Genomic DNA, 221,684 nt, shown 5'->3' with positions numbered 1-221,684 from the left:
GATCGGCGACGTCATCTGCTTCGAGGTCGCCTACGACGGGATCGTCCGCGACGCCGCGCAGGGCGACATGATCGTCGTCCAGACCAACAACGCCACCTACGGCCACACCAGCCTCCCCTGGCAGCAGCTCGCCATGTCGCGGCTGCGGGCCGTCGAGCACGACCGGAGCGTCCTGGTCGCGGCCACGAGCGGGATCAGCGCGATCATCACCCCGGACGGCCGGCTGGTGAAGCAGTCCCGCGAGTTCACCGCCGAGATCCAGGTCTCCGCGGTTCCCGTCCGCACGGGCACTACCATCAGTGACCATCTGGGCGGTGCTCCCGAATGGCTCCTGGCATTTGTGGGCATGACCGGACTATTGATCGCATTGCGCGCCCGACGGACCCCCACGGAGGACGACGCCGCTTAGGGAGGACCGCATGGACGAGCTCGGCAAGATCCTGGTGATCATTCCCACCTACAACGAGCGCACCAACCTTCCTCTGATCACCGACCGGGTCCGCAGGTGCACCCCCGACGTCGACATCCTGGTCGTCGACGACAACAGCCCCGACGGCACGGGGGAGCTGGCCGACCGGATGGCGGCGACCGACCCTCAGCTGAAGGTCCTGCACAGAACCGCCAAGGACGGCCTGGGCGCGGCCTACATCGCGGGTTTCCGCTGGGCCATCGCCCAGGGTTACGACGTCATGGTCGAGATGGACGCCGACGGCTCCCACCAGCCCGAGCAGCTCGATTCGCTGCTGGGGGCCCTGGGCTCGGCCGATCTGGTGCTGGGCGCGCGCTGGGTCCCCGGCGGCCGGGCGGTGAACTGGCCGAAGTACCGCGAGGCGATCTCCCGCACGGGCAACTTCTACGCCCGTCACATGCTGAGCATCCCGCTCCACGACGCCACCGGCGGCTACCGCGCGTTCCGCCGCGAGACCCTCGAGAAGCTGGACCTCGACACCGTCGACTCCCGCGGATACTGCTTCCAGATCGACCTGGCGCTGCGGGCCTACCGGGGCGGGCTGCGCGTCGTCGAGGTGCCCATCACCTTCACCGACCGCGTGCACGGCACCAGCAAGATGTCCCAGGCCATCGTCCTCGAGGCCATGTGGCGGGTCACCCAGTGGGGCGTCCGCGGCCGCCTGCGCCGCCGCTGAGCCGCCGCCTTTACGTTGTAGATTCGCTGATCAGCGGGGCCACCGGTTCCAGCGCGGGCCCGCCTGGTTCCTGCCGGGGTAGACCACGTCGTCGGAGAGGTCGGTCAGCCGCGCTCCGGCCAGTTCCGCCGCCTTCGACACCTCGAGAGCGGCCTCCGCCTCGACGGCCTCGATCTCCGCCGCCGCCTCCTCCAGGGTCAGGGTCCCCGTGCGGACCCGCTCCTCGGCGTCCCGGTGCACGCGCAGCACCCTGGCGGCGACCGCCGCCTTCACCCGCTCAAGCCCCGCAAGCGCGTCGGCCTGCTCTCGCTCGAACCGCTCGACATCAGCGGCATCCCCCACGGCCGGACCTTCCCTTCCTCTCGCTCCTCGTCCCATGATCCAGCAGCCGGCGGGCGACCGGAAGCCCGTGGAGCGATCCCCGCCCTCACAGTTCGGTCACCCGTACCTGATCGCCTGGATCTCGGTGAGCGGGCAGGTGATCCGGGTCGCGACGTCGTCCTCCTCGTCGGCGTCGGCCCTGATGTGCTCGACGAGGGAGAACGTCACGCACGTCGTCGTCCCCCACAGCGAGCACTCGTCGTCGGTCCCGAAGCTGCCCGCCTCGATGGCGAGCCACTCCCCGCCCACCATGACGTGCTTGATCGTCTCGTATTCCATCTCGCGTCTCCCCTCCCCGGCCCCTGCACCGAGAACGCTCCCGGCCGGACCGTTTATTCGGCCGCGCCCCCGCTCACCGCCGCTCCCGCCGATCACGGACATGGTGGTAGAACACCGCCACGACCCCGATCGCCGCACAGATCGCGAAACAGACGGCGATCCCCGTCAGATGCCGGTTCACAGCGGCTCCTCGTACCGGAACACGGGAGCATGATCGCTCATTGAGATCTCCCTGTAGCTCAATGTAATCATCCCTCAGTCCGGGCCGCCCCGCGAGCGGATCGGCGGGTCGGATACCGTGAGCCATGGGGGAGAACAGCCTTCACGGGCCGGACGGGCTGCATGTCCGGACGGTCGCGCCCGACACCGCGAGCGGCGTGTGGGCCCGGTGGGCGGGCGCCACGGGGGACGCCGCCTTCCTGGTGACGCGCGGCGGACGTTTCGCCGCCGCCTATCCCGACATCGAGTCCCTGGCCGAGCACATTCCCCTGGAGAGCCTCGGCGAGGTCTAGGGTCGCCATCCCTCGCGGTATCCGGGCCGGTGACGGTATCCGGAGACGAGCAGGAGAACGGTCCGGCAGGGATGGGGCGCGTCCCGGCATTCCCTGCACGACGGCGGCACGGCCCCGTTTGATCCGTGCGCCTCGAGAACGGCCAGTTCGGCGGCGCAGCGCGAGAGGACGTCCTCGGGGTCGTGCCGGACCAGGTGCTCCGTGACGGCCCTCAGCGATTCTCCGGCGGCCGCCAGCTCCCGGCCGTCTCCCCCGCCGTAGATCACGCCGGGCGCGCCCCGATGACTGTGCACCCATGCCCCCGGCGCGACGATCCCGGCGACGTGCGCGGCCTCACGGTCGGCCAGGATCCACTGGCGCGCCCACTCCGCCGGATCACCGATCTCGTCGGGGCTGATCTCTCTCACGATCGACGATCCTCTCAGCCTCCGCACCGGAATCGAGTCGCACGACGCCTCGACCGACGATGCCCGGGAGGATTCGGGTGCACCGGGTGACGGGCCGGTTGCGGATCGGATTCGCGTTGGTCACGCAGGTGCCATGATTCTCATGGTGGCGCGTCCCTTTTTGAGAACGCCGACTCGAGGAGCCACCGTGTACCAGTCCTCCCACCAGCCGCCCCGACCATCGGGAGGACACCGGCCGCTCCTCATCGGCTGCGCCGTCCTGCTCGGCCTGTTCGCCATGGTCGTCGCCTGCGGCGCGGTCGTGAACGGCACCACCCCGCAGAAGCCCATCCAGTACTCCCCCGCCGCGGGTCCGGAAGCCGCCACCACCGCCCCCGAACCGTCCCCCACCAGCACGGCCACCTCGAGCCTGCCGCCCGCTCCGGCCGTGGACGCCGCGGCCCGCCGAGCCTGCGCCGCCCATGTGCAGGCCGTCGCGCTGAAAGCCGCCGGCTGGCCCGGAAAGGCCGCCGCCAAGGCCCGGGCCGCGAAGGCCGCGGCCCGGGCCTCCCGCGTCGGCCGCCTGGCCGGCTCGCCCGGCACGACGGCCGTCCTCTCCTCCTGGTGCCGGCTCCACCTGCCGGGGGTGAAGGCGCAGCCCGTCCCGGAGAAGCCGAAGCCCCGGCCGAGCAGCGCCTCCCCCACCCCCCGCCCGGCCACCGACCCCCGCTTCCGCACCTGCCGCGAGGCCAACGCCGCGGGCTACGGCGACTACGTCCGCGGCGAAGACCCCGAATACGGCTGGTACCAGGACCGCGACGGCGACGGCACCGTCTGCGAGACCCGCTGAACGATCCCGGAGCCCGGCCCGCCGGACTACGAGGCCCGTCGCTCGGACGGCGCCGGGAGCACCGGGATGACCGAGGCCGGCCAGCCGTCCGGCGTCGCGTCGAAGTGCGGCGCCGGGGTGCTCTCCCACCAGGAGCGCATCGCGGTCGTCGTCACCTCCTGCCCGGTCCGCCGGTCTGTGTAGGTGACCTCGCGTTCACCGCTCCGCCGGACGGCCACCCGGCCGCGCCTGCAGCCGTCCGGGTAGTCGTTCCAGTCGATGCCGTGCTCGTGAAGCATGTCCTGCATCTGACGGCTGTTCACGCCGTGGAGCCGCCGGTGGGAGAACACGGCCTGCGCCGCCATCGTGATGGAGTTGCGGACGCAGTCCCGCTGCCGCCAGACGAAGTAGTTCGCGACCTCGACCTGATCCGGGATCGTGAAGACCCGCCCGTCGAACGTCGCGAAGGCGTCATCCCGGCCCCCGTACCCACGGTTGAACGCCACCGTCGCGACCGAGGCCGCCACCGACGCCATCTTCTGCACCGTCCCGCCGAACCAGGGCTGCGTACCGGGCGCCCCGAAGTCGGTGATGAGCACGGAGCACTCGTCGGACTGGCTGAACGCGAAGACGGCCCCCGAGATCTCGGAGCAGAGCGCCCGCCCGACGGCGTCCATCGACGCCATGACCCTCTCGTCGTAGGGCCTGTCAGCCCGCCGCAGGAAGGAGTGGAACGCCCGCCCGTCGACCCTGATGACCGTGTAGGTACGCCGCGGAAGCGTCACCCTGGTGACCGCCTCGTACCCCTTCATCCTGTCGCCGAGTGCCGTCTTGTCGCCGGACATGAGATTCCTCTGCTCACTGTTTCGGGGGGAACCCGTCACGGTGCTGGACGACGATCCTCCGGGGCCGGGTTCACTCGATGATCCCGGCATCCGCGATCTTCCGCCACCCGATATCGCCGGGCGGGGGCTTCAGCCGTGATCTAGAGTGTTTTCGTTCGCCTCTTCCCATTTCTGATTTCCAGAGAGATGCTCATCAGCACTGGGGAGGCACGATGCGGAACTTCTGGCGGCAGATGACCCTGGCCGATGTGAACGAGCGAGCGGCCGCCGAAGCCGAACGGGCGCGCGCCGCACGGGCCGAGCGCGCCTCCCGCCTTCCGGAGTACCGGGACGAGCTGCTGCGAGAACGCGCCGCCCGCGCGGCCGCGCACGATGCCCTCGTCCGCCACCAGGGATACGCCTGGCCGCCGCTGGCCGAGCCCCACCCCGAAGGCTGGTGCCCCTACGACGAGCAGCAGTGGTTCCTCGACGTCGTCCGCGGCCGCCGGCTCCTCGACGAACGAGCGGTCACCTACCGCCGATCGAGATTGCACCTGGTCCAGGACGGAGAAGCCGAGTCGCCGCCCTTCGACGAAGACGCCTTCCTCGTCCGAAACCTGGAAGAGGCCGCCACCGGCCTCAAGGGCCGCCGGGGATCCCCCACCCCCCGGCGGCCCGGCCCCGCCGGCTGAGCGTTCACCGAGGCACCGGACGGACCGGCACGGCCGCGGCGTCTTCCGAGGAAACGCCGAAGCCCCGCGTAGGCCCTTGGACAGGTCCTATGCGGGGCTCGGGGGTTACTTGACGGCGCCGGCGGTGAGGCCGGACTGGATCTGCCGCTGGAAGATGATGTAGACGATGATCACGGGGATGATGGCGATGCTCAGGGCGGCCATGAGGCCGGGCCAGTCGGCTTCGTAGCCGGCGCTGGTCGAGATGTTGGCGATGCCCTGGGTGAGGACCCACTTGTCCTGGTCGGCCGGCATGAGGACGATCGGGAGCAGGTACTGGTTCCACTGGCCGATGATGTTGAAGATCGTGATGGAGACCAGGCCGGGCTTGGCCATCGGCATCATGACCCGGAAGAAGGTGCGGACGTGGCCCGCGCCGTCGATGAAGGCGGCTTCGGCGACCGAGCTGGGCAGGGTCTTGAAGAACGCCGACAGGAAGAAGATCGTGAACGGCAGCGAGTAGGCGACGTACACCAGGATGATGCCGTGGTAGGTGTTCAGCATCCCGAAGTTCTTGACGACCTGGAACAGCGGGACCAGGGCGAGGAAGACCGGGAAGGTCATGCCGGACACGAACACCATGTAGATGATGCGGTTGCCGCGGAAGGTGTAGCGGGCCAGCACGTAGGCGGCCATCGAGCCGAGGAGCATCGTCAGGAACGTGCTGCAGCCGACGATGAAGACGGTGTTCAGCAGGTAGCGGCCGATGTTCGCCTTGCTCCAGGCGCGGGACCAGGCGTCGAAGTGCCAGGACTGCGGGAGCGTCCAGGCGTCGCCGAAGATCTCGTCGTTGGTCTTGAAGGCCGCGACGAAGGTCCAGACGATCGGGACCAGCACCAGCAGCGCCCAGAAGATCAGGGCTACGTGCGAGAGCGTGGTCAGGACGCCGCTGGACTCCTTCTTGGACTGCGGCCGGTTGGTCGCGCGAGCCGGTCGGTCCTGGGCCGGCGAGGCCTTGTGCACTGTGTTCGTCATTGTCGTCGCCGTCCTAGTACTCGATGCGCTCGCGACGGGTGACCCGGAGGGTGAGCGCCGCGAAGGTGATGGTCATGAAGAACAGCACCACGCCCATGGCCGAGGCGTAGCCGTACTTCGCGTAGGTGAAGGCGTTCCGGTAGGTCTCCAGCGCCACGACGGTGGTGGAGTTGTCCGGTCCGCCGCGGTCCACCGACAGCACCTGGACGATGGCGAACATGTCGAACGCCGCGATGCCCAGGTAGACCCAGCCGACCTGAAGGGTGTCCCACAGCAGCGGGACCGTGATGCGGAAGAAGAGGGTGAAGCGGTTGGCGCCGTCGAGCGCCGCGGCCTCGAAGATGTCCTTCGGGATGGAGGACATGCCGGCCGAGAAGAGCACGACGTAGAAGCCGACGCTCTGCCAGACCACGACGCCGATGATCGAGTAGAGCGCGATCTTCGGGTCGTTCAGCCACTGCACCTCACCGATGCCGACCTTGGCCAGGAGGCCGTTCAGCATGCCGCTCTCGTTCGGCCGGTAGACCGACTGGAACAGCACACCGACGATGGCGACGGCCAGGACCTGCGGGAGGAAGAAGATGACCTTGTAGATCGAGGAGCCCTTGACTCCCGCGGTCTTGCCGCTCTCCCCCTTCCCGCCCACGTTGAGCAGGAAGGAGAAGAACAGGGCGAGCCCGAGGGTGGCCAGCGGCAGGGCGATGAGGATCCACAGGTGGTGCCAGAGCGCCGCCTTGAACGCGTCGTCGTCCGCGAGGGCCTTGAAGTTGTCGAAGCCGACCCACTTGGGCTTCGACAGCCCGTTCCATTTCGTCATCGCGATCTGGAAGGCCTGGATGTACGGGTTGATCACGAAGACCGCGTACAAGATCACCGGGGCTGCCAGGAACCCGATGATGAAGGGATACTTGCCCTGCCGCATGGTCATTTACCTCGAACTAGTAACGGGTGGAACAGATCAGGAAGTGCGCTTCTGGATCTTGTCGCCCGCGGCCTTCTTGGCCTTGTCAGCGGCCTTCTGCATCGCCTCGGTGAACTTCGTGGCGTCGATGCGGCCGAACATCAGGTTGTTGGTCTGCTTGCGCAGCTCGGTCTCGAGCTCCTTGTACCAGTTCTCGAACTGGCTGTTGGTGACGATGTTGTCACCGGCGGCCTTCTGCGCGTCCGCGACGGACTGCAGACCCGGGGAGAGGGTCAGGCCCTCGGTGGAGTCCTTGACGATGGTCAGCGAGCCGGACTTGCCGGTGAAGCCCTTCGCGCCTTCCTTCGACAGCATGATGCGGAAGTACTCCAGGCCGCCGGCCGGGTTGGCGCCCTTGGCGGAGACGAAGTAGTTCTCACCGGCGGCGACGCGCAGCGCCTCGAAGGGGAGCTTGTCAGCGGCGGTCACCGACGGGGTCGCGGCGAGGGCGTACTTGAAGGTCTTCGGGGTCGACTTGGCCTGCTCGTTCTCCAGCCAGGAGCCGGAGGGGTAGAAGGCGATCTTGCCCTTGTTCTGCATGGTCTGGACCTCGGTGTGGATGAGGCCCTCGAAGGACTTCTCCGAGTACTTGGTGTTGATCTCGGCCCATGCGGCGGCGGCCTGCTTGACGGCGTCGTTGGTCCAGGCGCCGTCTTCGAGGTTGTCGATGTTGATCAGGACCTCGTTGCCACCGATCTTGGCGGCGGAGATCAGGATCATCCAGTAGGCGTAGTACGAGGCGTTCTTGCCCGCGTACGCGAACGGGGTGATGCCCTTGGCCTTGATCTTGTCGGCGAGGGCCTTGAACTCCTCGAAGTTCTTCGGCGCGGTCCAGCCGTTGGCCGTGAACAGCTCCTGGTCGTACCAGAGGCCGTAGGTCGAGGAGACGTAGGGCAGGAGGTAGGGCTTGCCGTCGATCTCACCGGTGGTGGGAGCGGTGGCGAGAACCGTCTCGCGGACCTTCTTCGCCGGGTCGTCGATCGACGGGGCGTCCCAGAGGGTGGTGAGGTCCTGCAGCGCGCCGGCCTCGACCAGGGCGTTGTTGTCCATGAGGTCGGTGCCGGAGTTGGCGACGACGTCGGGGATCTCCGAGCCGCCGGAGAAACGCGGCTGAAGGGTCTTGTTGATCTCGACGATCGGCTCGTGCTTGATCTTCGCCTGCGGGAAGGCCTTCACGTAGGCCGGCTCGTGGACCTGGGTGGCGTAGTCGTCGCCGAGGCCGCCCTTGAAGATGACGACGTCGAGCGGCTTGGTGCCGTCCACGTTGAACGGGTTCTTCGCGTCGGTACCGGAGGTGACCTTGTTCTCCGGCTTGTCGTCGTCGCCGCCGGAGGTGGCGCAGGCGGACAGGATCGACATGCCGGGGCCGACGACGACCGCGGTCAGACCGATGCGCTTGAGGACGTCGCGCCGGCCGAGGCCGGTGGTCTCCTGAGACATGTGGAACTCTCCTTGGGGGATGAGAACTGTACTTCTATCGGGATACTGCGAGGGGTGGTCTTTGGGGACCGCGGAGACAGTGCTCTATGGGGGCACTGTCGAGTCGAAGAGCTCTTCGCGCGTCACGATGAGCCCGTGCTCGACGGCACCGGTGAGGACGGGATTGCCCTCGATGGCCGACAACCGCAGGGGTGGCCGCGGAATCGTCATGCGGTGCAGCTCGTGTTCCACGAGCGACCGCAACGCCTCGCCCCCGGCGAGCAGCACGTCACCGGTGAGCACGACGAGTTCTGGGTCGAGGAGCGCGGTGACGGAGGCGAGACCGGTGGCGATCCGGATCGCGACGTCGCGCAGGGCGTCCTCGGCGGCGGTTTCGTGGGCGCGGGAGGCGGCGGAGCGGATCGACGCCGCGGCGTCCACTCCCCGGAAGCCGTGGGCCCGCATGACGGTCCGTACGGCGGGTCCTCCCGCGAGGGCCTGGAGCCCGTGGTTGGCGTAACGGCCGGTCTCGCGGGCGGTGGGAGCGCCGGGCACCGGCATGTAGCCGACCTCGCCCGCTCCTCCGCTGGCTCCCCGGTGGAGCCTGCCGCCGAGCACCAGGGCCATGCCGATGCCGGATCCGACCCACAGGACCACGAAGTCCTCGTGGCCGTGGGCGGCTCCGTGCGCGGCTTCGGCGAGGGCGACCAGGTTGACGTCGTTCTCGACCTCGACCTGGGTCGCGAGCGCCTTCTTGAGCGCGCCGACGAGATCGGGGATCTGCCAGCCGGGAAGGTGGCGGGAGTAGCCGAGGCGGCCGGTGGCCGGGTCGACCGCTCCCTGGACGCCGACGACGACGCGGGACAGGTCGGCGGAGGTGATCCCGGCCGCGGCGCAGGCACCGTCGACAGCGGACTTGACCTCCTCGACGGCCTTGCCGCCGGACCTCGACGGGGTCGGCAGGCGGAACTCTCCCGCGATCCCTCCCGTCAGGTCGGAGACCACGGCCTCGATGCGGTTGGGGGTGATGTCCAGGCCGCAGACGAGCGCGGCGCGCGGGTTGATGCCGTATTCCTCGGCCGTCCTGCCGAGGTTGCCGCCGCGGCGGCCCTCCAGGACCACGAGGCCGGCATCGCTCAGGCGCTGCAGCAGCTGGGACGCGGTGGGCTTGGACAGGCCGGTCAGGTCGCCCAGCTCCGGACGGGTCAGCGGGCCGTGCTCGAGCAGCGCCTTGAGGGCCGCCCGGTCGTTGATGGCCCGGAGGAGCGCGGGGGTTCCGGGAACGCGCTGGTTCATGTTCGCTCCTCCTCCCTCGCCGTGAAGATTAACTATTAGGAAACTGTCCTAATGAATGAGGTGAAGGTATGAGGTGTGCCAGCTCACGTCAAGCCAGGGTCATCAAGATGGCCGGATCCGCAATCAATCCGTGATCCAGGCCCTCAGGGAAGGCCTGCCCCTTAAGGGATCCTTAAGGCCTCTGACCTGCAAAGATCTACCTTTAACACGCCCGTCACACGAGCGCCCGAACGCGACACGGGCACCGCGCCGGAGCGCGCCGACGGGCCCGCGCACGGCGCGCACGGGCCCGTCGGCGGGTCACGAGGAGTCTCAGTATACGGACACCATTCGGTAAACAGTCTTTACTCGAGACGGCCCGAACGCGCCCGTAAGGTCCCGGTAAGGCCCGATCTCCGGCGCTTCACGGGCGCTCCGCGTCACACACCGTAGACGCGAGAAGGAGACGCATGGACGACATCGCGAAGGCCCCCGGACCGACCGGCACGGCGCCCGCCACGGAGGACGACGGCCCCGCCGGAGCCGTCACCGGGATCGGATTCCTGCTCCTGCTGCCCGCGGCCATCGTGCTGCACCTGTTCAGCGCGACGGGCTGGGCCGCCTGGACGAGCCTGGCCGCCGGCACCCTCGGCATCGCCATGATCGTGGTCGCCGCGGTCCTGTCGATCCGGGACAGGAACGATCACACTTTCTCCCCCGGCGTAGTGATCGGCATCGCCCTCATCGCCTCCAAGTTCGTTCACGGAGCGTGGACCTTCCTTTCCTGACAACCTCCTTGACACACCCAGGGCCCGTGCACCGGTGCACGGGCCCTTGACCTGCTGTCAGACCCCGGACTCCGAGGGCCACCGTCGCCGTCAGTTGGGGGGCGGTTCGCGGCGGGAGCCGTAGAGGGTGAGGGAGCGGAGGTCGGCGCGGAAGGTGCCGGGGTCCGAGGCCGGCAGGCGGGTGAACCAGATCAGGATGTAGCGGCGCGGCGACGAGGCCGCCGGGCGGAGGTCGGCCAGCGTCCCGGAGGGACGGACGGCCGTCAGGGTGCGCAGGTCGTCGAGATCCGGCCGGTCGCCCAGGCGCAGCTCGATTCTGGCGCCCCGCCATCCGCCGAGGCGGAGCCGGACGGTGGAGAGCGTGACGGGGGCGCCCATGTCGAGCAGGACGCCGGTCCCGGGCTTGAGGTTGCCGAACTCGGCGGTGGTGTAGCGCTGGGTGTGGAAGGTGATCCGGGAGCCGCCGCCCAGACCCGCCGATCCCCCGCCGTCACCGAAGGGATCGAAGGTCCGGGCCGTCTTCGGATGCAGCCGGGACGGCTTCCGCTGGGCGGGCGCGCTCCTCGCCGGAGGCCTGGGCGCCACGGCCTCGTTCTTGAACAGATCCTCGGGAGGCTCGTCGCGGGGGAGGACGAAGAGCAGCGAGGTGACGCTCGCGACCAGCGTTCCCGAGGTGAGGGCGATCCGCCCGGCCCTCCGGGGCCACCCGATGCTCCGCGCGACGCCCGTCACGATCTTCGGTGGCCGGACGGGCCGGGGGCGGAGCACGTCCAGGAGGTCGGCGAACCGTCCCAGGTCACGGATCTCCGGCTCCGCGTAAACGGCCTGCCGGACGAGGAACTCGAGCTCCCTGCCGAGGGGACCCTCGATCGGGAGGACGACCGGTTCCCCCGGCCATCGGACCTCCCCGCCGACCAGCGCCGACCACAGCAGGAGCCCGAGGCCGCGCAGGTCGCTCCGCTCCGGGTCACCTGACCCGTGGCCGGCGAGGGCCGCCTGCGTTCCGAGGCCGAGGAGCTTCACCCCGCCGGTAGGCGTCCAGTACAGGGACCGGGGGGACAGCAGCCGGTGCGCGAGGCCCTTGGAGTGCGCGGCGGCCAGCGCGCGGGCGGTTTCGCCGATCAGCCAGATCGCCTGGTCCGGCGAGAGCCGCCCGGCCGCCAGGAGGGAGGCGAGGCTCTCGCCCCTCGGCCACTCGGTCACCACATAGACGCCTCCGGCCGAGCGGCCGATGTCGAAGACGTGCTCGAACCTCGCGTCGCGCAGCCTGCCCGCGGCGCAGGCGGCGGCCAGCACGGCCTCCTGGCGGTCGGGGCCGACGGCGAAGACCCTCAGGGCGACGGTCCTGGCGAGCACCTCGTCGGTCGCCCGCCACAGAGTCGTCTCCCCCGTCGAGTCGAGTTCCTGATCCAGCCGGTATCGATGACCGACCCGGTTGCCCGGCTCCAACAATTGACCCGACGCCTTTCTCGTGACGCCACGGGCTCCGTCTCAGTCGGAGCCGTCGGACCTGCTGAACTCTTCGACGATCTTCTGGAACGCCTTCTCGTCGAAGGGGACCCCGAAGTCGTGCGCCTCGGTGAAGTGCACGCGGCGCTTGGTGTGGAAGTCCTCCTGCTCACGGGCCCGCCGGTGCAGCGAGAGCAGGCTCAGGGCGAGCAGGAGGGTGCTGAAGAACATCAGGGCGAGACCCAGGGCCAGCCGCAGCCATTCCATGGTTCGTTCCTTTCCGCGCCGCCCGTCCAGGACGGCGACGCGGTGGCCCTCACCAGGCCGGACCACCGCTCGCTCGATCGACGGTCAGTAGCGGTCCGGGTCGGCGGCCTCGCGGTCGTAGCGGCACAGCGCCCAGATCACGAGGACGTCCAGCGCGATGATCAGCATCGACCACAGCGGGTAGTAGGGGATGTAGAGGAAGTTCACCAGCGCGCTGAGAACCGCCACGATGACGCCGACGATCCGGGCCCACAGGTAACCGGCGACGATCGCGAATCCCGCCGCGGCGACGACCACGCCGACCAGCAGATGGACCCACCCCCAGGCGGTCGTGTCGTAACCGAACAGGTAGTGCGGGGTGACCACGTAGAAGTCGTCCCGGACGATCGCGACGAACCCCTCGAGGGCCCCGAAGGCCCCGGACATCATCAGGACGATCGCGGCGAAGATCGCGAGTCCCGTCGCCCAGGGACCCACCGGCTCCCGGGAGCCGGTGGCGCTGGAAGACAGCTTCTGATCGGTCATGTGCGTTCCTCTCATCGGGTTGGGGAAATCGTCGTTTCCGGCGCCCGGACGGGCATCACCCGTCACGGAGGAGACGCCACCGGCCACGAAAAAGGCCCGGCGTCCCCTCCCCCTGCTGCGGGAGAAGGACGCCGGGCCACCATGACGATGTCCGGAGGACGGTCAGTCCGGCGCGGGCGGAAGGGCCAGGGACAGCGGGAGCGTGGCGAGGAACTCCGGCGACGGCGCCGGGTTCTCCTGGACGGTCAGGAGATGGGAGCCCCAGGGCGGCAGCGAGACGTACAGGCCCGCCTCCTCGAGCTCGCTCCCGTCCCGGACGAACGAGGCACCCGTCAGGAGATCGGACAGCAGCCACTCCTCGTCGGCCAGATCCGCCCACGGCAGCCGGACCCTGCCCTGCGAGGGCGTGTCCGAATAGTTGACGATCGTCAGGGCGCGATGCGGAGCACCGGAGCGGGCGGTGGCGATCAGGTTCAGGCAGCTGGCGTTGTCCGCCCAGCCCGTGCACCGCAGGAGCTCCCAGGAGCCCTCGCGCAGCCCCGCGACGCTGACGGCGGCGAGCAGCCGGATGTAGAAGCGGCGCAGGTCGCCGTCGTCGGGTTCGGGCGGGCGGCGGCCGAGGAAGACCGGTACGTGCCGCCTCCTGCCGTCGAACTGGCCCTCGTGCCACAGCACGGCCCCCGGCAGCACCGAGATCAGGACGGCCGCCGCCCGGGCCCGTTCCCGGCCGAACGCCTGGACCGCGCGCGGCTCGTCATGGTTCTCGATGAAGCGCAGCAGCCTGCCCTGGTAGCCGGGTGAGGCGCTGAGATGCAGCCTGATCCGTTCGGGGTCGCCCTCGATCAGGCGGTCGTAGAGGCGCTTGTCGTAGCAGAAGTCGAAGCCCTGCGCCTGGAGGGCCGCCTCCCGGTCCCAGTACGCCTCGGCGACAAGCATGGCCGAGGGGTTCCCGGCCCGGAGAGCGGCGATCACCTCGGGCCAGAACTCGGTCTCGGGAACGGGCCCAGCCCGGTCCCCCCAGGTACGGGCGAAGACGTCGTTCATGAGGAGCATCGCCATGTCGCACCGGATCGCGTCGCACTGGTCCGCGATGTCCGCCAGCCGGCGCGCGGTCGCCTCCCGCAGGCCGGGGGAGAACGCGTTGAGCTGGACGACGTCCGGCCACGGCGGGAAGTAGGGATCACGTCCCCTGGCCAGGGCCAGCCCTCCGATCTCCAGGAAGTCCCCGGGCGCCCGGGCGAGCTCGTCCGCGGTTCCGGTGACGAAGTACTCGGGATGCTCGACGGTCCACGGATGGTCGGGCGCCACGTGGTTGGGCACGTAGTCGAGCATCAGGCCCGCCTTCCGGGCCGCCAGCTCGGCACGGGCGGCGGCGAGCCCGGCCGCGCCGCCGAACCTCGGGTGGACCACGTAGTCGCGGACGCAGTAGGCCGAACCGGCCACGTCCGCTGCGGTCAGATCGGGGAGGGCGCGCGAGAACGACGCGGTGAGCGCGGGATCGGCGACGGCGATCCGTGTCCCGGCGGGGCTGCGGTCCCACACGCCCATCAGCCAGACCAGGTCCACTCCGGGCGGGGTGACCTCCGCCCACGCCTGGCGCGGCACGTTCGCGAGGGTCATGCTCCGGCCGTGGCGGCGTTCGAGATCGGTCAGCCACACCCAGGTGTTGACCTCGTAGACGACCGGGGCGTTCACCGCTCGTCGAGCTTTCCGAAGAGGATCATGAAGGTGGAGACCAGGGCGGTCCAGCCCGTCTGGTGGCCGGCGCCGATACCCGCCCCGTTGTCACCGTGGAAGTACTCGTAGAACATGATCAGGTCCCTCCAGTGGGGGTCGTCCTGGAACTTCCGCTGGCCTCCGTAGACCGGCCGGACGCCGTCGGCGTCCCGCAGGAAGATCCGGGAGAGGCGGTCGGACAGCTCGTGCCCGACCTCGTCAAGGGTCAGCTTCCGGCCGGAGCCGGAAGGGCATTCGACGGTGAAGCCGTCCCCGTAGAACTCGTGCAGGTTGAGCAGCGCCCTGATGATGAGCGCGTTCATGGGGAACCACACCGGGCCGCGCCAGTTGGAGTTCCCGCCGAACATCCCGTTGTCGGACTCGGCCGGGAGGTAGCCGATCTCGTAGTCCCGTCCGCCCGCGGTGAACACATAGGGCTGCCCGGCGTGCGCCCGCGACACCGAACGGATCCCGAACGGGCTGAGGAACTCCTCCTCGTCGAGGAGCCGTGCCAGGACCCGCCGCAGGTTCTCCTCGTTCAGCGGAGACAGCAGGTGCGTGCCGTTCTCCCCCTCCTCGGCCGCCAGCGACAGCCCGGCGAGCAGCTGGGGATGCCGTGCAGCCAGCGCCTCGATCCGCTCCTGGAACCGTAGGCCGCGGCCCTTCCCCCGGGGCCGGTAGACGGTCGAGGCGCAGAGCGGCAGCAGGCCGACCAGTGAGCGGACCTTGACGGGGCTGGCGTTCCCGTCCGGAGTGCGCAGCACGTCATAGAAGAAACCGTCCTTCTCGTCCCACATGGACGGGGACGGCCCGTCGGCCCTTCCCATCGCGGCGGAGATCCACAGGAAATGCTCGGCGAACTTGACCGCCAGCTCCTCGTAGGCGGGGTCGCGGTCGGTGAGATCGAGCGCCATCTGCAGCATGCACTGGCTGTAGAAGGCCATCCAGGCCGTGCCGTCGGCCTGCTCCAACCGGCCGCCCGCGGGAAGCGGGGCGCTGCGGTCGAACACGCCGATGTTGTCCAGGCCCAGGAAGCCCCCGTCGAAGACATTGCTCCCCTCGGGGTCCTTGCGGTTGACCCACCAGGTGAAGTTCAGCAGGAGCTTGTGGAACACCCGTTCCAGGAACTCGTGGTCGGCTGCCCCGGTGAGCCGATACTCGATCATGAAGACGAAACGGGCGGCCCAGGCGTGCATGGGCGGGTTGACGTCGCTGAAGTTCCATTCGTAGGCGGGGATCTGCCCGTTGGGGTTCAGGTAGCGGTTGTCCAGCAGGAGCTCGATCTGCCGCTTGGCGAAGTCGGGATCGACGGCGGCGAACGCGACCGCCTGGAAGGCCAGGTCCCACGCGGCGAACCAGGGGTACTCCCACTTGTCGGGCATCGAGATGATGTCCCCCGCGTCCAGGTGGAACCACTCCTGGTCGCGCGTCGCCGGGGACGTCCACGGGTCGACGCCGTTCTCGGCCAGCCAGGCGTCCACGTCGAAGGCGTAGAACTGCTTGCTCCACAGCAGTCCCGACAGCGACTGCCGCAGGATCCTCGCCTGGTCCTCCCCCGCACCGGCCGGGGTGATCGCCGAGTAGAACTCGTCGGCCTCCTTCCTCCGCGCGTCCAGGATCCGGGTGAAGGCGCCCGTGAGCAGGTCGTTCTCGCTTCGAACCTCCCCCCGTGCGAGCCGGAGCCGCACGACCCCGGTACCGCCGCCCGGCAGGACGAGCCGGCTGCGGGCGGCGGCCTTCGTGCCGGTCCGCCCGGGGTTGACGGTGTCGGCACCCTCGATGAGATGGCGGCCGATCCCGTCCTTGACGAACGCGGAACCGTTCTCCTCGCCGAAGACGCGCCGCCGGTCGGTCGCGTTCTCGGTGAAGAGCAGCTCAGCCCCGCCCTCGCAGTACAGGTGGTAGGTGCCGAGGTCGGGATGCTCGGCCCGCACCGTGCCGGGCGCCGGGGAGGTGAGCCTCGGCCGGGGTCCCTCGCCCCGCGACCAGGTGTCGCGGAACCACAGCGTCGGCAGCAGCTCCAGAACCGCCTCGCCGGGCCCGCGGTTGACCACCGTGAACTGGACCAGCAGATCCTCCGGGCCGGCCTTGGCGTACTCGACCTCCACGTCGAAGTAGCGGTCCTCGTCGAAGATCCCGGTGTCGAGCAGCTCGTACTCGAACTCCCGGCGCCCCCGCCGGCCGTTGGTCTCGACCAGGTCCAGGTAGGGAAACGCCTGATGGGGATACTTGTAGAGGAACCTCATGTAGGAGTGGGTGGGCGTGGAGTCGAGGTAGAAGTAGTAGTCCTTGACGTCCTCCCCGTGGTTGCCCTCGCCGTTGGTGAGCCCGAAGGGCCGCTCCTTGACGATCGGGTCGGCCCCGTTCCACAGCGCGGGCGAGAAGCAGAGGAGCTGGCGGTCGTCGCTGATGCCGCCGAGCCCGTCCTCGCCCCACCGGTAGGCGCGCGACCGCGCGTGGTCGTGCGGAAAGTGGTTCCAGGCGTCGCCGGTGCCGCTGTAGTCCTCGCGGACCGTCCCCCACTGGCGTTCGCTGAGGTAGGGACCCCAGCGCCGCCAGGGCACGGCCTCGGCGACGGCGTCGGCGAGACGGTCGTGCTCGGCGCTCACCGCGGGCGTCCGGAGCCGCTGAAGCGCCGGCGGGGACGGCGGGCGACGCCCGAGGCCGAGGTCGGCGACAGCGGCCGGCCGAAGGGGTCGATGAACAGGACGCAGGGCCCGGCCACCGGCGGCAGCTCCCCGTCCAGGACCTCGACGGTGTACTGCAGCGTGCCCGCGTCGAGGATCGGCTCGGACAGGACGACGACGACGTCGCCCAGCGCCGCCATCCCCGGCTCGGAGAAGGATAGGACCGCGTTCGGCGGATCCTCGGCGAAGCTGTTCTCCCCCTCGTCCCACAGGTCGACGAAGGTCTCGGTGTGAACGTGGCCGACCACCCGCTCGGGACGGTCCGCGAAGTACAGCGTCGACGGGGACGGTTCGTGCAGGGCCACGACCCCCTCCTTGACGGTCAGCCCGTGCGCGTTCTGCACGAACATCGCGTCGATGTCCTCCAGCAGGGTCTCCAGGTCCTTCGTCATCTCCGCCGCCTCCCGTCCGGCCGGCTCGTCCCGTTCCCGCCGGTGCCGGCCCGTCGCCGGCGGCAGTCCGGTCTGCGTCATGGCTTCCTCCCTTCCTCCGTGACCCCTTCAGATCACCCCGAGCCCCTGCGCGGCCTTGCGGTCGTACTGGCACAGCGCCCAGATGACCAGCACGTCCAGCGCGATGATCAGAACCGCCCACACCGGGTAGTACGGCAGGTAGAGGAAGTTGACGACACCGCTGAGCACGGCCGTGATGATGCCGATCACCCGGCCCCACAGCACGCCCGCGAACACCGCGAAACCCGAGACCCCGACGAGGATCCCCGCCGCCAGATGGATCCAGCCCCAGGTCGTGACGTCGAACTCGAAGAGGTAGTCGGTGGTGAGCACGTAGAACTCGTTCTCGATGATCGCGACCAGCCCGACGGTCGCCTCGAAGAACCCGATGACGATCATCATGACGCCGGCGAACAGCGCGACCCCCGACGCCCAGCCGCTCGTCTGCCTTCCGACCGCTCGTCCCATGGTCTTTCCTTCCTTCTCACCGTTCTGGATCGATCTCACCGTTCTGGATCGATGCCGCTCATGCTCGTCCCGTCCCGGGGTCCCGGGCATCACCCGCTACGGAGGAGACCGGCGGGCCCTGTCCTCGAACCGGGCGGCCTGCTCGGCCAGGCGCGCGGAGGTCTCGTCGAGGTGCTCGCGCGCGATGAGGTAGCCGAAGACGAAGCCCAGGGCGAACACCCCGAGGGCCGGGACGAGCATCACCAGCAGGTGCCCGGCCATCTCAGCCGGCTCCCCGTCCGGGTCGCCGGCTGAGCTCGCTCGCGTACGCGAAGCTGAGCGAGCGGTAGTGGTCGGCCTCGTTCCGCCAGCGTTCGACTTCCCTGCGGTGCCGGGACAGGGCCCGGTCGAGACTGCGGGTCGCGATGATCATCTCCAGCCAGACGCCCAGCAGCAGTCCGGTGAGAGTGGCGGCGAAGACGACGAGATTCATGGGGGAACTGTCCCGCCGGACGGCCGGGAGCCGGTTCATCCGCGGCGGGTGATATCACTCGCCCCGGGTGGTCTTCGGCCGGTCCTGGACGGCACAGGCTGGGGCATGGCAGACGAGACGAAGCTCCAGGCACCGGCGCCCGCGACCCCGGCCGACCGCAGCGAGGCGATCTACGGTTCGGTGCTCGCCGCCTCGGTGATCGCCGCGCAGAGCCCCGCGAAGAACCCGCCGTCCGCGCCGACGATCATCGCGACCCTGCTGGCCACGGCGACGGTGTTCTGGCTGGTCCACGTCTACTGCCGGGTGATCGGCGGCCAGCGCGGCGGAGGCTCCCCGCCGATCCGGCCCATCATGGTCGAACAGGCCCCGGTCCTCTACGCGGCGCTGCCTCCCGTGCTCGGTGCCGTCCTCGGCTGGATCCTGGGCCTGCGGGACGCCGCCACGGCCTGGCTGTGCCTGTCCATCGCCGTGATCGCGATGGTCTGCTGGTCGATCGAGGGAGCGGTCGCCATGGGCGTTCCGCACCGCGTCATCGTGCGGTCCGGGCTGGTGAGCACCCTGCTCGGGCTCGTCATGATCGGCCTGAAGGCGGCGCTCGGCCACTGACCGGAGGCTCCCGCCTCACCCGCCGCGGATGATGCGGCGGACGGCCCGTCCTCGCTGTCCTTGGCTCTCGAAGCCGACCGGGCTCCGGACCCTTGGGAGAAGACCATGAGCGCTGCCACCGACCCCTATCTCTCCACCGTCCCGCGGGATCCCGCCGCGGCGCGCGCCGCGGGATGGCGGCTGAGCGCGACCGAAGGCCTGGTCACGGCGTTCATCGGCATCGCGATCGCCTTTCTGCCCGAGGCGACGATCGCCGTGGTGGCTGGGCTGTTCGCGCTCCAGCTCCTCGCCCGCGGCGGCCTGCGCGTCGCCCAGGGCGCCGTCAGCGCGGTACCCGCACGGGTACGGCTGGTCCATGGGGCGCTGGGAGCGGCGTCCCTGATCCTGGGCGTCCTGGTGCTGGCCCATCCGCCCGAGTCCGTCGTGGTGCTCTCCGTGCTCATCGGGCTCTACTGGCTGATCGGCGGAGTGGCCCAGCTCCTGACGGGCGAGGATCTGGTGCCGGTCATGTTCTCACTGCTCGGGGCCGTTCTGCTGCTGACCGTTCCGGTGGTGAGCCTGGCCTTCCTGGCCTCGGCATGCGGGATATGCCTTTCCGTCTGGGGACTGGCGACGGCCACCGCCGCGTTCCTGCGAGGCGCTTCCACGCGTTTTCCGCGCCGCGGATGACGATCGCCGCGGCCGAACCCGCGACCTGAACGATCCAATTCGCAGAGGGCCCGTCCGCATTCAGGCGGCCGGGCCTCGTTCATCTCTATTAAGTTCCGGAATTCCTCCTTAAAGAAGTGAGAATCATCCTATTTACAAACCACCCTGACAAGGTCTAAAAAGAGATCGCTCTACGCCCCCTCCATCATCAGGGGGACGGGACCCACCCAAACGAACGCAACGACGGTCGACGGCATGGGACGGCGATGAAACCACTTGGAATACGGCTTGTTTCCCGATTCAGGCGCCAACCTGAGGACCCCCGCCTGGTCAGCGTCAAATTCCAGCCGCCTGAGGCACGAATAACCGACGTGGAACGATCCGGACTCCTGCATATGCTGACAGGCTGGGACCGGGCCCGCATCGTGCTGTTCTGCGCACCCTCCGGTTTTGGAAAGTCCACAATCGTGGCGCAATGGCTTCGTCATTCCAAGGAAACCAGACCATTCGGATGGGTCAACCTCGATCCCGGCGACAGTAAGCCGCGAAACCTCTGGACGTCAATCGCACTCGGCCTCGGTGACGCCGTCGAACGGCTGGACACATCGCGGCTCCTGCATGTCGCCCAAGCGAAGAATCCTGACATCGTCGGTGACTTTCTCCCGATCGTCGCAGCGGGCCTGGGCGATGACGCCGAGCCCGTCGTCCTGATCCTAGATGGGCTCGACAACGTCAATGATCCCGACGCACTGTGGCAACTCTCATCCTTTCTCGGTGGCCTCCCCGAACGGCTTCACCTGATTCTGATCAGCCGTTCCGCACCCGCACTCCCCCTGTCGCGCCTCCGGCTGTCCGGCTCGCTCAGCGAGATCAGGGCCCCCCGGCTGGCCTTCGACAGCGCGGAGGCCCACCAGCTGATCCGGCAGCTCAGCGGGATCAGGCTGCGGCCGTCCGAACTCGCGACGCTGGTCCACCACACCGAGGGCTGGCCTGCCATGGTGCATCTCGCCGGCCTGTCCCTGCGCGAGTCCACCGACCCGTCCGGCTTCATCGGCGCCTTCAGCGGGACCAACCGGCAGGTCGTCGACTACCTCGGCGAGGAGGTCGTCGCCGGGCTGTCCGGCGAGGTCGTCGAGTTCATCACCAGGATCTCGATCCTCGACCGCTTCTCCTCGTCGCTGTGCGACGAGGTCGCCGGAACCGACCGGTCCACCCAGCTCATCGCCGAGCTGGAGCAGTCCAACCTCTTCGTCGTGCGGCTCGACGACAACCGCTGCTGGTACCGCTTCCACAACCTCTTCCGGGACTTCCTCTCCGACCTGCTCGACCGGACGGAACCGGGCGCACGCGCCGTCCTCCACAAGAGGGCCTCCCGGTGGCACGCCGAGAACGGGTTCGTGGAGCAGGCGATCGAGCACGCCCTGTCCGGTCAGGACCTCGACACCGCGGTCGACCTGATCGCGCGGCACTGGCACACCCTGAGCGTCGTGGACCGGGCGGCCGACCTGCGCGGCTGGCTGAAGCGCATCGGCGACGAGCGCATGGACGACAGCGCCATCGCCGCGATCTGCGCGGCCCGGGTGGCGGCCCTGAGCGGCGACCGCAACAGCATGCACCACTGGCTCGGCATCGCAGCGGAGACCGGCCACGACGGACCGCTTCCCGACGGGACCCGTTCGGTCCGCTCCGCCTCCCACCTGCTGCGCTCGGAGTTCGGCTTCGACGGCCTGCGCGACCTGCTGGAGTCGGCGAAGACGGCCGTCGGCCTCGAGACCACCTCGTCCTCTCCCTGGTTCGCCCAGGCCAGGCTGGCCCTCGGCTACGGCCGTCTGCTGTCCGGCTCACCGGACTACGCGATTCCGCCGCTGGAGGAGGCCGCCCAGAGCAACGCCGTCACGCCCTGCGTCCGGATCGCCGCGCTGGCCGCGCTCTCCCTGGCCAAGGACGCCCTCGACCGCACCCAGCAGTCCCTGTCGCTCGCCCGCGCGGCCCGCGCCGAGGTCGAGAGCTACGGCCTCCGCGACGCCCCCGAGGTCTCCCTCGCCTACACCGCCATGGGCGTCGCCGCGGCCCGGATCGGGCGCGCGGAGGAGGCCAGGCAGGAGCTCGAGCACGCGCTGCGCATCCGCTGGCGGGTCCTCGGCCTCTCCCCCTGGCCCACCCTGACGGCGCTGCTGGCCATGGCCAGGTTCGAGCTCGCGTCGAATGACCCCGACGCCGCCAGGAAGGCCATCGAGCAGGCGCGGGAACTGCTGCGGACCCTGCCGGGGCATCAGGACCATCTGTGGTCGGAGCTGGCCGAGGTCGAGGACCGGCTGAACGTCGGCACCAGCGGCCAGCACCAGGTCGCCGATCCCCTCACCGACCGCGAGGTGGCCGTCCTGCGCCTGCTCGCGGGCGACCTGTCGCTCCGGGAGATCGGCGGCCGGCTCTACGTCTCGGTCAACACGGTGAAGTCCCACTCCCGGGCGATCTACCGCAAGCTCGGGGTCACCTCGCGGATCGAGGCCGTCGAGCGCGCCGGTGAGCTCGGCCTGATCCAGAGCAGGGTCCTCCCCCCGCACGGGTGAAGCGCGCCGCGCCGCCCGGAGGTTCGCTACCGGAAACCCCACCGGAGAGGAACCACATGGGCTGTCTGTTCGCACTGCTCGCCGGCGTTTTCCCGCGCTTCGGCCTGTTCATCGTCTGGCTGGCCAGGCCCGCCCTGGTCAGCGCCTCCTTCAGCAGCTGGATCATGCCGCTGCTCGGCATCGTCTTCTTCCCGCTGGCCACCTTGCTCTACGTGATCTTCTACGCCTCGGGTGCCGGTCTGAGCGGCGGCGAGTGGTTCTGGGTGGTCGTGGCCGGGCTGTGCGACCTCGCCCACTGGGCGGCCACCTACAGCAGGCGCAACCAGATCGCCATCTACTGACACCAGGGAGAGGATCCTTCATGGCAACCTATCCGGCCATCGCCGACCACGGGCTGATCGGCGACCTCCAGACCTCGGCGCTCATCGCCGACGACGGCGCCGTCAACTGGTTCTGCAGTCCGCGCTTCGATTCACCGAGCCTGTTCGCCCCGCTCCTCGACCAGGGCCGCGGTGGTGCGTTCCGCATCTCCCCCGCCTCCGGGCCGTACACCACCAAGCAGCTCTACCTTCCGGGCACCGCGATCCTCATCACCCGTTTCATGACGCCCGAGGGCGTCGCCGAGATCACCGACTTCATGCCCGTCGCCGGGACGGCCGCCACCGACCGGCACCTGCTGGTCCGGTTGGTCCAGGTCATCCGGGGCCGCATGCGCTTCCTCGTCGAGTGCAGGCCGGCCTTCGACTACGGGCGGGCGGAGCACGAGACCAGGATCGAGGACGACGGCGTCGTCTTCCGCGGCCCGTCCTTCGACGTCAACCTGTCGGTGATCCGGCCGGACGGCTGGACCCCGCAGGACGCCGTCAAGGTGATCCCCGACGGCAGGGGAGGGATCCGCGCGGAGGTCACCGCCTCGGCGGGCCGGATCGGCGGGCTGGTCCTGGAGACCGCGCCGCCCGATCCGCCCGTCGCCTGGCGGGAACGTTCCGTGCTCGAGCTGCTGGAGACGGCCCGCGACTTCTGGCGGGACTGGATCGCGCGGTCGACCTACCGGGGCCGCTGGCGCGAGATGGTCGAACGCGCCGCGATCACCCTCAAGCTCATGACCTACGCCCCGACCGGGGCACTGGTCGCCGCCCCCACCGCGGGGCTTCCCGAGCAGATCGGCGGCGAGCGCAACTGGGACTACCGCTACACCTGGATCCGTGACTCCGCCTTCTCGGTCGACGCGCTGCTGTCCCTCGGCTTCCGCGACGAGGCGGAGGCGTTCATCCGCTGGCTGGGGGCGCGCGTCAAGGAGGCGGGAGAGCGTTCCGGGCCGCTGCAGATCATGTACCGGGTCGACGGCTCGGCCGAGCTGGAGGAGGAGACGCTCGGCCATCTCGAGGGCTACCGGGGCTCCTCTCCGGTCCGGATCGGCAACGGCGCCGCCGACCAGATCCAGCTCGACATCTACGGGGAGGCCCTGGACGCCATCCATCGGGCCGACCGTCACGGCATCGAGGTCGGCCACGGCGGCTGGAACCACGTGCGCTCGATCGTCGACTGGCTGTGCGGCCACTGGGACCGTCGCGAGGCCGGGCTGTGGGAGTCGCGGAGCGGCCCGCAGGAGTTCGTCTACGGCAGGGTCATGTCGTGGGTGGCGTTCGACCGCGCCGTCCGGCTGGCGCGCGAGCGGGGCCTGCCGGCCGACCTCGACCGCTGGACCCGGGCGCGCGACGCGGTCTACGAGCAGATCATGACCAGGGGATGGGACATCCGCCGCGGCGCGTTCGTCCAGTCCTACGGCAGCCGGGTCCTCGACGCCTCGCTGCTGTCGATGCCGCTCGTCGGTTTCATCACCCCCGGCGACCCGCTCTGGCAGTCGACCCTGCGGGCGATGGACGACGAGCTCGTCTCCGACAGCCTCGTCTTCCGCTACGACCCCGAGGCCTCCCCCGACGGGCTGATCGGCTCGGAGGGCACGTTCTCGATGTGCACCTTCTGGTACGTCGACGCGCTGGCCCGGTCGGGCCGGCTGGAGGAGGCGCGGCTGACGTTCGAGAAGATGCTCACCTACGGCAACCATCTCGGCCTCTACGCGGAGGAGATCGGGGCCACGGGCGAGCAGCTCGGCAACTTCCCCCAGGCCTTCAGCCATCTGGCACTGATCACGGCGGCGACCGAGCTCGATCGCCGCCTCGATCAGCCGCACCCCTGACGGTTCACCGCCGCGACGGCCTGGGCAGGCACAACGCGGCCGCCAGGCCGAGCAGGGCGATCGCCTGAAGGACGACGAGGGACAGCGCGTACGGCCTCCCATCCGGCTGGGAGGCCGCCACCATGATGGATCCGACCAGCGCCACCCCCAGCGAGGATCCCAGGTTCGAGGCGCTGCGCGACAGGCCGGAGATCTCACCCTGGTCCTGCTCGCCGAAGGCCGACTGGACGACGTTGACCGACGCGGTCAGCATGACGCCCACGCCCGATCCCAGGATGAGCAGGCCCGGCACGAACGTCCAGGGCGAGGGGTCCTCCCGCACGAACACGAGCAGCAGGGCCGTGCCGAGGAAGCTCACCGCGAACCCCCCGGCGACCAGGGTCCGCTGCGACCGGCGGGCCGCCATCCGCGCGGCGGCGGCCGAGGCGGCCAGGATGCCGACGGTGGCCGGGGTGAGCATCAGGCCCGTCCCGATCGCGTCGTAGCCCCAGACCCTCTGCAGGAACACCGAGATCACGAAGAATCCGCCCTGGAGGGTCAGCCACTGGATGAGCTGGGTGGCCAGCCCGAGGTTGGACACCTTGCTGCGGAACAGCCGCGTGGCCAGCAGCGGCTCACGCCCCGCGTGCTCCCGCGCGTGCAGATGGCGGACGAACCCGTAGAGGATGAGGGCGCCGAGGGCGAGGGACGTCCAGACGGGGAACAGGCTGTCCCAGCCGTGCGAACCGGTCATCTGCACGCCGAGGACGATGGCGAACAGGCCGGCGGCCGACAGGACCGCCCCCGTCACGTCGAAGGGCTGCCGGTCGGCGGCCTCGGGCGGATCGGCGGCCCGGCGGGTGCGGTGGATCGCGTAGCCCACCGCGAGGGCCTGGGCGAGGAACGACGCGCGCCAGCCGATCCAGCTGGTGATGAATCCGCCGATGAGCGGGCCCGCCGCAGCGCCCAGGCCGGCCGAGGCGCTGACCACGCCGAAGTACCGGGCCCGTTTGGAGGTCTCGCTGAAGATCACTGTGATGAGGATGTAGATCGGCGGGATCATCAGGGCGGATCCGACGCCCTCCAGCAGGGAGTAGCCGACGATCAGAAGCGGCAGCCCTGGGGCGAAGGCGGCGGCGACCGCCCCGCTCCCGTAGATGCAGAGCCCGATCAGGAAGCAGCGCTTGCGGCCCCACAGGTCGGTCAGCTTGCTCCCCGGGATCATCAGGGAGGCCATGGTCAGGGTGAACAGGGTGATCGCGAGCTGGACTCCGCCGATGGTGGTGCCCAGGTCGTCCGCGATCGAGGAGATCGCCACGCTCATGTTGGACGCCGCGTAGCTGGCGATGAACTGCGCGAGCGCGAGCGGGACGACGAACGCCCTCGCCGCGCTCTCGGTCATCGAGCGGTCCGCGGCCGGCCTCTGTTTCTCGTCTGTCATTGCGGCATCGCACCATTCAGGAACCGGCTCCGGTTCGCCCGCGAGGGGTGACCCGGGCTCACCCCTCGCGGGCGTTCCGCCGGTCCAGGCCCTGCCGGACGGCGCCGAGCAGGACCTGCACCACCAGACCGACGATCACGAGGTCGCCGAGCATCTGCGCCATCGTCAGGGTCCTGGCCGGTTCGGTCCGCGGGGCCACGTCGCCGAAGCCGACCGAGGAGAACACCGTGATCGTGAAGTACAGGGCGTCCAGGCGGGACAGCGGCTCGGAGTAGGCGCTGACGTCGCTGTTCTCCATCACGCAGTGGGCGGAGGCGAACAGCAGCAGATAAAGGGGGATGACCGTCGCCAGGGCCTGGACGGCCCGCAGCCGCGGGTAGGACGATCCGACGATCACCCACGCCTGCTGGAGCACCACCAGCAGGACCACCGTCAGGCATCCGGCCAGCGTCAGGACCGTTCCCGTGGTGAACACCGCGTCCAGCGGCACCCAGAAGTAGATTCCCAGACCGATCGCGCTCGTCGCACAGGACCGCACCGTCACCCTCAGCGCGGCCCTGCGGCGGATCGCACCGTTCGTCCTGTGCGTTCCCACCATTCCGTGTATCCACCGCCTTCTCACCGTGTCACGTCACCGGAACCCGCGGCTTCACCGGGAACCCCCGGCATGCCTCGGCCCGGCGGAGCGTTCGCTCCGCCGGGCCGACCCCCCATGTCAGGCCTCGCGAGCCTTCCGCGGCCCCCTGGTCAGGCCGCTTCGGCTCCGTGCAAGGCCTCCTGTAGCTCTCGCTCGGTGTCCTCGGACAGCGACGACTTGAGGACGGTCCCCCCGAAGTGGCTCAGCGCCTTGACCGCCTTGTCCGTGGTGATCTTCTCCACGACGAGGAAGAGCGCGGAGGTGCCGGGCTCCAGCATGTTCCTGACCTGCTGCTGGAACGCCTTGTCGACACCGGACTTCTCGATCTTCCCCATCAGCGCGCCCAGGCCGGCGCCCAGCGCCATCCCGAAGAGCGGGATGAAGAACAGGAGGCCGAACAGCAGCCCCCAGAACATCCCCCACGAGGCGCCGCCCGCCACCGCGTGGTGGTTGGTCGTCACGTGGAACTTGCCCTTCTTGTCGCGGACGATGACCGCCACGGCGTCCGGCTGGATGATCAGGTCAGCGGCCAGCCGCTGCACCTCGTCCTCGGCCAGCGCGGCGGTCGATTCATCCGGGTACCCGATCGCGACGAGCTCCGACATCATGACTCCTTCGTTTCTCCGGTATCGCGGAACACCCTCATCAAAACGGGGGACCGGCACCCCCGGCATCACCCGGAACGGAGGAGACCGGGCACCTCCGCCCGGGCCGGTCCGGCCGGTTCATCCGCAAGGGGTGAGGCGGCACGCCGGTTGCGCGCCCAGGCTCGGCACATCCTCGAAATCCTCGAAAGGAGCGGAGAGATGTTCGGAGCACGCAGGGTCGCCCGGCGCACGTCGCGTCGCACCGCACGGCGGGTCTCACGCCGCCGCTGATCCCCGGGAGCGCCGTCCTGACCGGGGCGGCGCTCCCCGGCCGGGACGATCGCTCACAGGAGCCGCAGGCTCCTGGCGCGGCGCACGGCCTCACCCCTGCGGGTGACGGCCAGCTTGCGGTAGATGCTCTTCAGATGGGTCTTGACCGTGTTGACCGAGACGTACATCTCGGACGCGATCTCCTCGGTCGTCAGCATTCCCGCCAGATGGCGGAGCACGTCGAGCTCGCGTGCGCTCAACCGGCCCACCGCGGGCGGCGGCGCCGGTTCCATGGGACCCTGGTCGGCCAGCAGCGGCTCCAGGAGGCGGCGGTGCGGCGCGAGGAGCTCCGGGTCCCGGCGCAGCACCGGGATCAGCCAGGAACGGGCGGTGGCGAACGGCAGCAGGAGGCTGTCGCGCTCGGCCAGCCTGAGGGCACGGTCCAGGGAACGCCTCCCCCGTGAGGCGTCGGAGGCCTGGTAGGCCAGCCTGGAGTCGAGCAGCCAGGCGTTCACCCTGATGTTGCTCGGGGTGGCCGCCGACTCGACCAGCGCGGGCCGCAGAAGCCTGGCCGCGGCCGTCCGGTCGCCCTTGGACAGGCAGGCTCGGGCCAGCGCCACCGACGCGTCGGGGGCCCCGCTGCCACCGGCGCTGAGCGCCGCTTCGACCGCCGCGTCCGCCGTGCCCGCGGCCGCGTGCGCGTCGGAGACGGTGAGCCGGATCAGCCGGTCCAGCCAGGGCATGCCATCGGCGGTCGTGGAGGCCAGCGTGCGCAGTGCCTGGTCGGCGCTGCCCGAGACCAGTTCGAGCCGTGCCGCCACCAGCCCGCTCAGCGAGGCGATCAGGTCGTTGGGCGACTCTCTGAGCGCGAGCCAGGTCTTCTCCAGCTCCCGCCCGGCCTCCTCGGTCCGGTAGTGCTCCAGCGCCACCCAGGCGCAGGCCAGATGCACCGAGGCGATCCTCCTGCCCTGCGGGCTGCTCGACACCTCGGGCAGCTGGGCCGCCTTGGTGACCGCCTCGGCCGCCCGCCGGAACCTGCCCAGCAGAGCCTTGGCGACCGCCAGCCCGCCGAGGCAGCGCCGTCGATGGAGGTCTCCGCCGAGCGGCGCGGCCGACAGGGCGTTCTGCAGTGACTTCACCGCGTCGTCGGGACGGCCGCTCCACAGCTCCGCGATGCCGTTTCCGTAGGCGATCAGCGCGCCGACCTCCGGCACCCGTTCCACGGCCGAGTCCGGCAACCGGCCGAAGGCGCCCTCCAGGTCGGAGATCCGGGTGCGGAGGGTGCCGAGGTCGTCGGGAAGCCGGCGGCACATGTGGATGGTGCCGATCGCCAGCCGTGCCCGCTGGCTCTGGCCGGGGGTGGAGCTCTGGAGAAGGGCTTCCGCCGCGGCCAGCCGTGCCGTGCAGCCCGCGTCGTCGCCACGGCTCAGGGCCAGTGCCGCCGCGACGATCGCCGTTTCCGGCTCGCCGTCCTCGGCCCGTCCGGGGAATTCCGCCAGAAGGCCGCCGAGGGTGTCGTCCGCGCGCAGGCCGACGAGCTGCCCGACCGCCAGGCCGTCGATGACGAGCCAGCCGGCCAGCCGCCAGTCCTCCGCGAGAGCCGCGTGCCGGACCGCGTCCGCCAGCCGTCCTCGGGCGCCGTACCAGGTGGCGACCCTGCGGTGCAGGCGCCTCGGCTCTCCCGGCTCGGCCCGCACCAGCAGATGCTCGGCGGCCTGGCGGAACATGCGGTGGAAGCGGTGGCCGCCGTCACCGGCCGGGAGCACGAACGGGTTCGCCCGGAGGAACTCGGGGAAGAGCTCGGCCGCCCGGGATCCGAAGAGCTGCGCGGCGAGCCTGTGGTCGAAGGTGTCGGCGACGCTCAGCACGAGCATCATCCGGCGCATCTCGGCGGGCAGCGGCTCCCAGACCTCCTCCCCCAGATATCCCAGGACGGCCTCGTCGGCGCCGGTGAAGCGTTCGGCGGCCCTGACCGGCTCCGCGTGCCCCTGCATCTCCAGGGCCGCGAGCCGCAGGCCCGCCGCCCAGCCCTCGGTCCTGCGGTGCAGCTCCCGCACGGACGCGGGATCCAGGGGGACGCCGTGGCGGTCCAGCAGCTCGGCGGTCTCCCTCGGGGTGAAGGCGAGCATGTCCCAGCGCAGCCCGGTGAGCTCGCCGCGCAGCCGGTAGCCGTGCAGGGGGAAGACCGACTCGCTGCGCGACAGCAGCACCAGCCGGAGGTTCGGGCCCGCCTCGCTCAGCAGCTCGGCGAGCTGGGCGGCGAGGGGGCATCCGGGAGGCGGCTCGAATCCGTCGACGACCAGGACGATGGGATCGGGCCTGCCGCCGAGCGCCATGCCGAGTTCCATGAGCGCCGAGCCGGTGAGCCGATCCGGGACGCCGGCGGCTCCGGCGCCGTCGAGGGCGGCCAGCACGAGCGTCCAGAAGCATTCGGGGCTGTGGTCGGCGCGATCGGGCGACACCCAGGCGACGGGGCCTGGTGGGTCTCCGCCCCGCGCCCACTGGGCGACGGCGACGGTCTTGCCCGCACCTGGTGGTCCGGTGACCACCGTGAGCGGGCCGCGGACGCCGCCGTCGAGGCGTTCGGTCAGCCGTGGCCGCCGGATCACATGATCCGGAAGCCCGGGAACGCTGATCTTGGTCTTGGAACCGGGTCGGCGGGCCTCGCCCGCGATGTGGACTTGCACAGCGGTCATGACGATCACTCCTGCCTGGCGGGAGACTCCCCCGCCACGATCGTTTCTCTCGCAACCAGGGGTGAGGCCGCATCATCCCCCGCCCTCATTCACCCTGGTGAGTTCGGTTCCCACCTGGGCTTTCACCCCGAACGTGTGAGGCGAGCCACCCGGACGTGATGGAGGATCCGTCGTCGATCACTCCGACCGGAAGGCGAACATGAGCAGTTCAGGGGCTTCCAGCGAGCAGAACAGAACAGACGCGGAGCGGATCGCCGAGCTCCAGGCCGAGATCTCCACGCTGCACCACCGTCTCGGCGCCCGCGAACGGCGGCGCACGACCGGACTGGCCGTGCGCCGTTTCGCCGCGGCGCTGCTCGTGGCGCTGGCCGGCTTCGGGTTCGTGTGCTCAGCCATCGGGGTGTGGGCCGCGCGGACCGTCCTCGACACCGACCGGTGGGTCGCCACCGTCGACGGCCTGCCCGCCCACCCCGAGGTCACCTCGGCGGTCTCGGTCTATCTCACCGACGAGGTCTTCGGCGCTCTGAACGTCCAGGAGCGGCTGGCCGAGGCGCTCCCTCCGCGCGCGGCGTTCCTGGCCGTCCCGGTGAGCGGGGCGGTGAAGGACTACACCCGCGACACGGTCCGGGAGTTCATGGGAACGGAGCGGTTCCACGGCCTCTGGCGCGAGGCCAACCGGTTCGCCCAGAAGCAGATCGTGGCGATCGTCAGGGACGACTCCGGCACGGTCGCCGTCGACGGATCGACCGTGACCGTCGATCTGCTGCCCATCGTCAACGCGCTCCTGCTCGAGCTGGAGAACAGGCTTCCGTCGCTGTTCGGCAAGCGTCTCGACCTTCCCGAGGTCGGCAGTGGACAGATCCCGGCCGGGCTGCGTCAGCGCGTCGAGTCGGCGCTGGGCGTCACCCTGCCGGCGGACTTCGCCCGGGTGACCTTCTACGACCGCGATCGCCTGGGCGAGCTGCAGGAGGGCGTCCTCGTCTTCAAACGCTCGCTGGCCCTGATCGTGGCCCTGACGCTCGCCTGCCTCGGCCTCGCCCTGGTCGTCTCGCCCGGCCGTCGCCGGACCCTCCTGCAGTTCGGGCTCTGGCTGGCGATCGCCGTGGTCGTGCAGTCGGCCGTGCTCCGGGCCGTCCGCGACGAGCTGCTCGGGATGATCTCCGACGACCTCGACCGGGAGGCCGTGGCCGTGGCCCTGCGCGAAGTCCTCTCCTCCCTGCGCCGATGGGGTGACGTCATGTTCTGGTCCGGGCTGGCCATCGCCGTCGCCGCCTATCTGGCGGGCCCCGGCCGGGGCCCGGTGGCGCTGCGGGACGGCACGCGGGCGGGCGCCCGCGGTCTCTGGACGCGCGGCCGGGCCGTCGCGACCGGACCGCGGCTCCGGACCGGTGTCCGGCGGCACACCGACGCCCTGCGGGTGGGCGGGGCCGCCGCGGCCGCGCTGCTCGCGCTGCTGTTCTCCTCGTGGGGCGCGCTGCTCGTCCTGCTGATCCTGCTGGCCGCCTACGAGCTGCTCATCGAGCTGCTCCTGCGGCGGGCCGGGCCGGCCGGCTGACGGCTCCTCCGCGGCGGGTGATGGCGGCCGCGGACGCCGCGCGCAGACTTCAGTGCACACATCACGAGGAGAGGATCGACATGACGGCAGGACCCATTCAGCTGATCGCCCTGGGATTCACCCGGCCCACCTTCCACGGCGAGATCATCGCCCAGCTCGAGGCGCTCCACAAGGACGACCGGGTGCGGGTCATCGACGCCCTGGCCGTCTACAAGGACATCCACGGCACGATCGAGGTCGAGCATCTCAGCAACCTGACCCCGGCGGAGGCGTCCGAGGTGGGCAGCACGATCGGCGCACTGATCGGGCTCGGCATCGACGGCGAGGACGGCGCCGCCGCGGGGGCGATCGCCGGAGCCCACGCCACGGCCGACGACCTGGCCGTCTTCGCCGACGACGACGTGTGGGACGTCGTGGAGGACATCCCCACCGACAGCGCGGCCGCCCTCATCCTGCTGGAGCACCACTGGGCGGTCCCGCTCCGCGACGCCGTCCTGCGGGCCGGGGGCTTCCGGATCAGCGACGGCTTCATCAGCCCGCTCGACCTCGTCGGGCTCGGCCTGCACACCGCGGACGAGGCCGCCCGGCTGCACTCGCTGGAGACGGCCGTCGCGTTCTGAACGGCCGGCCGCTCCCGGCCTCAAGGAGGAATCGACCATGTCCGATCTCCCGCACGGCGCCCATTCGGTGACCGCCGACATCAAGGTCGGCGAGGGGGGAGGGAACGGAGTGATCGTCGCGCAGGGCGGCCGGTTCGCCCGCTGGTCGCTGATGGTCCAGAACGGCATCCTGACCTACTGCTACACCTACTACGGCCGCGACCGTTCCTATGTGCGCTCCGCGGAGCCGCTGCGGCCCGGCCGCCACGTCGTCCGCCTCGAGTTCGTCTACGACGGGCACGAGACCGGCCGGGGAGCCACGGGACGGCTGATCGTCGACGACGCCCGGCAGGCCGAGGGCCGCGTCCCGGCGACCGTCCCGTTCCGCTACTCCGCGGACGGCGGCCTCGACATCGGCACCGACAGCTCCGCGACGTCCGCCGAGACCCACCTGTCCGACACCCGGTTCACCGGCGAGATCAACTCCGTCCGCATCGACCTCGGTCCGTCCCACTGACCATCACGCTCGACACGGCACCTGGGAACTGTTCCGTCACCAGGCCCAAGGTTCTGTTTCACGGTCGGCGTCCGTAGCGGGCGGTGTCCAGGTGCGTGCCTCGCGGAGGAGGGAGTCGGCCTGGTGCGGCCGGCGACCGACGACGCCGCGAGGTGCGTGCCCGGGCGCCGCGCGGTAGGGCGGACGGCTCTGAGACAGACCTAAGTGTCCTTCTTTTCCGTTGTTCGGCTTGTTCTTGTGCTTCTTGCCCTTGGCCTTGCCCGTGCCCGTGCCCTCGTGATCGGGGCCGGTGAGCTCCGGGAGCCGCGGCTCGCCGGGTGCGGGCTCCGCCATCGCGGGGACGGGCGGCGAGGCCGGCGGGGCGGTGACCGTGACGGTCGGTCCCGGGGTAGTGGTCAGGCCGGGTGCCCGGGTGGGGGACGCGCTGTTCGCCCTGGGCTGGAGGACGGCTCCCAGGGTGAGCGCGAGTGCCAGTGCACCGACCACCACGGCCGCGACGGTCAGCTCCGTTCTCCTGTCGCGGCCGGCGGAACGGCCGTCCGGCGGGGAGGGCGGCAGGCCGGCGGCGGGCCACAGTTCGGCGATGGGCTCCTGGGCCGCCGTCGCCCGGTCCTCCGCCGTCAGGGTCCGGAGGATCGTCGGCGCGTCGGGACGTGCCAGAGGATCCTTGTCCAGCGCCGAGGAGACCAGGGTGCGCAGTGGCGGCTCGAGGTCCGTCAGGTCCGGTGCCAGGTTCAGGATCCGCTCGGTCATGTGCGGCATGCCGACGCTGCCGCCGAAGGGATGGCGGCCGGTCGCGGCGTAGGCGACGAGCATGCCCCAGCAGAAGACGTCCGAGGCGAACGAGGCCCTTCCCCCGGCCAGCCGTTCGGGCGCCACCCATCCGGGGCTTCCCATGACCAGGCCTGTGCGGGTCAGCCCCGGCGCGGCGTCCCCCGGCTCCTGGGCGATACCGAAGTCGATGACCCGCGGCCCGTCCTCGGCGAGGAGGATGTTGCCCGGCTTGATGTCGCGGTGGGCGATGCCCGCGGCATGGATCTGGGCCAGCGCGTCGGCCACGCCGAGGGCCACGGCCATCACCAGCTTCTCCGGCAGCGCCCCCTCCCGCTGGACGGCCGTCCCCAGCGACGGCCCCTCGATGTAGTCCGTCACGACATAGGGGAAGTCCTGCTCACTGCCGTCGTGGATCACCCGAGGGGTGTAGGGGCAGTCCAGGTTCCGGGCCAGCCGCGCCTCCGTGACGAACCTCCCCCGGGCCTCGGGATCCTCCAGATCCGCCGCCCGCATCGTCTTGATCGCCACATGGTCCCCCAGCGATCCGGCCAGGTACACCACCCCCATGCCACCCTCACCCAGCCGCCCCCGAAGCCGGTACCCCCCGATCAGCTTCGGATCTTCCAGCTCCAGAGGCAGTAGCCCGACCGTCACGTTTCCGCTCCTCGCTCAACCCCAACAGACCGTCAACCCTGCCCCTAAACCACCCCCAATACCCCCAAATACAGAATCCGGCCGGCAGGATGCTCCGATGATCGAAGTAAGCGCCGCTGACTACGCCTGGACCGAAGCCGAGAACGTCCCGCAGGAGTACTGCCTGACCCTGGTCCGGGGCCTGTCCGCACCCGAGTTCCTCCAGCGCGTCGGCGCCGAGCCCGGCCCGACCGTCACCGGCATGGACGCGCTCACCGATGAACTGTGGACGGCTGGCGAAACCGAGTCCCTCGGAGTCGCAGGGCTCGAAGGGCGGACTCTCGACTCCGAGGTGAACGGTTACCTCGGAGTGAGCGAGGAGATCAGCCGCCCGCAGTCGGCGGGGACCCGCCTCGTCTCCCACTACTGGGACCTCAATGCCGACGCCCGGCTCATCTGGAACGAGAACGGCGACCTCCACCTGTCCTTCGACCCTGCTTCCCGAACGATCGAGCAAGCCGCCCTCAAATGCGTCTATATGGCCGTCATGAGCCTCGACCCCACCGGCACCGGCCAAACCCGCTGGACCAAACGGGGGAAACCCGCCCTCGGCGCCTTCGACCGGGCCTTCGACGGCCGCCTCACCAACCCGCGTCACTGATCAGCAACCATCACCCGTCCCACCGTTCACTGCACCCAAGCATGGTGATCATCACGCCTTGCAAGGGCAAGGACAATCCCGCCTCCCAGAAGCAGGCGAACAGGTCACATGCCAAACTTCGCGGGTCGGGCGAACGCGCGAACGCGCAGCTCAAGTCATGGAGAGTCCTACGAAAGCTGCGATGCAGCCCCGGCAAAGCAGGCCACCTCGGCAAGGCCATCGCCGTCCCTAAGATCGTTTTGTCTGGAGTGAATTGCTCTGGATGCCCAGGACGACGGGGTGTGGCTGATCGCTGTCTGCCCTTGGTGGCTCTGTAGGAATAGCCGCCTCGTTGTCCTGGACGCCCTGGCCGCTGATTGAGATCTGATGCGAGTCGTCGCTGTTTAGGGACCTGCCGGCGGGGTCGTCCACGGGGTTGACCAGCGAAGACGAGAGGGTATGCCGGGTGATGGTTCCCGATGTGGTCTGGATCGGCATCGACGCGGGCAAGACAAGCCATCACGCGGTGGCGGTGGATGCGGATGGCCGTCGGCTGTGGTCGGTCAAGGTCGGCAACAACCAGGCCCAGCTCGAGGAGCTCTTGGCCCGAGCGAGGAAGTCCGGGGCCGAAGCCCGATGGGCGGTTGATTTGGTGTGTCCGGTGGCGTCACTCCTGATCGCGATCCTGCTAGGCAACGGCCAGAACGTCGTCTACGTTCCCGGCCGGATGGTGAACGGCATGGCCGGTATCGCCCGTGGCGAGGGCAAGACAGATGCCAAGGACGCGGCGATCATCGCTGACGCTGCCCGCATGCGGCGAGATCTGACGGCTGTGACCGTCGCCGACGAGTTGGTCGTCGAGCTGACGCGACTGACAGCGCACCGCGAGGATCTCATGGCCGACTGGGTCCGCGGAGTCAACCGCCTGCGGGCGCTCTTGGGATCGATCTTCCCTGGGCTGGAGGCCGCGCTCAACTACGCCACCCGGTCAGCGCTCAGCCTGCTCACGGGATTCTGCACCCCCGCAGACATCAGCAACGCCGGCCACGACGGCCTCGCTGGTCACCTCGTCAGCCACGGTGTTCGACGAGACAGGATCGATGCCATGGTCACCGCTGCCTTGCGTGCAGCCGCGGCCCAGACCGTCGCGTTGCCCGGCGAGGCCACCACAGTACTTCTGATCAAGCAGATGGCCCGCAAACTCCTCGACCTGAACCGAGAGATCAAGGACACCGACAGGCTCATTGCCAGCCGGTTCCGTGAGCATCCCCAAGCTCACATCGTGGAAAGCCTTCCAGGCATGGGGCCCATCCTCGGCGCCGAGTTCCTCGTTGCGACCGGCGGGAACGTCCTGGCGGCCTTCGCAAATCCCGGACGGCTCGCCTCCTACGCCGGGCTCGTCCCCGTCCCCAAGGACTCCGGCCGCATCAGCCGAAACCGGCGACGACCAAAACGCTACAACCGCGCCCTGCGCCGCGTCTTCTACCTGGCCGCACTATCCAGCATCCGCCCAGACGGCCCGTCCCGAACCTTCTACCAGCGCAAACGCAGCGAGAACCGCATCCATACCCAAGCGCTACTCGCCCTCGCCCGACGCCTCGTCGACGTCCTATGGGCACTCCTGCGCGACAACCGGACCTTCAGCCCGATCACCCCACCGCAGGTCACCCCCGCTCCGGCTTGACACAGTCATTGAGATTCCTACAGAACGACGGTGCTACCTCGCGATCATGCAGCCTCTGGCCCAGATCGACCTGCTGCTCAGCGAAGGGCAGCGCACGTACCGCACCACCGACATCCGGCTGGGCGGCATAACCCTGCAGTCGGGCGACGGGCTGTGGCGACGTATCCTTGCGGGGACGGTGCGCTGACGCCGTTCCCGCCACCAGCACAGGCCCACGCCACGCCTGACACGGAGGACGGAGGGCCGTTCGAGCCCTCGAAACCGTCATCGGAGGCTGGTGACGCGCTGCTTGTTTCCGCCTACGGTCAAAGTGCCTGACCAGCCCATCCGGGGCAGGGTCGTGCCCTCGGACCGAATGGCGGAAGTTGGTGACCGGATGACTCCCAAGGAGATCGGCGCGCTCGTCAAGGCCGTCCGTAAGTCCCGGTCTTTGACCCAGACCCAGGTCGCTCAGCAGGTGCCGTGCTCTCCCGCGACGATTTCGCGGCTGGAGGACGGCAAGCACGCCGGCCGGGACGACACGCTCCTGCGTCGCGTGGCGGTGATTGTGGACATACCTCTAAGCCGCGTGGGGCTGGCAGATACCGTAACCGGTACGGGAGGACGGGAGGACGATCCGGTGCGGCGACGACAGCTGCTCGCTCACCTGGCAGCGACCGCTGCGGCGGCCGCCCTCCCGGTGAGCCTTGCCGCCGCGTCCGAACCCCAGGACTCCGGCGAGCTGCTGATCTGCCGTGTCCGCGATGCCATCCTCGGCCTCGGCCCCGCCCCGAAGGACGTCGAGCTGCACGGCTTGCGCACGCTGTTGCGCCGAGCGGCGGCCGATGCCGACCGGTCGCACTATCTGCGGCTGGCCGACGAGCTCCCGGTCCTGATCGCGACCGGTCTCGCGCACGTCGCCGCGAGCGGCGCGGACCCACGCGCGTCGGCCCTGCTGGCCAGGATCTACGTCCTCACCACCCGCGTCCTGATCAAAGTGGACGAACAGCAGCTCGGCTGGATGATCGGCGACCGCGCCCGCACCTTCGCCGCCGATGATCCCCTGGCGGCGGGTGAGGCCGCGCGCCAGCTCGCCGTCCTGGCGCGCAAGGCCGGCTGGCACGACCAAGCCGCCATGATCGCGATGTCGGCCGCCGAGCATCCCGGCCTGCAGGGCGATGATCCTCATCTGGTGGCCCAGCGCGGCCTGCTCACCATGTCGGCCGCCTACACCCAGGCCCGTGCCGGAGACCGCACCGGGATGCGGGAGCTCACCGACCAAGCCGCCGACCTCGCCCGCCGTGCCGGGCCAGCGGTCCAGCTTCTGGACAGCAGCGGCGGCGGGTTCTCCCGGCACGCGGTCGAGCTGCACCGGGTGTCGGCGGAGTTCTGGGCGGGCGACCCCGGCGAGGCCGTCCTGGTCGCCCGCGACCTGGATCCGCGGGCGTTGCCGAGCAGCGAGCGGCGGGCACGTCTTCATCTGGACACCGCCCGCGCCTATGCTGGGATGGGCCGTCGCGAAGCCTGCCTGGAGGCCCTGCTAGCGGCGGAGCACACCGCGCCGGAGGAGGTCCATTCCCGCCCGTCCAGCCGGGACCTGGTGCGGGGCCTGCTGATGTCGGGGCGAGCCTCTCAGGAGCTGCGTGGCCTGGCCGCCCGCTCGGGGATCAGGTGAGCAGGTCGGCGACGTCGGCGCGGACCAGCGGCGCGAGCCGGGCATGGATGTCGGTCCGTTCGGCGGCTTGAAGGATGATCGCGGCGACGGTGAGCCGGGCGAGCCGACCGGCCTGCCCGGACAGGGCATCGGCGAGGCAGGAGCGCACCTGCTGCGCGATGTCGGGGACGGGCAGGGAGTGGGCGAGCAGGTAAGCGGCGTCGAATCCGGCCGGTGCCAGACCGTGGCCTTCCCAGTCCAGGATGGACAGCGGTGCGCCGGTGAGGTTGGCCCAGTGCAGATCGCCGTGCGCCATCTCCCAGGCGCCGGCCATCGGGTCGACGTCGACGCCGACGAAGGCCGGGACGGTTCGCCGGATGTAGGTGGCGCTGATCACCGGCTCGCGCCCGTTGACGGGCGCGGCCTTGCTGAGCGCGCCCAGTGCGCACCGCAGGTCGTCCCACCAGCCGGTGCCCAGCGGCAGGGCTCGGCTGGTCGGCAGGTCGGGCGTGGACGACAGTGCGGGCGCCGTGATGTAGGTGAGCAGGTCCGCGCGGACGGCGCGATCGGCCCCCTCTTCCAGGATCGTGCTGGCCAGGAGGCGGGGACGGAACACCAGGTCGGGCAGGTGCTCGGCGTCGGCCAGGCCGTTCCACAGCTTGCCGTCCGGTTCGGTGGAGGCCAGCAGCCGCAGCCACGCCTGGTCCTCACCCGGGCCGTGGGTGACCGGCGTGGCCAGGGTACGCCCACCCACCCCGATGATCGGGTGAACGCCTGGGCGGACCCGCGCACCGAGCCGGGCGGCCGCCTGGTCGAGTAGCGGGCCCGCTTCCTGCTCGGTGAACGAGGCTCTCCCTCGCGGCGTGGCCATGGAGGGAGAGTAATCGCCCGGACGCCGTCCGGTTCGCCGAACCGATCCTCAATGGGCTTCGACCTGGAGCATCTCGCACACCGCTCCGAGCTCCGAGGCGGTCAGCGACCCCATCTGGACGGCGGCCTGGGCCTCCTGCCAGTGGTCGGGGTTCCCAGTGGACAGCAGCATGCCGGTGATTCCCGGCGTCGAGGCGACGACCAGGAGCGCCGCCTGGGCCGGGGTGAGGCCCGGCCGGATCGCTGCTGCGAGCTCCTCGCCGACCATGCCGAGCAGGTCGGAGCCGTTCAGCGGGGCCGACGTCCACACCTCCAGCCCAGCGGCCGTCGCCTCGGCGATCGGACCCGTCCCGTGCAGCGCCTGGGCGGTGACGGTCAGGTGCACGAGGTTGACCGGCAGCTGGATTGCCCGCAGGTGGTGCCCGTCGCCGCCGACGTCGCGGGCGGCGGCCAGCAGCGTCGGCATGCTCACCAGCCCGTCGGTGAACGCCCGCCACGTCGCGATGCCGTATCCGCCGATCGTGCCGTCGACGGCCGCTTCCTCAAGGACCGCGAACGCCCGCAGGAGATCGCCCTCCAGCTGATGCGGCCGCGAGGTTGATTCGGGATTGTGCACATACATCAGGTCGACAGGACGGCCGAGCTCCTTGATGCTGGCCCCGACCTGGTAGGCGATGTAGCGGGCGTCGAGCGAGTGCCCGTGGCGGGCGTCCTCTCCGGGCAGGACTCCAGCGGCGCACGCCGCCCGGCCCTGCTCGCGAGTCAGGTAGCCGACCTTGGACGACACCCGGATCCCGGGACGGTCGGCGAGCACGCCGGCGAGGTTCCGCTGCGCGAGGCCGCCCTGGTAGTTGGGGGCGGTGTCGATGAGCGGGGCGCCGCCCGCCGCCGCCATCGCGGCGGCGGCGGGCACGTCCGGGCACCGGTAGGTGCCCAATCCGAGATGCGTCACCGCGGCACCTCCGCCGCCGATACCACCCCGGCGTCCAGCATCGTCTGGAGCATCCCAGCCACCAGGTCGACCGGCAGGCCCGCCGCATCCGCGAGCGCCGACACCGCCAATGGCTGGCCGCCCGCGAGCAGCTCGAACACCGGACCGGCGGCCGCGTCCAGGGTCCACCGGCGGCCGCCCGCCGCGACCGTCACGCCGTCGGCGTGATGGTCGATGACCGGGCGGGTCACCGCGAAGCGGACGATCGTGCCGGGATCTTCCAGATTCCCGGCGACCGCCAGAGGAAGGCTGAACCCGCCCCGCGGGGTCGCAGCGGCGTCCCGGGCGGCGCCGTAGCGCTCGACGACATCTGCGGTCAGTTCCTCGGCCAGGAGCTTGGCCATGGAGGCCGCCCACGCGGCCCGCTCTGCGCCGGTGGCGAACCGGGGCACGTCGGCGCGCACCGTGTCGTTGTCGCGCAGCCGGTCGACGACCCATCCGAGCAGGTCGGCACCGGTGTGCGTACCGAGTCCACACGACAGGTGCAGGCTCGGTTCGCCCTCGGACGCCGCGGCGGCGTGCCACCAGCCCCGCGGAACATACAGGACGTCGCCCGCGCCGAGCGTCAGCTCCGCCAGCGGCTGCTCGGGCGGGACGTCGGCGAACACCACGTCCCGGTACATCGGCGATGGCCGGGTCGGCCCGTAGATCCGCCATCGTTTACGGCCCGACACTTGGAACACCAGGACGTCGTGGTCGTCCCAGTGGGTGCCGAACCCCTCCCGGGAGGTCCAGGAGGCGTACACGTTGACGGTGACCGGCCTGCGCAGCAGACGCTCCAGCTCGCTGGCGAGATCCCGGACGGGCGGGTGGAGTTCGTCGATCGTGTCGAGCACGAGGGTCGCGCCGTCGGCGATCTGCTGGTGAACCAGAGGGGGGATGGGCCGCATCCAGTCCTGCATTCGCCGGTAGGACTGGCGTTCGCTGTACAGGTGCGGCGGTACGGTGTCGCCGTCCAGCGCGAGCCGGAGCCGGGGGGCCTCCAGCCGGGCGCTGTCGAGCACCGCGTTGAGCGCCTCCCAAGTCAGCAGGTCGGCGAACCGGCCCTGTTGTCCGTCGGGGGCGGGCAGATGCGCGTAGTTGCGGCCCAGGTGCTGGGCGGGGAAGTCCCCGCCCAGCACCTGGATGACGTCGGTGGACACTAGTCGTTGGTGTCCGAGACGCCGGTGGAGCCGCCATCCGACGGCTGGGCGGCGCGGGTCCGCGCCGCCGTGATCGTCTCGACGGACTGCACGAGGCTCTGCTGGGTGGTGCTCATCTGATCCCCTCCAACGGGGTCGGCGATGTGACGTCCTCACCATCACCCGCCGCCGTCGACCCGCCCAGAGCCTTTTCACCACCTGCAAACGGTCTTTCACGACGTGCAATCAGGCCGCCGCACCGCCCTGTCCGATGATCACTCAGCGGGACGCCTGACGCCTACGCATACGCCGACAGGGAGACGGGTCGATTCCGATCATCGGCCGGCCCACCGTCTCCCTGCTGGCTCCGCCTCCGCTGCGGGCTCCGAGGAGATCGTCATGGGGCTGTCGAGCACGTGAATGCCCTCGCGACGGGCCGCAGCGCGCACGCGGGGCGCGGCGCCCAGGAGCGCGCGACGCACTGGGTGTAGCGATGACGCGGCCCCACGATCAGCGGGAACGCTTGCGCGGCAAGAGCCCAGCACCGGGGATCCGACGACGTGATCAACCTTGGCGAGCACGCTCGTCGGCAGCGCGGGGTTGCGCAGCACGGCTGACAGGCTCCCTCGCCGAGCAGGACTCCACCACGCCGCCGGGGAGTCGCGCAGCACTGAAGCCGGTGCCGAGGGGTCAGTCCACACCTCGGCCGCCGCAGCGGATCACCGGCCTCCGCCTGACCGCCGGCCTGCTCACCCGGGCCACCTACCGCTGCGGAACCGTCCGCCGATGACCGGCCACCGGCCCACGGGCCGACCCCGCCCGATGGCACCGGGACCGGGACCGGCGGACAAGAGCTGTCAACGTCGCGTGGCAGGGCGGTGGGGCTTCGGGCAGGCCCGAGGCCGCGATCACTCGTGTGAGGCGCGGCCGCAGGTTCTAAAGGAGGTCGTTGTCCCTCGCATAGAGGGCGGCTTGGGTGCGGTCGCGCAGGCTCAGGCGGGTGAGGATGCGGGAGATGTGGTTCTTGACAGTGCCCTCGGTGAGGTAGAGGCGGGAGGCGATCTCCTTGTTGCTGGCGCCCGCCGCGACCTGGCGGAGGACTTCGGTCTCGCGCGGGGTCAGCTGGTCGCGGGCGGGTGGGGTGGCCGGGTGGGCGGACAGGTGGGCGGTGAGCGAGGCGTCGAACTGGGTCACTCCCGCGTGGGCGAGCCGGACGGCATGGGCGAGGTCGGCGGAGGGCAGGTTCTTCAGCAGGTAGCCCGCCGCTCCGGCCTTCAGCGCGCGGGCGACGGGCTCCTGGTCGTCGAAGGTCGTCAGCATCACGACCCGGCAGTCCGGGAGCAGGCGCCGGAGGACCGAGGTGGCCGCGACGCCGTCCATCTCCGGCATCCGGACGTCCATGAGGATCACGTCGGGCCGGGCGGCGGGCGCCGTCTCGACCGCCTCCCGGCCGTTGCGGGCGGTGCCCGTCACCTCGATGCCCTCCTGGAGGCCGAGCAGGGCCGCGATGCCCTCCCGGACGAGGTCCTGGTCGTCGACGACGAACACCCTCACCATGGGACGTCCACCTTCACGACCGTTCCCGCCGGGGAGGTGACGATGTCGACCGTTCCGTCGGCGAGAGCGACGCGTTCGCGGAGAGCGCGCAGCCCGAACCCCTCCCCCGCGGTCTCGAAGCCGCGTCCGTCGTCGGTCACCCGCAGGCACGCGCCCCGGTCGTCGTAGAGGACGGACAGGCCGATCTCGGTGGCCGCTGAGTGCCGACAGGCGTTGGCCAGCCCCTCCTGGGCCGCACGGTAGAGCACGAGCAGCGGCCGCCGCTCCTCGCCGGAGACGGTGAGCGTGACCCGTCGCGGCCCTCCGTCGAGGCGGCGGACGAGTTCCTCGAGTGCCCCGCCGAGATCGAGAGGGCCGTCGGCGAGGGTCCGCACCGAGGTTCTGACCTCTTCGAGGGCCTGCCCGGCCGACCAGCGTGCGTTGGTGACGGCCTGCGCGGCGCGCGGCGGATCGAGGTCACCGAACGCCAGGGCCGTCTCGAGCTGCACGCCGAGTGCTGTCAGGTGGTGGCCGAGGCTGTCGTGGATCTCGCGGGCGATCCGGTTGCGTTCGGCGGCCGCCGACAGCTCCGCCACCCTCTCCCTGGCCGTGCGCTCCCGGACGGCGACCGCGGCCATGCTCGTGGCCAGGACGACTCCCAGCGCGAACATGAGCAGGTCGGAGATGTACTCGGCCCGTGTCCACCACTGCGGCACGAACAGGGTGAAGGCCGCTGCCACGGCGGTCACACAGCCCGTGCCCAGGGCGGCCGCGACGACGGGACCGTAGGCGAAGTAGCCGAGGAAGGGCACCAGCACGAACAGCACCCGCGACAGCCCCGATGCGTCGACCGCGCTCACCCCGCACAGCACCAGGATCCGCGCCACGAAGACGACCGTGGCCGGCAGTGCGGGCGGCCTGAGGTCGAGCAGGATCAGGCCGGTGAGCAGGCCGGCGAAGGCCGCGGTGGCGGCCGCGAGGCCGGGCCCCACCGCGTCGTAGTACACGCCGCCGCTGAGCACCGCGCCGTAAAGGACCGGCGGTACCCAGGGCACCGGTTGGGACATGACGCCTCCCCGAGAGTCACCTGAACTCTAAAGGCCCGGGCCGACGCCTGAGGAGTGCCGAAAGTCATGTGCCCTCCGGCCGGAGCGGCAGTGCCCTCTCACACTTACCCAGGATGACCTGCGGTTTCTAGCTTTGATCTCATGAGACTTCTCGCCGCCCCCCTGCTCGTGGCCGCCGCGCTGTCCGCCCCTGCGTCCGCGTCGTCCGCCGCCTCCTCCTGTCCCGACGTGCGCGTTCCCGGTGCTCTGCACTCGGTGACGACGTGCCTGACCGATCTGACGACCACGGGAACCGTTCCCGCCGGGCGCACCGATCCGGCCGACTGGGCGGGCCTCCTCGCCCCGGGCACCCTCACTCCCTCGGGAGTGCCGGGTGTCCAGATCGACGGCTACTTCGCCGACACCTCGGCCACCAACACCAACCACGGCTGGAACCACGACTCCCAGTTCGTCCTCCGGTTGCCGGAGCACTGGAACGGCGGCCTCGTCGTCGCGGGCCCGCCCTCCACCCGCGAGCAGTACGCCAACGACCCGATCATCAGCGACCAGGTCCTGGCCAAGGGCTATGCCTACGCCGCGACCGACAAGGGCAACACCGGAGCCGAGATCTACAAGGACGGCGACCGGCCGGGCGCCGCCATCCTCGAATGGCACCGTCGCTTCACCGACCTCACCCGCGCGGCCAGGAAGACGGTGACCCGGCACTACGGCACCGCCCCCGCGCGCACCTACGCCGCGGGCCTGTCGGCGGGCGGCTACCTGGTGCGCTGGCAGCTCGAACGCCACCCGTCGCTGTACACCGGGGGCATCGACTGGAACGCCCTGATCTTCACCCCGAAGACCAATCTCCTGACCACGCTGCCACCGGCACTGCGCGCCTACCCCGCCGCCGCACAGGGAGACCCCGCGGCCCACGACGCCCTCCTGAAGGCCGGTTACCCGGCCGGCTCCGAACCGCAGTGGGCCTACCACCACAAGAACCTGTGGACCCCGCTCCAGCACATCGTCCGCAGCGAGCTCGACCCCGCCTACACGGGCGACGACGCCTCCTACGACCTGGCCTCCCGGCCGTGGCAGGTGCGCCGGGCCGTCGCCCGGATCTCCCTGACGGGCCGCATCGGCCGGCCTCTCATCAGCGTCCAGGGCACCCTCGACGCCCTCACCCCGCCCGCCCGCTACGCCGACACCTACACCGCCCTGATCGCCGCCGCCGGCCGCTCCGCCCTCCATCGCGAGATCCGCGCCCCGGGTGCCCACACCGACGGCCTGGTCCCCCTCTCCCCCTCGCTCCGCCCCCTCCTCCCGACCTTCACAGCGGCCTTCACCGACCTCGAAACCTGGACCACTCCCTAGGCTTGGGATCCGTGGGTGAATCGAGGCGTCTGATCCAGAGGAGCGCACCGCGGAGACGGAGTGCGGCGAGGAAGTCTTTCGGGTTCTGCCGTAGCGGTCGGCGAGTCCTCACCGTCGCTTGAATCTTGTTGAGAGCGCTCGACAGTGCTGCGGTCACGGCACAGGCCCTCGTCATGGGACGGGAACCGGCCGCCATGACTGCCCTTGATCCTGCGGTGCCGGGCTCTCTCGGCCTTCCCCGGCCCAGCGCGTCGCCCCTGACCGGCCCGGTGCGAGGACCGGATCTGCTTCCGGGCCTCCAGGCGGGCGGGCAGGTGAATGTGTCCGGTGGAGAACTGTCCCGCGCCGGAGCGGCGTGAGATTCTCAGCCGGTCCGCCGACGTGAGGAGACGTCTTGCAAGCACCCGTGGTGTATCCGTCCAAGCGGGAGGGCCCGCTGGAGCCGCCGGCGGAGTTCGCCGTGCTCCGTCAGGGGCCTCCGGTGTGGATGGTCGTTCCCGGCCGGAAGCCGTGCTGGCTGGTCACACGGTTCGAGGACGCCAGGGCCCTGCTGGGCGACCGGCGGATCAGCTCCGACGACACCCGGGCCGACTATCCGCAGATGGCCGCAGTACCGCCCGGGCTGCTGTCGTTCCTGCGGATGGACGATCCGCGGCACGGCACCATCCGGCGGCTGCTCACACCGGAGTTCACGGTGCGGCGGATCTCCGCTCTGCGGACCGCGATCGAGGACGCCGCGGACGGGCTGCTCGACGAACTCGCCGCGGGGCCCAGGCCCGTCGACCTCATCGCGCACTACGCGCTGCCCCTGCCCTCACTCGTCATCTGCCGGCTGCTGGGCGTGCCGTTCGAGGACCACGAGTTCTTCCAGAGCCGCAGCGCCGCGATCATGTCCTACGACGATCCGCCCGAGGTCGGCGGCAGGGCCATGCTGGAGCTGGGCGACTACCTCGGGCGGCTCATCGACGCCAAGACCCGGGAGCCGTCCGACGACATGCTCGGCAGGGTGATCGCCAAGGCGGGCGCCGACGTCTCCCGCGAGGACCTTGTGGGGATCGCGCGGCTGCTGATCGTCGCGGGCCACGAGACCACCGCGAACATGCTGGGCGTCTCGGTGCTCGCGCTGCTGCAACATCCGGACCAGCTGGCCGCGTTGCGGGCCGACCCCACGATCATCCAGAACGCCGTCGAGGAGCTGCTGCGCCACCAGACGATCGTCCAGGCCGCCGTGGCCAGGACCGCGACGGAGGACATCGACGTCGGAGGCGTCACCATCGCGGCAGGCGACGGCGTCATCGTCGCCGTCCAGTCGGCCAACCGCGACGAGACGGTGGCCGAGGACCCCGACCGCCTCGACCTCACCCGCCCACCGACCCGCCATCTGGCCTTCGGCCACGGTGCCCACCAGTGCCTCGGCCAGGCCCTCGCCCGTCTGGAACTCGACATCGGCCTCACCCGCCTGTTCAGCCGCCTGCCCTCCCTGGCACTCGCCGCCTCCCACCTCCCCCAGGCCAGGGAGACCGCCGCCGTCTACGGCCTGCACGACCTCCAGGTCACCTGGTGACCCACCTGACCGCCGACCGTGAGGCCTGCCGGGGCGCCGGCCAGTGCACCCGCCTGGCCCCCGCCCTCTTCGACCAGGACGACGACACCGGCCTCGTCGTCCTCCTGACCGACTCCCCTACCGAAGCCCAGCTCCCCACCGCCCGCCACGCCGCCTCCTTCTGCCCCACCGGCGCCATCACCCTCTCCCCTCCTTGACCCTCCGGAATCGGCACTGGGAAGCAGGCCCGAAGAGAGACGCAGAGAGCACTTGATCGACCGAGACGCAGGAGACGAGACGCAGGAGATACGTGCGACAAATACGCCGATGAGTGAATGGGGGCGACTTCTGGGGCGGAGGAGGGCGCCGTCACGGCTCGTCCGGCGGCCGCCGGCACTCGCGCGAGGTCGTGCCAGAGCCTCGCGCGGTCAGCAGTCGATGAGAGACAGGTTCTGGGTGCGGAAAGCGGATGTCCGAGCTCCGTGAGCGCGGAACGCCTGGTTCATCGCCCTTGGGACGGCTGGCTGGTCGGCGGGTCTGCCGGTCTGCGGCGAGGGCATCGGCTGGAACGCCGGTTCCAGCCGGGGGCTTCCCCGGCAATGAGCACGACGCGTGGGATTCGGGGCCACGGTCCTCTGCCGAGCCACGCTCATCTGCCTACGGGGCTGGCCGCGAGACCTGGCCGGGGTGGAAAACCATTGGCCTGCTCGATCGGGAGAAGCCTAAATTCGTGGGAGGACACTTGGCGGGAGGCCTCAGTGAAACTCCTCAGCAGTGTGCGGACGGACGACGCCGACCTGGCCCGTCTCGCCGCCGAACTCGACATTCCGACGATCGACGGACTGCAGCACCAGGGTGACGTGTCGGTCGTCCCCGCATCGATGGCGCCCGAGGACCACCGGTCGCCGGTGACCACCGTCCCGGCCGCGGGCGTCGCCGTGGTCCGGGGTGAGGCGGGGGGTCACACCCACCTGCTGCTCGCCTCCGGAGACGTCCGGTACGACGTCCGCGAAGGCGCGGCAGACGACCTCACCCTGGGATCGCTGGTGGTCGGAGACGGCGCCATCGCCTGGCTCGACCACCCTGAGCACGGCAACACCGGGATCGCGCCCGGCCGGTACGTGCTGCGCCGCAAGCGTGAGATGGCGCCGCGCGTCCTGGCACCCGAGACCGTCCGCAAGCTCGAGCGGGCTCGTAAGCAGGCCCGCAAGCAGGCGGCGCTCGACCAGGCCGCGCGCGAGCAGGCAGAACGCGAGCGGGCCGCGCGCGAGCAGGACTGGACGAACGTCCGCTTCGTCGCGGACTAGCCATGACTCCGGAGCAGCAGGCGTCGCTCGAGTCCGTCCGGGAGGAATGGATCGGCCACGGGCTCGCCGTCGGACCGGCCGACCGGGACGCCGCCGAGGCGGGCGTCAAAGACGTCTACCTCGGCGCCGGCCGGCGGCCACCGGAACGGGTCATCTGGCTGGGCTCTCCAATGGCGGGCAGCATCGGCGCCGACATCCGCGCGGGACGGCTTCAGGCCGTGTCCAGGCGTGCCTGGCGGACCCTTCCGGAGCACACCGCCGACGCTCTGGTCGACCAGGTCCCCGAAGACTCCCCGGAGACCGATCTGATCATGCTGGAGCCGCTGCCGCACGGCCGGCGACGGGACCCGCGTCTCCGCATCCCGCTGGACAGGCTCGGCCGCGAGGTCGGCGCAGCGATCGAGACCGGTCTCGGCAGGGCCGTCGGCCAGGCCGTCGACCAGGCGGCGGCGACCTGGCAGGAGGCCCGGCGCTTCCCCGAGGAGTGGGCGCTGCCCCGGCTCGGCGCGTTTCCGCGGCGGATACTGCCGCAGCTGGCCCGGCTCGACCTCCTCGAACGTCTCGGCGCGGGCGCACCGGACCGCCACGGCCGGGGCCTGCTCCAGGTGGCGCGTTCGGCGGGCGAGTGGTGGCCGATGCGCGACAGCGTGATCCTCACCGAACGCCCTGTCGAACTGCACCGCGACGCCCAGGGCCGTCTCCACCACCCGACCGCCCCAGCCGTCCGGTACCCCGACGGCTGGCGCCTGTGGGCCTGGCACGGCGTCGCCATGCCCCGCGAACTGATCGAGGAGGACGTCCCGGTGTCCCGCGTGGTGTCACTGCGCAACTCCGAGCAGCGCCGCTGCGCCGTCGAGCGGCTGGCGGGCCGGTCCGGCTGGCACCGGATCGTCGCCGAGGCGGGCTGGCCCCAGGTCGGCCGCGAGGTCCCGGACCCGGGCAATCCGGGCCAGACCCTCACCCTCTGGTGCGTCGAACGCCTCTACGACGACCACCTGCACCTGCTCCTGATGACCAACGGCACCGTCGAACGCGACGGCACCCGCCGCGAGTTCGGCGAACTGGTCCCCGGCTCGATCCACGACCCGATCCAGGCCGCGGCCTGGCAGATCGGCCTCACCCCTGCCCAATACCACCAGTCCACCCGCCGCACCTGACCGAGGCCCCCAGCTCGACGGCCCCGGCGGCCCCACTTCGCGCTCCCCGTTCTCGCCTTGCCCACTCGGACGCTCGCCGGGCGGGCAAGGCGAGGACTAGGACGTGTCTTACAGGTCTTGTCCGTGGCGAGCAGCGAGCGGATCAGGTGAAGGTGTTGTGCTGGGTGTTGCCGTCGCCCGTCTGGAGGCCCTTGGAGCCCGGGGCGTGGACGGTGAAGGTGGGGGGCGGGGAGGTGGGGATGGTGTTGAGGCGGGGGACGGTGCGGCGGATGGCGGCGGCCAGGACGTCGACGCCGGGGTCGCCGGAGCGGTGGCCCAGGCGGACGTGGTGGAGGTCGGGCAGGGGGCGCAGGTCGGGGGGCAGGCTGTCGGGGTGGGGGGACGGGGCGCCGTCGACCAGGACCGGGATGACCGGGATGGAGAGGGCCAGGGCCTCGGTGATCTCGCGGCGGACCCAGTCGTCCTCGGCGTGGAGGCGGGGGGAGCCGGACGCGTCGGGGGCGTCCTGCCAGTGGGGGCCGATCACGGCGAGGAGGACCTCGCTGGAGCGGACGGCGTCGAGGATCGGGACGTCGAAGCGGTGGCCGGGCAGGAGGTTCTCGCTGGCGAAGAAGACCTCGCCGGGGCCGAAGATCCGGGCCAGCCGCTCGTACAGCAGGCGGGCGATCTGCGCGGTCTCGCCGACCCGGTAGTTGATGAAGATCGCGGCCATCGGCTTGCCTCCGGTCAGTTGGGCGAGACGTGCAGGACGGTGGTCAGGCGCGGGTAGAGCGAGCGGATCCGCGGCTCGGAGCGCCACCGGATCAGGGTGCGCGCCAGCCTGGCCAGGTCGGTGCGGATCGTCGCGGAGTCGACGCCCGCCGCCGCGTCCAGGACTCCCTCGGTGACCTCGCAGGCGCGTTCCCTCTCCCCTGCCGTGGCGTGGGCCAGTGCCAGTCGGGCGCCGTAGCGGGCGAGGGAGCGGTGGGCGTCCGGTGGGATCCGGGCGACCTGCTCCTCCAGGACGGCCGCCGCCTCGGCGGGACGGCCGAGGTCGTACAGGCACCAGCCACGGGTGACGGCGACGACGTCCACATGGGCCGAGCCCAGTGCCAGGGGATCGGATCCGGCGCTCGCTCCGTCGAGGAGCAGGGCACCGTGGTCCGCCGCCCGTTCGCAGGCGAGGGCGTCGCCGGTCAGAGCGTGTCCCTGCGCCTCCCGGAGCGCCGCCAGCCCGCGGACGCGGCGGCCGGCCGGGCTGCGCCGCGCGCGTCCGGCGAGCGCCGCGGTCGTGGAGCCGTCGTCGGCGTAGAGCGTGATGAGCGCCCTTCGGACCAGGGCGTGCGCGGCCATGTCGGGGTCGGCTTCGCCGGCCAGGCGCACGGCCGTGCCGGTCCACCACAGGGCGGCCCTGGGGTTGCCCGCCTCCTGCGCGAGCCAGCCGGCGTACTCGGCGTGCCGGGCGGCCAGCCGCGACCAGCCCTCCCGGAGGGGGCCTTCGGACGCCGCCGCGACGGAGCGGAGCATGTTGGCCTGGGCGACGACCGTGGGAAGGACGAGACCGGGCCCGGCGACCTGGCCCAGGGCGCGCAGCCGGGTGAAGATCGTCTTACCGGCCTCCAGGCCCGTCTCCCGCACGGCGGCGGCGCGCACGGCCGGCGGGGAGGTGTTCAGGCCGAGCAGCGCCGAGCCCCCTGCTGCCAGGAGCTCCCGGCGCCCTACGGGCGTGAACCAGCCGTCGGCCTCCGTTCCCAGGCTCATGATCCAGACATTCCGTTCGTCCTCCGGTGCCGCGGCCTCCTCGGCGGGCGGTGGCGGACGGCCCCCTCCGGCGAGCGCGGCCAGAGCGCCCCCGGCCCCGAGCGCGGCGTCGCACCTGCGGGCCAGTTGCGGTGTCGGCGGCCTCGCCCCGGACTCGACCTTGCTCAGGTACCCCTTGCTGTAGTGCGCCCGCCCGGCCAGCCCGGCGAGGGACAGCCCCTCGGCCATGCGCAGCCGGCGCAGCGTCTCACCGAACAGTGTGTCCCGTGTGCCCATGGCGCCCTCGCGTCTCCTTTGCCCAACCCGCGGGGCGACGGGCAACACCTGCCGCCGTCCGCGGAAGTGCCGGCAGGCTGGTTCCGGCGACACCGGCCGACGTCCTCATCGCCATTGTCATGGAATTCCCGGCTTGTGGGGCGAGCCACGAGGAATCTGTGGAAAATGAGCGCGTCGGATAGGGCAGCGAGTGCTGAACGGAAACAGGTCCTTGGACGATACTTCGACCGAACCCCCGAAATCGGATAATTCACCCTCCGGGGTGACCGTTTCCACGACCTATAACTTCGAGGTCACCGACAGCCCGCACTCGGTACTGGGGAACAACAACCTCATCCAGTGGATCCTCAACGTGCCGAGGGCCGTCTGGGTCCTGGTCAGCGCAGTCCTCACAGGGATCCTGGCCACGGGATTCGGCGCCCTGTACTTCGGCTGGTTCGCTCCGGAATTCGCTCCCAACTACCGGACCATGTTCCTTGTGGACGCGTCCGAAACCACGGATTCCCAAGGCCTTTCCGCCCTGACCGAATCCCTGAAGAAGACGATGGGGAACTCCGGCGACGAGGACTTCATCGGCCTGCGCGCTCTGGGCGGTGAATGCGGGGTTTCGGCGAACACCAGGAGGCTCGTGCCGTTCGGCACCGGCAACCGGCAGCAGATCACCGACGCCGCGGGGAGAATGAGCCCGTCCGGAAAGCCGACGCTCGTCCGCGGAATCGTCGAGGCCGTCGCCGACTTCTCCAAGCCGCTGCACCAGAAGGCGCGCCAGGTCGACCGGATCATCGTGGTCGCCCGGCACGGGATCGACGCGTGCGACGACGACGCGGCCTTCGTCGAGAACGAGATCAGGCAGCGCGTCTCCGCCGCGGGGCTGTCGCTGGAGTTCAGGTTCGTCGGCTACAAGGTCCCGAAGATCCAGCGGGCGGGGCTCGAGCGGATGGCCGAGGCGGTGAAGGCCCCGGCCCCGTTCCACGCGGACACGCAGGCCGATCTCGACCGCGCCCTCGACCACTTCGCCAATGCCGAACCCATCCTCACCGGCGCCCAGCACATGGTCGACGAGTTCAACACGGCCACGGGCCAGGTGGAGCAGGCCGTCCAGGAGATGGTGGACGGACGCCCCGACATCGCCGCCAAGACGCTGGGCCGGGCGGAGAAGACGGCCGGGGGCACCGGGGACCTGCTGGACGAACTGGCCGCCCGGGCCAGGTCGCCCTACGGCCGTGACATCAAGCAGCGCGCCGAAGCGCTGCGGGGACGCCAGGAACGGGTGCTCGCGGCCGCCACCGACCTGCTCGGCGCGGCACGCGCCGGTTCCCCGCTCGAACGGGGCCTCGCCGTCTTCCAGCAGGCCGCCGACGCATACAACACCGAAAGGACCTCGATGAACCGCGCACTGTCCAGGCTCCGCGGCGGGCTGGCGGGCTCCTCGTGAGCCGCCGCCGGATCGTCGCCGCGATCGCCGCGGTCGTCCTGGTCGTGGCCGCGGGGGCGGCCTACCTGGTGTTCCGCTCGATCCCTGAGGTCCGCACGGCCTTCCTCATCGACACGTCGGAGAGCGAGGACTTCGCCGGCATCGCCCACGCGGTCGGCGGCGCGGCGCTGAACTCCGGCGACGGCGACGCCCTCGCGCTCCGCAGGTTCGGCGGGGCCTGCGCGGATCCGGGGAACACCGCCGAGCTCGTCGGCCCGGATCGCGAGCACCCGGAGCGGATCGGCGCGGCCGCCCGCGCCGTCAAGCCCTCGGGCAAGGCGACGCTCCGCGACGGGATCCTCGCCTCCATCGGCGACTTCTCGGGCCGCTACCCCTTCCGTGGCAGCACGCTGAACCGGATCATCGTCGTCACCTCACACGGCGCGGACGCCTGCGGCACCGCCCAGGCCGATCTCGAGCGGGAGGTCGAGGAGAGGTCCGGTAAGGCCGGGGTGCGCCTGGACTTCAGGATCGTCGGCTACAAGGTCGCGGAGAAGGAGCAGGAGCCCCTGACCCGCCTGGCCACCGCGGTCAAGGCTCCCCCGGCCCGGTTCGTCACGAAGCCCGAGGGCCTCGACGCCCTCCTGAAGGAACTCACCGTCCCGCGCACCCCCGAGGTCAAGGGCATCGGGGCTCCGACCACTCCCCCGACGTCCGCGCCGCCGACCCCGACCCCGACCGGGCCGCTGCCCGACGGCGTGCAGGCGGCCTTCATCAGGGACTACAGAGACTTCGACGTGCGGAACAGGACGATCGCCGTCGACCCGTACGACCTTCTCCGGGGCGCGGAGGCCGAGGAGGCCGCGAAGGCGGACGGCAGCACCGCCGACAACGACTACTACCAGCGCGATCCCAGCAAGGAAAAGGTCCGGCTGCGGGTGGCCCCCGATGCCGAACTGAGGATCAATCAGCTCGACATCGAGCACTCCGGCGACCCCTCCTATAGCAGGACGGTCACGCTCCCGGTCCTGGCGAAACTCTACGAGCAGTACCAGCGCCTCCAAGGCGGCGAGCTCCGAGGCTTCTCGTTCGAGATCACCGTCACCGGCGGCGAGATCACCCGCATCAAGCAGCATTGGTTCCCCTGACCGAAAGAGAACGATGGACGCCCTGACCCTGATCATCAGCGCCCTCGCCGCAGGAGCGGGCGCGGGCCTCAGCGACACCACGGCGACGGCGGTGGGCACCGCGCTGAACCGGCTGAAGTCCCAGCTCACCGCCCATTTCGCCGGAGACGGCGACGGCGACGCGGTGCTGGCCGTCGCCGGGTACGAGTCCGATCCCGAACGCTGGCAGCCGGTCCTCACCCGGGCGCTCCACGCGAGCCCCGCCCGCACCGATCCCGAGGTCCTGGCGACCGCTCGCGACGTGCTCGGGACCATCCGCTCCACCACGACCTACACCTACAACCTCACCAACTCCCAGGGCAGCGTGATCGGCAACGGCAACACCCAGACCAACCACTTCGGCCCATCCTGACCACCCCCAAGAACGGAAGGGCCTACTCCGCGTCGTCGGCGGGCGCGATCCTGGCCAGGGCGTGCTCGACATGGTGGAGGACGTCCTGGAGGGGGGCGCGGCTGCGGGTGATCACGACGACGTAGTCGTCGGGTTCCGCGGGAGTGGGAGGCGCTCCCCAGGCGGCGCGGACCGAGGCGAGGGCGGTGCGGGCGGCGGCGACGGCGTCGGTGGTCGCGCCGTTGCGGAGCCAGGTGCGGACCGCGTGGTTGTGGGCGGCGGAGGCGGCGGCCGCGATGATCTCCGCGTGCAGCGGGCCGTCGGGGCGGAAGGCGAAGCCCTCGCGGAGGAACGCGGCGAGGGCGTGCTCGTAGCGGCGGATCACGATGTGCTCGTGGTCGCGGAGGGCAGGGACGTCGCGGATGTGCCGGTAGCGCATCAGTGACCGCTCGGGACGCTCGGCGTACATCCGGGCCACGAGGAGGGTCGCCTCGCAGGCGTGCTCGACGAGGTCGGTGCCGTCGGCGGCGGTCTTCAGGAAGGCGACCATGTCGTCGAGGCAGCGTTCGTGGTCGGGGAAGACCACGTCCTCCTTGGACGGGAAGTAGCGGAAGAACGACCGCCGTCCGACCCCCGCCCTGGCGACGATGTCGTCGACGGTGGTCTGCTCGAAGCCCTTCTCCTCGAAGAGCTCGAACGCCGCGTCGGCCAGCAGGTCCCGCATCGGCGGCTTCCGGTGGTCCTCCGCCATTCCCGACGTCATCCCCGAACCCTAGCACCGGGGCCTGGACAAGAGGGTACTCAGTGCACATAATTTAGGGAACTCAGTGCCAACCCCTTGGGTGGAGAGATGACCGGCGACTTCGACCTTTTCCAGACCTCCGACGAGCACGAGATGCTCCGGGAGACCGTCCGCTCCCTCGCGGAGAACAAGATCGCCCCAAATGCGGCGGCGGTCGACGAGGAGGCCCGCTTCCCCCAGGAGGCCCTGGACGCCCTGACGGCCAACGACCTGCACGCGGTGCACGTCCCGGAGTCCTACGGCGGTGCCGGCGCCGACGCCCTCGCGACCGTGATCGTCATCGAGGAGGTGGCGCGGGTCTGCGCGTCGTCGTCGCTGATCCCCGCGGTCAACAAGCTCGGCTCGATGCCGGTGATCCTCTCCGGCGGGGAGGAGCTCAAGCAGCGCTATCTCGGGGCGCTGGCCCGCGGTGAGGGCATGTTCTCCTACTGCCTGTCCGAGCCGGAGGCGGGCTCCGACGCCGCGGGGATGAAGACCCGGGCCGTCCGCGACGGCGACCACTGGGTCCTCGACGGGGTCAAGAGCTGGATCACCAACGCCGGGGTGTCGGAGTTCTACACGGTCATGGCCGTCACGGACCCGTCCAAGCGCAGCAAGGGCATCTCCGCGTTCGTCGTCGAGAAGTCCGACCCCGGTGTCTCCTTCGGGCCGAAGGAGCGCAAGCTCGGCATCAAGGGCTCGCCGACCAGGACCGTCCAGCTCGACGGGGTCCGCATTCCCGCGAGCCGCATGATCGGCGAGGAGGGGACGGGCTTCGCGACCGCGATGCGCACCCTCGACCACACCCGCGTCACGATCGCCGCCCAGGCCGTCGGCATCGCCCAGGGCGCCCTCGACCAGGCCGCCGCCTACGTCAAGGAGCGCAGGCAGTTCGGCAGGGCCATCGCCGACTTCCAGGGCGTCCAGTTCATGCTCGCCGACATGTCCACGCAGCTCGAGGCGGCCCGCCAGCTCACCTACGCCGCCGCCGCCCGCTCCGAGCGCGACGCCGCCGACCTCACCTCCTTCGGCGCCGCCGCCAAGTGCTTCGCCTCCGACGCCGCCATGCAGATCACCACCGACGCGGTCCAGCTCCTCGGCGGCTACGGCTACACCAGCGACTTCCCTCTGGAGCGCATGATGCGCGACGCCAAGATCACCCAGATCTACGAGGGCACCAACCAGATCCAGCGCATCGTCATCGCACGGTCCCTGCTGAAGTAGACGCTCCGGGAGAGCGGCCGGGGCGGGACGAGCCTGGTGGAATGCGAAGATCGCTGCTGATGTTGATCACGGCATGACACAAGGACCCGCCCCGCGCCCGCTGTCCGACGAGGCCCTGTCCGCGCTGCTGGCCTCCCGGCGCTTCGGCACGCTCGCGACGAACAAGCGCAGCGGCCACCCCCATCTCACGACGATGCTCTACGCCTGGGATCCTGAGCACCGGATCGTGCGCTTCTCCACCACCGCCGACCGCGTCAAGCTGAAGCAGCTGCGCCGCGACCCCCGCGCCTCCGTCCACGTCCAGGGCCCCGACATCTGGTCCTTCGCCGTCGCCGAGGGCCAGGCCGAGCTCTCCGCCGTCGCGGCCGAGCCCGGCGACGCCACCACCCGCGAGCTCCTCGCGATGCTCCCCCAGGAGGCCCGGCCCGAGGACGAGCGAGCCTTCTTCGAACAGCAGGTCGCCGAGCGGCGCGTCGTCATCCGCCTCGGAGTCGAGCGCCTGTACGGGACGGCCCTCGACATCAGCGGCGGCTGATCCGGCGGAGCGGACGGCTCCGCCGGTCAGCCGGCCGCGGCGGCGAACATGCCGGGTTCGTAGGAGCCGCCCTTCATGTGGAGGATGACGCCGAGCCGGTTGGCAGCGTTGATCATGGCCACGAGGTAGACGAGAGCGGCGATCTGGTCGTCGTCGTAGTGCTCCCTGACCTGGGACCAGGTGCCGTCGGAGACGCCCGGGCGCGCGTCGGCGAGGCGGGTGCCCTCCTCGGTGAGGGCCAGGGCGGCCTGCTCGGCCTCGGTGAACACGGTGGACTCGCGCCAGGCCGCCACCAGGTGGAGGCGGACCGCGGTCTCCCCCGCGGCGGCGGCGTCCTTGGTGTGGAAGTCGAGGCAGAAGCCGCAGCCGTTGATCTGGCTGGCGCGCTGCATCATCAGCTCCTGGGTGGCCCTGGGCAGCGACGACTGCTGGATCAGCAGGCTGGTCGCGGCGAACCTCTTGCCGATCTTGGCTCCGGTCTCGTTGGCCATCAGGTCGAAACGGGGTTCCATGACTTGGTCCTCACTCGCGGTGCGCGGCCGCGCGGTCGTTCGCGCGGCCTCTGACGACCACGAGACGCCCCCGGCCCGTCCCGCGTGACGCCCCCGGCTGTGACGTGCGCCACCGGCGGAAACCGTCACACGCGGGAGAAACAGGTGAGCGGGAGGCGGGCCCTGCGCGTCTGATGCAGTATGAGCGACCTTTCCGGCCCGGCGCCGACGACGTCCGAGGTCGAGCCGCGACCGCGGGCGAGGGAACTGACCCAGAGCGAGATCGATGCCCTCCCGCTGGACAAGCGGCTGGAACTCCTCGCCCTCGAACGTCAGGGCGCCGAGGCCGCGCAGGCCCGCCGGGACGCCGAGCGCGAACGGGAGCGGGCCAGGGACGACGCCCGGCGGGACCGCAGATGGCAGGGTAGCCACCAGTGGATCAACAGCCTCGTGCTGCTGTTCGGCATCGTGCTGGCCTTCATCACCTGGCGGACCGGTCAGGAGGAGCTGCGCACCTCACGCGACAACCTCGCCACCGTCCAGCAGGGACAGGTCACCGAGCGGTACACCAAGGCCGTCGAGCAGCTCGGCTCGTCCAGACGCGAAGTCCGCATCGCCGCCGTCTACGCCCTGGAGCGCATCGCCCGGGACTCCGATCGCGACCGCATCGCGATCCGCGACGTCCTCGCGGCCTTCGTCCGCGAACACGACCCCGGCCCCAAGGTCGAGGACGCCGAGCTGCCGAAGGAACCCGACACCGATGTCGCCGCCGCCCTCAACGTCCTCGCCCGCCGGCCCGCCGATCCCGTCGACCACACGCACGGACTCGATCTGCACGGCATCCGGACGCCCGCCACGTCCTTCATCAGCTACGAGGTGAACCTGACCTCCGCCAACCTGGAGTCCGCGAACCTGTCCCGGACCGACCTGAACAACGCCAGGATGGACGGCGCGAGACTGAACTTCGCGAACCTGACCGGCGCGGACCTGAACCACGCCATCCTCACCCGTGCCTACTGGAGTCCGCGAACCTGTCCCGGACCGACCTGAACAACGCCAGGATGGACGGCGCGAGACTGAACTTCGCGAACCTGACCGGCGCGGACCTGAACCACGCCATCCTCACCCGTGCCTACCTGTTCAGCGCGAAGCTGACCTCCGCGAACCTGACCGGCGCCGACCTCTCCGGCGCCCAGCTGCCCGGCGCGGACCTGCGCGGGGCCGACCTCCGCGGGGTACGGGGGCTGACGGAGGCGGAGGTGAGGAAGGTGGCGACGACGGATGAGAACACGAAGTTCGGCCCCGTCCCGACACCCTGATCATCGGGCCGTCGGCCGAGCGCCGGGTTGTCACACGGAGGAGGCGGGCGGCGTCCTGTGCGTGTGATGCGATCAGGAGTGAGCGAGCGGGAGCGGACGATGAGCGAACACGTGGATGCGGCGACCGAGGCGTTCGTGGCCCACCGGAACCTGTTGTTCACCGTCGCCTACGAGATGCTCGGGTCGGCCGCCGACGCCGAGGACGTCCTGCAGGAGACGTGGCTGCGGTGGACGACCGTCGATCTGGGGCCGGTGCGGAACCAGCGGGCGTACCTGGTGCGGATCACCACCCGGAAGGCGCTGGACCGGTTGCGCGCGCAGAGCCGCCGCAGGGAGTCCTACGTGGGTCCCTGGCTGCCCGAGCCGCTGCTGACGGCGCCCGACGTCGCCGAGGACGTCGAGCTGGCCGACAGCGTCTCGATGGCGATGCTGCTGGTCATGGAGACGCTGGCGCCGACCGAGCGGGCCGTGTTCGTGCTGCGCGAGGTGTTCGACGTGGGCTACGAGGAGATCGCCGAGGCCGTCGGCAAGAGCCCGGCCGCGGTCCGTCAGATCGCCCACCGGGCACGGGCCCATGTCGCCGCGCGGCGGCCGCGCGGGACCGCTTCCGCCGCCGAGACCCGGAACGTGCTCGAGGCCTTCCGGCGGGCCGCCGAAACGGGCGACACGCGGCGCCTGCTCGCCGTCCTCGCACCCGACGTCGTCTTCCTGGGCGACGGCGGCGGGCTCGCGCAGGCCGCGCTCGTTCCCATCGTCGGCTCCGCCGAGGTCGCCCTCCTGGCGGCCGGGCTCAGCCGCTTCGGCCCCTCCGCCCTCCAGCCCGCCCAGGCCAACGGCCACCCGACCCTGGTCCTCCGCCTCGACGGCCGAGTCGACACCGTCTTCGCCGTCCGCGTCGAGTACGGCCTCATCACCGGCCTCTACGCCGTCCGCAATCCCGAGAAACTCTCCCGCATGGACCACGAGACCCCCGTCAGCCGCTAGGTCGTCTTCTTCGGGCGGTGCGGGAGGGGACGGCGGCGCCCCGGGGACCGGCCCCGTGCGGGACCGGTTCCCCGATGGGCGGATGGATCAGGCCGACGAGGTCAGGCCGGGGATCAGGTTCTCTCTGAAGGCGTCGACGAACAGGCCGTGGTCGCGGCGGACGACCTCGGCGTAGCCGTGGCCGAAGGCGACCATGGCGGCGACGAACTGCGACTCGTCGGGGCCGATCGCGGCGTTGATCGCGTCCTCGACCTGGAAGGGGACCAGGGTGTGGTCGGAGTCGCCGTCCGACACGCAGTGGATCTTCGCGGTGGCGCGGCCCAGGTCGTCCAGGAGCTGGAGCATGTCGTCGGGCTCGGTGAGGCTCGACCAGTCGAGGTCGGCCTCGTACGGAGACAGTTCCTGGACCACGAAGCCGACCCCGTTGATCTCGGTGTAGCCGAGCCACGGGTCGGTGTTGGCCTGAAGCGCCCGCCGGGACAGCGCGGTGCGGTGGCCGTGGTGCTTGAAGTAGGACGCCACCCGCGGGTCGGTGACGACCCGCGACGGCGCGGCGACGTTGCCCTGCTTGAGGGAGAGGATGACGTCGTTCTCCAGGGCCTGGGTCTGGCCCTCCACCAGGATGTTGTAGGCCGTCAGCCCCGCCGAGCCGATGCCGAAACCGGAGGCGCCGACCACGTCCTTGATCTTGTAGGTCAAGCTGCCGAACCGCTTGTCGTGCGGGATGGTCTCCAGGTAGGCGGCGTAGGCGGCCTCGACCATGGCGCGCTCGGCGTCGTCGAGGCGGCGGATCCCCGGACGGTCCTGCATCCGCCGCTCGTGGCCCTCGACCACCGTGTGCCGCTTCAGCAGGTCGACCCTGGTGCTGGAGATCGCCTCGATCAGCACCTCCCGGACGTGCCCGGACGCGGAGTCCAAGGTGAGGGCCCACTGCTCGTCGGGCTCGGACCGCACGTAGAACCGCACCTGGTCGACGTAGGCCCGCACATAGGTCTCGATCATCCGGGTGATGTCGGCGTCGGAGATGGCCTTGCTCCACGCCATCAGGGCGAGACTGGCCACCAGACGCTTGACGTCCCAGTCGAAGGAGCCCAGGTAGGCCTCGTCGAAGTCGTTGACGTCGAACATGAACACGCCGTCGTCGTTCATGTAGGTGCCGAAGTTCTGTGCGTGCAGGTCGCCCTGGATCCAGACGCTGCCGGTGCGCTCGTCCGCCCAGGGATCGGTGTCGTGCACGATGTCGGCGTAGAAGATCGGCGCGCTGCCCCGGTAGAAGGCGAAGGGGTCGGAGGCCATCTTCCGGAACCGGCGCCGGAACTCGGCCGGAGAGCGCTCCATCAGCGGAGCGAACGCCTCCACCAGCACCTCCACCAGTTCGGCCTGACGTTCCTTCGGATCACGCTGCTTCAGCGCGGCGACGAGTTCACTCACGTGCGTTCCTTCCGGGATTGCCTACGTCCCGAATCTTCGCGCATGGACCGGACCTGATCGTCCATTCGCGTCAAAACACCGGGCGAACTCCGTCCTGCGGCCGGGCGGCGACCCGTCCCGAGGACCGCCGCCCGGCGCCGAGCCGTTCCCGGAGCTCAGTCCAGGCCGAGCTCGGTCCGGAGCCGGTCGCGCTCGTTCTCCATGACCTCGATCTGGCCCGCGAGTTCCTCGCGCTGGTTCAGGTCCGCGCCCGCGTCGGCGAAGTCGCGAGGCTCGTCCGGCGGCGGCTGGAGCTGCCTTCGCAGTCCCTCGAGGTCCTTCTCGACTTCGTCGAGACGCCGCTTCTTCTCCTGGTCAACTGCCATTTTCTCCCCCTTCGTCACTTCCGCTCCTACCCACGACCGCGCCTCCCATCCGGAAAAGATCATCGGCCGGCGGCTCGGAGCGGGTAGAGTGCGGGCATGAGCAACGGGTCGTGTCGCAGCTGGTGGCGCTCCTTCTAAGGAGCGGTCCCCTGCGCATGCCCGTGAGGCCGTTCGTCCGGACGGCCTCTTTTGTTTTTCCGGGATCTCCCGTGGGGCCGTCGAGCCCTGTGAGGAGAGACACGATGGAGACCGTGAAGGAAGCCCGGGTGCTGACCGGGGACAGGCCGACCGGCCGGCTGCACCTCGGCCACTACTTCGGGACGCTGCGCAACCGGGTCCGGCTGCAGGAGGCGGGCGCCGAGCTGTTCGTGGTGGTCGCCGACTACCAGGTGCTGACCGACCGGGACGTCGCGGAGCGGCTCGGCGAGCACGTCGAGGACCTGGTGCTGGACCACCTCGCCGCCGGGATCGACCCGTCCCGGGCGACGATCTTCGTGCACAGCGCGGTGCCCGAGCTGAACCAGCTCATGCTGCCCTTCCTGAGCCTGGTCAGCGTGGGCGAGCTGAGCCGCAATCCGACCGTCAAGGAGGAGATCGGCCACTCGCGGCAGGGCTCGACGAGCGGGCTGATGTTCACCTACCCCGTCCACCAGGCCGCCGACATCCTCTTCTGCCGGGCCGGGCTCGTCCCGGTCGGCCGGGACCAGCTCCCGCACCTCGAGGTGACCCGGACGATCGCCCGCCGCTTCTCCGAACGCTACGGGCCGCTGTTCCCCCAGCCGGAGGCCCTGCTGTCCGAGGCGCCGCTCCTGCTGGGCACCGACGGGACGAAGATGAGCAAGAGCCGCGGCAACGCGATCTCCCTGGCGGCGACGGCCGACGAGACGGCCGCGCTGATCAGGGGCGCGAAGACCGACTCCGACCGCCGGATCACCTACGATCCGGCCGGCCGTCCCGAGGTCTCCGGGCTGCTCGACCTGGCCGCGCTCTGCCTCGGCCGCTCCCCCGTGTCGGTGGCCGAGGAGATCGGTGACGGCGGCGCCGCCCGGCTCAAGACGCTGCTGACCGACGCGGTCAACGGCTTCTTCGCGCCGCTCCGCAGGCGACGGGCGGAACTCGCCGCCGACCGCGACCGGATCCGGGCCGTCCTGGCCGAGGGCAACGAGGCCGCCCGGACCGTCGCGGAACGGACCCTCGCCGAGGTCAGGACGGCCATGTCGATGGTCTACTGAGGGGCCGGAGGGAGCGGTAGACGAGCAGGTAGCGCCAGAACAGCAGGCGGCGCATGCGGGCGCCGGGCAACCGTGCCGCGGCAGCGGCACGGATCTCGTCGAAGGTCATCAGCGGCGGTTTCACGGGCGGCGCGGGAACGGACGGGCCCTGTTCGGTCAGCAGGTGCCTCAGCCGGATCACCGCGTTGACCGGGACGGCCGCCAGGCTCCAGGCGTAGTCGGTCCTGGAGCGCTCGGCCGCGCAGCCCAGGACGATCAGCACTCCGCCGGGCGCCAGGGCGTCACGCAGCCGCGTGACGGTCTCGAACGGAACGTGGTGGAGGCTCGCCAGGCAGCTGATCACGTCGTAGTGGCCGGCCGGGAGCTCGGCGCCGGTGACGTCGGCCACCCCGTAGCGCGGGCCTCCGCCCTCGGCACGGGCGATCGCGATCATCTCCGCGGACGGGTCGAGGGCGTCCACTTCCAGGCCCCGGGCGGCCAGGCGGCGGGCGAAGAGGCCCGAGCCGCAGCCGATGTCCAGGGCGGTGCGGGCGCCCTCGGGTATCTGGCGCAGGAGCAGGGGATGGTAGTGATCGTTATGGTCGAAGGGCATGGCCGGTGATCTTGTCAGAACGGGCGCGGCGGGTCGAGAGTCCTCATAGGCTCGGAGGGTGAAGAGAGTCGCCGTGATCGGGCTGGGCGGGATCGCCCGCAAGGCCTACCTGCCCACCCTGGCCGCCCGGCCGCTCGATCTTCACCTGATGACCAGGAGCCGGTTCACCCTCGACGCGGTCGCCGACACCCACCGGGTGCCCTCGGACCGGCGGTTCACCACCCTCGACGAACTGATCGGGTCGGGGATCGACGCGGCGTTCGTCCACGTCCCGACCACCGCCCATCTGACGGTCGTGCCCCGCCTGCTCGACGCCGGCGTCGCCACCTATGTCGACAAGCCCCTCGACACCACCCTCGAAGGCTCGCGCGAACTGGTCGAGCACGCCGCCCGGGCGGGCGTCCCGCTGATGGTGGGGTTCAACCGCCGCCACGCCCCCGCCTACACGGGCGCGCTCGATCATCCGAGGGACCTGATCGTCCTGCAGAAGAACCAGCCGTCCGGGTCCGGCCCGGTCCGCGAGGTGATCTACGACGACTTCATCCATGTCGCCGACACGCTGCGGTTCCTGGCGCCGGGCCCGATCCGCGGGTCGCACGTCTCGGGACGGGTCTCCGGTGGGGTGCTGGAGCACGTCGCGCTGACGCTGACCGGCGAGGGCTTCACCGCGATCGGCCTCATGCACCGGCTCGGCGGATCGAAGGAGGAGAAGCTCGAGCTGTCCGGCCGCGGGCGCAAGCGGGAGATCCTCAACCTCACCGACGTGATCGACCACCACGGCCCGGTCGCCCGCCAGCCGATCGACGGATGGGCGTCGGTCGCGAACCAGCGCGGCTTCGAGCAGATCTGCACGGAGTTCCTCGAAGGCCGCCATCCCGGCCTTAATGACGCCCTCCTCACCCACGAGCTCTGCGAGAAAGTGGTCACATCCCTGTCCTGACCTGGCCCTTTCGGGTAGATCGCGAAATTTTTTCGATCACGAGGTACAAGTCCGGTTTTCGGGGGAGACCGCCGCCATGACGACGACGCTGACGCCCCCCGAGCAGACCGACGCTGGCAAGCTCCACGACCTCATCGAAGAGCGCCTCGTCCTGATGGCCTCCCTCGAAGCGGACGACCCGCGCCGTGCTCGGATCCGCGAGGAGGTCGTCGTCATGTGCGACGGTTACGTGCGCCGGATGGCCTCGCGCTTCGGCGGACGCGGTGAGAACCCCGAGGATCTGTACCAGGTCGGCATGCTGGGGCTCGTCAAGGCCGTCGACCGGTTCGACCCCGACCGCGGCGTCCACTTCGCCGCCTTCGCCGGGCCGACCGTGCTGGGCGAGATCAAGCGCCACTTCCGCGACCGGAGCTGGGCCCTGCGCCCGCCGCGCCGCATCCAGGAGCTGCACCTCGCCGTCAACAAGGCCCGGGTCGAGCTGAGCCAGACGCTGCACAAAGCGCCGACCGTCGCGGACCTGGCCGCCCATGTGGGCGTCAGCGAGGAGGAGGTGCTGGAGACGCTCGCCGCGGGCGACCACTACAACACCGTCTCGCTCGACTCCCCCATCGACGACGACTCCGACCGCGCCGAGAGCGACATGCTCGGCCGCCTCGACCCGGCGTTCGAGCTGGTCGAGGGCCGCAACGCGCTCGGCCCCGCGCTCGAGCGGCTGCCCGAGCGCGAGCGCCGGATCGTGCTGCTGCGCTTCTACGCCAACAAGTCGCAGTCGGAGATCGCGACCGAGCTCGGCATCTCCCAGATGCACGTGAGCCGTCTGCTCTCGCGCAGCCTCGGCCAGCTCCGCACCCTCATGGAGGGCTGAGAACCCGGAACGACCAGCCCCGCCGGTGATCACGAGCACCGGCGGGGTTTTCTCATGCGCGGTTTGACCCGGCGCCCCTTCAGGAGGCATACTCAACCTGATGGTTGATTAACCATCAGGTTGAATACAAGAGACCGGCGAGAGGCAGGGAGGCCGCGATGCCGGACGACGCGCTGAGCCTGACGTTCTCCGCCCTGGCCGATCCGACCCGGCGGGCCCTGCTGGCCCGCCTCGCGGCCGGCGAGGCGACGGTCAACGAGCTCGCCGAGCCCTTCGACATCAGCCTCCAGGCCGTCTCCAAGCATCTGAAGGTCCTCGAACGGGCCGGGCTGATCACCCGGGGCCGCACGGCGCAGTGGCGTCCGTGCCGCCTCGAGACCGCCCCGCTCACCGAGGCCTCCGCCTGGATCGAGCGGTACAAGGCGGGCTGGGACGGCCGGTTCGACCGCCTGGAGGACGAGCTCCGGGCGCTCCAGGAGCAAGCACACGAGAAAGGAAACAACGATGAGCAAGACTGAGTTCGTGATCGAGCCCGGACGTCAGGACATCGTCATGACCCGCGAGTTCGACGCCGCCCGCGACCTGGTCTTCCGGGCCTGCACCGAGCCGGAGCTGTTCCGCCGGTGGATCGGAAGCAAGGGCCGCCCCACCGAGGTCGACATCTGGGAGCCGCACCACGGCGGCCGCTACCGCTGGCACCTCACCGACGACGAGGGCCGCGAGTTCGCCTTCCGCGGCGTCTTCCACGAGGTCTCCCCGGAGCGGATCGTCCAGACCTTCGAGTGGGAGGGGATGATCGGCCACATCTGCCTCACCACGATCACCCTGGAGGAGCTGCCCGGCGGCCGGACCCGCTATGTCGGCCTCGACGTCTTCCAGACCGTCGAGGACCGCGACGGCATGGTCTCCAACGGGATGCAGGGCGGCGCCGAGGAGGGCATGGACCAGCTCGCCGACGTCCTCGCCTCTCTCTGAGAACCCGCCGGCGGCCCGGATCCCCCCGGGCCGCCAGCAAGTGCTTACTTCTGAATCTGCTATTCATGGTGGACAACACATCCAGCAAGAAGGCGGCGACAGATGATCGAGTGGGCAGAAGACGAGATCATGGTCCGGGACATGGTCCGGGACTGGATCGGCAAGGAAGTGCGGCCGGTCCTCGACGAACTCGACTCCGGCGAGCTGCTGCCCTACGAACTGATCCGGGGCCTGTACACGACGTTCGGGATGCGCGACATGGCCGCGTCGTCGTTCGACTCCCGGATCGAGAAGGAGAAGGCCGGGATCGCGCCCGAGCCGAAGAAGGACCGGGGCGACGCCGGGGCGGCGTTCAGCATGATCCCCATCATCGAGCTGTGCAAGGTGGCTCCCGGGCTCGTGACCGCGATGGGCGTCTCGCTGGGCCTCGCCGCTGGAACCATCATGAAGCGCGGAACCGTCGAGCAGAAGATCCGCTGGGGCCGCGACCTGCAGACCTTCGACAAGATCGGGGCCTGGGCGATCACCGAGCCCGACTCGGGATCGGACGCCTTCGGCGGGATGAAGTCGACCGCGAGGCCCGACGGCGAGGGCGGGTGGATCCTCAACGGCAACAAGACCTTCATCACCAACGGGCCGAACGCCGACACGATCGTCTTCTACGCCAAGCTCGACGACGGCCGTCCGGTCCGCGAGCGGGAGATCCTCTGCTTCGTCCTCGACTCCGGGATGGAGGGCCTGGTCCAGTCCAAGCCGCTGCGCAAGATGGGCTGCCACTCCTCCCCCACCGGCGAGCTGTTCCTCGCCGACGTCCGGGTCGGGAAGGACCGTCTCCTCGAGGGCGGCGGCAGCGGCAAGGAGTCCGCCAAGGCGAACTTCACCACCGAGCGGGCCGGCGTCGCGGCGATGGCGCTGGGCGTCATCGAGGAGTGCCTGCGCCTGTCGATCGACTACGCCAAGTCGCGCGTCGCCTGGGGCAAGCCGATCGCGGACTACCAGCTCATCCAGCTCAAGCTCGCCAAGATGGAGGTGGCCCGCGTCAACGTGCAGAACATGGTGTTCCGGCACGTCGAGATGCAGAAGGCCGGGCGCACCCCGACCCTCGCCGAGGCCTCGGCGATGAAGCTGTACTCCGCCCAGGCCGCCTCCGAGGTGGCCATGGAGGCCGTCCAGCTGTTCGGTGGCAACGGGTACATGTCGGAGTACCGTGTGGAGCAGCTCGCCCGTGACGCGAAGGCGTTCCAGATCTACGCCGGCACCGACGAACTCCAGATCACCCACATCGCCCGCGACCTCCTGTCGCGCTGACCGTCATGGATCGTCCAGCCGGGATCGCCGCCCGGCTGGACACCACGGTCAATGATCTGAATACTCATTTCCATGGACGGTCCCGCTTTTCCGCTACGGGCCTCCGACATGCAGCGTGACCGGGTCCTGGCCGATCTCGCGCAGCGCGTGGCGGAAGGGCGGATGTCCCAGGACACCTTCGAGCGCCGGGTCGAGCTCGCTCTCCAGGCGCACAACGAGGTCGAGCTCCAGGACCTGGTCCACGATCTCCCGCACCGCAACCGCTTCGTCGACCGCATCGCCGGGGCCATCTCCTCGTTCTCCGCCGCGACCGCCCGCATCGAGTCCGCCTGGCGCACCCCCCGCCTGCCGCGCTTCATCCTGCCACCGGGCGAGCAGCCCCGGATCCTGGTCGGCCGCGCCCCCGGCTGCCACTTCGTGCTCACCGACCTCACCGTCTCGCGCTTCCACGCCGAGATCTGCGCCGAGCCCAGCGGCTGGACGATCAACGACCTCGGCTCGATGAACGGCACCCGCGTCAACGGCTGGCGGCTGACCGGCCCCGGCCGGGTCCGCCCCGGCGACCAGGTCGGCTTCGGCAACAGCACCTTCATCGTCGCGGCCCCCTGACGTTCCGCATCCGGCCGTTCCTCAGGGGCCGGAATGTCCTGCGCGACGGGTGTCACGGGTGAAACACTCCGGGTAGCACTGTCACCGACTTCCCCCGAGGTGTCATGCCCGTTCCGACGCTTCCGACCCCGCCCAACCGGTTCGTGGGCCGTGAAGACGACGTGAAAGAACTGGCCGAGCTCGTCTCGGTCTGCCGGTCGGTCACGCTCTGCGGAACCGGCGGCATCGGCAAGACCCGGCTGGCGCTGCGCGTCGCCGAGAGCACAGGCGGATCGTTCGGCGACGGCGTCTGGCTGGCGGAGCTCGCCGACCTCGCCGAGGAGACCACCCTCCTGCAGCGGCTCGTCTCGGTGCTCGGCCTGAACGTGCAGAGCGGCGCCAGCACCTACGACGAGGTCGCCGCCGCCCTGTCCCAGGGACGGCAGCTCCTGGTCCTCGACAACTGCGAGCACCTGATCGACGCGTGCGCCGTGCTCGCCGACAGGCTCCTGGCCTCCTGCCCGTCCCTGACGATCCTCGCCACCAGCCGGGAGCCCCTGCGCATCCCCGGTGAGACGCTGTGGCGGGTCCCGCCGATGACGCTGCTGCCGTCGCCCGACAACGCCCCGAGCGACGCCGAGCTGCTGTTCCTGGAGCGGGCACGGGCCGCCGCTCCGCACGAGGAGTTCGACCGGGCGTCCGTGCAGTCCCTGTGCTCCGCCCTCGACGGCATCCCGCTGGCGATCGAGCTGGCGGCCGCGATGACCAGGGTGCTCTCCGTCTCGCAGATCACCGAACGGCTCTCCGACCGGTTCGCCCTGCTCAGCGGCGGCCCCCGCACCGCCCCCGCCCGGCAGCAGACGCTGCTGGCGACCGTCGAGTGGTCCGACGACATGCTCAGCGCCGACGCTCGGGCGCTGGTCAGACAGCTGACGGTCTTCCGCGGCGGCTGGACCCTCGATCTGGCCGAGGCGGTCTGCACCGACGTCGAGGACCTGCTCGGGTCGATGACCGAGCTCGTCGACAAGTCCCTGATCCTCGTCGACGGGCGTCCCGGCGGCCGGACCCGCTACCGGATGCTCGACACCGTCCGCGACTTCGCCAGGAGCGCCATGACCGAGGAGGAGGAGACGCGGCTGCGGATCCGGCACCTCGACTGCATGGCCGCGCTGTCCCGGGAGGGCGGCCTGCTGGTCGCCCACGGGCGGACGGGGATCCAGCGCTTCTACGTGGTGTTCGAGGCGATCATCCCCAACCTGTTCCACGCGGTGGCCTTCGCCGACGCCACCGGCCGTCCGCGGACCGGGCTCCGCGCCCTGACCGACATGCAGTTCGCCATTCTCGGCCACGGCAAGTTCGAGGAGTACCTCAACGGCCTCGACCGGATGCTCGCCCACGCCGACATCGAGCCCTGGCTGCGCGGCCGCGCCCTGGCGATCCGGGCGATGATCGGTGCCTACTGCGGCGACTACGCGGCCGCCGCCAAGGCCTGCGCCGAGGCGATCCCGCTGTCGACGGGGCCCAAGGGCCGCCCGGCCCTGAGCCTCGCCTCCCTCCTCGCCGGCGTCCTGGAGGTCGAGGGCGGGCTGACCGGCGAGGAGGTCATCGCCAGGGCGAAGGCCGACGGCGATCTCGGCATGCGGGTCGTCGCCCACCTGGTGGGAGCGCAGGCCGCCCAGCGGCGCGGAGCCCTGCGGGAGGCCGCCGAGTCCTACGACAAGATGGTCGCCCTCATCGCCAAGGACAACTACTGGCCGCGCGCCATGGGGATCATCGGCCTGGCCGAGGTCGCGGAGGCGCGCGGCGACCTGACCGCGGCCCTCGAGCACTACGCGAACGCCAAGGAACTGCTGTTCGACGCCGAGGACGCCATCGATCACCGCAACGAGCGGATCCGCTGCCTGACCGGGCTCGGGCGGGTCGCCCTGCGCACCGGCGACCGGGCGCGCGCCGCGACGCTGCTCCGGCAGAGTCTCGAGCTGTTCCGCGGGCTCGGCATGCGGGCCTACGCCTGGGAGCTCGTGGCGGCCCTGTCCCTGCTGGCCTCCCGGGAGGGCGACCACGCGCGGTCCGTCGTGCTGGCCGGGGCCGCCGACGCGCTGCGCGAACGCACCCCCACGGCCGAGGGCGGCGCCGAGGAGATCCTCGACCCCGCCAGGAAGTCCCTCGGCCAGGCCGAAGTCGACCGGCTCTGGCGCGAGGGCCGGCTGATGCCGTGGAACCGGGTGGTGGCACGGGCCCTGGCACCGTCCGAGGCGCGGGTGATCGATTTTCCGCAGCCCGGTCCCGGCACCGGGCAGGTGCCCCGCGGGCCGCTCACCGAGCGGGAGAGCGAGATCGCCGCGCTCGTCGCCCGCGGGCTGTCCAACCGGAGGCTGGCCGAGGAGCTGTACATCAGCCAGGCGACCGCGGCCCGGCACGTGTCGAACATCCTGGCCAAGCTCGGCTTCAGCTCCCGCGCCCAGATCGCCTCCTGGGTGGCCGCCCACCAGGTGGAGCGCTGAATGGGGGCGACCCTGCCGCACGCCGCCAGCGCGTTCATCGGCCGCACCGACGACGTCACCGAACTCGTCGGGCTGGTGCCGGCGTGCCGGCTGGTCACCCTGTGCGGGCCCGGCGGCATCGGCAAGACCCGGCTGGCGGTGCGGGTCGGCCAGGAGACCGGGGCCGCCTTCGGCGACGGCGTGTGGCTGGTGGAGCTGGCCGACCTGCACGACGGCGGCCCGCTGCTGGAACGCCTCGCCTCCTCCCTCGGCCTCGACCCCGTGCCCGGCACCGACGTGCCGGGCGGCGGCTTCGCCACGGTCTCCGCGGCCCTGTCCACCGGGCGCCAGCTTCTGATCCTCGACAACTGCGAGCATCTGGTCGAGGCCTGCGCGACGCTCTGCACCGACCTGATGGCCGCCTGCCCCTCCCTGACGATCCTCGCGACCAGCAGGGAACCGCTGCGGATCCACGGCGAGAACCTGTGGCGGGTGCCGCCGCTGGCGCTCCAGCCCGCAGCCCCCTTCGTCCGCAGCGACGCCGAGTCCCTGTTCCTGGCCAGGGCGGGGGCAGCCGCTCCGCACGCCGACTGGTCGGCGGTGCGGGCCGAGACCGTCCGGGACCTGTGCGCCCAGCTCGACGGCGTCCCGCTGGCGATCGAGCTGGCGGCGGCGATGACCCGGGTCCTGTCGGTCGAGCAGATCGCCGATCTGCTGTCCGACCGGTTCCGGCTGCTGCGCGACGGTCCCCGCACCGCTCCCGCCCGGCACCGGACCCTGCGCGCGACCGTCGAGTGGTCGCACCAGATGCTCGGCGACGACGCCCGCACCCTGCTGCGCCGGCTCACCGTCTTCCGCGGCGGCTGGACCCTGAGCCTGGCCGAGGCCGTGGCCCCGGACGTCACGGACGTGCTCGGTTCCCTCACCGATCTGGTCGACAAGTCGTTCGTCCTGGTCGACGGCCGTCCGGGCGGGCAGACCCGCTACCGGATGCTCGACACCATCCGCGACTTCGCCCGCGACAAATTCACGCCCGAGGAGGACGCCACGCTGCGCGGCCTCCATCTGGACGGCATGGCCGCGATCGGCGTCGTCTGCTCCGACCTCGTCACCCGCCAGGACCCCGACCGCAGGCCCGAGCTCCAGCGCTACTACGCCATGTGCGAGGGCGTCCTCCCGAACTTCTTCGCCGCGCTGGACTTCGCCGCCGCGAGCGGGCGCACCGCGACCGGCCTGAAACTGCTCACCGACATCCAGCTCGGCGTTCTCGGTCACGGCATGTTCGAGGAGTGGCTGACCGTCCTCGACCGGCTGCTGGGCGCCGAGGGGACCGAGTCTGTGCCCGACGCCCTGCGCGGCAAGGCGCTGGCCTTCCGGTCGATGATCTGCCTGTTCTGCGGCGACCTCGACGGCGCCGCCCTGGCCGCCTCCCGGGCCCTCCGGTCGTGCTCGGAGACGGAGGGGCGGTCCGGGCTGGTCGCCGCCTCGGTCGTGGCCCACGTTCTCGGCCTGCCGGGCGGGCTGAGCGCGGAGCGGGCCCTCGCCGTCGCCCAGGAGGACCGCGACCGCGGTCTGCAGTACCTGGTGCACTACGGCATCGGCCAGGCGGCGCAGTTCGCCGGCCGGCTGCGCGAGGCGGGCGAGGCCTACGACCGGATGCTGGAGGTCCTGCGCGGCGCCAACGACTGGGGCATGGCCCTGGGCCTCATCGGGCTCGCCCAGATCTCCGAGACGCGCGGGGATCTGCCCGCCGCGCTGCGCCACTACGAGATGGCCCGCGAGCTGCTGTTCGACCCCGACTTCTCCATCGACTACCGGGGCGAGCGGATCCGCTGCCTGATCGGGCTCGGCCGGGTCGCGGCGCGCGTCGGGGACCATGCCACCGCCGGGGTGCGGCTGCGGGAGGGCATCGAGCTCTGCCGTGAGCTGGGCGTGCGCGTCCACGGCCGCGAGCTCGTCGAGGCGCTGGCCCAGCTGTCGCTGCGGCAGGGCGACCATGTGCGGGCCGTCCTGCTCGCCGGGGCCGCCGACGCCCTCACCGACGCGGCCGCCACGACCGGTTCCCCCGGCATCCTCGGCCCGGCCCGAGCCGCCATCGGCGCCGCCGAGGTGACCCGGCTGTGGTCGCAGGGCCGGGTCATGCCATGGAACCGGGTCGTCGAGCAGGCGCTCACGCAGGCCGGGCCGCCCCAGCCCGACCGGGTCGCGCTGATCCGGCCGGACGGGCTGCTCACCGACCGCGAGACCGAGGTCACGCTGCTGGTCGGGCGGGGCCTGTCCAACCGCCGGATCGCCGAGGAACTGACGATCAGCCAGGCCACGGCCGCCCGGCATGTGTCGAACATCCTGGCCAAGCTCGGGTACTCCTCGCGGGCGCAGATCGCGACCTGGGTCGCCGAACAGGCCTGACGGGGCCATGTCCAGGACGGGATCCGGTCGCGTCTACATATGTCGCTACACATATCAGGCGATGTGCTGGGCGGCGGGGAATGCGAACCTCGGTCCATGAATCTTCCCCCCGCCGACGATCGTCCCGCGCTGATCGACATGGAGGTCGGCGTCAGCCTCAGCCGGCGGCGGCTGGCCTCCGAGATCACCGGGGTGGCGACGGGGCTGCGCGCCAGGGGCACCAGGCCCGGTCATGTGGTGGCCGTGCTGACGGACACGATCTCGGCGCACGCCCTCGCGGTGCAGACCATCCTGGCGGCGGGTGCGGTGGCCGCGCCGCTGACCGTCCCGGACACGGCGGAGGACCTGGCACGGCGGCTGACCGACCTGGACGCCCGGATGATCGTCACGACGCCGAAACTCGCCGGCCTGGCGGTGGAGGCGGCCGAGTTCTCGCGGGTCCGGCAGGTCGTGTGCTTCGGTGAGGCCGAGGGCACGGTCGACTTCGCCTCACTGCACTCCCGGGGCCCGATCATGCTGCCGGGACCCTCGCCGCTGCGCGACGCCCTCGTCCTGCCGGACGGGCGGCGCCTGAACCACGCCGACCTGTTCTCGATGATGAACCGGATGGACGAGCCGCTGCGCCTGCTCCCGTCCGACGTGGTCCTGGTCGGCTGGTGCCCCGACGCCTCACCGCATCTCTCGGCCCTGATCGCCCTCGTACTGGCCAGGGGCGCGCTCCTGGTGGCCGGCGGCCTGCACGACGCCCGCCTGGTCACGGTGGTGGCCGAGCCGGGACGCCCCCCGCAGCGCATCTGAGGCGCCCTCGCCCGCCACCCCTCCCACCACCGATAACGATCCGGTCACCACCTCTTGCCCAAAGTTAGGAAAGGACCTTAACGTTCTCCTCCAAGCAAAGGTTAGGAAACTTTCCGAACCTTCGCGTCGAGAGGAGACGGCATGCGCACCCCTGGCGTCCCGCGCCTCCTGCGCGCCATCAACGACCGGGCCGCGCTGGAGCTCCTGCTGTCGCAGGGGCCGCTGACCAGGCCGGAGATCGGCAGACTGACCGGCCTGTCGAAGCCGACCGCCTCGGCGATGCTCGCCCGCCTCCAGCAGGCGGGGCTCGTCGTGCTCGACGGCGTCCGCGAGGGAGCGACCGGCCGGTCGGCCGAGCTGTACCGGATCAACGCCGAGGCCTCCTACGTCTGCGGCCTCGACGTCTCCCCCCTGCGGATCGCGGCCGAGGTCGCCGACCTGTCGGGCCGGGTCACCGGCTCCTTCGTCCTGGAGACCCCCGGCCGCTCCGGAGTGGACGCCGCCGCCCGGGCGGTCGCCGCGGCCGACGGCGCCGCCGCGGCGGCCGGGCTGTCCCGCGACCGGCTCGACCAGGTCGTGATCGCGATCCAGGGCGCCATCAACCCCGGGACGGGACGGCTGGCCTACGCCGCCCACATTCCCGGCTGGCAGGGCCCGGACCTGGTCCAACGGCTCCAGGAGTCGCTGGCCCTGCCGGTCATGGTGGAGAACGACGTCAACCTGGCCGCGCTGGCCGAGGCGGAGCACGGCGTCGCCCGGGACGTCCCGTGCTTCGTGCACGTCTGGGTCGCCGACGGCATCGGCATGGCCGTCGTGATCGGCGGCGCCCTGCACCGCGGCGCCACCGGAGGCGCGGGCGAGATCGCCTACATGCCGGTGGCGACCGCGCCGGTCATGCGCCATCCGCGCCGCACCCACACCGGTGGCGTCCAAGCGTTCCTGGGACGCTCGGCGCAGCTCAGGCTGCTGCGTGAGCACGGGGCGCGCGGCACCGACCCCGCAGCGATGATCACCCGTGCCCCGGGTTCCGCGCTCGACGCCCTGGCGGAGCGGTTCGCCTTCACCCTCGCCCCCGTCGTGGGAGTCCTCGATCCGTCCCTGGTCGTCCTGGCCGGGGATCTGGCCACCGCCGGCGGCGAAGAGCTGCGCCGGCGGGTGGAACACGAACTCCACTGCCTGACCGTGCCCCGCCCCCGGGTCGCGCTCAGCGCCCTCGAAGCCGACCCGGTCCTGTCCGGCGCCCTCCTCGCGGCGCTCGGCAGGGCCCGTGAAGAGATCTTCTCCCGTTCCCTCCCGATCCCCCAAGGAGAACAGCAGTGAGAACCCGTCCGATCGCAGCGGTGGCCCTGACCGCCGCGCTGGCCCTCGCCGGATGCACCTCCGGCGCCAAGAGGACCGACGTGAACACCGGTCCCAAGGCCGAGGAGCAGCAGACCATCGAGGTGTGGCACGGGTGGACGGCCGACCAGGAGGTCGCCGCCATCCAGCACGTCACCGACATGTTCACCGCCAAGCACCCCAACATCAAGGTCAAGCTGGTCAAGGGCATCCAGGACGACAAGATCACCCAGGCGATCCGGGGCGGCAACGCGCCCGACGTCGTGTCGTCCTTCACCACCGACAGCCTCGGCGCCTGGTGCAAGACCGGCGCGTGGCAGGACCTCGGCCCCTGGAAGCAGAAGGACGGCCTCGACCTGGCGAAGTACTTCCCGCAGGCGATCCTGGACTACACGCGGTTCAAGGGCACGCAGTGCGCGATGCCGCTGCTGTCGGACACCTACGGCCTCTACTACAACAAGAAGCTGATGGAGGGGAACCAGCCTCCGAAGACGGCCGCCGAGATGCTCGCGCTGGCCAAGAAGCTCACCAAGTTCAACCCCGACGGCTCGATCAAGGTCGCCGGCTTCATCCCCTCGGCGTCCTACTACGAGATGATCCCCGACCGGGTCGGCCCGACCTGGGGCCTCACCTGGTTCGACGACCAGGGCAGATCGAGCGTCGCGACGGACCCGCAGTTCAGGGAGTTCGCCGAGTTCAACAGGGCGCTCGTCGACTTCTACGGGTTCGCCAAGATGACCAGGTTCATCCGCAGCCTGGGCCAGGAGTTCGAGAAGAACAACCCGTTCCAGGCCGGCAAGGTCGCGATGGCCATCGACGGCGAGTGGCGCACCAAGTTCATCCAGAACGAGGCCCCCGACCTGGACTACGGCACCGCACCGGTGTTCACCGCCGACAACAGGGCCGCCAGCTACGGCGCCGGGTTCCTGTCGGGCACCCTCATCGGCATCCCGAAGGGGTCCGAGCACGCGCAGGCGGCGTGGGAGTTCGTCAAGTTCCTCACCACCGACACCGACGCCCTCGTCTCCTTCGCCAACGAGATCGGCAACGTGCCCAGCACGTTCGAGTCGGCCGCCTCGCCGAACCTGAAGCTGCCCGAGCAGTTCAGGACCTTCACCGAGATCTTCAAGAACCCGGGGAGCAAGTCCAGCCCGCCGACCGTGAACGGCAACGCCTACATCACCGACACCCAGAAGTTCCTCGCCGAACAGTGGGAACCGGGCAAGGTCACCGATCTGGACAAGAGCCTCACCGACCTCGCCACGAAGATCGACAAGGCCATCAAGCTGGCGGGCGGCTGATCCGCCGATGACCTCCGCATCCCTCGCCGGGACGCGGAGCCCGGCGGCGTCGCGCGAGCGGCGCCGCCGTCGGCTCCGGATCCTGATGTTCCTGTCCCCCTGGCTGATCGGATTCGCGTTCTTCTTCGCCTATCCGCTGCTGGCCACCTTCTACTTCTCCTTCTTCCGGTACGACCTGTTCACCCTCGAACCGGTCGGCCTGGACAACTGGAAGTTCTTCTGGACCGACGCCGACGCCCACCAGGCCCTGCTCAACACGCTCTGGCTGGTGGCCGTCATGGTGCCGCTGCGGGTGCTGTTCGGCCTGGGCATCGCCCAGCTCCTCACGCATGTCAAGCGGGGCGGCGGCCTCCTGCGGGCGATCTTCTACCTGCCCTACCTGCTGCCGCCCGTCGCGGGGGCCGTCGCGTTCGTGTTCCTGCTCAACCCGGCGACGGGCCCGATCAACTCGCTGATCGACGGCGTGCTCCTCGGCCCGCTCAACTCCGTCCTCGGCACGCACTGGACCGCCCCCGACTGGTTCAACGACCCCTCCTGGTCCAAGCCCGGCCTGACGCTCCTCGCGCTCTGGTCCGTCGGCGACGTCATGATCATCCTGCTGGCGGCGCTGCTCGACGTGCCGAAGTCGCTGTACGAGGCCGCCTCCATCGACGGGGCCGGCGCCTGGCAGCGCTTCCGCCGGATCACGCTGCCGACCGTCCAGCCGGTCCTGATGTTCGCCGCGGTGACGGGCGTCATCCAGACCCTCCAGTACTTCACCCAGGCGATCGTCGCGGGGAAGGTCGCCAGCGGGCAGACCGACCTCCCGGGCCAGGTCCTGCTGCCCGGCTACCCGAACGGGTCGACGCTGACCTTCCCCCAGTGGCTCAACGACGAGGGCTTCCGCCAGTTCAACATGGGCTACGCGAGCGTCCTGTCGATCATCCTGTTCGCCATCTCCATGTTCTTCACGCTGTTCCTGCTGCGCAGCTTCAGCGCCTTCGGCGAGGACGAGGCATCATGACCGTCACCGTGGACCGGCCCCTGCCGGCCTCCCAGCAGCGTCCAGCGCGCAGGCCCCGCCGCACGCGGCTCACCCTCTACTGGATCGCCCGGCACTCCCTGGCGATCACGCTCGCGATCATCTTCCTCGCGCCGTTCTTCTTCCTGTTCCTCACCGCGGTCATGACCGACGACGAGGCGCTGTCGGGGTCGCTGTGGCCGTCGCGGTGGGCGTGGTCGAACTTCGCCGACGTCTTCGGCTCCGACATGTGGCTGTGGATCCGCAACACCTTCATGTACGCGGCCCTCGCCACGATCTTCATGCTGATCTCCAGCGTCCCGGTGGCCTACGCGATGGCCCGGTTCCGGTTCAGGGGACGCAAGCTGTCGTTCGTGCTGGTCATCACGATGATGATGCTGCCGCCGCAGGTGACGGTCGTGCCGATGTACATCGTGTGGTCGCGGTTCGGCCTGACCGGGACGCTCTGGCCGGTGATCCTGCCGCTGCTGTTCACCGACGCCTTCTCGATCTTCCTGCTGCGGCAGTTCCTCATCACCATCCCCAAGGACTACGCCGACGCGGCCAGGGTCGACGGCTGCGGCGAGTTCCGGACCATGTTCCGGATCATCCTGCCCATGGCCAGGCCCGCGATCGGCGCGGTGGCCCTGTTCCAGTTCTTCTACGCCTGGAACGACTACTACGGCCCGCTGGTCTACGCCAGCCAGGACCCCGGCAGCTGGACGCTCGCGATCGGGCTGGCCTCCTTCCGCGCCCAGCACCACGTCGAGTGGAACCTGACCATGGCCGCCACCGTGGTCACCGTCGTACCGGTGATCGTGGTGTTCTTCCTCGCCCAGAGGGTGTTCATCCAGGGCGTCACACTGACGGGAGTCAAGGGTTGAAACTCGTTGTCATCGGGGGCGGCTCCACCTACACACCGGAGCTGATCGACGGGTTCGCGCGGCTGCGCGACACCCTGCCCCTGTCCGAGGTCGCGCTCGTCGACCCCGCCGCCGACCGGCTGGAGCTGGTCGGCGGGGTGGCGCGGCGCATGTTCACCAGGGCCGGGCATCCCGGTCTGGTCACCACCACGACGTCGCTGGAGGAGGCGGTGCCCGGCGCGGACGCCGTCCTCATCCAGCTCCGGGTCGGCGGGCAGGCCGCCCGCAACGTCGACGAGACCTTCCCGTTGGCCTGCGGCTGCGTGGGACAGGAGACGACCGGGGCGGGCGGGCTCGCCAAGGCGCTGCGAACCGTCCCGGTGGTGCTGGAGCTCGCCGAGCGGGTCCGCGCGCTGTCGCCCGAAGCATGGCTGGTGGACTTCACCAACCCGGTCGGGATCGTCACGCGGGCGCTCCAGCGGGCCGGGCACCGTGCGGTCGGGCTGTGCAACGTCGCGATCGGGTTCCAGCGCCGGTTCGCGGCGAACCTGGGGGTCGACCACGCCCGGGTGCGGCTGGACCATGTGGGGCTGAACCATCTGACCTGGGAGCGGGCGGTCTACCTGGACGGCGTGGACGTCCTGCCGTCCCTGCTGGACCGGCACGGCGACGAGATCGCGGCCGACGTCGGGCTGCCCGCCGCGCTGCTGCGGAGGCTCGGGGTGATCCCCTCCTACTATCTGCGCTACTTCTACGCCCACGATCTGGTGGTGCGGGAGCAGCTCGCGTCACCGCCGCGGGCGCAGGAGGTCGCGGCGATCGAGCGAAAGCTGCTCGAGATCTACGCCGACTCCACCGTCGACACCAAGCCCGAGCTGCTCGAGCAGCGGGGCGGGGCGTTCTACTCCGAGGCGGCGGTCGACCTGGTGGCGTCGCTGCTGGGTGACCGGGGCGACACCCAGATCGTCAACGTCCGCAACGACGGCACGCTGCCCTTCCTGGCCGACGACGCGGTCATCGAGGTGCCCGCGAGGGTCACCGCGACGGGGGCGGCGCCGTTGCCCGTCGCACCGCTACATCCGCTGATGGCGGGCCTGGTCGCGCATGTCGCGGCGTACGAGGATCTCGCTCTGGAGGCCGCGCTGCACGGCGGGTTCGAGCGGGTCGCCACGGCGCTTCTCGCCCATCCGCTCGTCGGGCAGGCCGACGTCGCCGACCGGCTGGCCGGCGATCTCATCGCCGCCGACCGCGACCACCTGTCATGGGCATGAGCCTCCTGGCCGTGGACGGCGGCAACAGCAAGACGGACGTCGCCGTGGTGACGGCCGAGGGCGAGGTCCTGGCGACGGCCAGGACGGGGGGCTTCCAGCCGCACGATGACGGGGTCGGTGGTGCGGTCGACGTGCTGGCGGGGGCCGTCGAGGAGGCTCTCGACCGCGCCGGGCGGCCGGAGATCGCGCACATCGCGGCCTACCTGGCGGGCGCGGACCTGCCCGAGGAGGAGGTCGCGCTGCGCAAGGAGATCCTGAGCCGGGGTTGGTCGCGGGAGGCGACGGTCGGCAACGACACGTTCGCGCTGCTGCGGACGGGCACGAGCCGTCCGTGGGGAGTGGCGGTGGTGTGCGGGGCGGGCATCAACGCCGTCGGGATCGGCCCGGACGGATCCGTGGCACGCTTCCCCGCGCTGGGGATGCTGTCGGGCGACTGGGGCGGCGGCGAGGACGTCGGCGACGCCGCCCTGTTCCACGCCGTCCGCGGCGAGGACGGCCGGGGCCCCGCGACCACCCTGACGGGGGCGGTCGCCGCGCACTTCGGCCGGTCGACGGCCGTGGACGTGGTCTTGGCGGTGCACGGCGGCGAGCTCGACCGGGATCTTCTGCTCGACCTGACCCCGGTCCTGTTCGCCGAGGCCGCGGCGGGTGACGCCCTGTCGCTCCAGACGCTGCACCGGCTGGCGGACGAGGTCGTCGGCATGGCGGAGGTGGCCCTGCGCCGCACCGGCCAGCTCTCCTCGCCCGTCGAGATCGTCCTGGGCGGCGGGCTCCTCGCCGCCCGCGATCCCCTGCTGGCCGCGGCGCTCTCGGCGGCCTTCACCCGGCTGGCACCCGCCGCGACCCTCGTCTACGCCGACGCCCCGCCGATCCTCGGCGCGGCCCTCCTCGGCCTCGACCATCTGGCCGCGGCTCCGGCCGCCCACGAGCGGCTCAGGGCGTCCTGGCCCCGCTGATCCACCGGACCGGCACCGCCCTCAGGCGGTGCCGGTCACCAGCAGGGCGACAGCGGTGAAGTGCATCCCGTACCCCACCACGGTGAAGGCGTGGAAGACCTCGTGATAGCCGAACACCGCGGGCACCGGGTCGGGCCGGCGCAGCGCGTAGACGACACCGCCCGCGCTGTAGGTCAGGCCGCCCGCGACGGTCAGCGCCGCCACCGCGGGTCCCGCCTCCGAAATCAGGCGCGGCAGCAGCAGGACCGCTCCCCACCCGAACGCCAGGTACAGCCCCACCGTCACCCATCGCGGCGCCCGGTGCCACCCGATCCGCACCGTGATCCCCGCGGCCGTCGCGGCGCCCACGGCCACCAGGGCCGCGGCCCGTCCCCGCCCGTCCAGGCAGGACAGCGCGAACGGCGTGTAGCTCGCCGCGATCACCAGGTAGATGTTGGCGTGATCGAGCCGCCGCAGCGCCAGGGAGACCCGGGGCGTCCACCGCCCCCGGTGGAACGCCGCCGACACCCCGAACAGCAGGACCGACCCCAGCACGAACACCACCGCCGCCAGCCGGTGAGCCAGCGTCGACCCCACCGCCACCAGCACGGTCCCGGCCACGAGCACCGGCGGGAACACCGCCGCGTGCAGCGCCCCCCGCAACCGGGGCCTGACCCGAACCCAATTCCCCACGACCCGGTCCGCACCCGCGTCGCCATCCAGCAGAACCACGCCCTGCCACCCCCCGCCCACAGAATGCCACCAACCCGGCGGCATCCCGGAGAGGCGCGACGACGCCCGTCCTCCGGCTCGATCCTTCCCCGGTCAGGACCGGAAGACCTGGTACACCTTAGTGATCTCGCCCTTGCTGACGGCCAGCGCGAGCAGCAGCCCACCCGGTGTCGAGTCCAGCGTCTTCCGGAGCCCGGCGACGCTCACCCGCTTGTACGCTCCCCCGTTGGCGTCGGTGAACAGGCGGCAGATCGTCCGTGACGCCGCGAACGTCCGCGTGGTCCTCTTCCCGGCCGCCTTCCCGTACTCGTAGTCGGGCATGAGCACGATGACGGCCTTGCGCGCGCTCAGCGCCGCCTTGCGCTTCCTGGCGACCGCCGGACCCTCGTCCTGGAACGCGAGACCGGGATAGGCCTTCTTCACCTGCTTGAACGTGGACCCGGCCCCGATCCCCCGCGGAGTCCCGGCCTTCTTCGGCGCCCTGATCAGCTCGACGCCGCGCCTCTTGGAGATGAGGATGTCGTTCACCGTCGGCGTCTTCCCGAAGTCGGCGACGACGCACGGTCCACCGGCCAAGGCCGCACCATCACGCCCGAGACCGGATCAGGCCGGAGCCGCTCCGAACACGCGGACCCGGTGGGCCAGGGTGCCCGTCCCTGGGGAAGGCGGGACGGGTCCACCGCGAGTGCCGGGGAAGGAGCAGCCCGCCGTCCCTGGAGGGGGACAGCGGGCTGCGGGGGTCTGGTCGATCCCAGGTGCCGTCACGGTACGTCGAAGGTTCTCGAGCCGCACAGCCCGGAGTTCCGGGGCCCAGGCAAGGTTTCCTCACGGCGGGGAGCGCCTTCGTGGCGCAACGTCGCCAGGACCGTCTGGAGAACGGGCGCTGGCTCCGGGATCAGCGGGGCCGCCGACGAGCTCACGGCGGCGCTCGCCCTGATGTCCACCGAACCAGGCCGGTCGCTCGACGCCACCGACCGGGCGGCACGCCTCATCGCCCAATGCGCCCGGCGGGACCTGGGACTGGAGGGCGCCGACCCTCCGCGATTCGGCAACGAGCACCCGGCCGCCGGCCGCTAGAGGCGCGGGGGGCGGCCCTCGTAGGGGGTGCTGAGGACGACGGTGGTGCGGGTGTTGACGTTGGCGGCGGAGCGGATGTTCTTGAGGAGGTCCTCCAGGGCCGAGGGGGTGGCGACGCGGACCTTGAGGATGTAGTTCTCCTCGCCGGCGACCGAGTGGCAGGCTTCGATGGCGTCGAGGTGGGAGAGGCGTTCGGGGGCGTCGTCGGGGGCGGCGGGGTCGATCGGCTTGATCGAGATGAAGGCCGTGAGGGGGAGGCCGATCTCGTCGGGGTCCAGGTGGGCGCTGAAGCCCTTGATGGCTCCGCGTTTCTCCAGGCGCCGGACCCGCTGGTGGACGGCCGAGACCGACAGACCGGTCTCCTTGGCCAGGTCGGTGAAGCTCATGCGGCCGTCTTGCGCCAGCAGGAGCAGGATCTGCCTGTCGGTGTCCTCCACGACCGGAAATCTACCGTCCCCGAGCGGTTCGGGTGGAACCGGTGACCGGTCCGCAGCTCGCGCGGACCACCAGTTCGGTCGGCAGGACCACCGGACGGCCCTGGGCACGGCCTCCCTCACGGGTGCCGGGAGAGCGCAGGAGCAGCTCGCAGGCGCGGTATCCCATGTCCTGAGCGGGGCGGGAGACGACCGTCAGGGGCGGGTCGCACAGCTCCGACCAGGGCACGTCGTCGACCACGGCGATCGAGACGTCCGCGGGGATCCGCAGGTTCAGCTCGCGGGAGGCGAGCACGGCGGCCTCGCCGAGCTGGTGGCTGGCCGCGACGACGGCCGTCAGGTCGGGACGGCGCATGAACAGGCTGGCCGCGGCGGCGTAGGCGCTGTCGGCGGTGGGCCTCGCCCGGACGACCAGTTCCTCCTCGACGGCCACCCCCAGCTCCTCCAGGGTCGCCCGGAAGACGCTCTCGTGCTCACGGCGGGTGCTGGACTCGGCCGGACGGCCGCCCAGGAAGGCCACACGGCGATGCCCGAGCCCCACCAGGTACTCGACCACCGAGCGGACCCCGCCCGCCTCGTCGGCCAGCACGGTGGCCGTCCCGGGCAGTTCCTCGACCGTCCGCCCGGCGAAGACCAGCCCCAGCCCGAGGCTGGCGACCGACTTCCACGTCTCTGGACGCCCCCGGACGGGCATCGCGATGATCCCGTCGACCCGCTGCTCGGCGAACCGCTCGACGATCTCCGCCTCGATGGCCGGATCGTCGTGGGAGACGTCGATGAGGACCTGCCCGCCCTGCCCGTGGGCGCAGGCGAGGACCCCGGCGGTGAAGTCGGCGCAGAACGGGTCGGAGATGTTGGGGATGATCAGCCCGATCCCGCCCGTCCGCTGGGTCTTGAGGCTCCGGCCGAGCGCGCTGGGCCGGTAGTCGAGGTTCTTGGCGGCGGCCAGGACCTTCGCGCGGGTCGCCGCGCTCACCGAACCGGTCCCCGTCAGCACCCGGGAGACCGTCGCGACACCCACGCCGGCCGCCGCGGCGACGTCCTTGATGGTCACGCTCGCCAAGATCCACCTCCTGATCAGGCATTCTCCCACGCGAGATCCGAATGGAAACGTTTCCATTCTACGATATCCCCAGCCTTTCGCCACGGATCTACCCCATCCAGCCCTGGACAGAGGATGCCCCAGCCTGCAGAGTTACTACAGAACGGTCCGAATCGGTCTTGACAGACCCTAGGATCCGTTAAGTAGGTTTCTTGGAAACGTATTCATTCCCGAGGGGGCCCCAGATGGCTGCGATCAGCCTGAGCGGTATCGACAAGATCTACGCCGGCGGCACGAAGGCCGTCGACAACCTGAACCTGGACGTCAAGGACGGCGAGTTCATGGTTCTCGTCGGCCCGTCCGGATGCGGCAAGTCGACCGCCCTCCGGATGATCGCCGGCCTTGAGGACATCTCCGGCGGCAGCCTGACCATCGGCGACCGGGTCGTGAACGACCTGGCCCCGAAGGACCGCGACATCGCGATGGTCTTCCAGAACTACGCGCTGTACCCGCACATGACCGTCGAGCAGAACCTGGCCTTCGGCCTCCAGCTCCGCGGCACCCCCAAGGACGAGATCAAGAAGCGCGTCGCCGAGGCCGCCAAGATGCTCGGCCTCGAGCCGTACCTCAAGCGCAAGCCCGCCGCGCTCTCCGGTGGCCAGCGCCAGCGTGTCGCCATGGGCCGCGCGATCGTCCGCGAGCCGCAGGCCTTCCTCATGGACGAGCCGCTGTCGAACCTGGACGCCAAGCTCCGCGTCTCGATGCGCGCCTCCCTCTCCCAGCTCCACGAGCGCCTCGGCGTCACCACGATCTACGTCACCCACGACCAGGTCGAGGCCATGACCCTGGGCGACCGCGTCGCGGTCCTGCGCGACGGCAAGCTCCAGCAGGTCGACACCCCGCAGCGCCTGTTCGACTTCCCCGTGAACCTGTTCGTCGCGGGCTTCATCGGCTCCCCGTCGATGAACTTCGCCGACGCGGTCCTGACCCGTGAGGCCGCCGGCTCGTTCGTCGAGTTCGCGGGCCTCAAGCTCCCGGTCCCGGCGGACATCTTCACCGCCAAGCCGGAGCTCGAGAACTACGTCGGCAAGAAGCTGATCGTCGGCATCCGCCCGTCGGACTTCGAGGACTCCGCCCACGCCAAGCCGGACTGGGCCGTCATCAACGTCAAGGCGAACGTGACCGAGGAGCTGGGCTCCGAGATCAACGTGATCTTCGCGATCGACGCTCCCCCGGTGGCCCACAAGGACACCCAGGACCTGGCCTCCGACGCCACCGACGGCGAGGAGGAGGACGTCGCCGCCGCGCTGCCGCTGCTGGAGAACAAGGCGCTGTGGACCGCGCGCGTCAACGCCCGCAGCCACGTCCGCCCCGGCCAGCCGCTGGAGCTGGGCATCGACACCCACCGCCTGCACTTCTTCGACAACAACACCGGCCTCGCGATCGGCCACGCCGACGCCGAGGCCGCCGCGGCCCGTATCGGCCTCACCAAGTAGGAAAGCGCCCCCGCGCCGGGCGCGCCGAAGCCCTCCGTTCCCCCGTCGGGGGTGGGAACGGAGGGCTTCGCGCTTCCTACTTGACCGATCCGGCCAGGACGCCCTGGACGAAGTACCGCTGGAAGGCGAAGAAGACCACCAGCGGGACGATCAGCGACAGGAACGAGCCGGTCGCGATGACGTCCAGACTCGAGCCGAACGACCGGGTCTGCTGCTGCAGGGCCACGGTGAGCGGCTGCGCGCCGCGGTCGGCGAAGATCAGCGCGATGAGCAGGTCGTTCCAGACCCACAGGAACTGGAAGATCGCCAGCGAGGCGATCGCGGGCAGTCCCAGCGGCAGGATGACCCTGAAGAAGATCGTCCAGTCGCGGCCTCCGTCGATCCTGGCCGCCTCCAGCAGGGAGGCGGGGATGGCGGCGAAGAAGTTCCGCAGCAGGAAGATCGCGAACGGCAGCCCGAACGCCACGTGGTAGAGCACCACTCCGGTGACCGAACCGAAGATCCCGATGGCGCCGAACATCTTGGCGAGCGGGATCAGCCCGATCTGGATCGGCACGACCAGCAGGCCGACGACGACGAGGAAGAGCCAGTCCCGGCCGGGGAAGTCCAGCCAGGCGAAGGCGTAGGCGGCCAGCGCCGAGATCGCCACGACCAGGAACGTCGCGGGCAGCGTGATGTAGATGGTGTTGAGGAACCCGTCGCGGATGGTGTCGTTCTCGAGCAGGTTGCCGTAGTTGTCGAGGGTGAGCTGGGAGGGCTTGGTGAAAACCGTCCACCAGCCGCCGGAATTGTTGTCCTGGAGGCTCCGCAGCGAGGCCAGGGCCAGGCCGAGGGTCGGGACCAGCCAGACCAGGGCGATGACGATCAGCACCGCCTGCAGGAAGCCCTTGCTGACCAGCCGCACCAGCCTGGGGCCGAGGCCGCCGGAGCGCCGCGCGGGCGCGGCGGTCTCGCTCTGCTCACTCACTGGTTCTCCCTCCGGAAGCGGCGGATATTGATGATCATGGCCGGGAGCACCAGCAGGAACAGGAAGATCGCGATCGCGCTGCCGAGCCCCTGGTCGGAGTCGGCGCCGCCGTAGGAGCGGATGTACATCTGGAGGGCCAGCACGCTGGCGTCCTCCTGCACGGGCCCCGGCGCGATGATGTAGACCAGGTCGAAGATCTTCAGCACGTTGATCACCAGGGTGACCACGACGACGATCAGGACCGGGGCCAGCATCGGCACCGTGATCTTGCGGAAGACCTGCCACTCGGACGCCCCGTCGGTGCGGGCCGCCTCCTGGACGTCGCGGTCGATGGCCGCCAGCCCCGCGCCGATGAGGACCATCGCGAAACCGGCCCACATCCAGACGTAGGCCCCGATGATCGCGGGCGTGATGAGGCTCGGCCCGAGCCAGTCCACCCCACCGTAGCGGGCCTGGAAGTTCGACGGCGGCAGCCGCAGGGTGGCCGCCCCCTCGACGCCGTCGACGGTGAAGGTCCCGTCGGCCCCGGTCTTGCCGGATCCCACGACCTTCCCGTCCTTGACGGCCTGGACCGTGATCCCCTTGAGCCCCTTCTCGCCGGGGTCGATCTGGCCGGCCTTACCGCCGCCGCCCTGGGAGAAGTCGACCCAGACGGTGCCGGTGATCTTGCCGGGGGCGGCCGGCGCGGCCTTGGCGGGCTGGAGCTTCGCCTGGACGTCCGGTGGCACGGCCACCAGGGGCACCAGGGCGGGCGTCCCGGCCGTTCCGGGGGCCTCCACTCCCCCGGCGGCGGCCTTGACGGGCCCGTTCTCGCGGGGCCGCGCGCCCGGGTAGGCCGACGGCGGCCCCCAGGTGTCGTGGACCCCGACGACGATCGCGTTCAGCACGCCCTTCTCGGGCGCGTGGTCGTAGACGAGAGTGAAGATCACGCCGGCCGCGACCATGGAGATCGCCATCGGCATGAACATGATCGTCTTGAACGCGGTGCCCCAGCGGACCCGCTCGGTGAGCACGGCGAAGATCAGGCCGAGGGCGGTGATGATCGACGGAGCGGCGATGACCCAGATGACGTTGTTCTTCAGGGACCTGAAGGTGGCGTCGTCGGTGAACATCTCCTGGTAGTTGCCGAGCCCGACGAAACCCGAGCCGTCAGCGTCGAACAGGCTGCGCCACAGGGTGTAGCCGATCGGGTAGACGACGAGCAGGCCGAGCAGGACCAGTGCCGGGAGCAGGAACCCGGCGCGCAGCAGGCCCGCCCGGCCGCGCGAGGCGGCCGGACGGGCACTGGACTTCGTTGTCGCGGGCGCGGTGGTCACGTTACTTGTAGGCCTTGGCCGCCGCGGCCTCGAGCTTGGCGGAGATGCCGTCGACGTCGGCCGGGTTCTTCAGGAAGTCCTGGAGGAGCTTCCACTCGCCCGCGCCGTCGGTGCCGCCGAAGGAGGCGGGCGCCAGGTCGGACATGTCGAACCGGACGTTGTCGCCGGCGTCCACGACCGACTGGGCGATCGAGCGCTGGATGTCGTCGGGGTAGGTCTTCAGGTCGACGTTCTTGTTCGGCGAGGTGATGCCGCCGAGCTTCGTCCAGATCTCGACCGCGGCGGGCGAGGCCAGGTACTTCACGAGCTCCTGGGCGCCCTTGCTGTCCTTGAGGATGACGGCGGCGTCACCGCCGGACACGACGGGGGCGTTCTGCCCGACCGCGGGGAACGGGAAGAACTTGGCGTCCGTGCCGACCTTCGCGCCCGCGTCGGAGGCGATGACACCGGCCACGAAGTCGCCCTCGTAGACCATCGCGGCCTTCTTCGCCTTGAAGGTGTTCACCACGGAGGTCGGGAAGTCGGTCTGGAGCGCCCCGGTCTGGCCGCCGTTGAGGTACTCCTTCTTGCCCCAGAGCTGGCCGAGGGTGGTCAGCGCCTGCTTGACGGAGGCGTCGGTCCACGGGATCTCGTGCTTGGCGAGCTTGTCGTAGTTCTCGGGGCCCGCCTGGGAGAGGTAGATGTTCTCGAACCAGTCCGTGAGGGTCCAGCCGGTGGCGCCGGCGACCGAGAACGGGGCGACGCCGGAGTCGGCGAGGGTGCCCGAGGCGGTGATGAGCTCGGCCCAGGTCTTGGGCGGCTGGACGCCCGCGTCCTCGAAGGCCTGCGGCCGGTACCAGACCGTCGACTTGTTCGCGGCCTTGAAGTAGACGCCGTACTGGTTGCCGTCGGTGCTGCCGAGGGTGTTCCAGATCGGGGCGAAGTTCTTGGTGGCCTCGGCCTTGACGTCGGCGCTGAGCGGCTTCAGCCAGCCCTTCTTGGCGAAGTCGTCGAGGGCTCCCTTGTTCGGCATCATCGCCACGTCGGGCTGGCTGCCGCCCTGGATCTTCGAGGCGAGGACGGTCACGAGCTTGTCGCCGCTCGAGGTGAACTTGACCGTCGCTCCGGTCTTGGCCTGGAAGTCGTCGAGGACCTTCTGGAAATTGGTCTGCTCGCCGCCTCCGGCCTGCCAGGAACCGCCGACCTCAAGCGTCACGCCCTTCAGGTCGACGGTGGTGGCTGGGGACTTGTCCTCCGACTTCTTGTCGTCACCGCAGGCGGAGACGGATGCGAGTACGAGACCCGCGGACAGTGCTGCGCCGATGAGACGGGGGGTGCGCATGCGTGAGCTCCTCGATTCGGTTTGAGGCACGAACTCCTACCCCTGCCTATCGGGTGCTAACACGACAAAAATATGAGCCGGAGGGACTTTCCCGGCTCATATTTTTGTGCGTGTGGATCTAGTGCTCGACGATCACCAGGTCGCGGGTGGTGAGGTTCAGGCGCTCGGATCCGTCCTCGGTGCACACGACGATGTCCTCGATCCGCGCACCGTGCGCACCCGGGTAGATACCGGGCTCGATGGAGAACGCCATGCCCGGTTCGAGGGGTTCGTGGTTGCCGAACACGATGTAGGGATGCTCGTGCGTCTCGAGCCCGATGCCGTGACCGGTGCGGTGCAGGAACTGCTCGCCGTACCCGGCGGTGGCGATGAGGTCGCGGGCGACGGCGTCGACGGCCTCCGGGGTCATGCCGGGCTTGACCGCGTGGCAGGCCGCCGACTGGGCCGTCTGGAGCACCCCGTAGTAGTCGAGGAAGTCCGCGGGCGGCTCCCCGACGCAGTACATGCGGGTGGAGTCCGAGCAGTATCCCGACGGCATGGTGCCGCCGATGTCGACGACGACCGGATCGCCGGGCTGGATGACCCGGTCGGACAGCTCGTGGTGGGGGCTCGCCCCGTTGGGCCCCGACGCGACGATGACGAAGTCGACGGTGACATGACCCTCGGCGAGGATCGCGTCGGCGATGTCCTTGCCCACCTCGCGCTCGGTGCGTCCGGGCTTGAGCAGCAGCGGAACCGCCCGGTGGACCCGGTCGATCGCGGCCCCCGCCTCCCGGAGCGCCGCGACCTCGGCGGCGGACTTGCGCATCCGCAGCCGCCGCATCACCTCGCCCGCGGCGACCTGCTCGACCCCGGGCAGGGCGTCGCGGAACCGCAGCGCCATCATCGCCCACATCCGGTCGGCGACGGCGACCCTCTCCACCCCGGCCACCCGCCGGGCGACCAGGGCGAACGGGTCCTCTGTCTCGTTCCAGGCGAGGAACTCCAGGCCGAGCCGGCCCGCGGGCGAGGCCTGGGCGGCGGGCAGCTCCAGCCGCGGCACGACCATGAACGGCTCACCGGCCGCGGGGACCACCAGACAGGTCAGCCGTTCCATCGCATGCGCGTCGTAACCGCTGACATAACGCAGGTCAGGCCCGGGTGTGAGAAACACCGCACCGAGCCCTGCACGGACTGTAGCCTCCTGTACACGGGCGAGGCGCTCTGGCGGATACAACTCCTCCGTTTGCATAGCCCCAAGTTATCCGAGGGAGCTGAGCGAGATGGGCGACGGGCAGGCGCTCGCGCTCGCGGCCACGGTCGAACGGCTGCGCCTCGAGCTGGAGGCGCACCGGTCCGCGGCCGGGGCCCGCGCTGTCGTGGAGCAGGCGACGGGAATGCTCGCCGAGAGACTGGGATGCGGCCTCCCGGAGGCGCGTGACCATCTCTTTACCGTCGCGGCGGCTGACGGCAGCCGGCTGGAGGACGCCGCGGCACTGCTGCTGGGCGTCGTTCCGCCCAGGACCTCCCCCGCGGAACCTCCACCACCCGAGAACGTGTTCGATCCGCTCCGCTATCTCCCCGACGTGCCTCGGCCGCGCGCGGACTCCGACCACCGTTCGCTCCTGCTCCAGGCGGTCCTCGAGGCCATGCAGGGCCCGGCGTCGCTGCTGTCCCCGATCCGGGACGGCGTCGGCCGGATCGTCGACTTCCACGTGGACGCCGTGAACGGCGACGCCCGCGACCGTCCGGGGACCCGCCCCGGCGAACTGGTCGGGCGGCGGCTGCTGACCTCCTATCCGGGCCTGGCGATGTCGGACCTGTTCGACTGCTACGTCCAGGCGTTCGAGACGGGGGTGCCGCTGCGCAGGCCGCCTCGGGAGTACCCCTCGGTGCAGCGCGGCCGGGTCGTGCCGACCCTGATGAGCGTCCGGGCCTGCCGGGTCGGCGACGGGCTGCTCGTGTCGTGGCAGTTCCACGACGACTCCCGCGACCTGTCGGCCCAGCTCGACCAGGCACAGCGGATCGGCAACCTCGGCTGGGCCGAGTGGGACCTCGCGACGGGCGGAGCCCACTGGTCGGACCAGCTCTACGTCATCTTCGGCCGGTCCTCGGCGGACGGCCCGCTCAGCCTGGAGGAGGTCGGCGCCCGCATCCATTCGGACGACACGGCGCTGGCGGGGAACCTGATGCGGACCCTGCTGGGCCTGCGCGAGCCAGCCGACGTCCAGCTACGCATCCGCCACGGCAGGGGGGCGCGGTACCTGCGGGTGATGGCCGAGCCCGTCCTGGACGGCTCGGGCGAGCCCTCGGTCCTGCGCTGCCTGTTCCAGGACATCACCAAGGGCCGCAAGGCCGAGCAGGAACTGCTGGAGAGCCGCAAGAAGGTCGAGGAGCAGCGGCGCAGGCTCGCCGAGGAGCGCGAGCTGGTCGTCGGCCTCCAGCGGGCGGTCCTGCCGCGCCGCCGCCCGTCGCCCCTGCCGGGGATCGAGGCGGCCCTGCGCTACCTGCCCGCCGAGATCGAGACCAAGGTCGGCGGCGACTGGTACGAGGCGACCGAGCTCCCCGACGGCCAGGTGTTCCTGGCGATCGGGGACGTCTCAGGGCACGGCCTGCCCGCGGCGGAGGCGATGGCCTCGCTGCGGAACGCCCTGCTGGGGCTGGCCTTCACCGGCGCCTCCCCCGACGTCCTGCTCGGCTGGCTGAACGAGCTGATGCTGCACCGGCAGGCCGCACTGACCGCCACCTGCATCGCGGGCCGGTTCGACCCGGCGACCAGGACCCTGGTGTGGGCGCAGGCCGGGCATCCGCCGCCCGTCCTGTGCTCGGGCGGCCGGGCGGTGATGCTGGAGCAGCCCGAGGGCATCCTGCTGGGCGCCAGCGACGAGGTCACCTTCGCCACCTCGGTCGTCCACCTGCGGAGTGACGACCGGCTGCTGTTCTACACCGACGGCCTCGTCGAGCGGCGAGGCCGCGATCTGTTCACCGGTTTCGAGCTGCTCACCAAGGCGGCCTCGGCGTGCACGGGCGACACCCTGGACGACTGGGTGGGGCTGCTGCTCGACACGGTCGGCGGCGCGAATCCCGACGACGACACCTGCCTGGTGGCGGTGAAGATACGCTAGGCACCATGCCGGGACTCATGCTGCTGGACACTCCCTCGCTGTACTTCCGCGCGTTCTTCGGGGTGCCGGAGTCGGTGAAGGCGCCGGACGGCACTCCCGTCAACGCGGTCCGCGGCCTCATCGACATGATCGCCCGGCTGGTCGCCGACCGGCGTCCCGACCGGCTGGTCTGCTGTTTCGACGCCGACTGGCGGCCGGCGTTCCGGGTCGAGGCGATCCCCTCCTACAAGGCGCACCGCGTGGTCGAGGCGACCGCGTCGGTCGACGTGGAGGAGACCCCGGACACCCTCGGCCCCCAGCTCCCCGTCATCGACGCGGTCCTGGCCGCGTTCGGGATCGCCCGCGCGGAGCTCGCCGGATACGAGGCCGACGACGTGATCGGCACCCTCGCCCACAACGATCCGGGCCCGGTCGACATCGTGACGGGCGACCGCGACCTGTTCCAGCTCGTGGACGACGACCGCGAGGTGCGGGTGCTGTACACCGCGCGCGGCATCAGGAACCTGGAGATCCTCGGCGAGAAGGAGGTGTCGGCGAAGTACGGGATCCCCGGCCGCGCCTACGCCGACTACGCGACGCTGCGGGGCGACCCCTCCGACGGCCTGCCCGGTGTGCCGGGGGTCGGGGAGAAGACGGCGGCCGCGCTCGTCACCCGGTTCGGCTCGCTGGCGGGCATCACCGAGGCCCTCGACACAGGTGTGACGGACGGATTCCCCGCGGGGAGCCGCAAGAAGCTCGAAGCGGCACGTGCCTACCTCGGCCCGGCGGAGATGGTCTGCCGGGTCGTCACCGACTTGCCTGTGGAAGTCGCGGACGGCCTCCCGCGCGTCCCCGCGGACCCCGAGACACTCGTGGCCCTCGCTGACCAGTGGAATCTCGCCTCTCCGATCAACCGGCTCCTCAACGTCCTGGTTTGAGCGCTTGTGCCGGGTGACACACATGACGCGTGCAGGGAGCCGCAACACTGGTCCTTGACTGGGTGTTTCCTCGGAAGCAGACGAACCACCTAGCGCACAGGAGGGTGTGGCGATGGCGATTCTCAGCAACCCCCGTACGGACCTGCCGCTCGACGCGGACCCGACCGATCTGGCCCGCGTGACCCGTGCGGCCAACCATGACACGTCCCTGGCGAGCTGGGCGGTCAGCATGATGGGGGTCGGTCTGCTCATCCAGGTCCCGACCCTGGCCGCCCTGGCGACCACCTCACGGGTGGTGCTGGCGCTCCTGCTGCTCCCGCTGCTGGGTGGCGGCACCCGGGCGATCCTGCATCTCCAGCGGGCCAGCGCCGGAATCAGCTCGGCGACCACCATGACACAGCTGCTGGCGGGACTGGAGACCCGGCAGTACTGGGCCTATCGCGCGCAGTCGTGGGCGATGGCCACAGGACTGGGCTTCTCACTCTGGACCCTGGTTCTGCAACTCCTGGCCTGAAATTCGGGGTAGGACAACTGGACGACCGGCGTTCCCGGGGAGCTGAGCGACAACCCCACTCCCCCGGCCTTCCCGCGGAACGCCGGTTCACCGGTCGCCGGCCCCTTCACGAACGGACCCCCCATGCTCGTGGACAGACCCCCGATGGACTTCTGGAACACCCTCGACGAGGCCGAGCAGACCGCGCTCACCCAGGCGGGCCGCTCGCGCCGCTTCCGGCACGGCGCTCCGCTCTGCTACCAGGGCGAACCGGCCGACCAGGTCCTGATCATCCGGACCGGGTGGGCGAAGGTCAGCGTGGCCGACGCCGACGGCCGGGAGCGGCTGATGGCGCTGCGCGGTCCCGGCGAGCTGATCGGCGAGATGGGAACCCTCGGCGACGACGCCCGCAACGCCACCGTCACCGCACTGCAGTCGGTGACGGCGATGTCGGTGTCGGGCAGCAGGTTCATCGCCTTCCTCGCCAGCCACCCCGGCGCATGGCAGAAGGTCGTCCGGACGATGGTCGACCGGCTGGTGCAGGCCGACCGGCGGATCGTGAAGACCGGCACCCTCATCGGGGCGGGACGGCTCGCGCTGTTCCTGCTGGAGCTCGCCGAGCGCAACGGGCGGCCCTTCGCCGGCGGCGGGATCGAGGTGCCGCCGCTGTCCCAGGCCGAGCTCGGCTCCTACGTGGACGCCTCGCGGGAGACGGTGGCGAGGGCCTTCAAGGACTGGCGCGCGGCGGGCATCATCGCGACGGGCTGGCGGCAGACCGTCATCCTCGATCCGGCCCGGCTGCGGCTGTTCGCGGAATCGTTGGACGACCTGTAGGTCCGCTTTGCCGGTAACTGGTTAGTCTTCACGGGTGGCACATCGTCGTGTACTCCTGAAGCCGGACGCCGTCGACGGCCGGGTCGCCGAGGGGCTGACCAGGATCCGCGCCGACCTCGCGGTCCCCGGTGACTTCCCGCCCGCGGTGCACGCGGAGGCGGCGGTGGCGGCGGCGCCCGAGCCGCCGCTGGACCTGAGGGACCTGGAGTTCTTCACCCTCGACCCCGCCGGATCGATGGACCTGGACCAGGCGATGTTCCTGGAGCGGGCGGACGGCGGATACCGCGTCTGGTACGCCATCGCGGACGTCGCCGGATTCGTGACACCCGGCGGGGCGATCGACGCCGAGTCGTGGGCGCGCGGCGTCACCCTGTACCTGCCGGACGGCCGTTCGCCGCTGCATCCGCCCGAGCTGTCGGAGGGCGCGGCCAGCCTGCTGCCCGCGGTGGACCGTCCGGCGGTGGTGTGGACCATCGATCTCGGCCCCTCCGGCGAGGCGACCGGGACCCGGGTGCGGCGGGCGCTGGTGCGCAGCCGCGACCGTCTCGACTACGCCACGGCCGTCCCGGACGATCCGCGGATCGCGCTGCTCAAGGAGATCGGCGAACTCCTGATCGAAGCGGAGGCGGCCCGCGGCGGGGTGTCGCTGCCGCTGCCGGAACAGGAGGCCGTCAAGGGCGCGGACGGCTGGCGGCTGGTGTTCAGGGACGGCCTGGGCAGCGAGCAGTGGAACGCCCAGATCTCGCTGCTGACCGGCCGTGCCGCCGCGCAGATCATGCTCGAGGGCGGGGTCGGCTTCCTGCGGACCATGCCGCCGCCGCAGCCCGAGGCCCTGGAGCGGCTGCGCAGGATCGCCTCGGCGCTCGGGATCGGCTGGCCGGACGGCTGGTCCTACGGTGCCGTCATCCGGTCGCTGACCACAGTGGGCGGCAGAGAGGTGGCGTTCTTCCGCGCCGCCTCGACGCTGATGCGCGGGGCGGGCTACACCGCCTTCGACCGCGGTGCCGCCGACCTGCCGGTGCCCGAGGGCGACGACGCCAGGCACGCGGCCGTCGCCGCCCCCTACGCGCATGTGACGGCCCCGCTGCGGCGGCTCGCCGACCGGTACGCGCTGGAGATCTGCCTGGCCCTGACGTCGGGGAGCCCGGTTCCCGCCTGGGTCACCGAGGCGCTGCCGAAGCTCGGCGAGGTGATGGAGCGGAGCCTGCGGCACGGTTCGGAGATCGAGCGGGCCTGCCTGGACCTGGTGGAGGCGGTCCTGCTCGCCGACCGGGCCGGCGAGGTCTTCGACGCCGTCGTGGTCGAGGCCGAGCTGCCGGGAGAGCACCGCAAGGGCGGCACGGTCCAGCTCGTCGACCCGTCGGTCCTGGGGAAGGTCACCGGGGAGGGTCTGCCGCTGGGTGAAGCGGTGCGGGTCCGCCTCAGTGAGGCGGACCCGCGGTCGAGGAAGGTGCTGTTCGGCTATCCGGCATTACCTGCGGGTGCGGCGGCGGTTGTTCCAGCCGCTGCGCCAGTTGGTCGCGGTGCCGAAGCCGGCGAGGTGCAGTGAGATGAACAGCAGGCCGACGGTGACGAGAGTCGCGTAGTCGAAGGCGTCCGAGGAGACGTCGGCGAGATCGAACAGCAGGGCGAGGCCGAAGACGATGGCGGCTGCGATGGCGAACATGGGTCCTCCTTTGATGGGGGTGTGCAGCCCACTGATCACCGAAAACCGGGGGGACTAACATCCCCCCGGTTTGGGTTTGTCCGTAATTGCCGCATATCCCCTGGTGGCTAGGCCACCGAGGAGTAGGCGATCACTCCGCGTCGCATGGCGTCGGCGGCCTTTCTGGCGGTCGTTCTCACCCTTCCCTCGCCTGCGGCGTCGGCGATCTGGCCGAGCAGGTCCATCAGCTGCTTGACCGCGCGGACGAAGTCGCCCGCGGTCATCCCCGCCTCGCCGAGCACGTCGTCGAGGTCCGCGCCACCGGTCCAGCGGTAGGCGGCCCAGGCGAAGCCCAGGTCGGGCTCGCGCTGGAAGGCGACCTGGTTGTCCTTCTCCACGTTCTCCAGCTCACCCCAGAGCCTGACCATCGAGGTGAGGACGTCGCGGGTGCCCGGGGGGATCTTCGGCGGGGTCGCGTCGTCCGGCTGACGCGACTCGAACACCAATGCGGAGACGCAGGCGGCCAGCTCCGCGGCTCCCAGGTTCTCCCAGAGCCCCTCGCGCAGGCTCTCTGCCGTCAGGAGGTCCAGCTCGGAGTAGATCCGCGACAGGCGCTTTCCTGCCTCGGTGACGGTCCCGTTCTTGAGATAGCCGAGCTGCTCCAGGACGCCGCAGACCCGGTCGAAGGTCCGGGCGATCACCTGCGAGCGGGACTCGACCCTGCGCCGCAGGCCCGAGCTCTCGCGCTCGAGCCGGAAGTACCGCTCGGCCCAGCGGGCGTGGTCCTCACGCTCGTCGCAGCCGTGGCAGGGATGGCGCCGCAGCTCGGTCCTGATCCGGTTGATCTCGGCGTCGTCGCCCTCGGAACCGCCGCCGCGGCCGCCGCGCGCCGCCTTGACGTCGCCGTGCGGGACCTTGGCGCGCAGCGTCGCGGCCATGTCCTTGCGGTGCTGGGGGTTGCGCGGGCTGAACCACTTGGGGATCTTGACCTTCTCGACCGGTTCCGCCGGCGCGGCGAAATCGGCGAGCGTCAGCCGCTTGACCTGGCGGCTGTCGAGCAGCACCAGCGGCGCGGGCCCGTCGGAGCGCTTGGCGATGCCGGTGTCCAGCACCAGGGCGGCCCCGGCGCTACGGCCCGCCGGAACGATGATCACATCACCGGGGCGCAGCCGCTCCAGGGAACGGGCCACCTCCAGGCGCCGAGAGCCGGCCCGCGAGCGCGACAGGTCGGTCTCGGCGTCCGACAGGGCGCGGCGCAGCGCGGCGTACTCCATGAAGTCGCCCATGTGGCAGCGGGCCGCGTCGGCGTAGCCCTGCATGGCCTCCTCGGACTTGCGCAGCTGGCGGGCCAGGCCGACGACGGCCCGGTCGGCCTGGAACTGGGCGAACGACTCCTCCAGCAGGGTGGCGGCGCGCTCACGGCCGACCGCCCCGACCAGGTTGGCCGCCATGTTGTAGGACGGCCGGAAGCTGGAGTTGAGCGGGTAGGTGCGGGTGCTGGCCAGGCCCGCGACGCTCCCGGGGTCCATCCCGGGCTGGTAGATGACCACCGCGTGGCCCTCGACGTCGATGCCGCGGCGGCCGGCCCGCCCGGTGAGCTGGGTGTACTCCCCCGGAGTCAGGTCGACGTGGGCCTCGCCGTTCCACTTGTCGAGCTTCTCGATCACTACAGTGCGGGCGGGCATGTTGACGCCCAGCGCGAGGGTCTCGGTGGCGAACACCGCCTTGATCAGGTTCCGGGCGAACAGTTCCTCCACGACCTCCTTGAAGACCGGGAGCATGCCGGCATGGTGGGCGGCCAGGCCGCGCTCGAGCCCCGCCAGCCAGTCGTAGTAGCCCAGGACGTGCTTGTCGGCCTCGGGGATGTCGTGGGTGCGCTCCTCGGCCAGCTCCCGGACGATCTTCGAGTCCTCGCGGGAGATCAGCCGCAGCCCCGAGTGCAGGCACTGCTCGACGGCCGCCTGGCAGCCCGCCCGGCTGAAGATGAAGGTGATCGCGGGGAGCAGGCCCTCGCGGTCGAGGCGCTCGATCACGTCGGCGCGCATGGGCGGCCGGAACCGCTGGGGCCTGTGGTCGCGGCGGCGGCCCGTACGGCGGCCCGAATTGATCTTGTTCTTGCGGACGTCGTCGAGGGAGATGCGGCGGAGCTCGGGGTTGACCTTGGCGCGCTCGTCCTTGCCGGAGTCCACGAACAGGTCGTACAGGCGGTGCCCGACCAGCATGTGCTGGAACAGCGGGACCGGCCGGTGCTCGTCGACGATCACGGTCGTGTCGCCGCGGACGGCCTGCAGCCACTCGCCGAACTCCTCGGCGTTGGAGACCGTCGCGGACAGGGCGACCACCCGCACCGACTCCTGGAGGTGGATGATCACCTCTTCCCAGACGGCGCCGCGGAACCGGTCGGCCAGGTAGTGGACCTCGTCCATGACCACGAACGCCAGGTTCGCCAGGGTCTGCGACCCCGCGTACAGCATGTTCCGCAGGACCTCGGTGGTCATGACGACGATCGGGGCCTCGCCGTTGACGCTGTTGTCGCCGGTCAGCAGGCCGACGTTCCGGGCGCCGTACCGCTTGGCGAGGTCGCCGTACTTCTGGTTCGACAGCGCCTTGATCGGCGTGGTGTAGAAGCACTTGCGGCCCTCGCGCAGGGCCATGTGGACGGCGAACTCGCCCACGACGGTCTTTCCCGAGCCCGTCGGGGCCGCCACCAGGACGCCGTCGCCGCCTTCGAGGGCCCGGCAGGCCTCGAGCTGGAACCCGTCGAGCTCGAAGTCGTACAGCCCCCGGAACTCCCGCAATGCGGGCCCGTTCTGGTCGACATTGCGTTTGTGGGCCGCGTAACGCTCAGCGGGAGAACTCATGCCTCCAGCCTAGGGTTTCACGGCCCACGATTCCCACCGGGTTTCACACCGGTCCGGAAACGACCTATCGGTCGAGCGGCTCGGGAGTCCCGATGTCGTAGGGCTCGTCCTCGATCACGGAGGCCTCGTCGTCGCTCAGGCCGTCGTAGAGCTCGGTCCGCTTGGCCTTGCGCTTGTCGTGGAAGAACGCGATCAGCTCGGCGAAGAGGAACAGCACGACGGTCGGCAGGGCCAGCGCCAGCATCGTGAAGGGGTCGGCGCTGGGGGTGGCGACCGCGGCGAAGACGAACAGGCCGAAGATGATCATTCGGCGGTGCTTGGCGAGCTTCTCGTGGCTGAGCACGCCCGCGAGGTTCAGGATGACCACGAACAGCGGGAGCTCGAACGAGATGCCGAAGATCAGCAACATCGCGATCATGTAGCCGAGATAGCTGTCGATCGTCACGATGTTCGTCACCCCGCCCGGGGTGAACCCCAGCAGGATGGTCAGACCCTTGTCCAGGGTGAAGTAGGCCAGTGCGGCGCCCGAGAGGAACAGCGGGATAGCGCAGGCCAGGAAGATGTAGGTCCACCGCTTCTCGCGGTGGTGCAGCCCGGGGGCGACGAAGGCCCAGAGCTGGTACAGCCAGAAGGGCGAGGAGAGGATCGCGCCGATGATCAGGGCGATCTTCAGGTAGACGAAGAAGCCCGCCGTCAGGCCGGTGACGTAGAGACCACAGGTCCCGGCGTCCTCGCCCTTGTTGACCTCGAGCTTGCAGTACGGCTTCTGCAGGAAGTCCCACACCTGGTCGAAGACCAGGAAGCCGATGATCGCTCCGATGAGCAGGAAGAAAAGGGCCTTCAGGAGGCGGCTGCGTAGCTCGCGAATGTGTTCGAGCAAAGGCATCCGGCCCTCGGGGTCGCCTTCGCCCCGAGAGCCATTCATCAGCTTCATCAGAAGATCGTTCGCCTGTCAGGAAGGGGAAGGGATCAGGAGGTGCGGTTGACCTGGTCCTGGTTCACCGGAACGCCGTTCAGCGTGGTGCCCTCACCGGCAGGCAGCTGACCCTGCTCGATCTTGGCGGCCTCCTCGCGCAGCTGCGCGGCGCGCTCGGCCGGGGTCGGCTGAGCGGGCGTCGCGGGAGCGGCGGCGGCGGCCTTCTCGTCCTCGTGAAGTCCCTTGGTCTCGGACTTGAAGATACGCAGGGAACGACCCAGCGAACGGGCGGTGTCCGGCAGCTTCTTCGAGCCGAACAGCACCAGAATGACGACCGCGATGATCGCGATCTCCCAGGGGCCCAGATCCATGTCACGTCCTCTATCCGCAGGTCTACTGGCTTCGATCGTACGCCAGCTTTCCGGTAACACAGCGCTTCCGCCAGGTAAAACATGCAAGTTTGTTACCAGTAAGCGGTTTCCTTGCCGAAACGCCTGAATACTACTCGTCTCGGCGCTTATGGGCATCGACCTGACGCTTCAATTCCGCCTGGTGCGGTTCCAGCCGTTTCCGCGTCCGTTCCAGTTCACCTCCCAGCGACCTGACCCCCAAGAAGACCTTGAAAGCACAGAACGCCAGGACACACAGGCCGGCGGAGGCCAGCAGCACAGAACCCATCGCCCAACCCACGACGCCCAACCTAGCGCATCAGGCGTAAAGCGCCAGGGCCGCTTCGGCCTCGGACCTGACCCGCTGGGCCAGGTCACCGGGGGCCACCAGGCGTCCCTGGTCGCCCAGGCGAAGCGCCAGCGCGACGACCCAGCGCGGATCGGCGGTCCGCAGGACCACCCGCAGCCGCCCCTCGCCCAGTTCCTCGGCCGACTCGCACGGGTAGTACTCCGCGACCCACCGGCCCGACGGGGTGAGGTCCAGCACCGCCCGGATGTCGGTCGCCGACGCCTGGAACAGGCCCGCGTCGACGTCGCGGAGCTTCGCCTCGGCCGGGATCTCCCTGGCCACGTCCAGGATCTCGATCTTCACGATCTGGTCGAGGCGGAACAGCCGGACGGCGTCCGCCCTCCGGCACCAGCCCTCCAGGTAGGAGCGGCCCTCGACGACCAGGACCCGCATCGGGTCGACGTCGCGGGCGGTGTTCTCGTCCCGGCCCGCCACGTAGTAGGTGAGGTGCAGCCTGCGGCCGTCGCGCAGGGCGTCCTGGATGGCCGTCAGGGTCGGGCCGCGCCGCTGGTCGACCTGGACGGCCACCTGACGCGCCGCGATCCCCGCCGCTTCTCCCGCCGCCGCCTCCAGTTTCGCGATCACCCGGGTGATGGCGTCGTCCTCGGCGGCGCCCGGCAGCTCGGCCAGCATCCGCAAGGCCACCAGCAGCGCGGCGGCCTCGTCCGCGCCCAGCCGCAGCGGGCGCGAGATCGACTCGGCCTCGGAGACGGTGATGTCGCCGCCCTCGTAGGACAGGTCGATCGGGCAGTACGGATCGGGCGAGCGCAGCTCCACGCACCACAGCAGGTTGAGATCCTCGCGGAGCTGCTTCTCGGTGACGCCGAACGCCTCGGCGGCCTCGGTCACCGACACGGTGTCCCGCGCCACGACGTAGGGGACGAGCGCGAGCAGCCTCGACAGCCGGTCGGCAGAGGTCGTCGGCCTCACGCGAGCACCCCTTTCAGCTGCCGGATCACCGCGTCGCGCAGGTCCGGCGGATCGATCACGTGGACTTCGGCGGCGAACCGCGCCAGGGTCGCGGCGAACTGGTCGACGTCCCAGACCGCGAGGACGGCCTCGTCCCACTCGTCGTCGACGAAGGTCACGGTGCTGGCCCACCGGCGGACCCCCTGGGCGCCGCCCCTGCGCAGCCGGACCTTCGCCGTCCTGCGCTCGGCCGGCGGCTCGCCCCACTCGAAGGCGATCTTCTTGATGTCGACCCCGTCGGGGACGGTCACCGCCCCGGCGGCACCCCGCTGGACGACCTCGCTCTGGACCCGGCTCAGCCGGAAGACCCGCTGGGCCTGCCGCATCCGGTCGTGCCCGACCAGGTACCAGCGGCCCCGCCGCGAGGCCAGCCCCCAGGGCTCGACGACCCGGTTCTGGAGCCCGCTCCCCGACATCGACTTGTAGGCGAACTCGACGACCCGGCGGTCCCTCACCGCCTCGTAGAGCGCGGGGAAGGCGGGCTCGTCCGCGCCGACCCTCGGCTCGAGCACCGAGGAGCCCGAGGGGTCGGCGTCGATCCCGGCGGCGCGCAGCTTGAACAGCGCCCCGGAGGCGGCCTCGGCGAGATTGGTCTGCTGCCACACCCGCGCGGCCAGGCCCAGCACGGCCACCTCGTCGGGGGTCAGGTGGATGTCGGGGAGTTCATAGGCCTGCGGCGGGATCCGGTAGCCGGTGTCATCCTCGTCGCTGCCGACCTCGAGGGGGATCCCCAGCTCCCGCAGCTCTTCCTTGTCGCGTTCGAACATGCGCTTGAAGGCCTCGTCGGAGTCCGGGTAGCCCGGAACGGCCTGCCGGATCTGCTCGGCCGTCAGGTACCGGCGTGTGGCCAGCAAAAGGACCACCAGATGCAGGAGACGTTCCGTCTTGCGCCGCGACATTCAACCTTCCCCTCGTTGCGCCAAACGCTACCGTCTTCCACGTGATCCGATGGCGCAAAGGAACAGTAGAAGGCATCCGCCGGGAGTGGCCGGGGGCGGTCGAGCTCGATGTGACGATCGACGGGACGGCCGCGCGCGGCCTCGCCTACCCCGCGCTCGTGGGACGGCCCGAGCCCGGCGACGAGGTGCTCCTGAACACCACCGCCCTCGCCATGGGGCTGGGGACGGGCGGTTACGCGATGGTGGTCGCGATCCCCGACCGGCTGCCGCCCGACCCTACCGGCCCCGGGCACCTGGTCAAGGCCAGGTACACGCCGCTCCAGGCGACCGTGCTCGGCGCCGACGAGCAGGACTCCCCCCACCATGACGTCCTGGCCGAGGCCGACTCCCTCGGCGGGATGCCGGTGATCGTCGCCGATCTCCACTCGGCGCTGCCCGCCCTGCTGTCGGGGCTGCTGCGGGACCGGCCCGACGCCCGGGTCGTGTACGTGATGCCCGACGGCGGCGCGCTGCCGGCCTGGTTCTCGATGTCGATCGCCCAGCTGAAGGACGCCGGGGCCCTCGCGGCGACCGTCACGGTCGGGCAGGCGTTCGGCGGCGACCTGGAGGCCGTGACCGTCCACACCGGGCTGCTGGCCGCCCGGCTCGTCCTGCACGCCGACGTCGCGATCCTCGCCCAGGGCCCCGGCAACCTCGGCACCGGCACGAAATGGGGCTTCTCCGGGGTCTCGGCGGGCGAGGCCGTGAACGCCACCGCCGCGCTGCACGGCCGCGCCGTCGCCTCGCTGCGGGTCAGCTCGGGCGACGCCAGGGAGCGCCACGTCGGGATCTCCCACCACAGCCTGACCGCCTACGGCCGGGTCGCCCTCGCCAGGGCCGAGGTCCCCGTTCCCGTGCTGCCGGGCGAGTTCGGCGCCCGCGTCACCGCGCAGGCCACCGCGCTCGCCCAGAAGCACGACCTCGTGCGCGTCCCCGTCGACGGCCTGGCCGACGGCCTCGCCGCCGACGAGAAGGCCTGGGGCGTCCGCATGTCGACCATGGGCCGCCGCCTCGACGGCGACCTGGAGTACTTCCTCACCTGCGCCGCGGCGGGCCGCCACACCGCGACGCTCCTCTAGTACGCGCCTCTAGTAAGCGCCGAGGACGTCGATCACGTAGACGAGGGTGTCGCCGGACTTGATGCCGTACTTCGGCAGCCCCTTCTGGCCCTTCGCCCCGTACGCCATGGCCGGCGGGGTGATCACCAGGAGGCGGCTGCCGACCTTCTGGCCGACCAGGGCCTCGTCCCAGCCCTTGATGACCCGCTCGGCGCCGATCACCGCGGCGTAGACCTTGTTGTCGCCCCAGGAGGAGGAGAAGACCTTCCCGTTGCGCCAGAGCGCCCCGACGTACTGGATCGCCAGGAGCTGGCCGGACCGCACCGTGTCCCCGGTGCCCTGGGTCAGCGCCCGGACCGTCAGCTTCGAGGGGGCCGCGCCCTTCGGGATCCCGATCGTGGGGACCGCGTCGCCGGAGACCGTCGGGAGACCGGCCTCGTCCAGGGCCTTCGGCGCCTCGACCGAGGCTCCCTTGGGGTAGGTGCCGACGACGTCCAGGACGTAGACCAGCGTGTCCTCGCCCGTCACCTGGAGCCGCGCCGACCCCTGGGTGCCGTAGCCCTCCTTGGGCGGGATGACGGCCACCACCCGGCTGCCGACCTTCGACCCGACCAGCGCCTTCTTCAGCCCCGGCACCAGGTTCCAGGAGGGGAAGGCACCCGGCCCCGCGCCCTGGTAGCTGCTCCCCAGCAGCTTCGGGTCGGAGGCCTTCCGCCACGCGTAGCCCACGTACTTGGCGATCACGAGATCCCCGTCGGCGACCTTCGCGCCGTCGCCCTTGATCTGGGTCGACAGGGCCAGCTTCCCGTCCGGCGACGACTTCTTGGGAAACTCCACCTCGGGACGCGCCCCGAAGGACCCCTTCACCTTCACCTCGGGCTCCGCCGACCCACCGCTACACCCCGCCAACGACGCGCCCAGCACAACGGGAACGGCCAACAGCACAGCTCGACGACGCATCTGCGCAACTCCGGGGTGGAAAGAACCTCATGGGACGGGCAGTCACACTACCGGGCGGTAAGTCCGAAGCAACAGGACACACGCAGGTCGGCGAGGGTTCGGCCACGACACACCAAGATCCTGCGTCTCGCCGTGCGTCAACCGACGACGTCGCCCTCGTCGGCCAGCGGCGAGCGCTTCTCCCCATCCCTTGGAACGGCTTGCATCGCGACATTTCCGGAGCCTCCGGAAACACTCTCATCCCTCACATCCAAAGGAATTCCAAGGACGGCCATCGGGCGATATCCAGCCCCCCATCAGAATTGTTGATCATTCGGGATCGTCCTGCACCACGGTCGTCCAGTGAGGCCTCTCACCTCCCGGGACCAGGGCTTCTTCGTCGAAGTCGAGGATGATGACGATGACCGGCCATGCCGTGGTGGCCGGAGCGGGATTCGGGGGCCTGATGGCCGCTCGGTTCTGGCCGGCCATTTTTCCGGGGTCACGATTCTCGAGCAGGATGTGATCACCAAGGAGACCGGGTATCGCAGTGGAATTCCGCAGGCGAGGCATCGGCATGCGCTTCTGTCGCGGGGGGCGAACATTCTCGAGGGCCTTTTTCCGGGCAGCGGGACGAGCTCACGGCGTCCCGTGGATACCGGGGAGTTCCTTGACTTCGCCGAGTCCCTGACCCAGCCGCTTGTCCCGAGGCCGTCGCCTCGGGCGATCCCGACAGGCCGCTCCACCACGCCGTCAAGCTCCAGAACGGTGGATCCCCTACCGCGCTCAGGACCGCAGGCCCGAACGCCTCCTCTTCCTGGACGACGCGGCGATCGAGGCGGAGATCCTCCTCCGCTCCTCGACGCGCCGTGTACCCGCCGTAGGACTACGGGCGTCTGAACTTTTCTGGCGATATTTCGGTAATCCTCCTGTAGGAGCGGGGTCTTGAGAGTGTCGATCCACTTGTCCAGAGGTGAGAGCAGTGCGGGTGAACATGAGAGTCCTTTCCAGGTCGTTGGCGTTGGGTGCCGTGGTGGTCGTGCTGGCCGGGTGCGGGCCGTCGGAGAAGCCGGTCGCGCTGCCGCCCGAGGCCGACGTCTCTCCGGTGTCCAGCCAGCCGGAGGAGGTCGCGGATCCCACCGAGGAGCCCACGACCGGCCCCGCCGAGGACGCGAAGAGCCCCAAGGCCACGCCCACGAAGACGAAGGCGGTGAAGAAGAAGACTCCGGCCAGGCCGGTGCCCACGCCGAAGCCGGTGAAGACGAGCACGCGGCCGAAGCCCACGCCGAAGCCGTCCTCGACGCGGCCCACCCCCAAGCCGTCGCAGGCGCCGCCGGTAGGCTCCACGACGATGAACTCCAGGGAGGAGCAGGTCTTCGTGCTGACCAACGCCGAGCGCGCCAAGGCGGGCTGCCCGGCCCTGCGGCGCGAGCCGAAGCTGGTGATCTCGGCGCGGGCGCACTCCAAGGACATGGCCGTCAACAACTACTTCTCCCACACCTCCCAGGACGGCAGCTCGCCGTGGGACCGGATCAAGCGCACCGGCTACACCGGGGGCGCCGCCGAGAACATCGCCGCCGGCTACACGAGTGCGAAGGCCGTCATGGACGGCTGGATGAACAGTGCCGGGCACCGCGCGAACATCCTCAACTGCGACCTGAAGGCGCTCGGCGTCGGCTGGTACGACAACTACTGGACCCAGAACTTCGGCCGGTCCTGACCCGGCGAGCCGAGAGGAGGGCGTGTGGAAGCGGGCGAGCGGCAGCTGGTCATGGCCGCGCAGGCGGGAGACCCCGCGGCCAGGGACCAGCTCATGGTCCACAGCCTTCCCCTCGTCTACAACGTGGTGGGGCGGGCCCTCGACGGGCGCGACGACGTCGACGACGTCGTCCAGGACACCCTGCTGCGGGCCCTGCGCGGGCTGGGCGGGCTGCGGGAGCCGGAGCGGTTCCGCGGCTGGCTGGTGACGATCGCGATGAACCAGGTCCGGCGGCGCTGGACGGCGCCGGACCGGGCGCGGGCCGTCGCGCTCGAGTCGGTTCCCGAGCCCGCCGACCCGGACTTCGCCGAGACGGCCATCACCCGTCTCGGCCTGTCCGAGCAGCGGCAGGAGCTGGCCGAGGCCACCCGCTGGCTGGAGGAGGCCGACCGGGATCTGCTCGCCCTGTGGTGGCTGGAGGCGTCGGGGGAGCTGACCCGCGCCGAGCTCGCCGAGGCGCTGGAGGTGTCGCCCGCGCACGCCGCCGTGCGGGTCCACCGGCTCAAGGACCATCTCGACGTCGCCAGGAGCGTGGTCGCGGCCCTGGCGACGGCCGGCGTCTGCGCCGAGCTGGAGCAGCTCACCGCCGGCTGGGACGGGCGGCCCGCGCCCGTCTGGCGCAAGAGGTTCGCCCGGCACATCCGCTCCTGCCAGGCCTGCGGAGGCCGTCGCGGCGCGCTCCGGCCCGCCGAGACGCTGCTCGCCGGGATGCTGCTGGTGCCCCCGCCGCCCCAGCTCACCGTCCCCGTCAGGCCCGTGTCGGCCGCGCACGCGCTCCCGTCGGGCCGCGGAGCGCTCGTGCCCGCGGTCGCCGCGGGCACCCTGCTCGTGGCGGCCCTCATCTGGGTCCTGCGGCCGGACGACCCGCCACCGGCCGCCGCACCCGCCGTGACCTCCGCGCCCACGGCCGTCACTCCCTCCCCCACCTCGGTGGAGACGCCGCCCCGGCTGCTCAGGCGCTCGGCCCCACCGCCGCCGACGCGTGCGGCCACCCCGGCGGACGAGGTCGTCCGCCTGGTCAACGCCGAACGCTCCAAGAAGGGCTGCCGCCCGGTCACCACCGACCCGCGCCTCACCAGGTCCGCCCAGGCCCATTCCGCGGAGATGGCGCGGCGCCGGGAGATGACCCACACCGGCGCGAACGGCAGCAGCCCCGGCGACCGCATCTCCGCCCAGGGCTACCGATGGGGCGCCTGGTCGGAGAACGTCGCGGTCGGCGCCCCCGCCCCGTCCGGGGTGATGACCATGTGGATGAACAGCCCGGGCCACCGCGCGAACATCCTCAACTGCGCCTACACCCAGGTCGGCGTCGGCATCGCGAGCGGCGACGGCAAACTCTGGTGGACCCAGAACTTCGCCACCCCCGCCTGAGCCCGCTCACAGGAGGGCGCGGAGGGCGGGCTTGAGCACCTTGCCCGAGGCGTTGCGGGGCAGGGCGTCCACGAGGAGCAGGCGGGTCGGCTTCTTGTAGGGGGCGAGTCGGTCGCGGCACCAGGCGGTGAGGTCGTCGAGCGAGGGCGGGGCGGACGGGTCCCGCGCGACGACGACCGCCACCGGGGTCTCGCCCCAGCGGGGATGCGGGGCGCCCACGACGGCGACGTCGGCGACGGCCGGGTGGGCGGCCAAAGCGTTCTCGACCTCGGCGCAGTAGATGTTCTCCCCACCCGAGATGATCATGTCCTTCTTGCGGTCGACGACGTAGAGGAAGCCGTCGGGGTCCTCGCGCACGAGGTCGCCCGAGTGGAACCAGCCGCCTCTCAGCGCCTCGGCGGTGGCCGCCGGGTCGTTCCAGTAGCCGGTCATGACGCCGGGGCCGCGGTAGACGATCTCGCCGACCTCGCCGCGCGGCACGTCGTTCATGGCGTCGTCCACGATCCGGACGCTCGTGGTCGCGACGGGCCTGCCGACCGAGCCGATCCGGGCGAGGGCGTCGTCTCCGTCCAGGACGCAGGTCACTGGCGACATCTCGGTCTGGCCGAAGGTCGCGACGTTGGCGACGCCGGGGAAGGCCTCCGCCATCGCCGTCAGGAGCGTGACGCTCGCGGGCGCGGCGCCCCAGCACATGACCCGCAGGGACGCGGCGCGGCGTCCGGCCTCCGGCAGCGCGACGAGCTCCTGCCACTGGGCCGGAACCAGGAACAGATGGGTGACGCTCCACCGCTCGACGGCCCCGAGCAGCCCCCCGGGGTCGAACCGCCCGCTCGGCATGATCACCGTGGTGCCGCCGAGCGCGATCATCGGGGCGATCGAGCCGATGGCCGCGATGTGGAACATCGGCGACGCGCACAGGTTCACATCGTCGTCGCGGAACAGCCGCCAGTGCCGGATCACGGTTCCGGCCTGGGCGTGGAGATTCAGGTGGGAGAGCACCGCGCCCTTCGGCCGTCCGGTGGCGCCGGAGGTGTACATGATCAGGGCGGGGGCCCGTTCGTCGATCAGCACGGCCGGCACGGGAAGGTCCGGCCCCTCCATGATCGCCTCATGGGACAGGGCGTCCGCCGCCCCGCCCGCGGCCACGAACACGGCCGGTCCCGACAGCGACCCCCGCACCGAGGCGGCGAGCGGGGCGAGGTCGGCGTCGGCGACCAGCGCGACCGCGCCGGAGTCGGCCAGGACGTAGGCCGCCTCCTGGGCGGTCAGCCGGAAGTTCACCGGGACCGCTATCGCGCCGAGCACGTTCGCGGCGAGCACCGTCTCGATCATCTCCGGGCGGTTGCCCATGAGGACCGCCACCCGGTCGCCCGGCCCCACCCCTGCCGCCGCGAGGGCGCCGGCGAACCGGCGGATCCTGCGGTTGAGGGCGTCCCAGGTGATCGCCCGCTCCCCGAACCGGAACGCGATCCGCTCCGGGGACTGGTGGGCGTGGCGCAGGATCTGGTCGATCCAGTGCTGCCCGGCGCCGGGCAGCGAAGTGCGCCCGCCCGTCACCCGGGGTACCGGCGGCGTGACCATGTTCTCCTCCTCCGCCCCGCGGACGATCACTGTCGCTCGCCCGCCGCCGGCTGTCAACGCCTCGCGCGGGCCGCCACCGGGTCCGGCACGGGGAAGTGGATCAGCCCTCCCCCGCCAGGTCGGCGGAGATGTCCCGGTTTCCGTAGCCCTCCGGCGCGGCGACCTCGATGATCGGCTCGGGACGGTCGTCGAACTCCAGCCTCAGCACCTTGGACATCGTCGCGTGCATCTCGTACAGGCAGGTGATGTAGGTGAGCTGGAGGATCTCGGCGTCGGTGAGCTCCTTGCGCAGGACGGCGAAGACCTCGTCGGCGACGCGGCCGCCGTCCAGGACGATGCCGTCGGTGTAGGCGAGGACCGCGCGCTCCAGCGGGGTGTAGCACTCGGCGGTCTGCCAGTACGGGATCCCCGCGATCTTCTCCTCGGGCATGCCGAGGGCGCGCATCTGCTTGCAGTGCTGGGAGAACACGAACTGGCTGCCGCGTGCCCAGCCCGCCCGGCACTGGCCGAGCTCGCGCAGCACCGGATCGAGGGCGGCGTTGCGGTAGAGGGCGAAGCCGCGCACGGCGTGCCGGAAGACGTCGGGGGAGTTGGCGAAGACCGTCCACCAGTCGCCGGGGCTGCCGGTGGCGGTGCCGTGGTCGACGGCGGGGTCGCGGTCCGGGGCGAACAGATGGTCGTAGAAGAAGAGGATCTGCTCGTCGGTGACCTCGGCGCGGGGCACTTCGCGGAGACGTGGCATGGTGTGTCCTCTCAGGCTGGGGTGGGGGCGGGGGCGGTGCGGTCGGCTGCGGTGCGGGGCGGGTGGGAGACGTCGGCGTCGGTGAACGCGCGCGTCCAGCAGGCGAACTCCAGCAGGGCCCCGTCGGGGTCCTGGAAGTAGAAGGAGCGGACGAAGACGCCCTCGTGCGGGGTGCGGGCGACACCGGCGGGGCTGTCGTCGTGGTTGAGGATCGGGCTGACGGCGACGCCCTTGGCCTTGAGCCTGGTCCGGTACTCCTCGAACCGGCCGGCGGGCACATGGAAGGCCACGTGGTTCATCGAGCCGGTGGCACTGACCAGCTCGCCCTGCTCAGGACGGGTGGCGGGGGCCGAGAGACCCGGGACGCCGTCGGGGGCGCCGGGGAACCAGAAGAAGGCCAGGCAGTTGCCGCCGCCGCAGTCGAAGAAGAAGTGCTGGCCCATGCCGTTCGGCAGGTCCAGGGTCTTCACCAGCGGCATGCCGAGGACACCGGAGTAGAAGTCGATGGTCCTCCGCATGTCCGCGCAGACCAGGGCGAGGTGGTTGATGCCGCCGAGCTCGAACTCGGTGTTGGCGACGGGGGGCGTCATGTTGTCTCCTTCTCCACCAAGGCGACTTGACAGTCATATCAAGTTGGCCGACGCTCGGATCATGTTCCTGCGATCATCGGATTGTCAACCCCCACGGGGAACGCGCGAGGAAAGGGACCGCCCATGGACAGCGGCGATACGCCACTCACCGAGCGGGGCATCCGGACCCGGGAGAAGCTGATCGCCGCCGCGCGCGAGGTGTTCGAGGAGCGCGGGTTCATCGACACCCGGGTCAGCCACATCGCCCGGCACGCCGCGGTCGCCTACGGCTCCTTCTACACCTACTTCCCCTCGAAGGAAGCGATCTTCCTGGAGGTCGCCGACCGCCTGTTCGCGGACATGACGGCGCATCGCTTCCCCTCCCCCGGCCGGGAGCCCGCCGACCGGATCCGCCGCGCCAACCGCGAGTACTACGAGGGCTACCTGCGCAACGCCAAGATCATGGCGATCATCGAGCAGGTCGCCACGTTCAACGAGGAGTTCAAGGAGCTGCGGCGCAAGCACCGCGCCACCGCCGTCGCCCGTTCCGCCCGCGCGATCGAACGCTGGCAGGGTGAGGGCCTGGTCGACGCCGCCCTGGACCCCGAGATGACGGCCCGCGCCCTCGCGGCGATGGTCGACCACTCCCTCTATCTGTGGTTCGTCCAGGGCGAGGAGGACTCCGACGCCACCGGCAGGCTGCTCGACACCCTGGACGCCCTGAACATCCGGGCCCTCGGCCTGCCGCCCGCCCCCTGACCTTTCGAGCGGACACCGTTCAGGAGGGGAAGGGCCCCGCGCGGCCGAGGAGAGCCGGGGCGGGCTTGCCGAGCAGGGTGCCCAGCCAGGTGCCGGTCTCGGCGATCGCGGCCATGTCCATGCCCGTTCCGACGCCGCTGCGCTCCAGGGCGTAGAGCAGGTCCTCGGTGGCGATGTTGCCCGTGGCGGCGGGGGCGAACGGGCAGCCGCCGAAGCCGCCCGCGCTGGCGTCCAGGACCGCCGCACCCTCCTCGACGGCGGTGAGGGCGTTGGCGTAGCCGGTGTTGCGCGTGTTGTGGAAGTGGAAGCGCAGCGCCGCCGAGGAGGCGGCCGCGCGGGTGCGGCGGGCCAGATCGCGGACCTGGGCGGGCACCCCCACCCCGATCGTGTCGGCCAGCGCCACCTCGAACGCGCCCGCGGCCTCGGCCCTGCGAGCGATCTCCGCGACGCGCTCCGGCGGTGTCTCGCCCTCGAACGGGCAGCCGAAGGCCGCAGCGATCGTCATCCCGGCGGGCACGCCCGCGTCGTGCGCCGCCGCGGCGATCACGTCCCAGGCGGCGAGGGCCTCGTCGGTGGTGCAGCCCTGGTTACGGCGGCAGAAGGTGTCGGAGGCGACCACCACGACGTTCACCTCGTCGACCCCGGCGGCCAGGGCACGGTCCAGGCCGCGGCGGTTGAGGACGAGCCCGCTGTAGGACACTCCCGCGCCGCGCGGGACGCCCTTCATGACCTCCTCGGCGCCCGCCATCTGGGGCACCCGGCCGGGGTGCACGAACGAGACCGCCTCGATCCGGCGGGCCCCGGCCGCGGCGCAGCGCTCGATGAGGGCGATCCGGTCGTCGGGCGACAGGACCCGCTCCTCGTTCTGCAGCCCGTCGCGGGGCCCGACCTCCAGCACTGTGATGTGCGAGTTTGTATGCAATGTTTGTCCCAGTCCCTGGACAGTGCTTGTCTCCATCGGGATTCTTCCTTAGATTGCATACAACATCCAGAGGAGAGGGGAACACATGCCGACCGGAGGCCGCGCGGCGGACACCGCCTACGACGCGCTCCGGCGGATGATCCTCGAGCGGGAGATCCTTCCCGGGGCCCGCCTGGGCGAGGCCGAACTGGCACAGGCCCTCGGCCTGTCGCGCACCCCGGTGCGCGAGGCGCTGCAGCGGCTCGACTCCGACGGGCTCGTCGAGGTCCTGCCGCATCGCGGCGCCCGGGTGGCCCGGTGGTCGGAGTCCGACATCGCGGAGATCTTCGAGCTGCGCTGCCTGCTGGAGCCCTACGCCGCCGCCCGGGCCGCCCGCGTCGGCGTCGGTGAGGCGGCCCTGGCGAAGCTGCGGGGCCTGTGCGAGGCGATGGACGAGGCCGTCGCGCGAGGCGAACTCGCCGAGGTCGCCCGGCTCAACTCCCGCTTCCACACGGCGCTGATCGACGGCTCGGGCAACGGGCGCCTCCCGGCGATGCTGACGTCCGTCATGCACGCCCCCCTCATCCTCGACACCTTCCGCAGGTACGACCCGGTGACGATGGCGCGGAGCATGGCCCACCACCGCGAGGTCGTCGACGCCGTGGCCGCCCGCGACCCCGACTGGGCGGCCTCGGTGATGCTCTCCCATCTGCGCGCGGCCGCCGCCAGCCTTTCCACCACCCCGACGGAGGAACCATGACCGACCCCCGGCCTTCCCTCAGCGCGCTGGGCGACGTTCGCGTCGTGGAGATGGGCCAGCTTCTCGCCGGTCCGTTCTGCGGGCAGCTCCTCGGCGACTTCGGCGCCGAAGTCATCAAGCTGGAGCCGCCGGGCACGGGCGACCCGATGCGGGAGTGGGGACGGGAGAAGCCGCACGGCAAGTCCCTGTGGTGGCCGATCCTCGCCCGCAACAAGAAGTCGGTGACGCTCGACCTGCGCACCGGGGACGGACAGGACCTGGCGCGGCGGATCATCGCCGAGGCGGATGTGCTGGTCGAGAACTTCAGGCCGGGCACGCTGGAGCGCTGGGGCCTGTCCCCGGAGCGGCTGTGGGAGCTGAACCCCGGCTTGATCATCACCCGGGTCACCGGTTACGGCCAGGACGGTCCCTACTCCCCGAGGGCCGGGTTCGGCTCGATCGGTGAGGCCATGGGCGGCATCCGGTACGTCACCGGAGACCCCGGCAGCCCGCCCGCCCGCGCCGGGATCTCCCTCGGCGACGAGCTCGCCGGCATGTTCGCCGCCCTCGGCACCCTCGTGGCGCTGCACGCCCGGCGGCGCACCGGCAGGGGCCAGATCGTCGACTCCGCCCTCTACGAGGCCGTCTTCGCGCTGATGGAATCCCTGGTCCCCGAATGGGAGATCGCCGGATACCAGCGCGAGCGGACCGGCTCCGTCCTCCCCAACGTCTCCCCCAGCAACGTCTACCCGACCCAGGACGGCCCGATCCTCATCGCGGCGAACCGCGACACCATCTGGACCCGCCTGGCCCAGCTCATGGAGCGTCCGGAACTCGCCGACGACCCCCGCTACGCCACCCACGGGGCCCGCGGCGCCAACGCCGACGAGCTGGACGATCTCATCGGGGCGTGGACCGCGACCAGGGAGTCGGCTCCGCTGCTGGAACTCCTGCACGACAACGGCATCCCCGCGGGCCTCACCTACCGCGCCAAGGACATGCTCGCCGACCCGCACTTCAAGGCCCGTGAGGCGATCATCCGCCTGGCCCACCCCGAGTTCGGCGACTTCCCCATGCAGAACGTCTTCCCGCGCCTGTCCGGCACCCCGGGCGAGGTCCGCTCCCTCGGCCCCGAACTGGGCGAGCACAACACCGAGATCTACACCGCCCTTCTCGGTCTCGCCCCCGAGGCTGTCGAATCGCTCCGCTCCAGCGGCACGATCTGAGCGCCGGGAGCATTCACCGGACGGCGAAGGGGCCGTCCCTGTCGAGGGAACGGCCCCTTTCGGGTGAGGCGATCACTTGACCGTGCGGCGGGCTTCCTTCGCGGCGTCCTTGATCTGCTCGCCGACCTGCTTCACGCCGCCCTCGTAGCGCTCCTTGCGGCCCTCGGCCTCCAGGTAAGGGTCGCGCTGGTCGCGGCCGACCTGCTCCTTGGCGGCGCCCTTCTCGCGCTTGAAACTGTTCTTGAGCTTGTCCATGAAACCCATGAGGATCACCTTCTGCTTCGTCTGTGGGGAATTGCGGAAGACATAGCGATCCATGCCCGCTCCTCCGGAACGAAACAAAGGGACTCATGCGGTACTCCGATGCGGATCCGCGCCCTGTGACCGTCGATCCCGAGGGGCCCGTCCTGCTGGAGAGGCCGGTGAAGAACCGTCGCGCCCGCTCCCCCGGCCCGAGCCGTTCCAGCGCCGAGGCCATCCGGCCGGCGCCGGGCGAGGCCGTGACCTCCAGATGCGTCAGATGCCCGACCAGCGAGCCGCGCAGCGACCGGTGCAGCCCCAGAAGCGACATCAGGTTGACGTTCGCGAGCGTCACGGCGGGCACCCCTCATCGAAAGGATGATCGACATGGACCGTCGGCTCACTACGGAGCAGGTGGAGGAGCTGTCCAGGCGGCGGCGCGAGGCGAGCGCGGCGATGTCCGCCGAGGAGGTGGAGCAACTGCGGCTCGCGCGGGATGAGGCGGTGCGGGGTCTCTCGCCGGAAGAGCTCGCGGTGATGCACCGCCGACGCTCCGCATCGATGCCCGGCTGAAGCGCAGGTGGTGCCGCGAGAGTCCTTGGAAACAAGATTCTCCGGACCGAAAACGGTCATCCGCGGGCGTCCGGGTGCCCTGGCTGCGGAACGGTCCGAACGATCATGATGCTGCGTGCAGGACGGCCCGCGGAAGGCGGGCGATGGGATCGATCGACGAAGGGGTATCACGTGCATCACGACGTCCGTAAACGCACGAGCCGCAGACATCGTCACCACCTGCTCACCGCCGCGGGGACCGCGCTGGCTCTGGCCCTCGGGCTGCTGACCGGGCCGCTGGCCACCGGCGCCTCGGCCGCGACCCCGGACACGACCCGCAACAGCACCTGGACGAGTTTCGCCAACAACACCAACACCTCGATCGGGCAGTGGAGCGGCGGCGACGGCACCATCGGGGTCGGGCTGCCCGACGGCCGGGTCTCCTTCGCCTTCAGCGACACCTTCCGCGGCCCCGTCACCTCCGACGGCATCCACCCGCCGTTCCAGACGGCCGGAGTCTTCAACTCGATGGTCATGGCCTCCGGCACGGCCGCGAACGCGAGCCTCAGCACCGTCACGGTGCCCGGCGAGACCAACAACTGGGGCGCCAAGCCGCTGGTCGAGAATCCGGCCGGCTTCGGCTACAAGCTGTGGGCCGGTGACGGCGCGGTCTACGGAGGACAGCTCGTCCGCCTCTACACCGGCCTGACCGCCGCCGCCGGGTCCGGCTGCTTCATCTTCGGCGAGCCCCTCACGACCTACGTGGCGAAGTTCGACCTGCCCTCCGGGGGCCAGCCCACGCTCAACACCAGCGCTTCCTTCACCGTCTCGTCGAGCTCCGCCCCCGCGCACATCTCCTGGGGCACCGCCATCCTCAACGACGGCGCCTACACCTACATCTACGGCGCCGAGGACGTGTTCAACGCCGGCTGCGGCGTCACGGGCCGCAGGCTCCACATCGCCCGTGTCCCGCTCGGCCAGTTCGGCCAGCCCTGGACCCAGATCGCCGACATCGCCATGCCCGCCGGCCTGTTCAGCGAGTTCAGCGTCGCCAAGCTGGGCAGCCTCTACTACCTGATCACCCAGAACTACGGCCAGAACATCGTCGCCTACGCCTCGACGACGCCCGGCTCGTTCAGCGGCACGCCGACGAACCTGTACAGCATCCCGGTGTACAAGTCGGTGGACCTGCTCCGCTACGCCGGACGCATGCAGCCCGCGCTGACCACCTCCAGCGAGATCGTGCTGAGCTACAACACCAACTCCATCCGCGTCGCCCAGGACAGCTGCATCGACGAGACCGTCCTGGACGCCTCGGTCTACCGCCCAAGGTTCGTCCGGGTGCCGCGCACCGCGCTCCCGACCTCGGCCTCCAGCCTGAGGGCGCAGACCACCTCGACCGCGCCACCGGGCGGCGCCGCACAGCGTCCGGCCCTGTCCTACGACCCCGAGACCACCGCGACCGGCACCGCACCGGCCGCGGCTCCCACCGCCGCGAAGGCCGCCGCCAAGGCCGCGATCCCGATCCCGACCGGGAGCATCGTCTGGGCGTTCCGGCCGAACTGCGGGACCGGCGCCACGCCCACCAACTTCACGGCCGTCCCCGGCATCCAGGCACCGTCCCCGACGACCCAGGTCTCCTGGGACTACAAGGGCCCGACCGTCGACACCGCCGCCGCCCGCTGGACCCCGAACGACGGCTGGGGCGCGCTGCCCCTGCTGATGCTCGGCGCCTCCCCGCTGCCCGCGGTCCCGGCCAACGCTGGCCCGCCGATCTCGCTTCTGGCGGGCAGCCCCCAGCGCATCCGCTGGACCGACACCCCGTTCGCCGCCCCCGGCCAGACCGTCCGCTACCAGCTCTGCATCAAGCCCGCCGGCAGGCTCATCGAGCCCGACCCCGCCGACCCCGACCAGCACTGGGTCGTGGGCGAGCAGAGCCCCGACTGCAAGGACGCCTACGTCACCATCCCGACCTAGGATCCACCGCATGACGACGAGGGCGCCCGCTCCGGCGGGCGCCCTCCCCCGGCGCCCTGGAGGAAGAGGGGGGCCAGCCAGCGCTGGAAGTAGGCGCGCAGCTGCTCGGGGGTGCGGGGCGGGCTGCCCGGGTCGACGACGAAGGACTGGAAGAGCCGGAGCATCAGCTCGGTGAGGTCGTCGGTGTCGGCATCGGTGTAGCCGAGGCCGTCCCAGTCGATGGGGAAGCGGCCGAGGATGGCGCGGCCGAAGGCGCGGGCGGTCGGCGAGGTGATGCCCTGCGTGAAGGTGGCGGCGTGGCCGCTGGCCAGCAGGATGGCGAGGTAGGGCTCGTCAGGGAGCCGGATGAAGGTGTAGGCCATGGCCTCGGCGAGGATCTCCGCGGGCTCGGTGAGCGGCTCGACGTGGATCGAGAGCCGGTCGAGGAAGCCGTCGGCCGCGCTCATCGCGGTGGCGACGAACAGGTCCTCGGTGCCGGCGTAGTAGCCGTAGACGGTCTGGCGGGTGACGCCCAGATCGGTGGCGACGTCGGCGAGCCTGGCCTTCGGCCCGAACCGGTCGATGCACCGCTTGGCGGCGGCGATGATCCGCGCCCTGGCCTCGGCGTCGTCGCGCGGTGGATCGCCGCGCCACCCGTGGGTCCTCATGAACTGTTCACCGTACCGGGTCCCGCCGGTCCGGTGGGACGGCACCCGCCCGGCGGGGCACGAGCACGCTGGCGAGCATCAGGACGCAGATCACCGCGCAGCCCGCCGCGTAGCCCGGAACGCCCGTCGGCAGGCCGCCGGAGGTCAGGCCGTGCCGGGCGCCGAGATACCCGGGCAGGGCGTAGGCCCAGATCGCTGCGGCGACGGCGAGGTAGACACCGCCGGAGACCAGCAGGAAGCGGGCCGCATCCGCCCCGGACGGCCGCAGCCCGGGGCGGGACAGGGCCCACGCCGCCGCCAGGCCGGTGGCGGCGACGAGCAGCCAGGTCCCGGTGATCCGCGCGAAGGCCACGCTCCCTCCGGCGAGGTCGATGACCACCGACGGCAGCGACGACAGGAACAGCACCGGCCAGGTGCCGAAGGAGACCGCCAGCACCCGGCGGACGGGACCCCAGCGCGGCCGGAGCCTGGCCACGAGCGGGGTCAGCAGCGCGATGCCGAACGGGATCCCGATCGCGAACGCCTGGAGGTTCAGGTACGGGACCGCCCCGAACCTGGGCAGCCCGGACGGCGCGTCGTAGTTCCACACCCACCAGCCGAGCTGCGGCCCCACCTGGTCGATGACCTCGTAGAAGCAGTGGAAGACGAAAGCGGTGCAGGCCGCGCCGAGCACGGCCCCACCGCGGCGGGAGGCCACCCCGGCGTGCTGGACGAGCAGGTACGCCGGATAGGCGAAGGCGGGGTACATCGCGACGATGTAGAGCGGCAGCCGGTCGTAGAGGAACTGCACCGAGAACTGGTTGTGGACGAACGTCAGGCCCAGGCTCCGTTCGAGGCCGAACCACTGCGGGAAGTAGGCGATCGGCTCGATCAGCAGCAGGCACAGCACCCCCGAGCACCACACGACCAGGCCGCCGAGCTCTCCGGTGCGGCGCCGGCTCCTGATCGCGTGGGCGAGACCGGCCGCGGCGCCCGCCACCAGGAGTAGTTCGATGACCGCGAGGGAGGCATTGTCGAGGGAGAGGGGGCTGCGGACGGTGACGAACGGGTGAGAGCGGCAGCCGATCCCGCCGACCTGGGCGGCGAGGCGTTCGAACTCGGCGGTGCAGGTGTCCCACCCCGTCGCGGGGCTCGGCCGACCGGCCATGCGGACCTCCCGTGCTCGGCGCGATCTCGGCCCGTGCGGACCGGGCAAACCCAGTAAAGAGCAGCACCAGGCATCTTGACTAGACTCCAGACGAAGTATGTATGGTCGTCGCATGACTGGACTCCAGGCATCTCCCGGCACGGTCGCGGCACCGCTCGGCGCGTCGCTGACCGAACGCGCGTTGAAGCTCGCCGCCACCAGGACCACGGACATGGCGGCGGCCACCCTGAAGGTGCCGCTGACCTACTACCGCGACCCCGGCCTGTACGAACGCGAGCTGGCGCTGCTCCGGCGCACCCCGCTCGCCATCGGGCAGAGCGCCCGGCTCGGCGCGCCGCACTCCTACTTCGTCCGGTCCGTCCTGGGCAGCTCGCTGCTCGTGACCAGGGACGCCGACGGCCGGGCACATGTGTTCCTCAACTACTGCCGTCACCGCGGAGCCGTCCCGGCCTCCGGAGAGGGCGTCGCCAAGCGCTTCACCTGCCCCTACCACGCCTGGTCCTACGACACGAAGGGCTGCCTGGCGTCCTTCCCCGGCCGGGCGGGCTTCACCGGGATGGACAGGAGCGACTACGGGCTGGTGGAGCTGCCCTCCGAGGAGCGGCACGGCTTCGTCTGGGCCGTCCTGACCGCGGGGGCTCCCCTCGACCTGGACGCCCACCTCGGCCCGCTCGACGCCGAACTCGCCCGGTGGGGCTACGCGGGCTACGGCTACCTGGAGACGCGGGAGTTCACCTCCGGCGTGAGCTGGAAGGGCGCGCTCGAGGCCTTCGCCGAGGGATACCACTTCCCGTTCGTCCACGGCTCGAGCGTCATCGGCCAGAACACGCTGCCCGACACCTCGGTCCACGACGCGTTCGGCCGCCACCACCGCATGGGCTTCCCCTTCACCTGGATCACGGCGCTCGCCGGTTCCGCCGGTGGGGACCGCGACCCCGGTTCCAACATGGGGATCATCTACTGGGTCTATCCGAACCTGATCCTGGCCAACAGCCCGGTCGGCGTCGAGATCATCGACCTGCTCCCCCACGACGGCCCCACCACCTGCACGGTGCGGCACGGCTGGATGGGCACCGCCCCGGCCGGAGACGAGGCCACCCGCGCGATGTACCAGGACGTCTACGAGCAGGTCCACGCGGCCGTCCGGGACGAGGACTTCGCCATGCTCCCGCTGTGCGGCGAGGGCGTCCGCAACGCCCAGCACGACCACATGATCATCGGCCGGAACGAGATCGGCGTCCAGCACATGATCCGCACCATGGCCGACGCCCTCGGCATCGACCTGGGCCCCGAGGCGAGCGCGCCCCGTGACTGACCCGGACGGGCCCGGTGCGAGCGGGCCGCCGGGCTCCACCTCCCTCACCGTCCGGCGGATCCGTTTCGCCTTCGACGAGCGGACGCCGTTCCAGTGGAATCCGGCCAATCCACGCTTCGCCCTGATCTGCAACGGCCTGAGCTTCCTGTCGCCGGGCTTCGAGAAGTTCATCGTCATGGCCGTCCGCGAGGCGCAGCAGCGCATCACCGACCCGGACGTGCTGGCCGAGGCCGAGGCGTTCCTCGGGCAGGAGGCCCGCCACGCCCAGGCCCACCGCCTGCACGTCGAGGCGCTGATCGGCCGGTATCCAGGGCTGCGCCGTACCGTGAACGCGGTGGCCGCGGACTTCGACCGGCTGTACGCGGCGGAGTCCCTGGAGTTCGCCCTGGCCTACGTCGCGGCGATCGAGGCCACGTTCACCCCGATGTTCACCCTGTGGCTGGACCACCGCGCCGACCTGTTCGACCAGGGCGACTCGAAGGTCGCCTCGCTGTTCCTGTGGCATCTGGTCGAGGAGATCGAGCACCGGAGCTCGGCGTACGCCATCTACAACGCGGTGACCGCCGACCGCTGGTACCGGCTGCGCGTCGCACCCCGGGTTTTCGCCCACATCGTCCGGATGTACGCCGTCGCCGCCCGGGGCTTCGACGAGCACGTTCCGCAGGACGAACGCCTCGCCGACGCCCGTCTCACGGGTGAGCCCCGCGCCCTCCGCCGGTGCCTCGCCGCCCTGGCACCGCGCCGCCGCGACGGGGAGAGCGTGCCCGCCGCGCCCTTCTCCGCCGTGCCCCGCCGCGAGATGGCGGTGACCGCCTGGCGCCTGCTGCGCTCGCAGTGGCCCGCCCGCTCGCCCGCCCACGAGACAACTCCCCGCTTCGCACGGGAGTGGGCCGAGGCCTACGACGAGGGCAGGGACGTCACCGACTGGTACCGGCGGTAGAGAGATGCGGGGACGGCCGCTCCCGGGCCGTCCCCGCCGGGTCGTCGGCGCGGTACGTGGTCGCCTCGGCGATTTCCACGGATTCCCGGTCGCCCACGGGCTCTCGTTCTCGTTCCGTTCCAGTGTGGGGGAAGGGGGTTGCGCCGTCGTCTCCCTGTCGTGAAATCGGTGTGACGGGTTCTGCCACCGGCGGGCGTCAGGGGCGCGTGGGCGCGGGGTGGGTCAGTTCGATGATTTTGGTGATGAGGTCGGGGAACGTGAGGCCGGCCGCGCGGGCGGCGTGGGGGAACATGCTGACGGGGGTGAGGCCGGGGTGGGCGTTGACCTCCAGGCAGTGGGGGACGCCGAAGCGGTCGCAGCGGAAGTCGACGCGGGAGCAGGTGTGCTGGTCGAGGCCTATGGCGTGGTGGGCGGCCAGGGCCAGGGCGCGGAGGGTGCGTGCCTCGGGTTCGGTGAGACGGGCCGGGCACTCGCGGGCGTCGAGGCCGGGCAGGCGTTTGTCCTCATAGCCGTAGAGGGCGTCGGCCGGGGTGATCTCGATGATCGGGAGCACCTGGTCGCCGATGATGCCCACGGTGAACTCCCGGCCCGGCAGGTAGCTCTCGAACAGCAGGTCGCCCGAGGACGAGGCCAGGACCGTGTCGAGTTCCCCGAGCGTCCTGACCAGCTTCACGTGCAGGCTGCCGCCGCCACGGACCGGCTTGACGACGACGGGGCCGTCCCGCAGCAGCGCGGCGACGCCGGCGCGCAGCTCCGCGGGCGACCGCTTCTGCGTGGTGGCGACGGCGGGCGCGACCGGGACGCCGGAGGAGTGCAGCAGCCGCCGGGTGACGGTCTTGTCCAGGGCGTGCGAGGCCGCCGCGGGGCCCGCGCAGGTGTAGCGGACCTCCATCATGTCCAGGACCGCCTGGATGTGCCCGTCTCCGCCCCAGCCCCCGGTCAGCGTGACGAACACCAGATCCGCCCTCCGCATCTCCTCGACGACCTCGGGGCTGGTCAGGACCTCCAGGCACCGGCGCCGCTCGGGGATCTCACGGATGTCGCGGGGGTCCATCGTGAGATCGACGCGCGGCAGATCGCTTTCGCTCTTGACCGGGAACGCCCCGTACAGCGGGTCCACCAGCGTGACCTGGTCCCCCCGCTCCAGCAGGACCTCGGCGACCGCAGTGCCCGAGGCCAGGGACAGATCACGTTCGTCGCTCTCACCGCCGTACAGGATCACGATTCTCATTCGCGCGCACCTCCGGTCATTCGCTTTCGGGATGGACCAGCACCTTGCGTTCGCCGAGCCGTTCGGCCAGCCGGGTCGCGGGCGGGACGAGCAGGCCGGTGACGGCGAAGAGGGCCCCGAGCACGAACCAGCCGGGACGCCCCCAGTCGAGGCAGAGGGCCGTGACCAGGCCGGGCCCGAGGAAGTCGGCCGCGCTCAGCCCCATGCCGAACAGCCCCTGGTACTGGCCGATCGCATGCGGCGGCGCCAGCGTGTAGGACAGTTCGAAGCCGCCGGCGGCGTGCCACAGTTCGCCCACGGTGTGCACCGCCACCGCCAGCAGCAGGACCGCGACCGTGATCCCGACCGGCGGCCCGGCGGTGCAGGAGAGGGCTGCGCACGACAGCAGGAAGGTGAACCCGGCCCTGCGCAGGGCCCGGCCCGCGGCGGCGGGCGAGTCGACGCCCCGCGAGACACGCGTCTGGAACACCCCGACGATCACGGTGTTGACGAGCATGGTCGCGCTGACCAGCCAGGTCGGTGCCTCGGTCCGCAGGACGATCCAGAGCGGGAGGGCGATCGTGAGCACCCTGAACTGGATCGCCATGACGCCGTCCAGGACGGTCAGGATCGCGTAGGGCCCGTCCTTGAGCACGATCCACCGCGACCCTCCGTCCGGCGGGACGGGCGCGGTCGGCGGCAGGAACGCGGTGACCGCCGCGGCGGCGAGATGGAGCCCGGCCGCGCCGAGGACGAGGGCCAGGTAGGCGAAGGAGGTCCCGGCCTGTACGGCCCATCCGGCGGGCAGGGTCCCGAGGCAGATGCCGATGTTGCTCACGGCGCGCAGATGCCCGCGGAACTCCTGCGGGCGGTCCCTCCCGTGGTCGGCGACCAGCGGCCCGCGGGTGGCGAGCCCCGCGTTGTGGGCGCACGCGACGGCGACGGCGGCGGAGAGGAAGCCCCAGAACCCGGCAGGCACGGTGAACGCGGCCGTCGCCAGGGCGCAGCACAGCAGGCTGGCCAGATGGGCGCCGCGCGCGCCGTACCGGTCGGCCAGATGCCCGGCGGGCGGGCCCGCGGCCATGCCCACCAGGCCCGCGACGCTCAGTCCCACGCCGACCTGGCCGATGCCCAGGCCCAGGGACTGGGTGAAGTACAGGACCGCCGCCGTGACGTAGGCGCCCCGGCCGATCGCGTGGACGAAGGTCACCGTCGCGAGGGTCCGCTGTGGTCCGCGGGCCGGTGTCCGGCGCGCGGGCGCCCGGCTCACATCGGCGCCTCGGACGGTGACGGCTGCACGGAGTCGATGCCGACGGCCGCGCGGACGCGCGCTTCGACGGAGTCGATGTCGGCGTCCAGAGGGGTGTCGAAGAGCGCGGTCACGGCCCGGTGCCCCGACTCGGTGATCTGCCGGAGCACGGCGCCGCGCTCCTTCTGGATCATCACCTCGTGGAGCGTCGGCGGGCCGTCGCGGCGGCACGGGCGCGGCTCCGGCCAGATCCCCGAGTCGACGAGCCAGTTCGGCACCGTGCCGGGCCAGTCGACGGTGACGGACCGCAGCGACCCCGGCGGGGGCTCGAAGTAGATCTGGCGGGTCCGGCGGCGGGGCTCGGGGTAGATGACGTCCTGTCGGCCGAGGGCGGCGTCGATGAGCAGGGGCTCGAGGGCGCGTCCCGTCGCGAGGTGGAACAGCGCCATGCATCCGTCGCCGGGCGGGCGGGCGGCGATCTCCATGAGACGGGCCTCGCCGTCGTCGCCCACCCGGTACTCGGCGTGGGCCCAGCCCGTCGCGAAGTCCAGCCGCCGGACGACCTCGGTGGCGGTCTCGAGCAGCCGGCCGCGCTCGGCCTCGGTCAGGTCGACCGCGGGAAAGGTGTGGATCAGCTCGGCGAAGTAGGGCGTCGCACCCTCGTTGGTGCCCTTCTGGGTCACCGCGGAGAAGACCGGCCGCCCTCCGGCGGTCACGATGTCGACGTTGAACTCCCGGCCCTGCACCCGGGGCTCGACGAGGAGCTCGTCCCCCGGGCCGAGACCGGCGAGATGGGCGGCCAGGTCGGCCTCGTCGTCGAACCTCCTGACCCCGATGCTCGACGACAGGTGCAGCGGCTTGACCACGACCGGCAGGCGCGGCGCGCACCACCGGGCCGCCTCGCGGCGCGACGCCCGGGTCACCAGCCGGGATTCGGGGCTCCACTCCGCGAGGTACTGGCGCTGGAGCAGCTTGTCGCGGCAGACGCGGGCGGCCCGCAGCCCCACCCCCGGCAGCCCGAAGGCGTCCGCGACGACTCCCGCCACCTCGGAGAAGACCTCGCTCGCTCCGAAGAGCCCCTTGATCCGGTAGCGGCCCGACCAGCGCCGGATCCGGTCGACGATCCCCGACAGGTCGTCGCCGCCCAGGCAGGCGATCTCGTCGATGACCGCGAACGGATGGCCGGGAAGCTCCAGGAACGCCCGCGAGGCCTCGTCCAGGTCCGATCGGGGCGGCCCGACGACCATGAGGATCGCCAGTCCCCGCGCGTGCAGGTCGGCCAGATAGGGCCCGACCTTGGGCGGATCGCCGAACAGCACGAATGCGGGCGGCTCGTCTTCGTCTCGTGGCATGTCACCACACAACACCAGAAAGGGACCGACACACGACAGGAGGAGCCGGTGCCCCACCGGACACCGGCTCCTCCCGAACCCCTCCGACGCCGGTCAGCCCAGGATGGGGGCGTAGCCGAGGATCGAGGCCAGGGTTCCGCCGACGATCGGTGCCCGTTCGTCGTCGGGCAGGTCGCCGAGCTGCTTGGCGAGGAGCTCACGGCTGCCGCGGAAGGTCCCCTCCGCGTGCGGGTAGTCGTTGCCCCACACGATCGTGGACAGGCCGGTGATGTGGCGGCACGCGACGGCCACCGGGTCGTCCTGGAAGGAGATGTGGAACTGCCGCTTGACGTACTCGCTCGGCTTGAGCGGGTAGGGCCACTTCTCGTTGAGCTTGAACAGCTGCGCCATGTTCGGCTGGTCGGTCGCCGGGCGGTCGGTGTCCCAGTGGCCGAGCCACCAGTCGGAGTCCTGGCCGATCCCCGTCACCCAGCACTTGTCCATCGAGCCCACCAGCGAGGCGAGCCAGTGAGCGTTGAACTCGATGAGCGCGAAGTGCAGGTCGGGGTAGCGCTCGGGGACGCCGCCGCCGATCAGCTCGCAGATCACCTGCTGCGGGGTGATGGTGCTGTAGATGCACTGGGTCACCATCCGCTTGGACGCGGCCTTGTCGGTCATCGGCTGGTTGACCTGGGCCGCGTTCTGCATGACGACCTTGAGCGTGGTCGACTCCGGGTCGTTGACCTTCACCCCGCCGGTCTGGGTGTGGATGAAGATCTGCACGCCGTTGGCCTGCGCGGCCGCCCACACCGGGTCGTAGTCGCGCGAGTAGTAGGGCTTCGGCGGGATCGCGGGCAGCAGGACCGCCCGGAACCCGGACGCCGCGACCCGCTCGATCTCCGCCACAGCCTCGCCGATGTCGGTCAGCGGGACGGGCGCGGTCGGCGCGATCCGGTTGAAGTACGGAGTGAAGCGCTCGACGACGTAGTCGTTGTAGACCCGGGCGTGGGCCATCGACAGCTCGTGGTCGTCGGAGTAGAGCCCGAACAGCGACAGGTTCGGGTGCATCACCTGCACGTCGACGCCGTCGATGTCCATGTCCTCGAGGACCTGCTCGGGATCGCCCTCCGGCATCCGGCCGGTGGTCTGCCGGTAGCGGGAGATCGTCCAGCCCTCGAATCCGGGGGTGTGGAGCCGCCGGAAGTGGCGGGCACCGCCCTCGACCAGCGGCTCGATCTCGAAGTCCTCCTCCCAGACCGCGCGATCGCGGAGGTGTTTCGGGAGCCGGGTCTTGAACAGGTCCACCGGCTCGAGGATGTGCCCGTCGGCCGAAACCACGAAGTCCTTCCGCGTCATGACGCGTCCTCTCGGTCTGAGAATGATGTTAGCGATTGAGGAAAATACCATTCTCATCGTACGCCGCCCGCCCGGCCCTCGGCAACGACGCGGGGCGTTGACGCGGGACACACCTCATGGAAACCTATGATTCAAAAGTGAGAATCGGATTCTCGCCAGAGAGAAGGAATCCATGCGACTGCCTACCGCGAGGAGGACGGCATGCTGACGCTGCGCGCGGCCGGGCTGCTCGATCCCGCCACCGGCGAGCTGGTCAGGCCCGGCATCCTGGTCGTCGACGGCGAGCGCATCGCCAGGATCGGCGGCCCGCCCGAAGGCGAGATCATCGAACTCGGCGACCTGATTCTGCTGCCCGGCTTCATGGACATGGAGGTCAACCTCCTCATGGGCGGGCGCGGCGAGACCGCCGCCTACTCGCCCGTCCAGGACGATCCCCCGCTGCGGATGCTCCGCGCCGTCGGCAACGCCCGGCGCACGCTGCGGGCCGGGTTCACGACCGTCCGCAACCTCGGGCTCTTCGTCAAGACCGGCGGCTACCTGCTGGACGTCGCGCTGGCCAAGGCCGTCGACGCGGGCTGGATCGACGGGCCGCGGATCATCCCGGCCGGTCACGCGATCACCCCGACCGGCGGCCATCTCGACCCGACGATGTTCGCCGCCTTCGCCCCCGGTGTGCTGCCGCTCAGCCTGGAGGAGGGCATCGCCAACGGCGTGGACGAGGTGCGCAAGGCCGTCCGCTACCAGATCAAGCACGGGGCGCAGCTGATCAAGGTGTGCGCGTCGGGCGGCGTCATGTCGCACTCGGGGCTTCCCGGCGCCCAGCACTACTCCGACGAGGAACTGCGGGCGATCGTCGACGAGGCGCACCGCCGCGGGCTGAAGGTCGCCGCGCACACCCACGGGGCGGAGGCCGTCCGGCACGCCGTCGAGGCGGGCATCGACTGCATCGAGCACGGCTTCCTCATCGACGAGGAGACGATCAAGCTGATGGTCGACCGCGGCACCTACCTGGTCCCTACGACCTACCTGATCGACGGCATGGACGTCTCCCGGGCCGCGCCCGAGCTCCAGGCGAAGGCCGCCGAGATGTTCCCGCGCGCCCGCGCCTCGGTGCTGGCCGCCTACGAGGCCGGAGTGCGGATCGCGGTCGGGACCGACGCGCCCGCCATCCCGCACGGCAAGAACGCCGAGGAGCTCGTCGCCCTGGTCGAGCGCGGTCTCGCCCCCCTGGACGTGCTGCGCGCCGCGACCGTCTCCGCCGCCGAGCTCCTCGGCGTGCAGGACCGCGGCCGCCTCGAACCCGGGCTGCTCGCCGACGTCATCGGCGTCCCCGGCGATCCCGTCGCCGACATCACCGTCACCAGGAACGTCCGTTTCGTCATGAAGGGTGGGAAGGTCTTTGTCCACAGATGACCACATCGAGATCCAGCAGCTCCTCGCGCGCTACGCGGTGACCATCACCCAGGGCGACATGGAGGGCCTGGTGAAGGTGTTCACCCCGGACGGCACCTACAGCGCGTTCGGCGACACCTATCCGCTGGAGGAGTTCCCCGAGCTCGTCGCCGCCGCCCCCAAGGGCCTGTTCCTGACCGGCACCGCGGCCGTCGACCTGGACGGCGACAAGGCGACCGGCACCCAGCCGCTCTGCTTCATCGACCACCGCAACCACGACATGCGGATCGGCTACTACTCCGACACCTACGTCAGGACCGAGGACGGCTGGCGGCTGCGGACCCGGGCCATGACCTTCATCCGCAGGAGCGGCGAGCACGACTCGGGCATCCCCCACTCCTACAAGAGCGCGGGTAAGTGAACACCGGGGAGTTCCGCTCCCGGCTGCGGAAGTGGCTGGCCGACAACGACCTGTCCCCCGGCGCCGACCACTCGCTCGACGGCCAGGTCGCCCAGCTCGCCCGGGTGCGGCGGGCGCTGTACGACGCCGGCTGGATGCGGCACGGCTGGCCGTCCGAGGTGGGCGGCCTCGGGGGGCCGGCCGTGCTGCGGGCGGTCCTCGGCGAGGAGGTCGCGAGCCGGGGCCTCGCCGAACCCGGCATCTACTCGATGATCGAGGTGCTGGTTCCGACGATCATCTCCTACGCCCGTCCCGAGCTGGCCGCGGAGATGGTCCCGCGCCTGCTGAGCGGGCGCGAGCAGTGGTGCCAGGGGTTCTCCGAGCCCGGCTCCGGCAGCGACCTGGCCTCCCTGGCGACGCGCGCGGTCCCCAAGGGCGACCGCTGGGTCGTCACCGGCCAGAAGGTGTGGACGAGCCTCGCCCAGTACTCCGCCCGCTGCGTTCTGCTGACCCGCACCGCACCCGGGCACGCCGGGATCACCGCGTTCCTCGTCGACATGGACTCCCCCGGCATCACCGTCCGCCCGCTGCGCACCATGCACGGGGTCGACGAGTTCGCCGAGGTCTTCTTCGACGAGGTGGAGGTCCCCGCCGACCGGATGCTGGGCCGTCCGGGGGACGGCTGGAAGCTCGCCATGGACCTGCTCCCCCACGAGCGGTCCACCTGCTTCTGGCACCGGATCGCGCATCTGTTCTCCCGGCTGGACCGGCTCCTGGTGGAGGCGGACCCGGACACCGGAACGTCCGGCCGGCCCGCCGGAGGCGAGGCGAGCTGGAAGGACGCCGCGCTCGGTGAGGCCTATCTCGCGCTCCACGTCGCCCGCTGCCGTTCCCACTCCACCCAGCGGCGCCTGGCCGAAGGCGAGCGGCTCGGCCCGGAGACCTCCGTGGACAAGGTGCTCCTCGCCACCGCCGAGCAGCGGCTGTTCGACACCGTCAGGGAGCTGCTGCCCGGGACCCTGGAGCTCACCGAGACGCCGTGGACGGAGGAGTACCTGTACTCCCGCGCCGCCACGATCTACGGCGGAACCGCGGAGATCCAGCGGAACATCATCGCCCGCCGCCTGCTCGACCTCGGAAGGGACTGACCGACCCATGGGACGCACCGATCTGGACCCGGCCGAACGGGACCTGCTCACCGAGACCCTGCGCAAGATCATGGTGGGCGCCTCGGGGCAGGTGCTCGACCTGGCGCTGATCGAGATCGGCTGGCCCGATCTGCTGGCCGACCTGCCCGACCTGGCGATCCCCGTGGTCTTCCGGCTGCTCGGCGAGACCGGCGTGCAGGCTCCGATCCTGAACGACGTGCTGCTCGCCGCTGCCGGACGGCCGCCCGGCGGAACCCTGCCACTGCCCTACACGGGCGGGTCCTGGGTCGTCTGGGAGCGGACCGACCGGCCCGGCGCCGGGCTGGACGGCGAACTGCCGCTGCGGCCGGTCCCCTCGGGCGACCCGATCCCGCTCGCGGCAGGTCGGCGGGCGCTCGGCTGGTGGCTGGCCGGCACCGGCCGGGCCATGCTGGAGCTCGCCCGCACCCACGCGCTGGACCGTACCCAGTTCGGCCGTCCGGTGGCCTCCTTCCAGGCGGTACGGCACCGGCTCGCCGAGACGCTCGTCGCGCTGGAGCGCGCCGAGGCCACCCTGGCCGCCGCCACCGACCCGCTCGGCTCGCTGCTCGCCAAGGCCGCGGCCGGGCAGGCCGCGCTGACGGCCGCCCGCCACTGCCAGCAGGTGCTCGGCGGGATCGGCTTCACCGCCGAGCACTCCCTCCACCGGCACGTCCGGCGCGCGCTCGTCCTGGACGGGCTGCTCGGCAGCCACGGAGAACTGGTCCGCGAGGCCGGGGCCCTGCTGCGCGAGGAGCGCTCCGCACCGCGGCTGGTGCAGCTGTGACCGCCACCGAGGAGGATCCGGCCTGGAAGCAGCGCGCGGTCGAACGCTCGACCAAGGCCGCCAAACAGCGCGCCGAACAGCGCGTCGACCGCTTCCTGGACGCCGCCCAGAAGATCATCGGCGCGAAGGGCAGCACCGACTTCACCGTCCAGGAGATCGTGGAGGAGTCGCGGCAGTCGCTGCGCAGCTTCTACCAGCACTTCGACGGCAAGCACGACCTGCTGCTCGCCCTGTTCGAAGACGCCCTGCTCCAGGCCGCCGGCCAGATCAGGGCCACCGCGGCGCTGACCGCCGACCCGCTGGAGCGGCTGGGCGTCGCGGTCCGGCTGCTGTTCGAGATCTCCCGGCCCGACCCGTCCGCCCAGCGGCCGCTGTTCACCGACTTCGCGCCGCGGCTGCTGTTCTCCCACCCCGACAAGGTCCAGTCGGCGCACGCGCCGCTGCTCGAGCTGTTCACCGAGCTGATGGGACAGGTCGAGGCGGCCGGACGCCTCAGGCCGGGGCTGCGGCCCCGCCGCGCCGCGGCGCTCGCCATGCAGACCGCGATGTTCATCGCCCAGTCCAGCGGGCCGCCCGAGGACGACGACCCGCACACGCTGACGGCCACCGAGGTCTGGGAGTTCTGCGCCCTCGGCGTCACCGGCCGGTGACGCATCGACTCAGAAGGGCTCGGCTTCAGGAGGGCTCGGCGGCGAGCACCCCCGTCAGGGAGGCGATGTACTCGCCGAACACCTCGGTCAGCGGGATCGTCGGGTCGAGCAGCCACGACGTCTCGATGCCCTGGAGGAAGGCGACGACCTCCACGGCCTTGACCTCGGGATCGAGGTCCGTGCGGTAGCGCCCGGTCGCCTGGCCGCGCCGGATGCTGTCCGCGACGGTCTCGATCGCGGTGCGGTAGCGCTTGAGGAACCGGGGATGCATGGGCGCCTCGGAGTCGAGGTTCTCACCCAGCAGGACCGTGAACAGCCCGATCAGCTCGGGGGCGTCCCGGAAACGCCGGGCCACGCCCTCGAGCTGGTCGCGGATGTCGCCCGCCCGGTCGGAGTTGGCGTCGTCGAAGGCGTCACGGGCGTCCAGCGCCGCGTGGACGAGCTGCTCCTTCGAGTCGAAGTGGTGCAGCAGCCCCGCCGAGGTCACCCCGGCCTCCTTGGCGATCTGGCCGAGGGTGGTGCCCCGCATGCCGTTGCGGGTCAGCAGCCGCTGCGCGGCCGCGAGGATCTGCAACCGCCGGTCCTCGCCCTTGGCGAGCAGAGCCGCGTACGGTCGCGGATCGGACACCGTGCCGTCGGACAAGGTTCCCCCTTCACCCGTTCCATCCCGCCAAGCCTAGTTCCGCGACGGAGCAGGCCCTCGCACGGGCTACTTGATCTTGCTCTTCATCTCGTCCAGGTTCACCAGGATCGGGTAACCGCCGACGCTCAGCGCGTTGCCATGCCCCGTCTCGTGCACGTCGAACACGGACTGGATCGCCGCGTAGAAGCCCTGCACGTCGAGGGTCTGGTTGACCGCCCGCTTGGCCTGGCGCAGTCCGAACGAGGGCATCTTCGCGATCTGCTCGGCGAGCTCGCGGGTCTCGGTGTCGAGGCGCTCGCGCGGCACCACCCGGTTGACCATGCCGACCTTCTCCGCCTCGTCGGCGGTGATCGGCCGTCCGGTGAAGAGGATCTCCTTGGCCTTGCGGGGGCCGAGTTCCCACGTGTGTCCGTGGTACTCGACGCCGCCGATGCCCATGTGGACCACCGGGTCGGAGAACTGGGCGTCCTCGGAGGCGATGATCAGGTCGCACGGCCAGCAGAGCATGAGCCCGCCGGCGATGCACTTGCCCTGGACGGCCGCGATCGACGGCTTCGGGGTGTTCCGCCACCGCAGTGTGTACTCCAGGTAGCGGCGCGTCTCCTCCCGGTAGATCCACTCCAGGGTGATCTGCTCGGGCGCGGGCCAGCCGCCGCTCTTGAGGTCGTGGCCGGAGGAGAAGTGCTTGCCCTCCGCGCGCAGAACGATCACCGCGACGTCCTCGTCGCGGGCCGCCTTCGTCCACGCCTCGTCGAGGGCGTCGAGCAGGGCGGCGTTCTGGGCGTTGGCGACCTCCGGCCGGTTCAGGGTGATGGTCGCGATCTTGTCTTTGACCTCGTACAGGATGGTCATGGAACGGGCTCCTCTAGCTTCTGGGCAGGCCGAGCACGCGCTCGGCGATGATGTTCCGCTGGATCTCGGAGGTGCCTCCGGCGATGGTGCCGCCGAAGCTGCGCGCGTAACGCTCGAACCAGCCGGCGCTGAACGCCTCCGAGCTCATGTGGTTGTAGGGGACGGTGCGCGCGGGGTGGTCGAGCGCCTCCGTCCCCGCGGCGTCCAGGGCGTGGCCGAGCGCCGTCTGCACGGCCTCGGATCCGAAGACCTTGAGCACCGAGAGCGCCGCGACGTCCTGCTCGCCCCTGGCGGCCCTGGCGAGGGCCGCCGATCCCATCAGGCGCAGGGCGCGGGCGTCCATGACGAGCGTGGCGAACCGGTCGCGGTCCAGCTCGGTGACGGGGCGGAACTGCCCGGTCAGGTTCTCGAGCTGCTCGGCGAAGCCCATCCAGAGCATGGTCCGCTCGTGGCCGAGGGAACCGGTCGCGACATTCCAGCCCTGGTGGGGCTCGCCGATGATGTTCCCGGCGGGCACCCGGACGTCGGTGAGGAAGACCTCGTTGAAGTCGAGTTCCTCGGAGCTCGCGATGGAGCCGAACGGGCGGCGGGTGACGCCCGGGGTGTCGGTGGGGATCAGAAGGACGCTGATGCCCTTGTGCTTGGGCGCGTCGGGATCGGTCCGCACGAACGTGAGCAGCACGTCCGCGTCATGCGCGCCCGAGGTCCACACCTTCTGGCCGTTCACCACGTACTCGCCGTCGACCAGGTCGGCCCTGGTGCGCAGGCCCGCGAGGTCGGAACCGGCTCCGGGCTCGCTCATCCCGAGCGCGGCCGTGATCTCGGCCCGCAGGATCGGGACCGCCCACTTCAGCTTCTGCTCCTCGGTGCCGAACGACAGCAGCGAGGCCGCGATGATCCCCAGGCCCTGCGGGTTGAAGCTGCGGTGGATCCCGCGCCTGGACAGCTCCTCGAGATGGACGTACTGCTGGAGCAGGGTGGCGCCCCGGCCGCCGAACTCCGGCGGGTTGCCCGGCAGCAGCCAGCCCTCGTCGAACAGCAGCCGCTGCCAGCGTCGCGCCCATTCAGGGATGTGCGCGCTGGAGCGGGACCGCTCGGTGGCCTCGGCCTCAGGAGGGAGGTTCTCGTCCAGGAACGCCGCGAACTCGGCCCGGAACTTCTCCACGTCCTCGTCAAACGTCAAACGCATGCTGGTACTCCTCGGCGATCAGGGCCCGGTGCTCGGCCGCGCCGCCGAGCAGCAGCTCGCCGGCCTTGGCCCGCTTGAGCGGGAACTGGATGTCGTTCTCCCAGGTGTGACCCATGGCCCCGGTCAGCTGGTGCCCGTTGCGGAACACGACCGCCTGGCACTCCCCCGCGGCGGCCTTCGCCATCGAGGCGGCCTCGCGGCGGCGGGGGTCGCCGGCGGCGATCGTCAGGGCGGCGAAGTAGGCGAGCGCGCCCGCCCGCTCGATCGCGACGTGCATGTCGGCGGCCTTGTGCTTGACGGCCTGGAAGGAGCCGATGGGCGCCCCGAACTGGTGGCGGGAGGACACGTGCTCCAGGGTCAGCTCGAGGACGCGCCGGCAGGCGCCGACCATGGTCAGGGCCAGGCCGGTGAGCGCGAGATGGCGGGCGAGCGCCGGGTCCGCGGCGCTCCGGTCGTCGGCGGTGACGCGCACACCGTCGAACGACACGTCCGCGAGGTGCAGGACCGGGTCGAACACCGCGACACGCCGGGCGGTGACGGCCGTGGCGGGCACGAGGAACACGCCTTCGGCGGTGTGCACGGCCAGGTTCTCGGCACGGTCGCCGTCCAGGACGTGGCGGCCGGTCCCGTGCAGGGTCCAGCCACCTCCGCCGGGCCGGGCGGTGACGCCGTCATGGACCACGGCTCCGGGCCGAACCGCCAGGTCCGGGGCGAAGGGCGCGAACTGGGTCATCGTCGCCAGGAAGGGGGTCGGGTCGGCGGCGCGGCCCAGCTCCTCCAGGACGATCGCCAGCTCCACGGTCTCCTCGGGCCCGGTCAGCTCGGTCCAGCCGAGCTTGGAGAAGGTGTGCCAGAGCGGATCGGGATCGGCGTCCCGGTCGACGACACCGCGGACCAGTGACAGCGGGCACTCCTTGGCGAGAACGCCGCGGACGGTCTCCTGCCAAAGCCTCTGGTCGGAATCGAACTCGAAAAGCATGAGCGGAGAATAACATTCTCGTATATTGAAAGTAAGAGTCTCGTCAGCGTTTCGATGTTAGAGGCAAGGTGTGGAGGAGTCCTACCGGTGCGGTGCAGTAAGGTTCTACCTATGGAGCAGAAGACCGATGCGACCGTGAGCACACAGAGCGAAGAGCCGGCCTGGAAGCAGCGGGCGGTCGAGCGTTCCACCAAGGCCGCCAAGCTCCGTGCCGAACAGCGCGTCGAGCGTTTCCTCGACGCCGCCCAGGCGATCATCACCGAGAAGGGCACCACGGACTTCACGGTGCAGGAGGTCGTCGAGCGGTCCCGTCAGTCGCTGCGCAGTTTCTACCAGCACTTCGACGGCAAGCACGAGCTGCTGCTCGCCCTTTTCGAGGACGCCCTGCGGCGCGCCTCCGAGCAGATCCGCGCCGCCGCCTCGGTACAGACCGACCCACTCGAACGCGTCAAGGTCGCCGCCCAGCTCCTGTTCGAGCTCTCCCGGCCCGACCCGGCGGCCCAGCGTCCGCTGTTCACCGACTTCGCCCCACAGCTCCTGCTCTCCCACCCGACCGAGGTGCAGGTCGCCCACGGTCCGCTGCTGGGGCTGTTCGCCGAGCTGATGACCCAGGCCGAGAAGGCCGGACGGCTGCGTCCCGGCCTCTCCCCGCGCAGGGCGGGTGCGCTGACCATGCAGACCATCATGTTCATCGCCCAGTCGAGCAGCGTCGCCGAGGAGGAGAGCGGCCACCCCATCTCGGCCGACGAGGCCTGGGAGTTCTGCGCGTCGGGTTTCGCCGCTTCCTAGGCGCCGGGCCGAGACGAGAACCTCATTCTCATACTGAAAGAATGTCGTTACACTCGGGGTCATGCCCTCTTCGACCGATCTCTGGACCGACCTCCTGTCCTGCCTCGACCTCGACGAGGCCCCCGGCCCCGTCTATCGGGGAGCCAACCAGCGGCTCGGTTACCACCGGCTGTTCGGCGGCCAGCTCCTCGCCCAGTTCGTCCGGGCGGCCTGCCTGGCCTGCCCCGGCAAGACGGTGAAGTCGCTGCACACGCTCTTCCCCCGCGCCGGGAGCGACGCCGAGCCCGTACGCTACGAGGTGGCCCTGCACCACGAGGGGAGCACCTTCGCCTCCCTGACCGTCACGGCGCGGCAGGAGGCGGGTGTGATCGCGACCGCGTCCGTGTCGATGCACTCCGCCGAGGACGGCCGCGACGTCCAGAGCACGCCGCCCGTCCCGTCTCTCCCCGGCCCCGAGCACCTCGTCAAGTACGACCTGCTGCCCTGGGAGAACCGCACGACGGTCGATCTCGACGACCGGGCCGCCGCTCCACCGGAGTTCGAGCTCTGGATGCGCGTCCCCGAGACGGCGCCCGAGCTGGCGCCCGCGGTGGCCGCCTACGCGACCGACCTGACCCTCATCGGCACCGCGGTCCTCGCCGTGGACGGGCTCAGCCAGCTCGACGCGCACAAGGTCTTCACCTCCGCGGTCACCTCGCACACCCTCTGGTTCCACCGGCCCTTCACCACCGGGGACTGGCTGCTGCTGCGCCAGCACGCGCCCCTGCTGGCCCACGGCCGCTCCTTCGGCCGCGGCGACCTGCTCACCGGGGACGGCGCGCTGGTGGCCTCCTACGCCCAGGAGTCGCTCGTCCGGTTCCCCGCGGGCTGACCGGCGGAACCGTTGGCCCGCCCGTCAAGGCCGCACAGGAGGCGGGCGGCCTGGTAGGGATCGCACGTGCCGGCCGCCACCTCGGCGGCCAGCCGCGCGAGATCGGGGGCGGTCCGCAGGCGGGTGTAGGCGAGGGAGAGGATCTGGGCGCGCGCCCTGGCCTCCCGCTGCGCGGGATCGTCCGCCCTGTGATGGGCGTCGATGGCCTCGACCAGCGCGGGCAGGCCCTCGCCGCGGTTCGCGACCAGGGTGAGGATCAGCGCGCCGGTCTCGATGTGGAGGTCCCGGACGGTCTGCTCCGCGCCCTCCCGGTCGGCCTTGTTCACCACCAGCAGGTCGGCGATCTCCAGCAGACCCGCCTTGGCGGCCTGGACGGCGTCGCCCGCGCCCGGGGCGAGCACGACGATCGCGGGGTCGGCCACGGCCGAGATCTCGATCTCGGACTGGCCGACCCCGACCGTCTCCAGCAGGATCAGGTCGTAGGCCAGGGCGGCCAGCAGCCGGACGGCGGCCGGGACGGCCTCCGCGAGGCCGCCGAGATGGCCGCGGGCGGCGACCGAGCGGATGAGGACGCCCGGATCGTTGGTGTGGGCGGCCATCCGGATCCGGTCCCCGAGCAGGGCCCCGCCGCTGAACGGCGACGACGGGTCGACCGCGAGGACCGCGACCTTCGCGCCCCGCTGCCGGTAGGCCCCGACCAGCGCGGCGACCGTGGTCGACTTGCCCGCGCCGGGCGGCCCGGTCACCCCGACCACCCGCGGCGCCCCGGCCCCCGCCGGGGCGGACGCGGGTTCGAGCGCCAGGAGGACCTCGGCGCGGCGCTCTCCCTCGACGAGGGTCAGCAGCCGCCCCGTCGCGCGCATCGAACCCGCCCTGGCCTGCGCGAGCAGGTCCTCGACGGTCGGCTCCTTCGTCACGGAGCGGGCACCTCGATGACGGTCGCCGAGCCCATCCCGCCGCCCGCGCACATCGCGGCGACGCCGATGCCGCCGCCCCTGCGGCGCAGTTCGTGCACGAGAGTGACGATCATCCGGGCCCCGGTGGCGGCGACGGGGTGCCCGAGCGAGCAGCCGCTGCCGTTGACGTTCACCCGCTCGGGGTCGAGGCCGAGCAGCCCGACCGTGGCGACGCACATGGCGGCGAACGCCTCGTTGATCTCGTACAGGTCGACGTCGGAGGGGGCGAGCCCGGCCCTGGCGAGCGCCTTGGGGATGGCCTTCACCGGTGCGAGCCCGGTCTCGGCGGGGTCGACCCCGACCGAGGCCCAGGACCGCACGGTCGCCAGCGCGGGCAGCCCGAGCCGGTCGCTCGCGACGACCAGGGCCGCCGCTCCGTCGTTGGCGCCGCCGGCGTTGCCCGCGGTGATGCTGAACCCCTCGATCTCGGGGTGGAGCGGCTTGAGCGAGGCCAGCTTCTCCAGGCTCGTCTCGCGGCGCGGGTGCTCGTCGACGGAGAACAGGCCGTGCGGGGTCGCGATCGGGAGGATCTCGGCGTCGAACCTGCCCTCGTCGATCGCGCGGACGGCGTTGCGGTGCGAGCGCAGCGCCCAGGCGTCCATCTCCTCGCGGGAGACCCCGGCGCGGACGGCCGCGTTCCAGGCGACCGTGATCGACATGTCGAGGTTGGGGGCGTCCGGGCGGTTCGGGTGGGTCGGCGGGTGCCAGGGGTCGGCCCACTCGCCGTCGATCCGGAAGCGCGACTTCGGCGACGTCGAGGCCGAGTTCACCCCGCCCGCGATGATCAGCTCGTCCATGCCGGCGCGGATGCTCGCCGCCGCCCCCTGGACGGCAGCGAGGCCCGCGGCGCAGTGCCGGTTGTGGGCGAGCCCCGGCACCTCGGTGAGCCCCGCCGTGATCGCGGCGTGCCGGGCGATCACCCCGCCGCCGTACAGGCCCTCACCGAGGATCACATCGTCGACGAGGCCGGGGTCGACGCCCTCGGCCGCGGCGGCCACGACATGGTGGGCCAGGTCGAAGGCGGTGGTGTCGCGCAGGGTGCCCTTCACGGCGGTGCCGATGGGGGTGCGCAGCGCGGAGACGATGACGGCTTCAGGCACGGGAGGACTCCTGATCTGAGGGTTCGGCGGCGGACAGTTCGGCGACGAGGTTCCGCCGCAGCAGCTTCCCGGTGTCGGTCCGGGGCAGTTCGTCGCGGAAGACGATGACGTCGGGGGTCTTGGAGGAGCGCAGCCGGTCGCGCACCCAGGTCCGCAGTTCCTCGGGCTCTCCCCCGCCGACGACGACGGCGACGAGGCGCTGTCCCCACTCGGGGTCGGGCAGGCCGAGCACGACGGCCTCGGTGACGTCCGGGTGGCCGAGCAGGACGTCCTCGATCTCGGCGGGGGCGATGTTCTCCCCGCCGCGGATGATGGTGTCGTCGGCGCGGCCGTCGATGAACAGGTAGCCGCCCGCGTCGAGCCTGCCGAGGTCGCGGGTGGCGAACCAGCCGCCCTCGTCGAGGACGCTGCGGGTTCCGTACTCACCGGAGATCTGCTCACCGCGGGCGAACACCAGGCCGGTCTCGTCCGCGCCGAGCACCCGGCCGTCCTCGGCGCGGATCTGGAACTCCACCCCGGGCAGCGCCCGGCCGACCGAGCCGAGCCGCGCCCGTTCGGCGGGGTCGGTCGCGGCCAGGGCCTTGCGGTGGTCGCCCGGCCCGAGGACGGCGATCGAGGACGCCGTCTCGGTCAGCCCGTAGGCGTTGACGAACCCGGTCTCGGGGAACACCTGGAGCGCCCGTTCGAGCACCGGCCGGGGGGTGCGGGCGCCGCCGTAGGCGAGGCTGCGCAGGCTCGGGGCCTGCGCGTCGTCGCCGGAGACGGAAGCGACGATGCGGGCGAGCATGGTCGGCACGACGAGGGCGTGGCTGATGCGCTCGCGCCGGACGGCGTCCAGCCACTCCTTCGGCTCGAAGCGCTCCTGGTAGACCACGCGACGGCCGGTGTAGAGGTTGGTCAGCAGGTTCGCCAGGCCGGCGATGTGGTACGGCGGGACGGCCACCAGCGCGGCGTCGTCCTCTCCCGCGGAGGCGAACTCGAGGGTGTTGAGCACGTAGGCGAGCAGGTGCCGGTGGCGCAGGATCGCGGCCTTCGGCTCGGCCGTCGTACCGCTGGTGTACAGGAGCACGGCGACGCCGTCGCGGTCGGAGGGGACCGGTTCCGCGCCGGCGGCGCCGTCGGCCGGGTCGGTCAGGGAGGCGAGGTCGGCGGGCCGCAGGACCAGCGCGCCGGGATGCCGGGCCTCCAGCGCCGCGAGCTGCTGCTCGCCGAGGCGGTAGTTGAGGGGGACGAAGGGGACTCCGGCCAGCGCCGCGCCGAAGAGCGCGATCGGGTAGGCCAGGTGGTTGGCACCCAGGTAGAGGACTGCCGGGTACGCACGGAAGCGGTCTGCGGCGATGCCGGCCAGGCGCAGGAGCTCGGCTGCCGTCAGCGAACGCCCGTCCGCCGTCACGGCCTGCCGGTCTCCGGCCGAAGCCGCCATCTCAAGGATCATCGCGATATTCATGAGAATGCTATTCTCGCTCAGCAAGAGCCACACTTGCAAGAGAGGTGAATCGCATGGAGATCAGCGGAAGCTCGGCGCTCGTCGTGGGCGGCACCGGCGGGCTGGGCGAGGCGACCGTCCGGCGGCTGCACGCGGCGGGCGCCAAGGTGGTCGTGGCCGACGTCGCCGACGAGAAGGGCAAGGCGCTCGAACAGGAGCTCGGCATCCGCTACGTGCGCACCGACGCGACGAGCGAGGAGGACGTCAGGGCGGCGGTCGCCGAGGCGGAGGCCGCGGGCCCGCTGCGGATCTGCGTCGACACCCACGGCGGGCCCGCCCAGGGCGGCAGGCTCCTCAACCGGGAGGGCGCGCCGCTCGACCTGGAGGGCTTCCGCACCACGATCGAGTTCTACCTGACCGCGGTCTTCAACGTGACGCGGCTGGCGGCCGAGGCCATGGCCAGGACCGAGCCCCTGGAGGAGGGCGGGCGCGGCGTCATCGTCAACACCGCCTCGATCGCCGGGTACGAGGGCCAGATCGGCCAGCTCCCCTACGCCGCGGCCAAGGGCGGGGTGATCAGCATGATCCTGGTCGCCGCCCGCGACCTGTCGCCGCTCGGCATCCGGGTCATGGCGATCGCCCCGGGCACCTTCCTCACCCCCGCCTACGGGAAGGCGGGCGACCAGCTCGAGGCCTACTGGGGCCCGCAGATCCCGCACCCCAAGCGGATGGGCCGCTCCCCCGAGTACGCGGCCCTCGTCGAGCACATCTGCGCCAACGACTACCTCAACGGTGAGGTGATCCGCCTCGACGGCGCCCTCCGCTTCCCGCCCAAGTAGCTACTTCCCGGACGGCTGCCGCGCGGCGAGCCGTTCGACGATGGTGCGGAAGTCGTCGGTCTGGAAGGTCAGGTCCTCGGCGGTCATGGCATAGTCCAGGGTCGCCAGGACCGCCCGCTCCAGATGCAGGTTGAGCAGCCGCTTGGTGCTCTCGACCGCCTTGCGCGGCAGCTTCGCGATCCGCTCCGCGCAGGCCGTCGCCTCGGCGAGGGGATCGGCGGCCACATGGTTGGCCAGGCCCAGGGCCACCGCCCGTTCGGCCGTGATCCGCGCCCCGGTCAGCGCGTACTCCTTGGCGACCAGCAGGCTGGTGTGCAGCGGCCACGTGAGCGGACCTCCGTCCGCGGCGACCAGCCCGACCTGGACGTGCGGATCCGCCAGATGGGCGTTCTCCCCCATGTAGACGATGTCGCTGAGGGCGACCAGGCTGCAGCCGAGCCCGACGGCCGGCCCGTTGACCGCGGCCACGACCGGGATCCGGCAGCGGACCATGCCGAGGACCAGTTCACGGCCGTGGGCGATGGTCTTGGTGCGCAGCTCGGCGTCGTCCTTCAGCTCGTTCAGGTAGGCGAAGTCGCCGCCCGCCGAGAAGGCCCGGCCGGCGCCGGTGAGGACGGCGGCGCGGGCGTCACGGTCCTCCGAGATCTGCGGCCAGAGCCGGGCCAGCCCGGTGTGCAGGGCGTCGTTGACGGAGTTCAGCTCTTCCGGCCGGTTCAGGGTGATGAACCGGAGGGGCCCTTCGGCCCGGACGTCGATCTCCTTGGGCACGTCGTACACGGTCAGGCTCCCAATCCGAGGATGCGTGAGGCGATGATGTTCTTCTGGATCTGCGAGGTGCCGCCCATGACGCTCTGCGCGCGGCTGTAGAGGTAGGCGTTCAGCAGTTCGGGATCGCGGGTGCCGCCGACGGTGAGGGCGGCGTGCCCGACCGACTGCTCGACCCAGGTCATGAGCAGCTTGTCGAGGGAGCCGTCGGGGCCGTGCACGACGCCGTCGAGCTGCTCCGACAGCCGACGGCGCACGTGCAGCCGCAGCATCTCCGCCTGGACGGCCGCCCAGGCGAGCTCGGCGGGCGGATTCGCCCCCGCGCGTTCGGCCAGGGAGCGGACGAGCTTGCCGTAACGGGCGGAGTAGCCGAGGGTCGAGGGCTCGCGTTCGTGGCCGACGACCGTCATGGCCAGGGCCCAGCCCTCGCCGGGGGCGCCGACCATGTTCTCGGCCGGGGTGCGGGCGCCGTCGAAGAGGACCTGGCCGAACTCGGTCGTCACCCCGTTGATCATGCGCAGCGGGCGCTGTTCGACGCCCTCCTGGTGCATGGGGACGATGAAGGCCGAGATCCCCTTGTGGCGGGGGGCCTCCGGGTCGGTCCTGGCCAGCAGCAGGCACCAGTCGGCGACGTCGGAGTAGCTGGTCCAGATCTTGTGGCCGTGGATGACCCAGGAGTCGCCGTCGCGGGTGGCGGTGGTCGTCAGGGAGGCGAGGTCGGAGCCGGCGCCGGGCTCGCTGAACCCCTGGCACCAGCGCTCCGAGCCGTCGATCATTCCGGGCAGGAAGCGGCGGCGCAGGTCCTCGTCGCCGTGGCGGCCGAGGCCGTGCACCAGGTAGCCGAGGCTGGGGCGCGGCGGGGCACCCGCCCTGGCCAGCTCCTCGTCGAGGATCACGTCGTAGACGGGCGGCAGGTCCTGGCCGCCGTGGGCGGCGGGCCAGGACAGCCCGAAGAAACCCGCCCCGTGCAGGGCCCGGTGCCAGGCCGCCTGCTTCTCCCAGTACTCATCGCCCGAGGCCGAGAAGGCCTTGGCGTGCTCGGCCAGCCAGGTGCGGAGGCGGTCGCGGAAGGCGGCCTCCTCCGGCGCGTCACGAAAGTCCAAGATCGATCTCCTCCAGGCGGACCGGGAACAGCTCGGCGGACGTGAGCGCCCGCCGCAGGTGGACGTGGGCGAGACACTCCCAGGTGTTGCCGATGCCGCCGTGGACCTGGACGGCCGTCTCGCAGACGGTCAGCGCGGCACGCGCGCAGTACAGCTTGGCCACACGGGCGGCTTGAAGCGCCTCCGCCGGGGGCAGGGCGTCCACGGCCCAGGCGGCGTGGCGCAGCACGCTCACCGAACCCTCGATCAGCGCCAGCCCCTCGGCGAGCGGGTGGGAGACGGCCTGATGGGAGCCGATGGTCCGGCCGTACTGCTCGCGGACCTTGGCGTAGCCGACCGCCAGGGAGTGCGCTCCCCTGGCCGCGCCGAGCAGGTCGGCGCAGGTGACGACGAGCGCCAGGGCGTGCCATCGGCCGGCCCTCTCGGCGCTCACCTCTCCCGCGGGTGCGAGGTCCGCCGCCTCGGCCGAGCGGCGGGTCAGGTCGGCGGTCGGCACGGCCTCCCCGATCCGGCCCGTCAGCAGCGTCTCTCCGCGCAGGGCGACGGCGTGGCCGGCACCTGCGGCGTCGAACGCGACGCCGTCCGCGCTGATCGTCCAGGGGCCGGGGCCTCGCAGGTCGTCGGCGAGCAGGGGGCCGAGGAACGGGACGTCGACCAGGCCGCGGCCGAACTCCTCCGCGACGATCGCCGCCTCCACACCGGAGGCGCCGTCGGAGCGCAGCGCCCGCCAGCCCGTCGAGGCGACGGCCTTCTCCAGCCGGGCGGTCCGCTCGGCGTCGTCCAGGTCGAGCACGGAGCCCGGGCCGAGGTCGTCGGCCAGCCGGGCCGCGGCTTCGCGCAGCTCACGCTGCTCAGTGGTCAGACGGGCGTCCATGGCGCTCCTTCAGGACTCGGCGCAGCACCTTGCCCGAGGGCAGGCGGGGGATGTCGGCCACGAGCACGATCCGGCTCGGCCGCTTGTAGGAGGCCAGCCGCTCCCCGACGAGCTTCACGAGCTCCGCGGGGTCGACCGGCCCGGTGGGAAGAACCGCGGCGATGATCGCCTCACCGTCGGCGCGATCGGGCACGCCGTAGACCGCGCAGTCGGCGACCGACGGATGGCCGTGCAGCACCGCCTCGATCTCGGCGGGCGCGACCTGGAAACCCCTCACCTTGATCATTTCCTTGGAGCGGTCGGTGATCCGGAGCCAGCCGCCCTGGTCGAGATGGCCCACGTCGCCGGTGCGGTACCAGCCGTCGTCGAAGGCCTCGGCCGTGGCCTCGGCGGGCAGGTATCCGGCCATCACCGAGGAGGCGAGGACCTGGATCTCGCCCGTCTCGCCGGGACCGACGGGTTCGCCGGTCTCCAGCGAGACCACCCGCAGCTCCACCCCGGGCACGGCCCGGCCGGCGCTGTCGAGGTCGGAGGCGCCGACCGGGTTGCACGTGATCACGGGCAGCTCGCTCGCCCCGTAGGCCGGGACCCAGCCGACCCCGCTGCGGGCCGTGACGGTCTCCGCGACGCTCCGGGTGACCGGAGTCGCGCCCCACATGATGAAACGCAGCGAAGACAGGTCGTAGGACTCGAGCTTGGGGTGCGCGGCCATCGCCAGGGCGATCGGCGCGACGGCCATCTCGATGGTGATCCGGTCGTTCTCGACGCACTCGAGCAGCCGGTCGAGGTCGAACCTGCGGTGCAGCCGCATCCAGGCGCCGGACTCCAGCGCCGTGACGATGTTGAGCAGGCCCAGGATGTGGGAGGGCGGGGTGGCGATCTGGATGCGGTCGCGCCCGGTCATGCCGAGCGCCTCCCTCCAGTGCTTGACCGCGGCGCCGAACGAGCGGTGGGTGTGCCGGACGGCCTTGGGCAGGCCCGTGGTCCCCGAGCTGAAGACCAGGACGGCGTCGGCGTCCAGGTCGGCGGTGCGGGGCCGGACCCAGCCGGGCTCGATCGGCTCGTCGAGGCTCAGCATCGGCATCAGCTCGGCCAGCACGGGGTGGTCGCCGACGGCGTGCGCCGGCTGGGTGATCGCCAGCGCGTGTTCGGCCTCGGCGCGCTTCCACGCGGGGCTGAACAGCACGACGGCGGCGCCGAGCCGCCAGATCGCCTGGACCGCCACCACGAACTCGGGGCGGTTGGACGACATGAGCGCCACCCGGTCTCCCGGCCTGACGCCTTCCCGCTGGGCCAGCCGGGCCGCGAGCCCGTCGCTCAGCGTGTCCAGCCTCTCCCGGCTGAACTCCTGTTCCTCGAAGACGAGGGCGATCCGGTCGCTCATGCGAGAGGCTCCCATCTGTTGAACGAGAATAGTATTCTCGCATTGCTAGAACTTTCATACCAGAAGGAGGCAGTAAGTGCCGAGACCCCCCCTCTTCCAGCGGGCGACCGTCCTCCGGATCGTCCGGGAGACGGACGACGCCCTCACGTTCGTCCTGGCTCCGGAGGGCGGGCCGTTCGCCTACCGGGCCGGGCAGTTCTGCACGTTCCGGGTCCCCCTCGACGGCACGGACCATCTGCGCTCGTACTCCATGTCGAGTGCGCCGGAGACCGACACCGAGCTGATGACGACGGTCAAGCGGGTGCCGGGCGGCCGGATCTCGAACTGGCTGCACGAGAACGTCTCCGAGGGCGACGTCCTGGAGCTGACCAGGCCGGCGGGCGTCTTCTGCCTGCGCGAGACCGAGGAGCCGCTGCTCGGCTTCTCCGGCGGCAGCGGGATCACGCCGATCCTCTCCCTCGCCAAGAGCGCGCTGGCGGGCACCGACCGCAGGGTGCGGCTGCTGTGCGCCGACCGCGACCGTGACGCGCTCATCTTCGACAAGGAGCTGACCGCGCTGGCCGAGAGGTATCCCGGACGGCTGGAGGTCGTGCGGCACCTGGACGCCGAGGACGGCTACGTCGACGCCGCCGCCGTCGCGGAGTTCGTCGGGGCGGACGCCGGAGCCGACTGCTACGTCTGCGGCCCCGAACCCTTCATGGACGTCGTGGAGGCGTCCCTTCCCGGCCCCGGCACCCTGTTCATCGAGCGCTTCGGCGCACCGGCGGCCGTCCCCGCCGAGGAGGCAGCCGGATCCCCCGCCGAAGCCGACGGGGAGATCAGGATCGTGCTGGGCCGCAAGCGGGCCACCGTTCCCCGCCACGCGGGCGAGACCCTGCTGCAGAGCGCCCGACGCGCCGGGCTGGCCCCGCCCTTCTCCTGCGAGGCGGGCAACTGCGCGACCTGCATCGCCCGGCTCACCGAGGGTTCGGCGACGATGCGGGTCAACGACGCGCTGACCGAGGACGAGATCGCCGAGGGCTACATCCTCACCTGCCAGGGAGTGCCGGACAGCCCGTCGGTGACCGTCGTCTACGAGTGACAGGCGAGGCCGGGGCCGGGGCCCGCGCCGGGCCCCGGCCGTCAGGCCTCGTCGTGCTCGCCGAGGCCCGGCGGGGGCCCGTAGGCCGGGGTGTAGCCCGCGACCCGGACGGGATTGGCGACGAGCCGGAAGTCTCCCGCCGTGACGATCGCCTCGGGGGTGGCCTCCAGCGCCTCGGGCAGGGTGCGGACCGCCGCCGCCGGCACGCCCCAGGGACGCAGCCGCGCCTCCCAGGACAGGGCCGAGTCCGCCGCCAGGGCCCGGGTGACCGCGGACAGCACCTCCTCGCGGCGCGCGACCCGCTCGGCCATCGTCGGGAAGCCCTCGATGCCCGCCTCCGCGGCGAACGCCTTCCAGAAGGCGTCGTGGGTGACGAACAGGGCGAGATGGCCCTCGGCGGTGGGGAAGAGCTGGGCGGGCACGTAGAAGGAGTGCGCGCCGTTGGGGTGGCGCCGCGGTTCGACGCCGTCGTTCAGGTAGGCGGCCGCCCGGTAGTTGAGCTGGGAGAGCATGACGTCGCGCAGGGAGACCTCGACCTGGCCGCCGCGCCCCGACACGATCTGGGCGAGGAGCCCGATCGCCGCCGTGAGCCCGGTGGAGTTGTCGGCCGAGGAGTAGCCGGGCAGCGTCGGCGGGCCGTCGGGATCCCCGGTCAGCGCCGCGACGCCCGTCGCGGCCTGCACGACGTAGTCGAAGGCGGGGTCGTCTCCCGCGTGGAGCCCGAATCCGGTGAGCGCCACGCAGACGATGCCCTCGTTCCACCTCCGCAGCGCCTCGTAGGTGAGGCCGTACCGGTGGATCGCCGACGGCTTGAGGTTCACCAGCAGCGCGTGCGCCCCCGCGACCAGGCCGCCGAGGCGCTCCCTGCCCTCCTCCGAGGTCAGGTCGAGGCGGACGCTCCGCTTGCCGCGGTTGAGGCTGGCGAAGTAGGAGTCGCCGACCTGGCGGGAGATGTCCCCGCCCGCCGGTTCGATCTTGGTGACCTCGGCGCCGAGGTCGGCGAGCATCATGGTCGCGTACGGCCCGGCCAGCATCGTGCCGACCTCGAGGATCCTGATGCCCGCCAGCGGACCTCCGCTCATCTGAGCGAGGCCGCGACCGAGGCGATCATCTCGCGGGTGCGGCGCTTGGAGGCGATCAGCTCCTCGCGGTTCTCGCCGATCGGCAGCAGGCGCACCGAAAGGTCGGTGACGCCGGCGTCGGCGAAGCGCCGCAGCCGGGCCGCGATGGCCTCCTCGTCGCCCGCCGCGCACAGGTCGCCCACGTCCCGGGCGTCACCGTGCTCCAGCAGCTTCTGGTAGTTCGGGGAGATCTCGGCCTCGCCGAGGATCCGGTTGGCCCGCTCGCGCGCCTCGTCGACCCGCGACGGCTCGCACAGGCAGACCGGGACCCCCGCGACGATGCGGGGCGCCGGGCGGCCCGCATCGTCCGCGGCCTTGGTGATCCTGGGCGCGATGTGCTCGGCGATGTTCCGCTCGTCGGCCATCCACAGGACCGTGCCGTCGGCCCGCTCCCCCGCGATGCGCAGCATCACCGGGCCGAGCGCCGCGACCAGCACGGGCAGCGGCGCCACTGGGGCGATGCCGAGCGGGTTGTGCACGGTGAAGGTGTCGTTCTCGACGTCCGCGGAGCCGGTGCCGGCGAAGGCGGCGTCCAGGACCTCCAGGTAGTCGCGGGTGTAGGCGGCGGGCTTGTCGTAGGGCAGCCCGAGCATGTCCTGGACGATCCAGTGGTGCGAGGGGCCGACGCCGAGCGCGAGCCGTCCCCCGGTGGCGGCCTGCGCCGACATCGCCTGGCGGGCCAGGGCGATCGGGTGCTGGGCCTGGAGCGGCACCACCGCGGTCCCGAGCTCGATGCGCGAGGTGGCGGCCCCCATGAGGGACACCGCGATGAGGGCGTCGAAGTCGGTGGGGACCTGCGGGATCCAGGCGGTGTCCATCCCCGCCTCCTCGGCCCACCTGATGTCGTCGATCATGCGTGCGGCCTTGCGGGACGAGTCGCCCCGCTCCGGCCCGATCATTACTCCGATGCGCATGGTGGCTCCTAGGGTCTGTTTCGAAGTCGGCGCCCGTGGCGAGCGGCGTCCAGGTGCGTGCCTCGGGGGTGCGGAGGAGGGAGTCGGCCTGGTGTGGCCGGCGACTGACGACAAGCCCCCGAGGTGCGTGCCTGGACGTCGCGTAGTAGGGCAGGTGGCTTTGAAACAGGCCCTAGACCGAAGAGTCGGATGCGGTGAGGGCGCGGACCTCGTTGACGAGGGTGTCGAGGGAGGTGCCCGTCGGGAACACCGCCGCCGCGCCCGCCAGCTTGAGCCGCGGCACGTCGCCGAGGGGGATCGTGCCGCCGACGATCACGTCGATGTCGTCCGCGCCTGCGGCCCTCAGTGCCTCGACGGTGCGGGAGGTGAGCGCGACGTGGGCGCCGGACAGGATGCTCAGCCCGACCAGCGCGACGTCCTCCTGCAGCGCGATCGAGACGATGTCCTCGACCTTCTGCCGGATCCCGGTGAAGACCACCTCGAACCCGGCGTCCCGCAGGGCACGGGCGACGATCTTCGCGCCGCGGTCGTGGCCGTCCAGGCCGGGCTTGGCGATGAGCACGCGCACCGGCATCAGAACACCACCGGCTGCTGGAACTCGCCCCAGACCGCCTTGAGGGCGGCGACCATCTCGCCGACCGTGCAGTAGGCGTTGGCGCAGTCGATCAGCGGATGCATGAGGTTGTCGGTTCCCTCCGCGGCGCGGGTGAGTGCGGCCAGGGTGTCGCGCACGGCGGCCTGGTCGCGTTCGGACTTGACCCTCGCCAGCCGTTTGAGCTGGCGTTCGCGCCCGTCGGCGTCCAGCTCGTAGGTGGCGAGGTCGGGGGCGGGCTCGTCGGAGACGAACCGGTTGACGCCCACCACCGGGCGCTCACCGCTCTCGATCTCCTTGTGGATCTTGTAGGCCTCGTCGGCGATGAGGCCCTGGAGATAACCGTCCTCGATCGCGCGGACCATGCCGCCGTGCCGCTCGAGGTCGTCCATGATCTCGATGATCTTGGCCTCGGTGGCGTCGGTGAGGGCCTCGACGAAGTAGGAGCCGCCGAGCGGGTCGGCGACCCTGGTCACCCCGGTCTCGTGGGCGAGGATCTGCTGGGTGCGCAGGGCGAGCGTCGCGGACTCCTCGCTGGGCAGCGCGAACGGCTCGTCCCAGGCGGCGGTGAACATCGACTGGACCCCGCCCAGCACCGAGGCCATCGCCTCGTAGGCGACCCGCACGATGTTGTTCTGGGCCTGCGGCGCGTACAGCGAGGCGCCGCCGGCGACGCAACCGAACCGGAACATCGACGCCTTGTCGGTGGTGGCGCCGTACCGCTCGCGGACGATCGTCGCCCAGCGGCGGCGGCCCGCCCGGTACTTGGCGACCTCCTCGAAGAAGTCGCCGTGGGTGTAGAAGAAGAAGGAGATCTGCGGCGCGAACTTCTCGATGCTCATCCGGCCGCGCTCGAGCACGGTGTCACAGTAGGTGACGCCGTCGGCCAGCGTGAACGCCATCTCCTGGACGGCGCTCGCGCCCGCGTCGCGGAAGTGCGCCCCCGCGACCGAGATCGCGTTGAACCTGGGGACCTCGGCGGCGCAGAACTCGATCGTGTCGGCGATGAGCCGCAGCGACGGCTCCGGCGGCCAGATCCAGGTGCCGCGGGAGGCGTACTCCTTGAGGATGTCGTTCTGGATCGTCCCGGTGAGCTTCTCGCGCGGCACTCCCGAGCGTTCGGCGGCGGCGACGTAGAACGCCAGGAGGATCGCGGCCGTCCCGTTGATGGTGAAGCTCGTGCTGATCCGGTCGAGCGGGATGCCGTCGAAGAGCACCTCGGCGTCGGCGAGGGTGTCGACGGCGACGCCGACCCTGCCGACCTCCTCGGTCACCTCGGGGTCGTCGGAGTCGTAACCGCACTGCGTGGGCAGGTCGAGTGCCACCGAGAGCCCGGTGCCGCCCTGCCCCAGCAGGTACCGGTAGCGCTGGTTGGACTCCTCGGCCGTCCCGAATCCCGAGTACTGGCGGAAGGTCCACAGCCGTCCCCGGTACCCGGACGGGAAGTTGCCCCGGGTGAAGGGGAAGGTCCCCGGCGGGGGCGGGTCACCGGGCCGGTCCTCCGGTCCGTAGATGGGCTCCAGGGGAATCCCGGAGGAGGTCTGCTCGCTCATTTCAGCTCGTCCTTCATGACCTTGCCGGTGGCGTTCAGGGGGAGTGTGTCGAGGAACACCACTTCGCGGGGGATCTTGTAGCCCGCCATGCGGGTGCGGCTCCACTCGATCAGCGCCTCGGCCGTCAGATCGCCCCGCCTGACCACGAAGGCCTTGCCGACCTGGCCGAGCCGCTCGTCCGGGACGCCGATGACGGCGGCCTGCGCGACGGCCGGATGCTCCATCAGGAAGCCCTCGATCTCGGCGGGGTAGGCGTTGAAGCCGCCCACGATGAACATGTCCTTCTTGCGGCCGACGATCCGCAGGTAACCGCGGTCGTCGAGGGTTCCGAGGTCGCCCGTGTGCAGCCAGCCGTCGGCGTCGATCGCCTCGGCGGTGGCCTCGGGATCGTCCAGGTAGCCCTGCATGACCGTGTAGCCGCGGACCAGGACCTCTCCGTCGTCGGCGACGCGGACCTCGACGCCGTCGCAGGCGGGGCCGACGGTCGTGGCGATCGACTCGAAGGAGTCGCCGGGCCGTGAGGCGGTGGCGGTACCGGCCTCGGTGAGCCCGTAACCCGTCATGATCGAACGGAACGGCAGCCGCTCGCGCATCCGCCGGATCAGCTCGACCGGGATGTCGGCGGCGCCCGTGACGGCCGAGCGCAGCGACGACAGGTCCCGGTCCCCGCCGGCCTCCAGCAGCGAGTGGTAGAGGGTCGGCGGGCCGGGCAGCATCGTCACCCGTTCCCGTTCGACCAGCTCCAGCACCTGGTCCAGGTCGAACACCGGAACGGGGAGCACGGTCGCGCCACGGATCATCGCGGCGATGCAGCCCGCCTTGTAACCGAAGGTGTGGAAGAACGGGTTGACGATCAGGTACCGGTCGCCCTCGCGCAGGTCGGCCAGGTCGCACCACTCGGAGTAGAGCCGGAGCGTCTGGGCGTGGTTCATCATCACGCCCTTGGGCCGTCCCGTGGTGCCGGAGGTGAAGATGACGTCGGCGATGTCGGTCGGCTCGACCGTCCGTTCCAGCGGTTTGCCGCTCTCCAGGAAGCCGGACTTGAGATCGATCACCGGGACGCCGGGCGGCGCGGGGTAGTCCCGGCCGAGGAAGCCCTCCTGGACCAGGAGGGCCCTGGCGCCGCTGCGGGCGATCACGTCGGCCGCCTCGCCGGTCTGGAACCGGGTGTTGACCGGGACCACCACGCCACCGGCGGTCAGCACGCCGAACGCGGCGATCATCCACTCGGCCGAGTTCGGGGCCCAGAGCGCGACCCGGTCGCCCCGGTCGATCCCCGCCTCGGCGAAGGCGCCCGCGGCGACCCGGACGCGCTCCGCCAGTTCGGCGAAGCTCAGCCTGAGCGGGCCGTCCACGACTGCTTCGGCGTCGCCGAAGCGGTCAGCGGCGCTCAGGACCATCCGGGGGATGGTCTCGGCCCTCATGCGTCGATCAGCCTTGCCAGGTTGCCACCCATGATCTTCGCCTGGTCGGACGGGTCCATCTTCTTGATGGCCTCCAGGTAGCTGGCGGGGTCGGCCAGGCCCTCGGGGTGGGGGTAGTCCGAGCCGAACAGGACCCGCTCCACACCGACGATGTCGGAGAGCGCGGCCATGTCCTCCTCCCAGAACGGGCTGATGTGGATCCGGTTGCGCACCTCCTCGACGGGGTCGCCGAGGAAGCCGTTCGGCTGCTTCTTGTAGACCGAGGCGAGCTGGTCGAGCAGCGGCACCAGCCAGGTCGAGCCGTTCTCGATGACCGAGACCTTCAGCTCGGGGAAGCGGAACAGCGCGCCGTGGCAGACCCAGGAGGACACCGCGTCCATGACCGGGCGCCACTCGTTGACCATCCGGAACACCTGCGGCTTGAAGGGCGTCATCTCCTGGGAGCGGCCCTCCCACTCACTGGAGTAGCGCGAGTAGCCGCTGTCGGAGGAGTGCATGCCGACGAGCACGCCGTTCTCCTCGACGATCTTCCAGAAGGGGTCGAACTCCTCGTTGGCGAAGGAGCGCGGGCCGCGCGGTCCCGGCACCGGCGCGGGACGCACGAGGATCGCCCGCGCGCCCCGCTCCAGGCACCATTCCAACTCCTCGATCGCCTTGTCGACGATCGGAAGACTGATCACCGGAGTGGTGTAGATGCGGTTCTTGTGGTTGAACTGCCAGGTCTCGTGGAGCCACTGGTTGAGGGCGTGGACGACGACGTGGATGAGTTCCGGGTCGTCCCGCATCCGTTCCTCGATGAGGCTGGCCAGGGTCGGGAACATCAGGGTGCGGTCGATGCCCTGCTCGTCCATGAGCTCCAGGCGCGAGCCGGGCTCGCGGAAGGCGGGGATGGAGCGCATCGGCTCGCCGAACAGCTCGCGGTGGGACTTGCCCTCGGGGTTGCCCTCGCGGAAGTAGGTCTCCCACGCGCCGGGCCTGGCCACGACGTCGAAGGTGGGGTTGGGGATGTAGTCGCTGATCTGACCGCGGATCGCGATCTTCTTGCGGCCTTTGACCTCCACGAACTGGATCGCGCTCGCGTACTCCTTGGGGAGGTACCGCGTCAGCGCGTCCTCGGCCTCGTAGAGATGATTGTCCGCGTCGAACAGCGGATAGGGCGTCTCGCGCACAGCCACTGGAACACTCCTTTGTCAATAATGAGAATACTATTCTCAATGCGAGCGAGCCGCAATGTCCCGCCTGAGGACGAACTTCTGGATCTTGCCGCTGGCGGTCCTGGGGAAGTCCGCGACCTCGTGGACCTCCTCGGGCCACTTCTGGCGGGCCAGACCGGCCTCCTGCAGGTGGTGGCGCATCTCCCCGAGGGAGGGCAGGAGGTTGCCCGGCAGCATCCGCAGCACGGCGGCGGCGTGCTCGCCGAGGCGCTCGTCGGGGGCGGCGACCACCGCGGCCTCGGCGACGCCGGCGATGGTCAGCAGGACGTCCTCGACCTCGAGGGCGCTGATGTTCTCCCCGCCCCTGATGATGAAGTCGGCCTTGCGGTCGGTGATGGTGAGGTAGCCGTCGCCGTCGAGGACCCCGACGTCGCCGGTGCGGTACCAGCCGTCGGCGTCGAAGGCGCTGGCGGTGATCTCCGGGTCGGTGTAGCCGAGGCAGAGGTCGGGACCGCGGCTGAGGATCTCGCCGTCCTCGGCCAGCCGGATCTCCACGCCGGGCAGCACCGCGCCGTCGGTGTAGAGCCGCTTGGCCGCGGCCGACGTGTGGTGCGAGCAGGTGATCGACGGATGCTCGGTGCTGCCGTAGGCGCGGAAGACCGTGATGCCGAGGCCGTCCAGCCGCTCGGTCACCGCCGACGGCACGGAGGAGCCGCCGAGGCCCGCGTAGCGCATGTGCTCCAGATGGGCGGAGGTGAAGTCGGGGTGGTCGAGCAGGCTGGTCATGTAGTAGGTGGCGCCGCCTCCGATGCTCAGGCCGTCGCTCTTCATCAGCCCGAGGACCTGCGCGGGGTCCCAGACGTCGGTGAGGTCGACGGTGTGCCCGTGCACGACCGGGATGAGGAAGGCGTTGATCATGCCGATGAAGTGGCCGACCGGTGCCGCGGTGAGCGAGCGCCGCATGGTCTCGGGGTAGGTGGAGGCGAGCTGGTGCGTCTCGTGGCCGAGCGTCTGGTGGCTGTGCACGACGCCCTTGGGGTCGCGGGTGGTGCCGGAGGTGAAGGCGATGAGCGCCGCGGACCCCGGGTCCACGGGCAGGACGCCCGGCATCGGCTCGTCCGCGAGCAGGTCGTCGAAGGCGGGGCCCTCCGCCCCGTCGCCGACCACCCCGACGACCGGGACGTCGGCGCACAGGTCGGCGTGGAACTCCAGGCGCCCGAACCCGCCGGCCCCGACGAAGACCTTCGGCTTGATCGAGCCGAGGATGTAGCCGACCTCCTTGCGCCCGTAGAAGTGGACGATCGGGACGACCGGCGCGCCGATGAAGGACGCGGCCCAGAAGACCGCGGCGGCCTCCATCCAGTTGGGGAGCTGGAAGGCGATCACGTCGCCCGGGCCCACCCCGCGCTCGCGCAGGCCCGCCGCCAGCCTGCGGGCGGTCCGCTCGACGTCAGCGAAGGTCCCCTCCCAGGGACGGACCGCCGAATGCACCCGGAAGGTCCTCTCCGGGTGGGCCGCCAGGCCCTTCGCCAGCAGGTCGCCGATCGTTTCCTTGGTCCACCAGCCCTCCCGCTCGTAGCGCTCGGCCAGCTCTGGGGGGATCGTCCGCATCACAGATACTCCTCTCGGGGTGGTGGATATGGTATTACCAAGTTGCGAGAATGGCACTCTCATCGAGGAGACGCGTGGTAGAGCTCGAAACGGCCGACGGGCTGGCCGTGATCACCATCAACCGGCCCGAGGCCCGCAACGCGATCGCCCAGGCGACCATGGAGGAGCTGGACAAGGCCATCGACGCGGCCGAGGGGGCCAGAGCCCTGGTCATCACCGGGGCCGGGGATCGCGCCTTCGTCTCCGGCGGCGATCTCAAACAGCTCGCCGCGGTCCGGACCCTCGAGGACGCGATCGCGATGGCGGTCCGGATGCGCCGGATCTGCGACCGGCTCGCCGCCTTCCCCGCTCCGGTCATCGCGGCGCTCAACGGGCACGCGCTGGGCGGCGGCGCGGAGGTGGCGGTGGCCGCCGACATCCGGGTCGCCGCCGACGACGTCCGGATCGGCTTCACCCAGGCCAAGCTGGCGATCATGCCCGCGTGGGGCGGCGCCGAGCGGCTCGCCGCCCTGGTGGGCCGCGGCCGGGCCATGATCCTGGCCGGGGAGGGCTCCGTCCTCGGCACCGCCGAGGCCGAGCGGATCGGGCTGATCGACCGGGTGCTGCCGCGGGCGGAGTTCGCGGCGGGCTGGCGCGATCTGGCCCGGTCGCTCGCGGACGGACCGGGAAGAGAACTGAAGCACATCACGACGGGCCCGCCGTCGGAGGAGAACGCGACGCTCGCCTTCGCCCGGCTCTGGGTCGCCGACGAGCACTGGAACGCAGTGGAGAGGATGACGCGCCGTGACGACTGAACTCAGGGTGGACGCCCATTCGCTGGGCCTCAGCATCCGTCCGCCCACGCGCTCCGGCGGCGTGGTCCTCTACCTGACGGGCGACCGCGACCTGGCGTCCGACCCGGAGGGCGCGCTCGACCGGGCCGGGCATCTCGCCATCAGGACCGGCTGCATCGTCGTCTGCGCCCGCTACCGGTCCGCCTTCCCCGAGGCGCTCGACGACGTCCGGCGGGCCTACGATCTGTGCGAGCGGGCCGACCCGATCGTCGTGGCCGGTGAGCGGGGCGGGGCGGGACTGGCCACCGCCCTCCTGGTCAGGCTGCGTGACGAGGGAGCCGTCCAGCCGCACCGGGCGATCCTCGTCTCTCCGATGCTCGACTTCACGCTGGAAGCTCCGAGCCTCTCCTTCAACGCCGCGGCCGATCCCGGCTTCTCGCTCGCCCACCTGCGGCAGCGCGTCTCGGAGTACGCCGGCGGCACCCCGCTGACCGACCCTCTGCTCAGCCCCCTGTTCGCCAACCTGCACGGCCTGCCGCCGATCCAGATGCAGACGGCGGGCACCGACCCCCACCTGGACGACGCGCTGTCCTTCGCCGCCCGCGCCGCCCGCTCGGGCGTCACGGTCGACCTGCACGTGCGGCCCGACACGGCCGCCCTGCACGCCGCCCTGCTCCCGACGATGGCGGCCTTCCTGACCGGCTGACCCGGAACGAGAGCGGCGAACTCCGGGGCCGCGCTCAGGGGCGGCGCGGTCACGTCGAACTGGACCGGGCTCGCGGCCAGCTCCAGCTCACCCGCCTGGACCAGGTAGTCGTTCGCCCTCACCTGAGGGTCCACGGTCACCTGGAGGGAGTCCTGCACGGGCGCCCAGGGGCCCGCCAGGGTGCCGAACCGCTCGGTCCACTCGATCAGTGTCCTGGACCCGATCGCCTCGCGCAGGATCTCGACCCCCGCCGCCGTGTTCTCCGCGATCAGGGCCGCGGTGGCGAAGCGGGGGTCGTCGGCCGCCTCGGGACGGCCGACGTGCCGGCAGACGTCGGCCCAGAACTTGGCCGGCTGGAGCATGACGAACGACAGGTAGCGGCCGTCGGCCGTCCGGTAGAGGCCTGACAGCGGGTTGGTGGGGGCCCCGTGCGCGCCGGGCGGCGAGGCCACGAGCGGCTGGTCGAGATGGGCCGACAGCGCGATGCCGTGGCCCATGGCCCACACGCCGCTGCCGAGCAGCGACACGTCCACGACCGAGGTCTCCCCGGTGCGTTCGCGCCTGAACAACGCCGCCGCGATGCCCCCGGCGAGGTTGGTGCCGGAGATCGTGTCGCCGTAGGCCGGCCCGGGCGGCATGATCATGCCCTCGGTCCCGGGCGCGGTGAGGCTGGCCGCGGTGGAGCCGCGGGCCCAGAAAGCGGTCATGTCGTAGCCGCCGCGAGCCGCCTCCGGGCCGCGCGGGCCGAGTGCGCTGCCCCGGGCGTAGACGATCTGCGGGTTCACCTTGCGGACGTCGTCGACGTCGATGCCGAACTTCTCCCGCGCCTCGGGCAGGAAGCTCGTCAGGAAGACGTCGGAACGGCGGATCAGCTCGTGCAGCACCTCCTTGGTCTCGGCCTTGCCGAGGTGCAGGCCGATGCTCCGCTTGCCGCGGTTGGCGTGCTCGACGTTGGGGTTGAGGTCGCCCTCGACCTTGAGCGTGCCGATCTGCCGCAGCCCCCGCTGGGGGTCGCCGTTGACGGCGTGCTCGACCTTGATCACATCGGCGCCCCAGTCGGAGAGCACCGCCCCCGCGCTCGGGACGAAGCCGTACATCGCGACCTCGAGGACGCGCACACCCTCCAGCGGCCTCATTTTGCGATCACCGCGAGGGTCTTGTGCTCCAGGAACTCCTCGAGCCCCGCGACGCCGCTCTCCCTGCCGATGCCCGACTGCTTGTAGCCGCCGAAGGGCGCGTCGGCGGCGAAATAGTTGCCGCCGTTGATGCCGACCGTGCCGCTGCGCAGGCGCCGGGCGATGCCCAGGGCCCGCTCCTCGCTCCCGCTCATCACCCCGCCGGACAGTCCGAACACGGAGTTGTTGGCGATGCGGACCGCGTCGTCGTCGTCCTCGTAGGTGATCACGGCCAGGACCGGGCCGAAGACCTCGTCCTGGGCGATCTCGCTGTCGGCGTCGACGTTGGTGAGCAGGGTCGGCTCGTAGAAGAAGCCCGGATCGATGGGCTTGCCCCCCCGCACCAGCACCGCGCCGTCGGCGACGGCCCGCTCGACCATGCCGTGGACCTTCTCCCGCTGCTTCGCGCTGATCAGCGGACCCATGAAGGTCCTGGGGTCGGCCGGATCCCCGACGGTCACCTTGCCCATGAAGTCGGCGACCAGGCCGACGATCTCGTCGTGGCGCTCCCTCGGCACCAGCAGACGCGTGGTGATGGCGCAGCCCTGTCCCGCGTGGGAGCAGACCATGAAGGCGCTCATCAGCGCCGCGGCGGTGAAGTCGGCGTCGTCCAGGACGATCATCGCCGACTTGCCGCCCAGCTCGAGGAAGGTCTTCTTCACCGTCTCACTGGCCGCCGCCATGATGCGCTTGCCGGTCGCGGTGGAGCCGGTGAAGGTGACCATGTCGACGTCGGGGTGGGTGGTGAGGATCTCGCCGACCGCGACCTCGGAGGAGGTCAGCACGTTGACGACCCCGGCCGGGATGCCGGACTCGGCGATGATCTCACCCAGCAGCCCGGTGACGAGCGGGGTGTCGGGAGCGCCCTTCAGCACGACCGTGCAGCCGGCGGCGAGCGCGGGGGCGAGCTTGGCGAGCGCGAGCTGGTTCGGGAAGTTGTAGGCGATGATCGCCGAGACGACGCCCGCCGCCTCCTTCTCGATCCAGCGGCGGTGCTTCTGCCCGCGGATCTCGACGTCGGGGAGGTCCTCCGTCAGCGGGTAGTCCCTCAGCAGGTCGGCGTAGTAGCGCACGATCTCGATCGGGTGGTCGAGCTGCGGACCCTGCGTCAGCATCACCGACGCCCCGACCTCGGCGATCGTGAGCTCGCGCAGCCTCTCCTTGTTCTCCTCCAGCGCCTTGTGGAGCTGGTCGAGGCAGCGGACGCGCAGCTCCACGTCGGTCGCCCAGGCGGTCGTGTCGAACGCGCGCCGGGCGGCGACGATCGCGGCCCGCGCCTCCTCGACGCCCGCGTCCGCCGCCGCTCCGACGGTCTCGCCGGTGGCCGGATTGACGGACTCCAGCGTCCGCCCCGTCTCGACGAGCCTGCCGTCGATGAGCAAACGCGTGCTCTCCTGAACTGGCATCTGGTCTCCTCCCTAGTGAAGTGGAAACTACATTCTCGCTATTTGTGAATCAACCTCTTGAGAGTATGGTTCTCAAGGACTGGAACGAAGGTTCTCACGTCAAGCGAGGAGAAGACATGGGACGAGTAGAGGGCAAGGTCGCCTTCATCACCGGCGCCGGACGCGGGCAGGGACGCAGCCACGCGGTGCGGCTGGCCGAGGAGGGCGCCGACATCATCGCGGTCGACATCTGCGAGGACCTCCCGACGGTCGGCTACAAGCTGGCCTCGCCGGAGGACCTCAAGGAGACCGCCCGGCTGGTCGAGGCGCACGGACGCCGGATCGTCGCGCTGAAGGCCGACGTCCGCGACGCCGCCCAGCTCAAGGACGCCGTGGACCGCGGCGTCGCCGAGCTCGGCCGCCTGGACATCGTCGTGGCGCAGGCGGGCATCGCCCCGCTGCACGGCGAGCCCGCCCTCCAGGCCTGGATCGACGTGATCAACACCAACCTGATCGGCACGATGAACGCGATCCACGTCGCGATCCCGCACCTGAAGGAGGGCGCCTCGATCATCGCGGTCGGGTCCGCGGCCGCCCTCATGAACATCCCGATGTCCCAGACGGTCGGCACCAACCCCGGCGGCAACGGCTACCAGGTCGCCAAGCGGATGCTCGCCGACTTCGTGCACGAGCTCGGCCGGAACCTCGCCCCCCGCGGGATCCGCTCCAACGTCCTGCACCCGACGAACGTCAACACCCCGATGCTCATGAGCGAGCCGATGTACAAGTCGTTCCGGCCCGACCTCGAGAACCCGACCCGCGAGGACGCCGAGCCCGGCTTCGCCGTCCAGCAGGCCATGCCGATCCGCTACGTCGAGCCCGTCGACATCAGCAACACCGTGGTCTTCCTCGCCTCCGACGAGGCCCGCTACGTCACCGGCATGCAGATGCGCGTCGACGCGGGCGGCTACCTCAAGTGGCACGACTTCCACAAGTAGAACGCGGAAGGTCCGGATCAGATGAAGGTCAGAGTCGACCCCGAGCGGTGCCAGGGGCACACGCTCTGTGCCATGAAAGCCCCTCAGGTCTTCGAGCTCGACGAGGTCGACGGCCACTCCTCGGCCGTCGCCGAAGAGGTCCCGGCCGCCCTGGAGTCCCAGGTGGTGGCCGCCGTCCGATCCTGCCCCGAACGGGCGATCTCCGTTTCCTGAGGAGGAGTGCGTGACCCACGAAGAAGTCCCGGCCGAGGAGGAACGGAAGCAACCCCGCTTCCTCTTCGACCGGCACACTCCCGACTACCGTCCCCGGTTCGAGGACATCACCCGGGAGATGCACTCCAAGTGCCCGATCGCCTGGTCGGAGACCTACGGCGGTCACTGGGTCGCCGCGGGCAACCGTGAGGTGTTCCTGCTCGCCAGGTCCGCGGAGTACCTGTCCAATGACCACGACGTCACCGGGACGGGCACCGGCTACAAGGGCATCACCATCCCGCACGCCCAGCGTCCCGGCAGGGGCGGGTTCCTGGAGATGGACCCGCCCGACCAGCGCTTCTACCGGCAGGCGCTGAATCCCTACCTGTCCCCCGCGGCGATCAGCCGGTGGATCCCCCTCATCGACGAACTGGTCACGGCCTGCCTGGACGAGCGGATAGAGGAGGGGCGGATCGACTTCGTCGACGACCTCGCCAACATCGTCCCCGCGGTCTTCACCCTCGCGATGATGGGGATCCCGCTCGCCAACTGGACGATCTACAACGAGCCGGCGCACGCGGGCATCTACACACCGCCGGGCTCACCGGACATGGCGCGGGTCATCGAGCTTCACATGGCGATGATGGCCGACCTGTCCGCCCAGCTCTCGGCCGTCCGGGCGAACCCCCGGCCCGGGCTGGTCAACGCGCTCGTCAACGCCGACATCAACGGCAGGCGGCCCGACGACGCCGAACTGCTCGGCGTCATGGGCCTGCTGATCGGCGGGGGCTTCGACACCACGACGGCGCTCACGGCGCACGCGCTGGAGTGGCTGTCGGAGAACCCGGCGGAACGCGCGCGGCTCGGCCGGGACCGGGAGACCCTCCTGGACTCGGCGACCGAGGAGTTCCTCCGCTACTACACGCCCGCTCCCGGCGACGGCCGCACGATCTCCCAGGACTGCGAGATCGCCGGCGTCGACTTCAAGGAGGGCGACCGGCTCTGGCTGTCGTGGGCGATGGCCAACCGCGATCCGGCCGCCTTCCCCGACCCGGACCGGATCGACCTCGCCCGCGAGGCCAACCGGCACAGCAGCTTCGGTCTCGGCATCCACCGGTGCATCGGCTCGAACGTGGCCAGGACCGTGTTCAAGCGGATGATGCTCCAGGTGCTCGACCGGATGCCGGACTTCCGGTGCGATCCCGAGGGCACGGTCCACTACGAGACCGTCGGTGTCATCAACGGCATGCGCCACCTTCCCGCGACCTTCACCCCCGGACCCCGGGTCGGCGCGGGACTGGAGGCCACCATCGCGGCGCTTCAGCGGATCTGTGACGAACAGCGGCTCGCCGAGCCGGTCACCGTCCGCAGGGCGCGCGCGAGCATCACCCCCGAATAAGGAGAGAAAGTGGCCGAACCGTCCGGGCGTCCCCTGCCCGCGCTGACGGAGGAGAACTCGTTCTTCTGGACGTCCGGGGCGGACGGCCTGCTGCGTTTCCAGCAGTGTTCGTCCTGCTCCGCCCTGATCCATCCCCCGCAGCCGGTCTGCCGGTACTGCCGCTGCCGTGAGCTCACGGTCACGGCGGTCTCGGGCCGGGCGTCGCTGGTGGGGTTCACCGTCAACCACCGGTTCGGCCTTCCCGGCCTGCCGCCGCCCTACGTGGTGGCGCAGGTCGCGATCGAGGAGGATCCCCGGGTCAAGCTCACGACGAACGCCGTGGGTTGCGACCCGGGCGACCTCGAGCCGGGGACCCCGATGGAGGTCGTGTTCGAGCGGCACGACGACGTCTGGCTGCCGCTGTTCCGGCCCGCCGGAGGCGATCTCCTGCCCCCGCCTCCCGACGAGATCCCGCCGGAGGACTTCGGGCGTCATGTGCGGCCGATGGTCTCCCCCGACAAGTTCGAGGAGCGGGCGGCGCTGACCGGGATCGGGGCGTCGCGGATCGGCCGGCGGCTGATGGTCGCGCCGCTGTCCCTGACGGTCGAGGCGTGCGAGCGCGCCGTGGCCGACGCCGGGCTCACGCTCGACGACATCGACGGGCTGTCGACCTATCCGGGCGCGGGCGCCTTCGGCGGGTTCAGCGAGGGCGGGGTGACGGCCCTGGAGTCGGCGCTCGGCCTCCGCCCGACCTGGTACAACGGCGGTCCCGAGACCTTCGGCCCCGGCGGCTCGCTGATCGCGGCGATGCTGGCGGTGGCGGGTGGTCTCGCGCGGCACGTCCTGTGCTTCCGCACCCTCTGGGAGTCGACGAACGCCGAGCGGATGCGCGCGGCCGGAACCGGTTCCCTGCCCGGCCGGGTCCAGGGCGGCCAGTCCTGGAACTTCCCGTTCGGGGCGACGTCCGCGGCGCACACCCTCGCGATGAACGCCCAGCGCCACTTCCACCGGTACGGGACCACCCGCGAGACGCTCGGCTGGATCGCCCTGAACCAGCGGGCGAACGCCGGGCTCAACCCGGACGCGATCTACCGTGATCCGATGACGATGGACGACTACCTGTCCGCCCGGACCATCACCACGCCGTTCGGGCTCTACGACTGCGACGTCCCCTGCGACGGCGCCATCGCGGTGGTCGTCTCGGCGGTGGACGCCGCCCGCGACCTCCCCAAGCCGCCGGTGTACGTGGAGGCCGTCGGCACCCAGATCATCGAGCGGCTCGACTGGGACCAGAGCACCGCGACGCACGAGCCCCAGGTGCTCGGCCAGGCGGCGCACCTGTGGTCGCGGACCTCGCTGCGCCCGTCCGACGTCGATCTCGCCCTCCTCTACGACGGGTTCAGCTTCAACTGCCTGTCGTGGATCGAAGCGCTCGGCTTCTGCGGCATCGGCGAGGCCAAGGATTTCCTGGACGGCGGCAAGAACATCGCCAGGGACGGGGTCCTGCCGCTCAACACCCACGGCGGCCAGCTCTCCGCCGGCCGCACCCACGGCATGGGGCTCGTGCAGGAGGCGATCCTCCAGCTGCGCGGCGAGGCCGGGGACCGGCAGATCCCGGACGCCCGTGTCGCGGCCGTGAGCAGCGGCGGGCTGACCCCGAGCGGTGTCCTGCTGCTGAGGACCGGCTCATGACGGGCGTTCCGGTGGAGGAGGTCGTCGAGGTCGACGGGATCCCGATCTCCGCCCTGGTCCTCGCGGTCCCCGAACCCAGGGCCGTCGTCCTGGCGCTGCACGGCGGCGCGACGACGTCGATCTACTTCGACGCCCCCGGTCGTCCCCGGCACTCGCTGCTGCGGATCGGGGCGGCGCTCGGCTACACGATGATCGCCGTCGACCGTCCCGGATACGGGAGGTCGGCCGGCCACACCGGGGCGATGCCGTCCGAGGCGCACCGCCGCGACCTGGTGTTCGGGGCGGTGGACCGGTTGCTGGAGGATCGTGGACGCGGCGCGGGCGTGTTCCTGCTCGCCCACTCGCGCGGCGCCATGCTCGCGCTCCAGATGGCGGGCGGACCGCGCGGCGCGGAGCTGCTGGGACTGGAGATCTCCGGCAGCGGCCTGAACCACACCGAGCTGCTGACCGAGGCGACCCGGGCCCGTTACCCCGAGAGCGGTCCGCCGCAGCCCTCGAAGATCAGCCTGCGCGACCTGCTGTGGGAGCCGTCCCGGCTGTATCCCGAGGACATCCTGGCCGGCGGCGGCATCGCCTCGCCCGCGCCCGCCTTCGACGGCGAGGTCGAACGGCCCTGGCAGGAGGAGTTCCCCGAGCTGGCCGCGAAGGTCGTGGTGCCCTTCCGGTACACCCTCGCCGACCACGAAAGGGTCTGGCGGGCGGGTCCGGAGGGCCTGGCCGAGGTCGCGGCCCTGTTCACGGCGTCGCCGCGGGTGGTCGTGAACGAGCAGGCCGACAGCGCGCACAATCTCAGCCTGGGCCTCACCGCCACGGCCTACCATCTGGGTGCGCTGGCGTTCGCCGAGGAATGCGTGCTCCTGCGGGAGCGGACCGGAAGACCCGAGATCGAACGAGAAGGCGGAAGACTGGGATGAACGGTTCCGAAGCGGCTCTGCTGCTGCTCAGGGTGGTCATCGCGATCATCATGATCGCGCACGGCGTCAATCACTGGATCGGTGGCGGCAAGATCGAGGGGACCGCCCGCTGGTTCTCCGGGCTGGGACTGCGTCACGGCCGGCTCCAGGCGTGGATGAGCGTCGTCACCGAGATCGGCGCGGGCGTCCTGCTGGCCCTGGGGCTGCTGACCTCGCTGGCGTGCGCGGCGGTGGTCTCGGTGATGCTGGTCGCGGGGATCCTCGCCCACCGGCCGAACGGGTTCTTCGTCTTCAAGGACGGCTACGAGTACGTGCTGCTCCTCGCCGCGGCCTCGGTGTCGCTCGCCGCGCTCGGCCCGGGGAAGATCTCGCTCGACCGTGCCGCGGACATCGAGGTGACCGGCTGGGCCGGGGGCGGTGTCGCGCTCGGCGTGGCCGTCGTGGCGACGGCCGGGATGCTCGCGACGTTCTGGCGTCCCGGCGGGGATTCGGCCGCCGAGCCGGAGCCCGACGTCAAGGCCGAGGAGAGCGTGTGACCCGCGTCGGGTTCATCGGCCTGGGCAGCCAGGGCGCTCCGATGGCCCGGCGGATCATCGAGGAGGGACATCCGACGACCCTGTGGGCTCGGCGCCCCTCCTCGGTGGAGCCGTTCGCCGGCACCTCCGCGAAGATCGCCGCCTCGCCCGCCGAGCTGGCGGCCGCGAGCGACCTGGTCTGCGTGTGCGTCGTCGCCGACGACGACGTGGAGCAGGTCCTGACGGGCGACGACGGCGTCCTGTCCGGGCTGCGGGAGGGCGCGGTGATCGCGGTGCACAGCACGATCGCCCCCGCCACCTGCGAGCGGCTCGCCGAGCGGGCGGCCGCGTCGGGGATCCGGCTGGTCGACGCCCCCGTCAGCGGGGGCGGGCCCGCCGCCGCGGAACGGCGGCTGCTGGTCATGGCCGGAGGGGACGACGACGCGGTGGAGTTCTGCCGTCCGGTGTTCGCCGCGTTCGCCGACCCCGTGGTGCACCTCGGGCCGCTGGGCTCCGGGCTGCTGGCCAAGCTGCTGAACAACGTCCTGTTCACCGCGAACCTCGGGGTGGCGGCGGAGACGCTGGCGCTCGGCCGGTCGCTGGACCTCGATCCGCGGCGGCTGGCCGAGGTCCTCGGTCACGGCAGCGCGGCGAGTTTCGCGCTGGGACGGATCGCCGGCTCCGGCGGGGATCTCGAGGGGTTCGGCTCCCGCGCGGGGGCCCTGCTCCGTAAGGACGTCGCGATCATGGACGGGCTGCTGCCGGGCGCGGGCTCCGCGGCCCCGGTGATGGCCGCCGCCGACGCCGCGCTGGAGCTCATGCTCCATCCTCGGTGACGGCGTCGACCAGGCCCCACTCCAGGGCGGTGGCCGCGTCGACGCTCCGTCCCGACAGCGCCAGCCAGGCCGTCCGGTGCCGGCCCGCACGAGCCGTGACACTGACGGTGCCGCCCGCCCCGGGGACCAGGCCGAGGGCCACCTCGGGAAGGGCGATGCGCGTGCCGGGGGCGGCCAGGACGGTCCCGGCGAAGGCGGGCAGCTCGATGCCGGAGCCGTAGCAGGCGCCGTGCAGGAACACCGTCGTCCGCTCGCGGATCTCCCAGAGGGCGCGTCCGGCGCTGCGGTGCAGCCTGATGAGGTGCGCGGTCGCCGGGTCGGGGCGGGAGCCGAACTCCTCCAGGTCGCCGCCCGCGCAGAATGCCGGGCCCGCTCCCCGCAGCTCGACCCGGCCGATGGTGGGATCGGCCGCCGCGACGGCGCAGGCCTCGACCAGTTCCTCGCTCAGGGCGGCGTCGACGGCGTTCCGCACCTCGGGGCGGTCGAGGGTCAGCAGGAGGACGTCGCCGTCGCGCTCGACCAGCACGCGCGGCCCCTTTCTCTGCGGCCGCTCCCGGACGGGCCGCGTCCTCCGCCAGGCGGCGAACTCGGGACCGGCCTGGAGCGCGGAGTACACCGCCGACTCCGCCGCGAGCCCCTCGGGGACGGGACGGTGCTCCTGTCCCCGCAGCAGGACGGCCAGCGAGGTCGCCGCGACGGGCCGCGCCTCGACCGTCCCGATGATCTCTTCGAGCACCGGATCCCCGGCGGGGACGATCACGTCGGCCAGGTTCCGCCAGCCGGGTCCGGGCGCGCCGACCGCGATGACGATCAGGGGCAGGCTTCCCAGAGCGGCCACCGTTCCGTGCGGCGGCTCGGGCTCTGCGCCGTCCAGGCGGACCACCACGGCCCCGCCGCGCGGACCGGTGAGCCCACGGCCCGCTCCGCCCGGTCCCAGCCAGGCGAGAAGGTCTCCGGGCCCGATCTCGGTGATGACCTGCGCTTCCATGAGGGCATGCCTATCACGCGATCGTTGCGCATCGCTTCTCCATGGTGAGAACATCCGTCTCATGAAGGAGGAGGCGGTCTCTCGCTGGGCGGCTTCGGGCGCGATGTCGCTGACCGGCCGTCCCGGGGCTCCCGGTCTCGGCCCCCCGGGTCCGCTGGTCGCCGCCCTGGACGCGCTCGCCTCCCCCTTCCCCGGCCTCGACCCGCTCGTCCTGCTGACCGAGCGCGCCGCCCTCGCCGGGCTGACCCGTCAGGGCGCCACGAGCTGCGGAGGCGGGACCCGGCTGCTGCGCGCCCGCGACGCCTGGATCGCCGTCTCCCTCCCCCGGGCCGGCGATGTGGAGGCGCTGCCCGCGTGGCTGGAGGGAGCCGTCCCCGGCGACGGCGCGGAGCCGCCGTGGGAGGCGGTGGCCGCCGCGGTGGCCGGGCGGACCGGCGAGGCCCTCCTCGAACGGGCGGAGCTGCTGGGCCTCGCGGTGGGCGTGCTGCCCGGGCGGCGGCCTCTGCGTCCCGCCGTGGTCCGGAGCAGGCTCGGGGACGCTCCGCCCCGGGACGATCTGCGCGGGCTGCGCGTGGTGGACCTGACCTCGCTGTGGGCAGGACCCCTCTGCGGTGATCTTCTCGGCCGGAGGGGGGCGGAGGTGGTGAAGGTGGAGTCTCCGGTCCGGCCCGACGGGACGCGTCGCGGCTCTCCGGCCGTGTTCGACCTGATCAACGGGGGGAAGCGGAGCGTCGCGCTCGACTTCTCCACCCGCGAGGGCGTCACCGCGCTGCGGGCTCTGCTGCGCTCGGCCGATGTCGTCCTGGAGGCCTCCCGGCCGCGGGCGCTGGAGCAGGCCGGTGTCCGGGCCGCGGAGATCGTCGCCGAGGGCGGCCCGTCCGTCTGGGTGTCGATCACGGGCCATGGCCGCGAGCGTCCGATGCGGGTCGGGTTCGGTGACGACGCCGCGGTGGCGGGCGGGCTGGTCGTCCGCGACGCCGCGGGGCCGTGCTTCTGCGCGGACGCGATCGCCGATCCGGCGACCGGTCTCACCGCCGCGCACGCCTGCCTGGAGGCGCTCCGCTCCGGTGGCCGGTGGCTGCTGGACATCGCCATGAGCGCGGTCGCCGCGTCCCTCGCGGGGCCGTCGCTTCCGGTCTTCCCCGGCCTCACCTGCGGTCCGCTCCGGGCCCGCTCGCCCCGTGCCCCGTCACGGCCGCTCGGCGCCGACACCGCCGCGGTCCTGGCCGCCACGGCGGGCGCCGGGTGACCGGCTTCCTGCTGCGCGACGTGACCGTGGCCGGGCGGCGGACGGACGTGCGCCTGGCGGAGGGGATCATCGCGGAGATCGGGCCCGGCCTGACCGGGCACGGTGCGGAGGTCGTCGACGGGCGGGGCCGGGACCTGATCCCGGGGCTGCACGACCACCATCTGCATCTGATGGCGACGGCGGCCGCGGGAACGTCGGTGCGCGTCGGGCCCGAGGAGGCCGAAGATCCCGCCGGGTTCGCCGCCGTCCTGCGCGGCGCCGACGCCCGGCTCCCGGAAGGGGGCTGGCTGCGCGCCGTCGGATACGACGAGTCGGTGGCGGGCCCGCTCGACCGGGACGCCATCGACGCGGTCGTGGCCGGGCGGCCCGTGCGGATCCAGCACCGGTCCGGTGCCCTGTGGTACCTCAACGGCGCCGCGTGCCGGGAGGCCGGGCTCGACGGCGGCGGCCTTCCGCCCGGCGCCGAGACCGATGCGGCGGGGCGCCCCAACGGGCGGCTGTGGCGGGAGGACGCGTGGCTCAGGGACCGGCTCCCCGCCGGTCCCGCCCCGGACCTTCGGGGTCTGGGACGGCGGCTGGCCCTGCTGGGCGTCACCGGGGTGACCGACGCGACCCCCTACGAGCGTCCCGCCGATCTGCTGGCCCTGGCCGGGGCCGGGCTGCCGCAGCGGGTGGTCGCGACCGGCGGGCCCGCGCTGGCGGGCGCCGTCTTCCCGCCCGGGCTCGGACGGGGCCCGGTCAAGGTGGTCGTGGCCGACCACGAGCCGCCGCCGTTCGAGGGGCTCGCGGCCGCGATCGCCGCCGCGCACGAGGCGGGACGGTCCGTCGCCGTCCACTGCGTGACCGCGGCGGGTCTCGCGCTGACCCTGGCGGCGGGGCTCCGCCCGGGCGACCGGATCGAGCACGGCTCCGTCATCCCGCCCGAGGCCGTTCCGGTGCTGGCGCGGCGGGGGGTGACGGTCGTGACCCAGCCGGGGTTCGTCGCGGCGCACGGCGACCGCTACCTCCGTGAGACCGGTCCCGCCGACCGGGCCGACCTCTACCGGTGCGGGTCGCTGCTCGCGGGCGGGGTCGCGGTCGCCGGGAGCACCGACGCACCGTACGGGCCCTGCGACCCCTGGCGGGCGATGCGGGCGGCGGCCGGGCGCAGGACCGCCGGCGGGCGGCTGCTGGGCGGAGGCGAGCGGATCGGCGCGCGAGCGGCGCTCGACCTCTTCCTCGCCCCCCTCGACGACCCGGGCGGGCCTCCCCGGACGGTCCGGGCGGGCGCGCCCGCCGATCTGGTCCTGCTGGCGGCGCCGCTCGCGGAGGTCCTGGCCCGCCCCTCGGCCGAGGCGGTCGCCGCGGTCTTCGCCCAGGGTGTTCTCTTCGCGCCCGGCACCTGAGAGAGTAGCGTTCTCGAATTCAGAGAACGGAGATTCCATGAAGGTCGTCCAGTGGGCCACCGGGAACATCGGGAGCCGCGCGCTCCGGGGCGTCATCGAGCATCCGGAACTGTCCCTGGCCGGGGTCTACGTCAACGCCGCGGACAAGGCCGGGGTCGACGCCGGGAAGCTGTGCGGCCTGCCCGACACCGGCGTCACGGCCACCGCGGACATCGCCGACGTCCTCGCCGCCGGGGCCGACTGCGTCCTCTACATGCCGCGTCTCATGGACCTCGGCGAGGTGTGCCGGATCCTCGAGTCCGGGGCGAACGTGGTGACCACGTGCGGGACGTTCCACCATCCCGCCGGGCTCGATCCGCAGGTGCGCGAACGCGTCGAGGCCGCCTGCTCGCGCGGTGGGACCTCGCTGCACGCGACCGGGAGCAGCCCCGGGTTCATCACCGAGGCGCTGCCCCTGGTGCTCGCCTCGCTCCAGCGCAGGCTGGACTCGCTCGCCATCAGTGAGTCCGCCGACCTGTCCCGGCGCAACAGCCCCGAGCTGCTGTTCGGCATCATGGGATTCGGGACGCCGCCCGCCGAGTTCGCCCGTGAGCGGGCCGCCCACATCGCGGCGAGCTTCGGGCCGTCCCTGCGGCAGGTGGCCGAGGACCTGGGCCTCCCTCTGGACTCCATCGAGTCGGACGGGGAGTGCGCCGTCGCCCCCGGGCCCGTCACGATCGCGGCGGGGACCATCCCGGCGGGAACCGTGGCCGCCCAGCGGATGACGGTCTCCGGCGTCCGCGGCGGCCGGACGGTCCTGTCCTTCCAGTCCACCTGGTACTGCACCGCCGATCTCGACCCCGCCTGGCGGGTCCGCGACACCGGCTGGCACGTCTCGGTCGCCGGTGACGCCCCGCTGGAGGTCTCCCTCCTGCTCCCGGTGCCGCTGGACCGGATGGCCGAGGTCTCCCCCGGCTACACCGCCAACCGGGCGGTCAACGCCGTGCGCGCCGTCTGCGAGGCCCCGCCGGGGATCCTGACGGCCCGCGACCTGCCGCATCTCGTCAGCGCGCTCGTGACGGAGGGATGACCATGCGCGTCGGATTCGTGGGGGCGGGGCGGATGGGCCGTCCCATGGTGGAGCGGCTGGTCGGAGCGGGCCACGAGGTCCGGGCGCTGGGCCGGACGGCCGAGGCGCGGGCGGCGCTCGCCGGGATCGGGGCGCGGCCCGCCGCCACCCTGGCGGCGGCGGTGGCGGACGCCGAGGCCGTGATCGTGTGCGTGTTCACCGACGCCCAGGTCCGCGAGATCGCCCCGGGCCTCCCCCCGCGGGTGCCGGTCGTCGTGCACACCACGGGCAGCCCGAGCACGGTCGAGGAGCTGGCCGGGCGCGGCCTCCCGGTGATCGACGCGCCCGTCAGCGGCGGACCGCACGACATCGCGGCGGGACGGCTGACGGTGTTCCTCGGCGGCCCCGGAGAACTGGCCGACCGGGTGGAGCCGCTCATCGCCTGCTACGCCGATCCGGTCCTCCGGGTGGGGCCGCTCGGCTCGGGCCAGCGGGTGAAGCTCGTCAACAACGCGCTGTTCGCCGCCCAGATCGGGCTGCTCGCCGAGGCCGTCCGGCTCGGTGAGCGGCTGGGCGTCACCGAGGAGGTGCTGCTGCGGGCTCTGCCGCACGCCAGCTCCGCGAGCCGGGCGCTGACCGGGGTCGCGGCCCGCGGGTCGGTCGCGGCGTTCGCGGCCACGGCCGGGCCGTTCGTCGGCAAGGACGTGCGGATCGCCCGGGAGGTCGCGGCCGAGACCGGCGGCGGCCTCGGCGCCCTCGACCCGCTGCTGGGCGAGGGGTGAGCGGCGGGCGTCCGCGCGCCACCTCGCGGGCCTCCCTGGAGCGGGCCGGGTTCGAGCTGTTCGCCCTCAAGGGCTTCGACGCCACGACCGTGGACGACATCGCGGCGGCGGCGGGGATCGCCCGGCGCACCTACTTCCACTACTTCGCGTCCAAGAACGACCTGGTCTGGGGCGATTTCGAGGACCATCTCCGGCGGTTGCGCCTGCTCCTGGCCGAGGCCGATCCGGCCGTTCCGCTGGCCGCGACGCTGCGGGCGGCGATCGTCGAGTTCAACCGCTTCGACCCCGCCGACGTCCCCTGGCACCGTCAGCGGATGCGCCTGATCCTGCGGGTGCCGACCCTGCAGGGCGACGCCGCGGTCCGCTACACGGCCTGGCGGGCGATCATCACCGAGTACACCGCCCACCGGACCGGCCTGGCGCCCACGGTGGCCTTCCCCCGGCTGACCGGCCACGCCGCGCTCGCCGCCGCGGTCTCGGCCTACGAGCACTGGCTGGACGCCCCCGGCACCGATCTGACCGCGCTCATGGACGCCGCGCTCCGCCAGATCGCGGCCGGGATCGCGGCGGGCCCGCTCTCACCGGAGGCCGGCGGCCACGATCTCGCCGACGAGCAGGGCGGTGGCCGCGGGTCCCCGCAGGGGCGCGGTGGGCAGGATCGAGGTGTCGGCGACGCGTAGCCCGGCGACGCCGTGGACCCTTCCCGCGCCGTCGACGGCCTCTCCCATCGGGACGGTGCCGCAGGCGTGCTGGGCGGTGCCCAGGCGGGCCCGGATCCAGGCGTCGAGAGCGGAATCGGAATCGGGGATCTCCGGTGGTCCGGCGGAGTGCTCCGCGAAGGCGTCCGTGCCGAGCAGGGCCGCGGCGGCCCTGACGGCCTCGCGCAGCCTCCGCCGGTCGTCCCCGGTCTCCAGATAGCCGAAGACGATGCGGGGAGCGACCCGGGGGTCGGGCGACAGCGTGGTGAGGCCGCCGGAGCGCCGGGGCGTCTGGACCGAGACCAGCAGCGGCAGCGGGTCGCCCGGGGCGGCCTCGGCACGCCCGCCGGTCAGTGCCCCGAGCGGCAGGAGCGACTGAAGGATCTCCAGGTCACCGGAGTCTCCCGAGCCCTCCGACGACAGGTGCAGCGCCCCGCCGAGCCATGATCCACCGGGCGCGGACCACGGTCCTGAGGGCGTCCACTCCACGACGACCTGCGGATGGTCGCTCACCGCGGCGCCGACGGACGGGGAGGCGACGGTGACGGAGATCCCCGCCGCCTCGAGGGCCGCCGGGGGGCCGATCCCCGACAGGTGCAGCAGGTGCGGGGTGGCCAGGGCGCCCGCGCACAGCACGATCTCCCCCGCCCGCAGGGTCTCCCCGCCCGCCAGGACCGCGGTGGCCCTGCCCCTGCTCACGACGACGCCGTGGACCGGGACACCGCCGGAGATCGTCAGGTTCGGACGGCCCCGCGCCCCCTCCAGGAAGGCGAGCGCGGCGTTGACCCGCGTGCCGCCTTCCACGTTGCACGGGACCGCCCCGGCCCCGGGAGGCTCCTGGGCGTTCTTGTCGGGCTCGGCCGGGAAGCCCAGCTCGTGTGCCGCAGCGGCGAAGACCCCGTACAGCGGATGCGCGGCGCCGGGGCGGCCCACCGGAACGGGTCCCGCGCCGCGGGGGAAGTCACGATCGCTCTCGAGCGAATCGAGCAGGGGGAGCACCCGCTCGTAGGACCACCGGTCGTCGGCGGCCGACCAGCGGGCGAAGTCGGCGCGCCTGGCCCGGATGAAGTAGCCGCCGTTGACCGTGGTCGAGCCCCCGAGGATCCGGCCGCGCTGGACGCCGTACGGACGCCCCGCGAACAGCTCCACGGGGTGGGTGGCGACCCCGGCCTGGCCCTGCCGCGCCCCGGGAACCAGGCGGGCGTCGAGCAGGTCCGGAGCGAACCGGAGCGGGGCGGGCCCGGCCTCCAGCAGCAGGACGGTCCGCGAGGGGTCCTCGCTCAGCCGGGCGGCCAGAACGGCTCCGGCGGCGCCCCCGCCGACGATCAGCACATCAGGGTCAGTCGTCATCGGGCCTTCCCTTTTGGCACGGGATGCAAATATTGTTCGATTCATACGAGAACGTCAAACTCACAGGAGAGTGGGGAAGACTCATGGAAGAGAACGTTATTTCCGTCGACGAGGCGCTGGCGGAGGAGCTCGTCGAAGAGGTCTCGATCGACGGCATGTGCGGCGTCTACTGATGATCGACCTCGACCGCGCCTGGGACCTGCATCCGCAGGTCGCGCTGCGCGACGAGCCGTTCGGCGCGCTCGTGTACCACTTCGGGACCCGCAAGCTGTCGTTCCTCAAGGACCGGCGCCTGCTCGCGGTCGTCCGGGGGCTCGCGGGCGCGCCCACGGCCCGGCAGGCCTGCGCGTCCTGCGCGGTGCCGCCCGCGGAGCTCCCTCGGTTCGGCGCGGCGCTCGGGGCGCTCGCCCGGTCGGCCATGCTCGTCGAGCGGGCTCCCGCGGCGGGCGCAGGGGACGGCGCCCCATGAGCGCCCCCAGGCTCACCGACCTGTTCGAGACCGGCCTCGACGCTCCCATCTGCCTGACCTGGGAGCTGACCTACGCCTGCAACCTCGCCTGCGCGCACTGCCTGTCCAGCTCGGGACGGCGCGACCCGCGCGAGCTGACCACCGCCGAGGCCAAGGCCGTCATCGACGAGCTCGAGGCCATGAAGGTGTTCTACGTGAACATCGGCGGCGGCGAGCCGACGGTCCGGCCCGACTTCTGGGAGCTGCTGGACTACGCGACCGCCCACCGGGTCGGCGTCAAGTTCTCGACCAACGGGGTGCGGATCACGCCGGAGGCCGCCCGCCGGCTGGCCGCCGACGACTACGTCGACGTGCAGATCTCCCTGGACGGCGCGACGGAGGAGGTCAACGACGCGCTGCGCGGCCCCGGGTCCTACGCGACCGCCGTCCGGGCCCTGGAGAACCTGGCCGCGGCCGGGATGAAGAACTTCAAGATCTCGGTGGTCTGCACCCGGCACAACATCCCGCAGCTCGGTGCGTTCAAGGCCCTGGCCGACCGGTACGGGGCCCAGCTCCGGCTGACCCGGCTGCGGCCGTCGGGGCGGGGCGCCGACGTCTGGGACGAGCTGCACCCGACCGCGGCGCAGCAGCGCGAGCTGTACGACTGGCTGGTGGAGCACGGTGAGTCGGTCCTGACCGGCGATTCCTTCTTCCATCTGTCCGCCTACGGCGAGGCGCTGCCGGGACTGAACCTCTGCGGCGCCGGACGGGTGGTGTGCCTCATCGACCCGGTCGGCGACGTCTACGCCTGCCCCTTCGCCATCCACGAGGAGTTCCTCGCGGGGAACGTCCGGGATCGGGGCGGGTTCGCCGGGGTCTGGCGCGAGTCGGAGCTGTTCGCCGAGCTCCGCTCCCCGCAGACCGGCGGGGCGTGCTCCTCCTGCTCGTTCTACGACTCGTGCAAGGGCGGCTGCATGGCGGCGAAGTTCTTCACCGGCCTGCCGCTCGACGGCCCCGACCCCGAGTGCGTCCGCGGGTTCGGCGAGACGCTGCTGGCCGAGCGCGGCACCGTCGAGATCCCCCGGCCGGCCGCCGACCACTCCCGGAAGGTGTTCGTGCCGCTGTCGCGGCGCCCGCCGGTACCGGCATGCGACGAGAGCCCCCTCGTCCGGGAAGGAGCCCGATGAGCAGGAATCCCTGGTTCGAGAGCGTCGCCGAGGCCGAGCGCCGGGCGAAGCGGCGGCTGCCCGCGATGGTCTACGGCGCGCTGGTCGCCGGGTCCGAGCGCGGCCGCACCCTCGAGACCAACCGCGACGCCTTCGCCGAGCTCGGGTTCGCGCCGGTCGTCGCGGGCCACAAGGCCGACCGCGACCTGGCGACGACGATCATGGGCATCGAGAGCTCCCTCCCGGTGCTGATCTCGCCGACCGGCGTCCAGGCGGTCGATCCCGAGGGCGAGGTCGCGGTGGCGCGGGCGGCCGCGAACCGTGGCGTGATCATGGGACTGAGCTCGTTCGCCAGCAGGTCGGTCGAGGACGTCTGCGCCGCGAACCCCAACGTCCTGTTCCAGATGTACTGGTGCGGGTCGCGCGAGGCGATGAGCGAGCGGATGGAGCGCGCGCGCAAGGCGGGCGCCCGGGGCCTCATCGCCACCCTCGACTGGTCGTTCTCCCACGGCCGCGACTGGGGCAGCCCCACGATCCCCGAGCGGATCGACGTCCGCACCGCGCTGCGGCTCTCTCCCGGGGTACTGGCGCGGCCGGGCTGGCTGTGGCGGTTCGCCAGGACGGGGAAGCTCCCCGACCTGACGGTCCCGAACATGACCGTGGGCGATGGTCCCGCGCCGACCTTCTTCGGCGCCTACGGCGAGTGGATGCAGACCCCTCCGCCGACCTGGGAGGACGTCGCCTGGCTGCGCGAGGAGTGGGGCGGGCCGTTCCTGCTGAAGGGCGTCGCGCGGGTCGACGACGCGCGGCGCGCCGTGGACGCGGGCGTGACGGCGCTGTCGGTCTCCAACCACGGCGGGAACAACCTCGACACGACCCCCGCGGCGATCCGGCTGCTGCCCTCGGTCGCCGAGGCCGTCGGGGACCAGGTCGAGGTGCTCCTCGACGGCGGGGTCAGGCGCGGCGGCGATGTCGCCAAGGCGCTGGCCCTCGGGGCGCGCGCGGTGCTCGTCGGCCGGGCCTACCTGTGGGGGCTCGCCGCCAACGGGCAGGCCGGGGTCGAGAACGTCCTCGACGTCCTGCGCGGCGGCCTCGACTCCGCGGTCCTCGGGCTCGGGCACTCCGGCGTGGCTGAGCTGTCCCCCGCCGATCTGCACGTGCCGCCGGGGTTCGCGGTGGCCCTCGGGGCGGGCTGATGCTCGCGGACGCGGCCTGGCCCTCTGTCGTCCGCGAGACGCTGGTGCTCGTGCCGCTCGGCTCGACCGAGCAGCACGGCCCGCACCTGCCGCTGTCCACCGACACCGTGATCGCCGCGGCCGTCGCCGCGGGCGCGGCCGCCGCCCTGGCGGGGCCGGTGACGGTCGCGCCCGCGCTGCCCTACGGGGCGAGCGGCGAGCACGCGGGGTTCCCCGGCACCGTCTCGCTCGGTCACGAGGCGCTCGCCGCGGTGCTGGTCGAGACGGTCCGGTCGCTGGGCCTGTGGGCGGGCAGGACCGTCTTCGTCAACGGCCACGGCGGCAACACCGAGGCCCTGCGCCGGGCGGCCGGACGACTCAGGACGGAAGGGCACGACACCGCCTGGACCCCCTGCGCGGCTCCCGGCGGCGACGCCCACGCGGGATTCACCGAGACGTCCCTGATGCTCCACCTGGCCCCGCAGAGCGTCCTCCCCCACCACGCGGTCACGGGTGACCGGCGGCCCCTCGCCGAGCTCCTGCCGGCGCTGCGCGCCCACGGCGTCGCCGCGGTGTCCCCCTCCGGGGTGCTGGGCGATCCGGCGGGGGCCGGCGCGGAACACGGCCGCCGGATCCTGGCGGAGATGACCTCGGGCGCCGCCCGGCGCGTCACCGCCTGGCGGCCGGGGCCCGACGGGCTCCTGTCATGACGCCCGTCGTGATCGACCGGCGGGTGGCGTTCCGGTCCGGCGGGCGGGTCGCGATGGGCGGCGCGCCGTGGAAGGTCGTCCGGTTCGCCGACGCCGCCCTGCCGTTCCTCGGCGAGCTGCGCCGCGCCGGGGAGGCGGGAGTGGTCCCGGTGTCCCCCGTGGAACGCGCCGTCGCCCGGCGGCTCCTCGACCAGGGCCTCGCCCATCCGGGGCCCGCGCCCCGGCCGGGACCGCACCCGGTGACGGTCGTCGTGCCCGCCTACGGCCGGGCGGACCGGCTCCGCCGGTGCCTCGCCTCGCTCGGCGGGCTGCCGGTCATCGTGGTGGACGACGCCTCACCCGACCCGGGGCCGGTGCGAGCAGCTGCCGAGGCCCACGGTGCCCGGCTGGTGCGCCACCGGGTCAACCGCGGGCCTGCGGCGGCCAGGAACACCGGGCTGCGGCTGGCCGGAACCCCCTTCGTGGCCTTCGTCGACTCCGACTGCCGGGTGGAGCCCGGCTGGCTCGACGCGCTGATGCCCTGCCTCGATGACCCGGGGACCGCGGCGGCCGCGCCGCGCGTGGTCCCCGCTCCCGGCGGCCCCCGGATCCTCGCCCGGTACGAGCGGACGCGCTCCGCTCTCGACATGGGCGGCGCGCCCGCCCTGGTCCGGCCGGGGGCGCGGCTGTCCTTCGTGCCCTCGGCGACCCTGCTGGTGCGGCGGGAGACGGTCGCGGCCCTCGGCTTCGACGAGGCGCTGCGCCTGGGCGAGGACGTCGACCTCGTCTGGCGGCTGTCGGACGCCGGTCACCACGTCCGGTTCCGTCCCGCGGCCCGGGTCGCGCACGATCCCCGGCCGACCTGGCGGGAGTGGGCGGTGCGCCGCCACGAGTACGGCACCTCCGCCGCCGAGCTGGCCGCCCGGCATCCGGGACGGCTGGCCCCGGTCCGCCCGTCGCCGTGGAACCTGGCGGCCCTGGCCTTGCTGGTCTCCGGCCGTCCGGCCGCCGCCGCGGCGACCGCCGCGGTCTCCGCCGCCCTCCTCGCCAGGGGTATGGGGCATCTGCCCGGGCACCGCGCCCTGAGCGCCACGATCGTCGCCCAGGGCGTGGCCGCCGACCCCGCCGCGCTGGGGCACGCCCTGCGCCGCGAGTGGTGGCCCCTGGGCCTGGTCTGCCTGGCCGCCGCCCCTCGCCGCCGGGCCGCCCGCGCCGCGGCCGCCGCGATGCTGCTCCCCATCGCCGCCGAGTGGCTCCGCGCGCCCTCCCTCGACCCCGTCCGCTACACCGCCGTCCGGCTGGCCGACGACCTCGCCTACGGCACCGGCGTCTGGGCTTCGGCCCTCCGCCACCGCACCGCGGCCCCCCTCCTGCCCCTCCTCCGCCGCCCGAAGGCCCGGCGGACGTAGGGGTTCTCAGTCGGTGCGGACCCAGACGGCCTTGGTCGTCAGGTACTCGTCGAGGGCGTCGGGGCCGCATTCGTGGCCCCAGCCGCTCATGCGGTGGCCGCCGAAGGGGACGGCCGGGTCGAAGAGGTTGTAGGCGTTGACCCAGACGGTGCCCGTGCGCAGGCCGGAGGCCAGGCGGTGGGCATTGGAGAGGTCCCTGGTCCAGACCCCGCCCGCCAGGCCGTACTCCGAGGCGTTGGCACGGACCGTGACCTCCTCCAGGGTGTCGAAGGGCAGGAGGCAGCCGACGGGGCCGAAGATCTCCTCGGTGGCGACGCGCATCCCGTCCTCGACGTCGGTGAGCAGGGTCGGGGCGACGAAGTAGCCGTCGGCGAGGTCCCCGGAGCCGAGCCTGGTTCCGCCGAAGACGGGCCGGGCCCCCTCCGCCGCGCCGAGCTCCAGGTACCCGGTGACGCGCTCGAGCTGAGCCTGGGAGACGAGGGGGCCGATGCGCGTCGAGGGATCGAGGCTGTCACCGACCCTGAGCCCCGCCGTGTACTCGGCCATCGCGGCGGCGAACTCGTCGAGGATCGGGCGCTGGACGAAGATCCGGGTTCCGGCGCTGCACGCCTGTCCCGAGTTGGCGAAGACCCCCATCGACACCCCGGCCACGGCCCGGCGCAGATCGGCGTCCGCGAAGACGATGTCGGGCGACTTGCCGCCCAGCTCCAGGGTGACGCGCTTGAGGTTGCCCGCCGCCGCCCGGACGATGTGCTGGCCCGTCGCCGTCGACCCCGTGAAGGCGATCTTGTCGACGCCGGGGTGGGCAGCGAGCGCGGCGCCCGCCTCCGCCCCGCCGGTGACGACGTTGACGACGCCGTCGGGGAGCAGCCCTGTCAGCAGCTCGCCGATCCGCAGCGCGACCAGGCTCGCCTCCTCCGCCGGCTTGAGCACCATCGTGCAGCCCGCCGCGAGGACGGGGGCGAGCTTCCACAGCACGTTGTTGATCGGGCTGTTCCACGGGATGATCGAGCCGACCACCCCGACCGGATCCTTCAGCGTGTACGTGAGGATCTCCCTCGGCATCGAGTTCGGCAGGGTCTCCCCCTCGATCCTCGTCGCCAGGGCGGCGCAGTACCGGAGCACCTCGACCGCGCCCGCGGCGCCCGCGGCGGGATCAGGGCCGATCGGCAGGCCCATGTCCGCGGACTCCAGCCGCCGCAGCTCGGCGTAGTGCTCCTCGATCACGTCGGCCAGCCGCCAGATGATCCGCTGCCGGTCGGCGGGCCGGACCGAGCGCCAGGGACCCTCGAAGGCGCTCCGCGCCGCGGCCACGGCCAGGTCCACGTCCGCGGCACCGCCGTCGGCGAGCAGGGCGATGGCCTTGCCGGTGGAGGGATTGACGCTCGGGAACGTCCCGCCGGAGGCAGCCTCCACCCACCCTCCGCCGATGAGCAGCCGGGCGGGCACGGAGATGTCTACGGACATGCGGGCATCCCTTCCGAGAACGTCCCCCGATGTTAATAACTGAGCATTCACTTATCAAGGCTTGGCCACGGACGCCTGTGGGAGCTTGGCAACCGGCCGACACAGCCCTCTAAGATAAAAGTATGTGCCCACTCACCTTTCGCCGGGTCTCGGCCGACGGGAGATCATCATGAGCGAACCGATCGCCGCCCCCGCACCTCCGGCCGAGGAACCGCCGCGCCGCCGCCGGCTCAAGGCGGAGGCCCGCAAGAGCTCCATCCTCTCAGCGGCCCGGCGCGCGTTCATCGAGACCGGTGACATGAACGGCACGACCATCAAGGTGATCGCCGAGCACAGCGGCATCAGCGAGGGCGTGATCTACCGTCACTTCGCGAGCAAGGACCAGCTGTTCTACGAGGCGGTCGTCGAGCCGCTGAAGCAGGCCGTCGACGAGCTGGTCGCCGCCACCGCCGCGGTCGACCGCGACCAGCCGCTGACGCCCGAACGCCAGCTGAAGACGATGACCGGGCTCTACCGGCAGCTCATCTCCACCTTCGAGGAGATCCTTCCGCTGCTCGGGCTCGTGCTCTTCGGCGACCCGCACGTCGCCCGCCGGTTCTACCAGGAGGACTTCACCGCGGCCATGGACCGCCTGGCCGAGGCGTGGCGGGAGGTCGAGGCCAGGTACGGCTACCCGTTCGAGTCTCCCGACATCTCGGCCAGGGCGGTGATGGGGATCGCGCTCGTGCTCGCCCTGGAGAGCCACCACGGGCGGGGCTTCGACCGTCAGCGCACGATCAGCCTGATCAGCGAGGGCACGGTGCGGGGCTTCTTCCCGCTGCTGGAGGCGGACCGCCGGTCCAGGTGACCGGCGGCCGGGGCGGCCGTCAGGCCACCTCGATGACCACGGCCGTGCCCATGCCGCCGCCCGCGCACATGGCCGCGACCGCGAGACCGCCACCCCTGCGGCGCAGTTCGTGGACGAGCGTGAGCACCATCCGGGTCCCGGTCATCGCGACCGGATGCCCGAGGCTGCACCCGCTGCCGAGGACGTTCACGAGATCCTCATCGAGGCCGAGGGCCCGGGTGCCGGCCAGGGGCACCGAGGCGAACGCCTCGTTGATCTCCCACAGGGCGATGTCCCCCGCGGCCAGGCCCGCGCGCTCCAGCACCTTGGGGATCGCCAGGATCGGGGCGAGGCCCGTGTCCGCGGCGGGCACTCCCACCGAGGCCCAGGCCCGGACGGTCGCCAGCTGCTCCAGCCCGCCGCTCTCGGCGAAGGCGCGGTCGGTGACGACGACCGCCGCGGCCCCGTCGTTCACCCCGGCCGCGTTCCCCGCGGTGATCGAGAAGCCGTCGATCTCCGGATGCAGCGGCTTGAGCGACGCGAGCTTCTCCAGCGTCGAGGCACGGCGGGGATGCTCGTCCACCTCGAAGCTGAAGGCGGTGCCGCCGCGGGTGACCTCCAGCGGGAAGATCTCCTCGGCGAAGCTTCCGGCGTCGATCCCGGCCACCGCCCTCTGGTGGGAGCGGTAGGCCCAGGCGTCCATCTCCGCCCGCGTGATCCCGGCCTTGACCGCCGCGTTCCATCCCACGGTGATCGTCATGTCGCGGATCGGGGCGTCGGGGGTCTCGCGGTGACTGGGGGACAGCCAGTCCTCCTCCCACTCCTGGGTGCCCGGCCGGCGGAGGCTCACCTTCGGCATCGTCGAGCTGGACTGCACGCCGCCGGCCACGACGACGCGGTCCATGCCCGCGATGATCGAGGCCGCGGCCGTCTGGAGGGTGGCCAGCCCCGACGCGCAGTGCCGGTTGTGAGCGATCCCGGGCGCGTTGACCAGCCCCGCCTCGATGGCCGCGTACCGGCCGATCGCCCCTCCGCCGTACAGGGACTCCCCCAGCACGACGTCGTCGAAGACCTCGGCGGGCAGACCCGACCTGCGAACGGCCTCCGCGACCGCCTTCGTGCCCAGCTCCAGGGCGTCGACCTCGGCCAGCGATCCCTTGAACGCCGTCCCGATCGCGGTCCGCGCACCGGCGACGACCACCGCTTCCCGGCTCATCCGAACTCCTAAGTAAGTAAGCGTTCCCTAACATATGTTGGAGAGAGTAACTTCGGACCATGGCGACGGCAAGGGTGAACGGCCTCCGGGTCGGCTACGACGTGATCGGCGAGGGCAGGCCCTGGGTGCTGACCCCCGGAGGCCGCGAGGACCGGCGCACGCCCGGTCTGCGGGAGTGCGCCGAGGCGCTCGCCGCGCGGGGCAACCAGGTCGTGATCTGGGACCGCCCGAACACCGGCGAGTCCGACGTCTCCTTCGACGGCCCGACCGAGTCCGGCCTCCAGGCCGACACCCTGGCGGCGCTGCTCCGCCATCTCGGCACCGGCCCGGCAGTGATCGCGGGCGGCTCGGGCGGCTCGCGGGTCTCCCTCCTGACCGCCGCGCGCCACCCGGACACCGCGTCGGGTCTCGCCCTGTGGTGGATCAGCGGCGGCGTCTTCGGCCTTCTGTCGATCGGGCTGCACTACTGCGGGGCCTCGATCAGAGCGGCCTGGGAGGGCGGCATGAAGGCCGTCGCCGAGCTCCCGGAGTGGGCCGCGATCATCGCCCGGAACCCGGCCGCGGAGCAGCGGCTCCTCGAACAGGATCCGGCCGTTTTCATCGCCACGATGGAGCGCTGGCTGGCCGCCTACTGCCCGTCGGACGCCGCCCTCGTGCCCGGCCTCTCCGACACGGAGGCGCGTTCGCTCACCCTCCCCGCCCTGGTGTTCCGCAGCGGCGCGAGCGACATCCACCACCGCCGCGAGACCTCCGAGCGGATCGCGGCGGCCCTCCCGAACGCGACGCTCGCCGAGCCGCCGTGGGGGGACGGGGAGTGGCGCGAACGCCAGGCCGCCCGCACCTCCGGCGAGGCGCCCGGCCTGTTCGTCCGCTGGCCGCTCCTCGCCCCCGTCCTGCACGAGTGGGCGGACGGCGCCCTCAGCCCGGGGTGACCAGGCGTCCGGCTCGTTCATCGGTGAGCTCGTCATGGTCGACGAGGACGGCCCCGTTGACCAGCGTGTAGTCGTAGCCGCGCGCCCGCTGGGTGAAGCGGTGGGCGCCCAGCGGGAAGTCCGCGACCATCTCGGGGGTGTGCAGGTACAGGCCGTCGAGGTCCAGGACGTTGAGGTCGGCGTGGTACCCGGGGGCCACGACGCCCCGGCCGGTGATCCCCCACAGGTCCGCGGCGTCGGCCGTCAGTTTCCGCACGGCCGTGCCGACATCCAGGAGACCGCGCTCCCTGACCCAGTGCCGCAGGAGGAACGTGGAGTTCCCCGCGTCCATGGTGAGCGCGACATGGGCGCCGGCGTCGGCGACGCCGAGGACCACGTCCGGATTGGTGATCATCGCGGCCACGGCGTCCAGGTCCTGGTTGAGGACGGGGTAGTACAGGAGCCCGCCGCCGGCCGTCTCGCGCAGGTAGGCGATGAAGGCCGCGGGGGCGCTCAGCCCGCGCCGCTCGGCGAAGGCCGCGAGGCTGTTGTCAGGAGAGACGTCGTAGTCGGCCGAACCCGGCGGCAGCAGGTAGATCTTGGCCGGGTCCTTGGGCGCCAGCGGGCCCGACAGCTCGGAGGGCCGCTCGGCCTCCTCGGCGAGCCGGGCGCGCAGCGGCTCGTCCGCGAGGGCGGCGAGCCGGTCGGGGAACGGCAGTTCCATCAGAGCGGCCCAGGACGGGAGCGTGTCATAGGGGGTGCGGCTCACCAGCCCGTAGACGATGGCGCTGCCGCGCACCGCGGTCATCGGCCGCAGGTCGGCCCCGCGGGCGCGGGCGGCGGCGGTCTCCTCCATCACCCAGGACCACAGCCCGGGACGCCGGTCGCTCTGCATGATGGAGAAGGCGAGGGGACGTCCGGAGCCGCGGCTGACCTCCTCCATCCACGCCATCTCGCTGATGGAGTTGCGGCGCTCGGCGCCGTCGCGTTCGCCGATGCGCGGCACGACCTGGAAGGTGCCGCGACCGCGGGCGGCCATGGCCCCGGCGATGGCCGCCAGCTCGGCCGGCGCGGCATGGGTGCCGGGCACCGGACGGCCGTCGGGGACGGTGTGCATGAAGGTGCGCGAGGTGGAGAACCCGAGCGCGCCGCCGTCGAGCGCCTCGGTGACGAGCGCCGTCATGGCGGCGAGGTCGTCGTCGGTGGCGGGGGCCTCCTCCAGGCTCCGCTCCCCCATCACGTAGTAGCGCAGCGCGCAGTGGCCGATGAGCCCGCCCGCGTTGACGCCGAGCGGCAGGCCCCCGAGCGCCTTGAGGTAGTCGCCGTAGGTCTCCCACCCCCAGCCGAGCCCCGCCATGATCGTGTCGGCGGGGATGTCCTCGACCGACTCCATCATCGCGGCGAGGTACCCCTCCTGGCCCGGCCGGACCGGGGCGAAGGTGACGCCGCAGTTGCCCATCACGACCGTGGTGACGCCGTGGTGGCAGGAGGGGGTCGCGGCGGGGTCCCAGAAGAGCTGGGCGTCGAGATGGGTGTGGACGTCGATGAAGCCGGGGGTCACCAGGCGGCCGGCGGCGTCGAGCTCGCGCCGTCCGCGGGCCGGGACCTCGCCGACGGCGGTGATGCGGTCGCCGTCGATGGCGACGTCGGCCTTCCGCGGGGCCGCGCCCGTCCCGTCGGCCACCTCGCCGTGACGGATCACGATGTCATGCATGATCGGTTCCTCCGGATTTCGTCCTTAAAGAGCGGGCGTTCACTTACAATAGCCTCGGCCGCCTGCCAAGATAAGAGAGTAGGCACTCACTTTTATCTGGGGGTTCTCTTGGGATCCATGGACGGCCGGGTGGCGATCGTCACCGGAGCGAGCCGGGGCATCGGTCAGTGCATCGCCGAGAAGCTGGCGGCCGAGGGCGCGGCCGTGGCCCTGGTGGCCCGGACCGTCACGCCGGGCTCCTCCGCCCTGCCCGGTTCGATGGAAGAGGTGATCGCCCGGATCCGCGCGCACGGCGGCGAAGCCGTGGCGATCGCGGCCGACCTCACCGACTCCGAGCAGGTCGAGACGGTCATCACCCGCGCGGAGGAGGCGCTCGGACCGGTCGACACGCTGGTCAACAACGCGGGCGTGAACTTCTACGGCCCCGCGCTCGACATCCGCCCGCGCCGCTACGGGCTGATGTTCCAGATGATGGTGCACGCCCCGTTCCGGCTCTGCCAGCTCGCGGTGCCGGGAATGGTCGAGCGCGGCCGGGGCTGGATCGTCAACATCACCTCCAAGCAGGCCCGCCATCCGCTGGGCCCGCCCTATCCCGACTGGGCGTCCGACGGCTGCGTACCCTACGGGATGTGCAAGTCCGCGCTCGACCGGCTCACGACCGGGCTGGCCGCCGAGGTCCACGGCACGGGCGTCCATGTCAACGCCCTCGGCACGGCGGGCCTGGTCATGACACCCGGCGTGGCCGTGGTCTCCCCGCACACTCCCGACAACACCCCCGTCGAGGACGACTCGGCGATGGCCGACGCCGCGCTCGTTCTGTGCGGGCCCGACCCGGGGACGGGCCGGATCGTCTACAGCATGGAGCTGCTGGGGCGCCCCTTCCCCGACGGCCCCTGGGCCCTGTCGGCCACCTTCTAGAACCCGCGACCCCGAGGAGGACGTCTCATGAAGGCCACCGTGGATCCCGGACGCTGCCAAGGGCACGCCCGCTGCTGGGACATCTCGCCCGAGGTGTTCGACCTCGACGAGGAGGGGCACGGCACCGTCCTGGTGGCGGAGGTCCCCGCCGAGCACGAGGAGGCGGCGCTCAGGGCCGCCCAGAACTGCCCCGAACGCGCCATCACCGTCGCCTGACCGGCGACCGGCACCACGAAGGCCCGCCGTCCCCGCTTCCTGCGGGGCGGCGGGCCTTCGGCTCGCTCAGGACGTCGCGATGGTGGCCGGGTCGGCCGGGGTGAAGTCGTACACCCGGGCGGCGTTACCGACGGTCAGCTTGTGCTGCACGTCCTCGGGCAGGTGCCCGAGCCACTTGTTGGCCATCTGGATGGTGTCGGGCCAGGTGGAGTCGGAGTGCGGGTAGTCGCACTCCAGCATGACGTTGTCCACGCCGATCGTGTCGAGGAGGGCCAGGCCCGCGTTGTCCTCGATGAACGTCCCGAAGACGTGGTCGGCGAAGAGCTGACGGATGTCGGTGTCGAGGTCGAAGCCCGCCGCGCCCTTCTCCTCCCCGCGCTCGTGGGTGGCGTTCATGCTGATGTCGAAGCGGGACGCCCAGAACTTCTGCTTGTCGACGACCTGCTCGGCCCGCTCCAGGAAGTAGGGGATCCAGCCGATCGATCCCTCGGACAGGGCGATCTTCAGCTGCGGGTAGCGGGCGAAGTTGCCGCTGAACAGCCAGTCGAGCAGGGTCCCCGCCTGGTTGGCCGCGGCCGAGTAGGCCATGAAGGCCAGCGTCGGCATGTCCTCGGACGTGCGGATGAGGTTGGAGGAGGACCCGACGTGCATCGACACGACCAGGCCCGTCTCGTCGCAGGCCCGCCAGACCGGATCCCAGTGACCGGTGTGGATCGACGGCAGCCCGAGCTTGGTCGGGTTCTCCGAGAAGGCGATCGACTTGGCGCCGCGGCCGGCGGTCCGCTCGATCTCGGCGGCGGCCGCCACCGGGTCCCAGAGCGGGATGATCATCATGGGGATGAACCGGCCGGGGTAGGCGTCGGCGAACTCCTCCAGGATGAAGTCGTTCCAGGCCTGCACGCACAGCAGTGCGAGCTCCTTGTCCTTGGCCTCGTGGAAGACCTGCCCGCAGTAGCGGGGGAAGCTCGGGAACAGCATGGACGACAGGACGTGGCCCTGGTCCATGTCGGCGACGCGGGCGGCCGGGTCGTAGCAGCCCGGCCGCATCTCGTCGTAGGTGATGGGCTCGGGTGAGAACTCCTCGCGCTTCTTGCCCGCCACGGCGTTGAGGCCGATGGTGGCGATCTGGCGGTCCTCGTACGCCCAGAACTCCGCGTCACCGTCCCGGACGATCCGGGGGCCGATGTCGCGCCAGCGTTCGGGCAACCGCTCCCGCCACAGCCGGGACGGTTCGATGAGGTGGTCGTCGACCGAGATGAACCAGCTGAACGCCATGGAATCTCCTAAGAAAGCGAACGCTCACATACAAGTTATCATCGGGGGTAGCGCAAGGCCAGACGCGCGCGGTGGTCGGCGGGCGATCCGAACAGGGAGCGGTCGAGCATCGCCCGCTTCAGATGGACGTGGACGCCGCTCTCCCACGTGTAGCCCATGCCTCCGTGCAGCTGCATCGCCGTGCCCGCGACCTCGACCGCTCCCTCGCAGGCGTGGGCCTTGGCCATCGCCACGGCGACCGGGGCTCCGGGATCGTCCTCGGCGATCGCCGTGACGGCGGCGCCGACCAGCCGCCGCGTCACCGAGACCCGGACGAGCATGTCGGCGCAGGCGTGCTTGACGGCCTGGAAGGAGCCGACCGGCCGCCCGAACTGCTCACGGGTCCCGACATAGGCGACCGTCGCCTCCAGCATCGCCTCGCTGAGGCCGAGGGCGTCGCAGGCCAGTGCCGCGGCCGCCCGGTCGGACAGGCGCCGCAGCCCGTCCAGGGGGTCTCCCGCGAACCGCAGGACCCTTCCCTCCGCCCCCTCCGCGGTGACCACCGCGAGGCTCCGCGTCTCGTCCAGCACCGGCTGCCCGGTGATCTCGAGCCCGGCCGCGGCTCCGCCGAGCACCACGACCACGGGGACTCCGTCGGCGTCGAGTGCGGGCACCAGCAGACGGTCCGCCTCCACCGCGTCGAAGACGAACTCCGCCCGGCCGATCACTTGCCCCGCCGCCACCGCGAAGGGCGGTGCGGCGGACGCGGCGTCGCCGGGCAGGGCCACGGCGGGGCGGAGCGCGCCGGAGGCGGTCGCGGCGAGCAGCCGGTCGCGCTCCTCCCCCGGTTCCAGCAGGGAGAGGAGCCCGGTGGCCAGGACGGTCCCGAGACAGGGGGTCCCGGCGGCGGCGCGGCCCAGTTCGGTGAGGACCACGGCCGTCTCCGCGAACGTGGCACCGGCGCCGTCAAGATCGGCGGGAACCTCGAGTCCCGTCCATCCGGCGGCGACGAGCGCGGGCCAGGTGACGGGCGGCTTGCGCCCGAGCAGGTCACGGGCGATCTCGCGCAGCTCGTCGTGCAGTTCGGTGAGCATCAGGCCCCCCTCGGCAGGCCGAGCCCGCGTTCGCCGATGATGGTCCGCTGGATCTCGCTGCTTCCGCCCGGGATCGTCCACTCCCACGAGCCGATGAAGTCGAGCGCCCAGGCGCCCGACTCCCAGCTGCTCGACAGCGGCCGGTGGAGCTCGGTCAGGGCGGCGGGGCCCGCGACCTCGGCGCCGAAGTCCGTCATGCGCTGGAGCAGCTCGCTGTAGTAGAGCTTCACGATCGAGGCGTCGGCCGGGCCCGGATCCTCGGCCGCGACCAGGTCCGCGCAGAGCAGCCGCAGCCCGGCGATCTCGGTCTCGAAACCGGCGAGCCGGTCGGCGATCCGCGCGTCGGTGACCGGGGAGCACAGATCCACGAGCCGCCGGAATCCGCTGTGGCCGAGACGCTCGGCCAGCTCCAGCATGGTCATGCCGCGTTCGGTCCCCAACGTCGACTGGGCGACCCGCCAGCCGTCGTTCTCGGCGCCGACGAGGTTGGCGACCGGGACGGCGACGTCGTCGAGGAAGATCTCACAGAAGTGGGACTCGCCCTGCGCCTGCCGGATCGGCCGGATCTCGACGCCGGGGCTGCGCAGGTCCAGCAGAAGGTAGGAGATGCCGCGGCGCTTGGGGGCCTCGGGGTCGGTGCGGGCCAGCAGCAGGCACCAGTCGGCCTGGGCCGCGCCGCTCGCCCAGAGCTTCTGCCCGTTGACGATGTAGGAGCCGCCGCTCCTGCGGGCCGTCGTGGAGAGGGCGGCGAGGTCCGATCCGGCACCGGGCTCGGAGAAGCCCTGCGCCCAGATCTCGCCGTCGAGGATCGCGGGCAGATGGCGGCGGCGCTGCTCGTCCGTGCCGGCGACCAGCAGGGTGGAGGCCGCGTGGTGGATGCCGACGAACGCCAGGACCAGGCGCGGGGCGTCCGCGGCGGCGAGCTCCTGGTAGAGCACGGTCTGCTCGGCGACGGAGAGCCCGCCGCCCCACGCGGCCGGCCAGTGCGGCACCGCGAACCCGGCCTCGCGCAGCTCCTGGAACCACGCGCGCTGGAAGGCGGCGAACTCCTCCTCCGAGGCGCCGGTCTGGGCCCGCCGCCAGTCCGCCGGGACGTGCTCGGCGCACCAGGCGCGGACGCTCTCACGGAATCCGGCGAGCTCGCTCACTTCCGGGCCTTGCCGGCGAAGGCGAGAAGGCGTTCGCGGTGTTCGGGGGAGCGCATCGTGGCGGCCTCGGCGGCGAATCCGGTCTGGAGGGCGCCGCTCAGCGCCTGGGAGAGGTACATGTTGGCGACGCGCTTGGTGCCGCGCAGCGCCTCGGCGGGCTGGGCGGCCAGCCGGTGGGCGAGGCGGCGGGCCTCGGGGAGCAACTCGTCCGGGGCGGTCGTCCGGGAGGCCAGTCCCAGCTCGACGGCGGTGGCCGCGGGGATGCGGTCGCCGGTGTAGAGGTACTCGCGCGAGCGCAGGATCGGGGTGAGCAGCGGCCAGAACGCCGCTCCGCCGTCGCCCGCCACCAGGCCGACGGTGACGTGCGGATCGGCCAGGTGGGCGGTCTCGGAGATCAGCACGATGTCGCTGAGCACCGCGACGCTGCAGCCGAGGCCGACGGCCGGGCCGTTGACCGCGGCGATGACCGGCAGCGGGAAGCGCAGCATCTCCTCGATGATCTCGGCGCCCTCACGCAGGCTCTCGTCCCTGGCGACCGGGTCGTCGAGGAACGAGGTGATCCAGTCCAGGTCGCCGCCCGCGCTGAACGCCCGCCCGGCCCCTGTGATGATCACCACCCGGGCGTCCAGGTCGCGGGCCAGGCACCGCCAGACCTGTGCGAGCCCCCGGTGCAGCGCCCGGTCGACGGCGTTCAGCTCGGCGGGCCGGTCCAGCACGACCGTGCGGACCGGGCCGTCGCACTCCACGCGCAGCCCCTTGGGCAGATGGTCGTACCTCACACGTTCTCCTCTGAGTACAGGCCGGTCAGACCCCGGCCGTCGATGCGGCGGGCCAGCAGGTCGCGGGTGGCCGACGGCCCGAACGGGCGCCTCCGCAGGTCCTGGCTGCGGCGGGACAGCCACGACAGCGGGGCCTCGTCACAGAAGCCGAGCGCGCCGTGCAGCACGTGGGCCGTCCGGAAGACCGTCTCGGCGGCCTCCAGGGCGGCGAGCCGGAGGGCGAGGGCGTCGTCGACGGCCTCGGGACGGCCGGAACCGGCGCTCCACAGGGCGTAGGCCGCCAGCATCTCGACGCCGACGCGCTCGACCTCGGCGTCACTGAGCTGGAACCGGACGCCCTGCTGCTCGGCCAGCGGACGGCCGAACTGCCTGCGGACGAGCACGTGCTCCCGGGTCAGGTCGATAGCGCGGTCGAGCATCCCGAGCAGGGTCCAGCACTGGAGCGTCAGGACCAGGGCGACGTCGCGGGGATCGGCCGTCCCGCCCGGCTCCAGATGGGCCTGGGTGACCGGCCCGCCGAGGGGCAGCAGCCGGTCGGCGACCGGGTGGTCGACCGCGCGGTATCCGGCCGAGCGGCAGAGCGCCGCGGCCGCCTCCAGGTCGTCGGCGTCGCCGCGCGGATCGAGGTCCCACGCGCCGAGTTCGCCGAGGACCGCGACGGCCCGGTCCTCCCCGGCCGCCGCCAGGGCCCTGCTCGCCTGGCCGCCGTAGTCGGCGGCCTCCTTGCTCAGCTCGGTGTTCATGAGACCGCCAGAAGTTCGCGGGCCAGCAGGACGCGCTGGATGTCGATGCTCCCCGACGCGACGGTCGCGGCGTGGGAGTAGCGGAAGTGGTCCTCGACCTCCTCCTGGAAGCGGGTGCCGCCGCCGAGCGCGGCCAGGTCCATGAGGACCTCGGCGCTCTCCTGGTCGAGGCGGGTGACCGCGATCCGGTAGGCGGCGGCGTCGCCGGGGCGGACCGTGCCGGCGTCCTGGAGGGCGATGACGCGGTAGGCGAGCAGCCGGGCGCGGCGGCAGTGGGTCAGCGCCCTGGTCCAGCGCACGCGCAGCTCGTCCGGGGCCTCGGCCCAGGCGTCTCCGAGCGCTGCGGGCGCGTCGTGGAGGAGGCGCTCGCAGCGGGCGTACCTGGCGATGCCGACCCGCTCGAAGGAGAGCACCTCCTGGACGACCCGCCAGCCCTCGCCCTCCGTGCCGAGGACGGCGTCCGCGCCGACCCTGACGTCGCTGAGGAAGACCTCGTTCAGATGGTGCGGCCCCATCAGGCAGCCGATCGGGCGGACCTCGACGCCCGGCGCGTCCATCGGCACCAGGAAAACGGTCAGGCCGTCCTGCCTGCGGTCGGCCTTGGTGGTGCGGGCCAGCAGGAAGCACCACTGCGCCATCGTGGCGTAGGACGTCCAGACCTTCTGGCCCGAGATCACCCAGCCGTCGCCGTCACGCCTGGCGGAGGTCCGCAGGGACGCGAGGTCGGAGCCCGCGTCCGGTTCGCTGAAGCCCTGGCACCAGATCACCTCGCCGCGCGCGATCGGCGGCAGATGGCGTTCCCGCTGCCCGGCCGTGCCGTGCCGCATGATCGTCGGCCCGACCCAGTTGACGCCCATGTACTGGGCCCCGCGCGGCTCGTGGTGCGCCCACATCTCCTCGCGGACGACGGTCTGCTCCCATGCCGACGCCCCTCGCCCGCCGTACTCGGGCGGCCAGGCCAGGCAGAGAAGACCCCGCTCCGCGAGGATCCCGCAGAACCGCTGGGCGGTCGCCAGGTCGGCCGGATCGTCGGTGAACGCACCGAGGAAACCGGGAGGGAGGTGCTCGTCGATCAGCGCGCGCAGCTCACCGCGGAGCCCCGCGGCGTCCTGCCCCATCGAGAAGTCCATGAGGGGAACGTAGGCAATCATTATAATGATTGCAATACTTGTGCCAGATCCTGCGGTCACTAGAATCCAGGGGTGAGCCGAGTCCCGCAGCGCCGCATCGCCGAGACCGTCGCCGCCGAGCTGCGCGCCCGCATCCTGGCGGGCGACGACGGCTTCCGGCTGCCGGCCCAGGAGCAGCTCGTACAGGAGTTCGGGGTCAGCCATCCCTCGGTGCGCGAGGCGCTGCGGATCCTCGAGACCGAGGGGCTGGTGACCGTCCGGCGGGGCAGCGTCGGCGGGGCCGAGGTGCACCGGCCCGACGGGGCTTCGGCCGCCTACCATCTCGGCCTGGCCTTGCAGGGCGGCCGGGTCACGCTGCGTGATCTCGCCGAGGGGCTCCAGCTTCTGGAACCGCTGTGCGCGGCCGAGTGCGCCCGCCGTCCCGACCGGGCGGAGGCGGTCGTCCCCGCGCTGGAGGCGAGCGTCGAGGCCTCGGCCGGGCTGCTCGACGACGGCGTGGCCTTCACCCGCGCGGCCCGTGAGTTCCACGACCTGCTCGTCGCCCTCACCCCGAACGCGACCGTCCGGTACGTGGTGAGCGGGCTGGTCGCGCTCTGGTCGGCACAGGAGGAGGCCTGGGCGGAGGTGCGCACGGGACTGGGCGAGTACCCCTCCCGGGCCCAGGCCGAGGACGCGCTCCGCGCCCACCGGCGGCTCGCCGGGCTCGTCGCGGCGGGGCGTGCCGACGACGCCGAACGCACGGCCCGCGCCCATCTGGTCGCCACCCAGCGCCTCGTCCTCGACCGCTTCGACGGCGGCATCGTCAACGCCTCCTCCGCCGGATCCCGGCAGGCGATGCAGTCCGCCCTCGGCACCCGTATCTAGCGGGCCGTCCAGCCGCCGTCGATGACGATCGTCTGGCCCGTGACGTAGCGGCCCGCGTCGCTCGCGAGCCACAGGACGGCGCCCACCTGGTCCTGCGGGGTGCCGTCGCCGGGCAGCGGGATGTTCCGGCGCAGCCAGGAGTGGGAGCGCTCGTCGTCGTACAGCCCGTCGGTGATCTCGCTGCGGAAGAAGCCGGGCGCTACCGTGTTGACGCGGATCGCGTGCGCCGCCCACTGGACGGCCAGCTCCCTGGTCAGCCCGGACAGCCCCAGCTTGCTCGCGGCGTAGGAGGCCTGTGGGATGCCCGGCACCCCCACGTGGCCGCTGATCGACGACACGTTGACGATCGAGCCCCGCCCGGCCGCGACCATGTGCGGGTACACGGCCTGCGCCAGCCGGAACGGCGCGACGAGGTTGAGGTCGAGGGTGCGGCGGACGTCCTCGAGCGGCTCCCGCTCGGCCGGGACGCTGCTGAAGATCATCCCGGCGGCGTTGACGAGGATCTCCGGCCCGCCCAGCTCGTCCGCGACCCGGGAGACGACCCCGCCGAGCCGGTCGAGGTCGAGCAGGTCGCAGCCGACGGCCAGCCCGCCGATCTGCTCGGCGAGCTTCTCCAGCCGGTCCACCCGCCGCGCCGTCACGGCCACCCGGGCGCCCGCGGCGGCCAGCCCGCGGGCGATCGCCTCCCCGAGCCCCGAGGAGGCCCCGGTGACCAGCGCCACCCGCCCGTCGAGGCGGAACATCTCATCCATCGGCGGTCCCCGGGGTGATCACGGTGCGGACGCCCTCGGCCCTGGCCGCGAGGTCGAGGCCGTGGACGATCTCGTCGAGCGTGATCCGGGTGGAGACGAGCGAGGCCAGGTCGAGACGGCCGGACTCGGCGAGGCGGATGTAGCGGGGGAAGTCGCGCAGGATCTGGGCGCCGCCGAGGACCGACCCGGCCAGGCGCTTGCCCGAGAACACCGCCTGCATGGCGGGCAGGCTCAGGGTGGAGCCGACCGGGGGCATGCCGACGAGCGTCACGGTGCCGTGCGAGCGCGCCATGTCGAACGCCTGGACCATGAGCTCGGGGCGGCCGACCGCCTCGAAGGTGTAGTCGGCGCCGCGTCCGCCGGTCAGTTCCCTGATCCGCGCCACCGGGTCCCCGTCACCGGGGTCCACCGCGTGGGTGGCGCCCGATCGCAGGCTCGCCTCGCGGCGTCCCGGCGACGGGTCGACGGCGATGACGACCGCGGCCCCGGCGATCCCCGCGCCCTGGATCACCGACTGCCCGACCCCGCCGCAGCCGATCACCGCGACGGACGACCCGGGCGTGACGGCGGCCGTGTTGAGCACGGCGCCGAGCCCGGTCGTGACACCGCAGCCGAGCAGGGCGAGCTGCTCGTCGGGCAGATCGGTCTCGACGGGGACCAGCGAGGCCTCGTGAACGACCATCGCCTCGGCGAAGGTCCCGCAGCCGCAGACCGCGGCGGCGCTCCGGCCGTCCGGCAGGGCGAACCGGGGCTCGGCCTTGACCGCGGCGTTCAGCGCGCACTGGTTCGACATGCCGTTGAGGCACGACCAGCACAGCCCGCAGGCGGGCGCGACGGACGCCAGGACCCGGTCGCCCGGTTTCACCCGGCGCACCTCGGATCCGGTCTCCTCCACGATGCCGCAGCCCTCGTGCCCGAGGGCGATCGGCAGTCCCAGCGCCGACCGGCCCTCCAGCACGTTGAGGTCGGTGTGGCAGATCCCGCTGGCGCTGATCCGCACGAGGACGTCGCTCGGGCCGATCGCGGGCACCGGCAGGTCCTCGAGGACGGGCGGCTTGCCCGCCTCGTAGGCGATCGCGACCCTCATCCCGGCACCGGCGCGAGGTCGGGCAGGCCGAGGAGGCCCGCGGTGTTGCCGCGCAGGACCTTGCGGCGCACCCCGGCGTCGCAGTCGTCGAGGCGGGTGACGTAATCGCGGGGTTCGCGCAGCCCCTCGGGGTGGGGGTAGTCCGAGCCGAACAGCACGTGCTCCGCCCCGATCGCGCCGATCAGGTCGTCCACGTCGTCCTCGGGGAAGGGGCAGACCCACAGGTGCTCGGCGAGGCTCTCGCTGGGGCGCGCCGGGAGCGCCCCGCCGATCATCGGCCCCTTGCGGCCCAGCGCCGCGGCCTTGTCGACGGTCTTGAACAGCTGCTTCAGCCAGGCCGAGCCGTTCTCGATCGACAGGATCCGCACCTTGGGGTGGCGGCCGAACAGGTTGTGCAGGGTGAGCGCGGTCAGGGTGTCGACGAGCGGCCGCTCGGTGTTGCACAGCGCCCACTGGAGCGGCGACTGCCGGTGCGAGGGGTTGGCCGGGTGCTCCGACCAGAGTTTGCCGTAGAAGTGCTGGTAGCCGCTGTTGGAGACGTGGAAGACCACGGGCACTCCGGCCTGGGCGACGGTGTCCCAGAACGGGTCGAACAGCGGGTCCGCGGGAGAGCGCCCGCCGGTCGGCCCCGGGCACAGATGGACGAGCCGCGCCCCCTCGCCGAGCACCCGGTGGAGCTCGATCATCGCGTGCTCGGGGTCGAGGAGCGAGAGCATCGGCACGGCGAACAGCCGGCCGTCGGCGCCGTAGCCCCAGTCCTCCTCCAGCCACCGGTTGAACGCCCGCAGGCTGGCGTAGGTCAGCTCGACGTCGTGGCGCATGTCGTTCTCGACAGCGACGCCCAGCGTCGGGAGCATGATCGAGGCCTCGACGCCCTGCTCGTCCATCAGCTCCAGCCGGGCCCCGCGCTCCATGAAGGCCGGGAAGTCCCTGGCGTTGATCACCTCCCGGTGGGTGAAGCCGTCGGCCACTCCCCCGGCGAACAGCCCCTCCAGCGCGCCGGGGGCCGAGGCGTAGTCGCCCGGCATGACGCTCATGAAGGTGCGGCTGTCGCCGAGGAAGATCCGGCCGAGGCCGTCGCCCCGGCGGTCGACGCGCAGGGTCCTGTCCCGGAACCGCGCCTCGATGTGCCGGGTGAAGCAGTCGTCGGGTTCGTAGTAGTGCGCGTCCGCGTCGACCAGACGATAAGTAAGTGAGTGCATAGTTACTTATGCTCCTTTCCTTCCGCGGGCCGGTCAAGGGTGGCCAGCAGGGCATGGGTGTCCTGCTGGAACACCCTGATCTCGCGGATGAGGTCTCCGTCGGCCGTGAACAGCTCGACGACCTCGACCGTGGCCGAGCGGCCGGTGGCGAGGGACGTCCAGGTCTGGGCCGTGGTCTGGGCGGCGAAGTCCCCGTCTCCGAACAGGTGCGCCTCGCCGATCGTCCGGGTCCAGTGCTCGGCGAACCGCGCGCCCATCTCCGCCATCCCGGCGGAGCCGTGGTGCCAGCCTCCGTGCGGCAGCGACCCGGGCTGCAGGATCCGGAACTCGGGGTGGAGCAGGGCGAACGCGCCGTCGAAGTCTCCCGCCCTGAAGCGGCGGCCCATCTCCCGGGCCAGGTCGGAGGCGGTCACGGCTCCACCAGGCGGCGGGCGGCCTTGGCCACCAGCAGGGCCTCGATCTCGGGGCCGGTGAAGCCCAGGTCGGACAGGACTCCGACGGTGTGCTCACCGACCTGGGGAATCATCAGCGGCGGTCCGTACGGGGCACCGGGACCGCAGCGCACCAGCGGGCCGATCTGCTCGAATCCGCCCCAGTCGGCGGTGCTGTAGGCCGCGACCCTGCCGAGCTGCCGGTTCACCGGATCGTCGAGGACCGAACGGCGGAAGGCGTCCCGGTCCAGGTCCTCGATCGGCTCGGCGAGCAGGCCCCTGGCCGTCAGCCGTGCGGTCCACTCGGCGGCGGGGGCGGTGGCGAAGGCCGCCTCCAGGGCGGTCTCGGCGGTCCTGGCGTCGGCGTCGGCCGCTCCCCCGCGCAGCGGGGCGTAGCGCTCCGGCAGCGGGACGGTCTCCTCGGCCAGCCGCCGCCAGGCCTCCTCGTCCGGAACGACCAGCGCGAACCACGCGCCGTCGCCGCCCCGGTAGAGACGGTGGCCGGGACCGTAGCCGGTCTGTTCCGCGTCGAGCTCGGGCCCGCGGACCAGGGCCCCGTCGCGCAGGAACACCCCGCTGTGCATGAGCATCCCGGCGCCGAGCAGGCTCGTCACCACGTTCTGCCCGTGCCCGCCGGTCTCCCGCGCGTACAGTCCGGCGAGGATCCCCGCCGCCGCCAGCCAGCCGCCCGCCATGTCGACGGGGATCCAGGTGGCAGCGATCGGCTCGTTGCCCTCGCCGCCGATGGCCCGCTCGACTCCGGTGACGGCCTGCATGAGGGCGTCGTTGCCGGGGAAGCGGGCCCGTGGCCCCGTCGCGCCGAACGCGCTGGCGTGGCAGTAGACGGCGCCGGGGTTCAGCCGGGCGACGTCCTCGGCGCCGATGCCGAGCCGCTCGGCGACCCCGACCCTGAAGTTGTGCACCACGACGTCGGCCCACTCCACCAGCCGCTCGACGACCTGCCGCGCCTCGGGCGCGCCGAGGTCGAGGGCGAGGCTCCGCTTCCCGCGCTGGCAGGCGGCGACGGCGTAGGCCGCGGCCCGCATCGCCTCGCCCTCGGGCGGCTCGATCTTCACGACGTCGGCGCCGAGGTCGGCCAGGACCTGGGCGGCCAGCGGCCCGGCCACGAACGCGGAGAAGTCGGCCACCCGCACTCCGGCGAGGGGACCCGATCCCGCCCGTCCGGGAGGCGGCGGGCCCTTTTCCCCCTGGGCGATCGCGATCGGCGAGCCCAGAAGAACGTCGCCGCCGTCGCGGACCGCGAGCCCGACCTCGGCCAGGTGGGGATCGGTGAAGGGCTCGCCGGGGGCGAGCACCGGTTCGCAGGCCACTCCGGCGGCGCGCAGCGCGGTGATCCAGTGCTCGCGCGGGCGGGCGGCGAACAGGGAGGTCCAGTGCCGCGCCCGCACCCCGAGCCGACCCGTCATCTGGTCGGTGTAGTAGCCCTCGGCGCTCGGCTCGTCGCCGAGGACGTCCAGCAGCGCCGCGTACATGCCCTTGCCGCCGAACCAGACCTGGATCAGCTCTCCGTCGGAGCAGCGGTAGAGGAAGTTGGGGAAGGTGGAGCCCTTCTCCCAGTAGCCCTCGATCTCGGGGGCGGCCCGCTCGGACCGGCCGATCATGCAGCCGAGGGTGGCGAGCATCCCGTCGTAGAGGGAGGTCTCGGCCCAGCCGCCGGCACCGGTGAGCTCGCGCCGGCGCAGCAGGGCCAGGACGGAGACGGTGAGCAGCGAGGCGGTGCCGACGCCGGAGGCCCGGACGTCGTTGAAGATGGGCCCTGGACGGTGACCGTCGAGCTGGGTGCAGAACCCGGCGGCGGCCTCCACCAGCAGCCCGTAGTCGGCGGTCGTGCCCTTGGCGGTCCGGCTGGGACGGCACCGCGCGTAGACCAGCCGCGGATGGGCCGCGGTCAGGTCGCGGTGGCCGAGGCCGCGCCGCTCGACGAGCTCCTCCGGCCCGTAGACCAGGGCGACGTCCGCGGAACCCAGCAGCGCGAGGATCTCCTCGCGGCCGCCGGGGGCGAGGATCCGCTTGCCGCGGTGCCAGGCGCGGCCCCAGGTCACCTCCGCGTCGATCGGCGCGGCGTCCGTCACCCGGACCACGTCGGCGCCGAGACCGGCCAGGAGCATGCCCGGCACTCCCCCGGCGAGGCCGAGACCGAGATCGCTCACGCCCACCGCGAGCTCCACCACGGTCAGCCCCGTGCACGGCCCGCTCATGTCAGCGCTCCGGCCGTGAGGCGCGGCAGGACTTCCTCCGCCGCGAGACGGACGATCCCGAGGGTGTCCGCACCGGCCGCCGGCGCGATGACGAAGTGCCGGACACCGGCGTCGACGTAGGCCTGGAGGGAGGCGGCGACCTCCTCGGGGGTACCGGCCGGAGAGATCCGGTCGAGCATCTCGCGCGGCTTGCCGCCGTAGGCCGAGCCGAGGAACGCGGCGCGCTCGTCGCGGGCGCGGTCGCCGTCGGCGCGGACCGAGCAGTAGAGGTACATCATCCACTCGAAGCCGTCGAGGTCGCGGCCCGCGGCGGCGGCCTCCTCCCGGATGGCGGTGACCGAGCGCGCGTAGGCGCCGGGGGACATCAGGTAGGGCATCCAGCCGTCGCCGAGCAGGGCGGCGCGCCGCATCGCGGGGGCCTTGCGGCCCGACACGATGACCGGTGGCCCGCCCTGGCGTCCCGCTCCCGGCGCGACCGGCCTCAGCTCGGTGTCCGCGAACTCCCAGAAACGCCCCTTGTGGGTCGCGGGTCCCCCGCGCCAGAGCTTCCTGAGCACCTCGATGGCCTCGTCGGTCCGGGCTCCGCGCTCGGACAGCGGCACTCCGACGGCGTCGAACTCCCGGGGGAACTCCCCTCCGACGCCCACCCCGACGCTGACGCGCCCACCGGAGCGGGAGTCGAGGTCGGCGAGCTGCTTGGCGGCGATGACGGGGTGGTAGAGCGGCAGCATGAGCACGGCGGTGCCCACGCGGACCCGTTCGGTCCAGGCGGTGAGCAGGGCGAGCCGGGTGACGGCCTCACCGGACGGTCCCGGCGGGAGGACGTGCCCTCCCTGCCAGATCGAGGAGATCGGAAGACGTTCGGCGGCGGCGAGCCAGGCCCGTTCGGGCTCCGGAATCGCTGCGGCTCCGAAGATGATGCGATCCATGCCGCGAAGATAGCAAACGCTCACTCACTTAGATAGGCTCACGGGAAGCGAGCGAGAATCACCTTCTCCGATAGTGAGAGTAGACATGGAAGACCCAGCCGGGATACCCCCCGACGTCACCGACGAGACCAGGGACTTCTGGGACGCCGCCCGCGAGGGCCGCCTGGTCGTCGAGCGCTGCTCCACCTGCGGCGCCGAGGCGTTCCCGCCCCGCGGCGTCTGCCGTTCCTGCCGGTCGCGGGAGACCGGGCCCGCCGAGATCACCGGCCGGGGCAGCGTCTACAGCCTCACCGTCAACCATCAGCGCTGGCTGCCGGGGCTCGAGGTCCCCTACGCGATCGTGCTCGTCGAGTTCGCCGCCCATCCGGGCGTCCGCGTCGCGGGACGGCTGCGAGGCTGCCCGCCGGAGGACGCCGCCATCGGCATGACCGTGGAGATCGGGTTCGAACCCGGCCCCGGCGGCTTCGCCGTCCCCAGCTTCGTGGCGGTGCGATGAGGCACTTCGAGCACCGGGCCGTCATCTCCGGAATCGGCCAGTCGGCCATCGGCAGGCAGATCGGCCGCTCGGGATTCCAGCTCACCCTCGACGCGATCCTCGCCGCCGTCGCCGACGCCGGGCTGACCCTGGACGACATCGACGGGCTGGCCATGTTCCCCGGCGGCGGAGCGGCCAACCTGCCCGGCTACGCCAACGGCAACCTCTACGAGGTCCAGGACGCGTTGCGGATCACGACCACCTGGCGTCAGGGCATCGTCGAGGGGATGGCGCTGCCGTTCTACGGCCCGGCCATGGCCGTCGCCACCGGCCAGGCCCGGCACGCGGTCATCTGGCGGACGGTCAAGGAGGGCAGCGCCGCCCGCGCCGCCGGGGGCCGGCCCGCCTACGGAGCCGCGAAGCCCGTCGCCGAGGGCCCGCTGGCCTGGCTGCTGCCGATCGGGATGCTGTCTCCGGTCTGCCAGGTCGCCCCGTACGCGGCACGCTACATGCACGAGTACGGCGCCACCCGTGAGCAGCTGGCCTGGATCCCGGTGACCCAGCGGGCGCACGCCGCCCTCAATCCCGACGCGGTCTACCGGACGCCGCTGACCGTCGAGGACTATCTCGCCGCGCGGATGATCTCCACCCCGATGTGCCTGTACGACTGCGACGTGCCCGCCGACGGCGCGACCGCGATCGTCGTCTCGGCCGCCGAGACGGTTCCCGACCTGCGGTCGCCGGTACGGATCGAGGCGATGGCCGGGGTCGTCGAGGGCCGTCCCGCGTGGGAGCAGTGGGAGGACATGGGCCGGGTCGGCCACGGCGCCGCCCGCGCGATGTGGGCCCGGACGGACCTGCGCCCCGCCGACGTCGATCTCGCCCAGCTCTACGACGGCTTCACCATCGAGGCCGTCTGGTGGCTGGAGGCCATGGGCTTCTGCGGGACCGGCGAGGCCGGCGCCTTCGTCGAGGGCGGCGAGCGGATCTCCCTGGGCGGCCAGCTGCCGCTCAACACCTGGGGCGGCCAGCTTTCCGGCGGCCGCCTGCACGCCGCGTTCGGCCACACCGCCGAGGCCGTCCGGCAGCTGCGCGGCGAGGCCGGTGACCGGCAGGTCGCGGGCGCCGAGGTGGCCGCGGTCACCAACGTCGGCGGCATCGAGGCGGGCGCGGCACTACTCACCACCTAGGAGGAGCGGATGGAACGCAGCGGACGGGTCGAGGGCAAGGTGGCGATCGTCACCGGGGCGGGGTCGACGCCCGGCCCCGGGATCGGGACGGGCAAGGCGACCGCGGTCGTGCTCGCCAGGGAGGGCGCCAGCGTGCTGCTGGTCGACCTGTTCCCCGAGCGGGCGGAGGAGACGCGGCGGCTGATCGAGGAGGAGGGAGGCAAGGCGGAGGTCTTCGCCGGCGACGTCTCGGAGAACGCGGCCTGCGCGGCGATGGTCGACGCGGCCGTCTCCGCCTTCGGGACGGTCGACGTGCTCGTCAACAACATCGGACGGGCCGCGCTCGGCACCGTCGTGGACACCACCGAGGAGGACTGGGACACCGCGTTCCGGATCAACCTGCGCACGGCATTCCTCGCCTCCAAGCACGTCGTGCCGATCATGGCGGCCAAGGGCGCGGGATCGATCGTCAACATCGCCTCCATCTCCGCGCTGCGCGGCGACGGCACGGTCGCCTACTCCGCGGCCAAGGGCGGCCTGATCGCCATGACGGTCGACATGGCCTACTCCCACGGGCGCGAGGGCGTCCGGGTCAACGCGGTGGCGCCGGGCCACATCACCACGCCGATGGTCATGTCGGTGTCCGATCCCGGCCCCAAGGCGGAGTTCATGAACGCGATGCGGAGCGAGGCGGGCCTGCTCGGAACCCCCGGCGACGGCTGGGACGTGGGCTGGGCCGCCGCCTTCCTCGCCAGCGACGAGGCCCGCTGGATCACCGGGGTCACCCTGCCCGTCGAGTCCGGGGTGCTGAGCGTGACCCCGTTGATGATGGCGCCGCATCTACGGGCCGTTCCCGGGGCCTGAGCATTGCGCGCCCCGCTCCCCGGAAATAAAGTAAGTGAGTACACACTCTCAAAGGAGCTGAGTCGCATGACCGACCAGGACCCGGCCGCCACCGCTCTCTGTGAGCGCTACGCGGTCGCCGACGTCGACTCCCACATCATCGAGCCGGCCGACCTCTGGACGTCCCGCGTCTCGACGGCCAAATGGGGCGACCTCGTCCCGCACGTCCGCTTCCACGAGCGCCGGCAGGAGGACGTCTGGTACATCGGCGACCGCAAGCTGTACGGCGTCGGGGCGTTCGCGCAGGCGGGCTGGCCCGAGTTCCCGCCCTCGCACCCCAAGCGGCTCTCCGAGGCGCTGCCCGCGGCCCTCGACCCCAAGGAACGGCTGACCTACCTCGACAAGGTCGGCGTGTACTACCAGGTGCTGTATCCGAACATCGTCGGCTTCCACAGCCACCGCTTCCTCACCCAGATGCCGCGTGAGCTGGCCACCGAGTGCGTCCGGGCCTACAACGACTGGATCAGCGAGTTCTGCTCCGCCGACTCCCGCCGCCTCATCCCGATGACGATGCTGCCGTTCTGGGACATCGACGAGTCGGTCGCCGAGCTGAAGCGCTGCCATGAGATGGGCCACAAGGGCGTGCTGTTCGCGGCCCGCTACGACAAGATCGGGCTGCCCCGGCTGATCGACGACTACTGGGAGCCGCTCCTGGGCCTGGCCCAGGAGATGGACCTCAGCATGAACTTCCACGTGGGCTTCCTGGCCTCCGACGAGGACCTCAAGGGCGCGGTCGACCAGTCCAAGAAGATGGACTTCACGCGCGAGAGCTCCCTGGTGCTGCTCGGCAACGCCCAGAACATCGCCGAGGTGGTCCTGAGCGGCGTCACCCACCGCTACCCCGACCTCAAGTTCGTCTCGGTCGAGAACGGCGCCGGCTGGCTGCCGTTCTTCGCCGAGACCATGGACTGGCAGTGGCTGAACGTCGGCGCGCACAAGGACCACCCCGAGCGCCTGCTGCCGAGCGAGTACATGCGCCGCCAGATCTACGGCATGTTCTGGTTCGAGCGCGAGTCCGTGCGGGCGGTCATCGACCAGCTCGCGGACAACCTCATGTTCGAGACGGACTTCCCGCACGCCACGAGCCTGTCGCCGGGCCCCGCCTCGGAGTCGCCGAGCCCCCGCGACGTCATGGAGCGCACCCTCGGCGGCCTGCCCGAGGAGACGATCGGCAAGGTCCTCCAGCACACCGCGACGCGCCTCTACAACCTGGAAGCACCGGTTCGCGGCTGACCCCGGGCGAGTGAAGAGGAAGGCCGGTCTCCCACGGCGCAGGGGGACCGGCCTTCCCGTCGGGGGGCACGTCAGGCGCGCAGGAGGCGTCCCGGCCTGGTGCCGTCGAGCTCCTCGCCCGCGGCCCTGGTGGCGACGCCGTTGACCCAGACGCGTTCGACACCGGTGCTGCGGACGACCAGGCGGTCGGCTCCACCGGGCTGGTCGGCGACCCGCTCGACCGCGGTGGTGCCGACCGTCGCCGGGTCGAAGGCGACCAGGTCGGCATGGAAACCCGGTTCGACCAGGCCGCGGTCCTTGATACGGAAGGCGTGGTGGGGATGGCCGGTGAGGCGCCAGACGGCCTTCTCGAGGCTGAGCGCGCCCCGTTCGCGGACCCAGTGACCGAGGAGGTGGGTGGAGTAGCAGGCGTCGCAGAGCTGGGTGGCGTGCGCCCCGGCGTCGGACAGGCCCAGCAGGGTGCGGTCGTCGGCGAGCAGCTGGCCGACCTCCTCGTCGCCGTCGTTGTCCAGGACGATCCGGAAGCGGGTCGCCATGCCGTCGGACAGCGCCAGGTCGAGCATCAGGTCGAACGGGGTCGTGCCGCGCTCGTCCGCGAGCAGGTCGAGCGGGATCCCGACGGTCTCGGGGTGGGCCCCGGTCTCCTCGACGCTGGTCTTGGGCCAGCGGTGGCTCCACGCCTTGAGGGTCGTCTCGCGGGCCCGGTCGCGCCAGCCGGTGTCCCGGTAGAGGGCCTCGCGGTCGGCGCGCGGCAGGGCGAGGACCTCCTTCCACTCGTCGATCTCGGCGAGCGGCATGGGGTCGGCCATCCCGATCTGCATGACGATCGGACGGCACGCGATCTGCGGATAGACCTCACCCGGCAGGCCGGCGCCGCGCTCGACCGTGCGCATCGCCGCCCCGGGCTTGTCGGCGCGGGCCATCAGGGCCGTCCAGGTGACGGGGACGCCGTAGCGGACGGCCAGGTCGGAGAACTGGCCGACGAACAGGCCGGGGCCGATCGACACCTGGAGGACGCCCTTCCCCGCCTCGCCGAGGACCTCGGCGATCGCGTACACCTCGTCGACCTCGGCGAACCGGCTCGGCACCGGCCGTCCGAAGGCTCCCTGGTGGGCGGGCTGGCGCGAGGTCGAGAAGCCGATCGCCCCCGCGTCCAGGGCCTCGCGGACGAGGGCGCGCAGGGTGTCGAGCTCCTCGGGCGTAGCGGGACGCTCCTCACCGCCCGTCGCGAACAGCCGCAGCGGGGTGTGTCCGAGGAAGGCCGCCACGTTGAGGCGCTTGGGCCGCCGGTCGAGGGCGTCCAGGTACTCGGGGAAGGTCTCGAAGCACCAGTCGATGCCGGCGTCGAGCGCCTCCATCGACATGCCCTCGACGTTCTCCAGCGTGCGGACCACGATCTCGCGGTGCTCCGGCCTGGTCGGCGCGACGCCGAAGCCGCAGTTGCCCATGACCACGGTGGTGACCCCGTGCCAGCTCGACGGCGTCAGGTCGGGGTCCCAGAGGATCTGCGCGTCGTAGTGGGTGTGGACGTCGATGAAGCCGGGCGCCAGGGTCAGCCCGCCGAGATCGACGACCTCGGTCTCCGGGCCGGGCGTCAGTTCGCCTGGACCGGCGACCGCGACGATGCGGTCGCCCTCGACCGCGACGTCGGCCGGGCGGGCCGGGGAGCCGGTCCCGTCGATCAGCGAAGCTCCGCGCAGGAGCAGATCCATGGAGACTCCCTTAACAAGTGAGCGTTCACCTACTTTTGCCCTAGGATAGCGGGCGATGCCCGACACGGCTATGTTTCGAAGCCCCCGGGAGGCGGCATGGACGAGCGGCTGACACAGCGCCGGCACTTCTTCATCGGCGGCGGCTGGGTGCCGCCGTCGGGCGATGGCCGCCTCGGCGTGGTCTCGCCCTCCACCGAGGAGCGGATCGGTGAGGTTCCCCTCGCCGAGGACGCCGACATCGACCGCGCGGTCGCCGCCGCGCGCGCCGCCTTCGACGAGGGGCCGTGGCCGGGGATGGCACCGGCCGAGCGCGCCGGGGTCCTCTCCCGCGCCGCCACCCTCCTGCGCAAGCGCGAGGGCGAGATCGCCGCGGTGACCGTCGAGGAGATGGGGTGCGCGATCAGCCAGGCGCCCCGAGCGCAGACCGGCATGGTCGCCGGCCTCTTCGACTACTACGCCTCGCTCGCCGCCTCCCACCCCTTCGAGCGGGAGGTGACGGCCGGGGAACGCCGCGGGCTGGTCACCGAGGTGCCGGTCGGGGTCGCGGCGGTCATCGTCCCGTGGAACGCCCCGGTCACCCTGGCCGCCTGGAAGGCCGCCCCTGCGCTGGCCGCCGGGTGCAGCATCGTGATCAAGCCGCCGCCGGAGGCCCCGCTCAGCGGATACCTCCTGGCCGAGGCGCTGGCCGAGGCGGGCGTCCCGGACGGGGTGGTCAACCTCGTCCCGGGCGGCCGCGAGGTCGGCGAGCATCTCGTCCGCCACCCCGGCACCGACAAGATCGCCTTCACCGGCTCGACAGCGGCGGGCAAGCGCATCATGGCCCTGTGCGCCGACCGGGTGAAGCGCCTGTCGCTGGAGCTGGGCGGCAAGTCCGCGGCCGTCGTCCTCGACGACGCCGACCTCGCCGTCACTCTCCCCGCCATCGTCGGCGGGGCCATGCACCTGTCGGGGCAGGTCTGCGGCGCCCACACCCGGGTCCTGCTCCCCCGCCGCCGCTACGCCGAGGCGGTCGAGATCGCGGCGGCCACGGCGGCGTCGATCCCGGTCGGCGATCCCCACGATCCGGCGACCGTCGTCGGCCCGCTGGTCGCCGAGCGGCAGCGCACGCGCGTCGAGGGTTACATCGCCCTCGCGACCGGCGCCGGAGCCCGGATCGCCGCGGGCGGCGGGCGGCCCGCCGATCTGCCGCGCGGCTGGTACGTCGAGCCGACGATCCTCGCCGACGTCGACAACGGCATGCGGGTGGCCCGTGAGGAGATCTTCGGGCCGGTGCTGTGCCTGATCCCCTACGACTCCGACGACGAGGCCGTCCGGATCGCCAACGACTCCCCCTTCGGCCTGTCCGGCGCCGTCTGGTCCGGCGACACCGCCCGCGCCCTGGCGACGGCCCGGCGGCTGCGCACCGGCAGCGTCGCCGTCAACGGCGTCTATCCGCCCTTCCCCCATGTGCCCTTCGGCGGCTTCAAGGAGTCGGGACTCGGACGAGAACTCGGCCCGGAAGGTCTCGCGAGTTTCCTCGAACTCCGCAGCATCGGACTACCCTAGAACGTATGAGCGATACGAGCGGTACGGGCAAGGTCGTCGTCAACCGGGCGATGTCGCTGGACGGCTTCATCGCCGGTCCCGGCCACGCGATGGGCTGGATCCCCGAGCACCTGACGGCGGCCGACGTCCCGGAGGTGATGGCGGCCACCGGTGCCATGCTCGTCGGCCGGGGCACCTACGAGGTGGCCAGGGGCATGGGCCAGAAGGACTACGACGGGGGGCCTCAGTTCATCCTCACCCACCGGCCTCCGGACGAGCCGGATCCGTCCGTCACCTTCCTCACCTGCGGGCTCGAGGAGGCCGTCGCCACGGCCCGCCGCGCCGCGGGCGGCGCGAACCTGGAGGTCCTCGGCGCCGACGTGGCCGCCCAGTGCCTGAAGGCGGGGCTCGTCGACGAGATCCTCGTCTACGTCCTGCCGGTGATCCTCGGCGACGGCGTCCGCTTCGCACCGCCCGGCCTGGGCCGGATCGACCTCGAGCCCTACAGCAGCACCAGTTCGGGCAACGTCACGACCCTCCGCTTCCGCGTGCCGAAGCCGGCTCAGAGGAGCTCGTAGAGGGTCGCCTCCGGGGGCGGGTCCATGCGGACGACCTCGGGCATGCGGGCGCGGCTGGGGGCGTCGGCGGAGCGGAGGGCCTTGATCGGAGCGGTCAGGTCCTCGGCTTCGAGGTCGTAGACGGCCAGGTAGGAGGGCTCGGGGTCGAGGGTGCGGTAGCGGCGGGCGGCGAGGACTCCGGGGATCGCGAGGACCTCGGCGAGGTGCTCGGAGTACCAGGCGTCGAATTCGGCGGTGCGGGCCGGATCGGCGGGGGCGGAGCGGACGACCAGCACGCCTCGGGGCACGGTGACTCCTCAGGGGATCGGGATGAGCTGTTCGCGGAGGGCCAGGAAGCGGGGGCGGGCGAACAGCGGATCGTCGTCGCCGGGGAGGTTCGCGCGGAGCCAGGCGTCGCGGTGGCGCAGCGACTCCTCGTCGTCGAAGTAGGCCTCGTTGACGGCGTCGTAGGGACCGGCGCCGTCAACGAGGGGACGACACTGGACGTAGGCGAGCCCGCGGGCGGTGTCCGGGATCGGGACCCCGGTCGCGGCCGTTCCCGCGTGAGCGCGCCAGCGGGCAGAGAACTCCTGCGGGGTCAGGCCGTCCGCGCGTCTGGCCAGCGCCATGTGCTTCAGTTTCGGGACGCCCCGGGACCAGCGTTCGTGCAGCCAGTCCGCGCCGCGCAGCACCGCCTCGGCCGTGACGATCTCGACGCTTCCGGAATCCTCCGGCCACCAGGCGAGGAAGCGGCGCAGACGCTCCTCTCCGGTGAACCAGGCGATCGCGACCGCCTGGTGCGGGGCGTCATCGAAGCCGGGCAGGACGGTCGCGGCCGACAGCCTGGACGGGCGGGCGTCGGCCGGTGCCAGCGCGGCCGGGGCGACCTCCGCCGGCCAGCCCGCGGCGAACTCCGCGGCCGGCGTCCCGTCCGGGCGGCCGGCGAAGCGGATCCACCGGATCACGGGTAGGTCCGCTGCCGCCAGGCCGCCACGGCCGCCTCCTTGAGCGGGCCGTACCCCTTGATCTCCTGGGCGGAGGCCGCGGCCTCCAGCAGGGTCGCGTACGGACGGTCCTCGGCCAGCAGCGTGGTGATCAGCCGCTCGTACTCGGTGATCAGCGCGCGTTCGGTGCGGCGGTCGGGATCCAGTCCCCAGAGGTCGAACGGGGTGCCGCGCAGCCGCCGCAGCGGGCGGAGCAGCCGGAACCCCAGCTCGTAAGGGCGGCCCAGGGGGAGCTTGCGGGACATGCCGAGCCTGCGGAGCGTCGGGGGGTGGAGATGATAGGTGACCTTGTAGCGGCCGTCGATGCCGAGGTCGCGGGCCATCGCGTCGTAGTCGGCGGCCAGATGGAGCCGGGCCACCTCGTACTCGTCCTTGTAGGTGAGGAGCTTGAACCAGGACTCGGCGACAGCCGTCGTGAGCGCCCACTCCCGCTCGGCCGAGTCGTGCGGGAGCGTCCGGGCGACGAGGTCGAGGAAGCGGGCCCCCCGCGCCCTGTCCTGGTAGTCGACGGCCTGAGCGGTGCGCCGGAGCAGCAGCTCGTGCAGGTCCTCGGGCGGCGGAGCGGCGGCGAGCAGGTCGGCGGCTGTGGTGAGCGCGGCGGGTGAGGGGTCGAAGATCGAGCGCCCGGTGGCGGCGGTCTCCAGGGCCGCCTCGACCGCGGCCGGGTCGTGGGCCGCCCAGCGGCCCCAGGTGAAGGCCTCCAGGTTGGCCCACGCGGAACGGCCGGCGCCGATGGCCGTCTCGACGGCGTCCAGCGGGATCGGCAGGCCGCCGAGCTGGAAGGCCGCTCCGAGCAGGATGAGGTTGGCCGGGAGATGGTCGGCGAAGACGGCCTCGGCGATGCGCTTGGGATCGAGGAAGAGGGTGTTCTCCTTCCCGGCCGACTCGGTGATCTCCCGTTCGAGGACGGCCGGGTCGAGGGGGGCGGCACCGGTCTGGAGCATCGCCGAGGTGGGGGTGAGACGGCCGTCGACCACGGCGATCGTCCGGCCGGGACGGATCTTGGCCAGATGGGGTGCGGCGGCGGCCTGGAGCAGGTCGCCCGACAGGTAGAGGTCGGCGCCGGCGTCCCCGATGGCGGGCGAGCCCAGCGCGGCGGGGTCGGCGGCGAGGCGCAGGTGCGAGACGACCGCGCCCGCCTTCTGGGACAGGCCCGTCTGGTCCATCCCGCCGATCGCCAGGCCCGCCGCGCGCGCCGAGGCGGCGATGACGCGGTTGGCGGTGACGACTCCGGTGCCGCCGATGCCGGTGAAGTAGACGCCGTAGGCTCCGTCGATGGCGGGGACGGCCGGGACGGGGAGCGTCCCCGAGGGCGGAACCGGCCGGGCCGCGGGACGCGGGCGGCGCCCCCTGCGCGACGGGGTGATCGTGACGAAGGACGGGCAGTCCCCGTCCAGGCAGGTGTAGTCGCGGTTGCAGGAGGAGTCGTGGATGCGGCGCTTGCCGCCGAACTCGGTCTCGACCGGCAGCACCGACAGGCAGTTGCTCTTGGTGCCGCAGTCGCCGCAGCCCTCGCAGACGGCCTCGTTGATGATGACGCGCCGCGGCGGCTGCGGCAGCAGGCCCGCCTTGCGGAGCCGCCGCGCCTCGGCGGCGCAGCGCTGGTCGTAGATGACGACGGTGACGCCGGAGACCTTCCGCAGTTCCTCCTGGACGGCCGGCAGCCGGTCCCGGCCGTGCACGGTCACGCCCGGGGCCCAGCGGGCGCGCCGCCCGTAGCGGCCGGGCTCCTCGGCGCACACGACGATCCCGGCCACGCCCTCGGCCTCGAGCGCGCGCGTCAGCGCAGGGACGTCCATGAGGCCGGTGACGTCCTGGCCTCCGGTCATGGCCACGGCCGCGTTGTAGAGGACCTTGAAGGTGAGGTCGGCCCCTGCGGCCACGGCGGCGCGGATCGCCAGGATCCCCGAATGGCTGAGGGTGCCGTCGCCGAGGTTCTGGATCAGATGCGGTTCGGCGACGAACGGGGCGAGCCCGAGCCACGGGACGCCCTCGGCCCCCATCGGGGTCGGGGGCAGCCTGCGCAGGCCCGCGTTCCGCGCCTCGAAGTACATGATCCCGTGGCAGCCCACCCCGCCGCCGGCCAGCGCCCCCTCGGGCACCAGCGTGGAGCGGTTGTGCGGGCAGCCGCTGCAGTAGCCGGGCGCCCTCGAGACGATCGTCAGCGACGTCCGGCGCGGGGCGGCCGCGGGCCGGGCCAGGGCGGGCAGGACCCGTTCGAGGATCTTCCCTACGCCGGAGGGGTCGAGCTCACCGGAGGCCGGGACGAGCGGGGCGCCGGTCCGGTCGCGTTTGCCCAGCACGGGCACCCTGCTGCCGGCCTCGTGCAGGATGCCGCGGAGCTGGGTCTCGACGAACGGCCGCTTCTCCTCGACGACCAGGATCTCCGCCACGGACGCCGCGAACTCCAGAACGGTCTCCTCGTCCAGCGGGTAGACCATGCCGAGCTTGAGGATCCGCAGGCCGAGCTCGTCGGCCGAGGCGCCCCGGTCGGTGAGGGCCTGGAGCAGATCGTGGTGGGTCTTCCCCGAGCAGACCACGCCGAGGCCCGATCCTGAGCCCGTCACCCGGTCGAGCCCGTTGTGCCGGGCGTAGGCGCGGGCGGCGCGCAACCGGTGCTCCACGACCAGGATCTCCTGGTCGGGCACGGCGTGCGGGCCGATGGTCGTCAGCGGCCGGTGCCGCCAGGGCACGCCCCCGACGACGAGGTCGGCGGGATCGGCCGGAGCGTGCCGGGCGGGGTCGAGGTCGACGGTGCCGATGCCGTCGGCGACCGCGGTGACGATCCGCAGGGCGGTCCAGGCGCCCGAGTACCGGGACATCCGGAACGCGTGGACGCCGAGGTCGAGGACCTCCTGCTGGTCGGCGGGGACCAGGACCGGCACGCAGGCGTCCTGGAAGGTGTACTGGCTGTCGCAGGCCAGGGTCGAGGACTTGGCGGAGGGGTCGTCGCCGCAGAACATCACGGCACCGCCGCCGGGACCCGCGCCCATCGCGTTGGCGTGGCGGAGCGCGTCGCCGGCCCGGTCGAGTCCCGGGCCCTTGCCGTACCAGGCCCCCGCGACGCCGTCGAGGCCGTCGTACTCGACGACCGCTCCCATCTGGCTGCCCCAGACGATGGCGGCGGCGAGCTCCTCGTTCAGGCCGGGACGGTGGACGATCCGGTTCTCCGCCAGGGCGGGACCGAGCCGGTCGAGGGCGAGGTCGAAGCCGCCCAGGGGCGAGCCGGGGTAACCCGAGACCATCGTCCCGGTCCGCAGGCCGTCGCGTTCGTCGAGGTCACGGCGGAGCAGCAGCAGGCGGACGAGGGCGTCGACGCCGGAGAGGATCTCTGCGGTCACGGATAGATCCCGGGGTTGAGGTAGGCGAACGTCCCGTCCTTGAGGACGGCGCGGCGCCGGGCGGGGTCCTGCAGGATCGTCACGTCCTCGGTGGGGTCTCCGTCGACGACGAGCAGGTCGGCGAGCAGGCCCTCGCGGACCTCGCCGGTCTCGACGCCGGCGGCCGGGCCCATGTTCCGGGTCGCGGTGTGGATCGCCTCGGCGGCGGTCATCCCGGCGAGCTCGACGTACCGCTGGAGCTCGGCGGCGTAGGTTCCGTGCCGGGTCCACTGGTGACCGAAGTCGCCACCGGAGAGGATCTTGATCCCGGTCTCGCGGAGCCGGTGCAGCCCCTCGATCTGGGAGGTGAGCTCGCGGGGGTAGCCGGACGCCTCGACCCGGTCGGGCGTCATCCCGTAGGGCGCGGCGTGGCCGGAGACCACGGCGTACAGGTAGTGCAGCCCGGGGCAGACCCACAGGTCGTCGCGGCGGGCCTCGAGGGCCTTGAGCGCGTCGTCGTCGAGGAAGCAGGCGTGGTGGACGATCCGGACTCCGGTCCGCGCCGCCATCGCGACGCTCGCCGAGCCGCGCGCGTGCACCGTGATGAACGCGCCGTGCCGGTCGGCCTCCGCGACGGCGGCCTCCAGCATGGCGTCGTTCATGTAGACGTCCTCGGAGGGGTGCTCGGGGACGACGCCGTCGCCGGAGATGAACAGCTTGAGCGCCTTCACGCCCAGGTCGCACTGGCGGGCGACGAGCTCGCGGAGCTGCCGGGCGTCCGCGGCGACCTCCATCAGCTCACCGTCGCCGCCGAGCCCGCCGACCTCGGCGATCATCGGCCCGCTGGGGACGATGCGCGGGCCCGTGATCAGGCCGCGGCCGATGGCGTCCCTGGCGTGCAGGTCGTCGAGCGGCTGGGTGGTGCCCGCCCCGATGATGAGGGTGTAGCCGCTCTCCAGGAAGGTCCGGACGACGGCGGCGACGTCCAGGAGGTGCGGTCCCGGAGCCGCCGCCGCCACGGCCGCGTGGTCGAACACGAAGTCCAGCGGCCAGCTGATGTGGGTGTGCGCGTCGCCGAGGCCGGGCAGGACCGTCGCTCCCCGCAGGTCGGCGACGCGGGCGCCGGGCGCCTCGATTCCCGGTGCGACCCGGGCGATCCGGTCCCCCTCGATGAGGACGTCGGCGGCGGCCGGCCTCTCGTCGCGGGCCCCGGTACAGCGCAGGACGCGGGCGTTGGTGAGCAGGAGGCGCCCGGTCATGAGCGTGGGGTGAAGGTGATCGGCAGGGAGTCCGGCGAGCGGGTCAGGCCGCGGTGGTAGGTGACCTCCGCACCCTCCTGGAGCCGGAAGCCGTCCAGCCGTGCCAGGAGTTCCTCCAGGGCGATCCGCAGGTTGAGCCGGGCGAGGTTGGAGCCCGCGCACCGGTGCGGTCCCGCGCCGAAGCTCAGATGCCGGTTCCGTTCGCGGTCGAGGTCGAAGGAGTCCGCGGCCTCGAACTCTCCCTGGTCCCGGTTGGCCGACGCCCAGTGGATCAGGACCTTGTCGCCCGCCGCGATCCGGTGGCCGCCGAGCTCGGCGTCCTTGACGGCCGTGCGCCCCACCGCGACGAACGAGGGCTCCAGCCGCAGCAGTTCCTGGATCGCCGACGGGATCAGCTCGGGCCGGGAGCGCAGGAGCGCGGGGATCTCCGGCTGGGCGCAGAAGCGGTCGATCATCAGCCCGAGCGCCCCGGCGGTGGTCTCCAGACCGCCCAGGATGAGGAGCTGGACGGTACCGATGACCTCGTCCTCGGTGATCGGGCGGCCGTCGATCTCCGCGTGGATCACCGCGTCGATGACGTCGCCGCGCGGGAGCTCCCCGCGTCTGCGCCGGGTGAACTCCTTGATCCACTCATAGAGTCCGAGCCAGGACTCGCGGGCCCGCGGGTCGTCCGGCGTCGAGGACGTGGACGCCAGGTGGGCGACGTGCTCCAGGTCCTCGGCGGGGGCGTTGATGGCCAGCTCGAAGAACGACAGGCTCGGCAGCGGCCGGGCGAAGTCGTCCATGAACTCGCAGCTCCCCTTGTCGATGAAGCCGTCGATGAGACGGGTCACCAGGGCGCGGGTCGGCGCCTCCCAGGGCGCGACGGCCGCGGGGGTGAAGAACGGATTGATGAGCCGCTTGTAGATCCGCTGTTCCGGCGGGTCGACCTGGACGGGGAGGTTGCGGACGGCCATCTTCGTGGTGATGATGTTGAGGCCGTGCGCCGAGCTGTAGGTCGCCCAGTCCTGGGCCACGGCCAGCGACTCCTCGTATCCCGACACCACCCAGTAGCCGCCGTGCTCCTCGCTGCGGGCCACCGGGCACATCTCACGCATCCTGGCCATCGTCTCGGGCATGGACTGGGCCAGTTCGGGCGAGAGGTGGTCGAAGTGCCGCAGGCACCATTCGTCGGGCAGTGCGTCCATGGAGGCGACCTCAAATTCAGTAAGTGAATGCTCGCTTATTTACGAAGCCGGCCCGCGGCCTCCAGCGCGGCGTCGAAGCCGCGGTGCAGGTGCTGCGGCGCGGGCTCGTTGCGGCCGAAGACGACCGTGTCGAGCAGGCCGGTGCGCACGCCCGGCTCGGTGCGGGCGGCGACCCAGAAGTCCTCGCCGTCGACGACGGTCTCGCAGATCCACGGCGCCATCTCCGCCGCCTTCGCGAGCTCCTCCTCGCTCAGGTCCGGACGGAAGTAGGAGGTGTGCAGGACGGCCGAGCGCGTCGCGTCGACGGGCATGATCTGCCAGAGCTCGATGTGCCGGCTGTCCAGGGTGAGGCTGGTGTTGGGGAACAGCGCGTACTGGTAGCTGAAGTGCTTCGCGGCGTCCTCCCACTCCTCCTCCGGCACGTCCTTCAGCTCGTCGATCGAGCGGAGCGCCGAGCAGTTGCGCAGGTGGCGGCCGAAGGGGTCGAAGGTCAGCACGCCGCCGTAGGCATAGGTCGCGAGGGTCGAGCGGTGCAGGAAGTTGAAGTGGTAGTTCTCCCGGAAGGTGTCGAGCGTGACCTTCCAGTTGGCGCCGACCTCGTGGACGTGCGGATCCCCGTGGGGACGCCAGGTGGCGAAGTCGAACATGGCCAGCTCGTCGGCGAGGCCCGGGCCCAGGTACTCCGCGACGTCCGGGGCCGGCCCGGGGCGCAGGCATCCGATGATCAGGCCGTATCCCTCGGCGACGGGCAGCTCGACCAGGCCCTTCCCCGCCTTGTCCATCCCCGCGAAGGCCTCCGCGACGGGCATCCGGACGAGCCGTCCCGCCAGGTCGTAGGTCCAGGCGTGGAACGGGCAGGTGAACCGGAGGGCCTCCCCGGCCCCGTCGGCGACCCGCACCCCGCGGTGGCGGCAGGCGTTGGCGAAGGCGTGCACCTCACCGGCGGAGTCCCTGGTCAGCAGGATCGGGATCCCGCACAGGTCGACCGTCCGGTAGGTCTCCGGCTCCGGCAGGGCGCCGGACAGGCACAGGACCAGCGGCTGGTCACGGAAGAGCACATCGACCTCGGCCGCGTGCCGTTCGGGTGCGTAGATGTCCGCCGGCAGCTCCATGACGGAGTCGGCGAGGTCTGTCGTACGGAGCTCGATGTGGTCCAGCAAGCGACGTGCCAGACCGCGCTCCAGTGCTTCCCTGTCCACGGCCCGGACGCTAACAAGTAATCGCTCACTCTTCAAGGGTTCTGGCCCGGTGAGTGAATACTCGCTTAGTTATTTCGGAGAAGACCGTTCTCATCGCCGATCGGGAAGGTCGGCAGCGCCTCGCCCTCGAAGTGCGTGAGCAGCCGCTCGACCAGCTCGAGCGTCTCGGCGTGCCCGGCGCTCATGCCGATGGTCTCCTCCAGGCCGAACACCCGCGACAGGCTGGTGACCAGCACCGACATCACCACCGGCGTCAGCTCACCAGGCAGCTCCGGACGGCGCTCGCGGAAGGCGGCGAAGGCCTCGGCCTGCTGCGCGCGGAACCGCTCGGAGTACAGGGCGATCTCGGCGCGCAGCGCCTTGCGGTGGTTGGCGAGCGCGGCGAACTCCATGGTGAGCGCGCTGCCCCGGCGATCGACGCTGAACTCCCACAGGGCCCGCAGCGGCTGCGGCGAGGCCAGGATCCGCGCCTGCGCGGCCAGCCCCTCCTCGGCCCGGCGGCGCAGGACCGCCAGGAAAAGGTCGTCCATGGTGCGGAAGTAGTAGTGGACGAGCTGGGGCTTGAGCCCCGCCCGCTCGGCCACCCGCCGCGAGCTGACCGCGGCGTACCCCTCCTCGACCATGAGCCGTTCCACCGCGTCGAGCAGCACCGTGCGGTTCTTCGCGTCCGGGGAGCCGATCCTTCGATCCGCCGCCATGTCCTCCACCTCCGTCGATCTCCGCCGATGGTAGCGCCGGGCCCGCGGAGGGCCTGCGGGCCATTGATCCCCCCTGGGCGTTCATGCTAAGCATATGCACAGCAATGCTGAGCGACTGCTCGGCACCGCCTTTTCCCGGCCCTTAGGAGGGCGCCATGCAGGGCGTCACAGCGCACGGCGAGGCCGCGGCGGCCCGCTACGCGGGCGCACGCGTGCGGCGGGTGGAGGATCCGCGGCTGCTCACCGGCCGCGGCGCCTTCGTCGACGACATCACGCCGCCCGGAACACTGCACGCCTGCTTCGTCCGCAGCCCCCTGGCGCGCGGCCGGATCACCGGTGTCGACACTGCCGAGGCGCTCGCGCTCGAGGGAGTGCACGCGGTCCTCACCGCGGCCGACCTCAATCCCGGCGCGCACGAGCAGTGGTACACGCTCATCGGCCGCGACGTGCCCGACTCCCCGCGCCCGCCGCTGGCCGACGGCGAGGTCCGCTTCGTCGGCGATCCGGTCGCGCTCGTCGTCGCCGACGACCGCTACATCGCCGAGGACGCCGCCGAGCTGGTCTTCGTCGACTACGAGCCGCTCGACCCCGTCGTCGACTACGCCACCGCGGGGCAGCGCGAGGATCTGGTGCACGAGGGCTTTCCCGGCAACGTGTCGGCCGAGCTCACCCTGCGCGACCCCGCCGACCTCGACCCGATCTTCGCCGGCGCCCCGCACACCGTCAGGGAGACGATCCACCAGCAGGCCAGCGCGCCGGTCCCGATGGAGACCCGCGGGCTGATCGCATGGTGGTCGGCGCCCGAACGCGAGCTCACGGTCTGGGCGGCCACCCAGTCACCGCACGAGCTGCGCATGTTCGGCTCCCGGCTGCTGGGCGTCGGCGAACACCAGGTGCGGGTGATAGCAAAGGACACCGGCGGCGGCTTCGGCCAGAAGGTCATGCCGATGCGCGAGGAGATGTGCGTCCTGCTGGCCTCCAAGCTGGTGGACGGGCCGCTCAAGTGGATCGAGGACCGCCGCGAGAACCTGCTCTCCGCGGGCCAGGCACGGCGCGCGCACGGCGACGCCAGGATGGCCTTCGCCGAGGACGGCACGATCCTCGCCGCCGTCCTCGACTACGTGGAGGACGTGGGGGCCTACCCCGTGCCCTGGCCGCTCCAGTCGGCCGCGGCCGTCGGCATGCTGTTCCCCGGCCCCTACCGCGTCCCCGAGGGCGCGTTCACCACGACCTGCCTGTTCTCCAACACCGCGGGGCGCGGTGCCTACCGCGGGCCGTGGCAGTTCGAGTCGCTGGCCCGCGAGATGCTCCTCGACATCGCGGCCCGCCGCCTGGGCATGGACCCGGCCGACCTGCGCCGCCGCAACCTGCTGGACCGCACCGAACTGCCCTACACCAACCCCAACGGCATGCCCTACGACGACATCAGCCCGAAGGAGACCTTCGAGCTGGCGCTGGAGATGCTGGACTACCCGGCGTTCCGCGCCGAGCAGGAGCGGGCCAGGGCCGAGGGCCGCTACCTGGGCGTCGGCACCTGCACCTATGTCGAGCCGACCGCGGGCGCGCTGCCCCTGTACGCGACCGAGGGCGCGACGATCCGGATCGAGCCCTCGGGCAAGGTCAACGTCTACATGTCGGGCGGATCGTGCGGCAACAGCCTGGAGACGACCGTCGTGCAGCTCACCGCCGACGCGCTGGGCTGCGACATCGAGGACGTCCACACCATCCAGGGCGACACCGCGATCGCCCCGATGGGCGGCGGGACCGGAGGCAGCCGCTCGGGCCCGATGACCGCCGGGGCCGTCGCGGAGACCGCCTCCCAGCTCCGGGAGCGGATCACCGCGATCGCCGCACACCGGCTGGAGGCCGACCCCGTCGACATCGAGCTGGCCGGAGGCCGCGCCTCCGTCCGCGACGATCCGTCGCGCGGGCTGACCCTCGCCGAGATCTCGGGCATCGCCTACTTCCAGTCCGAGTCCCTGCCCAAGGGCGTTCCGCCCGGCCTCGAGGCCAGCGGGCGGTACCGGGCCGACAACCCGATGATCTGGGCGAACGCCACCCACGTGTGCACATGCGAGGTGGACGCCGAGACCGGCGAGGTGACCCTGCTGCGCTACATCGTCGCCGAGGACTGCGGGCCGATGATCAACCCGGCGGTCGTCGAGGGGCAGATCGCGGGCGGCACCGTCCAGGGCATCGGCGGCGCGCTCTACGAGCACCTCGCCTACGACGCCGACGGCAACCCGGTCGCCACGACGTTCATGGACTACCTGCTGCCGACCGCCGCCGAGACTCCGGTCATCGAGTACGGCCATGTCGAGACCCCCAGCCCGGGACCGGGCGGCTACAAGGGGGTCGGCGAGGGCGGCGCGATCGGTGCGACGCCCGCCGTGGTGAACGCCGTCGCGGACGCGCTCGCCCCCTTCGGCGGGACGATCACCCGGCTGCCCCTCACCCCCGAGTCCCTGGTGACCCTGATCCGGGAGGCGAGGCGATGAGGCTCCCGGCCCCGGCCTCGGCCGTCCTCACCACGATCGTGGAGGCGGTGGCGCCGTTCGGCGCGGCGCTCGCCTGGCTCCCGCTCGTGCCCGAACCGCCCGCCGAGCCGGTGCACGAGGTGACCCGATGAAGCCCGCCCCCTTCGACTACCACTCCCCCCGCACCCCGGAGGAGGCCGTCGGCCTGCTCGCCGAGCTGGGCGAGGACGCCAAGGCGATCGCCGGCGGGCAGAGCCTGGTGCCGATGCTCGCGCTGCGGCTGGCCGTCTTCGAGCACCTCGTCGACCTCGGGCGGGTGTCCGGGCTGCGCGGGATCGAACGGCGCGGCGACGCGGTGTGGGTCGGCGCGTCCACGACCCAGACCGCGATCCTGCGCTCCCCCGACCTGGCCGCGGCCGTCCCGCTGCTGACGAGGGCCACGCCCCTGATCGGCCACTTCCAGATCCGCAACCGCGGCACCGTCGGCGGCTCCCTCGCCCACGCCGACCCGGCCGCCGAGTACCCGGCGGTCGCGCTCGCGCTGGACGCCCGGCTCGAGGCCCTCTCCCCGCGCGGAGCACGGACGCTGCCCGCCGCCGGGTTCTTCACCGGCATGTGGACCACCGGCCTGGCCGAGGACGAGATCCTCACCGGGGTCTCCTTCCCCGTCAGGGGCGAGCGGAGCGGGCACGCCGTCGAGGAGTTCGCCCGCCGCGGCGGCGACTTCGCCATCGCGGGCGCGGCCGTCGCGGTCGACCTGGACGGCGCGGGCCTGATCCGCCGCTGCGGCATCGCCCTGTTCGGCGTCGGCGCGACGCCGCTGCGCGCCTCCGCGGCCGAGGCCTCGGTCCTGGGCGTGAAGGCCGCCGACGTGGACGCCGCCGAACTCGGTGCCACCGCGCTGGCCGAACCCGCGTCCGTCCCGTCCGACCTGCACGCCTCGGGCGACTACCGCCGGCACATCGGCGCGATCATGGTGACCCGCGCCTGGCGGCGCGCCCTACGGGAGGCCCTCGATGCCTGACCTCGACATCCAGCTGCAGATCAACGGCCGGGCCCGGCGGGGGACGGTGCCGCCGCGGCTCACCCTCGCCGACTTCCTGCGCGAACGCTGCCGACTCACCGGCACCCATCTGGGCTGCGAGCACGGTGTCTGCGGCGCCTGCACGGTCCTGATGGACGGCGAGGCGGTCCGCTCCTGCACCGTCCTCGCCGTGCAGGCGGACGGTGCGGAGGTCACCACAGTGGAGGGGGTGGCCGCGCCCGACGGCACTTTGTCGGTGGTGCAGGCAGCCTTCCGCGACCACCACGGGCTCCAGTGCGGCTTCTGCACGCCCGGCCTGATCGTCTCGGTCACCGCGTTCCTGCGCGACCATCCCGCCCCCTCCGACGAGGAGATCCGCGACGCCCTGTCGGGGAACCTCTGCCGCTGCACCGGCTACCAGGGGATCCTCAACGCCGTCCGGGCGGCGGCCCAAGCCCTGGAGGAGTCCGGATGAAACTGGAGAACACCCTCACGATCCCCGTGCCGGCCCGCGAGGCGTGGCTGGTCCTGCTCGACATCGAGCGGATCGCCCCGTGCGTGCCGGGAGCCGTCCTCACCTCCAGCGAGGGCGACAGCCATCACGGCACCGTCAAGGCGAAGCTGGGCCCGGTCGGCCTCACCTACGGCGGGACCGTCACCTTCCTGTCCCGCGACGCCGAGACCCTGACGGCCGTCCTCGAGGCGAGCGGCCGGGAGAAGCGGGGCGCCGGGACGGCCAAGGCCGTCGTGACGTGCCGCCTCCTCGATCGCGGCCCGAGCACCGAGGTCGTCATCGAGACCGATCTGGCGATCACCGGCCGTCCCGCCCAGTTCGGGCGCAGCACCCTCTCCGACGTCGCCACGGCCCTCATCGACCAGTTCGCCGCCAACCTCGCGGCCGAGCTCGCCGACGATCCCGGCGCGGCCGCCGCCGAGGAGGCGCCTTCGGCTCCCGAACCCGCCGGCGTCGTCACGCAGCCCTCCGCCCAGCCGCTCGACCTGCTCGGCGCGGGCGGCGGACGGGTCGCCGTCCGGGCGGGCGCCGCGCTCGCGGCGGTCGCCGCCTTCCTGCTCTTCCTGATCGGCGCCCGGCGCAGGCGCTCGAACGATTCCCGGTAACAGCACCCCCTCGAAGCAGCACCCCCGAAGCAGCACCAGCGAGAAGGAGACGGACATGACCGGACGCGTAGAAGGAAAGGTCGCGTTCATCACCGGCGCGGCCCGCGGCCAGGGCCGCAGCCACGCCCTGCGGCTCGCCCAGGAGGGCGCCGACATCATCGCCATCGACCTGTGCGAGCAGGTGGAGGGCGTCCCCTTCGCCATGTCGACGCCCGAGGACCTGCAGGAGACCGCCGACCTGGTCACCAAGCTGGGCCGGAAGATCATCACCGCCAAGGCCGACGTCCGGGACTTCGACGCCGTCAAGGCGGTGGTCGACGAGGGCGTGGAGCAGTTCGGCAGGCTCGACATCATCGCCGCCAACGCCGGGATCGGCAGCGAGGGCAACTCGCTCGACAAGCTCGGCGAGAAGGCCTGGCGCGACATGATCGACATCAACATGACGGGCGTCTGGCTCAGCGCCAAGGCCGGCATCCCGCACATCATCGCGGGCGGCCGCGGCGGCTCCATCGTCCTCACCAGCTCGGTCGGCGGGCTGAAGGCCTACCCGAACGTCGGCCACTACGTCACCGCCAAGCACGGCGTGGTCGGCATCATGCGGACCCTGGCCGTCGAGCTGGGCCAGCACAACATCCGGGTGAACTCCGTCCACCCGACGCAGGTCAACACCCCGATGGTGATGAACGAGCAGACGTTCAAGATGTTCCGGCCCGACCTGGAGAACCCCACCAAGGACGACTTCGCGATGGCCTCCCAGTTCATCCACGTGCTCCAGACGCCGTGGGTCGAGCCGGAGGACATCAGCAACGCCGTCCTGTTCCTGTCCTCCGACGAGGGCCGCTACATCACCGGCGTGGCCCTGCCGATCGACGCCGGCGCCCTGCTCAAGTAGCGCCGATGCGCGAGGTCCTGGACGAGCTGTTCGCCTGGTGGGAGGCGGGGGAGACGGTCGGTGTCGGCACCGTCGTCGCCACCTGGAACTCCGCGCCCCGCGCTCCCGGCGCGGCGATGCTCGTCGGGCCCGGCGGCGAGGCCGTCGGCAGCGTTTCGGGCGGCTGCGTCGAGGGAGCGGTCTACGAGCGTGCCAGGGAGGGAGGCTCGCCCTCCCTGGCGCAGTACGGGGTCTCCGACGACGACGCCTTCGCCGTGGGCCTGACCTGCGGCGGCACCATCGAGGTGTTCGTCGAGCCGGTGGACCGGTCGACCTTTCCCGAGCTCGGCGCCGTCGTGCGCTCGGTCCGCGGCGGCGAGGCCGTCGCCACGGTCACCTGCGTGGGCCCGCCGGAATCCGCCCGGTTCGGCCGGCGGATCGTCGTGTGGGCGGACCGGACGTCCGGGACGCTCGGCTCGGTCCGCCTGGACGAGGCCGTCACCGGCGACGTCCGGGGCCTGCTCGCCCAGGGCAGCACCGCGACCCTGCACTACGGGCACGACGGCGAGCGCCTGGGCGACGAGCTCACCCTGTCCGTCATCTCCTACGCGCCACCGCCCCGGATGATCGTCTTCGGGGCGATCGACTTCGCGTCCGCGCTGGCCCGCACCGGGGCGTTCCTCGGTTTCGACGTGACGGTCTGCGACGCGCGCCCCGTCTTCGCCACCGAGCGGCGCTTCCCCGACGCCCATCGCGTCATCGCCGACTGGCCGCACCGCTACCTGGCGGGCGAGGTGGAGGCGGGCCGGATCGACGCCCGCACCGTCCTGTGCGTGCTCACCCACGACCCCAAGTTCGATCTGCCGCTGCTGGAGTCCGCCCTGCGGCTGGACGTGGCCTACGTGGGGGCGATGGGTTCGCGCCGCACGCACGCCGACCGGGTCGCCCGCCTCAGGGAGGCCGGGCTGGCCGAGGCCGAGCTGGCCCGCCTGCACTCCCCCATCGGTCTCGATCTGGGAGCCCGAACCCCCGAGGAGACGGCCATCAGCATCGCCGCGGAGATCGTCGCGTCCCGGTGGTCGGGCGGCGGCGCCCCGCTGCGGCTGCGCGCGGGACCCATCCACCACGACGCCGGGTGACGACCGACGTTCCAAAGGCCCGGTGGGCGGCGCTCTCCGCCGCCCACCGGGCTCCCTGCTCTCCTGCTCCTCGCTACTTCACGTCGGCGAGGGACTTTCCGACGTCCTTGAGGGTGACGGGCTTGGGGAAGGCGGGACCCTTCAGCTCCAGAGCCGGGGCGTCACACCGGAAGGCACCGCTGTCGGGCTTGAAGTCCGCGGGCTTCCAGCCGTCGGCCGTGGCCTGCTCGACATTGAAGCAGCGCGGGGCTCCGGGGGTCGTCAGGTCCGCCGGGGCCTGGAGGCCACCGCCCGTCCAGGACTTCTCGGCGCGGGCCGCGTCGTAGACGCACTTGCGGGTGAGGGCGTCGCCGCAGCTGCCGGCGGCCTTGGCGAACAGCAGCCACGAGGAGAAGGCGCCGATCGCGGGGAAGGTCGCCTTGCCCGAGAGGTTGGCCTTGTCGTACATCTCCTGGAGCTGCTTGATCGCCGGGTTGGTGGCGGAGCTCTCCAGCGGGGCGAAGCCCGACAGGTCGGCCACGTTGTTCTGGAACGAGGCGGCCTTGCCGAGGGCATTGATGAACTCGAAGCCGTAGGCGTTGCTGTTGGCGTCGATCCAGTCGAGCTTGTAGTTCAGGTCGGTCAGCTTCTGCTCCAGCTTGGCCAGGAGCGCCCACTGCCCGTAGAACTGCAGGCCCTTGACGCCCTTGTTCTTGATCGCCACCGCGTAGGGGGTCCAGTCCGCGACGCCCTGGATCGGGTACTTGTCATCGTAGATGATCGTTCCACCGCGGGCCGGAACGCCCTGCCGGGTGCGTTCACCGAGGACCTTGGTGATCGGGGAGTCGCCGTTCAGCACGCCGACGGCGCCCTTCGAGTCCGGGTAGGCCTCGAACAGGTACTTGTAGTAGCCCTGGTAGGGGTCGTACTTGGCGCTCTCGCCGCCGACGTAGACCTGGAGGTCCGAGCCGACGTTCTCGAGCTGCACGACCTGCGCGGGGAAGTCGGGGAGCAGGCAGTTGAGCCGGTCCTTGACGCCCATGCCGTCCAGCGCGGCGCTGCCGCCGGCGAGGACGAAGTCCTCCCGGCAGGCCTCGAGCACCCGCTGGCGGACCTCCATCAGCTTGGTGTCCCTGACCACGTAGGAGATCTTGCGGCCGTTGATGCCGCCCGCGGCGTTGCACCAGTCCGTGAAGACCTTCGCCGCGTTCACCAGCTCGGAGTTCTGGGTGAAGCCGCGGTCGGTGAGCACACCGATCTTGATCTCGCTCGCGGTGACGCCCTGGGCGGGAGTGCCGGTCGCCTGACCGGGCTTGCACACGCTCTTGAGGTCTCCGAAGTCGCCTGACGCGACGGTCGCGGCCGGTGGCGATTCCTCGCCGTCTCCGCTACGGCCGCTACAGGCGGTCAGTAGCAGGGCGACCGCCACAAGAGCGGCCGGGATTGCGCGTGGTTTCACGGGTTGTTCCTCCTCGATGAAGTCCCCGACCGGTGGCCTGAGAGGTCGAACACCCCTCTCGGTAGAAGGAAATTAGCTTCTCACTGATGAAGAATCAACCTAGCGATAGACGTTCTGAAAGTGCAGAATGGCGTTCTGTACCGTTCAACCGCTTCGGACGCGTCGATGACGCTCCAGCGAAGGGAAGATCATGTGGGACTTCAGTACCGATCCGGAGTACCAGGCGAAGCTCGACTGGGCCGCCCGGTTCGTCCGCGAAGAGGTCGAGCCGATCGACCTGCTCTTCCCGGGGTTCGCCGAACCGTACGACCGCGAGGGTGAGGCCTACCGTGAGCTCGTCCTGCCGCTCCAGGCCCGGGTCCGGGAGCAGG

At 71.7% G+C, this 221,684-nt stretch carries 217 protein-coding genes and 6 pseudogenes (2 of these 223 only partly in view); 115 read left to right on the top strand and 108 right to left on the bottom strand.

The window, feature by feature from the left end:
• On the top strand, nt 1-409 hold the end of the coding sequence (lnt, locus tag ABD785_RS10720) for an apolipoprotein N-acyltransferase (protein ID WP_344825533.1). 1,181 nt of this gene lie to the left of the window's left edge; the window shows 409 of its 1,590 coding nt (coding positions 1,182-1,590); its start codon lies off the left edge, out of view; its stop codon occupies nt 407-409.
• Between the two features lie 10 nt (nt 410-419).
• Entirely contained in the window at nt 420-1,145 is a 726-nt protein-coding gene (locus tag ABD785_RS10715) for a polyprenol monophosphomannose synthase (RefSeq protein ID WP_344825529.1), read from the top strand.
• Between the two features lie 30 nt (nt 1,146-1,175).
• Here the strand turns inward: ABD785_RS10715 and ABD785_RS10710 are convergent, their stop codons facing one another.
• Together ABD785_RS10710 and ABD785_RS10705 are read right to left on the bottom strand one after the other, a co-directional pair.
• The gene (locus ABD785_RS10710) at nt 1,176-1,487 is read right to left on the bottom strand and encodes a hypothetical protein (RefSeq protein ID WP_344825526.1); all 312 of its coding nucleotides are present in this window, start codon (nt 1,485-1,487) and stop codon (nt 1,176-1,178) included.
• Nucleotides 1,488-1,583: 96 nt separating this feature from the next.
• Nucleotides 1,584-1,805, bottom strand: coding sequence for a hypothetical protein (locus ABD785_RS10705; RefSeq protein ID WP_344825523.1), 222 nt, complete (start codon nt 1,803-1,805; stop codon nt 1,584-1,586).
• Between the two features lie 305 nt (nt 1,806-2,110).
• On the opposite strand from ABD785_RS10705, the gene ABD785_RS10700 reads away from it, so the two are divergent.
• A complete protein-coding gene (locus ABD785_RS10700) occupies nt 2,111-2,317 on the top strand; it encodes a hypothetical protein (RefSeq protein WP_344825520.1) in 207 nt (68 codons plus the stop codon).
• Here the strand turns inward: ABD785_RS10700 and ABD785_RS10695 are convergent.
• Nucleotides 2,314-2,724, bottom strand: coding sequence for a DUF6221 family protein (locus ABD785_RS10695; RefSeq protein ID WP_344825517.1), 411 nt, complete (start codon nt 2,722-2,724; stop codon nt 2,314-2,316). The two genes, ABD785_RS10700 and ABD785_RS10695, sit on opposite strands and share 4 nt — an antisense overlap.
• Before the next feature lie 187 nt (nt 2,725-2,911).
• Here ABD785_RS10695 and ABD785_RS10690 point away from each other — a divergent pair, with 187 nt between their 5' ends.
• On the top strand, nt 2,912-3,553 hold the full coding sequence (locus ABD785_RS10690) for an excalibur calcium-binding domain-containing protein (RefSeq protein ID WP_344825514.1): 642 nt from the start codon (nt 2,912-2,914) through the stop codon (nt 3,551-3,553).
• Nucleotides 3,554-3,579: 26 nt separating this feature from the next.
• Here ABD785_RS10690 and ABD785_RS10685 read toward each other — a convergent pair whose 3' ends face one another.
• Nucleotides 3,580-4,377, bottom strand: a complete 798-nt coding sequence (locus tag ABD785_RS10685; RefSeq protein ID WP_344825512.1) for a tRNA(His) guanylyltransferase Thg1 family protein — start codon at nt 4,375-4,377, stop codon at nt 3,580-3,582.
• 212 nt (nt 4,378-4,589) lie between these two features.
• Here ABD785_RS10685 and ABD785_RS10680 point away from each other — a divergent pair, with 212 nt between their 5' ends.
• Entirely contained in the window at nt 4,590-5,048 is a 459-nt protein-coding gene (locus ABD785_RS10680) for a hypothetical protein (protein WP_344825509.1), read from the top strand.
• Between the two features lie 105 nt (nt 5,049-5,153).
• Here the strand turns inward: ABD785_RS10680 and ABD785_RS10675 are convergent, their stop codons facing one another.
• From ABD785_RS10675 to ABD785_RS10660, 4 genes are all read right to left on the bottom strand, one after another.
• The gene (locus ABD785_RS10675) at nt 5,154-6,062 is read right to left on the bottom strand and encodes a carbohydrate ABC transporter permease (RefSeq protein WP_344825506.1); all 909 of its coding nucleotides are present in this window, start codon (nt 6,060-6,062) and stop codon (nt 5,154-5,156) included.
• Between the two features lie 13 nt (nt 6,063-6,075).
• Entirely contained in the window at nt 6,076-6,990 is a 915-nt protein-coding gene (locus ABD785_RS10670) for a carbohydrate ABC transporter permease (RefSeq protein WP_344825503.1), read from the bottom strand.
• A 30-nt stretch (nt 6,991-7,020) separates the two neighbouring features.
• The gene (gene ngcE / locus ABD785_RS10665) at nt 7,021-8,463 is read right to left on the bottom strand and encodes an N-acetylglucosamine/diacetylchitobiose ABC transporter substrate-binding protein (RefSeq protein ID WP_344825500.1); all 1,443 of its coding nucleotides are present in this window, start codon (nt 8,461-8,463) and stop codon (nt 7,021-7,023) included.
• Nucleotides 8,464-8,547: 84 nt separating this feature from the next.
• Nucleotides 8,548-9,738, bottom strand: coding sequence for an ROK family transcriptional regulator (locus tag ABD785_RS10660; protein ID WP_344825497.1), 1,191 nt, complete (start codon nt 9,736-9,738; stop codon nt 8,548-8,550).
• A gap of 449 nt (nt 9,739-10,187) precedes the next feature.
• Here ABD785_RS10660 and ABD785_RS10655 point away from each other — a divergent pair, with 449 nt between their 5' ends.
• Nucleotides 10,188-10,505 (top strand): hypothetical protein, encoded by a 318-nt coding sequence (locus ABD785_RS10655; protein WP_344825494.1) that lies wholly within the window; start codon nt 10,188-10,190, stop codon nt 10,503-10,505.
• 90 nt (nt 10,506-10,595) lie between these two features.
• Here ABD785_RS10655 and ABD785_RS10650 read toward each other — a convergent pair whose 3' ends face one another.
• The 9 genes from ABD785_RS10650 to ABD785_RS10610 form a co-directional block, all read right to left on the bottom strand.
• On the bottom strand, nt 10,596-11,957 hold the full coding sequence (locus tag ABD785_RS10650) for a protein kinase family protein (RefSeq protein ID WP_344825491.1): 1,362 nt from the start codon (nt 11,955-11,957) through the stop codon (nt 10,596-10,598).
• A 39-nt stretch (nt 11,958-11,996) separates the two neighbouring features.
• Nucleotides 11,997-12,221: a hypothetical protein gene (locus ABD785_RS10645; RefSeq protein ID WP_344825489.1), complete on the bottom strand. Its 225-nt coding sequence runs from the start codon at nt 12,219-12,221 to the stop codon at nt 11,997-11,999.
• 84 nt (nt 12,222-12,305) lie between these two features.
• Nucleotides 12,306-12,746 carry a DUF7144 family membrane protein gene (locus ABD785_RS10640; protein WP_344825486.1) on the bottom strand — a complete coding sequence of 147 codons (441 nt, stop codon included), beginning with the start codon at nt 12,744-12,746 and terminating at the stop codon, nt 12,306-12,308.
• Nucleotides 12,747-12,908: 162 nt separating this feature from the next.
• The gene (locus ABD785_RS10635; RefSeq protein WP_344825483.1) at nt 12,909-14,441 is read right to left on the bottom strand and encodes an alpha-amylase family protein; all 1,533 of its coding nucleotides are present in this window, start codon (nt 14,439-14,441) and stop codon (nt 12,909-12,911) included.
• Nucleotides 14,438-17,071 carry an MGH1-like glycoside hydrolase domain-containing protein gene (locus tag ABD785_RS10630; RefSeq protein ID WP_344825480.1) on the bottom strand — a complete coding sequence of 878 codons (2,634 nt, stop codon included), beginning with the start codon at nt 17,069-17,071 and terminating at the stop codon, nt 14,438-14,440. The genes ABD785_RS10635 and ABD785_RS10630 overlap by 4 nt, the downstream gene beginning before the upstream one ends.
• Nucleotides 17,068-17,622 (bottom strand): hypothetical protein, encoded by a 555-nt coding sequence (locus ABD785_RS10625; protein ID WP_344825477.1) that lies wholly within the window; start codon nt 17,620-17,622, stop codon nt 17,068-17,070. Before ABD785_RS10625 ends, ABD785_RS10630 begins: the two co-directional genes overlap by 4 nt.
• A gap of 27 nt (nt 17,623-17,649) precedes the next feature.
• A complete protein-coding gene (locus ABD785_RS10620; RefSeq protein WP_344825475.1) occupies nt 17,650-18,069 on the bottom strand; it encodes a DUF7144 family membrane protein in 420 nt (139 codons plus the stop codon).
• Between the two features lie 96 nt (nt 18,070-18,165).
• Nucleotides 18,166-18,330: a hypothetical protein gene (locus ABD785_RS10615; protein WP_344825472.1), complete on the bottom strand. Its 165-nt coding sequence runs from the start codon at nt 18,328-18,330 to the stop codon at nt 18,166-18,168.
• 1 nt (nt 18,331) lies between these two features.
• Nucleotides 18,332-18,541 carry a hypothetical protein gene (locus tag ABD785_RS10610; RefSeq protein ID WP_344825469.1) on the bottom strand — a complete coding sequence of 70 codons (210 nt, stop codon included), beginning with the start codon at nt 18,539-18,541 and terminating at the stop codon, nt 18,332-18,334.
• 105 nt (nt 18,542-18,646) lie between these two features.
• On the opposite strand from ABD785_RS10610, the gene ABD785_RS10605 reads away from it, so the two are divergent.
• Nucleotides 18,647-19,147: a hypothetical protein gene (locus ABD785_RS10605; RefSeq protein ID WP_344825466.1), complete on the top strand. Its 501-nt coding sequence runs from the start codon at nt 18,647-18,649 to the stop codon at nt 19,145-19,147.
• Nucleotides 19,148-19,252: 105 nt separating this feature from the next.
• Nucleotides 19,253-19,816 (top strand): HdeD family acid-resistance protein, encoded by a 564-nt coding sequence (locus ABD785_RS10600; protein ID WP_344825463.1) that lies wholly within the window; start codon nt 19,253-19,255, stop codon nt 19,814-19,816.
• A gap of 772 nt (nt 19,817-20,588) precedes the next feature.
• Here ABD785_RS10600 and ABD785_RS10595 read toward each other — a convergent pair.
• Nucleotides 20,589-20,792 (bottom strand): hypothetical protein, encoded by a 204-nt coding sequence (locus ABD785_RS10595; protein WP_344825460.1) that lies wholly within the window; start codon nt 20,790-20,792, stop codon nt 20,589-20,591.
• Between ABD785_RS10595 and ABD785_RS10590 the strand changes: the two genes are divergently transcribed.
• From ABD785_RS10590 to ABD785_RS10580, 3 genes are read left to right on the top strand one after another with little or no spacing between them, the layout of a single operon-like run.
• A complete protein-coding gene (locus ABD785_RS10590) occupies nt 20,791-22,365 on the top strand; it encodes a helix-turn-helix transcriptional regulator (protein ID WP_344825457.1) in 1,575 nt (524 codons plus the stop codon). The two genes, ABD785_RS10595 and ABD785_RS10590, sit on opposite strands and share 2 nt — an antisense overlap.
• A gap of 56 nt (nt 22,366-22,421) precedes the next feature.
• A complete protein-coding gene (locus ABD785_RS10585) occupies nt 22,422-22,706 on the top strand; it encodes a hypothetical protein (RefSeq protein WP_344825454.1) in 285 nt (94 codons plus the stop codon).
• 20 nt (nt 22,707-22,726) lie between these two features.
• Entirely contained in the window at nt 22,727-24,565 is a 1,839-nt protein-coding gene (locus ABD785_RS10580) for a glycoside hydrolase family 15 protein (protein ID WP_344825452.1), read from the top strand.
• Nucleotides 24,566-24,569: 4 nt separating this feature from the next.
• Here ABD785_RS10580 and ABD785_RS10575 read toward each other — a convergent pair whose 3' ends face one another.
• The 4 genes from ABD785_RS10575 to ABD785_RS10560 form a co-directional block, all read right to left on the bottom strand.
• The gene (locus tag ABD785_RS10575; RefSeq protein WP_344825449.1) at nt 24,570-25,946 is read right to left on the bottom strand and encodes an MFS transporter; all 1,377 of its coding nucleotides are present in this window, start codon (nt 25,944-25,946) and stop codon (nt 24,570-24,572) included.
• A gap of 97 nt (nt 25,947-26,043) precedes the next feature.
• The gene (locus ABD785_RS10570; RefSeq protein ID WP_344825446.1) at nt 26,044-26,583 is read right to left on the bottom strand and encodes a potassium channel family protein; all 540 of its coding nucleotides are present in this window, start codon (nt 26,581-26,583) and stop codon (nt 26,044-26,046) included.
• 149 nt (nt 26,584-26,732) lie between these two features.
• A complete protein-coding gene (locus ABD785_RS10565; protein ID WP_344825443.1) occupies nt 26,733-27,230 on the bottom strand; it encodes a DUF1269 domain-containing protein in 498 nt (165 codons plus the stop codon).
• A 323-nt stretch (nt 27,231-27,553) separates the two neighbouring features.
• Nucleotides 27,554-30,175: a LuxR C-terminal-related transcriptional regulator gene (locus ABD785_RS10560; protein ID WP_344825441.1), complete on the bottom strand. Its 2,622-nt coding sequence runs from the start codon at nt 30,173-30,175 to the stop codon at nt 27,554-27,556.
• A gap of 199 nt (nt 30,176-30,374) precedes the next feature.
• Between ABD785_RS10560 and ABD785_RS10555 the strand changes: the two genes are divergently transcribed.
• From ABD785_RS10555 to ABD785_RS10545, 3 genes are all read left to right on the top strand, one after another.
• Nucleotides 30,375-31,730 (top strand): hypothetical protein, encoded by a 1,356-nt coding sequence (locus ABD785_RS10555; RefSeq protein WP_344825438.1) that lies wholly within the window; start codon nt 30,375-30,377, stop codon nt 31,728-31,730.
• Nucleotides 31,731-31,810: 80 nt separating this feature from the next.
• Nucleotides 31,811-32,350, top strand: a complete 540-nt coding sequence (locus ABD785_RS10550) for a hypothetical protein (protein WP_344825435.1) — start codon at nt 31,811-31,813, stop codon at nt 32,348-32,350.
• 37 nt (nt 32,351-32,387) lie between these two features.
• Nucleotides 32,388-32,846 (top strand): hypothetical protein, encoded by a 459-nt coding sequence (locus ABD785_RS10545; RefSeq protein WP_344825432.1) that lies wholly within the window; start codon nt 32,388-32,390, stop codon nt 32,844-32,846.
• 36 nt (nt 32,847-32,882) lie between these two features.
• On the opposite strand, the gene ABD785_RS10540 is transcribed toward ABD785_RS10545, so the two are convergent.
• Nucleotides 32,883-34,274: a serine/threonine-protein kinase gene (locus ABD785_RS10540; RefSeq protein WP_344825429.1), complete on the bottom strand. Its 1,392-nt coding sequence runs from the start codon at nt 34,272-34,274 to the stop codon at nt 32,883-32,885.
• Here ABD785_RS10540 and ABD785_RS10535 point away from each other — a divergent pair.
• The 7 genes and pseudogenes from ABD785_RS10535 to ABD785_RS10515 all read left to right on the top strand — a co-directional run.
• A pseudogene (locus ABD785_RS10535) lies at nt 34,186-34,743 on the top strand (DUF6461 domain-containing protein); the annotation flags it as partial. The gene ABD785_RS10540 and the pseudogene ABD785_RS10535 overlap by 89 nt on opposite strands.
• A gap of 21 nt (nt 34,744-34,764) precedes the next feature.
• Nucleotides 34,765-34,914, top strand: a pseudogene (locus ABD785_RS41305) (IS256 family transposase); the annotation flags it as partial.
• Between the two features lie 47 nt (nt 34,915-34,961).
• Nucleotides 34,962-35,141: pseudogene (locus tag ABD785_RS41300) on the top strand (IS5/IS1182 family transposase); the annotation flags it as partial.
• A gap of 218 nt (nt 35,142-35,359) precedes the next feature.
• Nucleotides 35,360-36,577 (top strand): IS110 family RNA-guided transposase, encoded by a 1,218-nt coding sequence (locus ABD785_RS10525; RefSeq protein WP_344825426.1) that lies wholly within the window; start codon nt 35,360-35,362, stop codon nt 36,575-36,577.
• A 46-nt stretch (nt 36,578-36,623) separates the two neighbouring features.
• The gene (locus ABD785_RS10520; protein WP_344825423.1) at nt 36,624-36,764 is read left to right on the top strand and encodes a hypothetical protein; all 141 of its coding nucleotides are present in this window, start codon (nt 36,624-36,626) and stop codon (nt 36,762-36,764) included.
• A 168-nt stretch (nt 36,765-36,932) separates the two neighbouring features.
• Nucleotides 36,933-37,085, top strand: a pseudogene (locus ABD785_RS41295) (helix-turn-helix transcriptional regulator); the annotation flags it as partial.
• 111 nt (nt 37,086-37,196) lie between these two features.
• Nucleotides 37,197-38,231: a hypothetical protein gene (locus tag ABD785_RS10515; protein ID WP_344825420.1), complete on the top strand. Its 1,035-nt coding sequence runs from the start codon at nt 37,197-37,199 to the stop codon at nt 38,229-38,231.
• On the opposite strand, the gene ABD785_RS10510 is transcribed toward ABD785_RS10515, so the two are convergent.
• The 5 genes from ABD785_RS10510 to ABD785_RS10490 form a co-directional block, all read right to left on the bottom strand.
• Complete coding sequence (locus ABD785_RS10510; RefSeq protein ID WP_344825417.1) at nt 38,224-39,081, bottom strand: phosphotransferase; 858 nt, start codon at nt 39,079-39,081, stop codon at nt 38,224-38,226. The two genes, ABD785_RS10515 and ABD785_RS10510, sit on opposite strands and share 8 nt — an antisense overlap.
• A 48-nt stretch (nt 39,082-39,129) precedes the next feature.
• Nucleotides 39,130-40,032, bottom strand: coding sequence for an aldo/keto reductase (locus tag ABD785_RS10505; protein WP_344825414.1), 903 nt, complete (start codon nt 40,030-40,032; stop codon nt 39,130-39,132).
• A complete protein-coding gene (locus ABD785_RS10500) occupies nt 40,029-41,213 on the bottom strand; it encodes a cupin domain-containing protein (RefSeq protein ID WP_344825411.1) in 1,185 nt (394 codons plus the stop codon). Before ABD785_RS10500 ends, ABD785_RS10505 begins: the two co-directional genes overlap by 4 nt.
• A 915-nt stretch (nt 41,214-42,128) precedes the next feature.
• A complete protein-coding gene (locus tag ABD785_RS10495) occupies nt 42,129-42,749 on the bottom strand; it encodes a response regulator (protein WP_344825408.1) in 621 nt (206 codons plus the stop codon).
• The gene (locus tag ABD785_RS10490) at nt 42,743-43,795 is read right to left on the bottom strand and encodes a sensor histidine kinase (RefSeq protein WP_344825405.1); all 1,053 of its coding nucleotides are present in this window, start codon (nt 43,793-43,795) and stop codon (nt 42,743-42,745) included. The genes ABD785_RS10495 and ABD785_RS10490 overlap by 7 nt, the downstream gene beginning before the upstream one ends.
• Before the next feature lie 141 nt (nt 43,796-43,936).
• Here ABD785_RS10490 and ABD785_RS10485 point away from each other — a divergent pair, with 141 nt between their 5' ends.
• The 5 genes from ABD785_RS10485 to ABD785_RS10465 all read left to right on the top strand — a co-directional run bounded on the left by ABD785_RS10485 (nt 43,937) and on the right by ABD785_RS10465 (nt 49,155).
• On the top strand, nt 43,937-45,148 hold the full coding sequence (locus ABD785_RS10485; protein WP_344825402.1) for a tannase/feruloyl esterase family alpha/beta hydrolase: 1,212 nt from the start codon (nt 43,937-43,939) through the stop codon (nt 45,146-45,148).
• Between the two features lie 394 nt (nt 45,149-45,542).
• The gene (locus ABD785_RS10480; RefSeq protein WP_344825399.1) at nt 45,543-46,712 is read left to right on the top strand and encodes a cytochrome P450; all 1,170 of its coding nucleotides are present in this window, start codon (nt 45,543-45,545) and stop codon (nt 46,710-46,712) included.
• Nucleotides 46,709-46,909: a ferredoxin gene (locus tag ABD785_RS10475; RefSeq protein WP_344825397.1), complete on the top strand. Its 201-nt coding sequence runs from the start codon at nt 46,709-46,711 to the stop codon at nt 46,907-46,909. The genes ABD785_RS10480 and ABD785_RS10475 overlap by 4 nt, the downstream gene beginning before the upstream one ends.
• Before the next feature lie 540 nt (nt 46,910-47,449).
• Nucleotides 47,450-47,998: a hypothetical protein gene (locus tag ABD785_RS10470; RefSeq protein WP_344825395.1), complete on the top strand. Its 549-nt coding sequence runs from the start codon at nt 47,450-47,452 to the stop codon at nt 47,996-47,998.
• A gap of 2 nt (nt 47,999-48,000) precedes the next feature.
• Nucleotides 48,001-49,155, top strand: coding sequence for a DUF6745 domain-containing protein (locus tag ABD785_RS10465; RefSeq protein WP_344825393.1), 1,155 nt, complete (start codon nt 48,001-48,003; stop codon nt 49,153-49,155).
• A 142-nt stretch (nt 49,156-49,297) separates the two neighbouring features.
• Here the strand turns inward: ABD785_RS10465 and ABD785_RS10460 are convergent, their stop codons facing one another.
• Nucleotides 49,298-49,867, bottom strand: coding sequence for a toll/interleukin-1 receptor domain-containing protein (locus tag ABD785_RS10460; RefSeq protein ID WP_344825390.1), 570 nt, complete (start codon nt 49,865-49,867; stop codon nt 49,298-49,300).
• 14 nt (nt 49,868-49,881) lie between these two features.
• Nucleotides 49,882-51,171 carry an NsdA family TPR-like regulatory protein gene (locus ABD785_RS10455; RefSeq protein ID WP_344825387.1) on the bottom strand — a complete coding sequence of 430 codons (1,290 nt, stop codon included), beginning with the start codon at nt 51,169-51,171 and terminating at the stop codon, nt 49,882-49,884.
• Nucleotides 51,172-51,433: 262 nt separating this feature from the next.
• On the opposite strand from ABD785_RS10455, the gene ABD785_RS10450 reads away from it, so the two are divergent.
• From ABD785_RS10450 to ABD785_RS10440, 3 genes are read left to right on the top strand one after another with little or no spacing between them, the layout of a single operon-like run.
• A complete protein-coding gene (locus tag ABD785_RS10450) occupies nt 51,434-52,606 on the top strand; it encodes a hypothetical protein (RefSeq protein ID WP_344825384.1) in 1,173 nt (390 codons plus the stop codon).
• Nucleotides 52,603-53,733 (top strand): hypothetical protein, encoded by a 1,131-nt coding sequence (locus tag ABD785_RS10445; RefSeq protein ID WP_344825381.1) that lies wholly within the window; start codon nt 52,603-52,605, stop codon nt 53,731-53,733. The genes ABD785_RS10450 and ABD785_RS10445 overlap by 4 nt, the downstream gene beginning before the upstream one ends.
• A gap of 13 nt (nt 53,734-53,746) precedes the next feature.
• Entirely contained in the window at nt 53,747-54,124 is a 378-nt protein-coding gene (locus ABD785_RS10440; RefSeq protein ID WP_344825379.1) for a hypothetical protein, read from the top strand.
• Between the two features lie 22 nt (nt 54,125-54,146).
• Here ABD785_RS10440 and ABD785_RS10435 read toward each other — a convergent pair whose 3' ends face one another.
• Nucleotides 54,147-54,866 (bottom strand): TetR family transcriptional regulator, encoded by a 720-nt coding sequence (locus tag ABD785_RS10435; protein WP_344825377.1) that lies wholly within the window; start codon nt 54,864-54,866, stop codon nt 54,147-54,149.
• An 87-nt stretch (nt 54,867-54,953) separates the two neighbouring features.
• On the opposite strand from ABD785_RS10435, the gene ABD785_RS10430 reads away from it, so the two are divergent.
• Together ABD785_RS10430 and ABD785_RS10425 are read left to right on the top strand one after the other, a co-directional pair.
• Nucleotides 54,954-56,108, top strand: coding sequence for an acyl-CoA dehydrogenase family protein (locus ABD785_RS10430; RefSeq protein WP_344825374.1), 1,155 nt, complete (start codon nt 54,954-54,956; stop codon nt 56,106-56,108).
• A 73-nt stretch (nt 56,109-56,181) separates the two neighbouring features.
• Nucleotides 56,182-56,643: a PPOX class F420-dependent oxidoreductase gene (locus ABD785_RS10425; RefSeq protein ID WP_344825371.1), complete on the top strand. Its 462-nt coding sequence runs from the start codon at nt 56,182-56,184 to the stop codon at nt 56,641-56,643.
• Nucleotides 56,644-56,669: 26 nt separating this feature from the next.
• On the opposite strand, the gene ABD785_RS10420 is transcribed toward ABD785_RS10425, so the two are convergent.
• Nucleotides 56,670-57,155, bottom strand: coding sequence for a carboxymuconolactone decarboxylase family protein (locus ABD785_RS10420; RefSeq protein WP_344825368.1), 486 nt, complete (start codon nt 57,153-57,155; stop codon nt 56,670-56,672).
• A gap of 180 nt (nt 57,156-57,335) precedes the next feature.
• Between ABD785_RS10420 and ABD785_RS10415 the strand changes: the two genes are divergently transcribed.
• From ABD785_RS10415 to ABD785_RS10405, 3 genes are all read left to right on the top strand, one after another.
• A complete protein-coding gene (locus ABD785_RS10415; protein WP_344825365.1) occupies nt 57,336-58,184 on the top strand; it encodes a pentapeptide repeat-containing protein in 849 nt (282 codons plus the stop codon).
• Between the two features lie 11 nt (nt 58,185-58,195).
• A complete protein-coding gene (locus ABD785_RS10410; RefSeq protein ID WP_344825361.1) occupies nt 58,196-58,453 on the top strand; it encodes a pentapeptide repeat-containing protein in 258 nt (85 codons plus the stop codon).
• Nucleotides 58,454-58,552: 99 nt separating this feature from the next.
• Nucleotides 58,553-59,437, top strand: a complete 885-nt coding sequence (locus ABD785_RS10405) for an RNA polymerase sigma-70 factor (RefSeq protein ID WP_344825358.1) — start codon at nt 58,553-58,555, stop codon at nt 59,435-59,437.
• Between the two features lie 87 nt (nt 59,438-59,524).
• Here the strand turns inward: ABD785_RS10405 and ABD785_RS10400 are convergent, their stop codons facing one another.
• Together ABD785_RS10400 and ABD785_RS10395 are read right to left on the bottom strand one after the other, a co-directional pair.
• A complete protein-coding gene (locus tag ABD785_RS10400; RefSeq protein WP_344825355.1) occupies nt 59,525-60,868 on the bottom strand; it encodes a DUF2252 domain-containing protein in 1,344 nt (447 codons plus the stop codon).
• A gap of 155 nt (nt 60,869-61,023) precedes the next feature.
• Nucleotides 61,024-61,233, bottom strand: coding sequence for a hypothetical protein (locus ABD785_RS10395; protein ID WP_344825352.1), 210 nt, complete (start codon nt 61,231-61,233; stop codon nt 61,024-61,026).
• Between the two features lie 242 nt (nt 61,234-61,475).
• On the opposite strand from ABD785_RS10395, the gene trpS reads away from it, so the two are divergent.
• Nucleotides 61,476-62,465 (top strand): tryptophan--tRNA ligase, encoded by a 990-nt coding sequence (gene trpS / locus ABD785_RS10390; RefSeq protein WP_344825349.1) that lies wholly within the window; start codon nt 61,476-61,478, stop codon nt 62,463-62,465.
• Here trpS and ABD785_RS10385 read toward each other — a convergent pair.
• Nucleotides 62,437-63,057, bottom strand: a complete 621-nt coding sequence (locus ABD785_RS10385) for a class I SAM-dependent methyltransferase (protein WP_344825346.1) — start codon at nt 63,055-63,057, stop codon at nt 62,437-62,439. The two genes, trpS and ABD785_RS10385, sit on opposite strands and share 29 nt — an antisense overlap.
• Before the next feature lie 58 nt (nt 63,058-63,115).
• On the opposite strand from ABD785_RS10385, the gene ABD785_RS10380 reads away from it, so the two are divergent.
• The 15 genes from ABD785_RS10380 to ABD785_RS10310 all read left to right on the top strand — a co-directional run bounded on the left by ABD785_RS10380 (nt 63,116) and on the right by ABD785_RS10310 (nt 80,152).
• On the top strand, nt 63,116-63,997 hold the full coding sequence (locus ABD785_RS10380; protein WP_344825343.1) for a Gfo/Idh/MocA family protein: 882 nt from the start codon (nt 63,116-63,118) through the stop codon (nt 63,995-63,997).
• A 76-nt stretch (nt 63,998-64,073) separates the two neighbouring features.
• Nucleotides 64,074-64,862: a SigB/SigF/SigG family RNA polymerase sigma factor gene (locus tag ABD785_RS10375; RefSeq protein ID WP_344825340.1), complete on the top strand. Its 789-nt coding sequence runs from the start codon at nt 64,074-64,076 to the stop codon at nt 64,860-64,862.
• Between the two features lie 158 nt (nt 64,863-65,020).
• The gene (locus ABD785_RS10370) at nt 65,021-65,380 is read left to right on the top strand and encodes an ArsR/SmtB family transcription factor (RefSeq protein ID WP_344825337.1); all 360 of its coding nucleotides are present in this window, start codon (nt 65,021-65,023) and stop codon (nt 65,378-65,380) included.
• The gene (locus ABD785_RS10365; RefSeq protein WP_344825334.1) at nt 65,367-65,837 is read left to right on the top strand and encodes an SRPBCC family protein; all 471 of its coding nucleotides are present in this window, start codon (nt 65,367-65,369) and stop codon (nt 65,835-65,837) included. Before ABD785_RS10370 ends, ABD785_RS10365 begins: the two co-directional genes overlap by 14 nt.
• 102 nt (nt 65,838-65,939) lie before the next feature.
• Nucleotides 65,940-67,145 (top strand): acyl-CoA dehydrogenase family protein, encoded by a 1,206-nt coding sequence (locus ABD785_RS10360; protein WP_344825331.1) that lies wholly within the window; start codon nt 65,940-65,942, stop codon nt 67,143-67,145.
• 72 nt (nt 67,146-67,217) lie between these two features.
• The gene (locus tag ABD785_RS10355) at nt 67,218-67,754 is read left to right on the top strand and encodes an FHA domain-containing protein (RefSeq protein WP_344825328.1); all 537 of its coding nucleotides are present in this window, start codon (nt 67,218-67,220) and stop codon (nt 67,752-67,754) included.
• Between the two features lie 104 nt (nt 67,755-67,858).
• Complete coding sequence (locus ABD785_RS10350) at nt 67,859-70,237, top strand: ATP-binding protein (protein ID WP_344825325.1); 2,379 nt, start codon at nt 67,859-67,861, stop codon at nt 70,235-70,237.
• The gene (locus tag ABD785_RS10345; protein WP_344825322.1) at nt 70,238-72,625 is read left to right on the top strand and encodes an ATP-binding protein; all 2,388 of its coding nucleotides are present in this window, start codon (nt 70,238-70,240) and stop codon (nt 72,623-72,625) included.
• A gap of 96 nt (nt 72,626-72,721) precedes the next feature.
• Nucleotides 72,722-73,423 (top strand): AMP-binding protein, encoded by a 702-nt coding sequence (locus tag ABD785_RS10340; protein WP_344825319.1) that lies wholly within the window; start codon nt 72,722-72,724, stop codon nt 73,421-73,423.
• 141 nt (nt 73,424-73,564) lie between these two features.
• A complete protein-coding gene (locus ABD785_RS10335) occupies nt 73,565-74,743 on the top strand; it encodes an ROK family transcriptional regulator (RefSeq protein WP_344825316.1) in 1,179 nt (392 codons plus the stop codon).
• Nucleotides 74,740-76,062: an extracellular solute-binding protein gene (locus ABD785_RS10330; protein WP_344825313.1), complete on the top strand. Its 1,323-nt coding sequence runs from the start codon at nt 74,740-74,742 to the stop codon at nt 76,060-76,062. The genes ABD785_RS10335 and ABD785_RS10330 overlap by 4 nt, the downstream gene beginning before the upstream one ends.
• Nucleotides 76,063-76,069: 7 nt before the next feature.
• Nucleotides 76,070-77,065 carry a carbohydrate ABC transporter permease gene (locus ABD785_RS10325; RefSeq protein WP_344825310.1) on the top strand — a complete coding sequence of 332 codons (996 nt, stop codon included), beginning with the start codon at nt 76,070-76,072 and terminating at the stop codon, nt 77,063-77,065.
• The gene (locus ABD785_RS10320) at nt 77,062-77,946 is read left to right on the top strand and encodes a carbohydrate ABC transporter permease (protein ID WP_344825307.1); all 885 of its coding nucleotides are present in this window, start codon (nt 77,062-77,064) and stop codon (nt 77,944-77,946) included. The genes ABD785_RS10325 and ABD785_RS10320 overlap by 4 nt, the downstream gene beginning before the upstream one ends.
• A complete protein-coding gene (locus ABD785_RS10315; protein ID WP_344825304.1) occupies nt 77,943-79,196 on the top strand; it encodes a 6-phospho-beta-glucosidase in 1,254 nt (417 codons plus the stop codon). The genes ABD785_RS10320 and ABD785_RS10315 overlap by 4 nt, the downstream gene beginning before the upstream one ends.
• Complete coding sequence (locus ABD785_RS10310; protein ID WP_344825301.1) at nt 79,193-80,152, top strand: N-acetylglucosamine kinase; 960 nt, start codon at nt 79,193-79,195, stop codon at nt 80,150-80,152. Before ABD785_RS10315 ends, ABD785_RS10310 begins: the two co-directional genes overlap by 4 nt.
• A gap of 21 nt (nt 80,153-80,173) precedes the next feature.
• On the opposite strand, the gene trhA is transcribed toward ABD785_RS10310, so the two are convergent.
• Nucleotides 80,174-80,863: a PAQR family membrane homeostasis protein TrhA gene (gene trhA, locus ABD785_RS10305; protein WP_344825298.1), complete on the bottom strand. Its 690-nt coding sequence runs from the start codon at nt 80,861-80,863 to the stop codon at nt 80,174-80,176.
• 93 nt (nt 80,864-80,956) lie between these two features.
• Nucleotides 80,957-81,439, bottom strand: a complete 483-nt coding sequence (locus ABD785_RS10300; protein WP_344825295.1) for a hypothetical protein — start codon at nt 81,437-81,439, stop codon at nt 80,957-80,959.
• Nucleotides 81,440-81,799: 360 nt separating this feature from the next.
• Here ABD785_RS10300 and ABD785_RS10295 point away from each other — a divergent pair, with 360 nt between their 5' ends.
• Nucleotides 81,800-81,940, top strand: coding sequence for a hypothetical protein (locus tag ABD785_RS10295; protein WP_344825292.1), 141 nt, complete (start codon nt 81,800-81,802; stop codon nt 81,938-81,940).
• Here ABD785_RS10295 and ABD785_RS10290 read toward each other — a convergent pair.
• The gene (locus ABD785_RS10290; protein WP_344825290.1) at nt 81,937-82,377 is read right to left on the bottom strand and encodes an Lrp/AsnC family transcriptional regulator; all 441 of its coding nucleotides are present in this window, start codon (nt 82,375-82,377) and stop codon (nt 81,937-81,939) included. The two genes, ABD785_RS10295 and ABD785_RS10290, sit on opposite strands and share 4 nt — an antisense overlap.
• Nucleotides 82,378-82,387: 10 nt before the next feature.
• Nucleotides 82,388-83,428 (bottom strand): LacI family DNA-binding transcriptional regulator, encoded by a 1,041-nt coding sequence (locus ABD785_RS10285; protein WP_344825635.1) that lies wholly within the window; start codon nt 83,426-83,428, stop codon nt 82,388-82,390.
• 233 nt (nt 83,429-83,661) lie between these two features.
• Here ABD785_RS10285 and ABD785_RS10280 point away from each other — a divergent pair, with 233 nt between their 5' ends.
• Complete coding sequence (locus ABD785_RS10280; protein WP_344825287.1) at nt 83,662-84,912, top strand: ABC transporter ATP-binding protein; 1,251 nt, start codon at nt 83,662-83,664, stop codon at nt 84,910-84,912.
• A 76-nt stretch (nt 84,913-84,988) separates the two neighbouring features.
• On the opposite strand, the gene ABD785_RS10275 is transcribed toward ABD785_RS10280, so the two are convergent.
• From ABD785_RS10275 to ABD785_RS10260, 4 genes are all read right to left on the bottom strand, one after another.
• Nucleotides 84,989-85,879 carry a carbohydrate ABC transporter permease gene (locus ABD785_RS10275; protein WP_425547753.1) on the bottom strand — a complete coding sequence of 297 codons (891 nt, stop codon included), beginning with the start codon at nt 85,877-85,879 and terminating at the stop codon, nt 84,989-84,991.
• Nucleotides 85,876-87,195, bottom strand: a complete 1,320-nt coding sequence (locus ABD785_RS10270) for an ABC transporter permease (protein WP_344825284.1) — start codon at nt 87,193-87,195, stop codon at nt 85,876-85,878. The genes ABD785_RS10275 and ABD785_RS10270 overlap by 4 nt, the downstream gene beginning before the upstream one ends.
• A gap of 1 nt (nt 87,196) precedes the next feature.
• Nucleotides 87,197-88,516, bottom strand: coding sequence for an ABC transporter substrate-binding protein (locus tag ABD785_RS10265; RefSeq protein WP_344825281.1), 1,320 nt, complete (start codon nt 88,514-88,516; stop codon nt 87,197-87,199).
• 118 nt (nt 88,517-88,634) lie between these two features.
• Entirely contained in the window at nt 88,635-89,747 is a 1,113-nt protein-coding gene (locus ABD785_RS10260; protein ID WP_344825278.1) for a M24 family metallopeptidase, read from the bottom strand.
• Nucleotides 89,748-89,778: 31 nt separating this feature from the next.
• On the opposite strand from ABD785_RS10260, the gene ABD785_RS10255 reads away from it, so the two are divergent.
• The 5 genes from ABD785_RS10255 (at nt 89,779) to ABD785_RS10235 (ending at nt 95,413) form a co-directional block, all read left to right on the top strand.
• Nucleotides 89,779-91,620 (top strand): SpoIIE family protein phosphatase, encoded by a 1,842-nt coding sequence (locus ABD785_RS10255; RefSeq protein WP_344825275.1) that lies wholly within the window; start codon nt 89,779-89,781, stop codon nt 91,618-91,620.
• A 5-nt stretch (nt 91,621-91,625) separates the two neighbouring features.
• Nucleotides 91,626-92,537, top strand: a complete 912-nt coding sequence (locus tag ABD785_RS10250) for a 5'-3' exonuclease (protein ID WP_344825272.1) — start codon at nt 91,626-91,628, stop codon at nt 92,535-92,537.
• A 112-nt stretch (nt 92,538-92,649) separates the two neighbouring features.
• On the top strand, nt 92,650-93,051 hold the full coding sequence (locus tag ABD785_RS10245; protein ID WP_344825269.1) for a hypothetical protein: 402 nt from the start codon (nt 92,650-92,652) through the stop codon (nt 93,049-93,051).
• Nucleotides 93,052-93,174: 123 nt separating this feature from the next.
• Nucleotides 93,175-93,864, top strand: coding sequence for a Crp/Fnr family transcriptional regulator (locus ABD785_RS10240; RefSeq protein WP_344825266.1), 690 nt, complete (start codon nt 93,175-93,177; stop codon nt 93,862-93,864).
• Nucleotides 93,865-93,898: 34 nt separating this feature from the next.
• The gene (locus ABD785_RS10235) at nt 93,899-95,413 is read left to right on the top strand and encodes an RNB domain-containing ribonuclease (RefSeq protein ID WP_344825263.1); all 1,515 of its coding nucleotides are present in this window, start codon (nt 93,899-93,901) and stop codon (nt 95,411-95,413) included.
• Here ABD785_RS10235 and ABD785_RS10230 read toward each other — a convergent pair.
• The 6 genes from ABD785_RS10230 to ABD785_RS10205 all read right to left on the bottom strand — a co-directional run bounded on the left by ABD785_RS10230 (nt 95,336) and on the right by ABD785_RS10205 (nt 101,892).
• On the bottom strand, nt 95,336-95,530 hold the full coding sequence (locus ABD785_RS10230) for a hypothetical protein (protein ID WP_344825260.1): 195 nt from the start codon (nt 95,528-95,530) through the stop codon (nt 95,336-95,338). The two genes, ABD785_RS10235 and ABD785_RS10230, sit on opposite strands and share 78 nt — an antisense overlap.
• Nucleotides 95,531-95,637: 107 nt before the next feature.
• Nucleotides 95,638-98,370 carry a DEAD/DEAH box helicase gene (locus tag ABD785_RS10225; protein ID WP_344825257.1) on the bottom strand — a complete coding sequence of 911 codons (2,733 nt, stop codon included), beginning with the start codon at nt 98,368-98,370 and terminating at the stop codon, nt 95,638-95,640.
• A gap of 64 nt (nt 98,371-98,434) precedes the next feature.
• A complete protein-coding gene (gene tatC, locus ABD785_RS10220) occupies nt 98,435-99,256 on the bottom strand; it encodes a twin-arginine translocase subunit TatC (RefSeq protein ID WP_344825254.1) in 822 nt (273 codons plus the stop codon).
• Nucleotides 99,257-99,339: 83 nt separating this feature from the next.
• Entirely contained in the window at nt 99,340-99,657 is a 318-nt protein-coding gene (gene tatA / locus ABD785_RS10215; RefSeq protein WP_344825251.1) for a Sec-independent protein translocase subunit TatA, read from the bottom strand.
• 337 nt (nt 99,658-99,994) lie between these two features.
• Complete coding sequence (locus ABD785_RS10210) at nt 99,995-100,954, bottom strand: helix-turn-helix transcriptional regulator (RefSeq protein WP_344825248.1); 960 nt, start codon at nt 100,952-100,954, stop codon at nt 99,995-99,997.
• Nucleotides 100,951-101,892: a helix-turn-helix transcriptional regulator gene (locus tag ABD785_RS10205; protein ID WP_344825246.1), complete on the bottom strand. Its 942-nt coding sequence runs from the start codon at nt 101,890-101,892 to the stop codon at nt 100,951-100,953. The genes ABD785_RS10210 and ABD785_RS10205 overlap by 4 nt, the downstream gene beginning before the upstream one ends.
• 41 nt (nt 101,893-101,933) lie before the next feature.
• Between ABD785_RS10205 and ABD785_RS10200 the strand changes: the two genes are divergently transcribed.
• Nucleotides 101,934-103,010: a DUF3866 family protein gene (locus ABD785_RS10200; protein ID WP_344825243.1), complete on the top strand. Its 1,077-nt coding sequence runs from the start codon at nt 101,934-101,936 to the stop codon at nt 103,008-103,010.
• A 9-nt stretch (nt 103,011-103,019) separates the two neighbouring features.
• On the opposite strand, the gene ABD785_RS10195 is transcribed toward ABD785_RS10200, so the two are convergent.
• Nucleotides 103,020-103,862 carry an FKBP-type peptidyl-prolyl cis-trans isomerase gene (locus tag ABD785_RS10195; RefSeq protein WP_344825240.1) on the bottom strand — a complete coding sequence of 281 codons (843 nt, stop codon included), beginning with the start codon at nt 103,860-103,862 and terminating at the stop codon, nt 103,020-103,022.
• Between the two features lie 1,096 nt (nt 103,863-104,958).
• Here ABD785_RS10195 and ABD785_RS10190 point away from each other — a divergent pair.
• Together ABD785_RS10190 and ABD785_RS10185 are read left to right on the top strand one after the other, a co-directional pair.
• Nucleotides 104,959-105,648, top strand: a complete 690-nt coding sequence (locus ABD785_RS10190) for a CAP domain-containing protein (protein WP_344825629.1) — start codon at nt 104,959-104,961, stop codon at nt 105,646-105,648.
• Between the two features lie 24 nt (nt 105,649-105,672).
• Nucleotides 105,673-107,058, top strand: coding sequence for a sigma-70 family RNA polymerase sigma factor (locus ABD785_RS10185; RefSeq protein WP_344825237.1), 1,386 nt, complete (start codon nt 105,673-105,675; stop codon nt 107,056-107,058).
• Nucleotides 107,059-107,064: 6 nt separating this feature from the next.
• Here the strand turns inward: ABD785_RS10185 and ABD785_RS10180 are convergent, their stop codons facing one another.
• From ABD785_RS10180 to ABD785_RS10170, 3 genes are all read right to left on the bottom strand, one after another.
• On the bottom strand, nt 107,065-108,639 hold the full coding sequence (locus ABD785_RS10180) for an AMP-binding protein (RefSeq protein ID WP_344825235.1): 1,575 nt from the start codon (nt 108,637-108,639) through the stop codon (nt 107,065-107,067).
• Between the two features lie 100 nt (nt 108,640-108,739).
• Nucleotides 108,740-109,381, bottom strand: a complete 642-nt coding sequence (locus ABD785_RS10175) for a carboxymuconolactone decarboxylase family protein (protein ID WP_344825232.1) — start codon at nt 109,379-109,381, stop codon at nt 108,740-108,742.
• 11 nt (nt 109,382-109,392) lie between these two features.
• Nucleotides 109,393-109,971, bottom strand: a complete 579-nt coding sequence (locus ABD785_RS10170) for a VOC family protein (RefSeq protein ID WP_344825229.1) — start codon at nt 109,969-109,971, stop codon at nt 109,393-109,395.
• Between the two features lie 123 nt (nt 109,972-110,094).
• On the opposite strand from ABD785_RS10170, the gene ABD785_RS10165 reads away from it, so the two are divergent.
• Entirely contained in the window at nt 110,095-110,709 is a 615-nt protein-coding gene (locus ABD785_RS10165; protein WP_344825226.1) for a TetR/AcrR family transcriptional regulator, read from the top strand.
• Between the two features lie 19 nt (nt 110,710-110,728).
• On the opposite strand, the gene ABD785_RS10160 is transcribed toward ABD785_RS10165, so the two are convergent.
• Nucleotides 110,729-111,667: a hydroxymethylglutaryl-CoA lyase gene (locus tag ABD785_RS10160; RefSeq protein WP_344825223.1), complete on the bottom strand. Its 939-nt coding sequence runs from the start codon at nt 111,665-111,667 to the stop codon at nt 110,729-110,731.
• 49 nt (nt 111,668-111,716) lie between these two features.
• Here ABD785_RS10160 and ABD785_RS10155 point away from each other — a divergent pair, with 49 nt between their 5' ends.
• The gene (locus tag ABD785_RS10155; RefSeq protein WP_344825220.1) at nt 111,717-112,370 is read left to right on the top strand and encodes a GntR family transcriptional regulator; all 654 of its coding nucleotides are present in this window, start codon (nt 111,717-111,719) and stop codon (nt 112,368-112,370) included.
• Nucleotides 112,367-113,575, top strand: a complete 1,209-nt coding sequence (locus ABD785_RS10150) for a CaiB/BaiF CoA transferase family protein (protein ID WP_344825218.1) — start codon at nt 112,367-112,369, stop codon at nt 113,573-113,575. Before ABD785_RS10155 ends, ABD785_RS10150 begins: the two co-directional genes overlap by 4 nt.
• Nucleotides 113,576-113,647: 72 nt before the next feature.
• On the opposite strand, the gene ABD785_RS10145 is transcribed toward ABD785_RS10150, so the two are convergent.
• Both ABD785_RS10145 and ABD785_RS10140 read right to left on the bottom strand, forming a co-directional pair.
• The gene (locus tag ABD785_RS10145; protein WP_344825638.1) at nt 113,648-113,893 is read right to left on the bottom strand and encodes a CsbD family protein; all 246 of its coding nucleotides are present in this window, start codon (nt 113,891-113,893) and stop codon (nt 113,648-113,650) included.
• Nucleotides 113,894-114,008: 115 nt separating this feature from the next.
• A pseudogene (locus ABD785_RS10140) lies at nt 114,009-114,170 on the bottom strand (iron-containing redox enzyme family protein); the annotation flags it as partial.
• Between the two features lie 23 nt (nt 114,171-114,193).
• On the opposite strand from ABD785_RS10140, the gene ABD785_RS10135 reads away from it, so the two are divergent.
• Together ABD785_RS10135 and ABD785_RS10130 are read left to right on the top strand one after the other, a co-directional pair.
• Complete coding sequence (locus ABD785_RS10135) at nt 114,194-114,388, top strand: hypothetical protein (RefSeq protein WP_344825215.1); 195 nt, start codon at nt 114,194-114,196, stop codon at nt 114,386-114,388.
• Between the two features lie 171 nt (nt 114,389-114,559).
• Nucleotides 114,560-116,344, top strand: a complete 1,785-nt coding sequence (locus ABD785_RS10130; protein ID WP_344825212.1) for a glycoside hydrolase family 183 protein — start codon at nt 114,560-114,562, stop codon at nt 116,342-116,344.
• Here ABD785_RS10130 and ABD785_RS10125 read toward each other — a convergent pair.
• On the bottom strand, nt 116,341-116,991 hold the full coding sequence (locus ABD785_RS10125) for a TetR/AcrR family transcriptional regulator (protein ID WP_344825209.1): 651 nt from the start codon (nt 116,989-116,991) through the stop codon (nt 116,341-116,343). The two genes, ABD785_RS10130 and ABD785_RS10125, sit on opposite strands and share 4 nt — an antisense overlap.
• A gap of 7 nt (nt 116,992-116,998) precedes the next feature.
• Nucleotides 116,999-118,138 carry a DUF7802 domain-containing protein gene (locus tag ABD785_RS10120; protein ID WP_344825206.1) on the bottom strand — a complete coding sequence of 380 codons (1,140 nt, stop codon included), beginning with the start codon at nt 118,136-118,138 and terminating at the stop codon, nt 116,999-117,001.
• A 112-nt stretch (nt 118,139-118,250) separates the two neighbouring features.
• Between ABD785_RS10120 and ABD785_RS10115 the strand changes: the two genes are divergently transcribed.
• Both ABD785_RS10115 and ABD785_RS10110 read left to right on the top strand, forming a co-directional pair.
• The gene (locus tag ABD785_RS10115; protein WP_344825204.1) at nt 118,251-119,453 is read left to right on the top strand and encodes an aromatic ring-hydroxylating oxygenase subunit alpha; all 1,203 of its coding nucleotides are present in this window, start codon (nt 118,251-118,253) and stop codon (nt 119,451-119,453) included.
• On the top strand, nt 119,446-120,393 hold the full coding sequence (locus tag ABD785_RS10110; protein WP_344825201.1) for a metal-dependent hydrolase: 948 nt from the start codon (nt 119,446-119,448) through the stop codon (nt 120,391-120,393). The genes ABD785_RS10115 and ABD785_RS10110 overlap by 8 nt, the downstream gene beginning before the upstream one ends.
• A 196-nt stretch (nt 120,394-120,589) precedes the next feature.
• On the opposite strand, the gene ABD785_RS10105 is transcribed toward ABD785_RS10110, so the two are convergent.
• The 4 genes from ABD785_RS10105 to ABD785_RS10090 all read right to left on the bottom strand — a co-directional run bounded on the left by ABD785_RS10105 (nt 120,590) and on the right by ABD785_RS10090 (nt 125,539).
• A complete protein-coding gene (locus ABD785_RS10105; RefSeq protein ID WP_344825198.1) occupies nt 120,590-121,624 on the bottom strand; it encodes a D-alanine--D-alanine ligase family protein in 1,035 nt (344 codons plus the stop codon).
• Nucleotides 121,625-121,640: 16 nt separating this feature from the next.
• Nucleotides 121,641-122,813 carry an MFS transporter gene (locus tag ABD785_RS10100; protein ID WP_344825196.1) on the bottom strand — a complete coding sequence of 391 codons (1,173 nt, stop codon included), beginning with the start codon at nt 122,811-122,813 and terminating at the stop codon, nt 121,641-121,643.
• A gap of 56 nt (nt 122,814-122,869) precedes the next feature.
• Entirely contained in the window at nt 122,870-124,204 is a 1,335-nt protein-coding gene (locus ABD785_RS10095) for an ATP-grasp domain-containing protein (RefSeq protein ID WP_344825193.1), read from the bottom strand.
• 93 nt (nt 124,205-124,297) lie between these two features.
• Nucleotides 124,298-125,539 carry an amidohydrolase family protein gene (locus ABD785_RS10090; RefSeq protein WP_344825188.1) on the bottom strand — a complete coding sequence of 414 codons (1,242 nt, stop codon included), beginning with the start codon at nt 125,537-125,539 and terminating at the stop codon, nt 124,298-124,300.
• Nucleotides 125,540-125,740: 201 nt separating this feature from the next.
• Between ABD785_RS10090 and ABD785_RS10085 the strand changes: the two genes are divergently transcribed.
• Genes ABD785_RS10085 through ABD785_RS10065 form a run of 5 tightly spaced genes read left to right on the top strand, consistent with a single transcriptional unit; the run spans nt 125,741 to nt 129,934 of the window.
• Nucleotides 125,741-126,952 carry a metal-dependent hydrolase family protein gene (locus tag ABD785_RS10085; RefSeq protein ID WP_344825185.1) on the top strand — a complete coding sequence of 404 codons (1,212 nt, stop codon included), beginning with the start codon at nt 125,741-125,743 and terminating at the stop codon, nt 126,950-126,952.
• Nucleotides 126,939-127,352 carry a nuclear transport factor 2 family protein gene (locus ABD785_RS10080; RefSeq protein WP_344825183.1) on the top strand — a complete coding sequence of 138 codons (414 nt, stop codon included), beginning with the start codon at nt 126,939-126,941 and terminating at the stop codon, nt 127,350-127,352. Before ABD785_RS10085 ends, ABD785_RS10080 begins: the two co-directional genes overlap by 14 nt.
• Nucleotides 127,349-128,479, top strand: coding sequence for an acyl-CoA dehydrogenase family protein (locus ABD785_RS10075; RefSeq protein WP_344825181.1), 1,131 nt, complete (start codon nt 127,349-127,351; stop codon nt 128,477-128,479). Before ABD785_RS10080 ends, ABD785_RS10075 begins: the two co-directional genes overlap by 4 nt.
• 7 nt (nt 128,480-128,486) lie before the next feature.
• Nucleotides 128,487-129,284 carry an acyl-CoA dehydrogenase family protein gene (locus tag ABD785_RS10070; protein ID WP_344825178.1) on the top strand — a complete coding sequence of 266 codons (798 nt, stop codon included), beginning with the start codon at nt 128,487-128,489 and terminating at the stop codon, nt 129,282-129,284.
• Entirely contained in the window at nt 129,281-129,934 is a 654-nt protein-coding gene (locus tag ABD785_RS10065; RefSeq protein ID WP_344825175.1) for a TetR/AcrR family transcriptional regulator, read from the top strand. Before ABD785_RS10070 ends, ABD785_RS10065 begins: the two co-directional genes overlap by 4 nt.
• 25 nt (nt 129,935-129,959) lie before the next feature.
• On the opposite strand, the gene ABD785_RS10060 is transcribed toward ABD785_RS10065, so the two are convergent.
• The 4 genes from ABD785_RS10060 to ABD785_RS10045 form a co-directional block, all read right to left on the bottom strand.
• The gene (locus tag ABD785_RS10060) at nt 129,960-130,577 is read right to left on the bottom strand and encodes a TetR/AcrR family transcriptional regulator (protein ID WP_344825172.1); all 618 of its coding nucleotides are present in this window, start codon (nt 130,575-130,577) and stop codon (nt 129,960-129,962) included.
• Between the two features lie 66 nt (nt 130,578-130,643).
• Nucleotides 130,644-131,429 (bottom strand): enoyl-CoA hydratase, encoded by a 786-nt coding sequence (locus ABD785_RS10055; RefSeq protein ID WP_344825169.1) that lies wholly within the window; start codon nt 131,427-131,429, stop codon nt 130,644-130,646.
• Nucleotides 131,430-131,442: 13 nt separating this feature from the next.
• Nucleotides 131,443-132,618: an acyl-CoA dehydrogenase family protein gene (locus ABD785_RS10050; protein WP_344825166.1), complete on the bottom strand. Its 1,176-nt coding sequence runs from the start codon at nt 132,616-132,618 to the stop codon at nt 131,443-131,445.
• Nucleotides 132,602-133,597, bottom strand: coding sequence for an acyl-CoA dehydrogenase family protein (locus ABD785_RS10045; RefSeq protein WP_344825163.1), 996 nt, complete (start codon nt 133,595-133,597; stop codon nt 132,602-132,604). The genes ABD785_RS10050 and ABD785_RS10045 overlap by 17 nt, the downstream gene beginning before the upstream one ends.
• Nucleotides 133,598-133,708: 111 nt before the next feature.
• Here ABD785_RS10045 and ABD785_RS10040 point away from each other — a divergent pair, with 111 nt between their 5' ends.
• Together ABD785_RS10040 and ABD785_RS10035 are read left to right on the top strand one after the other, a co-directional pair.
• Complete coding sequence (locus ABD785_RS10040) at nt 133,709-134,386, top strand: TetR/AcrR family transcriptional regulator (protein WP_344825160.1); 678 nt, start codon at nt 133,709-133,711, stop codon at nt 134,384-134,386.
• Between the two features lie 61 nt (nt 134,387-134,447).
• A complete protein-coding gene (locus tag ABD785_RS10035) occupies nt 134,448-135,257 on the top strand; it encodes an acyl-CoA thioesterase (RefSeq protein WP_344825157.1) in 810 nt (269 codons plus the stop codon).
• On the opposite strand, the gene meaB is transcribed toward ABD785_RS10035, so the two are convergent.
• From meaB to ABD785_RS10020, 3 genes are read right to left on the bottom strand one after another with little or no spacing between them, the layout of a single operon-like run.
• The gene (gene meaB / locus ABD785_RS10030; protein ID WP_344825154.1) at nt 135,218-136,174 is read right to left on the bottom strand and encodes a methylmalonyl Co-A mutase-associated GTPase MeaB; all 957 of its coding nucleotides are present in this window, start codon (nt 136,172-136,174) and stop codon (nt 135,218-135,220) included. The two genes, ABD785_RS10035 and meaB, sit on opposite strands and share 40 nt — an antisense overlap.
• Nucleotides 136,171-137,313, bottom strand: coding sequence for a thiolase family protein (locus tag ABD785_RS10025; protein WP_344825151.1), 1,143 nt, complete (start codon nt 137,311-137,313; stop codon nt 136,171-136,173). Before ABD785_RS10025 ends, meaB begins: the two co-directional genes overlap by 4 nt.
• Nucleotides 137,306-138,748, bottom strand: a complete 1,443-nt coding sequence (locus ABD785_RS10020) for a class I adenylate-forming enzyme family protein (protein WP_344825148.1) — start codon at nt 138,746-138,748, stop codon at nt 137,306-137,308. The genes ABD785_RS10025 and ABD785_RS10020 overlap by 8 nt, the downstream gene beginning before the upstream one ends.
• Before the next feature lie 65 nt (nt 138,749-138,813).
• On the opposite strand from ABD785_RS10020, the gene ABD785_RS10015 reads away from it, so the two are divergent.
• A complete protein-coding gene (locus tag ABD785_RS10015; protein ID WP_344825145.1) occupies nt 138,814-139,578 on the top strand; it encodes an SDR family NAD(P)-dependent oxidoreductase in 765 nt (254 codons plus the stop codon).
• On the opposite strand, the gene ABD785_RS10010 is transcribed toward ABD785_RS10015, so the two are convergent.
• From ABD785_RS10010 to ABD785_RS09995, 4 genes are read right to left on the bottom strand one after another with little or no spacing between them, the layout of a single operon-like run.
• A complete protein-coding gene (locus ABD785_RS10010; protein WP_344825142.1) occupies nt 139,579-140,355 on the bottom strand; it encodes an enoyl-CoA hydratase/isomerase family protein in 777 nt (258 codons plus the stop codon).
• 2 nt (nt 140,356-140,357) lie between these two features.
• On the bottom strand, nt 140,358-141,446 hold the full coding sequence (locus ABD785_RS10005; protein WP_344825139.1) for an acyl-CoA dehydrogenase family protein: 1,089 nt from the start codon (nt 141,444-141,446) through the stop codon (nt 140,358-140,360).
• Nucleotides 141,433-142,320, bottom strand: a complete 888-nt coding sequence (locus tag ABD785_RS10000) for an acyl-CoA dehydrogenase family protein (RefSeq protein WP_344825136.1) — start codon at nt 142,318-142,320, stop codon at nt 141,433-141,435. The genes ABD785_RS10005 and ABD785_RS10000 overlap by 14 nt, the downstream gene beginning before the upstream one ends.
• On the bottom strand, nt 142,298-143,704 hold the full coding sequence (locus ABD785_RS09995; RefSeq protein ID WP_344825133.1) for a class I adenylate-forming enzyme family protein: 1,407 nt from the start codon (nt 143,702-143,704) through the stop codon (nt 142,298-142,300). Before ABD785_RS09995 ends, ABD785_RS10000 begins: the two co-directional genes overlap by 23 nt.
• 76 nt (nt 143,705-143,780) lie before the next feature.
• Between ABD785_RS09995 and ABD785_RS09990 the strand changes: the two genes are divergently transcribed.
• A complete protein-coding gene (locus ABD785_RS09990) occupies nt 143,781-144,785 on the top strand; it encodes a 2Fe-2S iron-sulfur cluster-binding protein (RefSeq protein ID WP_344825130.1) in 1,005 nt (334 codons plus the stop codon).
• Between the two features lie 41 nt (nt 144,786-144,826).
• Here ABD785_RS09990 and ABD785_RS09985 read toward each other — a convergent pair whose 3' ends face one another.
• From ABD785_RS09985 to ABD785_RS09955, 7 genes are all read right to left on the bottom strand, one after another.
• Entirely contained in the window at nt 144,827-145,867 is a 1,041-nt protein-coding gene (locus tag ABD785_RS09985; protein ID WP_344825127.1) for a CaiB/BaiF CoA transferase family protein, read from the bottom strand.
• Complete coding sequence (locus tag ABD785_RS09980; protein WP_344825124.1) at nt 145,864-146,820, bottom strand: LLM class F420-dependent oxidoreductase; 957 nt, start codon at nt 146,818-146,820, stop codon at nt 145,864-145,866. The genes ABD785_RS09985 and ABD785_RS09980 overlap by 4 nt, the downstream gene beginning before the upstream one ends.
• A 172-nt stretch (nt 146,821-146,992) precedes the next feature.
• Nucleotides 146,993-147,394 carry a cobalamin B12-binding domain-containing protein gene (locus ABD785_RS09975; RefSeq protein WP_344825121.1) on the bottom strand — a complete coding sequence of 134 codons (402 nt, stop codon included), beginning with the start codon at nt 147,392-147,394 and terminating at the stop codon, nt 146,993-146,995.
• The gene (locus ABD785_RS09970; protein WP_344825118.1) at nt 147,394-148,965 is read right to left on the bottom strand and encodes a methylmalonyl-CoA mutase family protein; all 1,572 of its coding nucleotides are present in this window, start codon (nt 148,963-148,965) and stop codon (nt 147,394-147,396) included. The genes ABD785_RS09975 and ABD785_RS09970 overlap by 1 nt, the downstream gene beginning before the upstream one ends.
• Nucleotides 148,962-150,389, bottom strand: a complete 1,428-nt coding sequence (locus ABD785_RS09965) for a FadD3 family acyl-CoA ligase (protein ID WP_344825115.1) — start codon at nt 150,387-150,389, stop codon at nt 148,962-148,964. Before ABD785_RS09965 ends, ABD785_RS09970 begins: the two co-directional genes overlap by 4 nt.
• Nucleotides 150,386-151,564 carry an amidohydrolase family protein gene (locus ABD785_RS09960; protein ID WP_344825112.1) on the bottom strand — a complete coding sequence of 393 codons (1,179 nt, stop codon included), beginning with the start codon at nt 151,562-151,564 and terminating at the stop codon, nt 150,386-150,388. The genes ABD785_RS09965 and ABD785_RS09960 overlap by 4 nt, the downstream gene beginning before the upstream one ends.
• 36 nt (nt 151,565-151,600) lie before the next feature.
• A complete protein-coding gene (locus ABD785_RS09955) occupies nt 151,601-153,154 on the bottom strand; it encodes an AMP-binding protein (RefSeq protein ID WP_344825110.1) in 1,554 nt (517 codons plus the stop codon).
• A gap of 74 nt (nt 153,155-153,228) precedes the next feature.
• Between ABD785_RS09955 and ABD785_RS09950 the strand changes: the two genes are divergently transcribed.
• Together ABD785_RS09950 and ABD785_RS09945 are read left to right on the top strand one after the other, a co-directional pair.
• A complete protein-coding gene (locus ABD785_RS09950; protein ID WP_344825108.1) occupies nt 153,229-153,948 on the top strand; it encodes an enoyl-CoA hydratase/isomerase family protein in 720 nt (239 codons plus the stop codon).
• Nucleotides 153,938-154,633: an alpha/beta hydrolase fold domain-containing protein gene (locus ABD785_RS09945; RefSeq protein WP_344825105.1), complete on the top strand. Its 696-nt coding sequence runs from the start codon at nt 153,938-153,940 to the stop codon at nt 154,631-154,633. The genes ABD785_RS09950 and ABD785_RS09945 overlap by 11 nt, the downstream gene beginning before the upstream one ends.
• A 35-nt stretch (nt 154,634-154,668) precedes the next feature.
• On the opposite strand, the pseudogene ABD785_RS09940 reads toward ABD785_RS09945, so the two are convergent.
• Nucleotides 154,669-155,769: pseudogene (locus ABD785_RS09940) on the bottom strand (CaiB/BaiF CoA transferase family protein); the annotation flags it as partial.
• Nucleotides 155,766-157,214, bottom strand: coding sequence for an aldehyde dehydrogenase family protein (locus ABD785_RS09935; RefSeq protein ID WP_344825102.1), 1,449 nt, complete (start codon nt 157,212-157,214; stop codon nt 155,766-155,768). The pseudogene ABD785_RS09940 and the gene ABD785_RS09935, both read right to left, overlap by 4 nt.
• Before the next feature lie 116 nt (nt 157,215-157,330).
• Here ABD785_RS09935 and ABD785_RS09930 point away from each other — a divergent pair, with 116 nt between their 5' ends.
• The 7 genes from ABD785_RS09930 to ABD785_RS09900 are packed head-to-tail and all read left to right on the top strand — an operon-like array spanning nt 157,331 to nt 163,718.
• Entirely contained in the window at nt 157,331-158,191 is an 861-nt protein-coding gene (locus ABD785_RS09930) for a mycofactocin-coupled SDR family oxidoreductase (protein WP_344825099.1), read from the top strand.
• A 21-nt stretch (nt 158,192-158,212) separates the two neighbouring features.
• Nucleotides 158,213-158,404 carry a ferredoxin gene (locus tag ABD785_RS09925; RefSeq protein WP_344825096.1) on the top strand — a complete coding sequence of 64 codons (192 nt, stop codon included), beginning with the start codon at nt 158,213-158,215 and terminating at the stop codon, nt 158,402-158,404.
• A 10-nt stretch (nt 158,405-158,414) separates the two neighbouring features.
• The gene (locus ABD785_RS09920) at nt 158,415-159,782 is read left to right on the top strand and encodes a cytochrome P450 (RefSeq protein WP_344825093.1); all 1,368 of its coding nucleotides are present in this window, start codon (nt 158,415-158,417) and stop codon (nt 159,780-159,782) included.
• 9 nt (nt 159,783-159,791) lie between these two features.
• On the top strand, nt 159,792-161,453 hold the full coding sequence (locus tag ABD785_RS09915; protein WP_344825090.1) for a thiolase C-terminal domain-containing protein: 1,662 nt from the start codon (nt 159,792-159,794) through the stop codon (nt 161,451-161,453).
• Entirely contained in the window at nt 161,450-162,367 is a 918-nt protein-coding gene (locus ABD785_RS09910; RefSeq protein WP_344825087.1) for an alpha/beta hydrolase, read from the top strand. The genes ABD785_RS09915 and ABD785_RS09910 overlap by 4 nt, the downstream gene beginning before the upstream one ends.
• A complete protein-coding gene (locus ABD785_RS09905; RefSeq protein ID WP_344825084.1) occupies nt 162,364-162,903 on the top strand; it encodes a DoxX family protein in 540 nt (179 codons plus the stop codon). Before ABD785_RS09910 ends, ABD785_RS09905 begins: the two co-directional genes overlap by 4 nt.
• Nucleotides 162,900-163,718 (top strand): NAD(P)-dependent oxidoreductase, encoded by an 819-nt coding sequence (locus ABD785_RS09900; protein ID WP_344825081.1) that lies wholly within the window; start codon nt 162,900-162,902, stop codon nt 163,716-163,718. The genes ABD785_RS09905 and ABD785_RS09900 overlap by 4 nt, the downstream gene beginning before the upstream one ends.
• On the opposite strand, the gene ABD785_RS09895 is transcribed toward ABD785_RS09900, so the two are convergent.
• Nucleotides 163,699-164,706, bottom strand: coding sequence for an enoyl-CoA hydratase-related protein (locus ABD785_RS09895; RefSeq protein WP_344825078.1), 1,008 nt, complete (start codon nt 164,704-164,706; stop codon nt 163,699-163,701). The two genes, ABD785_RS09900 and ABD785_RS09895, sit on opposite strands and share 20 nt — an antisense overlap.
• Before the next feature lie 61 nt (nt 164,707-164,767).
• Here ABD785_RS09895 and ABD785_RS09890 point away from each other — a divergent pair, with 61 nt between their 5' ends.
• The 5 genes from ABD785_RS09890 to mftR are packed head-to-tail and all read left to right on the top strand — an operon-like array spanning nt 164,768 to nt 169,850.
• Nucleotides 164,768-165,955 (top strand): CoA transferase, encoded by a 1,188-nt coding sequence (locus ABD785_RS09890; RefSeq protein WP_344825075.1) that lies wholly within the window; start codon nt 164,768-164,770, stop codon nt 165,953-165,955.
• A complete protein-coding gene (locus ABD785_RS09885; RefSeq protein ID WP_344825072.1) occupies nt 165,952-167,340 on the top strand; it encodes an amidohydrolase family protein in 1,389 nt (462 codons plus the stop codon). Before ABD785_RS09890 ends, ABD785_RS09885 begins: the two co-directional genes overlap by 4 nt.
• Before the next feature lie 37 nt (nt 167,341-167,377).
• Nucleotides 167,378-168,409, top strand: a complete 1,032-nt coding sequence (locus tag ABD785_RS09880; RefSeq protein ID WP_344825069.1) for an NAD(P)H-dependent amine dehydrogenase family protein — start codon at nt 167,378-167,380, stop codon at nt 168,407-168,409.
• Between the two features lie 2 nt (nt 168,410-168,411).
• A complete protein-coding gene (locus ABD785_RS09875; protein ID WP_344825066.1) occupies nt 168,412-169,170 on the top strand; it encodes an NAD(P)-dependent oxidoreductase in 759 nt (252 codons plus the stop codon).
• Nucleotides 169,167-169,850, top strand: coding sequence for a mycofactocin system transcriptional regulator (gene mftR / locus ABD785_RS09870; RefSeq protein ID WP_344825063.1), 684 nt, complete (start codon nt 169,167-169,169; stop codon nt 169,848-169,850). Before ABD785_RS09875 ends, mftR begins: the two co-directional genes overlap by 4 nt.
• Here mftR and ABD785_RS09865 read toward each other — a convergent pair.
• Nucleotides 169,749-171,218: a GMC family oxidoreductase N-terminal domain-containing protein gene (locus tag ABD785_RS09865; RefSeq protein WP_344825060.1), complete on the bottom strand. Its 1,470-nt coding sequence runs from the start codon at nt 171,216-171,218 to the stop codon at nt 169,749-169,751. The genes mftR and ABD785_RS09865 overlap by 102 nt on opposite strands.
• Before the next feature lie 83 nt (nt 171,219-171,301).
• Here ABD785_RS09865 and mftA point away from each other — a divergent pair, with 83 nt between their 5' ends.
• The 6 genes from mftA to mftF are packed head-to-tail and all read left to right on the top strand — an operon-like array spanning nt 171,302 to nt 176,105.
• Nucleotides 171,302-171,391 (top strand): mycofactocin precursor MftA, encoded by a 90-nt coding sequence (gene mftA / locus ABD785_RS09860; protein WP_344825057.1) that lies wholly within the window; start codon nt 171,302-171,304, stop codon nt 171,389-171,391.
• Nucleotides 171,376-171,687 carry a mycofactocin biosynthesis chaperone MftB gene (gene mftB, locus ABD785_RS09855; RefSeq protein ID WP_344825054.1) on the top strand — a complete coding sequence of 104 codons (312 nt, stop codon included), beginning with the start codon at nt 171,376-171,378 and terminating at the stop codon, nt 171,685-171,687. Before mftA ends, mftB begins: the two co-directional genes overlap by 16 nt.
• The gene (mftC, locus tag ABD785_RS09850) at nt 171,684-172,853 is read left to right on the top strand and encodes a mycofactocin radical SAM maturase (protein ID WP_344825051.1); all 1,170 of its coding nucleotides are present in this window, start codon (nt 171,684-171,686) and stop codon (nt 172,851-172,853) included. Before mftB ends, mftC begins: the two co-directional genes overlap by 4 nt.
• Nucleotides 172,850-174,028, top strand: coding sequence for a pre-mycofactocin synthase MftD (mftD, locus tag ABD785_RS09845; protein WP_344825048.1), 1,179 nt, complete (start codon nt 172,850-172,852; stop codon nt 174,026-174,028). The genes mftC and mftD overlap by 4 nt, the downstream gene beginning before the upstream one ends.
• On the top strand, nt 174,028-174,717 hold the full coding sequence (gene mftE / locus ABD785_RS09840) for a mycofactocin biosynthesis peptidyl-dipeptidase MftE (protein ID WP_344825045.1): 690 nt from the start codon (nt 174,028-174,030) through the stop codon (nt 174,715-174,717). The genes mftD and mftE overlap by 1 nt, the downstream gene beginning before the upstream one ends.
• Nucleotides 174,714-176,105 carry a mycofactocin biosynthesis glycosyltransferase MftF gene (gene mftF, locus ABD785_RS09835; protein ID WP_344825043.1) on the top strand — a complete coding sequence of 464 codons (1,392 nt, stop codon included), beginning with the start codon at nt 174,714-174,716 and terminating at the stop codon, nt 176,103-176,105. Before mftE ends, mftF begins: the two co-directional genes overlap by 4 nt.
• Before the next feature lie 6 nt (nt 176,106-176,111).
• Here the strand turns inward: mftF and ABD785_RS09830 are convergent, their stop codons facing one another.
• Nucleotides 176,112-177,572, bottom strand: a complete 1,461-nt coding sequence (locus ABD785_RS09830) for an aldehyde dehydrogenase family protein (protein ID WP_344825040.1) — start codon at nt 177,570-177,572, stop codon at nt 176,112-176,114.
• A 169-nt stretch (nt 177,573-177,741) separates the two neighbouring features.
• Between ABD785_RS09830 and ABD785_RS09825 the strand changes: the two genes are divergently transcribed.
• Nucleotides 177,742-178,419 (top strand): TetR/AcrR family transcriptional regulator, encoded by a 678-nt coding sequence (locus tag ABD785_RS09825; protein ID WP_344825037.1) that lies wholly within the window; start codon nt 177,742-177,744, stop codon nt 178,417-178,419.
• 19 nt (nt 178,420-178,438) lie between these two features.
• Here the strand turns inward: ABD785_RS09825 and ABD785_RS09820 are convergent, their stop codons facing one another.
• On the bottom strand, nt 178,439-179,614 hold the full coding sequence (locus ABD785_RS09820) for a thiolase family protein (protein WP_344825034.1): 1,176 nt from the start codon (nt 179,612-179,614) through the stop codon (nt 178,439-178,441).
• Nucleotides 179,615-179,673: 59 nt separating this feature from the next.
• On the opposite strand from ABD785_RS09820, the gene ABD785_RS09815 reads away from it, so the two are divergent.
• Entirely contained in the window at nt 179,674-180,546 is an 873-nt protein-coding gene (locus tag ABD785_RS09815; protein WP_344825031.1) for an alpha/beta fold hydrolase, read from the top strand.
• Here the strand turns inward: ABD785_RS09815 and ABD785_RS09810 are convergent.
• Nucleotides 180,533-182,239: an N-acyl-D-amino-acid deacylase family protein gene (locus ABD785_RS09810; protein WP_344825028.1), complete on the bottom strand. Its 1,707-nt coding sequence runs from the start codon at nt 182,237-182,239 to the stop codon at nt 180,533-180,535. The genes ABD785_RS09815 and ABD785_RS09810 overlap by 14 nt on opposite strands.
• 117 nt (nt 182,240-182,356) lie before the next feature.
• Between ABD785_RS09810 and ABD785_RS09805 the strand changes: the two genes are divergently transcribed.
• Both ABD785_RS09805 and ABD785_RS09800 read left to right on the top strand, forming a co-directional pair.
• On the top strand, nt 182,357-183,157 hold the full coding sequence (locus ABD785_RS09805) for an SDR family NAD(P)-dependent oxidoreductase (RefSeq protein WP_344825025.1): 801 nt from the start codon (nt 182,357-182,359) through the stop codon (nt 183,155-183,157).
• A gap of 27 nt (nt 183,158-183,184) precedes the next feature.
• Nucleotides 183,185-183,373 (top strand): ferredoxin, encoded by a 189-nt coding sequence (locus tag ABD785_RS09800; protein ID WP_344825022.1) that lies wholly within the window; start codon nt 183,185-183,187, stop codon nt 183,371-183,373.
• 66 nt (nt 183,374-183,439) lie between these two features.
• Here the strand turns inward: ABD785_RS09800 and ABD785_RS09795 are convergent, their stop codons facing one another.
• The 6 genes from ABD785_RS09795 to ABD785_RS09770 are packed head-to-tail and all read right to left on the bottom strand — an operon-like array spanning nt 183,440 to nt 189,521.
• Nucleotides 183,440-184,648: an amidohydrolase family protein gene (locus ABD785_RS09795; protein ID WP_344825019.1), complete on the bottom strand. Its 1,209-nt coding sequence runs from the start codon at nt 184,646-184,648 to the stop codon at nt 183,440-183,442.
• 38 nt (nt 184,649-184,686) lie between these two features.
• Nucleotides 184,687-185,721, bottom strand: a complete 1,035-nt coding sequence (locus ABD785_RS09790; RefSeq protein WP_344825016.1) for an acyl-CoA dehydrogenase family protein — start codon at nt 185,719-185,721, stop codon at nt 184,687-184,689.
• Nucleotides 185,721-186,869 carry an acyl-CoA dehydrogenase family protein gene (locus ABD785_RS09785; protein ID WP_344825013.1) on the bottom strand — a complete coding sequence of 383 codons (1,149 nt, stop codon included), beginning with the start codon at nt 186,867-186,869 and terminating at the stop codon, nt 185,721-185,723. The genes ABD785_RS09790 and ABD785_RS09785 overlap by 1 nt, the downstream gene beginning before the upstream one ends.
• The gene (locus ABD785_RS09780; RefSeq protein WP_344825010.1) at nt 186,866-187,648 is read right to left on the bottom strand and encodes an enoyl-CoA hydratase/isomerase family protein; all 783 of its coding nucleotides are present in this window, start codon (nt 187,646-187,648) and stop codon (nt 186,866-186,868) included. The genes ABD785_RS09785 and ABD785_RS09780 overlap by 4 nt, the downstream gene beginning before the upstream one ends.
• Nucleotides 187,645-188,391, bottom strand: coding sequence for an acyl-CoA dehydrogenase family protein (locus ABD785_RS09775; RefSeq protein ID WP_344825007.1), 747 nt, complete (start codon nt 188,389-188,391; stop codon nt 187,645-187,647). Before ABD785_RS09775 ends, ABD785_RS09780 begins: the two co-directional genes overlap by 4 nt.
• Nucleotides 188,388-189,521, bottom strand: coding sequence for an acyl-CoA dehydrogenase family protein (locus ABD785_RS09770; protein ID WP_344825004.1), 1,134 nt, complete (start codon nt 189,519-189,521; stop codon nt 188,388-188,390). The genes ABD785_RS09775 and ABD785_RS09770 overlap by 4 nt, the downstream gene beginning before the upstream one ends.
• A gap of 72 nt (nt 189,522-189,593) precedes the next feature.
• On the opposite strand from ABD785_RS09770, the gene ABD785_RS09765 reads away from it, so the two are divergent.
• Nucleotides 189,594-190,385, top strand: coding sequence for a FadR/GntR family transcriptional regulator (locus tag ABD785_RS09765; protein WP_344825001.1), 792 nt, complete (start codon nt 189,594-189,596; stop codon nt 190,383-190,385).
• On the opposite strand, the gene ABD785_RS09760 is transcribed toward ABD785_RS09765, so the two are convergent.
• Genes ABD785_RS09760 through ABD785_RS09735 form a run of 6 tightly spaced genes read right to left on the bottom strand, consistent with a single transcriptional unit; the run spans nt 190,382 to nt 197,005 of the window.
• On the bottom strand, nt 190,382-191,137 hold the full coding sequence (locus tag ABD785_RS09760; protein WP_344824998.1) for an SDR family NAD(P)-dependent oxidoreductase: 756 nt from the start codon (nt 191,135-191,137) through the stop codon (nt 190,382-190,384). The two genes, ABD785_RS09765 and ABD785_RS09760, sit on opposite strands and share 4 nt — an antisense overlap.
• Entirely contained in the window at nt 191,130-192,224 is a 1,095-nt protein-coding gene (locus ABD785_RS09755) for a Zn-dependent alcohol dehydrogenase (RefSeq protein ID WP_344824995.1), read from the bottom strand. The genes ABD785_RS09760 and ABD785_RS09755 overlap by 8 nt, the downstream gene beginning before the upstream one ends.
• Nucleotides 192,221-193,426, bottom strand: a complete 1,206-nt coding sequence (locus ABD785_RS09750) for an amidohydrolase family protein (protein ID WP_344824992.1) — start codon at nt 193,424-193,426, stop codon at nt 192,221-192,223. The genes ABD785_RS09755 and ABD785_RS09750 overlap by 4 nt, the downstream gene beginning before the upstream one ends.
• Before the next feature lie 2 nt (nt 193,427-193,428).
• Nucleotides 193,429-193,839 (bottom strand): nuclear transport factor 2 family protein, encoded by a 411-nt coding sequence (locus ABD785_RS09745; protein WP_344824989.1) that lies wholly within the window; start codon nt 193,837-193,839, stop codon nt 193,429-193,431.
• Nucleotides 193,836-196,076, bottom strand: coding sequence for a CaiB/BaiF CoA-transferase family protein (locus ABD785_RS09740; RefSeq protein WP_344824986.1), 2,241 nt, complete (start codon nt 196,074-196,076; stop codon nt 193,836-193,838). The genes ABD785_RS09745 and ABD785_RS09740 overlap by 4 nt, the downstream gene beginning before the upstream one ends.
• Nucleotides 196,073-197,005 carry an LLM class flavin-dependent oxidoreductase gene (locus ABD785_RS09735; protein ID WP_344824983.1) on the bottom strand — a complete coding sequence of 311 codons (933 nt, stop codon included), beginning with the start codon at nt 197,003-197,005 and terminating at the stop codon, nt 196,073-196,075. The genes ABD785_RS09740 and ABD785_RS09735 overlap by 4 nt, the downstream gene beginning before the upstream one ends.
• 85 nt (nt 197,006-197,090) lie before the next feature.
• On the opposite strand from ABD785_RS09735, the gene ABD785_RS09730 reads away from it, so the two are divergent.
• The 4 genes from ABD785_RS09730 to ABD785_RS09715 all read left to right on the top strand — a co-directional run bounded on the left by ABD785_RS09730 (nt 197,091) and on the right by ABD785_RS09715 (nt 200,785).
• Nucleotides 197,091-197,501, top strand: a complete 411-nt coding sequence (locus tag ABD785_RS09730; RefSeq protein ID WP_344824980.1) for a Zn-ribbon domain-containing OB-fold protein — start codon at nt 197,091-197,093, stop codon at nt 197,499-197,501.
• Nucleotides 197,498-198,670 (top strand): thiolase C-terminal domain-containing protein, encoded by a 1,173-nt coding sequence (locus ABD785_RS09725; protein ID WP_344824977.1) that lies wholly within the window; start codon nt 197,498-197,500, stop codon nt 198,668-198,670. Before ABD785_RS09730 ends, ABD785_RS09725 begins: the two co-directional genes overlap by 4 nt.
• Before the next feature lie 9 nt (nt 198,671-198,679).
• Nucleotides 198,680-199,513, top strand: coding sequence for an SDR family NAD(P)-dependent oxidoreductase (locus tag ABD785_RS09720; protein WP_344824974.1), 834 nt, complete (start codon nt 198,680-198,682; stop codon nt 199,511-199,513).
• A 66-nt stretch (nt 199,514-199,579) separates the two neighbouring features.
• Nucleotides 199,580-200,785, top strand: coding sequence for an amidohydrolase family protein (locus ABD785_RS09715; RefSeq protein WP_344824971.1), 1,206 nt, complete (start codon nt 199,580-199,582; stop codon nt 200,783-200,785).
• A gap of 71 nt (nt 200,786-200,856) precedes the next feature.
• On the opposite strand, the gene ABD785_RS09710 is transcribed toward ABD785_RS09715, so the two are convergent.
• Nucleotides 200,857-202,497, bottom strand: a complete 1,641-nt coding sequence (locus ABD785_RS09710; protein WP_344824968.1) for an N-acyl-D-amino-acid deacylase family protein — start codon at nt 202,495-202,497, stop codon at nt 200,857-200,859.
• Between the two features lie 96 nt (nt 202,498-202,593).
• On the opposite strand from ABD785_RS09710, the gene ABD785_RS09705 reads away from it, so the two are divergent.
• Together ABD785_RS09705 and ABD785_RS09700 are read left to right on the top strand one after the other, a co-directional pair.
• On the top strand, nt 202,594-204,042 hold the full coding sequence (locus tag ABD785_RS09705; protein ID WP_344824965.1) for an aldehyde dehydrogenase: 1,449 nt from the start codon (nt 202,594-202,596) through the stop codon (nt 204,040-204,042).
• A gap of 5 nt (nt 204,043-204,047) precedes the next feature.
• Nucleotides 204,048-204,599 (top strand): dihydrofolate reductase family protein, encoded by a 552-nt coding sequence (locus ABD785_RS09700; RefSeq protein ID WP_344824962.1) that lies wholly within the window; start codon nt 204,048-204,050, stop codon nt 204,597-204,599.
• Here ABD785_RS09700 and ABD785_RS09695 read toward each other — a convergent pair.
• The 7 genes from ABD785_RS09695 to ABD785_RS09665 form a co-directional block, all read right to left on the bottom strand.
• Nucleotides 204,584-204,886, bottom strand: a complete 303-nt coding sequence (locus ABD785_RS09695; RefSeq protein WP_344824959.1) for a hypothetical protein — start codon at nt 204,884-204,886, stop codon at nt 204,584-204,586. The two genes, ABD785_RS09700 and ABD785_RS09695, sit on opposite strands and share 16 nt — an antisense overlap.
• 9 nt (nt 204,887-204,895) lie before the next feature.
• Nucleotides 204,896-205,543 carry a hypothetical protein gene (locus ABD785_RS09690; protein ID WP_344824956.1) on the bottom strand — a complete coding sequence of 216 codons (648 nt, stop codon included), beginning with the start codon at nt 205,541-205,543 and terminating at the stop codon, nt 204,896-204,898.
• The gene (locus ABD785_RS09685; protein ID WP_344824953.1) at nt 205,540-208,923 is read right to left on the bottom strand and encodes an indolepyruvate ferredoxin oxidoreductase family protein; all 3,384 of its coding nucleotides are present in this window, start codon (nt 208,921-208,923) and stop codon (nt 205,540-205,542) included. Before ABD785_RS09685 ends, ABD785_RS09690 begins: the two co-directional genes overlap by 4 nt.
• Entirely contained in the window at nt 208,920-210,161 is a 1,242-nt protein-coding gene (locus ABD785_RS09680; protein WP_344824950.1) for an amidohydrolase family protein, read from the bottom strand. The genes ABD785_RS09685 and ABD785_RS09680 overlap by 4 nt, the downstream gene beginning before the upstream one ends.
• Nucleotides 210,158-211,348 (bottom strand): cytochrome P450, encoded by a 1,191-nt coding sequence (locus ABD785_RS09675; RefSeq protein ID WP_344824947.1) that lies wholly within the window; start codon nt 211,346-211,348, stop codon nt 210,158-210,160. Before ABD785_RS09675 ends, ABD785_RS09680 begins: the two co-directional genes overlap by 4 nt.
• A 35-nt stretch (nt 211,349-211,383) precedes the next feature.
• Nucleotides 211,384-212,547, bottom strand: coding sequence for an aromatic ring-hydroxylating oxygenase subunit alpha (locus ABD785_RS09670; RefSeq protein WP_344824944.1), 1,164 nt, complete (start codon nt 212,545-212,547; stop codon nt 211,384-211,386).
• Nucleotides 212,548-212,612: 65 nt separating this feature from the next.
• Nucleotides 212,613-213,245, bottom strand: a complete 633-nt coding sequence (locus ABD785_RS09665) for a TetR/AcrR family transcriptional regulator (RefSeq protein WP_344824941.1) — start codon at nt 213,243-213,245, stop codon at nt 212,613-212,615.
• Nucleotides 213,246-213,400: 155 nt separating this feature from the next.
• Between ABD785_RS09665 and ABD785_RS09660 the strand changes: the two genes are divergently transcribed.
• Genes ABD785_RS09660 through ABD785_RS09630 form a run of 7 tightly spaced genes read left to right on the top strand, consistent with a single transcriptional unit; the run spans nt 213,401 to nt 219,875 of the window.
• Nucleotides 213,401-215,743 (top strand): xanthine dehydrogenase family protein molybdopterin-binding subunit, encoded by a 2,343-nt coding sequence (locus tag ABD785_RS09660; protein WP_344824939.1) that lies wholly within the window; start codon nt 213,401-213,403, stop codon nt 215,741-215,743.
• Complete coding sequence (locus ABD785_RS09655) at nt 215,740-215,874, top strand: hypothetical protein (protein ID WP_344824937.1); 135 nt, start codon at nt 215,740-215,742, stop codon at nt 215,872-215,874. Before ABD785_RS09660 ends, ABD785_RS09655 begins: the two co-directional genes overlap by 4 nt.
• Nucleotides 215,871-216,746, top strand: coding sequence for an FAD binding domain-containing protein (locus ABD785_RS09650; RefSeq protein WP_344824935.1), 876 nt, complete (start codon nt 215,871-215,873; stop codon nt 216,744-216,746). The genes ABD785_RS09655 and ABD785_RS09650 overlap by 4 nt, the downstream gene beginning before the upstream one ends.
• Nucleotides 216,739-217,221 (top strand): (2Fe-2S)-binding protein, encoded by a 483-nt coding sequence (locus ABD785_RS09645; protein WP_344824932.1) that lies wholly within the window; start codon nt 216,739-216,741, stop codon nt 217,219-217,221. The genes ABD785_RS09650 and ABD785_RS09645 overlap by 8 nt, the downstream gene beginning before the upstream one ends.
• Nucleotides 217,218-217,865 (top strand): SRPBCC family protein, encoded by a 648-nt coding sequence (locus tag ABD785_RS09640; RefSeq protein WP_344824929.1) that lies wholly within the window; start codon nt 217,218-217,220, stop codon nt 217,863-217,865. The genes ABD785_RS09645 and ABD785_RS09640 overlap by 4 nt, the downstream gene beginning before the upstream one ends.
• Nucleotides 217,866-217,920: 55 nt before the next feature.
• Nucleotides 217,921-218,757 carry a mycofactocin-coupled SDR family oxidoreductase gene (locus ABD785_RS09635; protein ID WP_344824926.1) on the top strand — a complete coding sequence of 279 codons (837 nt, stop codon included), beginning with the start codon at nt 217,921-217,923 and terminating at the stop codon, nt 218,755-218,757.
• A 5-nt stretch (nt 218,758-218,762) separates the two neighbouring features.
• The gene (locus ABD785_RS09630) at nt 218,763-219,875 is read left to right on the top strand and encodes an XdhC family protein (RefSeq protein WP_344824923.1); all 1,113 of its coding nucleotides are present in this window, start codon (nt 218,763-218,765) and stop codon (nt 219,873-219,875) included.
• A 73-nt stretch (nt 219,876-219,948) separates the two neighbouring features.
• Here ABD785_RS09630 and ABD785_RS09625 read toward each other — a convergent pair whose 3' ends face one another.
• On the bottom strand, nt 219,949-221,313 hold the full coding sequence (locus tag ABD785_RS09625; protein WP_344824921.1) for an ABC transporter substrate-binding protein: 1,365 nt from the start codon (nt 221,311-221,313) through the stop codon (nt 219,949-219,951).
• A gap of 190 nt (nt 221,314-221,503) precedes the next feature.
• On the opposite strand from ABD785_RS09625, the gene ABD785_RS09620 reads away from it, so the two are divergent.
• A protein-coding gene (locus ABD785_RS09620) for an acyl-CoA dehydrogenase family protein (RefSeq protein ID WP_344824918.1) crosses the window boundary here: on the top strand, nt 221,504-221,684 show its start. Its footprint extends 1,136 nt past the window's final position; 181 of the gene's 1,317 nt are visible here — the first part of the coding sequence; it begins with the start codon at nt 221,504-221,506; the stop codon falls past the right edge of the window.

It is taken from the genome of Actinocorallia longicatena, from assembly GCF_039534125.1.
Classification (GTDB): Bacteria; Actinomycetota; Actinomycetes; order Streptosporangiales; family Streptosporangiaceae; genus Actinocorallia; species Actinocorallia longicatena.
The sequence above is the reverse complement of the archived record's forward strand: the minus strand, read 5'-3'. Positions and strand labels throughout refer to the sequence as shown.

Coding starts and splice junctions, on each gene's coding strand:
- ABD785_RS10715 (WP_344825529.1), top strand. CDS start 420: ATGGACGAGCTCGGCAAGATCCTGGTGATCATTCCCACCTACAACGAG.
- ABD785_RS10705 (WP_344825523.1), bottom strand. CDS start 1,805: ATGGAATACGAGACGATCAAGCACGTCATGGTGGGCGGGGAGTGGCTC.
- ABD785_RS10700 (WP_344825520.1), top strand. CDS start 2,111: ATGGGGGAGAACAGCCTTCACGGGCCGGACGGGCTGCATGTCCGGACG.
- ABD785_RS10685 (WP_344825512.1), bottom strand. CDS start 4,377: ATGTCCGGCGACAAGACGGCACTCGGCGACAGGATGAAGGGGTACGAG.
- ABD785_RS10680 (WP_344825509.1), top strand. CDS start 4,590: ATGCGGAACTTCTGGCGGCAGATGACCCTGGCCGATGTGAACGAGCGA.
- ABD785_RS10675 (WP_344825506.1), bottom strand. CDS start 6,062: ATGACGAACACAGTGCACAAGGCCTCGCCGGCCCAGGACCGACCGGCT.
- ABD785_RS10670 (WP_344825503.1), bottom strand. CDS start 6,990: ATGACCATGCGGCAGGGCAAGTATCCCTTCATCATCGGGTTCCTGGCA.
- ngcE (WP_344825500.1), bottom strand. CDS start 8,463: ATGTCTCAGGAGACCACCGGCCTCGGCCGGCGCGACGTCCTCAAGCGC.
- ABD785_RS10660 (WP_344825497.1), bottom strand. CDS start 9,738: ATGAACCAGCGCGTTCCCGGAACCCCCGCGCTCCTCCGGGCCATCAAC.
- ABD785_RS10655 (WP_344825494.1), top strand. CDS start 10,188: ATGGACGACATCGCGAAGGCCCCCGGACCGACCGGCACGGCGCCCGCC.
- ABD785_RS10645 (WP_344825489.1), bottom strand. CDS start 12,221: ATGGAATGGCTGCGGCTGGCCCTGGGTCTCGCCCTGATGTTCTTCAGC.
- ABD785_RS10640 (WP_344825486.1), bottom strand. CDS start 12,746: ATGACCGATCAGAAGCTGTCTTCCAGCGCCACCGGCTCCCGGGAGCCG.
- ABD785_RS10625 (WP_344825477.1), bottom strand. CDS start 17,622: ATGACGCAGACCGGACTGCCGCCGGCGACGGGCCGGCACCGGCGGGAA.
- ABD785_RS10620 (WP_344825475.1), bottom strand. CDS start 18,069: ATGGGACGAGCGGTCGGAAGGCAGACGAGCGGCTGGGCGTCGGGGGTC.
- ABD785_RS10615 (WP_344825472.1), bottom strand. CDS start 18,330: ATGGCCGGGCACCTGCTGGTGATGCTCGTCCCGGCCCTCGGGGTGTTC.
- ABD785_RS10610 (WP_344825469.1), bottom strand. CDS start 18,541: ATGAATCTCGTCGTCTTCGCCGCCACTCTCACCGGACTGCTGCTGGGC.
- ABD785_RS10605 (WP_344825466.1), top strand. CDS start 18,647: ATGGCAGACGAGACGAAGCTCCAGGCACCGGCGCCCGCGACCCCGGCC.
- ABD785_RS10600 (WP_344825463.1), top strand. CDS start 19,253: ATGAGCGCTGCCACCGACCCCTATCTCTCCACCGTCCCGCGGGATCCC.
- ABD785_RS10590 (WP_344825457.1), top strand. CDS start 20,791: ATGGTGCATCTCGCCGGCCTGTCCCTGCGCGAGTCCACCGACCCGTCC.
- ABD785_RS10595 (WP_344825460.1), bottom strand. CDS start 20,792: ATGGCAGGCCAGCCCTCGGTGTGGTGGACCAGCGTCGCGAGTTCGGAC.
- ABD785_RS10585 (WP_344825454.1), top strand. CDS start 22,422: ATGGGCTGTCTGTTCGCACTGCTCGCCGGCGTTTTCCCGCGCTTCGGC.
- ABD785_RS10580 (WP_344825452.1), top strand. CDS start 22,727: ATGGCAACCTATCCGGCCATCGCCGACCACGGGCTGATCGGCGACCTC.
- ABD785_RS10575 (WP_344825449.1), bottom strand. CDS start 25,946: ATGACCGAGAGCGCGGCGAGGGCGTTCGTCGTCCCGCTCGCGCTCGCG.
- ABD785_RS10570 (WP_344825446.1), bottom strand. CDS start 26,583: ATGGTGGGAACGCACAGGACGAACGGTGCGATCCGCCGCAGGGCCGCG.
- ABD785_RS10565 (WP_344825443.1), bottom strand. CDS start 27,230: ATGATGTCGGAGCTCGTCGCGATCGGGTACCCGGATGAATCGACCGCC.
- ABD785_RS10560 (WP_344825441.1), bottom strand. CDS start 30,175: ATGACCGCTGTGCAAGTCCACATCGCGGGCGAGGCCCGCCGACCCGGT.
- ABD785_RS10555 (WP_344825438.1), top strand. CDS start 30,375: ATGAGCAGTTCAGGGGCTTCCAGCGAGCAGAACAGAACAGACGCGGAG.
- ABD785_RS10550 (WP_344825435.1), top strand. CDS start 31,811: ATGACGGCAGGACCCATTCAGCTGATCGCCCTGGGATTCACCCGGCCC.
- ABD785_RS10545 (WP_344825432.1), top strand. CDS start 32,388: ATGTCCGATCTCCCGCACGGCGCCCATTCGGTGACCGCCGACATCAAG.
- ABD785_RS10520 (WP_344825423.1), top strand. CDS start 36,624: ATGCAGCCTCTGGCCCAGATCGACCTGCTGCTCAGCGAAGGGCAGCGC.
- ABD785_RS10510 (WP_344825417.1), bottom strand. CDS start 39,081: ATGGCCACGCCGCGAGGGAGAGCCTCGTTCACCGAGCAGGAAGCGGGC.
- ABD785_RS10495 (WP_344825408.1), bottom strand. CDS start 42,749: ATGGTGAGGGTGTTCGTCGTCGACGACCAGGACCTCGTCCGGGAGGGC.
- ABD785_RS10490 (WP_344825405.1), bottom strand. CDS start 43,795: ATGTCCCAACCGGTGCCCTGGGTACCGCCGGTCCTTTACGGCGCGGTG.
- ABD785_RS10485 (WP_344825402.1), top strand. CDS start 43,937: ATGAGACTTCTCGCCGCCCCCCTGCTCGTGGCCGCCGCGCTGTCCGCC.
- ABD785_RS10465 (WP_344825393.1), top strand. CDS start 48,001: ATGACTCCGGAGCAGCAGGCGTCGCTCGAGTCCGTCCGGGAGGAATGG.
- ABD785_RS10460 (WP_344825390.1), bottom strand. CDS start 49,867: ATGGCCGCGATCTTCATCAACTACCGGGTCGGCGAGACCGCGCAGATC.
- ABD785_RS10455 (WP_344825387.1), bottom strand. CDS start 51,171: ATGGGCACACGGGACACACTGTTCGGTGAGACGCTGCGCCGGCTGCGC.
- ABD785_RS10440 (WP_344825379.1), top strand. CDS start 53,747: ATGGACGCCCTGACCCTGATCATCAGCGCCCTCGCCGCAGGAGCGGGC.
- ABD785_RS10435 (WP_344825377.1), bottom strand. CDS start 54,866: ATGACGTCGGGAATGGCGGAGGACCACCGGAAGCCGCCGATGCGGGAC.
- ABD785_RS10430 (WP_344825374.1), top strand. CDS start 54,954: ATGACCGGCGACTTCGACCTTTTCCAGACCTCCGACGAGCACGAGATG.
- ABD785_RS10425 (WP_344825371.1), top strand. CDS start 56,182: ATGACACAAGGACCCGCCCCGCGCCCGCTGTCCGACGAGGCCCTGTCC.
- ABD785_RS10420 (WP_344825368.1), bottom strand. CDS start 57,155: ATGGAACCCCGTTTCGACCTGATGGCCAACGAGACCGGAGCCAAGATC.
- ABD785_RS10415 (WP_344825365.1), top strand. CDS start 57,336: ATGAGCGACCTTTCCGGCCCGGCGCCGACGACGTCCGAGGTCGAGCCG.
- ABD785_RS10410 (WP_344825361.1), top strand. CDS start 58,196: ATGGACGGCGCGAGACTGAACTTCGCGAACCTGACCGGCGCGGACCTG.
- ABD785_RS10405 (WP_344825358.1), top strand. CDS start 58,553: ATGAGCGAACACGTGGATGCGGCGACCGAGGCGTTCGTGGCCCACCGG.
- ABD785_RS10395 (WP_344825352.1), bottom strand. CDS start 61,233: ATGGCAGTTGACCAGGAGAAGAAGCGGCGTCTCGACGAAGTCGAGAAG.
- trpS (WP_344825349.1), top strand. CDS start 61,476: ATGGAGACCGTGAAGGAAGCCCGGGTGCTGACCGGGGACAGGCCGACC.
- ABD785_RS10385 (WP_344825346.1), bottom strand. CDS start 63,057: ATGCCCTTCGACCATAACGATCACTACCATCCCCTGCTCCTGCGCCAG.
- ABD785_RS10375 (WP_344825340.1), top strand. CDS start 64,074: ATGACGACGACGCTGACGCCCCCCGAGCAGACCGACGCTGGCAAGCTC.
- ABD785_RS10370 (WP_344825337.1), top strand. CDS start 65,021: ATGCCGGACGACGCGCTGAGCCTGACGTTCTCCGCCCTGGCCGATCCG.
- ABD785_RS10365 (WP_344825334.1), top strand. CDS start 65,367: ATGAGCAAGACTGAGTTCGTGATCGAGCCCGGACGTCAGGACATCGTC.
- ABD785_RS10360 (WP_344825331.1), top strand. CDS start 65,940: ATGATCGAGTGGGCAGAAGACGAGATCATGGTCCGGGACATGGTCCGG.
- ABD785_RS10355 (WP_344825328.1), top strand. CDS start 67,218: ATGGACGGTCCCGCTTTTCCGCTACGGGCCTCCGACATGCAGCGTGAC.
- ABD785_RS10350 (WP_344825325.1), top strand. CDS start 67,859: ATGCCCGTTCCGACGCTTCCGACCCCGCCCAACCGGTTCGTGGGCCGT.
- ABD785_RS10345 (WP_344825322.1), top strand. CDS start 70,238: ATGGGGGCGACCCTGCCGCACGCCGCCAGCGCGTTCATCGGCCGCACC.
- ABD785_RS10340 (WP_344825319.1), top strand. CDS start 72,722: ATGAATCTTCCCCCCGCCGACGATCGTCCCGCGCTGATCGACATGGAG.
- ABD785_RS10335 (WP_344825316.1), top strand. CDS start 73,565: ATGCGCACCCCTGGCGTCCCGCGCCTCCTGCGCGCCATCAACGACCGG.
- ABD785_RS10325 (WP_344825310.1), top strand. CDS start 76,070: ATGACCTCCGCATCCCTCGCCGGGACGCGGAGCCCGGCGGCGTCGCGC.
- ABD785_RS10320 (WP_344825307.1), top strand. CDS start 77,062: ATGACCGTCACCGTGGACCGGCCCCTGCCGGCCTCCCAGCAGCGTCCA.
- ABD785_RS10310 (WP_344825301.1), top strand. CDS start 79,193: ATGAGCCTCCTGGCCGTGGACGGCGGCAACAGCAAGACGGACGTCGCC.
- ABD785_RS10295 (WP_344825292.1), top strand. CDS start 81,800: ATGTCCACCGAACCAGGCCGGTCGCTCGACGCCACCGACCGGGCGGCA.
- ABD785_RS10280 (WP_344825287.1), top strand. CDS start 83,662: ATGGCTGCGATCAGCCTGAGCGGTATCGACAAGATCTACGCCGGCGGC.
- ABD785_RS10265 (WP_344825281.1), bottom strand. CDS start 88,516: ATGCGCACCCCCCGTCTCATCGGCGCAGCACTGTCCGCGGGTCTCGTA.
- ABD785_RS10260 (WP_344825278.1), bottom strand. CDS start 89,747: ATGCAAACGGAGGAGTTGTATCCGCCAGAGCGCCTCGCCCGTGTACAG.
- ABD785_RS10255 (WP_344825275.1), top strand. CDS start 89,779: ATGGGCGACGGGCAGGCGCTCGCGCTCGCGGCCACGGTCGAACGGCTG.
- ABD785_RS10250 (WP_344825272.1), top strand. CDS start 91,626: ATGCCGGGACTCATGCTGCTGGACACTCCCTCGCTGTACTTCCGCGCG.
- ABD785_RS10245 (WP_344825269.1), top strand. CDS start 92,650: ATGGCGATTCTCAGCAACCCCCGTACGGACCTGCCGCTCGACGCGGAC.
- ABD785_RS10240 (WP_344825266.1), top strand. CDS start 93,175: ATGCTCGTGGACAGACCCCCGATGGACTTCTGGAACACCCTCGACGAG.
- ABD785_RS10230 (WP_344825260.1), bottom strand. CDS start 95,530: ATGTTCGCCATCGCAGCCGCCATCGTCTTCGGCCTCGCCCTGCTGTTC.
- ABD785_RS10225 (WP_344825257.1), bottom strand. CDS start 98,370: ATGAGTTCTCCCGCTGAGCGTTACGCGGCCCACAAACGCAATGTCGAC.
- tatC (WP_344825254.1), bottom strand. CDS start 99,256: ATGCCTTTGCTCGAACACATTCGCGAGCTACGCAGCCGCCTCCTGAAG.
- tatA (WP_344825251.1), bottom strand. CDS start 99,657: ATGGATCTGGGCCCCTGGGAGATCGCGATCATCGCGGTCGTCATTCTG.
- ABD785_RS10205 (WP_344825246.1), bottom strand. CDS start 101,892: ATGTCGCGGCGCAAGACGGAACGTCTCCTGCATCTGGTGGTCCTTTTG.
- ABD785_RS10180 (WP_344825235.1), bottom strand. CDS start 108,639: ATGGTCACGCCGCCGGTACCCCGGGTGACGGGCGGGCGCACTTCGCTG.
- ABD785_RS10175 (WP_344825232.1), bottom strand. CDS start 109,381: ATGCCACGTCTCCGCGAAGTGCCCCGCGCCGAGGTCACCGACGAGCAG.
- ABD785_RS10170 (WP_344825229.1), bottom strand. CDS start 109,971: ATGACGCCCCCCGTCGCCAACACCGAGTTCGAGCTCGGCGGCATCAAC.
- ABD785_RS10165 (WP_344825226.1), top strand. CDS start 110,095: ATGGACAGCGGCGATACGCCACTCACCGAGCGGGGCATCCGGACCCGG.
- ABD785_RS10160 (WP_344825223.1), bottom strand. CDS start 111,667: ATGGAGACAAGCACTGTCCAGGGACTGGGACAAACATTGCATACAAAC.
- ABD785_RS10155 (WP_344825220.1), top strand. CDS start 111,717: ATGCCGACCGGAGGCCGCGCGGCGGACACCGCCTACGACGCGCTCCGG.
- ABD785_RS10150 (WP_344825218.1), top strand. CDS start 112,367: ATGACCGACCCCCGGCCTTCCCTCAGCGCGCTGGGCGACGTTCGCGTC.
- ABD785_RS10145 (WP_344825638.1), bottom strand. CDS start 113,893: ATGGATCGCTATGTCTTCCGCAATTCCCCACAGACGAAGCAGAAGGTG.
- ABD785_RS10135 (WP_344825215.1), top strand. CDS start 114,194: ATGATCGACATGGACCGTCGGCTCACTACGGAGCAGGTGGAGGAGCTG.
- ABD785_RS10125 (WP_344825209.1), bottom strand. CDS start 116,991: ATGAGGACCCACGGGTGGCGCGGCGATCCACCGCGCGACGACGCCGAG.
- ABD785_RS10120 (WP_344825206.1), bottom strand. CDS start 118,138: ATGGCCGGTCGGCCGAGCCCCGCGACGGGGTGGGACACCTGCACCGCC.
- ABD785_RS10115 (WP_344825204.1), top strand. CDS start 118,251: ATGACTGGACTCCAGGCATCTCCCGGCACGGTCGCGGCACCGCTCGGC.
- ABD785_RS10105 (WP_344825198.1), bottom strand. CDS start 121,624: ATGAGAATCGTGATCCTGTACGGCGGTGAGAGCGACGAACGTGATCTG.
- ABD785_RS10095 (WP_344825193.1), bottom strand. CDS start 124,204: ATGCCACGAGACGAAGACGAGCCGCCCGCATTCGTGCTGTTCGGCGAT.
- ABD785_RS10090 (WP_344825188.1), bottom strand. CDS start 125,539: ATGACGCGGAAGGACTTCGTGGTTTCGGCCGACGGGCACATCCTCGAG.
- ABD785_RS10085 (WP_344825185.1), top strand. CDS start 125,741: ATGCTGACGCTGCGCGCGGCCGGGCTGCTCGATCCCGCCACCGGCGAG.
- ABD785_RS10070 (WP_344825178.1), top strand. CDS start 128,487: ATGGGACGCACCGATCTGGACCCGGCCGAACGGGACCTGCTCACCGAG.
- ABD785_RS10055 (WP_344825169.1), bottom strand. CDS start 131,429: ATGACCATCCTGTACGAGGTCAAAGACAAGATCGCGACCATCACCCTG.
- ABD785_RS10050 (WP_344825166.1), bottom strand. CDS start 132,618: ATGCGTTTGACGTTTGACGAGGACGTGGAGAAGTTCCGGGCCGAGTTC.
- ABD785_RS10045 (WP_344825163.1), bottom strand. CDS start 133,597: ATGCTTTTCGAGTTCGATTCCGACCAGAGGCTTTGGCAGGAGACCGTC.
- ABD785_RS10040 (WP_344825160.1), top strand. CDS start 133,709: ATGGAGCAGAAGACCGATGCGACCGTGAGCACACAGAGCGAAGAGCCG.
- ABD785_RS10035 (WP_344825157.1), top strand. CDS start 134,448: ATGCCCTCTTCGACCGATCTCTGGACCGACCTCCTGTCCTGCCTCGAC.
- ABD785_RS10020 (WP_344825148.1), bottom strand. CDS start 138,748: ATGATCCTTGAGATGGCGGCTTCGGCCGGAGACCGGCAGGCCGTGACG.
- ABD785_RS10015 (WP_344825145.1), top strand. CDS start 138,814: ATGGAGATCAGCGGAAGCTCGGCGCTCGTCGTGGGCGGCACCGGCGGG.
- ABD785_RS10000 (WP_344825136.1), bottom strand. CDS start 142,320: ATGGACGCCCGTCTGACCACTGAGCAGCGTGAGCTGCGCGAAGCCGCG.
- ABD785_RS09995 (WP_344825133.1), bottom strand. CDS start 143,704: ATGAGCGACCGGATCGCCCTCGTCTTCGAGGAACAGGAGTTCAGCCGG.
- ABD785_RS09985 (WP_344825127.1), bottom strand. CDS start 145,867: ATGAGCGGAGGTCCGCTGGCGGGCATCAGGATCCTCGAGGTCGGCACG.
- ABD785_RS09980 (WP_344825124.1), bottom strand. CDS start 146,820: ATGCGCATCGGAGTAATGATCGGGCCGGAGCGGGGCGACTCGTCCCGC.
- ABD785_RS09975 (WP_344825121.1), bottom strand. CDS start 147,394: ATGCCGGTGCGCGTGCTCATCGCCAAGCCCGGCCTGGACGGCCACGAC.
- ABD785_RS09970 (WP_344825118.1), bottom strand. CDS start 148,965: ATGAGCGAGCAGACCTCCTCCGGGATTCCCCTGGAGCCCATCTACGGA.
- ABD785_RS09965 (WP_344825115.1), bottom strand. CDS start 150,389: ATGAGGGCCGAGACCATCCCCCGGATGGTCCTGAGCGCCGCTGACCGC.
- ABD785_RS09955 (WP_344825110.1), bottom strand. CDS start 153,154: ATGCGGACGATCCCCCCAGAGCTGGCCGAGCGCTACGAGCGGGAGGGC.
- ABD785_RS09935 (WP_344825102.1), bottom strand. CDS start 157,214: ATGCCAGTTCAGGAGAGCACGCGTTTGCTCATCGACGGCAGGCTCGTC.
- ABD785_RS09930 (WP_344825099.1), top strand. CDS start 157,331: ATGGGACGAGTAGAGGGCAAGGTCGCCTTCATCACCGGCGCCGGACGC.
- ABD785_RS09925 (WP_344825096.1), top strand. CDS start 158,213: ATGAAGGTCAGAGTCGACCCCGAGCGGTGCCAGGGGCACACGCTCTGT.
- ABD785_RS09910 (WP_344825087.1), top strand. CDS start 161,450: ATGACGGGCGTTCCGGTGGAGGAGGTCGTCGAGGTCGACGGGATCCCG.
- ABD785_RS09905 (WP_344825084.1), top strand. CDS start 162,364: ATGAACGGTTCCGAAGCGGCTCTGCTGCTGCTCAGGGTGGTCATCGCG.
- ABD785_RS09895 (WP_344825078.1), bottom strand. CDS start 164,706: ATGGAAGCGCAGGTCATCACCGAGATCGGGCCCGGAGACCTTCTCGCC.
- ABD785_RS09890 (WP_344825075.1), top strand. CDS start 164,768: ATGAAGGAGGAGGCGGTCTCTCGCTGGGCGGCTTCGGGCGCGATGTCG.
- ABD785_RS09880 (WP_344825069.1), top strand. CDS start 167,378: ATGAAGGTCGTCCAGTGGGCCACCGGGAACATCGGGAGCCGCGCGCTC.
- ABD785_RS09875 (WP_344825066.1), top strand. CDS start 168,412: ATGCGCGTCGGATTCGTGGGGGCGGGGCGGATGGGCCGTCCCATGGTG.
- ABD785_RS09865 (WP_344825060.1), bottom strand. CDS start 171,218: ATGACGACTGACCCTGATGTGCTGATCGTCGGCGGGGGCGCCGCCGGA.
- mftA (WP_344825057.1), top strand. CDS start 171,302: ATGGAAGAGAACGTTATTTCCGTCGACGAGGCGCTGGCGGAGGAGCTC.
- mftC (WP_344825051.1), top strand. CDS start 171,684: ATGAGCGCCCCCAGGCTCACCGACCTGTTCGAGACCGGCCTCGACGCT.
- mftD (WP_344825048.1), top strand. CDS start 172,850: ATGAGCAGGAATCCCTGGTTCGAGAGCGTCGCCGAGGCCGAGCGCCGG.
- mftE (WP_344825045.1), top strand. CDS start 174,028: ATGCTCGCGGACGCGGCCTGGCCCTCTGTCGTCCGCGAGACGCTGGTG.
- mftF (WP_344825043.1), top strand. CDS start 174,714: ATGACGCCCGTCGTGATCGACCGGCGGGTGGCGTTCCGGTCCGGCGGG.
- ABD785_RS09830 (WP_344825040.1), bottom strand. CDS start 177,572: ATGTCCGTAGACATCTCCGTGCCCGCCCGGCTGCTCATCGGCGGAGGG.
- ABD785_RS09825 (WP_344825037.1), top strand. CDS start 177,742: ATGAGCGAACCGATCGCCGCCCCCGCACCTCCGGCCGAGGAACCGCCG.
- ABD785_RS09820 (WP_344825034.1), bottom strand. CDS start 179,614: ATGAGCCGGGAAGCGGTGGTCGTCGCCGGTGCGCGGACCGCGATCGGG.
- ABD785_RS09815 (WP_344825031.1), top strand. CDS start 179,674: ATGGCGACGGCAAGGGTGAACGGCCTCCGGGTCGGCTACGACGTGATC.
- ABD785_RS09810 (WP_344825028.1), bottom strand. CDS start 182,239: ATGCATGACATCGTGATCCGTCACGGCGAGGTGGCCGACGGGACGGGC.
- ABD785_RS09805 (WP_344825025.1), top strand. CDS start 182,357: ATGGACGGCCGGGTGGCGATCGTCACCGGAGCGAGCCGGGGCATCGGT.
- ABD785_RS09800 (WP_344825022.1), top strand. CDS start 183,185: ATGAAGGCCACCGTGGATCCCGGACGCTGCCAAGGGCACGCCCGCTGC.
- ABD785_RS09795 (WP_344825019.1), bottom strand. CDS start 184,648: ATGGCGTTCAGCTGGTTCATCTCGGTCGACGACCACCTCATCGAACCG.
- ABD785_RS09790 (WP_344825016.1), bottom strand. CDS start 185,721: ATGCTCACCGAACTGCACGACGAGCTGCGCGAGATCGCCCGTGACCTG.
- ABD785_RS09775 (WP_344825007.1), bottom strand. CDS start 188,391: ATGAACACCGAGCTGAGCAAGGAGGCCGCCGACTACGGCGGCCAGGCG.
- ABD785_RS09770 (WP_344825004.1), bottom strand. CDS start 189,521: ATGGACTTCTCGATGGGGCAGGACGCCGCGGGGCTCCGCGGTGAGCTG.
- ABD785_RS09760 (WP_344824998.1), bottom strand. CDS start 191,137: ATGGATGAGATGTTCCGCCTCGACGGGCGGGTGGCGCTGGTCACCGGG.
- ABD785_RS09755 (WP_344824995.1), bottom strand. CDS start 192,224: ATGAGGGTCGCGATCGCCTACGAGGCGGGCAAGCCGCCCGTCCTCGAG.
- ABD785_RS09750 (WP_344824992.1), bottom strand. CDS start 193,426: ATGCACTCACTTACTTATCGTCTGGTCGACGCGGACGCGCACTACTAC.
- ABD785_RS09740 (WP_344824986.1), bottom strand. CDS start 196,076: ATGAGCGGGCCGTGCACGGGGCTGACCGTGGTGGAGCTCGCGGTGGGC.
- ABD785_RS09735 (WP_344824983.1), bottom strand. CDS start 197,005: ATGGATCGCATCATCTTCGGAGCCGCAGCGATTCCGGAGCCCGAACGG.
- ABD785_RS09730 (WP_344824980.1), top strand. CDS start 197,091: ATGGAAGACCCAGCCGGGATACCCCCCGACGTCACCGACGAGACCAGG.
- ABD785_RS09725 (WP_344824977.1), top strand. CDS start 197,498: ATGAGGCACTTCGAGCACCGGGCCGTCATCTCCGGAATCGGCCAGTCG.
- ABD785_RS09720 (WP_344824974.1), top strand. CDS start 198,680: ATGGAACGCAGCGGACGGGTCGAGGGCAAGGTGGCGATCGTCACCGGG.
- ABD785_RS09715 (WP_344824971.1), top strand. CDS start 199,580: ATGACCGACCAGGACCCGGCCGCCACCGCTCTCTGTGAGCGCTACGCG.
- ABD785_RS09710 (WP_344824968.1), bottom strand. CDS start 202,497: ATGGATCTGCTCCTGCGCGGAGCTTCGCTGATCGACGGGACCGGCTCC.
- ABD785_RS09705 (WP_344824965.1), top strand. CDS start 202,594: ATGGACGAGCGGCTGACACAGCGCCGGCACTTCTTCATCGGCGGCGGC.
- ABD785_RS09700 (WP_344824962.1), top strand. CDS start 204,048: ATGAGCGATACGAGCGGTACGGGCAAGGTCGTCGTCAACCGGGCGATG.
- ABD785_RS09680 (WP_344824950.1), bottom strand. CDS start 210,161: ATGACCGGGCGCCTCCTGCTCACCAACGCCCGCGTCCTGCGCTGTACC.
- ABD785_RS09675 (WP_344824947.1), bottom strand. CDS start 211,348: ATGGACGCACTGCCCGACGAATGGTGCCTGCGGCACTTCGACCACCTC.
- ABD785_RS09665 (WP_344824941.1), bottom strand. CDS start 213,245: ATGGCGGCGGATCGAAGGATCGGCTCCCCGGACGCGAAGAACCGCACG.
- ABD785_RS09660 (WP_344824939.1), top strand. CDS start 213,401: ATGCAGGGCGTCACAGCGCACGGCGAGGCCGCGGCGGCCCGCTACGCG.
- ABD785_RS09655 (WP_344824937.1), top strand. CDS start 215,740: ATGAGGCTCCCGGCCCCGGCCTCGGCCGTCCTCACCACGATCGTGGAG.
- ABD785_RS09650 (WP_344824935.1), top strand. CDS start 215,871: ATGAAGCCCGCCCCCTTCGACTACCACTCCCCCCGCACCCCGGAGGAG.
- ABD785_RS09645 (WP_344824932.1), top strand. CDS start 216,739: ATGCCTGACCTCGACATCCAGCTGCAGATCAACGGCCGGGCCCGGCGG.
- ABD785_RS09640 (WP_344824929.1), top strand. CDS start 217,218: ATGAAACTGGAGAACACCCTCACGATCCCCGTGCCGGCCCGCGAGGCG.
- ABD785_RS09635 (WP_344824926.1), top strand. CDS start 217,921: ATGACCGGACGCGTAGAAGGAAAGGTCGCGTTCATCACCGGCGCGGCC.
- ABD785_RS09630 (WP_344824923.1), top strand. CDS start 218,763: ATGCGCGAGGTCCTGGACGAGCTGTTCGCCTGGTGGGAGGCGGGGGAG.